Raw genomic sequence first — 225,560 nt, forward strand, 5'->3', positions numbered from 1 at the left:
GTCATGCTTAAGACCTCGAGGGGATGGGCCCTGCAGCTGGACGCTCCACTAAAGCGGAGGCCCCTTGTTCACCTCCGACACGCTTAAGATCAAATGCGGAGTGAAGCGTTCTTCTTCACGCAGAAGTTGGACTTAAGACCTCGAGGGAACAAGTAGGTATAAAAAAAGAGACCACAAACTCCTTTACAGTTTTCCCGTAAAGAATTTGTGGTCTCTCCGTTTCTCCAACCGAATCGTGTTAACTTGTACATTTATTATAACAGAATTTTACGGTTTGCACACCATTCTGCTTAAATTGACTTATTTGAATGCTTGTGCTGCTTTAACAGCCTTCTGCCAACCTTCATACAATTCTTCTCGTTTTTCTTCAGAGATTTCTGGTTCGAAGGTTTGGTCTTTTTGCCAACGCTCTTCAATTTTATCTTTGCTATCCCAGTAACCAACCGCAAGACCTGCAAGATAAGCTGCACCTAAAGCTGTCGTTTCATTTACTGTTGGACGCTCAACTTGGGTGTTGATCATGTCACTTTGGAATTGCATAAGGAAGTTATTTTTAACAGCTCCGCCATCTACACGCATTGTCTTCAAGTCTAGTCCTGAATCGCTAATCATAGCGTTTAGAACATCTTTCGTTTGATAAGCAAGCGATTCAAGTGTAGCACGCACAAAGTGCTCTTTCTTTGTACCACGAGTCAGACCAAATACAGCTCCTCTAACATCGCTATCCCAGTACGGCGTTCCAAGTCCTACGAAGGCAGGAACAACGTAAACACCATCTGTAGAATCAACATCGCCAGCTAACTGCTCACTTTGAGGAGCATCTTTAATCATTTCAAGACCATCACGCAGCCACTGAATGGCAGAACCGGAGACGAAAATACTACCCTCAAGCGCATATTCTACTTTTCCATCAAGTCCCCAAGCAATTGTGGTTAAAAGTCCATGCTCTGATTTCACAGGTTCCTCACCCGTATTCATAAGCATAAATCCGCCTGTACCATACGTGTTCTTCGCCATTCCTTTTTCGAAACAGGCTTGACCAAATAAGGCTGACTGCTGATCTCCTGCTACACCTGCGATCGGAATCTCACTTCCAAAGAAGTGGTAATCAACTGTATCTGCATAAACTTCTGAAGATGGGCGAACTTCTGGCAACATTGATTTTGGCACGCCTAGAATTTCTAGAAGCTCATCATCCCATTTCAGGTCATAGATGTTGTACATAAGAGTGCGGGATGCGTTGGAATAATCGGTAACGTGAGCTTTACCACCAGACAGTTTATAAATTAACCACGTATCAATTGTACCGAACATCAATTCATCATTTTCAGCCTTTTCACGAGCTCCATCTACGTTATCAAGGATCCACTTCACTTTCGTTCCTGCGAAGTATGGATCAAGAAGTAAACCTGTTTTATCACGGAAGGTATCGTTATATCCTTGTTCACGAAGTTCATTACAAATTGGAGCTGTTTGACGGGATTGCCATACAACAGCTTTGTAGATTGGACGACCGGAATTTTTATCCCATACGACTGTCGTTTCACGCTGGTTGGTAATACCGATACCAGCAATCTGGTTCGGCTCAACCTCTGATTTTCTAAGTACATCTGCAATACACCCTAATACAGACGTCCAGATTTCATTTGCATCATGTTCGACCCAACCTGGTTTTTCGAAGAATTGTTGAAATTCTTTTTGAGCCGTTTCAACGATAACCCCTTCTTTATTAAATAAAATCGCTCTGGAACTTGTTGTCCCCTGATCAATAGATAGAATATATTTTTCCATTTCTCTCATCTCCCTTTATCTTAAATTATGCATTCGCACGGGATGCCTGAACATCCTCATTGTTTGCTTTCTTCAATTCTTTACGTGCGGCTGTTAAAAAGATAACTAAAATCATTACAGTAAATACCCAAAAGGCTACCATGAGATCGTTCACAAAGATAGCTTTATAGAAGAGACCTCCATAGATGCCACCAATTATGGGTCCAAAGAGTGGAACCCAAGCGTATCTCCAATCTGAAGTTCCCTTACCTGGGATCGGTAAAACATAGTGTGCAATACGAGGTCCGATATCACGAGCAGGGTTAATCGCATATCCTGTAGTACCACCAAGTGACATACCAATCGCGGTAATGAGAAGACCTACAATCGCTGGATTTAATCCTTGGGTGAAGTCATTAGCCCCAATAAATAATAGTCCCATCACTAACATAAACGTCCCTATGATTTCGCTTACAAGGTTGGATAAAGGACTTCGAATCGCTGGGTCGGTTGAAAACACCGCCAGTTTCGCCCCTTGATCTTCTGTTTCTTTCCAGTGAGGTAAATAGTGAAAGAAAACCACAATAGCCCCGATGAACGCACCTACTAACTGTGCAGTTAAGTATTTCGGAACTTTGCTCCAAGGGAACTCTCCCACCATAGCAAAACCTAGAGTTACAGCTGGATTAATATGTGCGCCGCTGACTTTCCCAACAGCGTAGACGGCAAGCATTACAGCAAGGCCCCAACCAAAAGATATTAATACCCAACTGGTACCTTCAGCTTTAGATCCTTTGAGTACAACGCCACCAACGACGCCACCTCCAAAGATGATCAGGATCATTGTGCCGATCATTTCGCCTATAAATTCTGTCATAATATACCTTCTTTCATTAGGTGCTGGCTTAGATAGCTATACCACTTTTAGCCACATAAAAAACCACACGCTTCTTGTTTGGGACAATCTCACATCGAAAGTCCTACAAGTGCGTGTGGTTCTCCTGCTCTCCGCCACTAATGTTAACTTGTGACGTCTACTATACTACGTATTGAAAACGCTGTCAATAAGGTCCTATTTCCCATAATTCTTTTCTGGATGTAGAGACAGCATGAGCTCCGGCTTGTAAAGCTGATTGAACATCCTCTTTCGTTCTGATTAAGCCGCCAGCAATAATCGGTATTCCCAGCTCTTCTTTAATTTCAGATATAAAGGATGGAATTAATCCTGGTAAGACTTCAACGTAATCCGGTTGAGTCTTTTTCATAATGGCTACATTCCGATCAAGCGCTTGACTATCTATAAGGAACAAACGTTGAATCGCTAATATATCATGCCTCTTAGCAGCTGTAATTACATTGGATCTTGTCGAAATCACTCCGTGAGGCTTCACTTCATGAAATAAGAACTCCAAACCGTAATCGTCATTTTTTAACCCTTGGATTAAATCAGTATGAACAAGAATTTTCTTCCCATGCTTTCGGCCTTTCCTAACTAACTTAGGTAGCAACGACAACCTTGTTTCTAATAGAATGATCAATTCCTCATCACTCTCAAGTAGATACTCAAAATGCTTAATACTCTTAACAGCCGACAAAACCCCCTTCGGCAACTCCATACCCTGACCTCCTTTAATCAACTAAAGGGTGCCAGACACCCTTTAGCGCTATGCAGTGTTACTATACTGATTGGTGTCTGGCACCCGTTTGTACTTTAGAGCGGCAAAGCACATGTGCAAGTAAAAAGGACTAGTGGTGAGCTAGTCCTTTAGAAAAGTATCTTCTGTCTGACGCCTGGACATTTCTTCCTGGTCATAGATGACTCGCATAGGATTGCCGCCAACAAAACATCCAGGTGGAACGTCTTTATGTACGAGCGTTCCAGCGGAAATGATCGCGTCATCTCCAATCGTTATGCCAGGCAATATGGTTGAGTTTGCACCAATCATGACGTTACTCCCGATGTTAACATCACCTAGGCGATACTCTTTAATCAAGTACTCATGCGCTAAAATAGTCGTGTTATACCCAATCACCGTGTTCCGCCCAACAGAGATTCTTTCTGGAAACATTACATCGAGCATCACCATAAGAGCAAAAGCCGCCTGATCACCGACATCCATACGAAGGAATGTACGATACAGCCAATTTTTCACCGGCAAAAATGGCGTATAACGAGCCAGTTGAATGACGACAAAATTTTTGACAACCTTCCAAAATGGGACGGTCTTATAGACGTGCCACAATGAATTGGCCTCTTTCACCCGATGACGCTCGGTGTTTCTCATAAGATCACTCCATCACGATTTTTAAAATATCACTCATATGTTCAAGCATATAGTCTGGCTCTAAATCATCCAATACTTTACGCCCTTTAACCGTCCAAGCTACACCTGCTGTTTTGGTACCAGCATTTTGACCTGATTCAATATCATGTGTGTTATCTCCTACCATGATTGTCTCTTCTGGCTTCGCATCAAGTTCTTTCATTGCACGAACGACTGGTTCTGGATGAGGTTTAGCATGAGTTACATCATCTAATGTTACAATCGTTTCGAATTTATCAGCAATATGGGTAAGCTCAATCCCCATGTCTACCGTTTGACGCATCTTTGTTGTAACAATACCTAGCTTAAATCCTGCTTGCTTAAGTTTTTCTAACGTTTCAACAACGCCATCGTAAGCTTCCACGAGACGATCGTGATTCTCATGGTTATGGGTACGATACGTGTTCATCATTTCTTCGACATCTGCATCTGGATTGATTTTGCGTAAGCTTTCTTCAAGAGGAGGACCAATAAATTTCAGAACGTCCTCTCTGTTATATTTTCCTGGCGCATACGTTTCTGTCGTATGAAGAAACGATGCAATGATTAAATCATTTGTATTAATTAATGTTCCATCTAAGTCAAATAGAAGAGTGCGTATGGTCATAAGTGGCTTCCTTTCCTTTTGATGTAGTTCGGTTCCAAACGAAACCGACAATAGCTGTTAGTACAATAGCTGTTACGAGACGAATCAATAACAAGGGCCAAACCGGAATCCCGAGTGGTATGAAAATGAGCGTGTCCTCTACCACCGCGTGACAAGAGACGAGGAAGATAAGAGACAAGTACATATCTTTTTTCGACACTCCGTCTTCTTTCACAGCTTGAATCATGAGCCCAGCTCCATAAGCTAACCCAATAACAAGCCCCGCCACAAGGGTCATGGATGCATTGCGCTCTACTCCCAATACACGTGTAAAAGGTGCGAGCCATTTCGAGAAAAGGTTTAACCAATTCTTTTCCTTTAGCCACTGCATCGCAACCATCAGAGGAATCACAATGGCCGCTAGTTGCAGAACGCTCATTATAGCTGTTTTAACACCAAGCAACACTATTGCAACATAGCCTTCTGGATCGGGTTGCTGGGTAATGAGTCCATACTGGGCCATTTCAGAACCGCCCTGCCAGAAGACATTTATTAGTATGGCTGAAAGAAAGGCAAGTGATAAGCGAATCCCTGCAACAAACCACCATTTCACCCCAACCTTCGAAGCCACTGTTGATTCAATCAGCAAGTTATGAGAGAACGACATCATAACTGCCATAATAAATACCTCTTTTACACTGAAATCAAATGAGACAATGGCACCAATCCCAGCATAGAGGTTTAAAAAGTTCCCTAAAACAAGCGGAATCGCCGCCTCACCTGGCAGTCCAATCCACTTCATGAGTGGTGTAATCCACTCCATAATCCACTTTAAGACGGGAGTAAACCGGAGAACCGTTACAAGTAACGTGATGGGAAATATGACTTTCCCAAGAGCCCACGTTACACTCATTCCTTGTTTCAACCCTCTTTGTAATATACCAGGCAAGGGGTACCCTCCTTACTTGTTCAGTTTGTTGCCCTCATAATCTCGATCTGCCTTATTTGTTTTACGACGGTACATAATTAAAACTGAGGCAAGTAAGATCAGGACAATAGAGATTACTTGTGCTGTACGTAGCGAGCCAATGATATAAAGGCTATCTGTACGCATTTGTTCAATAAAGTAGCGTCCGAATGAATACCAAATGACATAACTTAAGAATACTTCACCGCGACGTGGATTGAACCTGCGCAACACCAATAAGAATACAAAGCCGAGGATGTTCCACACAGATTCATATAAAAAGGTAGGGTGATACACAACCCCCTCAATACACATTTGACGATTGATGAAGTCTGGTAAGAATTGCATGACATTCTGATAGAACGACTCTGAAACAGGGCCACCATGAGCTTCCTGATTCATAAAGTTCCCCCAGCGCCCAATGGCTTGACCTAAAATAATACTAGGCGCTGCAATGTCAGCCAGCTGCCAAAATGGAAGTTTTCGAACACGAGCGAACACAACGGCTGTTGCAACAGAACCGATTAGAGCACCATGGATGGCAATACCGCCTTCCCAAATCGCAAATATATCGATTAAGGAACCATTCGCATATCGTTCCCATTCAAAAATAACATAGTAGATACGAGCTGAAATAATAGCGATTGGAATCGCAAACACAACTAAATCAACAAACGTATCTTTCTTAAAACCAAGTCGCTCCGACTCCCGCATAGCAAGCCATAAGCCAAGATAAGCGCCCGTTGCGATAATGACTCCATACCAATAAATTGTGAAAGGCCCCAGGTCTAGAAGGACTCGACTTATAGGATCCGGACTACACGTCTGCACCTGGGAATCCTCCTTTCGGTGAACCAGCTTTATTCTCGTCAATCATACCGGTTAAACGGTGTGAGAATTCCTCAGCTGCATTTACACCCATACGCTTTAGACGGAAGTTCATCGCAGCTACTTCAATAATGACAGCAAGGTTTCGACCTGGGCGTACCGGCACAGTCGCTTTAGGAATTTCAACATCCATGATCTTCATTGTTTCCTCTTCTAAACCGAGGCGATCGTATTGTTTGTTCTTTTCCCACAGCTCGAGGTTAATGCAATATGTAATCCTCTTAAAGCTGCGAACGGCCCCAGCCCCAAATAATGTCATAACATTAATAATACCTAAGCCTCTGATCTCTAATAGGTGTTCAATAAGAGAAGGTGAGTTTCCGATTAACGTATCATAGTCTTCCTGACGAATTTCTACACTATCGTCAGCTACAAGACGGTGACCTCTCTTAACAAGTTCAAGAGCTGTTTCACTTTTACCAACTCCGCTCTGTCCTGTTATTAAAACCCCTACGCCATAAACATCCACCAGAACGCCGTGTATCGCTGTAAAAGGGGCAAACTTTGTTTCTAAGAAGTTGGTTAACCGACTAATAACACGAGTCGTCTTATGCGGAGATCGCATAATTGGCACACCCGCCTCAGATGCTGCCTTTATAAGTGCATCAGGCACTTCCATCCCCCGTGTAATCACAATGCCTGGTGTAATATCTGTACATAATTTCGCTGCACGATCCTTCTTATCTTCTTCTTTAAGTTCGTTAAAGAACGACAACTCCGTTTTGCCAAGCAATTGCAAACGTTCAGACGGATAATACTTAAAATAGCCCGCCATTTCCATTCCAGGTCTAGAAATATCACTTGTAGAAATCTCACGGTGAACGCCATCCTCACCAGCAACAATTTCTAGATTAAATTGATCCAACAAATCCTGGGTTCGAACTTTCGACATATGTAATCCTCCCTGTAGGTTATCCTCAATAATCACTTCCCCTATTGTAGCATTTTTTACAAAACTCTGTGGAAACAAAACAACCCAAACAAAAAAACACAAACCACTGCAGTTCACTAAAGCACTACCGCGTGCCTGGCACCCTGCAGTTCTCTAAAGCGCTAACGCGTGCCTGACACCCTGCAGTTCGCTAAAGTACTAACGCGTGTCTGACACCCTGCAGTTCGCTAAAGTACTAACGCGTGTCTGACACCCTGCAGTTCGCTAAAGTACTACATCAACCTCAAAAAATTGGTCAATAAAAAAACTGATCCCATATGGGATCAGTTTTATTTCTTAGCGTCTTTGAAGAGCTGGTTCAGGATTAGGTTTAAGATAGATAAGATGATGGCAGCAAGGATCGCCATGCCAAATCCTTCAATCTCAAAACTACTTCCTAGTAAACCTTGCGTAATCATTAGCGTAATCGCGTTGATAACAAATAAGAATAAACCAAGTGATAAAACTGTAATCGGCAAGGTTAAGACAACTAAAATCGGACGTACAATAACATTTAAAATCGAGAGAATGAAACTCGCTAAGATAGCCGTTCCAATCCCTGCTAAGTATATCGAATCAAATAATTGATCAACGGCAATAATAGCCACAGCATTTAGAATAATACTAAAAAGCCAATTCATGATCCTTCCACTCCTTTATAAGCCTCCCCCTTCATCACCCTGTATCTTCACGGAACCTGTTTTTGTTTCCGCTTCAACATGCAAAATGTGATCCAGGTAAGGATTTGTTTCAAATTTCAACTCTTTCTTAAGCGTTTCTTTCTGCTCTGAGATCGTTTTAAAGTCTGGCAAATAGCAGTGAAGACTTCCAAGGTTGGTGAACATTTTTCCATTTAACCGTACCGATTTTGGTACGATAAGGTCCACATTCCCGGTAGTCGTTTTAAAGAAACCAGTATGTCCACGGTCCCCCTGCCAAGTACACTTAATATTTCCGTTAATAACTTGGGCATCAACTTTGCCAAAGTCTCCGGCCAGTTTCACAGACCCATTCATCATCTCAGTTTCTAAATCGTCGCACTTTACTTGCTCGGCAGTAATCGACCCATTCGAGGTGCTTAACTCCCACTCATGACCTTCCATCTTTTGGAGGATAATGTCTCCGTTCGATGTTTTCACGTCTAAGTCATGAACAGGAAGCCCTTCTGCTTCTATTTTCCCATTAAAGACACGAAGTGAAACGTCTTCATACGCTTTCTCCGGCACCCAAAGCGTTACATCCGTCTTGACCTTCTTAGATTTCACTTCGAACCTAAGCACTTCGTCATCTACAATAAAGTTTTTCATATCCATAAATCGTTCACGAGCTTCATCTTGATTATTAACTTGGTACACTTTAGCCTGACACTCAAGGCGCATATCTTGTTCCTTCCAAGGCTTCATCATTACATTTCCATTCGCCACATCAATATATACGTTATTAAACGTTACTCCCTGATGTTGAAAAATATGATGAACACTTTGATACGAACCAAAGTTGAAATCTAAATCTACATTTTTTATTTTCTTAAAGGCTTCTCCTACCAAACTTTTGAAACGTTGCTTTGTTGAACCAGAGTTGTAAGACTTGTGATCTTGCCGCGCATCCCAATCCACTTTCTTAGAAAGCTCAGCTGACTTACCCTCTTGCCCCTCTTCTTCTTTAACATCACTAGCATACGCCAAAGCATCCAGTAACTCCTCCGCTTCCTCTGTAGAGATCTTTCCCTCTTGAAGCATCGTTAAAATCCGCTTTCTCTCTTCTTGCACGGTTCATCTCTCCTTTATCATCCTATTCTTTATACGCATCATAAGATCTATATGTTTCAATTTCGACTCATTTATTTCTCATTCTCGATTCTCTACATAGTTCCTTCTTTAAAATAAGTGCTTCGTTAAAGTTTAATGTTGTTATACTTTCATATATTTATTAGAAATTGGTCAGTAATATAGAACATTTCAAACTGAGACATAAAAATTGTGATGAGCCCCCAACCTACCATATTGGGCTCGTTTCCGCTCTACTTATACAGCAAAGGTGGTCCTGGAAATTGCGAGACTCCTGCGGGAGAAAGAGGTCGACGAGACCCCGCAGGGTGGTTTCCCCGAGGAGGCTGTAAAAGAAAAGGGGGAAGTTCGACTAAGACCGTCACGTCCTGTGACAACGTCGAACGACCCCACGTCGTATGGGGCCGCGGAAAGCGAGTAATTTCCAGGACCACCTTACTCTCTATTAAAGCTAGCGGAAACAACTCCAAGAACAAACAAATCCCCTTGCTTTTCATCAGAAAAGCAAGGGGACCCCCTTAAAACGTCCACTTATAAAATTCTTCGTACTTCAACAGCTTACGCCCTTCAGAATTAATTTCCTTCAGGTTCGGACTATCACGGAATTGCTTCATCATACCTTCTGCCTGAGAACGGTGAGCTTCAATCGCTCTCATCTTACCTTCAAAGTAATCCTCAACATCACGTACGATGTCAGGTTCACCTAATAATTCACGACGATTATGCGTAATCGCTTTGGCCCACACTTCAGGACGTTTAGACTCATCCATCATTTCAACAGCTTTAATCGCTGCTGCTCCCATTGCATCGTGATCAGGGTGAACAGCATGCCCAGGATAAAAAGTAATAACAAGGCTTGGCTCAATTTCCTCAAGACGCTGCTTTAAATCCTTGGCAACTTCATTACGATCTTCAAATTCTAACGTTTTATCACGGTAACCTAGCATTTCTAAGTTAATATCTAACTCTTTACAAGCATCTTGTAACTCTTCCTTACGAATTTCAGGTAGCGTTTCACGATTAGCAAAAAACGGACTTCCCATATTACGACCCATTTCTCCTAATGTTCCACAAAAATAAGTTACAGGAATGTCTTTTTCCCGGAATTCAAGAATCGTACCTGAACACCCAAACGCTTCATCATCAGGGTGTGGTAAAATTATGGCGACATGTTGACCCATGTTGCGGTCCCTCACTTTCATTTATTATTTAAACGGCGTCTCGCTAATTTCTAAAGCTACCATCAAACGGCCTTCATTATCGTGGCCAGCCATCAACAATCGACCTTGATCATCAAGCTCCCAGTCTGTTAAACCTTCTGCATAAATCCAACCAAGTTGTGTTTTCAATCCGACACGATAAGATTCATGACCAATAATTTTTGCTTGCGTATATTTTACCTGAGCATTCCGAATAAATGCTCCTACATTATATGCGTTAGAATCAAAGTGGCGCGCATAAGCACCATTTGTGGTTTCTAAGTGAATATATACATCTTTATGCGCTAGATCCTCAAGCGCTTTTTGGACGTGATCGATTTGGATCGTTTCCATACGACGGACCCCTCTCTAGAACTAATGTCTTTCTATACCATACCCAAAATAATGCACAATCGTCAAAGAATCTACATTTATGTATATAGAGAGAGAAAGTTCTCTCTCTATCGGCTTAGCTTATAACTCTGATTTTAAATCACGCAATAATTCAACTAGGCCTCTAAGGCTCGACAATCCATCTGTACCCTCACAAGTTGATCCGCTTCCTGTGTTGCCGTTTCCATTCCCATTAAACATAAAAGCTAAGATAGCCAGAATGAGATAGAGATTATTATCATTATAGATACGAATGTTTGGGTTACCGATGTTTTCAAGTTTTAGGTCATCTTGGTTGTATTGGCGATTGCGTTGGTCTTGTTCCTGATCTTGCTCTTGTTCATTTTCTTGTTCTTGCTCTTGTTCGTTTTCTTGTTCTTGCTCCTGCTCTTGGTCTTGTTCATTCTCTTGTTCGTTCTCTTGTTCTTGGTCGTTTTCTTGTTCTTGGTCAAACTCTTGGTCATTTTCTAGGTCTTGTTCTTGATCTTGTTCACTTTCTTGTTCTTGTTCTTGCTCTTGCTCGTTTTCTTGTTCTTGCTCCTGCTCTTGGTCTTGTTCATTCTCTTGTTCGTTCTCTTGTTCTTGATCATTTTCTTGATCTTGTTTACTTTCTTGTTCTTGCTCCTGCTCTTGGTCTTGTTCATTCTCTTGTTCGTTCTCTTGTTCTTGGTCATTTTCTTGTTCTTGGTCTTGTTCGTTCTCTTGTTCGTTCTCTTGTTCGTTCTCTTGTTCTTGATCATTTTCTTGATCTTGTTTACTTTCTTGTTCTTGCTCCTGCTCTTGATCTTGTTCATTCTCTTGTTCATTTTCTTGTTCTTGATCATTTTCTTGTTCGTTTTCCTGTTCTTGGTCGAACTCTTGGTCATTTTCTAGTTCTTGTTCCTGATCTTGTTCACTTTCTTGCTCTTGTTCTTGTTCATTTTCTTGTTCTTGTTCTTGGTCTTGCTCCTGATCTTGCTCTTGGTCTTGCTCCTGATCTTGCTCTTGATCTTGTTCATTCTCTTGTTCCTGATCTTGCTCATTTTCTTGTTCTTGTTCCTGATCTTGTTCATTCTCTTGTTCCTGATCTTGCTCTTGGTCTTGCTCATTTTCTTGCTCTTGGTCTTGTTCCTGATCTTGCTCATTCTCTTGTTCATTTTCTTGTTCTTGGTCGAATTCTTGGTCGTTTTCTAAGTCTTGTTCTTGGTCTTGCTCGTTTTCCTGATCATTATCTAAATCTTGCTCTTGATCCTGCTCCTGTTCTTGCTCTTGGTCTTGTTCTTGCTCATTCTCTTGTTCTTGGTGTTGTTTCTGTATTTGTTTTTTTAGCTTTTCGAGTTCGGCTTCTAATTTGCATAAACGAACATCCTTATCAAAAGACATCAGCATTCACTCCTTTTTTTGTTATATATTACTGTATGGAGCGATCCTCAAAGTGAAAGGGTGAATGCATTAAGTCTTATGTACATTTTTACCATTATTAGAAAGATTGGTTGAACAGACTATAAAAAAAGACAGAACCTCGGGTGTAGGCTCTGTCTCTTTACTACTTAGGATTTCGAAACTTTTTCACGCTGCTGCATCTTCTCTTCCATTCGTTTACGATCTCTTTCCAAAATAGGTCCTAGATAATGACCTGTGTAAGATTGGGTTTGTTCAGAAACTTCTTCAGGGGTGCCAGTTGCAATAATCTGACCTCCATTAGCTCCACCTTCAGGCCCTAAATCAAGTAGATAATCAGCTGCTTTTATAACATCTAAGTTGTGTTCAATAATCAAGACGGTTTCACCATTATCCACAAGACGTTGTAGAACCATCAGTAACCTTGATATATCATCCACGTGCAAGCCCGTCGTTGGTTCATCGAGGATGTACAACGAACGTCCTGTCGAACGACGATGAAGCTCACTTGCTAGCTTAACACGTTGAGCCTCACCACCAGAAAGGGTTGTGGCTGGTTGACCGAGTTTAATATACCCAAGTCCTACATCGAATATTGTAGATAGCTTCCGCTTAATTTTAGGGATCGCTTCGAAGAAATCATATGCTTCTTCGATGGTCATAGCGAGAACATCTGCAATACTTTTCCCCTTATATTTTACTTCAAGCGTCTCTCGATTATATCGCTTTCCGTCACACACTTCACACGGAACATAGACATCTGGCAAGAAGTGCATTTCAATCTTAATAATCCCGTCGCCTCGGCATGCTTCACAACGTCCACCTTTAACGTTAAAGCTGAAACGCCCTTTTTTGTACCCTCTTATCTTCGCTTCATTAGTCTGTGCAAATACATCGCGAATATCGTCAAAGACACCTGTATACGTAGCAGGGTTTGAACGTGGTGTTCGTCCAATTGGAGACTGATCAATATCAATAACTTTTTCTAAATGATCCAGACCCTTTACTTCCTTATGCTTACCAGGCTTCACTTTGCTCTTATGAAGACGTTGAGCCAGGCTTTTGTGTAATATCTCATTAACCAGTGTACTCTTACCAGAACCAGACACACCAGTTACTGCCGTTAGAACACCTAACGGAAACTTAGCATTTACTTTCTTCAAGTTATTCTCTTCAGCCCCGACCACTTCGACGTAGCGGCCATCTGGTTTACGACGTTCTTGCGGAAGTGGAATAAACTTCTCCCCTGAAAGGTACTGTCCAGTCAATGACCCTTTGTCTTCCATCACTTCTTGAGGCGTACCACTTGATACAATTTGTCCACCGTGAGCTCCTGCCCCTGGTCCGATATCAATCAGGTGATCAGCAGCAAGCATCGTATCTTCATCATGTTCAACTACAATAAGTGTGTTGTCCAAATCCCTCATATTTTGAAGGGTAGCAATAAGACGATCATTATCACGTTGGTGAAGACCGATAGAAGGCTCATCAAGTACATACAAAACGCCCGTTAATGCTGCACCAATTTGTGTGGCCAAGCGAATACGCTGTGCCTCACCGCCTGACAGAGTTCCGCCAGAGCGAGAAAGTGTTAAGTAGTCTATACCGACATTAATAAGAAAACTTAATCGATCGCAGATTTCTTTCAAAATCATGCGAGCAATCGTTTCTTCTTTCTCCGATAGCTCTACATTATCAAAGAAATGATACGCCTCATGCACAGAAAGATCCGTAACTTCTCCAATATGATTACCGTTAACAAGCACGGCTAACGGTTTCTCGTCTAAACGGTACCCTTTACACTTAGGACACTTCTTCTGGGCCATATACTTTTCCATTTGTTCACGGATGTAGTCAGAGGTTGTCTCACGATACCTTCTCTCTACGTTTGATACGACGCCTTCGAAATAAATATGGTTTTCTCTTACCTTTCCGAAATCATTCTCGTAACGGAAGTAAATTTTTTCATCATCACTTCCATAAAGAATGCGATCCAGCTGATACTTCGGGATATCTTTCACCGGAATATCCATGTCGATCCCGTAGTGATCACAGACACTTTTTAAAAGGTGTGGATAATACTGTGAACTGTTTGGTTCCCATGGGGCAATGGCGTGTTGATTTAACGTTAAACTCCAATCCGGAATCACTAGTTCCAAGTCAACCTCTAACTGTGTGCCAAGTCCGTCACAGCGTGTACAAGCTCCATATGGACTATTAAAGGAGAACATACGAGGCTCAAGTTCCCCAATAGAGAATCCACATATCGGACACGCATGATGCTCACTGAATTGAAGCTCTTCACCATCCACGACGTCAACGATCAAGTGTCCTTCACCTAAACGAAGCGCTGTTTCTACAGAATCAGACAGACGTCCGGAAACACCATCTTTAATTGCAATTCGATCAATGACCACTTCTATAGAGTGTTTTTTATTTTTCTCAAGAGAGATGTCTTCTGTTACTTCACGCATTTCTCCGTCAACGCGTATTCGTACATATCCTTCTTTTTTCAAGTTTTCGAGGACTTTTACGTGTTGACCTTTGCGTCCTGAAACCACAGGAGCAAGAATTTGCATTTTGGTACGCTCAGGATATTCAAGGAGCTGATCCACCATTTGTTGAACGGTTTGAGATGTAATTTCAATCCCATGGTTCGGACAAGTTGGATGTCCCACACGTGCGTACAGAAGACGCAGGTAATCATAAATCTCTGTGACTGTCCCTACAGTAGACCGAGGGTTTTTACTCGTCGTCTTCTGATCGATAGAGATAGCCGGAGAAAGACCCTCGATCGAGTCAACATCCGGTTTATCCATTTGGCCTAAAAATTGACGCGCGTATGCAGACAGAGATTCTACGTATCGACGCTGCCCTTCCGCATAAACCGTGTCGAAGGCAAGCGAAGACTTCCCTGAACCCGAAAGTCCTGTTAGCACGACTAATTTGTTCTTCGGTATATCTATATCGACATTTTTTAAATTATGGGCACGAGCCCCTTTAACACTTATCGATTTCTGGCTCATGTATTAGATCATCCTTCCGCTTTAAGTTCCAAGAGAAGATCTCGTAGTTCAGCAGCTCGCTCGAAATTCAAGTCTCTTGCTGCCTGCTTCATCTCTTTCTCCATATTTTCGATCATCTTGTCTTTTTCCTTCTTGCTCATTTTTGAAACATTTGGACGGTCGTCTGTCTCCTGTGTTTCTTCCGATTCAGTTGTAGCACGGATTACATCGCGAATTTCCTTTTTAATGGTTGTAGGGGTAATCCCGTGTTCTTCATTATAAGCGATCTGTTTCTCTCGGCGACGATTCGTTTCATCAATCGCAATATTCATAGAATCAGTCATCTTATCGGCATACATAATAACCTGTCCGTTTTCATTACGAGCCGCTCGCCCGATCGTTTGAATAAGAGAACGCTGTGAGCGAAGGAATCCTTCTTTATCCGCATCTAAAATGGTAACAAGCGAGACTTCAGGAATGTCTAACCCCTCACGAAGAAGGTTAATACCGACAAGGACATCGTATTTTCCTTTACGAAGCTCTCGGATAATCTCAATTCGTTCTAATGTTTTAATTTCAGAGTGCAGATAAGCGACTTTAATGCCAATCTCTTTTAAGTAATCCGTTAGATCTTCTGACATTTTCTTCGTTAATGTGGTAACAAGGACACGTTCGTTGCGTTCTTTCCTCATATTGATCTCGCCAATTAAGTCATCGATTTGACCCTGAATAGGGCGAACCTCAATTTTCGGATCTAATAAGCCTGTTGGACGAATAATTTGCTCAACCATCTCTGGTGAGTGTTCTTGTTCGTATGGACCAGGCGTGGCTGAAACGTAGACAATTTGATTCAATTTCTCCTCAAACTCCTCAAAACGGAGAGGTCGGTTATCTAAGGCTGAAGGGAGACGAAAGCCATGATCAACCAGAACCTGTTTACGCGCTTGGTCTCCGTTATACATACCCCGAATTTGCGGTATGGTCACGTGGGACTCATCAGCGATAATAAGGAAGTCATCTGGGAAGTAATCGATTAATGTATAAGGTGTCGCTCCTTTATCACGAAGCGTTAAGTGCCTTGAATAGTTCTCAATGCCTGAGCAAAAGCCCATTTCTTTCATCATTTCTAAGTCATAGTTCGTACGTTGTTCTAAACGCTGAGCTTCTAGCAATTTATTTTGATCTTTTAATTCTTTTAGGCGTTCTTGTAGTTCACGTTCTATGTTTTTGATCGCTACTTTCATTTTCTCTTCACGGGTTACGAAGTGGGATGCCGGGAAAATAGCAACATGTTCACGATCTCCTATAATTTCACCCGTTAACGCATCTACTTCACGGATTCGGTCAATTTCATCACCGAAAAACTCAACGCGTATGCAGTGCTCTTCTCTAGAAGCTGGGATGATCTCAACAGAATCTCCACGAACTCGGAACGTACCACGCTGAAAGTCAATATCATTACGCGCATACTGAATATCAACAAGATCACGTAGCAACTCATCACGGTCCTTCTCCATGCCTGAACGAATAGAGAGCACCAGGTTACGATATTCTTCAGGTGAACCTAAACCATATATACAAGATACACTGGCAACAATTAAAACATCACGGCGTTCAAACAAAGCAGATGTCGCAGAGTGGCGCAGTTTATCGATCTCATCATTGATATTAGCGTCCTTCTCAATAAACGTATCTGTAGAAGGAACATAAGCTTCCGGCTGATAGTAATCGTAATAACTAACGAAATATTCCACCGCGTTATTAGGGAAGAATTCTTTAAATTCACTGTACAGCTGACCGGCTAATGTTTTGTTATGAGCAATAACGAGCGTGGGCTTGTTAATCTCTTTCACAACGTTGGACATCGTAAATGTTTTTCCCGTTCCTGTGGCTCCAAGTAAGGTCTGGTGCACCTTCCCCTCGTCAATGCCTTGCTTAATCTTCTCAATCGCTGCAGGCTGATCCCCCTGCGGCTCGTATTGGGATACCAATTCAAATTTGTTCTCCAAGATGCAACCTCCATTCATCCATTCACTCTTATAACCGTAGTTTACCACAATCTCTCATCATTCTAACATATACGCGAACAAACATTCGACCACCCTGCTCAACTGCCCACTTTAGGCGGGTAGAGCAGTAAACCGTGCCAGACACCCGTTACCACTCTAAAGTACTAACGGGTGTCTGACACCCTGCACTGCTTTAAAGCACAACCGGGTGTCTGGCACGCTTTGTCTCTCTAATGTTATAAAGCTTTTTTATGTATAAGAAAAAGCTGGTGGAGGCCACCAGCTTTTGTTTTTATTATTGGCTATATTGGTTGACTTCAAACAGGTCGATGAGGTCAATGTCTGGATTTTTGTCTTGGAACCAGCGTAAGGAAAAGTCATTCTTAAAGAGAGCAAGGTAGTTCTCTTCACGATCTTTTACTAGAAGACTTCGGTCATCGAACTTGGAACGGTCCACTTGTTCGGACTTTAACCAGCGAGGAATACGCTCCCCGATATCTTCAAATCGTACGCCTACGTTGTACTCATTCTTCATACGGTACTCAAACACTTCATACTGAAGTTGTCCGACTGCCCCGATAATATATTCGTCACTGCGAAGACTGCGGAACAATTGAATAGCACCTTCTTGCACGAGCTGTTCAAGTCCTTTCTTAAACTGCTTCGATTTCATAACGTTCTCCACAACAACCTTCTTAAATACTTCAGGCGGGAATTGTGGCAGCTCTTCAAAGTGGAATGTCTCTTTCCCTTCGACAAGCGTATCGCCAATACGGTATACGTTCGGATCATAAATTCCGATAATATCACCCGCATAGGCTTCTTGGATCGTCTCCCTTGAGGAAGCAACGAATTGCTGGGTCTGTGCTAATTTAATAGACTTTCCTGTCCGATCTAACGTAACGTTCATTCCTCGTTCGAATTTCCCTGAGCAAACACGCACAAACGCTACACGGTCACGGTGCGCTGGGTTCATGTTCGCCTGAATCTTAAAGATAAAGCCTGAGAACTCTTCCTTATCAGGTGAAATCATATCCCCAGAAGCCTTACGCGGAGCAGGCTGTGGAGCCATAGAAATAAATTCCTCAAAGAATGTGCGAACGCCGAACGGGGCAAGGGCACTACCGAAGAATACAGGCGTTTGTTCTCCCTGTTGAACCGCGTCCATAGAAAACTCAACACCAGCTCCATCAAGCAGCTCAAGCTCTTCGAACGCACTTGCAAACGTCTCATCATCAGCTAGTTCAGGATGATCGTTAATCTCATCATATGGAATAGACGTTTCGGTCTCATTACCTGTAAATTGAACGAATTGTTCATTTTGACGATCCAGGATTCCTTTAAAACGCTTGCCCATCCCAACAGGCCAGTTCATGGCATATGTTTCAATGCCAAGCTCTCCTTCGATTTCATCTAATAGATCAAATGGATCTCGGCCTTCACGATCTAGTTTATTAATGAACGTAAAGATCGGGATACCACGCATCTTACAAACTTTAAATAGCTTAAGTGTTTGCGCTTCAATCCCTTTCGTTCCATCTATAATCATGACTACGCTATCAACAGCTGTCAGCGTACGGTACGTATCTTCACTAAAATCTTCGTGCCCTGGTGTATCCAAGATATTTACCTGATAGTCTTTATAAGGGAAATTCATAACAGAAGACGTGACGGAAATTCCACGTTGCTTCTCAATATCCATCCAGTCAGAAGTGGCAAACTTCCCGGACTTCTTCCCTTTAACGGTACCGGACTCGCGAATTAAGTTACCGAATAATAGAAATTTCTCTGTTAACGTTGTTTTACCAGCATCCGGGTGCGAAATAATCGCAAACGTCCGGCGCTTTTTCATTTCATTTTGTACACTCATTGTTCATTCTCCTATCACATGATGAACTGCTCTTTTTTACATAACAGAGGCCACACCTTGATCAAGAGATCAAATGGAGCGGCCTATACATTTTCGTCATTCTAATTTAATCAAACATAGCACGATAAGATAGACAAGTCAATTTCCCTCCTCATCCCCCGCGACTAATATTTGACCATTCTTTTCATTTTGTAGCAAAGTACGCAAAATCGTCGTCGATAGCTTGTTCGGTGGGTACGGCTTCGTTAAATAATGTTCGATCCCAAGTTCTTCACCTCTAGAGCGCTCCTCTAGAGCGGTCGAAATAAAAATAGGGATCTGCTCCAATTGAGGGCGTTTCTTAATCTCCTGAATAACGTCCCAGCCGTCTAATTCGCCAGCAAGCATCAAATCAACGACAAAACCATCCGGCTCATAAGTATCAAGCACCCGTACAGCAGATTCACCACTTGCATAGTGAAGGACATTGAATCCTGTCCCTTTCAATTCTTCACGAATTAACATTGCCAGACTATGATCATCTTCTATGACCATAATGAGTGGTAAATCAGGTGTTAAACTTGTTCCATCACCAACTGACTTCGGTTGAGCAAGCGGGAAAATGATTGTAAAGACACTCCCTTTTCCAACCTCTGACCGAACTGAAATCTTACCACCATGAGCTTCAACAATCTCTTTAACAATAGATAACCCAAGACCTGTTCCGCCAATTTTCCTTCGCTCTGAGTTATCTATACGGTGAAACTTCTTAAACAGCTTCGGCAGCTCTTGATCAGGTATGCCAAGCCCTTCATCAGCTATGTGGATAAATAACTCCTGATCGTTCCCATTCATCGTGACAACAACTTTCCCCCCATCAGGAGAGAATTTGATAGCATTACTAATGAGGTTCGTAAACACTTGGATCAGCTTCTCCCGATCCCCTAATACAGGCAGATGAGTTGAGTGATTATTTAAGTACACTTCATGTTGCGATGAATATGGAAAGGAATCGATTACTTCCTGTGCGACTTCCTCGACCTGAATCAACTCTTTCTCATAGACTTGACGCCCTGATTCCATGCGCTGTAAGTCTAAGAAATCATTAATTAAATTCGTTAACCGTTTTGCTTCTTTCTCAATTGTACTTAAATACCTCTTCTGTTTCTCGGGCCTCAGTTCCCTGTTCAACATGAGCTCTGTGTATCCAAGCACACTTGCTAACGGTGTACGGAGTTCGTGACTAACGGTACTCACAAGCTCTGACTTCATCTGATCCACTTCGTATTGAGAAGTAATATCCCTGTGAACAAATAACGTTCCAAGACGCTCTTCTCTCCTATAAATCGGTTCTGCATATACCTCTATGATTCTGCGATCAGAACCAGCTACCTCATAACGGTATTGCGAACTCTTCTGTGAAGATTGAAAAATTGCCGTTTCGAAAAAGGCTGTAACGGCCTCAGGATCTTCTACGCGCTCTTTGAAAAAGGTAACCCAATACGAGAAAGGCTCGTTCAAACAATCCTCACAATTTTCCGCTTCCATAAAGCTACACAACTGGCTGTTATATTGAATAAGCGCACCCTTCTCATCAATAAATTGAATGCCTTCATTCACATTATCAATAATATCTTGATTTAACTGGCGACTTTGTTCTGTTTCTTCATATAAAAACAATTTCTCAAGTGACAAGGATACTCGACTCAGGATCCCCTCAAGCTCATTTGTTTCTTCTTCATCAAAGGAAAGTCCAATCCTTGTACCACCAAACACAGCTTGGAGTTCTCCCTTCGCATCAAATACAGGAGCAAATACATCGTAACTATAAAGGGTTTCTTCGTGGTACCCCCGCTCCCCCGCGAGCGACTCTCTTTTCAGAACATACGGCTCTTGCGTCTCTTGAAGGCGCACAATTACCTGATCTTCAATATGAGCTCTCATTCGCGCAGCCGCTTCATTTGAAATACTAATACTCGCATACTCTGAACTATCCAAAACTAGTAAAATCCCTTTATTGAACGAGAAGATTTGCTGAAGCTGGAACAAGACAGTCTCTAACAACTCCTCCATATCTAGTGTGATCGATAAAGCATGATTCAGTTCGTTGTAATGTTCTAGCGTATGCTTCGTTCGGTTCGTTTCTTCTAAAAGGTGTTTCAATTCTTGTTCAGCTTCCACCATATTCGTAATTTCGAATTGAATAATATAGTATTGTTCAATCCCGTTATGATCATTTTTATAAGGAACGATGGTAGAATCCACCCAGTAATTCGTTCCATCTTTCGCCTTATTCTTAAATTCGCCTTTCCAAATTCGTCCTTCTCTCAACGTGCGAATCATGTCTTCATAAAATTCCGGATGATCATCTACGTATAAGGATGAATACGGTTGACCCATAATTTCTTTAGAAGAATACCCGGACACTTCACAGAACTTATCATTCACATCTGTAATAAAACCTTTTGTGTCTGTTACTGATAAAATGGTTGCCTCGTTAATAGCCATATTTAAGTTTTTTATCTCTATTACCGAGTTCTCTAGTCGCTCTTGTTGTTCTGTCAGTTCATCTTGCTGGGCTTGGAGCTCTTCGTTATGAGCTTGAAGATCAGCTTCGCGGTCCTGAATGACATGAGCCATCGAAGACAAAGCATTGGCTAACGTCCCTAATTCATCTTGACGCTGAACCGTAGGAAACGACACCTCTTTCCCAAGCGCTAGTTGCTCTGAAGCATCAGACAATTCACTGAGTGGTTGGCCTATACTTTTAGACATTCGTTTCGTAGCAAGACTGATGATGACAAATAACATAACAATCAGTGCACCTAATGCGTATGTAATCCGGTTGGTGCTTTCTATGAACTCCTCATGAGCCGCTTCTAATTCCCTCTCATTTGCTGCAACAATTTGCTTATTCCTTAAGAGAAAACTGTTAATACGGGAAGTACCACTCGTATCTTGTGACATAGTTACAAGCTCTTCATAATTCCCGTCTTCAGCAAAGGCCACAGCCGCCGGCAAGAGCAGATCCCAATATTCTTCCACGTATACAGATAGGTCCGCATAGACCAACTCTTCTTCATTCGTTAACTCATATTCTTTCAACTCATCTAGCAAAACAACTAAGTTCGCGTGGGCTTCTTGGCTTAACTCCCATTCACCATCATTCAAAAAAGCAAGATACCCCCTCGCCCGCATAATCATCTCGTTATATTCTTGATCAATACTTTCTGCGATTTCCGTCTGCCTGGAGAGCGTTTCTCTCTCTTCTAAATAGCTCTCTTTCACTTGAGATTGAATAGCTAGAATAATAAAGATGCCGATAAGTGCGAGAACGAAGACAACCATCATAATAAATTGAAATTGCCTGCGAATACTTTTTCTAAAAAAGTTACGCATCGAGAATATCCTCCACAAGTTCAATTAATTGAAGAGGGCTGAATGGTTTAGCCATGTAGTAATGGATACCGGCAGCTTTTGATGCATCGACATCCTTTTGTTGATTCTTAGCTGTTAACATCATGATCTTCATGCGCTCTTTCCCGTTTAACGCTTTTATTTGTTCCGCCACCTCAATCCCTGTCATCCCTGGCATCATGTAATCTAATATAAGAAGATCGTAGTCATTTTTTTGAACCTTCTCGAAAGCTTCAACCCCATCCTCTGCTTCCTCAAGTTCATACCCTTCTTCTTCTAACGTATCAACAATTAACATACGCAAGACTTCCTCGTCGTCCGCGATTAAAATACGCTTCACGTTCATTCCTCCTTAAAAAAGTAACCGCTGAGCCAGCCGCTTCACTCGTGCTTCTAGCTCTGAAACGCTAAATGGCTTCGTAATATAATCATCGGCTCCGAGATCTAAAGCCTTTACGATATCTTGATCTTTTTTTCTTCCGGTCAGCATAATAATGACGAACTGATCCACAGAACATTCTTCACGGAGCTTCTGCAACACTTCAAGTCCATCCATACGGGGCATCACGCCGTCTAACAATAAGACGAACTTGCCATCCTGTTGGTACCATTTTGACTCGAAGAATTCCTCGCCTTCCCGGAAGGTTCGTAACTCCACTTTATGACCTTTAAACGTTAGCTTCCTTAAATGATCTTGCAGCAGTTCATGAATAATAGGATCGTCATCAATAATCCCAATACGGATCACATCAAGATTGTGAGCAAGGTCCCGTTTTTGCTCATCATAGACTTGCACTTGATTACGGCCATTCCGTTTCGCCATATAGAGCGCCTGATCGCCGTTTGAAATGAGTTCATCCGTATGCTTAATCCGAGGGTGAACAGAAGCCACACCTGCAGAGAATGAACATGTAAACGTCGTGCCATCTTTTTCAAATGTATGCTCCGAGAAGACTTTTAAGAGACGTTCAACAATCAATCGCGCTTGTTCTCCGTCGGTCTTCGGCATGATTAACATAAATTCTTCTCCGCCATACCTGATAAAATAATCACCTTGACGTTTATTCTGTATAATCGTATCGGCGAACTGTTTAAGAATGTGATCGCCTGTATCGTGACCATATGTATCGTTAATGCGCTTAAATCGGTCTAAGTCGAGCATCGCAACGGAAAACATGGTCTCATAACGCTCATATTCTGCCCATTGTCGCTGCAACTCTTCTTGTAAAAACTTGCGGTTATATGCCCCCGTTAATTCATCTAACAAGATCTGAGCCTGAAGGACGCGCTTTAGTTCTAAACGATTCTGTATTAAAGCAAGCATTTCCTCGTTATCAAAAGGGGAATGAACAATATCAAATGCCCCAGCCTCATACGCTTTCTTCCGTAACATCGTATGAGGTGCATCTTCCACAAGCAGTGTAGGTACAAAACTATGTCTAGCCTTATTGGCAATACTTGAAAGCACGTGAAACCCGTGGTCCTCTTTCTGGTGTAAATCTATAATGACATAATCAGGCTTCTGGCTATAGAACACTTCGACGGCCTTCGACTCATTCGCCGCGACCATAACCGCATAATGTTCTTCAAGCATATCCTTTAAATTCGAAATGCGATCAATTTGATCCCCAACAAGCAAAACTAACGAGCCTCTTGGAGCCTCATCTTTTATCTTTTCAATTAATGGTTCTACACGAACGTCATCTGTTGAATGCTTCTTTAATTCTTCTGTCAGTGGACTGAGAAAAGATTGCCACCTCTCTTTAGCCCACTCATAATCAGCAGATGCAGGCAACTGTTGCATAAGATTCGTTGCCACCTCTGTTATAGAAGGTAAACCAATGGATGAAGCCGTTCCCTTTAATGAATGCAAAAACTGGTACATCGCTCCGTTCGTAATCGAACGATGCTCCCCCCAGCTTTGGAGAGTGGAACGGGTTCGCTTCAGAAATAGAGTCTGATACTTTTGCAAATGTCTCTCTCCTTATCGTATAAGTCTATGTATCTATTATCTTATATATGGGTAATAAAAGGAAGAAGTTGGCTGGAGAAAAAGCTTGTTCTATGCAAAAAAGCTACACTCACGAATGTGAGTGTAGCTTTTCTTAATGAATGTTACTTCTTATCACTGAAAATTAGAACTTTACCAACTGTACCGTCTTCGCTTTCTCCCGTTACTCGGAAGTTTAAGTCATATTCAGGAACGTTACGTCCTGCATCGACTAAGCCTGGGTTGGAGTAGTCGGCAGAGTCGCTGAATAGTGGAGTGCGCTTCGTATAGTTATCTTTAAGAGTGATACCATACAGATCTGTATAATCGAGATACATCTTTTCAGTTTTATCTAGGCTAAACGCAGCATCATGAACCTGGTAGCGTGTCGAAGCTACACTTCCATCGCTCCAGTTAAGCGTCTTCTGATCCGCATCGACAACCCCGACAAAACCTTCACCTGGGTGAATGCCTGTCCAGTTCTCACTGTATTGCTTATCCACGTACCATACTAGTAAGCCATCATCGAATGTCATCAGGCTATCACCGCGACGGATGTTTGCTAAGCCTTCGTCAACGCCGTTGTGGCTTCTCCATTCTAGGAGGTAGTAGTGGTCACTTCTCTTAATACCGTCTGATTTCGTAAAGCCATCTAAGCCAAATTTAGCGTCTCCTTCTGCATCGTCAAAGACAACTTCTTCGCCATCAACAGTGATAGAAAGGTCGTCAGCATATAAGCCTGGGTTGCTAACAGCGGCATCAGTTACGTACTCAATTGCTACTTCAACTTCCTGGCCAGCGTAAGCAGAAATATCAAAGGATGCATTGACCCAACCGTTAGAAGAACCAGTAATACCATTACCTAAGTTCGATCCATGTGGGTTTGTATCTGTTGTAATATCTGATGCGACTGGCTCACCGTTAACAGTTACATATGCATAATCCCAATCTTTCTCAATATCGTACCAAGTTTTGAAATTAAACTCGGCTGAATTTGCATTTGTAAGGTCTACTGTTTTCGTTAATTTGTTATCCAAGCCATCAGCGCTTCCACTGAAGTACTCATACTCACCACTAGCAGGTTCGTTGATTACTGTTTCTTTTTGTGGAAGATTTACTTTTACTACGTCATTATTTGTTCCTTTAGTTACAGCTTCATCAAGCAAGAACTCCGTACCTTCGCTTTTCACATCTTCTAAATTAACTTCTGTTCCAGATAACCAGTTCCCTTTTGTACCTTCATTGTCTACAACAGCAGAAGCTTGAAGCATTTCCTTCATATAAGGACTAAACCCAGTAGGCATTGTCCCAGGAATATCTCCTGCCCAACTTCCGCTAGACATAATAGACCAGTAGCTTACTGGTTCCCCAGCACCTGTATACTGCGTATCGTACTCGTCCGGAAGACCTAAGTCATGACCGAATTCGTGCGCCATAACACCAACCGCACCGTCTTCAGGCTCGATTGTGTAATCGTATGCAGCCATAGATCCGCCCCAATACCCAACTGTTGCTTCCGTATTTGAGATTGGAGTTACACCACCAAGGTTCCAGCGGTGAGACCAGATTGCATCTGAACCTAAGCTACCGCCACCTGCTTCTTCACCAACCCCAGAGTGTATAACCATCAGATGGTCGACTAAGCCGTCTGCTTCTAAGTAGTTTCCGTCACCGTCTAAATCGTAGCGATCCCATTGATCGTATTCAGAAATATCCACAGTAGGATCAGCTGCCGCTAACTCTAAAGCTTCTTTTACTAGACCGCGAGCATTTACATCACTATCATCTTCAGTCGGATAGTTGCCACCATAAGCAGCCGCCGGTTGACTAGCCGTATACCATCCAGCAACATCTCCTTCAACTGAATAACTTCCACCAGACTGCTGCTCATAGTATTGTTTCATAGATACATAGTTTTTCCCGTCTGGACCTGTCCAGCCACCTGTACCAAACAGCATGTCCTGATAATGTGCACGGGAGTATGCATCTTCACCTTCATAATACATATCCGTTTCATCAGCTGACATTGAGTTATGAGGCTTGTCCGGATAATCCACTAGCAATACGAGGACCTTGTCCGTACGCATTTCACCATTATACGCTTCCTCTTCAACACCTTCTGGAGCATTTTTCTTAGCTTGCCCAAGTTTGTTTCCTTTACCGTTAGTCAGACTATTATTGTTCTCCATTTGTTCTTTGACCTTCTCTTTAGAAGACTTCTCTTCTTCATGAAGCTCGCCCACTTCTTTATTAGCTGATTCTTGCTTAGCCTGTAAGAATTGATTCAACTTCTCCTGAGCCTCTGCGGGCGAGGCATTTTTCCCAATCGTTCCATTCTCTTTCAACATTTCAATTAAACGCTCATCGTTTGCGATGGCTAAATCAAATGGTGATCCTCCTTCATGATGGACGTGTTTGCTTTTGCCAACCTCAGTCGGTGAAGGCATGGAAGCATTAACGCTCGCCACTGGACCAATCGCCAGTGTCAGCGCTAAAGCCGATGTTAATAATTTCCCCTTCTTCATCCGTCATCCCCCTAAATTTCTGAATTTTTCGTTATTTGGATTATTCTTACTATAAACCCAACTTGTAGTTTAGAACAACACTTCATCTCGAAATAAAGGCAAAATGAGCGTTTAGAACGGTTTTATCGACACCTATCGACACGATTTAGGTAGTCCATTCGCCTCATTTCCCTATTTAATCGCTTCGACCCACTCACAAAATGAACCAAAAATAGAGAATACTGTGTTAAAGATCAGGATATGAGATAATACATATACCTACTACTTCTACAGAGGGGGAAATGGGATGAAGAAGTGGCCATTTGTACTAGGGGGATTTTTGCTTATACTAGCATTCCCATTTATATGGTGGCTCTTAGAGCCTAAGCAGCCGTTAGAAACACTTATAGTGGATAAAACTGTTCCAAATGAGTCCTATAGAGAGCACAAAGGCCTAACATGGCTATTAAATTATGAAAAGTATACGAAAGCTGACGGGGATGCCTATGACACGGAGCAAGATTACGTAGGGTATCACCCTGGTGAAAAACCTGAGACATCCTCTTTGCCGGAAGACTTAAGCACCTACCAAATGATCTACCTCACTGATACATATGGCGTTTATGACGCTGATCTTAAGGGAGATAACAGCGACGGTGAGAAGTCTACCAAAATCACAGGCGGGTTAACGAAGGAAGAGGCCGAAAAAATAGAAGCTTCCCTTTATGAGAATACAGCCACCTTGATCGCGGAATTTAACACATTTTCAAGCCCCACAAGGGATGATGCCCGTCAAACGATTACCAATCTATTAGACATTGAAGCGACAGGGTGGTCAGGACGTTATTTCAAAGATTTATCTAAAGATGCATCAGGTAGCGAAATCCCTAAATGGGCCGTACGCGATTATGAAAAACAACAAGGACAAGATTGGTCATTCGAGGGAGCAGGTTATGTACTCGTTCATAGAGATAACACCATCGTGGTGCTAGAAGAAGATGAGCACGTATCTGGCGAAGGCATTCGGGCTACTTTTACAGGTCAAGGGGAAGAACAATTCGGATTAAAAGAGAGCCCCCATTACGCATATTGGTTTGATATTGTGAAGCCTTATGATTCCAGCAATGTGATGGCTTATTATGACTGGGACCTAACCGAACAAGGGAAAGAAAAGCTAAGCAAGCACAATATTCCGAATCAGTTCCCTGCTGTAACACGCACAACGAAGAATGATTATCCTGCATACTACTTTGCAGGTGATTACGCTGATATGGAATCGCTGCCTCCCTTCTATCAATACAAAGGCGTAGCAAACTTTCGCAAATGGTTCTCCTTTGATGATTCAAATCCTGAACCATTTTACTGGAAGACTTACGTACCGATGTTAAAAGATATTTTAAAAGAGGCAAAAACGCCACCAAAGGAACAAAAAGAAGAGACAAAGAAACAAGTAGCCCATGAAGACGGGGTATTTTATCCTACAAGGGTTGGCGAAAAGCGTTTTGAAATCTATCAAAACGGAGAATGGAAGCCAGCACTTATGAAAGGCTTAAATATTGGTATGGGGAAACCAGGGGCATTCCCAGGTGAGGCTGCCATTACAGAGCGTGAATACGCAAGATGGTTCGAACAAATCGGCGAGATGGATGCAAATGCTATACGGGTATACACGCTTCATCCGCCTGGTTTTTACAGAGCCCTCAAGAACTATAACGAAGAAACTGATGAACCCATCTACGTCTTCCACGGCGCTTGGGTTGAAGAAGAGCCGCTCGAACGTCATTTAGACAGTTTCCATGAGGAGAATACACAGTCGTTTAAACGAGAGATCTCAACCTTAGTGGACGTGATTCATGGCAATGCTGAAGTTCCAGAGAAACCAGGTCATGCGAGCGGTGTATACAACGCTGACATTTCTGAATACGTCATTGGCTGGATCATCGGAATTGAGTGGTTCCCTGAGATGGTCGAAAAGACAAATGAGAACCATCAAGATAAGGGAGATTACTCAGGCGAGTATGTTTACACCGAGGAGGCTCAACCGTTTGAACATTGGCTGGCGTCGATGATGGACTACACCATTCAATATGAAATGGACCATTACAACTGGCAACGCCCCATTAGCTTTACGAACTGGCCAACGACAGACTTTCTCGAGCACCCGTCAGAACCACTTGAAGAAGAAGATCTTGTTGGCGTAAACCCAAATGTCATTCATACGAACGAAGATACATTCAAGCCAGGCATGTTTGCGAGTTATCACGTCTATCCGTATTACCCTGACTTCTTGAACTATGACGAAGAATACCTCTCCTACAAAGACCAGCGCGGAGAGAACAACAGCTACGCAGGATACTTGAATGACCTCGTGAGCCAGCATGATATGCCTATTCTTGTTGCTGAATTTGGAGTACCAGGATCACGCGGGAAAACACACGGAAACCCATTTGGCTGGGACCAGGGTCATCATTCTGAGCAACAGCAAGGCGAAATCAACAAGCGCTTATTTGAAGACATTGTCGCAGAAGGCACGCTTGGTGGACTCGTCTTCACTTGGCAGGATGAGTGGTTCAAACGAACGTGGAACACGATGGAACTTGATAATCCAAACAGACGTCCATTCTGGTCCAATGCACAGACCAATGAACAACAATTTGGACTATTATCCTTTGACCGCTTAAAACGAACTGTGGATGGAAAAGGAGAATCATGGCAAGACGCTAAACTTCCTTCGTCTGGAGACGGAAAGATTAAATCGATAGCAACAGATCACGACGAACGGTACCTCTACCTTCGTTTAGAAATGGATAAGAGCTTTAACTTTAAAGATCAGTCGCTCGGAGTCGCTTTCGATACCATCCAAGATCAAGGTATCACAACACTAACGGATGGACTAACGGCAGACGAAGGTGTCGATTTCCTTCTAGAAGTGAACGGCAAAGAACAAGCTGAACTCCTTGTCGATAGCTACTACGATCCTTTTTACTATCAATACGGAGAATCACTCTCCATGATCGAGCAACAACCCTACGCTAGTAAAAAGGATAATGGAGAATTTCACCCGATTCGATTAGCCTTAAACAAGGAATTAAAGATTCCAACGACCAATGAAACCATTCCGTTCTCTTCCTATGAAACAGGAAAGCTACAACACGGAAACGCAAACCCAGAATCCGAAGATTACAACGCCTTAACCGATTACGCAATCGGAGAAAACGATCAGGTTATAGAAGTCCGAGTCCCATGGCAACTTCTAAACATCAAAGACCCAAGTCAAAAAGAACAAATGACAGACCTGTGGAAAGAAGGATTAGAAGGATCTCAAAACTTCGAGAATCTTTCAATCATGGCCTATACAAAAGAAGGAAATGAAATCAACTCAAAAACCAACTTCCTCCCCTACACATGGGAGAACTGGAACGAACCAAAATCAGAAGAACGCTTAAAGAAATCCTATGACATTATGAAAGAAGCATTTGAACAAGCGGATTAACGAAATCACCCCACTCGTTTATGTAAACGAGTGGGGTGATTTTTGTATCTGATATAATTTTTGCCCTTTATTATGTTTGTTCAAGAAATGGACAGTAACCTTGAAAGCTCAATATGCTCGGTCCGTTCATCTCCACAATAGCCAGGGCAGGCTTGGGGACTGCGAGACTCCCGCGGGAGAGAGAGCTAGACGAGACCCCACAGAGAGCGCCAGCGAACGAGGAGGCTCTAAAAGAAAGGGGAAGTTCGACTAAAACCGTCACGTCCTGTGACAACGTCGAACGACCCCACCTCGTGTGGGGCCGCAGGAAAGCGAGTTGTCCCCAAGCCTGCCCTACCACCTCATACCGTAACGGACCATCCCAATTTGATATCCATTACTGCGATATCCCCTTTCGTTTCATCTCACCCCATCCTTGCTGCTTCCTCACAACCTGCACAAGCCCAAGCATACGCCAGAATACAGTCAACGGACGATACCAAAACGTCTCAGACAAGGCATAGAGAAACAACCGAACAATATGACTCTCTTTCGGATAACGCCTTAGGCTCCACTCCTCTAGAAGCACAGCCCCCATGGAAAGAATCGAACCGTATAGAAGCGCTAGTAAAAACATAAGGATCGCAACTTGTACATGAATAATTCCCGTTAGAACACCTATAGGCACTAGAATGTAACCAAGCAACTCAATCACAGGTCCTATAAGTTCGATAAAGACGAAATAAGGAACAGAGACCATTCCAATGCTGCCATATCGCGGATTAAACAGCATGCGCTTATGATGCCAAAGAGATTCGAATAACCCCCTGTGCCAGCGGCTTCGCTGCCTTTTTAACATTGTGGTATCCTCAGGTGCTTCCGTCCAGCAAACGGGATCAGGTACATAAACGATTTGACTCTTCTCTTTTTCTTCTTTCATTAAACGATGAAGGCGAACAACAAGTTCCATATCCTCCCCTACTGTTTCCCTCCGGTAGCCACCAGCGCGTATAACGGATTCTTTATGGAATATACCGAAAGCCCCTGAAATAATGAGCAAAAGGTTGTGGCGACTAAGTCCAATTCTTCCCATAAGAAAGGCCCGCAAATACTCAATCACTTGCATCACGACAAGAGGAGTCTTCGATAACCCAATTTCCATCACTTCGCCCCGTTCAATACGACACCCATTCGCGATTCGTATGCTTCCACCGGCTGCTATAACTTCCCCATCTGATTCAATGATAGGCTTCATGACTTTCAAGAAAGCATCTCGTTCTAATATAGAGTCCCCGTCTAACGAGCAGACATATGGATATCGAGAAACGTTAATCCCTGCGTTTAACGCATCAGCCTTCCCCCCATTATCTTTATCAACCATAAATACGTTGCTGTGAATAGAAGACTGATAGATTCCCCTGATGGATTCTGTATCCAATTGTTTCCGCACGACGCGAGGGATCTTTTTCATATCAAATTTATCAATCATAATATCGACAGTCTGATCTTTAGACCCATCGTTAACAACAATGATTTCGTACTCACTATAATTCATACTTAAAAGCGCTCGAACACTATTATAAATCCCAATTTCCTCGTTATATGCAGGTACAATAACAGACACAGGCTTTGCATCAATGTTATCCAAATAATCTTCATAAGGTTCCTTTTGGTTCAGGCCATACTGCTCCCGAAGCTGTCTTGAAGAAATAACAAGCATGACGGAATAAAACCCAATGACGACAATCATATAGGCGACAAAAAGATAGGTAAATAGCTGAAAAAAAACGTGTATCACTGCTCCTATGATTTCCATAAAGCCCCCTCGCTTTCTAACCACTGATGCGCCATATCCCGTGCATAAGGATCTTCGCTCGTTTCATATACGTGTGCTAAAATCATATCGCCGTCCTGATAAACGGTTAATGCCCCTCCCGCTGCCTGTCGAACAAACCAATTAGAGTCTGACAACAAGCCTACAAGAACAGATTTATACCTTTCCTTCTCGGTCACTTTAGCAATTCTGGCAACCATCATCCGTTCCTGGAAGTAGTCTGATGTGGCAAGAGCCAGAACAGCATCATGACGCGACACATAACCGAATGTTTCCAAGACTTTTAATAGACTGATCCGTAGTTCAATAGAGTCACTTTCAAGGCGATCTTCTAAAAAAGGGATCCGACTGTAATCTCTCGTCTCTCCGATCCATTCCACAACAGCCTGTTGGAACGAAAGAGGGAGAGAATCACACTCGTCAATAAAGCGCTCCGTATCTATTTTAGGAAGCCTGCGCAGTACTTCCTTGTACAAAAATTTAGGATAAGGTTGGTGGGTACCTAGAAGATCATAAATAAGTTCTTTAGAACCAAGCGCGCTAAGTGTGCGTACCAGTTGGTAGTGCTCTGCTATATTTTTATACGTTTTATTTTTATATCGTTGCCACAACAGCTCTTGAAAGCTTTGAACGTTAAAATCTTCGATCTGATAAAGAGCGTTCATACGTAAACTAAACCGTCGGTGGTGAAGCATACGTGTATAGTAATCTTTCATCGTCCACTGAGCAAACGAATTCACCCGCATTTTCACAAAAGGATCTTTTAGCGTGGCAGTCAGCTCTTCAAGCAATTCAGCAAGAACTTCATAAACGATTTGTTCATTTTCGATAAGTCTTGGATGCCCTTCTTCTCCTGATAGGACAACTTGCTGGACGACTGGCTTTAGTTTATCTTTATAAGATTTTTTTCTTATTTCATATCGAATGTTTCTTCTCTTTTGGAAGAGTAGAAACATAAGGAATCCCATTAATACAAGTGCTAATGCAAGGACAAAAAGCGCGATCCAAATAATCGAAAAATTCATCAATGATACGTCCTTCCTTAAATGAATAATGTACATGGCAGTATATGGAGAATCGCTTCAGAACTTTACACACTTCCGCGCTCGACTAGTTCAAATGGATAGATAGCTGAAGATGGGTTCTTACTACTCACTTTCTCAACAAGGGACATTCCCACTTCATGAAGAGGGAGTTCAATTGTCGTCAGATCAAGGGCTTCAGCAATAGGATGATTATCAAATCCAAGAATCGCAACATCATGAGGTACACGAATCCCCCGCTTCTCGGCTTCCATCCTGAATCCTGCGGCGACCTGATCACTTGTAATAAGCAAGGCCGATGGTTTTTCTTTAAGTGACACATACTCATTCACCACGCGCTTCCCGTCTTCAATCGTTAAGCAATTGTTAAATACCCAACTCTTCCGATAAGGTTCTCCTATGTATTCCAATTCTTCACAGTATGCTTTTTCTCTTAGACTACTATTTGTCCCAGTCCTTCGTCCAATACAATATCCGATGTGTCGATGACCTTTATCTATAATATAGCGCATTCCATATCGGAAAGCTTCATAATGGTCGACCGATACGCAAGGGATACGAGTGTGTTCCGACGACTCACACACCACAAGCGGTCCGAATTCCTGGTATGCCTCAACCGAGTTCCAGTCACTCGCACGAGACAGGATCATTAAACCGTCTATTTGCTTGCGTTTCAACGCTTCTAATGCCTTACTCTCTTCTCCCTTCTGATAATTGGTCTGATAAAATACAAGGTTATAATCACGCACAAGCGCTCGGTCTGCAATTCCATTAAGCAGCGTAGAAAAGTAGGAATGGTTAATAAACGGAACCGCAACACCTAGTAATCTTGTTTCTCCTTTAGATAAATGAATCGCATTGATATTTTGGTGATACCCAAGCTCCTCCATCGCTTTCTCTACAGCCAACCGCTTCTCTTGTGTGACATAAGGATGATCGTTCAACACACGCGACACCGTCGTCACCGACACCCCGGCTTGTTTCGCTACATCTCTTATATTTGCCATACCCTCACCTCATCTATATGTAAAAAGAGCTTGCTATGAAACGCGTTTCATACCCTATAGTAAATTTAAACCAATTAAAAAGAAAGGAAGATTTACTATGTTTATTGGAATTCTAACCCTACTCTTTCTATGTCTATTCGAATGGGGAATCGTCCACTACCTCCACAACCAAAACAAAGACCAACCACAAACCTACTACGAAACCATCTTCTACGACTTCCACGAAGACTAACACACTAAAGCAATAAAGCGTGCCAGACACCCGTTTACGCTTTAAAGCAGTGAAGGGTGTCTGGCGCCCTTTCTTTCTTCACCGCACTGAAGGGTGTCTGGCACGGTTTACTGTATTAACGTAAAGAAGGTACCTGCCTTAATAGGCAGATACCTTCTAGGTTGTTATATAGTTTAGAAATCAAAGTTGTCTGGGTCTGGGCCTACGCGGTGGTTTTCGTTCAGTTCTGTAATTTTCACCACTTCTTCGTCAGTTAATTCAAAGTCGAATACATCCGCATTTTCTTGAATGCGATGTTGTTTCGTTGATTTCGGAATTGTTACGATCCCAATTTGAAGATCCCAACGAATGACGATTTGCGCAGCGGTTTTGTTGTATTTCTGAGCGAGCTCTTGAATCACAGGCTCTTCTAGAATTTGTCCTTGCATAAGCGGACTCCATGCTTCTACTACAATGTCGTGCTTCTCACAGTAGTCACGCACTTCTTGTTGAGCAAGCTTCGGATGAAGTTCTACCTGGTTAATGACAGGCGTTACTTCCCCATCCTTCAATAAATCATCTAAATGGTGAGGGTGGAAGTTACTTACACCAATCGCACGGATCTTACCGTCATGATAAAGCTTCTCCATCGCCTTCCAAGATTCTTTATACTTCCCTTCAACTGGCCAGTGAATTAAATAGAGATCTAAATAGTCAAGACCTAGCTTCTCAAGGCTCGTCTCAAATGCTTGTAGCGTTTCCTCATAACCCTGGTCTGAGTTCCAAAGTTTAGACGTTACAAAGATCTCGTCACGGCTTAAGCCAGAATCCTTAAGCGCTTGACCCACGCCTTCTTCGTTCTTATAAGCCGCAGCTGTATCAATGCTACGATACCCGTGTTCTAATGCCCATTTAACAGCATTAATGACTTCTTCGCCATCTTCTGCTTTAAATACGCCTAACCCCAAACGAGGCATGTCTACACCATTATTTAGCTTGATTGTATCTTGTAAACTGTTCATGATCATTACTCCCCTCGGGTAGTTCTTGAGCTCATGTGCTCAGCTGTTTTAGCGTATCATCACCATAAGCATAAACACAAAAATTTCAGCTTAGCTATCACACATTCGCGCAGGGAGCAATCTCATCACGAACCCTTTGCTTGCATTCCACCTCTACATCCGAGTAATATCACTGCTAAACTTGTAGCGGTCCGCACGATACACTGATTTCACGACTTCAAAAGGAGTCCCATCTGTTAATACCGAATTCCGCTCAATTACAAGCACTGGTGAAGAGAGCGGAACCTGAAGCAACTCCGCTTCCTGCTGATCCACGATGGTCGCTTGGATTACCTGTGTGGCTCTCCCTATCTGGTATCCGTGAGTCACCTCCATATATTCATAAAGAGATCCTTGCACAATTTCCTGATTTAACCCTGGAGCCAGTTTTGCCGGGATAAACGTCGTCTCAACAGCCATCGGTTCCTGGTCTGCAAAACGGATACGCTGAATTAAGAATAGCTCCTCTTCCTGCTTGATCTCAAGCTTCTCAGCCATCTCTCCTTGAGCCGGAACGACATCAAAATGGAGCAAACGACTGCTTGGCTTCATTCCCCGCGCTTTCATATCTTCTGTGAAACTCGTCATGCCTTGCAGCGTTTGTTCAATCTTTTGCTCGGCCACAAAAGTACCACGACCCTTTTCCCGATATAAGATCCCGTCGTTCACCATATTCGTAATCGACTGACGAACGGTCATCCGACTCACTTCATAGGTTTCAGACAATTCTCGTTCAGACGGGATCATATCCCCAGGCGCAAATTCCCCTTGTTGAATTTGCTGCTTAATCCGCTCTTCAATCTGGTAATACATCGGCATAGGTGAACGCTTATCCAACATGAAAAAAACCTCCTCACTAACCTTAGATTTTCTGATAGGCAGACAAGTCCACAATCAGCGTCACATCAGGATGGGAATGAAGAGCTGAGGCTGGGAAATCCTCACTCACTTCCTGAGAGAGAAGCCTTCTGATCGCCTCCGCTTTTTTCTCACCGCTAGCGATAAGAACAATTCTTTTACTCTTCATAATGGATTGAATCCCCATCGTGATCGCTTGACTTGGCACATCACTTTTCGATTCAAAAAAGCGCGCATTGGCGTCTCTAGTAGAATCCGCTAAATCCACGACATGCGTTTCACTCTTAAACGAACTTCCTGGCTCATTAAATCCAATATGACCATTGTGGCCAATCCCGAGTAGCTGAATGTGCGGCGGTCCAATCTTTTCAATTAACGCTTCATAACGTGCACACTCTTCCTGTAAATCCGGCGCCTGACCGTTTGGGATATGAGCTTTTTCTATATTCATATTAACATGTTGAAATAGCTGTTCCTTCATAAAAGTGTGATAACTTTGCGGGTGATGTTGATCCACCCCAACATATTCGTCCAGATTGAAAGCTGTCACATGAGAGAAGTCCAGTTCACCTGCTTTGTAGCGTCTAATTAACTCCTGATAAGTTCCTCTAGGTGTTCCCCCTGTCGCAAGACCAAGCACGCTCTCCTCATTCTCTTCCATGCATAGTTGTAGAAGATCAGCCGCTTTTTGACTCATTTCTTGATTGTCTCTCGTTACAATGACCTTCATGATAGCTCCTCTCCTTTACGGTAACTAATGATTCCTCTACAGATCGTTGCAACAACGTTCATCGCATCATTCATCAGCACGAAATCAGCATCCTTCCCGACAGCAATGCTTCCTTTCCGGTCAAAAACACCAAGTTGCTTCGCCGCATTCGCTGACGTAATTTGAACAAGTTCGTGCTTCGTCATATCACTAATCGATTTCATACGCTTCGCCGCTTCTTGAAGAGTCAAGATACTCCCCGCCAATGTCCCGTCCTTAAGCCGGGCCTCTCCACCTTCTACATGAACATCTTGACCACCAAGATCATAAACTCCTTCAGGCAAGCATTTAGCTCGCATCGCATCCGTTATCAAAATGGTGTGATCAGAGCCTTTTTGCTTGTAAGCAAGACGGATCGCATCAAGGTGAACGTGAATGCCATCTACAATTATCTCTGTCATCAGCTCATCATGCAGCAGCGCTCCTCCCACTACCCCAGGCTCCCTGTGGTGAAGACCGCTCATCTGGTTAAATAAGTGAGTCACATGCTTCGCCCCATGTGCAACAGCTGCTTTCACTTGAGCAAATGTTGCGTTCGAATGTCCAATTGAAGGAACCACACCTTCATCTGATAAATACGTAATAAAATCAAGCGCTCCATCCTCCTCAGGGGCAAGAGTGACGAGCTTAATATGCCCACCGCTTTTCACTTGCCATTTTTGAAAAAGATCCACTTTCGGTGGCACAATGTGTTCAAGCGGCTGAGCTCCTGCTTTATCTTTTGAAATAAAAGGACCTTCTAAATGGATTCCAAGCATTTCAGCCCTACCATCTGGCTTCTGCCGCCCAACATAGCGCCCTGCATTTTCAACAGCTCGTTCAATCGCTCCATGAGACTGCGTCATCGTCGTACCCAGAAAACTCGTGGTCCCTTCTCTCGGAAGCACGCGGCTCATTTCTTGCAAAGCTTCTTCTGTTCCATCCATCACATCACAGCCGTTTGCTCCGTGAACGTGCACATCGATAAAGCCAGGAAAAAGAGTGAGTTGGTGCCCAGCCCCATCGATTAATACCTCCGCTTCGTCTTGCATTTCCGTTCCTATTTTTTGAATCATCCCGTTTTGAACGAAGACGTGACCGGATTGAACACTCCCATCTTCTAAAACAAGTTCCACATCCTTAATTACATAAATCTTAGACATGTCAGCCCTCCTCATTAGAAAAGGAGAGCCGGGACTCTCCTTTTTTTTGAATTATTTTTGTATCGTTACGATGTTCGTGGTTTGTGAATGCTGATTTCCTGTCTCAAGAAGGGTTAAGGACTCATCCTCCAAATTCGTAAACACAATTGGCGTTACGATAGAAGGCACCTTGTCACGAATTCGATCAAAGTCAACTTTAATAAGAGGCGTCCCTTTGGTCACCGCTTGCCCATCTTCAACAAGAAGCTCGAATCCTTCTCCCTGAAGTTTAACTGTGTCGAGTCCAATATGAATAAGAATCTCAATACCACTCTCTGTTTCAAGTCCAATCGCATGTTTTGTCGGAAACACGTTCACCACTTTCCCGTCTACAGGAGATGTAAATGTATCGCCGCTCGGATCAATAGCGAAGCCCTGCCCCATCATTCCTTGAGCAAAAACTTCATCCGGAACTTCTGACAGCTCCATCACCCGTCCTTCAATCGGCAGGGCAAAGTCTTTTCCAGCTAAGTATTTTTCAGACGTCGCTTTTTCACATGGTTGTACTCCTTCAACCGTCTCGTCTGGTGCTGCTGTATCTCCACGATCCATTCGTTTCCGCATCGCATCGGCAACAAATTCAACGGTTGTCCCTACAATAACCTGAAGATTCTTCTTGCTCATTTTCATAACTCCACGAGCACCGAGTCGTTTAAGCTTCTTCTCATCCACCTTCTCTTGGTCTGTAATCTGCATGCGTAAGCGCGTTGTACAGTAATCCAGACTTTCGATATTGTTCATACCACCAATAGCTTCAATATAGTGATAAGCGAGCGCATCATAGTCGCCCTTCTCCGTCTCCATCTGTTCTTCCTCCATGTCTTCATCCTCACGACCTGGCGTCTTGAGGTCCAACTTAATAATAAGGAAGTAGAAGATGACGAAGTATATAGCTCCCATCACAATTCCTAATCCAGCCAGTAACAGCGGATTCTGAGCTAATGTAAAATTCAACAGATAATCAATTAAACCTGCTGAGAATCCAAATCCATGTCGAATATCAAGTAAGTAAGCCGCCATCATCGATACACCCGTTAAGAGCGCATGGACAACGTACAATAAGGGTGATAAGAACATGAAAGAGAATTCAATCGGTTCCGTCACACCTGTTAAAAATGATGTAAATGCAATACTAAAGAGAAGGCCTCCAACAGCGGCTTTCCGCTCTTTCTTCGCTGCCACATACATGGCCGCACAAGCTGCCGGTAAACCAAACATCATGACTGGAAAGAAACCAGCTAAGAAATAACCCGCTTCCGGGTCTCCGTTTAAGAAGCGATTAATCTCCCCGTGGAATACCTCACCTGAAGCTGTCGTAAATGTTCCAAAATCAAACCAAATCACTGCGTTCATAACGTGGTGCAGCCCTACTGGGATTAAGAGACGATTTAAAACCCCATAGATCCCAACTCCAGCTGTTCCGGCATTTAGAATCCAGTTCCCAAGCGCATCAAGCCCATCCTGTACAGGTGGCCACACAAACCCTAGCACAAAAGCCGTCGCGACCATCACAAGTGACGTAATAATCGGAACAAACCGCTTCCCACCAAAGAAAGCAAGCCAATCCGGAAACTTTACATTGTAATACTTGTTATACAGCAAACCACCCGCAATACCGGCAATCACACCGCCAAACACTTTCATATCTATATCAGAGTCAATCGACTGAGCACCCTCTGTTAAAACAAGATACCCAATCGCACCAGCAAGCGCCGCTCCCCCACTTCCATCGTGCGACAACCCCATCGCAATTCCAATAGCAAAAATAATAGCAAGGTTCCCTAAAATCCCGTTTCCCGCCGCGGTGATGAACGGAATATCAAGCATATCTTCCTTCCCAAGCCGCACAAGTAAAGCAGCAGCAGGAAGAGTCGCAATCGGAAACATTAAAGACTTCCCAATGCGTTGCAAAAAGTTGAGCATAAGCTCCCTCCTAGAGATCATAATAAAATGAAAACGCTTTTAGTACGTATAGAATACCATTTTGGTGTATAGTTGTCTATACCAGTTGTAGTATGGGTGTATTGTAGGTATATTATGTTTGGAGTTGGTTGGGAGCGTTTGGACTCTTTTGGCGCTCGTCTCGACGCTTGGGGCGGGCGTCTGGACTCTTTTGGCGCTCGTCTCGACGCTTGGGGCGGGCGTCCCGACTCTTTTGGCGCTCGTCTCGACGCTTGGGGCGGGCGTCCCGTCTCTTTTGGCGTTCGTGTCGACACTCGGTGCTAGCGTCTAGACTCTTTTGGCGTTTGTCTCGACACTTGGGGCGGGCGTCCTGACTTTTTCGGTACTCATATCGACACTCGGTGCTAGCGTCTAGACACTATTGACGCTCGTCTCGACACTTAGCGCTGGCGTCCGGACTCTTTCAGTGCTCATATCGACGCTTAGGCCGACGTCCCGACTCTTTTGCTGCTCGTCTCGACACTCAGCGCGGGCGTCCCGACTCTTTCGGTGCTCACGTCCAGACACTTTCACTACACCAAAAACCGCCCAAACCTCAAGATGCATGCAATAAAAAAAGAAGAGCTTTTCGCTCTCCTTTTAAATACAATCTATTTTGCTTTTTTCTGCTTCGCATACTGAGCCTTAACAAAAACTAATCCCAGTTCATAATGATCATCTTCATACATCGCACGTTTAGCAAAGCGAATTTCGCCTGCTGTGTCGCGAACGGCAATTTTGCAATAAGCGAGGTTGGATTGAACAGCATGATAAAAGTCTTGCTCATTTGTAACATTTAAACCATTAACCTTCTCAATCGTTTCCCCTACAATCAAGTTCATATCATCCGCAGGTGAACCAGGTATAACCCCTAAGATCGGCAGTCCATCATAACGTGGCGTGAAATATGGATTTTTTCCCTGGTCCCGCCATCTTAGTAAAAATGAACTGATCTCTCGCCCAACAGGTGCAACGAGCACAGCGACAAGAGCCAAAATTGGATAATAGAAACTTGCAGCAGCCAAACCAAGCACAACAATCGATAATACAACCATTGATGCACGCATCGTTAGGGCAGCATGTCTTGGAGACAAACCACGAACCACATGTTCAAACCCTAATAGAATCGGCGCCAGCATTAAACCATATGTTTCATCCCCAACAGCAAGCATCGGCCACCAATCTACAAAAGGCTCAATCGCACCTCCTGGGATTAAGAAGAAAACAGGAAGAAAACCAAGTCGCTTCAAACGATGCTGACCAATTAACTTTCCACGCCCTCCCTTTACATATTGCGGGAAGGAATCATTATTCTGAAAACGATGATACATAATCGCTTCAACCATTAATAATACGCCAAGCAATAGCGCTAAAGCTGATAAACTAGTATCTCCCATCGCACTTATCCATGAGTCAGGAAGAAAAGACCCACTTAACTCAGGTACCCATAATAAAAGTAGTGCAGTTGCCCCCAATGTATAAGCCGGAGAAATCCAGCTAAACCGAAGAGACAACGTAAGCAGAACAACAACCGCGGACCACAATAAGATAACAGGATAAGGAAGTGCAAAACCAACTGCAATAGAAACAATCGATAAGATAAGTCCAAATAATAAGCTTAACCCAATCGTCTTACGCCACTCCGCGAATATATTAAAAATCTTACTCCCAAAATCTCGCCTCTCCCGCTTAATCCGCTTCACAGAAGCCAAAAGCAAAAGCAACACGGTCCAATACAAAATCGGCTGCAAAAACAACCGCCCAAACCCTCTCCCAAGTTCCAAGAACCAATCAGAAATCATGATGTATACCTCCTAAAATGAAATGCGCAGGCGGGTGCTTAGGGCCGTACGGATAAGCAAGATGACCGGAATTGGCGTTAGCCATTGAAGGGCATATTGCTTATCTCGCTAGGCCCTACCCGCCGGAGCTGGACACTAATGAAATGCTGAGGGCCGCGCTTAGACACGGCAGTCATAAGTCAAGCAGCGCAGTGAGGCGTTCTTCCCTCACGGAGCTGATTGGCTTATGTACCGAGTGTCTGCGGCCCGAAGCTAGCCAAATGAAATGCGCAGGCGGGTGCTTATCTCGCTAGGCCCTACCCGCCGGAGCTGGATCTCCCCATCTACCCCAACTTTAACATCTATTCATGAAAAAAATCCGTAGCGATATGCTACGGATTTAATTCGATACGAATCGTTAAATTCCTGCTACCTATTCACTAAACAATACGTTTAGAGCTTTTTTCATTTGGGTGTCGTTCTCTTTGTTTTGAACTTTCTCAATGACTCTAGCTTGAATTTGAGAAGCTGTTTCTTTGTTCACTTCACCCGTAGCTTTAAGATCATTCGCCTTTTGGAAGGCCTTCACCGCTTGAACGGTTTCCTGACTGAAGTAACCATCTTTACGTCCTGGTTTATAGTCAAGCCCCTCCAACATCTTCTGAACGTTGGCGACCTTTTCGCTATTTTGATCAAATGCTAGTGATTCATCTTTAATTTGAACCGGGTTGGTGTAGAAGTAATCAGGTAAATCGGCTTTAACAGTTGGCTTGATTCCATCTTTATGAATCCAGTTGCCATCTGGGGTAAGCCATTTATAAACGGTTAGCTTCATACTACTGCCATCGCCCATTGGAAGGGGTTGTTGAACAGTACCTTTACCAAACGTTTTATTTCCGATTAGTTCATAGTCACCCGCTTCTTTCATCGCACCAGCTAGAATTTCAGATGCAGAGGCACTACCTTCATCGATTAAAACCGTAATAGGGTACTCTTTTTTGCCTTCACGTTCTGTGAAATAGCGTTCCTTTTGACCTTCGCTATTCTCTACTTGAACCATTGGCTTATCTTTTGGAATGAAGTTCTTTAAGATCTCTTGAACCGAGGTGAATAAACCGCCCGGATTCCCGCGAACGTCGATGACAAGTCCTTCAATTCCTTTGTCTTCTAGCTCTTTTAGCTGTGTATTAAAATCTTTCGCTGTGTTTTCAGAGAAAGACGTGATTTCAATGACACCTGCTTTTTTGCCGTCCACTTCTTTTACACTAGAATAAACCGTTTCAATAGGAATCGTGTCACGTACAACATCAATCGTTAGTGGCTCCTGAACTCCTGGACGATCAATTTCTAGGGTAACCGTTGTTCCTTTTTCTCCGCGGATTTTTAGAACGGCGTCATATAAATCTAAGCCTTCGATGTTTTCTCCGTCGACGCTTATAATTTGGTCTTTTGGCTTAAGGCCTGCTTTTTCTGCAGGGGAACCTTTAAACGGAGATACAATCGTTACTTTTCCATCAACCATACTTACTTCTGTTCCGATTCCTTCAAATGAGGAAGAAATGGAGTTGTTGAATTGCTCCATCGTTTCTTGGTCCATGTACACACTATATGGATCTTCTAACGTATCGAGCATTCCTTGAATCGCGCCTTCTACTAATTTCTGAGACTCAATGTCCTGAACATACTTGTCCTGGATTAAAGAAAAGGCCCGGTTCACTTTTGAAAGCTCCCCATTATTATCTTCTTTCAATCCATCGAGGATATCCCCGAGCGACTCCTTTGAACCTTGATTTTCATCTGTAGAAGCCTGACTCTCGCTGTTTGTCACTTCGCTCTTAGCCTGTCCTTCACCAGGCTCAACGAGTTGGACGCCCGCATACGTAATAATTGCCCCTAATACCATAGAAGCAACGAGCAAGACGGCCAGATACCGTTTTCTTAGGTTCATACCTTTTCACCTCGAATAAATCGATTTTCGCACCGAAAATGCTACACAAATGGGCATCACACCGCCTTGTGAGATGCCTTATATTCTTACTATATGCCAGAAACAAACCCGACATGTCCACGATAAAAAAGAAAACCATTCTCCTAATTCCTTACCTACTAGTGTACACCATTTTTTGGAGCCACAAAAGATGTAACCTAAATATAATATGAATCATACATGTTCTACATAGGAAGACCGACATTCAGACATGAAGAATGTCGGCCTTCCTTCTTATTTATCTTCAATCCATTCCAAGATGCCATTTAAGTCCTCATAAATCTTATCAGGTTCCAGGTTTAGCTCTTCGACGGGCAAACGGTTGCGATTAATCCAAGCGGTTTGGAAACCAAAGTTTTTCGCACCTGAAATGTCCCATCCATTTGAAGACATGAAAAGGACTTCTTCCCTCTTGACGCCAAGTTGATCTAAGGCATACAGGTATGAATCCTGAGAAGGCTTAAATTGTTTAATTCCATCTACACTTAATACATCATCAATATAATCCGTTAAACCTGCATGTTCAAGTAGAGGGGTAAGCGTTTCAGGGGTGCCGTTTGAGAAAACTACGCGCTCATAGTTCTCAAGTTTTCCAAGCACCTCTTCCACCTCATCATAATGATCTAGATGTAAGTAGGCATCCATAAGGGCATCACTTTGTTCCTGAGTAATTTCCTCGCCGTGTTTCTTCACCGCATAATGAAGAGCATTCTTCGTAACAACAGGAAATCGTCGATATTTACCCATGACCTGGTATAAGAAGAAATATTCAAGCTGCTTCTGCCTCCAGGACTGACTAATCGTCTCACCTTTTTCCGGGAAAAATTCCTCACATTTTTCTTGCACGGTATGTACGTCAAAAAGTGTACCGTATACATCAAATATAAACGCTTTAATCGGTTTCGTCATTGTAGTTTCATCCTTTCTGGTCGAAGAGTTAGACGTTACCTTTTATGAGTTGGATGTTCTAATGCTATATAATCTCCACAAAAATCTTCATCCATTCTATACCCTTCACCTGATCCTCATAATCTTTTACAAACCATTTTGACAATGTTGGTTAGAGATCTAGAATACTAGCTTATAGTTACGAGATTATGTGAAATGTCACACTTTACACATACGAAAATAAGAGCCACACCTCATGAGGTGTAGCTCTTACCTTAACTTTCTATTGTTTTAGAAGTTGATGTAGCTTGATGGATTTACAGCATTGGTCTTCGAAGCGTTCCAAGGTCCAACGTGAAGTTCAAAGTGTAGGTGTGTTCCAGTAGAGTACCCGGTATTACCCATTTCACCAAGAACTTGGCCTTGTTGAACAGATTGTCCATTGGAAACCGCACGATTTTGCATGTGGGCATAAACGGTTGTATATACTTGCCCTCCTTTTAAGTGAGAAAGGAATACAACGTTACCGTAACTTGAAGAATAATAGGATTTAATAACCGTCCCTGACGCTACAGCTTTAATTGGATTAGAAGCTCCCGCGCGACCTAAGTCAATTCCAGGGTGCTGGGTTCCCCAACGCGGACCGAAAGTAGATGTAACAGGTCCAGCTGCCGGGCGAATAAATCCGCTTGAGCTTGGTGCAGACGGTGCTGGTGCCGGTGTTGAACTTATATTGTTACCGCTGTTTGTTGAGTTACTTGAACTACTTGAACCGTTTGAAGAGTTGTTGCTTTGTGCTTCTTGTTCTGCTTTTCGTTCTGCTTCTCTCTTCTTCTTTGCTGCAAGTGCTGCTGCCGCTTCACGTTCTTCAGCTTCTTGCTTAGATTGTTGCGTACGTTGGCGTTCAGCTTTAATAGCTGCTGCTTGGCCTTGAAGGATTTCAGCTTGCTCTGAGAATTCCATTTTCTTATCGTGAAGCTCTTGCTCTTTTTGCTCTAAGCTATCCATTAGCTCACGCTTTTGATCTAGCTGTTCGTCCAGTTGAGCTTTAAGAGATTCTAACTGCTTCTTCTGTTCTTCTAAGTTGGACTTTTTCGTTTCAAGCTGCTTCTTTTTGTCCTCTACTTCGACTTTCTTTTCTTCTAAAGACTTTTTCTCAGACTGATGCGTATCTAAGATCTTTTGGTCCTGGCCCATGATCTTATTTACAGCTGATGTGCGATTTAAGAAATCACCAAAGTCTTTTGAATCCATGATTACTTCTAAATAACTGATGTCTCCACCATTTTTTTGAAGGGTACGAAGGCGATCTTTCAAAAGCTGCTCTCGTTCTGCAATGCTTACGATTAGTTCTTTAATTTCTTTTTTCAGCTGTTTAATTTCTTTTTCAGTTTGTTCAATTTCATTATTTGTTTTAGCAATTTGTTCTTCTTTTGAGCTAATATCACTTGCTGTATTAGAAACTTTTTGATCAAGTTCTTTCATCTGTGCATCAATTTTTTCTTGTTTCGCAATATTATCATTTAGTTCTGATTCTGTTTCGTCTTTATTCTCAATCGCGTTTGCTCGTTTCTCATCTAATTCAGCTTGTTTCTTTTTCAACTCATTGATCTCTTGTTGCAATTCTGAAGAAGATTTCGCCATCACTTTCTCAGCAGAACCCGCAAACGTTCCTGCTAATAAAAGTGCAAAGATCGAAAACATACTAACTATCTTTCTCATATTCCGCCTTTCCCCTTCCCTGTCTAAGTGCTAATTTATACTTTTAGGAACTTGCGGACACTCATCACGCTTCCCCATACGCCAATGAACGCTCCGATCGCAAGTAAGATTAATGCTAATTGCCATGCTAGTGGATCAAATGGAATAATCTCCACAAATGAGAAGTTAATCTTCTCTCTTAAGTTGTTATACACATAGTAATAGGCTCCTAAGGTTACTCCAATTGGAATAAGGGATCCTAGGATTCCGAGTAACATGCCTTCAATGAAGAACGGCCAGCGAATAAAGCTGTTCGTTGCCCCAACAAGTTTCATAATGCCTATTTCTTTACTTCGTGCCGTGATGGTAAGTTTAATTGTGTTTGAAATGAGGAATATAGCTGTAAACACTAATCCTGCAATAAGTCCGATCCCAATGTAACGTGCGTACTTGGTGAACTTCAACAGTTTCTCAACTACTTGTTGCCCGTATGTAACTTCGTCGACGTTATCAAACGTAGCAATTTCGTCTGCAACATCAAATGTATCAATAGGATCTTCTGTCTTTACTACAAAGACATCATTAAGAGGATTATCCTGCTCAAATAGCTCCCATTGGTCGCCATCTTCCCCCATTGTCTCCATTAAACTCTCGAGCTCTTTTTCCTTAGATGAGAATTGGAGGCTCGATATTTCTGTGATATCTCTAATCTTTGCTTCAATTTTTTGAATGTCTTCTTCTTGGGCTGTTAGATCCACAAGAACTCTAATTTCTACGTCTTCTTCAACATTGTTCGCCATCTGGTTTAAGTTCAACATCAGGGCTACGAATATCCCGACTAATAGTAGAGTCGTCGTTACAGCACCAATGGATGCTACTGTCATCCAACCATTTCGGTAGATGTTCTTTCCGCCTTCACGTATATGCCTGCCTACCGTTCTAAGCTTCATAACCGTATTCACCTCGATGCTCATCGCGTACAATTCGACCATTTTCGACTGCTATAACGCGCTTCTTCATGGTATTTACGATGTCTTTGCTGTGTGTTGCCATTATAACGGTTGTTCCACGTGCGTTAATTTCTTCGAAAATCCTCATAATCTCCCAAGACGTTTCCGGGTCCAGGTTTCCTGTTGGCTCATCTGCAATCACCGTCTTAGGATGATTTACTATGGCTCTTGCTATAGAAACTCGCTGTTGTTCACCACCGGATAACTCATCAGGAATATGACGAGCTTTGTGTTTGAGATTCACAAGATCGAGGACTTCCATAACACGGCGACGGATATTCTTTGGTGTTTCTTCAATTACTTCTAATGCAAAAGCAATATTTTCATAGACTGTTAATCTCGGAAGCAATTTAAAATCTTGATATACAACGCCGATATCTCTTCTTAAGTGTGGAATCTTACGTTCTTTCATTTTATTTAAATAAACTCCATTAATCGAAATGGAGCCGCCTGTAGCCTTCTCTTCTCTATACATCATGCCGACAAGTGTGGATTTACCTGCTCCACTTGGTCCAACGACATAAACGAACTCACCTTGTTCAATTGAGAGGTTCACTTCATTAAGAGCAGAAACCCCATTCGGATATGTTTTCGACACGTCTTTCATTTCAATCATTAGCAAACCACCTGTACATGTATGATTAATCTTGATTGTCTGTTTGTCCATATTCTGTCTACATTTCTAAAATTCACTTCGTCTTTTGTCCTACTTATTATAACATCTATTTTCTATTTTTTTAGACATATTTTTATTACATTTTTATTTCAAATGTTGTCATATTTTGAAATCTGTTAGGGAAGTGCATGAAATTTGTCACCATACTGGAAAATCCACAAGAAAAAAGCCCAAAGTATAGAATACTTTGAGCTTTCTCATTACATATGTTCGGGTAAATGAGTCCTTATTTCTTAGATGCTAACCAAGCGGAAACGGTATTAGTGTCTTCCTCACTCAGGTTCTGAGCTGGCATACCGCCTTGACCATTCTTGATAATATCTGCGATTTGACTCTTGTCTAGCTTCGATCCAATCGTTTGAAGAGATGGACCTACTTGACCAGATAGATCGTTGGCATGACATCCAGCACATGTTTGCTTATAAATCTTCTCAGCAGCTGCGGTGTCTACAGCACCTTCACCGCCGCCTTCGCCTTCCGTGCTTTCGCCACCATCTGTTCCAGTGTCACCATTTGTTCCTTCTTCTGTTTGTGTGTCTTCGCCATTGTCAGTAGTGGCATCTTCTCCACCATCATCGCCACCGCCACCACATGCACTAAGTACAAGAGCGGATCCGAATAACAGGGCTAACAGTTTACTTTTCATGTTACTTCCCCCTAACGAAGTAATGTAATTTCCATCAAGGATATTATAACCAATTCAGGAAGTTTTAAAACCCTCCCCAAGTACCTCAGCTGCATCCATTGCAATAACAAAAGCTGAGGGGTCAATACTCTTAACGGTTTGTGTCAATTTGGTGAATTCACTCTGCTCCACCACGACCATGATGATATGGCGATCTTCATTCGTATAACCGCCTTTACCGTTTAACACGGTTACACCACGATCAATTTCCTTGATGATAGCTTGCCTCACTTCTTCTAATTCATTCGAAATAATCATGACATTTTTTGAACGATTTAAACCAACCTGTACAAGGTCGATTGTGCGCGAAGTAGCAAATAGACCAATAAGTGCAAATAAACCTTTTTCAATGTCGAAAACAATGGCTGCTGTTGTAACAATTAATCCATCCACCATCGCTACACAAAGCCCTAGCGGTATGTGAGTGTATTTATGAATGACTTGAGCAATCAGGTCTATGCCACCAGTTGAAGCGCGACCTCTGAAGACAATTCCTAATCCAATACCAACACCCATACCTCCGAATATTGCGGCAAGGAGTGCATTCTCTGTAGCTGGATCAATTCCACTAGTCAGCTTAACGAAAAACGGCAAGGCAAGTGTACCAACTAATGATTTAGCACCAAAGTTCTTGCCAAGAATAATAACGCCTAATATAAAAAGCGGAATGTTAAGAGCCCACTGAACATATGCCGGGTCCCAGCCAAATAACCCTTTCGTTATGGTACTGATTCCAGCCACACCACCAGAAGCGATCTCATTCGGTAGTAGGAAAATATTAAACGCGGTCGCCACAAAAGCTGACCCCACAATGACTAACGTGTACTCAATAATATGCCGTAGCCATGTTGGCATCGGCTCTCTCCGATACTTCTTCATCATATCCCCAAAACCCCTTTCCTTTAGCACACCACACAGTGCCAGACACCCTTTAACAGAGTAAAGGGTGTCTGGCACTCGCTGTTACAGTAAAGTGTGAAAGCAAACCTGATCGTCCTTTCTTTGATTGTGTGCATTTAAGGACTAGTTCACTCACATATGTATTTATTTTCGTAAAAGTCCGTTATGGAGTATAGCACCAAACCCTGAAGGTGTAAACGACACCGAAATAACGTATTAGCGCGGTAAAGGAGTGCAGGGTGTCAGGCACCCTTTAGCACTTTAGAGCAACGCTTGGTGTCTGGCACGCTTTAGTGCTTTAGAGCATCACTCGGTGTCTGGCACTCTTCTATTGATTAAAGCGCAAAAAAGCCTGCCGGGTGGGCAGGCTTTTTGTTTATTAGTTGATGAGGGAGCGGAGGTAGGCGTCGATGAATGGGTCTAGGTCTCCGTCCATGACACCTTGTACGTTTCCGACTTCTTTATTCGTTCTGTGGTCTTTCACCATAGAGTATGGGTGGAAGACGTAGGAACGAATCTGGCTTCCCCAACCGATTTCTTTTTGCTCTCCGCGGATCTCATCAAGCTCACGCTGCTGACGTTCGATTTCTTGTTGATATAACTTCGACTTCAGCATCTTCATGGCTTGTTCGCGGTTTTTGATCTGAGAACGTTCAGACTGACACGTTACAATTGTGTTTGTTGGCGTGTGCGTAATACGGACAGCGGAGTCTGTTGTGTTCACGTGCTGACCGCCGGCACCACTTGCACGGTACGTGTCTACTTTAAGATCTTCTGAACGCACTTCAATATCAATCTCATCATTAAACTCTGGCATCACTTCACAAGACGTGAAGGATGTGTGACGACGGCCTCCTGAGTCGAACGGGGAAATACGCACGAGACGGTGAACGCCTTTCTCCGCTTTCAGGTAGCCATAAGCGTTATGACCCTGGATATTTAGCGTTACGCTTTTCACGCCAGCTTCCTCACCTGGAAGATAGTCCATTGTTTCAACCTTAAAGCCACGCTCTTCAGCCCAGCGTGTGTACATGCGAAGAAGCATGCTTGCCCAGTCCTGAGACTCTGTACCACCAGCACCAGGGTGCAGTTCAAGGATCGCGTTGTTCTTATCATATGGTTCACTTAGAAGCATTTGCAGTTCAAATTCATTGAGTGCTTCCACTAGCTTTTTCATGTCTTCCTCAAGCTCTTCGGCAAGCTCTTCGTCGCCTTCTTCTTTTACAAGCTCGTAGGATACTTCAAGATTTTCAAGTGACTCAACGTGTTCTTCTAACGTGTGAACGTAGCCTTTTAAGCCGTTCACTTCACCGATTACCTTTTGAGCCGTATCCTGGTCATCCCAGAAGCTTGGGTCAGACATTTGCTCTTCTAGTTCCGCAATGCGCTCTTTCTTTGTATCGAGGTCAAAGAGACCCCCTGAAGTCCGCTAAACGATTAGCCATTTTGTCAATCTCTTGCTTAATATCTACTAGTTCCATGACATCACCTCATCTAATATTAAAACCACTATAAATAGGGAAGACACCCTCTTCGAAAAGAGCGTGCCCTCGCCTGTTATTGACCGTGGCAGTTCTTGTATTTCTTACCGCTACCGCAAGGACAAGGGTCATTGCGCTTCACGTGGTCCGTTTTTACAACAGGTTTACGTTTCTTCTCTTTTTGTTGTTGTTCGTCCTGTCCGCCAGAAACAGCCTGTGCTCCTTTAGCTACTTCCTGACGCTGCAGGTTCTCACGAATTTGAGCTTTCATCACGTATTTTGAAACTTCTTCTTCAATGGCCGCGATCATCTTCTCAAACATCGCAAATCCTTCGAACTGATACTCGCGTAACGGATCGTTCTGACCATATGCACGCAGGTGAATACCCTGGCGCAGCTGGTCCATCTGATCAATGTGGTCCATCCACTTCGTATCAACTGTGCGAAGAAGGATAACTTTCTCAAACTCACGCATTTGTTCAGGCGTTAGTTCTTCTTCCTTCTTATCATAACGATCTTTCACTTTTTCCATGATGAGCTCGATCATCTCTTCAGGGTCTTTCCCTTTTAGGTCACCCTCTGTAACGTCGCCTTCTTCAAGGATATTTCCGTTCAGATATGTGATCAGCGCATCAAGCTCCCAGTTCTCGTCCATTTCATCTTGAGTGTGGAGAGCAACTTGACGCTCAACCGTTGATTTCATCATCTCTTCGATGATCTCACGCAAGTCATCAGATGTTAAAACGTCATAGCGCTGCTTGTAAATAACTTCACGCTGCTGACGAAGCACATCGTCATACGCAAGAAGCGTTTTACGAGCATCAAAGTTATTACCTTCTACGCGTTTCTGTGCCGATTCAACCGCACGAGAAACCATTTTACTCTCAATGGGCTGAGAATCATCCATACCGAGACGGTCCATCATGCTGCGCATGTTATCAGAACCAAAGCGACGCATTAGTTCATCTTCCATTGCAAGGTAGAACTGAGATACACCAGGGTCACCCTGACGTCCGGAACGACCACGAAGCTGGTTATCGATACGACGCGATTCGTGACGTTCTGTACCCATTACAGCTAATCCACCAAGCTCACGAACACCATCTCCAAGCTTGATGTCTGTACCACGGCCGGCCATGTTCGTCGCAATCGTAATGGCGCCTTTTTGACCCGCGTTCTCAATAATTTCTGCCTCACGGAAGTGGTTCTTCGCGTTCAGGACGTTGTGCGGAATCTTCGCTTTCTTCAAGTAATTTGAGATAAGCTCAGACGTTTCAACCGCAACAGTACCAACAAGAACAGGCTGTCCTTTATCGTAACGCTCTTTAATATCCTCTACGACAGCTAAGAACTTCGCATCCGTGGATTTATAAATCATGTCCGCTTTGTCATCACGAGCAATTGGCTTGTTCGTTGGAATGACAACAACGTTCATATTATAAATGTTACGGAACTCTTCTTCTTCCGTTTTCGCTGTACCGGTCATACCAGAGATCTTTTCGTACATACGGAAGTAGTTCTGGAATGTGATCGTTGCAAGCGTCTGGCTTTCGTTACGGATTTGAAGGCCTTCTTTCGCCTCAATCGCCTGGTGTAAGCCATCGCTGTAGCTACGACCTTTCATTAAACGACCGGTAAATTGGTCAACGATAACAACTTCTTCTTCCTGCACCACGTAATCCTGGTCACGAAGCATAGATGTGTGCGCTTTTAACGCCTGGTTAATGTGGTGAGTAATCGAAACGTTCGGAAGGTCATACAAGTTTTCGATATTAAAGAAGCGTTCTGCTTTGTTAATCCCTTGTTCTGTTAGCTGAACACCTTTTGTCTTCTCATCATACGTATAGTCTTCTTCTTGAGTAAGGGTACGTACGTATTGGTCTGCCTGATGATAAAGGTTCGCAGACTTTTGCGCAGAACCTGAGATAATAAGCGGCGTACGCGCTTCGTCAATTAAGATGGAGTCAACTTCGTCAATGATCGCGAAGTGAAGCGGGCGCTGTACCATTTGTTCTTTATATAACACCATATTGTCACGCAGATAATCGAACCCAAACTCGTTGTTCGTACCATACGTAATATCGGCAAGATAAGCTTCTTTCTTCTCTTCCTTCGACATGCCGTTTAAGTTCAAACCGACAGTTAGACCAAGGAATTCGTGTAATTGACCCATTTCACTAGAGTCACGTGTCGCCAAGTAATCATTGACGGTGATAATGTGAACGCCTTTTCCAGTGATGGCGTTTAAATAGGCTGGTAAAGCAGAGGCTAGCGTTTTACCTTCACCCGTTTTCATCTCAGCAATGTTCCCTTCATGAAGGGCCACTGCACCTGATAACTGAACTGGGTAAGGGCGCAATCCTAATACACGTTTCGCTCCTTCACGAACGACCGCATAGGCATCTGGTAAAATATCATCAAGATCTTCACCTTTTTGATAACGCTCTTTAAATTCTTCTGTTTTCGCACGAAGATCCTCATCTGAGTACTTCTCATATTGAGGTTCTAAAGATTCAATCTGATCGACAACTCGCTGCATCTTCTTCAGCTGTCGTGAGTTATCGTCTCCAAATACTTTTTTCAGCAAAGCACGCATGTATAACGCTCCCCTATTTATAGAAATCCGTTACTTAATTATTAGTTAGATCTGACAATAATCATAACACTTTTAGGTAGGAAGTGACAACTTACTATCAGGAAGCGCAGGCGCCTTGCTCACCACCGATAAGCTTAAGGCAAAACGGGCTATAAGTTGCTTTTTACTTATAGCCCGTTTTGCCTTAAGACCTCGAGGTGGTAGGCGCCGGAGCTGGACTACTATCCCCTATAATGAAGAAAAGAACAGCCCGAGGGTGAGCTGTCCTTTTTAATGAGGGGGACTTGCGAGGAATCTTGCGAGTGAGGTGAGGAGGCAAAAACGGGGGGTTTAGACTTGAAGGTGATGAAGCTCGACGCGACGCTGTCGTTGATCCAGTTCGCTGACTTTTCGATTGGTTACAGCGAGGATCTCCAATAGCTGCGTGATCAGCTCTTCCTGCTTTTTAACTTTGTGATACAGTTCAGTATAGGAAAGCTCATCTTTCTTCATAGGCACGCCTCCTTTCATCGTTACCTAATTTATACCATGAGAGCTTTTAAGAGGGCCAACTACAGAAATTAAAAAACTGCAAGGAGGAATCCCGGTAAATCAGGGTTTCTGTTTGCAGTTTTTTAATTTTGGTAAGCTGCGGGCTAAAAACTGTTCTTTTTCGAGGAAATGTGAGGAAATTTTTAAGAGGAGTGTTTCCGTTGCTTTTGTGCAGAGAAAGGAGGGCTGGGGAATCACTCGCTTTCCGCGGCCCCACACGACGTGGGGTCGTTCGACGTTGTCACAGGACGTGACGTTCTTAGTCGAACTTCCTCTTTTATTTACGAGCTCCTACTGCCGCAGGAGTCTCGCAATTTCTCGGCCCACCTTTGCCATATTAGAATTAACGGAAATATGCCGCCTGAGGGGTAGTATCGGTTGAGTGCATATTACCCTTATATTGCGGGGGCCGTTAGACCAAATCAAATCAAGTGGGTGACTGGGGAACGGGGAGACTCCTGCGGGAGAAAGAGGTCGACGAGACCCCGGACTGAACGAAGTGAGGGAGGAGGCTCGACAGCTCGCCCGCGGAAAGCGAGTCGTTCCCCAGTCACCCACTATCGCTCAACAAACGTAACGGCCTCATCCATACAAAAAAGCTGCCTCCTAGGTCGGAGGCAGCTCTTTCTTAATGTTTATTAATTTGGTTCGATAAGACCGTATTTGCCGTCGCGACGACGATACACTACGTTAGTATTGTTCGTGTCTGCGTTTGTGAAGACGAAGAAGCTATGGCCTAGCATATCCATTTGTAGAACGGCTTCTTCAGAGTCCATCGGTTTTAGATCAAATCTCTTGTTTTTAACAATTTCAATATCTTCATCATCATAAGGATCAGCTTGCTGTGAGCTCTTTTCCATTTCCGCGAAAACGTATTTTGGTGCGCCTTCGTTGCGGAATTTACGGTTAATTTTTGTTTTGTGCTTGCGGATTTGTCTTTCTAACTTCCCTACCACAAGGTCAATGGCAGCGTATAAGTCCACGTGCCGTTCTTCAGCACGGAGTAAGAGATTTTTCATTGGAATGGTAACCTCAATTTGCTGCTCATCATTATAGACACTTAAATTGACATGTACCTCTGATGTAGGCTCCTCATCAAAGTAACGGCCTAACTTACCAATCTTCTTTTCGACGTAATCATTAATCGCCGCCGTTACCTCAAGGTTTTCACCACGAATGTTGTACTTCATAGAAAGTGTCCTCCTTTCATCCTTATGTGTACTTATTCTACCACAACTACTAGAATACCTGCTATAATTTTTAGACTTTTTCGAATACTTTGTGTCAGTAATTGTTGGAAAATAGGATAAGGATGGTTTATTAGGGATACTTCCCCTTAATGTGAGCTAGTTAAACTGCCGATTCTTACTTTTCTTTTGAAAATCGACAACAGCTTTTGTAAGGGCTTCCCTTACTTTTATTATACATCAGAAGTATGCTGATTGAGACGTATTATGCTTGGCGAATTGGTGAACGTTTTGTGGAGATATTATGACACTCGATAATATGGGGAGTAACTTTTCCTTTTACTATTATTGAGTGTAAGGTGGACCGGGAAACCACTCGCTTTCCTGTGGGGAGCTGGTGAGCCTCCTCAGCCGGCAGAGCCGTCTTCCGGGGTCTCACCTAGGCTCTTCTGCCCACGGGAGTCTCGCAGTTACCCGGTCCACCTTGCCAAATTTAAACTAAAAGGAAACATCGCGATAGTAGAAGAGGTTAATCGGCCAGAAAACTCTCCTCTTATATTCGTATAAAACACTAAGTGGAACCGCCGTTATAATAGTTATTAACAAAAGAAACCCGCTACCTAAGCAGGTAACGGATCTTAGTGTTGAATATACGGTTTCAATAGCTGGTGCATACATAGTCTCCAGCTTTCAAAGTTCGGGGCGACTTTACCACTAATGAGAGACTTCTTGTCGAGGTTTGTTGGTTTCTCAAACCATTCTGACATTAATTCTACGATTTCTTGAAAGTCGACGATCTGGTATTTCAGCTGTTCTGTGTCGCCAATGAAGGCTGGGAGTTGTTGGTTCCCTTGGTGGAGCTGTTGCATGGCTTGGACGAGGTCGGTGAAGACTTGGTCCACTTCGGGTGGTGCTTCTTCGTCCAGGTTCTCTTCTATGTAGTCGAATCCTTCACTCATGGTGTGAAGGAGCTGGTCGTACTGTTGTAAGAGTTGTACTTTCTCTTCTGTTAGTTCTGGCATACTGTCACCTACTTCTTCTTATCAAGAAATGTACCATCATATGTGGAAACATTTTGATAAGGGTTTGTATATCTCTGATTTGATGTTTTTCTCTTTTTCATATGAGCAATTTCTGTTTTTAGTTGTTTCATATGGAAAGAAACGCGATTGTCCACAACACCGTTCATTCTGATAATTTCCTGCCCCTTTTCATGCTCTTCATCTGTATAGGGACCTTCTAAATCTTTTATAAGCCGCTCTCTTTTATCAAGTAATTCGGATAGCTTCTCAATAAAATCTTCACGCTCTATCGATTTAGGGGGCTGCTGGACATGTTTATAGAGCTCTGATGTTACCTCATGGAGTTGATCAAGTTGACTCATCAAGCATTCCCACCAGCACCGAACTGCTGCTGACGCGTTTGTTTTACAACCTCTTTCCATGTATCACGGAAATCTGTCATAATCTCAAATGCCTCTTCTAGAATACTAGCATCATTCTTCAGGTTCGCATCCATCAAACGACGGTTCACATAGTCATAGAGTGGCATAACTTCCTGTGTAATCGAATAGTCAGGGTTCATCGTTACCATAAGTTCCTGCACAATCTTTTGGGCTTTTTGGATATTTGTATTGCGAAGCTCTATATTTTCTTCTTCAATACCTTTTTTCGCTAGTTTCATAAACTTTAAGGATCCGTTATACAGCATTAGCGTTAGTTCACCTGGTGATGCTGTTTCTACAGAATTGTTTTGATATGCTTGATATGCTTGTGTAGACATCCCAGTATACACCTCCCTATTATTAGCCTAACTGACTCATTAATTGAGCAGATTGTGAGTTCATCTTTTGTATCGCCTTCTCCATCGCTGTGAATTGTGACCAATAGCGGTCTTCTATTTGATTTAGGCGGTTTTCAAAATCTCTCATCTCGTCCTTTATCGTATCAAGCTCTTTTCCAATTCTGAAATTGTTGCTGATACTTGTAGATTTACCAGCTTTTGCTTCAATCTGCTTTATTCCATTACTAAGAGACTCTTCAAGCTTTTGAGTAATCCCTTTAGTATTCCCTTCACCAGTAAATAGCTTGTATACAGATTCTGAATCATTTTTTAAAGCTGCTCTCAAATCGCTTTCTTTAATTAATAGTTTTCCACCATCACGGTAGTTTGAAGAAGTATCAATTCCGATATCAGTAATTCTTTTATACGCTCCACTAGTTTCAACGGTTTCATACCACTCGTTTCTCATCGAAAATAAGGTGCTCTCTATCGCTGAATCATTACTGAGCAACCCCTTTTTCGCTTGCGCTTCCCAAAGCTCTATCTCCTTTTCTTCCATCGCTTCCTTTTCTTTATCCGTTAAGGGCTTATAGTCGCGATTTTTCCTTTCGCTCACTTGCATATTTGCGCTTTCTACAATTTCGTTATATTTAGCCACAAACTTAGTAATTTTATCAACAGCGTGATCTATATTATTGTTTACACTAATAGAAGCGTTCTTGCCATTAGTGGTATCATTAAATTGGAAATTTACCCCATTTAGTTTATAAGAATTCTCGTGGGAATTGATAGTCAGAGCATTGTTATAAGTGAATTCTGCATCTTCTCCTCCTAATTCTGCTTTTATCCAGTTTCCATTACCATCATCTACTTTATTTTGGATACCGAATGTGTTCGTAATGATTTCAGCATTACCACTATCAAAACCAATTTCAGCCCCTAAGTATTCCCCTGATGTATTAAAGTTTCCTGTCTTGGTACGTTCTAGAACAACTTTATCTGCTTGTCTGTCATAAAAGGCTCGCACACCTACATCTGAATTGTTAATTTTATCAAAAATATCATTCATTGACATATCCTTAGTAATTGTAAAGTCTATCGGACTAGATGAACCATCTTCTTTATATGTAGTAAGTGTGAAGTTTAAATTCGTTAAATTGATACCGTTCTTAAATTTAGATTGTTGGCTTTCAAGGGAGGCGTTCAAATCTAGCGTTTCACCATCATTTGTAATAGAAGAACGACTAGTATTAATTGCAGACGAAGCCAATTTATTCACCTTAATAGTATAACTTCCACCGCTAGCTGAAGGATCTGCCGTTGCAATAACTGCATCTGCCATATTTGAAGATGTTGTTTTGGTATTATAAACGTCTGAAAACTTCATATCAGAAGCCATACTTTCCAACTGGTCAAAACTCCTATTCATGTCCCTATATGCATCCCTTTGCCAAGTAAGCCAGGTCTTTTCTTGTTCCATTTTATTAAGGGGGATTCGCTCAGCTTTCATTAAATCACCGACAATTTTATCGATATCCATTCCAGTCGCTAATCCACCAATACGCATATCACTCATCTAAATTCACCACCTTATATTTTACGATCAACTATAAATCCTAAAAACTCCGCCATAGATGCATATACATCTAATAATCTCTTAGGAGGAATTTCTTGAATAACTTCTTTTGTTTCTGGGTTAATAAGCGTTACATAATACTCCTCTAACTTATCGTGGAATACAAATTTAAGTTCTGTTTGCATTGGCATTATGAAGTCATTCATTTCTTGCACAACTTCTCTAGCCTGATCCTTTTTTAAGTATTCCTCTGTATTAATATAGGAGGATTTGAATTCATTAACTCTAACTATATCCTTTGTCAAAGTGTTCACATTGGTCTGCTCAGCTCGTTGAAAAAGTAGGGTTGCATTTGCAATGGCATCCACTTTCAATTCCAGCCAGCTCCTTCCAAACATCTTTTTTAGATATATCGGACTTTAAAAGAGAAATATAAAGTTTATGATGTTTAATTTTATAACCTGAGAATAGAAACATTAAGAACCTTGATAAAAAGCATTCTCCATCTCTAGTAAATCCTTTTTTCTATTTTTTAGCTTTCTGGCAGGTGAACCGAAATATATGCCCCACTCTTCTAGTTTTTTCGTTACTAAACTATGTGCACCTACTGCTGAACCTTCTCCTATTTCCACACCCGGGAATATAGTTGAATTAGTTCCGATTAGTACATGCTTATTTAAAATTACAATGCCCCTTTGAATATTCAGGTATTTATCTGGAACGGTTGGATTAGTTAAATAGGCCCCTGAGTAGTCATCACTGGTACTGTAAATCACACAACGTGAAGCTAAACCTGAAAAATCTTTTAATACTACACCCCCTCCTCCATATATCGCACTGTACGCTGCAACGTGAATATAGGAACCTATGCTAATACTCCCCCCACTGCCTGAAAGAAGACAGAAATCATCTATTCTTACGTTAGAACCAATAGATATATTTTCTGCATTATAAATACTTGCTTTTTTACTGATTTGTACATTCTCCCCAAATTCCTTGAGGCCCAATTCTTCTAGTTCTATTTTTGAATAAAAGCTCAAGTAAACCACTCCATTTACTTTAAATTCATTTCTCGATCATTGACACATTTTAGTAGAAAATTACTCAAACTTAAGTTCTTTAGTCCAATCCTGATTATTAAGATACCAATTTATTGTATGTTTTAGACCTTCTTGAAATGTAAAAGAAGGCTCCCACCCTAACTCACGATTAATTTTAGTATTATCAATTGCATACCTATAATCGTGCCCGGGTCTATCACTAACAAACTCTACTAGGTCTTCCTTTATTCTCAGTTCATCTAAAATTTTATAAACTAGATTAATATTTTTTTCTTCATTATTCCCACCAATATTATAGGTTTCTCCGATTCTCCCATTATGTAAAACTCTATCAATTGCTTGGCAATGGTCATCAACATGGAGCCAATCTCTAATTTGATTCCCATCCCCGTATATAGGGATTTTATTTTTAGTTTGAGCTTGTTGGATTATCATTGGAATTAGCTTTTCAGGTAGTTGATATGGGCCGTAGTTGTTAGAACATCTGGTGATATTTATAGGTAGACCATAGGTTTTATTATATGCGCTTACTAACAAATCAGCAGAAGCTTTAGATGCAGAATAAGGACTGCTTGGTTGAATAAGAGAGTTTTCAGAAAAGAATCCCTCGCGACCTAATGTGCCATATACCTCATCTGTAGATATTTGAATAAATTTAACATTAGGATTCCCAAAACCATTAACACCTTTACGGTTACCCCAAAACTTTAAAGAGGTATCTAATAAGGCTTGTGTCCCTAAAGTATTTGTATTTAAAAATTTTGAGGGGTCTTCAATGCTTCGATCTACATGTGACTCGGCAGCAAAGTTAATAACAACTTCTATAGAGTATTTTTCGAATATCTCATGCAATAATCCACGATCTGTGATATCTCCTTCAATGAAGTTGTAATTTACATTTTCCTTAATTTCCTTCAGGTTATCCAAATTACCAGCGTAAGTTAATTTATCCAGGTTAACTATTGTATAATTATATTTACTAATTAAATACCTTATAAAATTCGTCCCTATAAAACCTGCGCCACCTGTTATTAATATTTTCAAAGTCTCCCACCTTTTCGGACGATATCCAGTAAATATTGGCCATAGGCAGTACTGCATATTGGTTGAGCAATGTGGTATAGATCTCTCTCATTTATATATCCACGTCTGTAAGCGATCTCCTCTAAACATGCGATGAATAAACCTTGTCGTTTTTGAACGGTTTCCACAAAATTTGATGCCTCTAATAAAGATTCATGTGTTCCAGTATCCAGCCAAGTCAGCCCTCTTCCTAAAACCTCAATTTTTAAGTCCCTTGAGTTCATATATGCCTCAATTATTGATGTTATTTCCAGTTCCCCTCTTTTAGAAGGTTGAACTTGCTTAGCAATCTTCACTACCTTATTATCAAAGAAGTATAACCCAGGAACCGCTAAGGAAGATTTAGGTTCTTCTGGTTTTTCTTCTATTGAAGTAACATTGTTAGAATCATCCACTTCGACTACACCATAATTCTTTGGATCATTGACAAAGCATCCAAAAATTTTACAGCCTGTTGTAAGCTTCGCGCTATTATATACCTTGTTGCCAAAATCTGATCCGTAAAATAAGTTATCGCCTAATATTAATGCAACTGAAGATGAACCAATAAAGTCCTCTCCAATAATAAATGCTTGGGCTAATCCATTTGGCTCTTCTTGAACCTTATAATCAAATGACATACCTAAGTGGCTCCCATCTCCCAATAGGTCCTGAAATATTTGTATGTCTCTTGAGGTTGTTATAATTAGCACCTCTCTTATTCCTGCCAACATTAACACTGATAAAGAGTAATAGATCATCGGTTTATCATAAATCGGTAACAATTGTTTAGATATTGACTTAGTCAGAGGGTATAACCTTGTTCCTAAGCCACCTGCTAAGATAATCCCCTTCATATTTATTCACCTTGCTCTTCACTTCTAATTACTTCTACAATATATTTCGCATCATTTATGTTCATATTCGGATAAATAGGTAGCGTTAATATGTTGTTTGAAACATAGGTTGCATTGATTAAGTGATTAGAGTGATAGTTATAACAACTTAAGTTAGGAGTTAACGGATAAAAGTATCTTCTTACATTAATTCCGTTCTTCTCTAGTTTTCTTTTAAGTTGATCTCTGGTAAGTCCGAACTCAGAACTGTCTACTATTATTGGGAAATAAGCATAGTTTTGTTGATTTTGATGTGGCTGTATTATCCTTATGCCCTTTAGATCTTGTAAATGATCATTATAGTAATCAGCAATCTCTTTCCTGCATTTAATTTGCTTATCAAGATATTTTAGGTTCAGAATTCCCATCGCAGCATGAAATTCACTTAATTTTGCATTTCCCGCGACCATCTCTGCATCGCCATCATTAGATAACCCAAAATTTCTTAATTGCTCAAAACGTTTTTTTAATTTGTTATCTTTATATGTTAATACCCCTCCTTCAACAGAGTGGAACGCTTTGGTAGCATGTAAACTAAACATAGCTATATCACCGTATTTTGCAATACTCTGATTATTGGCACGGACACCAAATGCATGTGCTGCATCATAAATAACCTTTAAGTCATATTTTTTCGCCAAATTATATATCGCGTTCACATCACAAGGGTTTCCAAATACATGAACAGGGATAATAGCTGAAGTGTTTTCTGTAATTAATTCCTCTACCTTTGTTATATCTATATTTAAAGAGGTCAATTCAATATCACAGAAAACTGGTTTAAGACCATTTGATGTTATGGCGTGTGTAGTGGATGGGAAAGTAAATGGAGTAGTAATTACCTCACCAGATAAACTAAGTGCTTTAATCGCTATATCTAAAGCTGAATGTCCATTTGAAAAAAGGGATACATTTTTAACTTCTAGGAAATCCGCTAAACTTGCTTCTAACTCATTTTCCAATGGTCCATTATTAGTTAGCCAATTGTTTTCCCAAATTTTATTTAGTAACTCTTCATACTCTCTTTTAGGAGGGAGATATGGTTTAGTTACATTTATCTTTTTCTCAGGCATTTATAATCTCCTTTGTTAACAAGGACAAAAATTTTATTACGTTTTGACTTATATATTAAGTTAATTAGATTATTTCTATGTACTAGTATGTATAAAGAAAAGATGTTGCTATATAAACCCACTATACAGACACTTGTTAATTATAGTATTAATAACTATTATAAATTTTCTAGTATACTGTAATAGTTTTAATATTGTAAGTACCTAAAAAATATAATCTATATACTATTGAGGATTTTTTCATAAGCCTCCGGATAATCATCAGCTATCTCCATGAGTAACTTTAATGATTCTTTTTTGTTATTTTGGTTCCACAAAGTCGTAAACCTCCAAAACACGTACGAAAACACCCTATTACTTAACCAGATATCCAATTTAGTAACATCTATATTCTTGTATCTCATTGCCTTCGTTTTTAGGTTCTTAAATTCTTCTAAAGTTGTTTTATCATGATCTAATGGCATATTAAAAGAAAGGCTTTGAGAATGCACACGGTAAGTAGCAGCAACATCAGAAATGAAACCCACATCACCTTGTAGCATTAAATTTAGATGTATAAACGTGTCCTGACTTTTAGTTTTTTCGTTTCCAAATCCAGAGTCCCGTAATTTCTCAACATCAAAAACGGTAGTCAGTATCCCAGTAACGTGGGGGTATGAGGGGGATTCATACCCTAGGAAATAATCTTCACCTTTACTGACTTCTTTTATGTCAAAGTCAGTATCTCTCGTTTCTCCACTCTTCTCGTATAAGACTTTACAGTTAGCCCAAACAAAAGATAAGTTAGGATTAGAAGAGAAACGTTCGACAGCTAATGAAATGAAATCATCATTCAACAGATAGTCATCATGATTTAATATTAGCGCATATTTGGAGTCTACTTTATTATACAATAAATCTTTCGTATTCCCCCCTGCCCCTAAGTTAACTTCACTTTGGATGTACCTAATATTATGCATATCTTTATACTTGTTCATCATAATATCAGTTCCATCTGTTGAACAATCATCCGCCACCAATATTTCTATATTATTATAGTTTTGACTAAGACAGCTTAATATAGCCTGTTCTAAGTACTCTTTTTGATTATATGTTTGTATAACGATCGAAACTAACGGTTTTTTTGTAGTTGAATCAAACATAACATTTGTTTTCCTTCCTACTGTGTGATGGTAATCTTTAAGAATTCTTTAATAACCAGTTGCTTCGGGGATAAACCTTTAAACCTTCCCTAGCAACTTTACCTTTATCTTCATTTGCTCCAATTAATTCTAACAATTCTACTGATTTCTTATATAATAGAAATTCGGATCTACCATTCTCTAAGAAAGAGAATAATAAGCGCAGAGCATTATCTACCTGATCTCCCTCAATAAGTCGCTCACAAATCCTTATGATAGAAATCTCATCCAACTTATCTTCATCTCGAACTAGTAAGTAGTAATCTAATGCTAGTTGTTTAAAGTCATTACGAAATAAATAATGACCAATATGTAAAGTCAGAGCTGAATTCTCATCATCTCGTTTCTTTAATAATTGTTCAAACGTATCGAAGTATTTATATTTTATACACCTCTCTAGCAATTCAAGATAGTTGGGGAGAAATACATCTTCGACTACATCCCTTGATAGCATCTTATCTACAAAAATTCTTTGTTTTTCCATTAATTTACTAATAATTTCTTCACGAAGTGAGGGGATTTGAAACAGAATAATGGTGATGTCATAAATATCGACAATTTGTTTCCTTATAAATAATTGCAATTCTTCTATAGATGATTCTAAAATTGAGCCCTCTAATGTTACAATATTTTGTGATAACAGATTTTGTTTGATTTCAAGCCCTTTATTTATTTCTATTGTTAATTTTGTTTTTTTCGAAAAGTTATAAGCAATTAGAGGGGCTGGTACCATATATAACAATCTAATTGTTTCCAATAATTGATTTTTGTCTTCAACAATGTTTAGCTTTTCGACATACTCCTCAACCTCTTCCTCATCATGATAATTGAGAAGCATTCTAAGTAAATCAACTAGCACTGTTTTTTGGTGTTTATTATGCTGCAAGGACTCAGAAAAGTATCTAACAGCCCTTTGGTCTTTTCCTTCTATAACAGCTATGTTTCCCAGAATATTTAAAGGATATATATTCTTATAATTTAAACTTACTAATACTTTATTGTATTTACACTCTTTTTCTATAAGGGGATTCAAAATGCTCTTTGAATCTTCTATTCTATTTTGCCGGAAATATATAAGCCCTTTTAAATATTGGAAGTCTATAGCATCTTCCCAAATACTCTCAGCATCAATAATAACATCTAGAGCTTCTGGGAACCTTTTTAAAGATACAAGGGTATGGATGAGTTGTACTACGTTAAAAGGTACCCATGCATAAGAAAAATCTTTTTTCATAATAAAGGCTTTTCTATAGCAATCTAACGCCTCTTCATGTTCACCGATCATATTGTATTCGTTACCCAAATTAAAGTAATCAAAAGCGTTTACACCTGGCTTATTTAACTCCCTCTGTATTAGCTCTTTATTTCTGGCTCCCTTTTTTTTCTTTTTTACAACATCGCTCATATATCCTGAATGATAAATAACCAATGATGATTCTTTACCATTAATCACTTTTCCATTTAGAGTTAACTGCTCATGGATAGGTCTATAAAATTTTATTGAATCGATGTTTCTATAAATTCTGCTATGCTGGTGTTGAATAAGTTCTTCTCCATTATTTCCAGCGAAATTCACAATATTAACCTTATATATGTATGTGTCTACTGAGGCTTTCTTTAAATCTTCTTTCATATCTAACAGATTCTGACTATCCACATATTCATCTGCATCCAATACAAGAATCCACTGACCTTTAGCTTTTGACGAAGCATAATTTCTAGCTTCGGAAAAGTTGTTGTTCCAATTAAAATCAAAAACCTTTTCTGTATATAAATTAGCAATACTTTTTGTATTATCAGAAGAACCTGTGTCGACTATTACGATTTCATCCACAATTCCCTGGACAGTTTGGAGACACCTATTCAATGTAGATTCTTCATCTTTAACGATCATACAAAGTGATAATAATGATTCCGACATGTCAATGCACCTCATGTTTGTTGAATTAAAATAGTATCGCATTAAAGTCAATCCTAATGCGATACTATTTTTTAAATATACAATTTTATAAGACTTAACGTAATAGTTGCAGAACTCCTTGTGGCTGTTGATTTGCTTTAGCCAACATTGCTTGTGATGCTTGAGACAAGATAGAAGATTTGGTTTGGTTCATCATTTCTTTTGCCATATCAACGTCACGAATCCTTGACTCTGAGGCTGTTAAGTTCTCTGAAGACGTATCAAGATTATTAATCGTATGCTCTAGGCGGTTTTGGAATGCTCCTAGAGATGAACGTTCTGAGGAAACTGCTTCAATTGCCGTATCAATTTTATCAAGAGCAGCACTTGCATTTGCAGCCGTATCAACTGATATACTACCCGCATCTACTGTTAGTGCGGAAGCGCTCATAGTAGCAATACTAATATTTATAGTCTGCCCATCATTTGCCCCTATTTGTAGAGTTGCATCCAAAGTCCCATCTAGTAGGCTCTTCTTATTAAACTCTGTTTGATCAGAGATTCGTGTGATTTCATCCGCTAATTGATCTAACTCTGACTCAATGGCAGCACGATCCTTAGTTCCATTTGTATCGTTACCACCTTGTACTGCTAGTTCTCTCATACGCTGAAGAATAGAGTGTGTTTCATTTAATGCACCTTCAGCTGTTTGAATCATCGAAATTCCATCTTGAGAGTTACGCGACGCTTGATCTAATCCGCGAATTTGGCCTCTCATTTTTTCAGAAATACTTAAACCAGCAGCATCGTCTCCCGCACGATTAATACGTAGACCAGAAGATAATTTTTCCATTGAATTAGAAGAAGCATTGTTAGCATTTGAAAGCTGACGATAAGTATTCAACGCCGCAATATTGTGATTAATTCTCATTTTTAATTTCCTCCTTGAATGTAAAGTTTCACGTCCCTGTGAAACTAACTAAGTATTTTGGCTAAAGTCTAAAGTCGGCCGCCTTAATTCCTTAACCTTCTATATCTTTTATCGGCAGGAGTGGACAAAGGTTTACTCTTTTTTGAAATTTTTCAGTAGATTTATAAGTTCATCTGACGCGGTACTTGCTTCCTGATTCTCTTCTTGAATCTTTATGTAGATCTCCTTACGATACACATCTACAGAGCGAGGAGCTTCTATACCAATTTTCACTTGATCACCTTCTACGGCAACTACCTTAATTTCAATATCGTCCCCGATTTGTATCGATTCCTCTTTCTTCCTATTAAGTATGAGCATCCGTGTCACCGCCTTCAGCTATAAGATGCCTTGTCATATAAGGAGTATTTGTTAAAATGAGCTGCTTCCCTTTTTGGTTACGGGTGTTCACAATAATAGGAGCCTGTAGGTTTGCTGTAGTATCACTAAATGGTTCTCGCAGTGTAAGAACAGAAAATACAGCCACCTCAGAGGGACTTTCAATACGAAGTGCTTCTAGTGTTTTGTCGTCTAAGAAAAACTCATAAGCTTTAAAGAAAACATAAGGATTCACAACCACTAATGAAATCTCTTCCGATTTAATAGATTGTAGAGATTGATAGATCCCCGCTTCATCAATAGGAAGCACAACAAACTCTTGTTCCTGCTCAAACCCAGGTAACCCATTAGGAAAAAGAATAACGTCGTCACGATTAACTTCTACTTCTCCAAAATACTTCGTTTGTATATTCATAACTCACCACTTCTTATATATTCGTTTCAAATCGATATGCCTTAAATCTAAGATTTTCAAAATCAATTTTCACATCTGAATATTGTTCTATTTGAGCTGCCACTTGACCAAGCTCATATTGAAATTCAGGGTCACGCTTTGTTGCTTTTAGTATCGGTTCATTCCGCTGAACATCTATCATTGCTCCGCCAGCCTTAAACGAGATGGCAACCAGGTCGTAAGCTGGACTACCACCGGGCTGGATATTAAACTCCCACAATTGATCTGCCATTCGTTTGGCTTGAGAAGCTATTGGATTGCCTCCGCTCTCAATTCTCATCAACTCATCGCCTTCTTGCGCAATCGATGCAATATTTTCTAACCCCTTTTGTTTAGCATGGTTTGCATATTCTTCTGAACGGACAAAGACACTTTTCAGTCCAATATTTTTCCATGCTTTTGTTTGATCAATAGATAACTTAGGAGGCTGTTGCTTAATCGAAACTTCCGCCTTTGGCTGCTCGATGTGTTGTTCTGCTTTAGGTTGCTTGTAGGTATGCTTAGCATTTTGGATCGTTAACCCAAGCTTAGCAGGAGTGGATTGAATTCGTATTTGAGGAGTTTGCATATAGGTCACCTCTAATTAGAATAAAAAAGCTATCTGATGATCAGATAGCTTATCTTAGAAAATCCATTAATGTAGGCTGGATAATACGAGCCCCTACACTTAATGCTGCGCGGTGGATGCTTTCCTGTGTCTTTAATTTCGTAATAACCTTTTCAAGTTCAGCATCTTCGTTATCTGATAGAATTCTGGTCGCCATTATTTCCTGGCTAGAAAGGCGATCTTCAACAAGCTCGACTCGATTCATACGAGCGCCAAGATCAGCTCGAGTATTAACAACATTATTTATGTTATCATCCATAGCTGTAATTGAATCACCAAGGTCTTTTCCAGGGTTTAGGTTGGAAACAAATTGATCAATATCAGAGAAAAGATCTTTACCGAAAACTTCGTTACCGTCTACATTAACATTTAGCTTAGTAGCTTTTGAGACCTCAATATTCACCGATTCACTATTGAAGTTTTTGACCAAGCTACCATCAGTCTCATTAACTGATACCGGAGCTTCCGTAGTGTTCTTCCCGTTAAAAATGTATTTATTATTCACCTTTGTATTAGCCAAGTCTTTTATGTGATCCTTCAACTGTTTTACTTCTTCAGCTATGTTCTCTCGTTGCCCTTTTTCGTAGGTACCATTACTCGCTTGTACTGCTAACTCACGTAAACGTTGCAAAGCTTTCGTCGTTTTATCAAGGGCTGCATCCGAGTTGTCCATCCAATTATGAACTTCCCCAATATTACGCTGGAACTGCTCAATCTCCGTCAGCTGAGTACGGTAGTTCATCCCTTTCATAGCTACTACCGGATCATCGGAAGGGCGACTAATTTTCTTACCTGTAGAAAGCTGCTTCTGGTACTTCCCCATCTGTTCATAGCTTTTACTCATATTGCTCAGCATATTGTTCGTTAACATACTTTGCGTCACACGAATTGCCATCGTTCACTCACCTACCTTCCGACTCGGCCCATGCCGTTAATGACTTTATCTAGCATTTCATCAATGGTTGTTAAGTTACGTGCAGCTGCGTTATAAGCGTGCTGATACTTAATCATGTTAGACATCTCTTCATCTAGCGAAACGCCACTTACTGACTCACGGCGTTCTTCAACAGATTGTTTCAACGTTTCAGAATTTCCTTCTAAACGGCGAGCTTCTTGAGATTGTACCGCCATCTCTCCTATTACACCTTCGTAGTAGCTCGTAAAGTCAGAGGCACTACCTGTATTGTCGTAATCAAGATTTGTTGAGCCAACACCAGCAAGATTCAGAGCATTATCTCCATCACCTTTAGCGCCAGATGTTGAGGCCGCAATTTTGCTGACACTTTCCATGATCTCTTTAGAGACTCCCATGTTACTTGCATAGCCTTTTCGTGCCATGCCCTCTGTAAAGAAAGGAATATCCGAAGCAGCGGAGTTATCGATTTCGTGTAGACTTTGTCCACTTTTATGTACGTTGTTAAATTCTTCAGCAAATGTATATGCCATGTTATCTAGTTCGGTGATCATACCTGGATACAAACCAGTTTCATCCCCACTTGCATCCTCATACCCGTGAGCCTCTACTAAACTCTGAAACTTACCAATTGAAGTAAATTCATTCGCAGCTTTACTTTCGGTACCAAGAGAAATTGAGTTGATTGATCCATTCACGCCCTTATCACTAACCGCTAATGTATTCGCAGTACCAGCTTTTGCGTCTACTAGAGCTTGATCTTTAAATAGATTTTGTCCATTACTGCCAACAATCTCAATATTATATTTACCTTCTGCGATATCAAGTGAAGACTCACCACTACTGATATTCGTCACTTTCACATCAACTAACTTTGTTAGGTCATCCACTAAACGGTCCCGTTCGTCATAAAGGTCATTTGGAAGATATCCATGTGGTTCAATCTCACCAATTTGATTGTTAATATTATTAATCTGCGTTGCAATGGAGTTAATTTCTTTTGTTGTTACATCAATTTGATTTTTGAAATCCTTTTGTATCCCATTTAAAGAGCTAGACAAATAATTAAACGTCTCAGCTACAGCTACCCCGCGCTGACGGACTACAGAACGTGCACCCGAATCTTCCGGGTTCACCGCAAGGTCCTGAAGCGACTGCCAAAACTGATCCATCGTCTTCGAAAGCCCATTCTCAGAAGGCTCGTTCATAATCTCTTCCATCTTCTGAAGCGCTTCTGCCTTCGTCGACCAGTACCCTGCTTTCGTATTCTCACCGCGGAATTGGGCGTCTAGAAAACTTTCCCGAACCCGCTCAATCGTACCCGCTTCAACCCCGGATCCAACCTGTCCTGGAATTTCAGGACGGTTGCGTGATGCTGGTGGATACGGAGCTGTTTGTTCAAAATTAACACGCTGCCTGGAGTAGCCTGGCGTGTTCGCGTTTGATATGTTGTGCCCTGTTGTATATAAAGCCGACTGCTGCGCGTACATGGCGCGCTTGGCGACCTCTATTCCATTGAAAGTCGAACCCATTGCCTTTCTCCTCTCCCCTTACGCTTTCGAATCAAACATCGAACGGTTTGATTCGCTTTTCGCTTGTTGTCCCTTTGGATTACCGTAATTCATATCCTTTGCTTGAGGCTGGATCATATTAAGCGTGAGATCTACGAACTGTAGCGACTGCTTTGTTAGTTCTGTATTGAGTTGTTCTTGTTCTTTTAACTGAGCAAGAACTGTTACGAATGACTCAAAAAGACCAGCTAACTCAAATTTTTCACTATCCTCAGGTAGCACAGACAGCATATTTGAAATAGTTTTCTCACTTGTTTGAGGAGAGTAAATCCGAAACCACTCCTCCACTAACTGGCCACGCTTATTCTCAATACCATTAATACCTTGTATATGCTTTCGCTCTTCAACAAGCAAGGCTTGAAGCGTGTCGATGTCGTCTGGTTTTAGCGCTTCTGTTTTCTTTCTAGAGAGATTTAGTAAACTCTCATGTAAAGCATAGTGCTTTTTCATCACTTCCAAAATAGGTTGTACGGACACGTATCATGCCCCTCCTTTAGCGATTCTTCCAAAAGTTGATCATCTTCTCTGCAGTTTGCTTCGCGTCAACCTGGTATTCACCCGAATTCACTTTTTGCTTCAATGCTTCTATATGCTGTTTGCGAGCCTCTTGGGCTTTCTGGTGTTCCTGCATTTGCTTCGCTTTATCGGAAATCTCTATTTTATCTTGTTTTGCGGATGTTTCCGCCGATTTCTGTTGATTTTGAATGTTCTTTTTGTAAGGGTTAAAGTTTGAATGATTTGGTCCATTAATTTTCATTCCGCTCACCTCTCTATTATTTCGGTCCGTGTAAAGAGTCTACCCTTTATATCGGCATAGAAACGGATTTGTTGAGTGAGTCTTATTTCTCAAAATTGTAATATGTCGTTGCTTTATTATCTTCTCTCTTAAGACTTTCAACCTTTTCTTCCTGCTCGAGGTCACTTCGAATATCCTTTGAGCACTCACCACATATTTTACCATCTGAGATCAACGTTTGACACCGCTCACACGGATAAGCCAAATTCGGAAACATCGATGTCCGTAACCGGTGCTCTTTCACAAACTTCATAATAAGGTCCCGGTCCACCCCAGTGGCGTTTGATACTTGATCAAGTGTGGCCGAGCGGTTCTTTTGCTTCCGTACATACTTATACACCAGATCAAACTGATTCTCTTCTTCTTTATAACAATCCTGGCAGATATCCTTCACATTTTTCACAAATAGCGCATTACAGCGCGTACAATTTGATAACTCTCCCATAACCGTAGTCCTCCCTTTTTCTCTCTGTCTAGTTTTTATATCGACAGTTTTTTGAGATTCGAAAGGGATTTTTAGTTATCCACGGATTAACGTGTAAGACATGACGCTCGGCGCCCCCGCTTCTTTTAAGAGCTTTGCCGCATGCTGAAGCGTTCGTCCTGTTGTGTAGATATCATCTATAAGCACTACTGGATGAGTAATAGAAGTTCTGATGGTGAAAGGATTATTTGTCGTCATTCGGTCATAACGAGATTTCTTCGATTGCTTTTCAGAATAAACGCGACGCAAAGGATTTGCTGTTTCCAGAGGTAACATTCTAGCTAGAGCTTCCGACTGGTTAAAACCTCTTTCCGCAAAGCGTTCTTCTGAGAGAGGAATCGGAACAAGTACCGCTTCCTTAGATATTTTCAGAGCCTTAAACCGCTTCAAGAAATCCTCTTTGAATACATCAACGAGAATATAATCTCCGCGATATTTCCATTTTGCGATCACATCTTTTAAAAAGTCATTATAACGATAAAGAGAAAGATTCCTCTCAAGAGGCGCCTCACCCCAGCGCTCACAGTCATGACAGAGCTCTCCTTCGTCCGTCTCACGCGAACACTTGGGGCAAGCAGGCCCCTTAAGAAGGTGCATCTCTTCCTTACAGCCCTCGCATAGCACCTCATTCCTCGGAAGTTGAAAAAGATTATTCCAGTTTAAGTCCTTAATAATTTCCTGATCACACCACAAACAATGCATCTATTCCCCTCCCTTCTCAGCCAGCTTATTCATCTTCCGTATCGAATCACGAGCATTCACCATCGCATCAGACGCCCCGTCATGAAAGAAAACCACATCTCCATCAGGATCTTCCGGACTCCGCCCAGCTCGCCCCGCAATTTGAACAAGTGCGGCTTCATCAAAAACGTCATGACTAGCATCAAGCACAGCCACATCAATAGACGGAAACGTAACACCCCGCTCAAGGATCGTCGTTGTAATAAGAAGATCAACTTCCTCTTGTCGAAAGCGCCTAATTTTATTTTCACGATCAGGATCTTCACTATGAGCCGATATACTACCAGGTATTTCTCCCTTCAGTTTCTCTGCTTTTTCAATCGTTGGAGCAAAAAGAAGCACACGGCGATCCGCTTTTTTCTTCTCAATGAGCCATGTCTTTAAAGCTTTAGGAACATTACGCTTTTTAAGATCAAAGCTCGCGTGAAAAACTGGAACTGGCAAAGGGTGCCCATGAAATCGTTGAGGAACAAAAACGGTAGGAAGAAGGTTAAGATGTGAGCGAATTCTGAGGTCTAAACGAGGTGTAGCAGTGAGGTAAATAAGGGTAGCTTCAGGTTTCAGAGCTCTTGCCGTTGAGTAAGGCAGCATAGGATCAGCGTGGTACGGAAAAGCATCCACTTCATCAATAATCATCACATCAAAAGCCCGAGCATAATAGAGCAACTGGTGAGTCGTAGCCAAGAGGAATTGAGCCCCCTCATCCACCTCCTCACTCCCACCATACCGAGCAACAATCGAAACATTAGGAAAAGCACTCTCAAACCGAGGCCTCAACTCCCTCACCACATCAGCCCTCGGCGTAGCAAGACACACCCGCTTCCCCTCCGCAAAAGCCCTCTCAAGCCCAGCAAACAACATCTCCGTCTTCCCCGCCCCACAAACAGCCCAAACAAGAAGATGAGACTGCCCATCAACAGCCTCCACAATCCGCTCAGAAGCAACACTTTGATACCACGAAAGCTCCCCCTCCCAAGCACAAGCCCTCTCCACACGAGGAAAACCAACCAGCTGCCCCGACCAAATATACAAATAAGAACAACAAGACACCCGCCCCATCTGCACACACTTCCGACAATACACACAAGCCCCACCACACCCACAAGGCCACGACGCAAAAAAACGCTGAACCCTATTTCCACAACGGTTACACGCATAATCGAAATGTTTCTTTGTAATAGCAGGGATTTTGATTAAATACTTATTTTCGAGAAGAGTATGTCGATCGTCAGGAAGCTGATGCTCAAGCAGAAGTTTACCAGAGAGGGATAAAGCATAAGGGGAGTTTTCATCATGAGGATTATTAAAGTTCGGTGGAAAAACAGCAGAGAATCGCCTCTCAAACCGCCCATCCCACCAATTGATCAAACGTTTGATCAAGAGAATTCCTCCTTTTAAATAAAGAGTTTTGTAGTTATAAAGTGGATTGCAATTGAAAAATGAAACGTTCTTACAGATGTTTGGATGAATGTAGTCACATGGAAGGAAGAATGGTGACTTTGATTGGAGGAGTTTCATCAAGTATTTAGTCTCGCTAAGGTTTGGAAGATAAAAGCGGATAATTCAGAGGAGCCGTTAACCAAAATAAAGCCAGGGGTGGCTGCGGGACTGCAAGACTCCCGCGGGAAAGGAGCCTAGGCAAGACCCCACAGAGAGCGAAAGCGAACGAGGAGGCTATAAAAGAAAGAGGAAGTTCGACTAATAACGTCACGTCCTGTGACAACGTCGAACGACCCCACCTCGTGTGGGGCCGCCCGCGGAAAGCGAGTCGTTCCCCAGCCACCCCAAGCACTCAACAAAAGCAACGGCTCACTCTATTTCTCAAACCACCCAATACCAAGCGCACCCTCACCCAGATGCGTCCCAATAACAGGCCCAAAATAACTAAGCCCAAACTCAACATGCGGATACTTCTCCTGAAGCTCATCCAAAATCTCCTGAGCATCCTCTTCACGATTCGCATGAATAATCGTTGCCTTCATCGGCTCACCCTTATCAGCAACCTCTTCAAACAAGCCCTTCACACGCTTCACTGCCTTCTTACGCGTACGAATCTTTTCAAACGGAACAATGACTTTATCCACGAAATGAAGTACTGGCTTCACTTGAAGTAAACTACCCACAATCGCTTGAGCACCATTCAGACGCCCTCCGCGATGCAGGTGAGATAGATCATCTACCATAAAGTAAGCGCGTATGGAAGATTTCATCTCATTCATTCGCGTCATGATTTGTTCAGGCGTTGCACCATTATCAGCCATTTCAGCCGCTTCTAACACGTAAAAGCCCTGAACCATACAGCTAATTTCAGAATCAAAAACGTGAAGGTCAATGGAATCAACCATATCATCAGCACTTGCGATCGCCTGATACGTTCCACTGATGCCACTTGAAAGTGTGATCGCCACAACGGCATCATACTCAGCAGATAACTCTTCCAATTTATTCGTCACAACACCAATAGAAGGCTGAGACGTTTTCGGTAACTCCTGAGCACCACGTACCATGTCGTAGAAATCACCAGTAGATAGATCAACTTCCTCTCGGTACGTTTCACCACCAATTGTCACGCTCAGGGGAACCATATGGATGTTCCAGCGGTCACGAAGTTCCTGAGGGATGTAAGCCGTACTATCGGTTAAGATCGCTGTTTTCATCTTATCGTACTCCCTTTTCATTTAAATAATTTCAATTATGTATAACCTATGGAAGTTGTCTAATCGTTATGAAAAAACGGTATAACTACCCTCATTCTACCGCAACTCAACACCCATTGCACCCTCTAAATTAAAGTCTCTCATCCCCTTTACCACAGCACAGAACCACAGCGTGCCAGACACCCTGCACCTTGATAAAGCACTAAATGGTGTCAGGCACCCTTCACTTCAATCAAGCGTCAAACTCCTTCGAAAACGATAAAAGGCTCTGGAACCGACTAGGTTCTAGAGCCTTCCTTGTACTTCTATATTTAAAGTACCTCAACCCAACCATTCTTAATCGCTGTCACAACAGCCTGGGTGCGGTCGTTTACGTTCATTTTCTGCAAGATGTTACTTACGTGGTTTTTAACCGTCTTCTCGCTAATATAAAGGGACTCGGCTACGCCACGGTTACTCTTACCATCCGCTAGCAGTTGAAGAACTTCACACTCACGGCGTGTAAGTAAGTGAAGGGGCTTACGATATTCAATCGTACGGCTTTGTTGACTACTAGTGCTACCGCCGCGTCCGCCTTCTTCAGAAAGACGACGATATTCTTTAACAAGGTTGTGCGTTACTCTTGGGTGTAGGTAAGAACCACCTTCACTTACCACTTTAATCGCTTCAATTAGGGCGTCAGAATCCATCTCTTTTAGAAGGTAACCTTGTGCACCTGTCTTTAAAGCATGCGTTACATAGTTCTCATCATCATGAATGGAAAGAATGATGACTTTCATATCTGGGTATTTTGCAATTAATTCGGCCGTTGCTTGTACACCGTTCATTTGTGGCATATTAATGTCCATTAGCACAACGTCTGGACGATGTTCTGCTACTAAGCTTCCCGCAGATTCACCATCGTCTCCTTCTGCAACTACATTAAATGATGGTTCAAATTCTAAAATTCGCTTTACACCTTCACGAAATAATTTATGGTCGTCTATTAATACTATATTCGTATTCATGGCTCGAGCCTCCCGTGTCCATTATCCATTTATTTTACTATTTTATTAAACTATGATCCTTAAACAATACCTGTCGCGTCACACAATCGCCTCGGATGGGAATACTAATCACTTATTCGTAACCATTACTTTTTTTCTATTATAATACAAAAAGTTGGTAGAATATAGTTTTCTATTTAGTTCAGAGGAACTTGGATCATAATGATCGTTCCAGATCCTAGTTTGGAATCGATTGATATCTCTCCCTCTAGCATCTCTACCCTTTCTTTCATGCCAACAAGCCCAAATGACTTCTCTTTCTTTTGGCTTGTGTCGAAACCTTGTCCATCATCTTTTACAATAATGTTTACAAGGGAGCGCTTCAGTTCGAATTTCACTTCGATTTTAGAAGCCTCTGCGTGTTTCACAGCATTCTGGACTGCCTCTTGTACGAGTCGAAATAGTGCTACTTCGTATTTAGGATCAAGACGCTTGTCTTCTCCATAAGCTGTGAACGGTATTTCCATATTATTGTATTCTTCAATTGTGCCTAAGTATTTTTTTAGCGTTGGTACTAACCCTAAATCATCTAAGGCCATCGGTCTTAAATCGTAAATGATGCGACGCACTTCATAAAGCGCTGACCGAACCATGCCACGCACTTCCTTAATTTCTTTAAGAGCCTCATTAACGCCCCTCTGCCTGAAAGTCCGATCGATTAAGTCAGAACGAAGCATAACGTTTGCGAGCATTTGAGCTGGGCCGTCGTGGATTTCCCTCGATAAACGACGACGCTCTTCTTCTTGAGCTTCAATAATTTGAAGACCAAATGCTTGCTTCTCCTTCGCATCCTCCAATGCCTCTGACACTTGTCTAAAGTCGTCATTTAAGTAGTTAAGAACAACTGATATCTTCCCACCTAATGCATCGGCACGTTCGACCGTATCTTCAAGTTTTCTTAAGCGACGTTCTAATTCATCTCTTCGCTGCCGAAGTTGTTTTTCCTGCTCACGCTTAACGGAAAGCTGCATTTGGAGTTGATGCGTCTGTTCATACACTTCGCGAATTTCCTGCTCAGAGTAACGGTCGAAATGTTTACTAACTTCCGATAATCGCATTCTTGAGAAACGCACTTGTCGTTCAAGCGTATCTCCCGCATCTATAATTTCAACAACTTGTGTTTTCGTGTCTTTCAGTTCACGATCAAGCTGTTCGAACTCATTTCGGGACTGCTCGCCGATTTGAAATATTTCATCTTTACTATTCGTCACAGTATCGATCATCTCTTGGATGATGGAATCAAGTGCTTTTTCACCAATTTTACTCTCCGGCATAAAACGTCTCCTCCATCTATGTTCACATACTCATTCGTTTGGCCCATGTCTATTTTTGGGGGTAATTCTAAAAAAAGTTGAAATTCATCTATATTTTGGCAATAACGGTCAATATCGTTTGCCGTTCGACATCTACATCTTTATAATGAAGTTTTAGGAGGTTAAATGCAAGATGCTAAACAATTATCTTACAGTAAATGGTGAAGGATTTGAAGAAATTGTTATACAGAAGTCTCGTTTTATTGGGTATGTAAAGCGTGTAGAAACAGAAGAAGAAGCTAAAGCATTTGTACAAGAAATTAAGAAAAAACATAGTAATGCCACTCATAACTGCTCCGCTTATATGGTGGGAGAACACGATCAAATACAAAAAGCACACGATGACGGTGAACCTAGCGGAACCGCTGGCGTGCCTATACTAGATGTTTTGAAGAAAAAAGGATTAAAAGATACTGCCGTAGTCGTTACCCGTTACTTCGGGGGAATTAAACTTGGTGCAGGAGGATTAATTCGCGCTTATTCAGGCGCGACATCTCAAGCTCTTGAAACAACTGGCATTGTTAGGCGCCAGTTGATGCGCACAATGAAAGTAACTGCAGACTATACACTTCTTGGCAAGGTCGAAAATGAGCTCCGAAACAGTCAATATGCCTTGAAGGGGATTAATTACCTTGAACACGTGGAATTAGAAGTATATGTAGTCGAAGGTGAAGAAGATGTGTTTACATCTTGGATGGTCGACTTAACAAGCGGCCAGGCTGAGATCACTCAAGAGGAAGTTTCCTATATGGAAACGGATGTCACGACTGAAAAAGGAGACTAAATTCATGAAGCGTAAGAGAACATCCAAGAAAAAGCTTTTTCTTTGGTCCTTTATTGTTCTTTTATTACTAGGAGCCGGAGTAGCTTCCGGATATGGAGCTTACTTAACCGACAAAGCAAAAAACGCTACCAATAGTGCTCAGTTAGAACTGAAGCGAGGCGATATGTCCGCTAAGCGCGATGAAATGGTCGATCCATACCAGGACAACATCTCTATATTATTATTGGGCGTGGATGATAGCGAAAAGCGAGACTTTGATAGTAACGCACGCTCAGATGCCATGGTCCTTGCCACGTTAAATGAAGAAGAAAAGTCTATCAAACTCGTAAGCATCCCGCGTGACTCTTATGCTTACATCCCTCAAATGGATCAGCGTGATAAGATTACACACGCCCATGCTTACGGAGGAGTCGATTACTCCGTATCGACTGTTGAGAATATGTTTGATGTACCCGTTGATTACTATGTCCGCCTTAACTTCAATGCCTTTGTAGAAACTGTTGATACACTTGGCGGTATACAATATGACGTACCATTCGATCTATCTGAGAAGAATAGTGAAGATAAGGACGGAGCTATTCAACTTGAAGAAGGTACACAAGAAATCACAGGTGAAGAAGCATTAGCCCTTGCCCGCTCCCGCCAATATGACAGTGACCAAGCGCGCGGTAAGCGTCAGATGGAGATTCTACAATCGATCTTCGATGAAGCTTCAGACGTCAAGTCCGTTACGAAGTATGGTTCTCTAATCGACTCAATCGGGAACAATATGAAAACGAACATGAGCTTTGATGAAATGAGTGCCCTGCACAACTATGTGCTAGACCGAAATATTTCGTTTGAAACGATGCAACTAGACGGAGAAGGAACGTTCATTAACGATTTGTATTATTTCAAAGTAAACGATAACAGCCTTACGTCGATCCAGAATACACTACAAACACACCTTGATCTAAATGGTACAAATAATACAATAGATGAAAAAGAAGACGGGGACAGCACGTACGCTAAGAAACAAGAGCCTACTTCAGAAGATAAAGATGAAGAACTGTAACGAAAAAAGATGGTTGAGAGATTTGAGTCTCTCAACCATCTTTTGATTTCATGTGACTTACTTCGAAGTTTCAACATCCTCCTCGGATACTTGAGTTGAATCTTCTTCTGGTTGCTCATCCGTCGATTCCTCTTCTTCCTCAACCGGGTCAGGTTCTCCTGTCAGAAGGTTAAGGTCCTTGTTCCCCAACGCGTTGTCAGCACGGTACATATGTCCAGCGATCTTTTGACCCCAATAAGGATCAGATGCATATTTGACGTTCATGCCCTCGCCTTTGTTTCCTAGATAATCTCCATTGGCCCGAAAACCTGTACCAGTAAGATAACCATCTTTCACAAACTGCGCTGCAAACATAATATTGTCTTCTATAGAATTAAATTCATAGGCGTTTCCGTACGGGTTGTCATCCGTTGCATTTAATCCATATAAGTTATTTTTATCTCTGGCAATAGAGCTATTCCCCCATGCACTCTCATGAATAGCATGAGCCATCAAGTATAAAGCGTTTACTCCATATTCCTCTTGCGCTTTAATAAATGATTCTCCGTGACCGGATAAGACACTATTATCGATAGGAGAATATTGCTCCATGTATTGATTCAATTCTTCAGCTGTATAGTCTGATTTCGTTAATAAGGATAAATAGTTGAAAAGAGGCGTATCTTTTTCACCTAGCGTCCAGCTACCATCTGGTTTATAGATCTTTTCCCCTTCATCCATCCATTCTGGTGCTTTCCCATAACGATATTGACCATAATAGCTACGAAGTTTGTGATACAAGTCTCCACCCTTATTCACATAATAAGACTGACTGCTGATGAATGGTGTAGGCACAAGTTGAATGTCACCAGGCTTCGCATACAAAACATCTCCTGATAAACGAACCTTTAAAGCCCCATTTGCAGCAGACTCCAAGTATTCTACTTCACTGCCGCCACTAACATAGTTCACCGCAGTGCGATCTTTCAGGCGTTCGTCTGGATAGAGAAGCGTATAATGTTTCGTATAAGCCTGCCCCTCCGGAATCCAAATCACTTCACCGTTATGATAGAGCACTTCCGTCCCATCTTTCTTCGCCTTGCTTTTAGCTTCTTCAAATGAATCAAATGAAATGCCATATGTATAAGAGTCAACCGAATGCATTTGTGCAATTTGGTATTCTTTTGATACGTGGAACGTTTTCTTAATTGAAGTTTCCATCATCTTATTGCCTTTCTCAGAGCGCAAACCTTGCTTAACATATAACTTATAGGAATCACCAACTGTATACCCTTTCAGTGGCTGTACCTCAATCGTAGTCCGATCCTCAGATGGTTTCAATTCCACAGGATGCCGTTCCCCTGTTGATTGATTTTCAACATATATATTCTCTTCTGTAATGGTCTTTTGTTTGATCTCAGTGTCAAAAACAATCGTCCACACTTTATCAGATGGGATGTTGATTACCTCTTCCCACTCTTCCCAAATCGAATCAGCTTTCGCTACCTCCGTTGTCCCCAGCAACGTCAGCAGGAAAACAAGACTAAATAACCAAATCATTCCCTTTCTCATCTCAGTATTCCCTCCTGATTTCTTAGAATCTACCATCTATTATAATTAGAATCGACATAGATTCATAGAAGTTTAGGAAATATATGAGATTATTTTGTAGAAACTTAACATTTTCACTAACCAAATAAAGAGAAATATTCTGATCATTAGACAGAATATTTCCCGGGAAAAGCTCTTTTGCTATTTTTCGACGGAATGTGCTAGCTTAGTTTGTTGGCTAACAAATAACCTGAGGTCCCATTAAGCCCTCCTCCCGGCCAGGTTGCGGCACCTACCATATAGAGGTTTTTAATGGGGGTATGATATTTTGAATATCCTGCAACAGGACGAAAAGCATAATTCTGATGCAGGTGATGACTTCCACTTACACTATCTCCACCAACTAGATTCGGATTGTCTGCTTCCAGGTCCTTTGGAGATAAAACTATTTTATGAGAAAGCACATCCCTTACGTTAGGAGCATAGTGAGCGAGCTTATCCAGCACACGTTCGGCATAGGCTTCCTTCATCTCTCTCCAGCTCCCGGGTTCAATCTCGTTTAAGCTGTCCCGCTCCACCTCTGCTGGTAAGGCACGCACTTGAATCCAAATGGTATTCTTTCCTTCAGGAGAACGGGATGGATCGATGACTGTAGGTTGGCCGACAACAAGAAGGGGACTATCTGGAAGTGTCCCGTTTAAGCTTTGAGTATACGTACGTGAAAGATCACCTACGTATGGACCGATATGAATATAGGCATATTCGCTATACTCTTTCCCTGCCGTCCATTCCAGAGGTGCATTCAGTTCAAGGTGGATCATCATCGTTCCAGGTCCATACTGATAGTTCTCTGCTTTTTCGACATAAGAAGCATGAAGGGTCTCAGGATCAAGTAGTCGTGAGATTAGCTGAGTAGGTGTAATGTTACCGATGACGGCTTTCTTTGCATAAGCGATTTCACCTGAGGTGAGTTTTACACCAACAGCCTTCCCTTGCTCCACTAGGATTTCGTCTACTTCAGTCCCTGTTCGAACCACTCCGCCTCTTTTCTCAATCCCTTTTATTAAACTGTTGATTAGTTGCTGAATTCCGCCTTTCGAGAAGGCCATCCCGTTACGCTGGTTCAGAACGGATTCTAAGAATGGAAAGACGGCTCCATTCGAAACATCAGGTGCAAAGTCCAGGTGGAATCCCCAGGGTACAATAAGTGATTTCACTTTCTTATCTTTAAACCATTGATCAACGAACTCCCTTGGGGACTGCAGCAACTGACTTCCAAGCTGAAGCAAACCACTGATTTTGAAATGTCTATACATCTTCCAGAACTGTTTTCCTGCCTCAAAGGAAGGCAGTTCCATCTTCATAAGTGGCATAAAGTGTGGGGCTGTTTGATCAAAGTAATCGTTTAACCTGGACCAAGAATCCGCATCCTCCTGAGAAAGAGCTGATAAAGCCTCATACGTTCGATCACGATCCTGGTGCACTCCGATCCCTGTCCCATCCGGGAAGACACTTGCGTATGGGTGATCACTGACTACCGGTTCAAATCCGTTCTCAGAAAGCTCTTCTTTATACTCCTTATAGAAATCTGAACCTAAGAAAAGACCGATATTCATCGCGTACAAATCATGGGTGAATCCGTTTGAAGCGGTTGATTTAGAAGCTCCTCCTGGGATATCAGCTTTTTCTAGCACAAGCACCCTCCACCCTTTTTCAGCTAACAAGAAAGCTGATATCAAACCGTTGTGACCACTACCAATTACGATTGCATCTACATTATCCATAGGATCCCTCACTGTCTTAAAAATGATCTTAAACAATACCACCACAATGAGAAGATAAACAAAATTACACACATAAAAAAGCACCAGAATCTAAATAAAGAAGATTCTGGTGCTTTACTCGTTTATCGTTTCGTACGATAATCTCGAATCAGATTTAAGATTGGACGGTAATTTTGGCTAATTAACCCTGTCACTTCAACGACTAATTCAATTAAGATGAGCAAGGTAAATATGACAAATACGGATCCAAACATAGTGGCTTGGGAGAAAATAACTGCTGCTAAACTAAACAGAGCAGCCATTGCATAAATCATAAGCACTGTTTCAGGGTGGCTATACCCTAATCGCAATAAGCAATGGTGCAAGTGTGATTTATCTGGAGATGATAACGGTTTGCGCTGAACAAACCTTCTCACAATAGCAAAGATTGTATCAGAAATTGGAACGCCTAGAATAATAACCGGGATAATGAACGAGAATAACGTAATGTTCTTAAATCCAAGCAACGAGAGGACACTTATAATAAAGCCTAAGAATAAAGCTCCTGTATCTCCCATGAAGATCTTTGCTGGATAGAAGTTGTAGATTAAGAATCCTAGCGTACTTCCCAGTGTAATAAGGCCGATGATGGATACGAAGAAGTCACCCATTGCAATCGCCATACCTGAGATGGTTAATAAAGCAATCGAAGATACTCCTGCTGCAAGACCGTCAAGTCCGTCAATTAAGTTAATCGCATTCGTGATCCCTACAATCCAAAGAATCGTAATCGGAACACTCATCCAACCAAACTGTAGCGTATCTCCAAATGGTAAGTTAATGTACTCAACTTTAACATTACCAGCTTGAACCACAATAAGCGCAGCGGCAAGTTGACCTGCAATTTTCCATTTCGGGGATAATTCCTTCATGTCATCAAGAACACCTGTAACAATAATAATCGTACTACCGATTACCAGAGGCCATGTGTATCCTGAATCTGGGAAGAATAAGAGAACCCCAGCAACAAAGCTTAAGAATATAGCTAAGCCACCTAAACGTGGCATTAATTTTTGGTGTACTTTTCGTTCATTCGGTTTATCCGTCGCTCCAATTTTCACAGCTAACTTCTTCACAACGGGTGTGATGAGGATTGAAGCAATGAAACATAATAATAAGGCCTTAAACTCCATTTAAAAGACCCTCCTCGGTTCTAGTATGTCCAACTTTAATGTTCAAGAAGCAGTTATTACTTTCCAAATTCATGTATACCATTCCACTTTTCTGAGCAAACTACCATTAGGATTATAACACAACGTGCCCTCGTCTAGAATATCGGATTTACATCTTTATTTACCTTTTTTTGTCGACTTCAAACGACATTTCTCCCAAATGTATGTATAAATCCAGTTCAAATAAGGGTTTAATCTTTATGTTATTAGACGAAAAGCAGACTATAAAAGTTTCACTCTTAAGTATATTAAATAAATTTCGTTACGATCCGTTTCATTTATGACTGTTGGGGGTACTTAAAAACAGAGGACACCCTTAAGTAAATAAGGATGCCCTATCATTAGTTCACTTCAGCTTCGTAATAATCAACAATTCCTTCTGTAATAGCCTGAGCATAAAGATCTCTGTAATAATTGGATGTTAATTTCTCGAAATCTCCACTATTTGTCATGAACCCAAGTTCAACTAATACACTTGGCAATGTGTTGTAGTGAATAACGTAAAAGTTGTTGTCCTTCACACCACGGTCATACATACCTGCAATGTCGACAAGTTTTCTCTGAATGTATCCAGCCAACGCGCGACCTTCTTCTACATTACTCAATTTCCTTGAATCATAGAATACTTCTGAACCTTTTGCACCTGGAGAAGCTGCATTTGCATGAATACTTACAAATAGGTCGCCCCTCACTTCTTGAGCATATTCTACGCGACCTTGAAGCGTTAAGAACTGATCTGTATCTCTTGTTAAAATTGGTGTAGCTCCAAGTGCCTTTAATCGTTCTGCCACTCTTAAAGAAACATCAAGATTAATTTCTTTTTCCTGAGCTCCCCAACTTTGTGCTCCTGGATCATGGTCTCCGTGACCTGCGTCAATGACAATACGTTGTCCTTCCACAGCTGTTCCGCCTGCTTTACGAAGCTTCATGTATGTTTTATGTACATACGCTTTTTGACCATTGAACTCAATTTCAGTCCAAAAATCTTCAAAATCATATACATCAACTACGTCACCTCGCGAGAGACTTCCTAACTTCTTAGAACTCGCATTTGGTTCAGCTCTCACATTTAGAACATCTGCTGTTACCGTTCCGGTAGATAGCACTGGTTTTTCCTCAATAACAGGTTTTTCATAAGACTTAATACTAAAGTTCTTCTCGTATCCTTGATCCATCTGCTTCCCTTTGTCAGATGAAATGTCATTCTCTACTACAAGCTTGTAATACCCACTACTTACGTATCCATCCTCTGGTGGATGAACCACTACCTTTTTACCGTCTTCACTTACATCGTATGTAGGGATATACTTTCCATCGTCTAATGTTTTAACATAAATGTTTTCCTGTAACGTTGCTTGATTGATTGGTGTATTGAATTCGATTGTCCATGTCTTATCTGGTTCTACGTCTGCTTCTTCCGGCAATTCTTCCCACACTGTCTCTGCTTGCGTCATCACCGGTACGAAAAACAAAACAATTAAACTTAGAAGTGCCCCTACGATTTTTCTTGTTGTCATCTAAGCTCCCCCAATTCATCATTATCTAGCATAGATAATATCATGAGTACCAAGGAAAATTCTATCCATTTTGAAAAATTAAGGTAAAAATATAGAATTATTTACATAAGTTTGTCGATTTCACCCACCTACTATTGACCCTTTACAAATGAAAATATAACTAGAATTCACGCTCCATCCTCCTGCCAAATCTAGTAAGACCATGATGAATATCCTGAAATTTCGTGATATACTAATAATCGGTAATTACAGACATTGAGGAGCGTATAATATGCTTGAGACGATCAGGAAGTATTATGGAGACAAGAAGTCAGAGCGTCAGTTGAAAATCTATGAAAAGAATGTCGAAACGATAAATGAATGGGAACATAAAATAGAAAGACTTTCAGATGAAGCACTACAATCTAAAACGACAGAATTTAAAGAGAGATTAGCAGAAGGAGAAAGCATAGAATCGATTAAGGAAGAAGCTTTTGCTGTCGTGAGGGAAGCTGCCAAACGTATATTAGGAATGCGTCATTATGACGTCCAATTAATCGGTGGACTTGTTTTATTCGAAGGAAACATTGCTGAGATGATGACAGGTGAAGGAAAGACGTTGGTCGCCTCTTTACCGAGTTACTTGCGTGCTCTTGAAGGAAAAGGCGTACACGTCATTACAGTCAATGAGTACCTGGCCGAGCGTGACCGTGAATTAATTGGACCGATTCACGAATTTCTAGGACTTACAGTCGGGCTCAATATTACCCAAATGTCACCTGATGAGAAAAAACAAGCTTACCAGGCTGATATTACATATGGAATTGGAACAGAATTTGGATTTGATTACTTGAGAGATAACATGGCACAGCAAGCTTCCCAAAGAGTCCAGCGCCCCTATCATTATGCCATTGTCGATGAAATCGATAGTGTCTTAGTAGATGAGGCAAAGACTCCCCTTATTATTGCCGGAAAGATGATGGCAAGTGCACAGCTGCACCGCGTTTGTGCTAAGCTTGCGAAATCATTCAAGGCTGAGGTTGATTATAATTTCGACGTAACGACCAAAGCGACAAGCTTAACAGAGGATGGAATCACTAAAGTTGAACGTGCCTTTGGCATAGACAACTTATTTGATCTAGAGCATCAAACGCTTTACCACTATGTAATCCAGGCCGTACGTGCACATGTCATGTTCAAGCGTGATGTCGATTATATTGTCGACGAAGGTGAAGTTAAATTAATTGATATGTTCACAGGACGTATGATGGAAGGACGCACGCTTTCTGATGGCCTTCACCAAGCAATCGAGGCTAAAGAAGGACTTGAAATTACGGAAGAGAATAAGACACAAGCTAACATTACCATCCAGAACTACTTCCGAATGTATCCGATCCTTTCAGGTATGACGGGGACAGCGAAAACAGAAGAAAAGGAATTCCAACACACGTACCGCATGGACGTCATTCAAATTCCAACGAATAAACCTGTCATTCGCGAGGACTTAGAAGATTTAATCTATGCTACGAAAGAACAGAAATATGAAGCTATGGTTAACGAGGTAAAAGACCGTTATAGCAAAGGCCAGCCAATTTTAATTGGAACAACTTCAATCCTGCAATCTGAGACTGTTGCAAACTATTTAGATGAGGAAAACATTCCTTACGAATTGTTAAATGCGAAAAGTGTGGAGCAGGAAGTGCGTCTCATTTCACTAGCAGGTCAGAAAGGTCAAATCACGATCGCTACAAACATGGCCGGACGCGGTACAGATATTATGCTTGGAGAAGGTGCTGCTGAAGCAGGTGGTCTCCACGTACTTGGAACGGAACGCCATGAATCTCGCCGTATCGATAATCAGCTTAAAGGTCGCTCAGGTCGTCAAGGTGACCCTGGTTCGACTCAGTTTATCATTTCAATGGAAGATGACATGTTGCACCGCTTCGCGGAAGAAGAAACAGAACGCAAGATGAAGTCTCTTAAAACAGATGAGAACGGCCTCGTTTTAAATAAAGATATGAATAAGTTCATTGATACAGTTCAGCGAATTTCAGAAGGAAGCAATTTCAATATACGAGAGTTTAACTTAAAGCTCGATGATGTGATTAATGATCAGCGCGGAGTCATTTACACATTGCGGAATCAAATATTAGAGTCCAATACTTCAGTAGAGACGATCCTTCCTTATATAAAAGACTATCTCCTTGAGATCGTAGAGAAAGAATGTCCGGAAACCATCGTACCTGAAAAATGGAACCTCGGTCATCTAGAAGAAGAAGTAAACCGTGCAGCTCCTTTAATCGAAACGAACATGACAGAACAATCCTTTGAAGGCATCGAGGACGTGAAGGAATATGTTCAGAAAGTAGCAGATGAGTATACAGCTAAGATTGATGTGTTACGCAAAAATATAATGCTTCAGAATCGCTTAAAACAAGTATCTATTGCTGTTATTGACCGTCAATGGATTCGTCACCTAGAGATCATGAACCGTCTTCGTGAAGGAATTGGTATGCGCCAGTACCAACAAGAAGACCCACTGCGCCTGTACCAGAACGAAGGGCTCGATGTGTTCCACCACACCATGTTTGAAATGAAACGAGAGATGGTGCTTCAGCTCTCTAGATTTGTACAAGGAATCAACAACGGTAAGAAAAAATAACGACAAAAGGAGGATCTAACTACCGTGTTAAACTTTTTAAAACGCAACAAGAAACATCAAGAAGACTCCGAAAAACCTTCTAACGATTCCACCGTAGATGCTGAGGACTTATTAGATGGTGTAGAATCAGATTCTTCATCTGAAGAAGTAGAAACCGAATTGTCGATCAATCCTAATTGGAAATTAGGGGAAGAAGATATTTATGTTTACCGTTTCATGAACAACGAAAACCCTCCTCTTTTGCCTAACCAATTGTCATTGGCGGCCTTTGAGCTAAAAAAGTTAGAAGGAGATATGATCGCTGCCGGAGCTTTTGTACGTAGCTCTCTCAATAAGAAGATCACATTTAATAGTACTACCATCCTTCTGATGAAAAACGATGGAACAAAGCTTGGGCGCAAGCAATTTGACTTAGCTGAAGTAGGGGAACTTCCGGCACGATCTAGCCGACCTCACCTCTTCTTATTTGACAAAAAGGACTTATTTGTCCCGATTGAAGAAGTTCCAACGGATGATTGGAAGCTTGCTTTCGAAATGAGGAAAACTTCTCAAAAGCATACGCTTGAATTAGCCGACAGCTGGCAGGAATCAATGGCTAGTGAAGAGTATGAGAAACTGAAAGATTATACAGAGTCCCTCACACCACCTAAACCAGGTGAGGTGAACTTTATGGGATTGCGTGCTCATGAGACAGATAACGGGGACTTACACGTAACAATGTTGATTCGTAACGGAAGTTCAAAAGGCATAAACCTCCAACAACTGCCTCTTCAATTCGAAGATGCGAGTGGAGTTCCTGTTGCTAAAGGCGGGTTTAAGCTACAAGACTTCAATGTTTCGGCAAACACGAGTAAGCCATGGACATTTATTTTCCCGAAATCGATCATTCAAACGGAAGAGCTTGACTTAAGCACCTGGAAAGCCTATCCCATACAAAATCAGCAATAGAAACAAAGAAAAGCTGAACGTCTCCAATGAGATGTTCAGCTTTTCTTTGTTTAAAAGTCGGTTAAGTAGATGTTACTTGTTTTGCTCTTTGCTAAGCTGTTTAGCCTCTTCAAGAGCTTCAATGTTACTCTTGATTAACTGGTAAACACTTATGTTTGGATTGCCCACGGATTGCTCTGTACTTTCTAGTTGATGAAGAAAGAAGCTAGCAGAAAAAGAAAGAAACGCACTCTTACTAATTCCAAGCTCTTGTGTCTTTTCATCTATTTTATTAAACAAGTCTTCTTCAACAGAAACACTTATCTTTTTCTTAGCCATAACAACGACCTCCTCATCTAATCATAAAATTGTGATTTATTGTTGTAAAGAGTCTCACGTCCTACCATTCTTCGATTTATACTCACTCTATAAACTTCTCCCGTGATATACTAGAAAATAATAGCAAAGGAGGTATATACGTGGAAACCCGTCTCAGAATTCTGGTCATAGCCTTGGTTTCTTTCTTAGCTCTTTCCTTCCTCCCATCCACCATTCAAGCGAATAGTAACGAGGAAGAAATTAAGGAATACATAAAAAACGAGTACGTAGATGAACTAGATCCTACCCTACTAGAGCAAGACCTGACTACGATTTTTGATCATTTAGATGTATATTCTACGTATTTCTCCAAAGAAGAACTAAGAGATTTCAAGAACAGAATCAATCGAAAATATGTAGGAATTGGGATTTCAGTCGAAGCCCACGAAGAAGGCCTTCAAGTCTCTGAAGTTTATAAACATACTCCTGCAGAAAAAGCTGGTATAAAAGTAGGTACTATTATTTTATCAGTTAATGGGACCCTTTTGGAAAGGAAAAACCTGGAACAATCAATAACATACCTATCAGGTGAGCCTGGTTCTTCTTTGACGATAACCGTATTACAAGATTCTAAAACCAAAACCTTAACGCTAACCCGGGAAGAAATTCAATTGCCAGCTGTTACAGGAAAACGAATCGGAGGAGAAACGGGATACCTCAAGATTCATATGTTTAGTTCTTCAACACTTACTGAACTTGAACGCCTATCTCAATCCATGGGCAATGTCAGTCATTGGATCATTGACCTCCGCAACAACCCAGGTGGATATTTGACAGCCGCTCAACAAGTCTTAGGGGTATTTCCAGGTGTGGAAACCGCTATGCACGCTCAGTTTAGAGACACTACATACCAATATAGCGCATCGGATCTCACGTATAAGTTAGACCAATCCGCTTCTCTTTTAATCAATGAAAATAGTGCTAGCGCTTCTGAGATTGTGGCGGGCTCTCTAAAAGATTACAAAGCCGCTACTCTGTACGGGGAAACTACATTTGGAAAAGGGTTAATGCAAGAGCTCAAGGAATTCAGTGATGGCAGTGGCGTTAAGCTCTCCATCGCCCGTTTCTTTACTCCACAGCATAACACCATTAATGAAGTGGGAATTGAACCAGACATCCCTACCTCCACCCCACTACTAGATGCCCATTCAGAGGCTTTAAAGGAACTAAGGTATGATAGATTTAATGAACTCACCGTAGATCCGGATAAAACATTTACCATTAACACCAACACTTCTGTAATCATGGAAGAATTACAAGACGCTATTCATCTATTTCCTTTAGGCGGTAGCGACCTGCCTTTCACATTAAATAAAGAAGATGATGGCACCTTCGTGTTAGACCCAGATCAGGACTTGGAATTAAATCAGAAATACCGATTACTGATTGAGCCTGGATGGAGGGGGACGAATGGCGTTGCTTCCACTAAGGGGATTATGCAGCCCATCTCCATACATCCATAGAAAGCACTAGGTGGGGCCGTTACGATATACATGCTTGGCTAGGCTTTTGGACCACTATCTTTACTAAAATTAATTGGGTTAACTGATTATGTATTATTGGTACTCTTAAGCCTCTATCTCCCATACATGGCAAGTTTCCGTCTATACTTTTTTCGTAAAGGTGGGCCTGGAAATTGCGAGACTCCTGCGGGAGAGAGAGCTAGACGAGATCCCGCAGAGAGCGAAGCGAACGAGGAAGCTCGACAGCTCGCCCGCGGAAAGCGAGTGATTTCCAGGCCCACCTTTCGCTCCATTAAAGCTGACGGAAAGTTTCTCTAACGATCGCAAACTAAAACCAATAAAAAAGGCTGTTTCTATAAATAGAAACAGCCTCTTTTTTATTCTACCTGAAAGATTTTATAAACCTCTTCCTTCATGTGTACCCCTTTTGAAGAAGTGACTTCATCTGTGACAAGGAGCTTGTAAAACTGTACCCCTTCATACCCTTCTTCTGGAGCTTCTACATACACTTTAGTTTGATCATTGCTAAGGCGAACTTCAATGCCATCTACTTTATCTCCATTATGATCGATTACATAGATCGTTCCTTCTGAGACAGAGGAATCGAGTAGTGTGGTATTAAATTCGACTCTCCACTCTTTATTGTCTCGAACGTACTCGTAGTCCTCTGGTTCGTCGACTTCTGTATCTTCAGAATCATCATAAGAAGCGCGGAGTCTGTCCAGGAAGATCACGCCTCTGTTTTTATTGTCTTCGTCTATTTCTGCGATGTAAATCCGGCTTACTGATAATGGGAGCGCTGCTGTGTCAGGGATTTCGGCTGTCACGTATTTCCATCCGCTCCAATCAAGTTCTCCTTGTTCGGTGAAGCTGATCGTGACCGTTTGTCCGTTTCCATCGATTAACTTGCCACGGAGCCAATGATCATGGTCATCCCCATACACCCACATGCCAATATGGTCTGGACGGCCATCTATAGAGATTGGATTTTTTCTAACGATGTAAGAAGCGGCTGTGCCGGTCTGTCCCGTTACAAAATCGTACTCAAATCGCATAGATGCGTCACCTGCAACGAGAGGTTCAAACCCTGTACTCAAACGATTTGCACCTTTTGCTCGAACTGCATCATAGGTCCAAGCATCATTGCTTGTGAATTCATCTAAAGCTTGAGCTTTTCCTCCCACAGTTACAGCAGCTTTATACTCGTTACCGTTTAAGCTTGCCACAACTGAGCCTTTGGCAGCATCATTACCTGCAGAAAGGGTTCCATTTTGATCAATGGTCCCTATCGAGCCTTCTGTTGACCACTCAATCGTACTTTTATCAAAGATAAGTTCTTCATTATCTAAATACGCATCAGCATGAAAGTCCTGCTTGGTATCTGTTCCAAGTCGTACATCACTTGGGGAGATCGTAAACCGGTCCACGTCCTCTACTACTTCAACAGGAAGCTCTTTGGTTGCAGTACCGTACGTCACAACAATAGCCCCTGAACCTTCACGATCAGCCACGAAGCGATCCCCTTCCATATGGCCAACGTTGCCAGTCACAGAATAACGAATGTTACTTTCATTTATAGAAATCGGATAGTTATATTGGTCAAACAAAGAACCTACTTCTACCTCAACGGATGACCCGGCCATGATCTTCCCTTCCTTCGCCTTTTCTGCTTCCAGGTGAGTCGGCTGGCCATCTGTAGCTGTGTTGACGGCATGAAGCGTTGTAGAAACAGAGCGCTGCCATCCGTCTGATGGAGAGTTTACAACGCTTGGCAATGTATGCCCGCGCTGACGAACAGCCATCGTTGTGGAACCTCCGCCGTCTAGATTCATAGCCTGATAGATTCCTTTACTCTCTAAGTATTCGGCAAACTCAGTAAGGTTCATGCCATCGCTGTATCCATTTTGTCGACCGTCTACGGTAACAAAATAAACCTTAGAACCGTCCTTACTAGTTCCGACCGCCGTGCGTGGATGACGTTCACTTGCACGGTAGCTATCTTCATTCATCGAAATATCAACTTGTCCATTTTGTACAAGCATTGGACCACTACCTAGCATATACTGCGTATCCTTCCATGCCGATGGGATATCAATGCTTAAGGATAGATCGTCACCAACTTCAATATCATTATACCTTGAAGCAAGCGCACCACCTTGGATGGATAACACGAAGCCATCATCAGGTACTTGCGTTCGACCTTCTTTTCCATATGGTCGAATTTTTGTAACATTGCCTGTTACCTGTTCGCCGAAATCAACTTCGGAACTATCTAGTGGTTTATCTAAATTGTCCACGGTGATCTCAATGCCGTATTTATTTGATTTGGTCCAATCGAAACGGTAGGACGGTGTGTAGACGATGATCTCCCCTGCTTCACGGTCCTTATTCACAGAGTCAACGTTTACTCTGTCTCCATCATGCTCAAATTCCATGTCAAAATAAAATTCGCCAACTTGTGCACGACCATTTTCATCCATACCAAATGCAGTAGGAATGCTCATATACCCATTCGAATCGGACGAGATCGCTCCTAAGTTAAAGATCGACTGGTGCTCTGAAACGAGATATGCCGGTAGCGCATTATTCGTGTGGTAAAACGAGCCGTTAATGGAACCAAGGACCCGATTTCCTTCCTCACTAATAGACTTAGCCTGTGTTGTTACAGGACTCAGAGACGGAAATGGAACAGGATAATTCATCTGAACAGTATTATAAGATTTTGATACATCCACTTCCATAATATTTGTCGCCTCTTCTAAATACCCAGAATCCATTTGCTCTTTCCTGTGGGTCACTCCTGGAGCAACCTCATTATTCTCTTTTACTTGATAACTAGCAGCAGAAACACTCGGCGATTCTGCAGTCCAGCCCAGCATTGGTAGATTGTAAGCCGCCCCAATGATGGTAAAGATCATCATTAAAGAAAGAACGCGAACAAACCAAAGCTGTCTCGTACCCTTATGTAACATTCGTCTCCCCCTTATATGTCTGTAAAAAAACCAAACTACTAAAATAATACAGTTTAGTAAGACATTTTCTCAATAGACTAATGTAGGATTTTTATAGATTTTGACGAAAAAAGGGAGATAAATGCTAAAAAAGTAGTCATTTCGTAATTTATGACGACTTGTCCTCAAAAAATATGGTCCTTAAAGAGCAAGTACCTAGTGATCTCCTCGAGCCATTGTAATTTCTTTAATGAGCTGTTGGATTAGCTGATCTGTATTTGCAATGGAAGCTTTCTCTGTATCATCTATTATCGTTTGCAAAATGCTTCGCAAACGTTCTTGAGTTAGTGAATTCATACCTTCCACCTCTCTCTTTTTACATGATACGGTGGTCGGCCTCTGTGTGATACAAAATTAGGCTTGCCTTCTATAAAGAGGATCGTCTCTTCAGACGATTCCGTAGCCAAAACAAACCGCATGCGAGTAGAGCTCCCGCCGTATCAAGCGCAACATCACCCGCGTAAGGCGTTCTGTTCGGTGTAAATCCCTGATGCACTTCATCGAACACGGCATACAAAAATGTAAACAGAAGGCTCATTAAAGCAGACCTTCCCCAGGTTAGATTTGTAGATTTGCGAAGCGCAATATAAAAGAACATACATAATAGTAGGAATACACTCACGTGAGCCCCTTTTCGAATGAAGAATTCCACAAGACCATTCACACCAAGGGCCTCTACGCTCACTTCAGAATGATGATACGTAAATTGAATCCAATCAAGCATAGGAGCCAGAAATGATAAGTCCATCACATCACTCATAAACGGCTTAATATCCTGCTCCTCATAAGGCGTCGAAGAAGAATAAAAAATAACCCCCATCCAAACCAAAGGCCATAACCAATACCTCACAAACACCCCTCCTCCCCCGCCTATCTTACCACACCACAACACTAAAGCGTGCCAGACACCCAGCTTTGTGGTAAAGCACTAAAGGGTGTCTGGCACCATGCGTTCTTGTAGAGCGCTAAAGGGTGTCTGACACCATGCGTTCTGGTAAAGCGCTAAAGGGTGTCTGGCACCATGCGTTCTTGTAGAGCGCTAAAGGGTGTCTGGCACGCTTCGTTGCTTTAGATGGGGGAAGGATGGTTAGGAGTTGGATTTTGGTGGATACTGGGATTATAATGGAAGTATGATAATGAGAGGGGTTGTAGTGTAATGTCGATTAAGAAGGCAATCATTCCAGCTGCTGGACTTGGGACAAGGTTTTTACCAGCCACGAAGGCGATGCCGAAAGAAATGCTGCCAATTGTGGACAAACCAACCATCCAGTATATTGTGGAAGAAGCAATTGATTCCGGGATTGAGGATATCATTATTGTAACCGGAAAAGGGAAGCGGGCAATCGAGGACCATTTTGATCATGCACCTGAACTTGAAGATAATCTCATCAGTAAAGAAAAGTTCGACCTCCTTGAAAAAGTAAAGCAACCATCCAAAGTTGAAATTCATTACATAAGACAGAAAGAACCAATGGGACTCGGTCATGCTGTATGGTGCGCCCGTAAGTTTATCGGGAACGAACCGTTTGCCGTCCTTCTTGGGGATGATATCGTCCGAGCTGAGACACCTTGCTTGAAGCAACTTATTCAACAATATGAAGAAACGAAAACATCCATTGTAGGCGTTCAAAGTGTTCCAGATGAAGAAACCCATCGCTATGGAATTATCGATCCTGATCACCATAGCGGCGATCGCTATCACGTTCGTCAGTTTATTGAAAAACCTCCACAAGGTGAGGCACCTTCCAACCTGGCGATCACGGGACGTTACATTTTAACGCCTGAAATCATGATGTTTTTGGACAAACAAGAACTCGGTGCTGGTGGCGAAGTTCAGCTCACCGATGCCATCCAAAAGTTAAATGAGATCCAGCGCGTCTTTGCTTTTGAATTCCAAGGAGATCGCTACGACGTAGGCGAGAAGCTTGGTTTTATTAAAACAACGATGGAACTAGCTCTAGAAAGAGAAGAATTACGAGATGATCTCCTCACTTTCATGGATAAGACGTTAGAGCGTTATAAGCTTGATCATTATTAAAATGCCGACCGGGGGAATTTACCCCTGGTTTTCTTTTTTGCCATAAAATAAGTCATCGTTTTCTTAGCTTCAAAAAAAGAACTAAAAATGTTAATATTTTAGTTTATTTAAGAAAAAACTAGGTTAATGGTAGGGAAGGGACTATACCGAATATATTTCGTTTAGAACGACCTATACATCGATTGACAGACTTCGGAATGATTCGAGTATAATATTAAGCACGCTATTTTATTAGGAGGCTTTTATCAGAAAATGGGACAACCACAGAGGAAGAAATTAGATAAGACCCTGAAGCCCCACTGGGTTTGGGCAATTGCATTTGGTTCCGCCGTTGGGTGGGGTGCTTTTGTACTACCGACAGATTGGCTTCAAGGCAATGGGCCATTACCAGTAGTCATTGGTTTCTTGTTGGGAGCTATACTAATGACGGTAATCGGTGTAAGTTACGGATATCTCATTAAACAATTCCCTGTATCAGGGGGAGAATTTGCTTATGCTTATATTGGTTTTGGCAGAACCCATGCTTTCGTCGCAGGGTGGTTCTTAACGCTTGGTTACATATGTACAGTTGCATTAAATTCCTCGGCTCTTGCCTTACTAGGTAAGTTCTTATTCCCGAGTGTTGTAAAGGTCGTTCCCCTCTACACGATTGCAGGTTGGGACGTTTACCTCGGTGAGATCATTATTTCTACTGTTACATTGATTGTTTTTGCTTTCTTAAATATCCGAGGCGCCAGCTTTTCTGGTCGTTCTCAATTTATTTTTACAATGGTCTTACTATCCGGAGTCATTTTACTTGCGATCGGAGCGATTGTAAGCGATCAAGCGACTGCATCTAATATGCAGCCACTTATTGATCCAAGTAAACCAGCTATTGCGTCGATCTTGGCAATCGTAGCTATCACTCCTTGGGCATATCTTGGGTTTGATAATATACCTCAGGCTGCAGAGGAATTCGATTTTCCTCCTAACAAGGCCTTTAAATTAATCGTTTATGCATTGCTTGCTGCAGGACTTGCTTATTCTGTTATGGTGCTTACCGTTTCTAGTTTAGCTCCTTGGCAAGAATTAGCCGGATCAGCTTCTGCGTGGGCAACAGGTGACGCTATTGACAGCATATTCGGTCGCCTTGGCATATTTATTATCGCTACAGCATTAATTATGGGTATTTTCACAGGCTTAAACGGATTCTATCTATCCTCAAGTCGTTTAATGTTTGCGATGGGACGTGCTCGTGTTTTACCACAAATGTTCCACCGTCTACACCCGAAATACAACACACCTTATGTAGGGATTATCTTTACATCCATTCTATGCTTAATTGCACCATGGTTCGGTCGTGAAGTACTATTATGGATTGTAGATATGTCATCCATTGGTGTAACCATTGCATACTTCTATTGCTGTGCAACAGCATTCCGTATGTCGACATCAAAAGTTCAGAAGACCTTTGCTACTTTAGGGATTATCAGTGCCGCTACATTCTTCTTCTTATTAACAATGTGGTTCTTAGATTCTTCTCTATCTGCTCCATCCTACATCGCATTAGCTGTTTGGGCAGGACTAGGACTTCTCTTCTATCTCTTTAAACAAAAAGAGTACAATGCTATACCACGCAAAGAATTGAACTACTTGATCACAGAAAAAGAAGAAATCCCGCAAAACAAATAAAATCAACCAAAAGCCAACCGCTCAAAATCCAGCGGTTGGCTTTTTTCATTCCTCTAACACACTACCACTGTAAAGCCCCACATGGTGCCAAACACCCTTCAGCTCTGTAAAGAATCACAGCGTGCCAGACACCCTGCAGTGCTTTAAAAGGCTGCAGGGTGTCTGGCACGCTTTAGTTCTTTAGTGCAGTAAGGTTTGTGACGGTTGGGGGATATATTACAGGATTCACGTCTTTTGTCCTTGTTTTTGTTAAGGGGTGTTTACATTTGAGTCTTTGGGATGAATTTGTAATTTTTACTAAAATGATTATTTTGTCAGTGCAATCGGTTCCATCCTTGCCAATACAAGCGTATAGTGCTTTATGCCCCTCTATTTCAGAAGAATTACAACCATTGCAACACTTGTAAAACCCCTATATATTAGTAAGGCAATCGATTGCACAAATAAATCTACACAAAAATTCTACTTTTACGAGGTGACAGATCACATGTACAAACCATCTAAGCGCCTGACCCGCTTATTCGCTACAACGGCAATTGCTGCAACGGTATTCACTGCAGCTGCACCTAACGTTCTAGCCGTGACACAACCACATCCCGACCAAGAGCTAAATCAAGAAAATGTTAAGAAGCAAATGGAAGTTCAATCCGTTGAGCAACTAGAAGACGGTGTGAAACTAACCCTAACGGACCAGAAAGAAGCCTACATACGTTTATTCGCTGAAGATATGGCGAAGGTTTCGATCCTAGAGCAAGGTGAAGAAGAGTACTTCTCTGAAGGAATTGCAAAGAAAGAATGGGACGCTCCTTCTTTTGACGTAGAAGATGAAGGAAATGTTGTAACCCTTTCTACTGATGAAATTACGGTTAAGATTAAAAAGCAGCCGTTCGGGGTTAAATTCCTAGATAAAGAAGGCAACGTCATTAACGAAGATTACATGCAAAACGGTTCTGGTTACGACGAGGATAAGCCATATGTTTACAAGAAGACAAACAAAGATGAAGCATTCTACGGTTTCGGTGAACAAGCTGGCCTTAACGTGAACCAACGCGGTGAGAGCATCGGTATGTTCAACACAGATGCTTATGCTTATCAGACAGACACGAAGTATCTTTACACTTCCATTCCATTCTTCATGGGTCTGAAAAATGATAAAGCGTACGGAATCTTTTTCGATAACTCCAACCGTTCTTATTTTGAAATGGCTTCAGAAAGCGACGATTACTACTACTTCTACGCAGATGACGGGAAGTTAACGTACTACTTCATGTACGGACCTGAAATTCAAGATGTGTTAGATCGTTACACAGAACTTACAGGAAAAATGGAGAAACCAGCTAAGTGGACTCTTGGCCTGCATCAAAGTAAATGGGGTTACACAGCTGAAGAGATTGAGAATGTTGCCAAAACATACCGCGAGAAAGAAATTCCGCTAGATACGATGCACTTTGATATCGACTACATGGATGAGTACCGCGTATATACATGGGCTGACGATTACGCAAGCGAAGAACTTCATAACAATCTAGACAATATGAACTTCCATAAAATCGCCATCAATGACCCAGCTGTTAAGAAAGACCCAGGTTACTTCATGTACGACGAAGGAACAGCGAACGATTACTGGGCGAAAAATCCAGACGGGACCAATTTCGTAGGTGAAGTTTGGCCTGGTGACTCTGTATTCCCTGACTTTTCTAAAGAAGAAGTTCGTGACTGGTGGGCTGACCACTCGAAAATCCTTTATGATCAAGGCATTGACGGCATATGGAACGACATGAACGAACCGGCTGTATTTGATGGTCCATACCACACGGCTCCACTTGATGTAACATTCGGCGAAGGTGAGAATCAGCGTACACACGCAGAGTATCATAACCTTTATGGCCATGATGAAGCAGAAGCAACATACGAAGGTGCCTTGCAACACAATCCTGAAGAGCGTCCATTCGTACTGACTCGTGACATGTACGCAGGAACACAGCGCTACGCAGCTCTTTGGACAGGTGATAACGTAAGCCAATGGGATCACCTTCAAATGTCCATCCCAATGAACGCAAACGTTGGTCTTTCTGGTCAGCCGTTCGTAGGTAACGATATCGGTGGTTTCGCAGATCGTCCAGACGCTGAAATGTACGCTCGTTGGATCGAAGTTGGCGCATTCCTGCCATTCTCCCGCGTTCACTATGACAGTGATTCAAAAGCAGCGGTGAAACAAGGGCAAGAGCCTTGGGCATTCGGAAAAGAAGTTGAAGACATTAGTAAGAAATACATCGAAATGCGCTATAAGCTAATGCCTTACCTATACAACACATTTGTTGAAGCAGCTGAAACAGGCTCCCCTGTTCAACAGCCACTTGTGTACCAATTCCAAGAAGATGAGAACACGTACAACATTAGCGATCAGTTCATGTTCGGTGAAGAAATGATGCTTGCTCCTGTTGTGAAAGAAGGACAAACAGAGCGTGATGTTTACCTTCCTGAAGGTGAAACATGGGTAGATTATTGGACTGGCGAAGAGTATCAAGGCGGCCAGACGATTCACACGGCAGCTAAACTTGACCACCTGCCAATATACGTGAAGAAGGATGCAATGATCCCTACACGTGAAGTACAGCAATACACAGATGAAAAACCGTTAGAAAATCTTGTTCTTGATACGTACCTATCTGAAGAAGCTAGCTACTCCTTCTATGAAGACGATGGTGCTACACTTGATTACAAAGACGGTGAGTACAACATTACGAACCTTAACGTCGTTCGTAAAGGTAAGCACATCGAGTTCACACAAAGTAAAGAAGCAACTGGCTATGACAGTGAGCTTGACTCTTACACACTTAAGTTAAACAATGAAAAAGCTCCGAAGAAAATTAAAGCAGCTCGAGCGAAATACACTGAAGTATCTTCTGTAGAAGAAGTAAAAGCTCAGCAAGAAACGTATTTCTTTGATAAAGAAACAAGTACCCTTTATGTAACCGTACCTGCTGATGAGCGTCATAAAGTTAAAATCTTTAGCGGCAAATAAGAATGATCACAACACCCTAACTTGCTTAACATTTTTAACAGATAAAAAAGTACCGGCACCCCCTTACCTTTTCAAATACTTGCGAATTGTATAAGGATTGCCTGTACCACTCACATCTGAAAAATGGTAAAGTGTTATAGGGAGCATATCATGCTAATGTAAAAGCCATCTTAAGACTAACAGGCCTTCCTGTTAGTCTTTTTCTTTCAAAAAAATCGAACATAAAGGAGGGAATGGGATGAAAAAGAAACTCTTATTGCCGCTTATTTTTCTAGGTGTCCTTATCCTTTTACTTATACCGGCAAGATTCCTATGGTCCGAAGACGAAACATTTGAACCCCCTAATGAAAAATCCCCAGTTACGGATATTACAGTAGACACGATTCAAACCAATTTAGCAAGGTACGAACCTGGCCAACCGATTAAGTTTGATGCTGAACTCTCTGAGAAACCAAAGAACAGTTTAGACATGAAGATTACGTATTATCATCTCAACGACGTTGTCCATGAAAAGATCATCCAAGTTGATGAAAAAAAGATCAGCTGGGAGTGGACAGCTCCTGAAGAAGACTTTACAGGTTATTATGTTGAAGTAAGTCCTCTTCATAACCAAGACGGCAATTCAACGATCGGGCTTGATGTTTCTTCTTCATGGGACAAGTTTCCTCGTTACGGTTTCTTGTCTGATTTCTCCGAGAAACCTGAAGAGGAGCAAAAGTCAATCATCAACCAGCTCAACCGATACCATATTAACGGCTTACAGTTCTATGATTGGCATGACGAGCATCACCAGCCTCTTAAGCCAGAAGATGACAAGCCCCTTTCCTCATGGAAGAATATCGCCAACCAACCCGTCTCATATGGAACGGTTCAATCTTATATCGATTTAGCTCATAACAAGAGTATGATGGCAATGTCGTACAATTTGCTATACGGAGCCCTTTCTGAAGCGACAGAAGATGGGGTAAAAAAAGAATGGCGTTTATTCAAAGATCAAGAACAGGTAAAGTACGCCGTTCACGAACTCCCTGATGACTGGAAAAGCGACATTTACTTAACGAACCCGTCTAACGGAAGTTGGCAGAACTATATTTTCGATCAGCAACAAACCGTTTTTGACCATTTAACATTTGATGGATGGCACATCGACCAGCTCGGCTCTAGAGGAGATGTGTATGATTACAACGGGGATCCAGTTGCTCTCGACGAAACGTTCAAGGGCTTCTTGGAAAATGCTTATGAAACATTCGAAGATAAACAGCTTGTGATGAACGCTGTCAATCAGTTTGGCCAGAAGCAAATCGCCAACTCCTCTGCACCGTTCTTATATACAGAGTTGTGGAATCCGTTTAAATCTTACGAAGAGTTAAACAAGGTACTTAAAGAAAACGAAAAGCTATCTGAAGGTAAGAAAAACACTGTGTTAGCAGCTTATATGAATTACGACAAGTCTAACCAGGAAGGAACGTTTAACACACCTGGTATCCTATACACAGATGCACTGATTTTCGCTCAAGGCGGTGCTCATCTAGAGTTAGGAGAGCACATGCTTTCAAAAGAATACTTCCCTCATAATAAGTTGGAGATGTCTGAGGAGCTAAAGAACAAGATGGTCAGTTATTACGACTTCATGGTGGGATACGAAAACCTCTTGCGCGATGGTGTTTCATCAGCTCCGTTAGAGATCACAACAGAGAATTGGGTTCGCTTAACTTCTCAACCTGAAAAGGGGCAAATTTATACCTTTGCTAAAAAGCAGGACAACCGAAAAATCGTCCACTTCCTGAATTACTTTGACGCGACTCATATGAACTGGCGTGATACAAACGGCACGCAATCGGAACCTTCCGTGAAAGGCGATCTTACTGTCACGATTCAGGAAGAGAAAGAAGTAGACGAAGTATGGATAGCCTCACCAGACTGGAATGAAGGCCTTCCAACCAAACTGAACTTCACCCAAGAAGATGGCGAATTAACACTCACCATCCCCAAAATCAAATACTGGGACATGGTCGTCCTCGAATACAACTAAAACAGCAACACTCTAAAGCAATGAAGCGTGTCTGGCACCCGCTGTTGCTTTACAGCGTTAACGCAAGAAACGGTGTCTGACACCCTTTATCATACTAAAGGGTGCCAGGCACCGTTTTTCTATAAGTGCTGGTTGAATGTCGGAATGGAGTCAAGAGATGGTCCTTCTTTAATTTGCAGTGGCTTTAATAAGTTATCCATCCCAATTTCATCACGAAGGGTAAGCAGTTCTGCTAATGAAAGGTTCGTATCCATTTGTTTAGTCAAATCGGTTGCGAGTTGTTTTAAGGAAAGAAGCGTAAGGAATGACATTTGGGTCATATTCTTCATTACCCCTGCTACATCTACACTCTCTGGATTTTCGAACGAGACACCTTCATCAGCTATTTTCCCCATAACCTCTTGAACGGCTGGGTTTTCCATCGTTTGATCCATCATATCCTTCATAGCTTCTTGATCGACACGAACATAGTAATCCACACTTCCACCTAATTGTTCTTCAAAGTTTTGAATCATATCCGATGTGGACTTTTGCGCAGCAACCTCTTCCACATGAGAGACAAACACAGTATGTTGATTCGGTTTATAGGACAAAAGCGCAAGATTTGCTTTCTGTTCATTAATATCTTGAATCACTACGACCGACAAAGCATCCGATTCCATCCCTGGATCGTCTTCAATATCTAGCGGACTCACTTCAGGGAAATCATGACTAAATGAGCGCGTCTGGCTTTCAGCCGTTTCCTCTTTTGCTACTTTTTCACCTTCTTCTGTAGAAGAGCGCGTCCAAAAATCTTCATTTATTGTAATACCAGCCAAAAACAACAGTAGCGCAAGACTAAACAGGGACCTCCCAAATCGCGGCCTCATACACATCGATCCTTTACCTTTTTACCATCCATTCTAGCCAAACTCCCCCACTCACATACCTACCATCCGAGCAAGAAAAAATGAGAGCTTTGGTCCTTTAGTGAGTCGCAGGGTGCCAGACACCCTTTAGCGCTCTACAGCATTGATGGGTGTCTGACACGCTTTAGTTCTGTACAGCAACAACGGGTGTCTGGCACGCTTCATAGCTTTATCACACAAAAGTGAGGAGGGGAGTTTTGTGTTGGGGGTGGGTTGTGCGGTACAATGGCAGTATTGTATAAGTACGTTCATGGTTAGAAAGGGAGTCTTTTTGATGATTGATATTACATCGACGGAAGTGTTGGAACTAAGCGGTTGGTTAACCTATCAGCGTGGTGCGAATTATTATCAGGATGGATTGGTGAAGTATATCAATCGTTATGTAGGGACGGACCCAAATCGCACCTTCGTTCATGCGACTGTGGAAGGTAGCCGGATAGAGGATTATGAAGTTCATCTCACGTTTTCCACCCAATATGGAAACTACGAGCGCGGCCGTTGTACTTGCCCGGCTTACGCAGATGGACAGGCGATGTGTAAGCATATGGTCGCAGCTTTGCTTGAGACAATCGGTCGTTATACGAATAACACCACCGTGTGGAATAAACAGAATGATTCTCTCACAGAACGCGGCATTTTTGCTCAGCCATCTGCAACAGACACAGCCAAGCAACTGAACCTTGCTTCATCTTTTGTCGATGAACTCATGGACTACATGGCGAGTGAAGAGGACGAAGCTGGTCTCTTCCAGTCTTCAAAAGAACCCCTCTATCTCCAATTTGAGCTTGAGAATATCGCTTCTCGCTTCGCACAGCGAGACAGCGTTGAACTTTCCATGAAAGCAGGAACCTCAAGGCTTTATGTCGTTAAAGATCTGGCGGAGTTCATTGATGCATGGTACGAGCAGGAACCGCTCTACTTCACACAATATTATACGTACGATCCGGAACAGCAAATTATGGCCCCGGAGGATGCAGCCGTCTTAGAGAAGCTTTATCCTCTAGTCAAAAGCCAGCAAATGTACGCAGAAAATGATTTCTACCGCTCAAGCAGCTCAAAGAAAACGATTCGAATTCCAGATCAATTCCTGACAGAACTGCTGACTCTTTTTGAAGAATGTGACTCAGTTGTCTTGAAACATCATAAGTCAGAGATTCCGTTCAAAGTTGTGCACAATACATTCCCTGAAAGTTTCCTCTTATCAAAAGAAGGCGATAACTTCTCCCTTTCCATAGCTGATAATGGATTCTTAGCACAACCGATTGGAACGGCTCCTTACCTATATAAGGATGAGCTTATTTATAAAGTGAGCGACTCCTTACGCCCGACTGTTCTTCCGCTTTTCCACCATCTACGCGAGCAAAGCTCCAATCGCCAGCTTTTTGACCGAGAGCATATTGAGCAGCTCGCCGGAACGGTATTTCCGATATTGGAAGCTCACAATCTCCTCCAGGTGGACAGTGGAATAACGAGCCAGATAAAACGCTATGACCTGGCGCCTGTTATGTATTTAAATGAGCAAGACGGAAGCTTACGGGCTGATCTTGAGTTCCACTATGGGGATGAAACGATTAATCCATTTACAGGTGGACGCCAGGACTCTGAACAACTTTTATCCCGTAATATGAAAAAAGAACGCCAGATTATGAACCTAATTGAGCAGGCGAATTTCCACTGGAATGGGTCTGTCCTTTCTTTAAGTGGTAGTCAAAATTTGGGGCGCTTTTTCTACCGCATCTTACCGGAGCTAGAGAAGCGCGCAGATGTGTACAAGGCACCTGAAGTTGACGAAATGTACAGCAGCCTTCCTGAAGAGGTACCTGTTTCACTCGACGTTGATGAGAACTATGGCTGGTTCGAAGTACGTTTTCCAACTGATGACTTAACTGACGCTGATATTCAGCAGTTATTCCATTCATTAAAAGCTAAGGAAGACTATCACCAGCTTAGTAACGGGAAGATCTTATCGCTTGAAGACGATGCATGGGATAACACGCGCAGTCTTTTCGAAGACCTTGATCTTGATGGGAATGATATTCAGGACGGTGTGATGCACTTACCGAAGTACCGTGCACTCCAGGTGGACACTTCAACAGGTGTTAAACAAAGTGAAGCGTTCCAAAAATTAATTGAGACCGTAAAAAGTCCGGAAACGTTAAATGAAACACCTCCAGACAAGTTACAGGCGAACCTTCGCGATTATCAGCTGCGAGGCTTTCAGTGGCTTCGCGCTTTGTCGCGACATGGTTTTGGCGGTGTGCTAGCAGATGAAATGGGGCTTGGGAAGACACTTCAGGGCCTCGCTTATATCGTAGCAGGCCGAGAAGAGCGCCCTGATGCCCATCCGTTTCTTGTTGTCGCGCCGGCTTCTCTCATTTATAACTGGGAACAAGAAGCGAAGAAGTTCACACCACACCTTAATATCCGCGTAGTGGCGGGCTCTAAGCAGGAGCGAAACGCCATCATTGAAGATTTAAGCGGTGTCGATTTAATCATTACATCGTACTCGATGATTCGGAGAGATGTGGAGCAATACAAGGCTTATTACTTCCAAGGGATGCTTCTTGATGAAGCGCAGTCATTCAAGAACCATACATCCTTAACGTATAAAGCGATCCAAGGTGTTCGAGCTGAAACAGCTTTTGCTCTGACAGGTACTCCAGTTGAGAACAGGGCTGAGGAGCTATGGTCGCTCTTCTCTGTCGTTATGCCAGGGTTATTATACGATCGAAAAACGTTCAAGAACCTCCCTCAAGGTATGGTGCAGAAGAAGATCACGCCATTTGTTCTCCGCCGAACGAAGAAGGAAGTGTTAAAAGAACTTCCAGACAAGATTCAAACGGTGCGCTATACAGAGTTAACAAAAGAACAACGTCAACTTTATGTAGGATACCTCAACGAGGTGCAACGACAAACAAAGTCCCAGCTTCAAGGCGAAGGCTTCCAAGCAAACCGTATGCAAATCTTAAGCAACTTAACACGATTGAGACAGATTTGCTGCCACCCGTCCCTTTTCATGGAAAACTATCAAGGGGACTCAGGGAAGCTTGAAGAACTAAGAACGTTCATTCAAGAAGCGCATGCCAATGGCCAACGAATGCTCATTTTCTCGCAGTTCACATCCATGCTTGGCTTAATTGCTAAAGTCGTTGAAGAAGAGAATCTCACTTACTTCTATCTAGACGGTTCCACCCCTTCACAAGAACGCGTGCAGATGGCCACTCGTTTCAATGAAGGAGAGCACGACGTCTTCCTCATTTCGTTAAAAGCAGGAGGAACCGGGCTGAACCTGACAGGAGCAGATACAGTCGTCCTCTACGACCTATGGTGGAACCCAGCTGTAGAGCAACAAGCAGCAGACCGGGCCCACCGCATAGGGCAGAAAAAATCTGTCCAAGTCGTCAAAATGATCGCTCAAGGGACCATAGAAGAGAAAATCCAATCTCTGCAAGAGAAAAAACAAGACCTGTTCGATACGCTGATCCAATCCGGTGAAGGCAACCTCACCGCCCTATCCGAAGACGACATCCGCGAAATCCTATCCATCTAACCACCGGCACTTCAGCGCTCTAAAGCAATGTATGGTGTCTGGCACCCTTCAATGCTCTAAAGCAATGCATGGTGTCTGACACCCTTCAGTGCGCTAAAGCAATGCATGGTGTCTGGCACCCTTCAGTGCACTAAAGCAACATATGGTGTCTGGCACCCTTCAGTGCGGTGAATTAGAAAAGGCCTGTCGTACTCCTAAATGAGTGCGACAGGCCTTTTGTTTTATTTCTTATAGAAGTGTTCGTTTAACCATTCTTTAAAGTATTCAAAGTCCTCATGAACACGGTTTTTGTAAAACTCAGACCAAATATTGAGTTCTTTAGCGAAACCGTCAAAGTCATCACCAATTGCTTGTAATATAGCTTTTTCACTGTGATAATCTAATAACCCGTGCTCAAGATCCGTATCTGCCCGAGCATGAATTTTAGCTGAAATTTTACCCATTGTTTTAACCGTTCTCTTCACTTCTTTATGCTCTTGCAAGTGCTTTTCCTTCAGATCTTTCTCATAAGGTGAGCGCTCACGGACATAAAAGTCCCGGTTTTGCATCGTAAAGTAACCTAAATACGGGTCAGACATGTGATGCATCGCTTGTTGGGTTGTAATGACCCGCTTCCCTTGTTGTTTATGGGATTGCCAGAAATCCTCATCATACGGGAAGAAGTAAGCTGGAATTGGTGCACGCGCTTCTTTTGCCTCTAAAATAATGTCATCGTGATGCTCGTTATCATGCTGCCCTTCGATTAAAATGTAGAAACGTTTTAACCCTGTTGAACCAATACCTGCACCTTTTTTCTTCACGATATCTTTAATGTCATAGTGCTCGTTACTTTGAAAACTCTCTTCCGCCAGACTCTCCAAGTACATGTTCCATATCTTCACAATTTCTTTATACTCGTTATTGGATACAGAGTCGAGCTTCGTTTTTTCCCGGTCGAAAATACGATTCCCCTCAGCATCAAATGTCGTTTGTTTATCTAATTCATGGGTGGCCTGTCGCTCCTCAAGCTTCTTAAGAGCCTTCTTAATTGGCCCTTTCGTATGATCAACAGTGAAACGAGTTGTAACAGGATCTTCGTCTCCTTTTACGAACTTATTCATCTGTTTGTAATAAGCTTTCAAGTATTTCTCCACGAAATCATCCTGAGATTCCTTGTCGAAACCTTGCTGTTCAGCAAACAAGCGGATACTGACCACCATCCGTAATACATCGTAGAGGTAGGAACCTAGGTACCCTTCGTCAAAATCATCTACGTCAAAAACAATTTCCCCGCTCTCATTTTGGAAGGCGCTGAAATTGTCAAAATGAAGGTCCCCCATAATCCAAGTAGGCTTATCCTCCGGAGTATGATAACTAAACGGAATGTTTGTTACGTCATAGAAAAACAAGTAAGCACTACCTCTGAAAAAGCTATAAGGATCCTGCTTCATCTTGTTATACTTTGCCTTACGATCCGTTTTACTTAAGTTCATCAAATAGCTATCAAACTGCTCTAAAATCGTATGCAACGTCTGCTTACGTAAATATTTCTTTGTATCTTTAATCCGTTCACCAGAATGTTGAACCATACCGCTACCTCCTTTTCAAGCTATTGTGAATCATTCCCCTCACCCCACAAACCAAAACTAGGCAAAACTTGGTGACTCTTCCACTGTTACGCACTAAAGGGTGTCTGGCACGCTTTATCCTGCTAAAGCTTTTCAGGGGGCTTTTGGGTTACATACTGTTCGTAAGTTAAATGTGGGGTTTGGAAGTATTTTAGCGTTTTAGAAGTGTTAATTTGATAGGGGTTATGTTTCGAAATGTAAGCATTATAGCTGCTCCACGGGTAGTCTTCAGGGGAACTTACGAGGTTCGCTTCTACAGGGTTCCTATGAATGTAACGGCTGCAGAAGAGAAAATAAAAAATCGAATCGATAAACTCCGACCCATATCTTCCTTGAAATAAATGACCGCTTACGTCATGGCGATCGTTAAAATACCGAGCATACCTACTTTGGATCGACTTCATGATAACACCGGGAGGAACATCTATTAACTCAATCAACAGGTGAACATGATTGTTCATCAAACAGTAGGCGTATAAATGAAACGGATACGATTCCTTTGCCATCGCAACATAACGCATATATTGTTTAAGATCACGCTCATCCTTAAATATTTCTTGTTTCCTATTCCCTCTCGCTGTTATGTGATACATCGCTCCAGAATGCCAAGTTCGATGGTTACGTCCCATACTCTCACCTCCCTTCTATCACACCTAACTACATTAACCAACCTCAAACCAAAATCCTCCCTCCCGTTCAAAAAAAACTTCGATCTTTATCACACTAAAAGGAAGAAGCGTGCCAGACACCCTTTGTTTCAGCATCGCACTAAAGGGTGTCTGGCACGCTTTAGCGCTTTATAAGGGCATAGCATATGCGTCCACTTTGTTAATAATCATCATTTTGTCACATTTTTTATCATAGCTAGGTTGTGTTTCGATTCTCAGATCTCTATGATTTAAAGTAGATGCTAAAGGAAGGGGGAGCGCTATGCTACCTGTTGACCGATTGAAGAAAATCCAAGCGTGGCTAGAAAAAGAAGAAGCGCTCAGAGTTAGCGATATCAGCACGAGACTTGGGGTTTCTGAAATGACCATATACCGTGATTTGAAGCCTTTACTCGATCGTAAAGAGGTTGTGAAAACTTCAAACGGTTTCGCATTAGCTCCTCCGTCGCCAACCCATTCAGACACAACGTATTGTTCGTTCTGTCATAAACATAATGGACAACAACAATCCGTACAACTCTTCATGAAAAATCAGCCTATGGAAAAGACGTGCTGTATGCATTGCGGACTTTTGAGATACGAACACACAAGGAAGCAGGTAACACAAATTCTGTGCAGAGACACTCTTCTTCAAACCACAATTAGCGCCATTAACGCTACATATATTGTGGATTCCGAGCTACCTTTACGCTGCTGTCAACCACAGGTCTTGCCATTTGAAACGAGAGAACATGCTCTAAAGTTTCAAAAAGGATTTGGAGGCCAATTGTGTACATTTGATGAAGCGCTCGAAGTGATACACAGTAAAATGGGCAGTTGCCATTAACCCAACTATTATAAGGAGATGTATTTATATGAGAAGACGACAATATGGACTTATTTTCTTTACCTTCACCCTTTTGCTTCTTGCAGCATGCGGGGGACAAAGCAATGGAGACAACGACAGCCAATCCTCTGATGATGAAGAAGTTAAGATGCTAAACGTAGATCTAACCACAGATCCAGCAAGCGAAAACGTCGAACCAGGAGAACCTTTCACAATTCAAGCTGCCGTAACTTTCGGTGAAGAAGAAGTAAACGACGCCGAAGAAGTTCGTTTTGAATTCTGGAAAAAGGGCGAAGAACACGAAGAAGTTGATGCCGAGTTCACCGAAAACGGAAACTACGTCCTCGAGAAAACGGTCCAAGAACCAGGCATATATTACGTAATTTCACACGTCACTGCTCGCGGTATGCATAACATGCCCCAAAAAGAAATTGTTGTAGGTGACGTAAATCCTGACAAAGGGTCTGAGGGAGAAGCTTCCCATTCTGAATCTGAAGAAGGACATGAGGACCACGATAGTGAAGAATCAGCTGGTCACGATGAGCAGCACGGTCATGGAACGAATGTCATGGCACATGTCATGCTCCCTGAAAAGGTAAAAGCTGGCGAAGAAGTAACGATTACAGGTCATTTACAACAAGACGAAGCACCCGTTAAAGGCGCCGAAGTCCAGTTCGAAATCTGGAAAAAAGACAGCGAGAAACACAACTATGTCGATGCTACTGAGCCAAAAGACGGAGAATATCAAGCATCTTATACATTTGATGATTCCGCTACTTATCACGTCAAGCTCCACTACAAAAAGGGCGATATGCACGATCACAAAGAGAAAACAATCAACGTCCAATAACACCAAAAAGGCAAGCCTCAACAAGGCTTGCCTTTTTAATCCCTTTATCACACCACCAGAAAAAAGGGTGTCTGACACCCTCTGCTACTTCACAGCACTAAACGGTGTCTGACACCCTTTAATTCTATATATCATTAAAGCATTTATGGCTTCATTTGATACTGTAGTACGCGAAAGGGGTGACAGAAGGGGTTTAAATCTTTTATAATAGTGTTTTGGTATGACGGAAATATAGGAAATATTCATCGGAGGTATACATCATGAAAATTAATCGAAATGACCCATGTACATGTGGTAGCGGTAAAAAATATAAAAAATGTTGCGGGAAAGAAAATGCAACTGAGCTAAATGCAAACTTAATTCGCCAAGAATTAAACACCGTTCAAAATCAAATCATGCAATTTTCTGTAGACCGGTTCTCTTCAGAATTGCAGATTTTAATGGCTGACTTCCAGGCTGAAATGGAAGATGTGGAGGACTTGAAAGAAACCCTTACGAACCTTTACTTATCCTGGGTAATGATCTACTCCCCTATTAAGGATGAGAAAACAGCCCTTCAGTGGTATGTAGAGAAAAATGGAAATAAATTAAAACGTCAGAAGACACGTGAACTATTAAACACGTGGGGTGAGAATCCACCTTCTGTATTCAAAGTTGGGGAGCCTGTCACAAGTGAAGTAACTACAGTAACAGACGTGTTCACAAACGAAACCTATAACGTCCTATTTGAAGAAGACAGCACACCTGATGAGGACAGCCTTGTATTAGGTCTTCCAATCTTAACAGGTGATTACTATGAATTCTTCCTCGTTACATTTATTGTACAGCCCCAGCTTGAAGAGAAGTTCATGTCAGAAGTAGATGCAGAAACATTCAAGGCAAACCCAGAAGCGTTGAAAGAATCCTTCCCAGAAGTGATTAAACTAACAGCAGGATTATACAATACAGTAGATGCATCTGAACGTATAAGCTGGCAAGATGACAAGCAAAAAGAAGTCCTTGATCTATTCCTGAAATCAGAAGGTATGAACGAAATTACTGAAGAAGAGGAAGAAACAGCTACATTCTTCTGGTACCTATACTGCAAACGTCAGGAACCAACAATCCGTAAACCAGAAATTTATGCTGGCGCTCTTGAGTATACATTGCGTTCTCACCTAAATGAGTGGACACCAATTTCCCAAAAAGACGCAGCAGCTCAATACGGCACATCCGGTACAAGCATCTCAGCAAAATACCGTGATATGACGACCGCCCTATCCGACGTTATTGACGAAGCACACGAAACCCTACAAGAAGCAGCACAATAACACTTCACAGCACTAAACGGTGTCAGACACTCTTTAGCGCTGTAAAGAACCACATGGTGTCTGGCACCCTTTAGTTAACTAAAGGGTGCCAGTTTTTATTTAACTTGGTTTTCTAACGTGCCAATTCCTTCAATACTTATAGTCATTGTGTCTCCGGATTTCAAATATTGGGGTGGGTTCATCCCTTTCCCTACACCACTCGGCGTTCCAGTGGCAATCACATCCCCCGGCTCTAACGTCATGCCTGCCGAAATGATTGCAATAAGCTCAGCAATAGAGAAAATCATATCAGTCGTGTTTCCATCTTGACGGATCTCTTCATTTATATAGGTTTTAATAGATAAATATTGTGGATCATCTATATCTGCCGCCGGTACAATTGCAGGACCAAATGGAGCTGAAGTATCGAGAGATTTCCCTTTAAAGAACTGCTTATGCCTCTTCTGCAAATCTCTAGCTGTTACATCGTTGACGATGGAATAACCAAATATGTAATCTTCCGCTTCTTCTTGTGTAAGGTCACGCCCTTCTTTACCAATAATGACTGCTAACTCTCCTTCATAATCTAACTGACTCGTAAGCTTTTCATGCACCTCTACAACTTCACCGGACCCCACCACTGATGTAGCTGGTTTCGTAAATAAAATCGGATCTTCCGGTATTGAGCCAGGATCTTGCTGCGTCATTTCTAACGCATGTTCCTTATAGTTCTTCCCTACGCATATGATATTTTTGGGTGGTAGAAAAGGCGCCTTTACTTGTACATCCTCATATCCCACACTCTCCCAACCTGATACTTCTTCCCTATCAATCCTTACACCAGAGCGAATAAATTCTAACAAGCTAAGATACCGCTCTGTCCACTCACTCGAAAAATGGACACGCTGATCCACTTCTACGCCCCAAGTATCTGAGCCATTTAATTCAAACGTAACAAACTTCATGAGAAACCCTTCCTTCAATAAGATTTCACTCATTCTATCATTTCTCCCCTTAAAAAAGGTAGTCTTTATCACTCTATCGTAATACATCGTGCCAGACACCCGTTACTGCTCTAAAGCGCTAAACGGTGTCTGACACCCTTCACTCCACTAAATAACAAAATTTTGAGAAAAGAATGAATAAAAGGTTCCGAATTGAAGGCAACAGGTGTAAAATTCCCTTATTATCTATTTGTGAGGAGTGAAACAGAATGAAGATGTTAGAGAAAATCAGTAGTTTTATGGGGAGTTCTTTTGCCATTTGGGTTATATTATTCGCGGTCTTATCATTTATTTTCCCTGGAGGTTTCACTTGGATCGCTCCTTACATTGTGCCGCTTCTCGGAATTATCATGTTCGGTATGGGACTGACGCTTTCGAAATCCGATTTCGCCGAAGTGTTTAAGAGGCCTAAGGACGTAGCAGCCGGTGTGGTTGCTCAATTTACCATCATGCCGTTACTCGCATTCGCATTAGCGGTGTTACTTCCTGTTTCACCAGAAGTAGCTGCAGGAGTAATCCTAGTTGGGTGCTGTCCTGGAGGAACATCCTCTAACGTGATGACATACTTATCAAGAGGAGATACAGCTCTATCAGTAGCAATCACAGCTGTTTCTACTCTATTAGCACCACTATTAACACCAGTGCTTGTCTTGCTATTTGCCAGCCAGTGGCTACCAGTGTCAGCAGGTGCTTTATTCCTATCGATTGTAAAAATCGTCATCGTCCCAATCATTCTTGGACTAATTGTTAAAGCCGCGCTAGGCAAAAAGAGCGAAGCCGGTATTAAAGCAATGCCTATTGTATCAGTAGTTGCCATTGTGGCGATTGTAGCAGCAGTTGTAAGTGTGAATCAGGGAAAAATCGCCGAAACAGGAGCGCTGATCTTCGCGATTGTCGTTCTACACAATGTACTCGGTTACGGTGTAGGCTACGGGATCGCAAAGCTTATGGGGATGGATCCATCTAAACAACGCGCTGTGTCTATCGAAGTCGGTATGCAAAATTCAGGCCTGGGCGCCTCACTAGCAGCCGCGCACTTTAGCCCTCTTGCCGCTGTCCCAAGCGCCATCTTCAGCGTATGGCACAACATCTCAGGTCCTATCATCGCTACACTTTACCGTAAACAAAAAGAAAAAAGCGAATCCAAACAAAACCTAACAAAATCCGCCTAACCAAAGCGCCCTCTCTATGCAGAGGGCGCTTTACTACATCACAGACCCACAGCGTGCCAGACACCCTGCAACACTGCACCGCATCGAAGGGTGCCTGACACCCTTCACCACTCTAAAGCACTCCCGCGTGCCTGGCACCCTTCTCTCCTTTAAAGCATGACAATATTCCCATTTCAGGTGTTTTCTTGCCTTTTCTGCTAAATATTGATAAAATTATATGAAAATTTATAAAATTCTTAATGCTAGATTACTAGAGGGGGATCACACCTATGAAGCTCTACCTATCAGTGGATATGGAAGGAATCACAGGATTGCCGAATATTACGTATATTGACTCGGCAAAGCATAATTATGAGCGGGGACGAAAAATTATGACCGAAGAGACAAATTACGTCATTCAGTCAGCGTTCGACAACAACGCGAAAGAAATACTCGTCAATGACAGCCACTCCAAAATGGACAACCTTCTCATTGAAGAACTACATCCGGAGGCCCAGCTCATCACGGGAGACGTTAAACCGTTCTCGATGATGCAAGGACTTGATGATACATACGAAGGAGCCATGTTTGTAGGCTACCACGCCAGAGCTGCACAAAAAGGGGTGATGTCTCATTCCATGATTTTCGGTGTACGTAATTTCTACATAAATGATGTTGCCGTGGGAGAACTCGGTCTAAACGCATATCTAGCAGGCTATTACGGGGTTCCCGTTTTAATGGTAGCGGGTGACGATCAGGCCGCGCAAGAAGCAGAGGCCCTTATTCCCAACATAACGACTGCTCCCGTGAAAGAAACAATCTCCCGCTCTTCTGTAAAGAGCCTAACACCTAAAAAAGCAGGCGAACTTCTTCAACAAAAGACAACACAAGCACTTCAAAACCGTCACAACGTAGAACCACTCGTTCCACCTAAACAACCTACATTACGAATTGAGTTCACCAATTACGGAGAAGCCGAATGGGCAAACTTAATGCCTGGCACAGAACTTGAACCAGATTCAACCACAGTGAAATTTCAGGCAAAAGACATGCTTGAAGCTTATCAAGCCATGCTCGTCATGACAGAACTCGCGATGCAAACTAAATTCCGTTAGGAGGAAAAGAACTATGATCAAGTACATTGTGAAACGTTTTTTCCTCATGATCCTAACGATCTTTATCATTGCAACCTTAACTTTCTTTCTCATGAACGCCATACCAGGGTCACCATTTAATGAAGAGAAAACGAGCAATGCCGTCGTTCAAGAAAACTTAGAAAAACACTTCAACCTAGATAAACCACTTCCAGTCCAATATGTACTCTACCTTAAATCCATCGTTACTTTTGATTTCGGACCATCTATTAAACAACCAACAGAAACCGTAAACTCACTGCTTGGCCGAGGTTTTCCAATATCAGCTGAACTCGGAATATGGACGATCCTTGTAGCCCTCATATCAGGAATCACTCTAGGCGTCGTCGCGGCACTACGGCATAACAAATTAATCGATTATACGGCCATGACGATAGCGGTTCTCGGAATTTCCATACCGAACTTCGTGTTAGCAACGCTTGTCATCCAAGTCATTGCAGTAGATCTTAAGCTACTACCAGCTGCCACCTGGAACAGCCCACAGCATATGATTTTGCCTATAATCGCGCTCGCAACAGGACCGATGGCCATCATTGCTAGGCTGACCCGTTCAAGTATGCTTGAAACACTAACACAAGACTACATAAAAACAGCACGCGCTAAAGGATTATCTCCTTTTAAAATCGTCGTTAAGCATGCGCTTCGAAATGCGCTCATGCCTGTAGTCACCATACTCGGAACTTTACTCGCAGGGATCTTAACAGGAACATTCGTTATTGAGAAAATCTTCGCCATCCCTGGCATGGGGAAATATTTCGTCCAAGGGATTAACCAGCGCGACTACCCTGTCATTATGGGTACAACCGTCTTTTACAGTACATTTCTCGTCTTGATGTTATTCCTAGTCGATATCATGTACGGCGTTTTAGACCCTCGTATCAAATTGCATAAAAAAGGAGGAGAATAGGGTGCTCACAGAAACGAAAGAAACCAAAGACCAACACACACCCTCCACCTCTTCGGAAATTCCAGATGAATGGTTTAAACCGAAAGAGAAAGATGCCGAGGGCGCCGAGACCGTGGTCCGCCCCTCTCTTTCCTATTGGCAAGACGCTTGGCGACGCTTAAGAGGAAACACGCTCGCTATGGCAGGACTCGTTTTTCTAATTTTACTTGGCCTTATGGCGATTTTTGGTCCGATTTTCTCCCCTTACACAGTAAGTCAGGGGAATTTGCCCGAACAGAACTTGCCCCCATCTGCCGACCACTGGTTTGGCACAGATAACCTTGGCCGCGACGTATTCACAAGAACATGGTACGGAGCACGCATTTCCTTATTCGTAGGCCTTATGGCTGCTATTATCGACTTCTTTATCGGAGTTACGTACGGAGGAATTGCCGGCTACAAAGGTGGACGCACGGACAACGTAATGATGCGAATCATTGAAATCTTGTACGGCCTTCCGTACCTGCTCGTTGTCATCTTACTACTAGTTGTATTAGGCCCAAGTTTATTTACGATTATCGTTGCCCTAACCGTAACAGGGTGGGTCGGAATGGCCAGAATTGTTCGAGGACAAGTGCTACAAATCAAACAAAATGAGTTCGTACTCGCCTCGCAATCATTTGGAACAAAGACGAGCCGTATTATTCGAAAAAATTTACTTCCAAATACGATGGGACCAATTATCGTACAAATGACGCTAACTGTTCCAACAGCCATTTTCGCAGAAGCCTTCCTTAGCTTCTTGGGACTAGGCATACAGTCACCATTCGCAAGCTGGGGCGTTATGGCAAACGATGCACTAGGCGTTATTTTATCAGGAGATTGGTGGCGACTTTTCTTCCCAGCATTCTTTATTTCAGCCACAATGTTTGCGTTTAACGTACTAGGCGACGGACTACAGGACGCACTCGATCCGAAGTTAAGGAGGTAACCTCAAGTGGAAAAAATACTCGATATCAAAGACCTCCACGTTTCGTTTACGACCTATGGAGGCGAAGTCCAAGCCGTTCGCGGTGTCAACCTGGACCTTCATAAAGGAGAAACACTCGCCATCGTTGGAGAATCAGGGTGCGGGAAAAGTGTAACCGCCAACAGCATTATGAAGCTCATTCCTTCCCCGCCCGGAAAAATCACACAAGGGTCGATTCACTTTAAGGATCAGGACCTAACCAAGATGTCTAATAAAGACATCAGGAAGATTCGTGGCGTAGATATCTCAATGATTTTCCAAGACCCTATGACCGCGCTCAACCCAACCCTAACAGTCGGAGATCAGCTCACTGAAGGGTTGAAGCAACACAAAAAGATCTCATCACATGATGCGAATGAACAAGCCATCGAGATGCTGAATCTAGTTGGAATCCCGAATCCAAAAGAACGTATGAAGCAACACCCGCACCAGTTTAGCGGTGGTATGAGACAGCGCATTGTAATCGCCATGGCGCTTATCTGCGAGCCAGAGCTATTAATTGCAGACGAACCAACTACAGCTCTTGATGTTACGATTCAGGCCCAAATTCTCCAGCTTTTTAATAAAATCCAGGAGCAAACGGGCGTTTCCATTATATTAATTACACATGACCTTGGAGTCGTTGCTAAAATCGCTGACAGAATCGCCGTAATGTACGCAGGTAAAGTCATCGAAGTAGGTACCCGGAGAGAGATCTTTTATAATCCTCAACATCCTTATACTCAAGGGTTGTTGAATTCTGTACCTCGCCTTGACCAGCGTGGCGATGAATTAATTCCAATCAACGGTACACCGCCAGACTTATTCTCGCCCCCGAAAGGGTGTCCTTTTACAGCACGGTGTCCAAAAGCCATGGAAGTGTGTGAAAACGTGTACCCCGTTCATACGAAGCTTAGCGAAACGCAAGAAGTGGATTGCTGGCTTCAGGATGAACGAGCAAAAAAATATATAGCTACATAAAAATGGAAAGGGGAAATTAGTATGAAGAAATGGATGATGCTTCTTCTCACGGTCCTATTCGCTTTCACCCTGGCTGCTTGTACAGCAACAGACAGCTCTGGTGACGGAGACAGTGACGAGACAGAAACAGAAAGCGAAGACAACAGCAGTGAAACAAATGAGGAAACGAGCGGCGATGACGTAACAACGCTTAATTTAAACAACGGGCAAAACCCAACATCGCTTGATCCTCCAAAAGGTTTCGATTCCGCTTCTTGGAACGTATTGAACAACTTAATGGAAGGTCTTACTCGTCTTGGCAAAGAACATACTCCAGAAGCAGCAACAGCTGAAGACTGGAAGGTTTCAGAAGACGGTACCGTTTACACGTTCATGATTCGCGACAATGCGAAATGGTCAAATGGTGACGATGTTACTGCAGGTGATTTCGTGTACGCATGGAAACGCCTTCTAGATCCTGAAACGGCTTCTCCAGCAGCCTTCCTTGGTTATTTTATTAAAGGCGGCGAAGCATTCAACAAAGGAGAAGGTTCTAAAGAAGACGTCATGGTAGAAGCTGTGAGTGAAAAAGAGTTAAAAGTAACGCTTGAAGCGCCAACTGGTTACTTCACTCATGTCATCTCAAACCCAGCCTTCTTCCCAATCAACGAAAGTGTTGCTACAGAAAACCCTGAATGGTTCGCTGAAGCTGACACATTCGTAGGAAACGGTCCTTTTAACCTTGCTGAATACAATAAAGATAAAGATATGCTTCTGAAGAAGAACGAAAACTACTGGGACGCTGAAACCGTTACTCTAGATCAAGTTCACTTCGCTATGGTAGACGACACCAACACCGAATACCAGCTATTTGAAAGTGGTGACCTTGATGTTTCCGAAATCCCTTCAGAAATGTCTGAGGAGTTAATTGATAGCGATGCGGTTTCCATTACAGAACAAGCTGGTACGTACTTCTACCGCTTTAACGTAACAGAAGAACCGTTCCAAAACGAAAAAATCCGTAAAGCATTCGCTCTTGCTGTAGACCAGCAGGAAATCGTTGAATTTGTCACGAAGAATAAAGAACAGCCAGCTTATGGTTTCGTTTCTTACGGATTCCAGGACCCTTCTGGGAACGACTTCCGTGAACAAAACGGTAACATGCTTGAAACAGATCCAGAAAAAGCAAAACAGCTACTAGAAGAAGGTATGAAAGAAGAAGGCTATGATGAGCTTCCTGAAGTAACCCTTACGTATAACACTAGCGAATCACATAAAGCGATCGCTGAGGCGCTTCAACAGAAGTTCAAGACTGTTCTAGATGTAGAAATTGGCCTTGAAAATACAGAGTGGAACGTGTTCCTCCAAGACCAAAAAGACTTGAAACACCAACTATCTCGTAGTTCTTTCCTTGCTGACTACGGTGACCCAATCAACTTCTTAGAAAGCTTCACATCCGACTCTGTTATGAACCGTACAGGCTGGTCGAATGATGAATATGACCAATTAATTGCAGATGCTAAATCTGAATCAAACGATGAGAAGCGCTGGGAATTGATGTATGAAGCTGAGAAAGTTTTATTTGAAGAAATGCCGATCTTCCCGGTTCACTTCTATAACCACGTGTTCCTTAACAAAGACAATGTATCAGATATCATCCGCCACCCAGTTGGTTATTTAGAACTGAAGTGGGCTTCTAAAGAATAACGCACATAAACAAGAATATAATTTGATTGAAAAGAGGCTCCCTTTCCGGGCAAGCCTCTTTTCATCCTACATAAGGAAGGAAGAACGCTAGTGCTTATACCGAAACGCTTGAAAAAGGGCGACACGATTGGCGTCATTGCACCAGCCAGCCCTCCCAACTTAGATCATGTGAACAAGGCGATCCCTTTTTTCGAACAAAAAGGACTCAACGTCAAAATAGGACCAAATGTATCTCGTACATACGGACATTTAGCTGGCACAGATGAAGAACGATTAAAAGACCTCCATGATTTCTTTCAAGATAAAGACATTGATGGCATCATCTGTGCAGGTGGTGGATACGGTACAGCCCGTATCGCAGATTACATTGATTATGATTTAATACGAAACAACCCTAAGATCTTTTGGGGATATAGTGATATTACATTTCTACATACAGCCATCAGACAACAAACCGGGCTCACAACGTTCCATGGCCCTATGCTTGGATCTGACATCGGTAAGGATACGTTCGACGATCAGTCAAGAGCTATGTTTGACCAACTTTTCTCCCCTCAAACGCTTAACTACGACGAATCCTTTTCTCCTTTACATAGTATTTCTGAAGGTGATGCGTCCGGAGAAATTGTCGGTGGAAACCTTTCATTACTTGTAACGTCAATCGGGACTTCGTTTGAGATTGATACAAAAGGGAAACTGTTGCTTATAGAGGATATTGGTGAAGAGCCTTACCGCATTGACTCTTTTTTAAACCAATTACGCCAAGCAGGTAAATTTGAAGATGCTACTGGTGTGATTGTGGGTGATTTTTCAGAATCAGACCCGAAAAAAGAAGCCTCCCTTTCCTTAGATGAAGTGTTGCATTTTTATTTTAACAACCTTAAAAAACCCGTTTTATCAGGATTTAAAATCGGGCACTGCCTCCCCCATTTTGCGATCCCTCTTGGGACTAAGGGGACCCTGTCCACATCTAATAAATCCCTCATTATTGAACCAGGTGTGCATTAGCACTTCGAGAGGATGAATAACATGCAGATTGAATCAATTGAAACGTACCCTATTGCAGAACCTCTGAAGAAGCCGTTTAAGACAGCCCTTCGTACAGTAACGGTTGCAGAAAGTATATATGTGAAAGTAACGTGCGATAATGGAATCATTGGCTGGGGTGAAGCACCACCAACCCATGTCATTACAGGCGAAAGTATCGCAAGCATTGAATATGCCATTAGTCATATCATGAAACCCTTACTTCTTGAGAAATCACTCCTGAACAGAGAAGCACTATTTGAAGCCCTCGCCCATTCAATGGTTGGCAATACAAGCGCAAAAGCTGCGGTTGATATGGCGCTTCACGATTGCTTCGCTCAAGCTTGTGGCCTGCCTCTTTACCAGTTGCTCGGCGGATACAAATCAGAACTTGAGACAGACTATACGGTTAGCGTGAATGATCCAGACGAAATGGCTGATGATGCCACACAATATATTCAAGATGGCTTTAACGTTTTAAAAGTTAAAGTGGGCAAAGATGAAATTGAAAAAGATATTGAGCGTATCAGAAAGATTCGAGAAAAGATCGGCCATGAACCCACCATCCGCCTTGATGCGAATCAAGGATGGACCGTAAAAGAAGCCATTTACGCCATACAACGAATGGAAGAGTTAGATTTACGAATTGAGCTTGTTGAGCAGCCTGTAAAAGCACATGATATCGAAGGGCTGAAGGAAGTGACCGACGCGACTCAAACACCAATCATGGCTGATGAGAGCGTTTTCTCCCCCCAACAGGCGAAAAGAGTGCTAGAGACGAGAAGTGCTGATCTTATCAACATTAAACTTATGAAATCAGGCGGCATTCATCAGGCCATGCAGATTAATAAACTAGCAGAAAGTTACGGCGTTCCATGTATGGTTGGTAGCATGATTGAAACGAAGATCGGCATTACAGCTGCAGCCCATTTCGCTGCCAGTCAAAAAAATGTTCGCTTCGTAGACTTTGATGCGCCACTCATGCTTTTGAACGATTCGGTAGAAGGCGGCGTCATGTATAACGGTCGCCATATAACATTTTCAGAAGGCGCTGGTCTTGGCATCACATCTGTACACCTTGATCAAGTTCTTTCCTAAACCCAGAAGGAGGCAATCCAAATGAGTCAAGAGACAGTAACAAGCACGACTTGGGTCGTCCAAGTACCCGTTGCAACAGTGTGGACATCACCAGAATCTCCACGTGAAATTGATGCACCAGGCATTTCAAACCCGATCGACTTACAACAATGGCACACCAGTTTAACGTACGAACCTAGGCTTGCCTTAAGTGATGAAAACTTAATTCAATCCCAGCTTTTATACGGCGAAGAAGTTTTGCTAGTTGATATCCAAGGGGAATGGGCACACATCATCGTTCCCACCCAACCCTCTAGAAAAGATGAACGAGGCTATCCTGGCTGGGTTCCTCTCACTCAATTAAGAGAACTCCCAAGTGAATCATGGACAGGGAATGGAGTAGCTGTTGTGAAGACAAAACAAGCTACGTTATATGATCCCTATAAGAAACCATTCCTTGATGTAAGTTATTTAACGACGCTCCCAGTACAAACGAAAGAAGAAGATTTCGTTGGCGTATTAAGCCCTCACGGAGGTGGTTACTTCTCTGTAGAGGAGGTTGCCGTCTATCCTTCCCTCGAAGATATTCCAAAAGGGACAGGTGAGGATATCTTGAAATCCGGCGAGGTATTTGTCGACCTTCCTTACTTCTGGGGCGGCATGAGTTCATTCGGGTACGATTGTTCAGGTTTCACCTACAATATGCACAAAGCTCAAGGGTACGAAATCCCTCGTGACGCGCACGATCAAGCCGAAAGTGGCCAAAAAGTGGACCTTGACCACTTACAGCCAGGGGACTTGTTATTCTTTGCTTATGAAGAAGGCAAAGGCAAGTTGCACCACGTTGGCCTTTACTACGGAGATGGGAAAATGCTCCACTCCCCTAACACAGGCAAGAACATTGAGATCATCGACCTTAAAGACACGATCTATGAAAAAGAACTGTGCAGCGCGCGCCGCTATTGGGAGGAGAAAGAAGAAGACCTATGAAGAATGAAGCAATCTTACAAGTAAAAGATATTAAGAAGCACTTTGATCTTGGGCGCGGACAGGTACTGAAAGCGGTAGATGGTATTAGTTTTGACATTTACAACGGGGAAACATTTGGGCTTGTTGGAGAATCAGGTTGCGGAAAATCAACGGCAGGACGGACCATTATGGGGCTTTACAATAGCACAGACGGTGAAGTTCTCTATAATGGGAAAAACGTTCACGATCTTCAAGGAAAAGAAGAATTTGAATTGAAGCGCAATATGCAGATGATCTTCCAGGATCCGTATGCATCTTTAAACCCCCGTTCGACGGTGGCTGAAATTATCGCAGAACCGCTAGAAGTTCATGGTATTTACAAGGATCAGAAGGAAAAAATGAAGCGCATCTATGAACTTCTTGAAGAAGTCGGCTTAACACGCGATCACGCAAACCGCTACCCTCATGAATTTAGTGGCGGACAACGGCAGCGAATCGGAATTGCACGTGCGCTTGCACTAGACCCTGAAATCATCATCGCTGATGAACCTATCTCTGCACTTGATGTTTCCGTTCAGGCTCAGGTTGTGAATCTATTAGAAAAGCTTCAAAAAGAAAAAGGACTGACGTATCTATTTATTGCCCATGATCTATCGATGGTTCAGCACATCTCAGACCGGATCGGTGTTATGTACCTTGGCAATATGGTTGAACTAACAGATGCTGAAGAGCTTTATAAAAACCCGCTTCACCCGTATACCAAAGCTCTCCTCTCTGCCGTTCCTATTCCGGACCCTGATATCGAGGACGAGCGAGAGCAGATCGTTATAGAGGGCGAACTGCCAAGCCCCATTAACCCACCAAGCGGTTGCGTGTTCCGTACCCGCTGCCCGATGGCCATGGAAGCTTGCGCTGAAACCGTACCAAAATGGCAACAAGTTACGAAGAACCACTACGTTGCCTGCCACCTCTACAACGAAGAGATCGAAGACAAAACCCCAATCAACGACACAAAAGGCGGCATGAAAGTAAACATCCGCTAACCCAAAAAACCGGCTTCCCTAAAAGGAAGCCGGTTTTTTCACGCCCTTACGCTTTACCACACTAAAGGGTGCCAGGCACCCATCCTCGCTCTAATGCGCTAAAGGGTGTCTGGCACCCGTCCTCGCTCTAAAGCACTAAAGCGTGTCTGACACCCTTCACTTCTTTATCAGAGAAAAGCATAGATCCTTTCGTTTCTCCTTATTAAAAGTTTTAAAACTTTATGCTAAACCATTTCTTGTATATACCGATAAACAATAAGTCGGCCATTATTCCTGGGCATGAATATTCACCTTACCTTAAAAAGGGCTGATTACTCTTTTCATACTAGGAGGACAAGTATTTACCACAATTTAGATTTAAAACCATTGAGCACAGAGGAAATTGAACATTTGCTACGGGAGTTATGCACATCAGAAGAATTAATCAAAATAGAACAAGATCATCGTAGCGTCGTTACATACACACCGTCAGGAGGCCAAACTTGAAGAAAACAAAAAAAGCAAGAAAGTTTAAACTCAACACCGTAAAATCAAAAATGATCGTCGTCATGTCCCTTTTAGCTATCATCCCTCTTCTTACATTAGGCATTGTTTCGATTATGAAAACAGAAGCGATCATTAAGGATGAGGTGAAAGAATCATCTCTCCAGGTTGTTAGAGAAGTAGATAATGGTCTGACAAACCTTTTTGAAGGAATCGAAGGGCAAATGAATTTAATGGCCAACAATATAAATTTCACTGATTATTACAGCAATGAAAATAACCGCACTTATGCATCCTATCTACTTCAAGGAACACTCGAAACCCGAGAAGATTATAAGCATGTTTACTTTGCAACCGACCGGGGGGATTTACTCATGGCGCCTCAAGAAGCTTCCTCCTCCCTACCAGATGACTTTGATCCAACTAGTCGTCCTTGGTACAAAAATGCTGTCGGGCAGCAAGGAGAGCTTATTATTGGAGAACCCTATCAAGATGAATCCACCGGAAACACAATTGTAACCCTAGCCAAATCTGTTGAAAAAGAAGGCAAAGTAGCCGGAGTGATTGGCATTGACATTAACCTTACCGATATCGCGAAAATGACAAATGATATCGTCATAGGCCATGAAGGGTATGTGGTCCTTGTAGGCAACAATGGGCAACTAATTACTCACCCTGACTCGTCTCTAATCGGATCAGATACCATTAAAAAAATCGGAATTTGGGATCACCTCAATCAAAATGAAGAAGGAACAAAAGAGTATACGTATAACGAAGAAACTAAGGCATCCGTCTTCACAACAAATGAAGTAACAGGCTGGAAAGTCCTATCTACGCTAGAAAACAGTGAATTTGCACAACGAACGAGTAGTATTAAAACCCTTACGCTTGTTATGTGCATTGTTTTTGTCATCATTGCCTTACTTACAGCCTGGGTCGTTAGTCAAAAAATCTCTAAAAATATTAACAAGGTGCGAAGTTCGTTTAAGCAAGCAGCACATGGAGATTTGACTACTCGTGTATCCCTGAAAGCAAATGACGAGTTCAAAGATCTTGAGCATAGCTTTAATGAAATGATGGATGACTTATCAAGCGCATTGAGTTCAGTAGAAAGCTCTTCCAAGACAACACTTGAAACCGCTACGTACCTTTCTACCATCACAACAGAGACATCAGCCTCCATTACGCAAGTGGCTTCTGCAATTGGAGATGTAGCTGAAGGAGCTTCCTCTCAAGCTGAGAATTCTCAAAAAAGCTCTGAAGAAATGAGTGAGTTATCCAACCAGCTTGACCAAATAGCTGAGGCAACACAGGAAATGAATCAAGTCAGCACCCACTCCGCAGAGCTTGGAACGAGCGGACTAAAACAAGTTGAAATCCTGACTCAAAAATCTCAAGAAACAAAAGACTCCTCTCAAACAGTAGGATCGATTGTCGAGGAGATCGATGCGAATATGCAAGAGATCAACGCTTTTGTCACAACCATTTCAAACATCACAGAGCAAACGAATTTACTAGCTTTAAACGCTTCAATTGAAGCAGCCAGAGCTGGTGAACATGGCAAAGGTTTTGCGGTCGTAGCTGAAGAAGTGCGTAAATTAGCAGAAGAATCCAAAGCCTCCGCAAATCAGGTAACGAGCATTATAGAAAAGATTCAAACCGTTGTAGACCAAGCAGTTCAAGCAGTAGGAGAAACAAACGGAATCGTTGAGGATCAAGAAGACGCAGTCAAACAAACGAAAACCATCTTCACAGACATCGTTACTGCCTTAAACGGGGTTGCCACTCAAGCCCGCACCGTAAAAGAGTCCGTAGTTATAAGCCAGGAAAATAAAGAAGCAGTGCTCGGAGAAATCCAAAACATATCAGCTTTATCACAACAAACTGCTTCCTCATCCGAAGAAGTATCCGCTTCATCAGAAGAAATTTCAGCAACCATGGAAGAATTCGCAAGACACGCAACAGGCTTAGAAGACCTTTCTCAACAACTCGACCAAGAAATGAAGAAATTTAACTTTAACTAAACTAAAAAATCGACAGCACTTTACTTTACCACTTTAGAGAACCACCGGGTGCCAGACACCCTTTATAGCTTTAAAGCACTGCTCGGTGCCTGACACCCTGCACTACTTTACTGTACAAAAGCCCGGAAGATCATCTAAAAAAGTGATGCCTTATGAACTAGGCATCACTTTTTTAGAATTAATTATCCTCTTGTCCGTCTACTTCGAGGTGGTCTTGAAGGGTATTAGTATGGTCATTTAATTCTTGCTGGGATGGCAAGTAGTACCACAAACCATTTATACGCTCACCCGTACCTTGCTCAAACATCATTTGATCGATATTATGCTGCATACCTTTATACCGTTTTTGGATGCTTACCATCTCTTCAAAAGTTAGGTTCGTCTTAATCGTCTCACCAACCGCATCAAACAGACTATCGAACTTCCACATCGATTGAACGCGGGCACCTTTATCAATAACCGCCTGAATGATCTGCTTCTGGCGATCTTGTCGTCCAAAGTCACCGCGCGGGTCTGCATAGCGAATGCGGGTGTAAGTCAATGCCTCTTCCCCGTCTAACGTAATTTCACCTTCAGGGAATGTATTCCCATTCTCGGAAAGTTCATAAGGATTGTCCACCGTCACACCACCTACAGCATCAACGATCTTTTGGAATCCTTGCATGTTCACTTTTACATAATAATCAATCGGGATATCAAGAAACTGTTCGACGGTATCGACAGCCATCGGTACTTGTCCATACGCATATGCGTGATTAATCTTTTCAACCGTACCCCAACCGACAATCTCTGTTCTCGTATCACGAGGAATGCTTAACATCTTAATAGACTCTTTAGCCGGATTCACCGTCAACACGATCATCGTATCCGATCGACCTGAATCATTCTCTCTCTCATCAACTCCTAGTAATAAAAGAGAAAATGGAGGTGCGTCTTTCACGTCATCTTTCTTTGAAACCACATCAACACGCTTGTCCGTGTCTCCCTCTAGAGGTTCGTACACTTGATCCATCGTAGTTTGAAAAGATTGATAGATTGAATATGCATAAACCAATCCCCCTACAATAAGGACAGCTAAAATAATCATACTAATTTTAAATAAACGACTTTTTTTCTTCTTTTTCTTTCTGTCTTGCCTGCTACTCACTCTTTGCTCGCTCCTTCTTAAACATCTAACTCTCCACATTTTACCATAGAAGGCCCTGATTGAGCGCTACCTATTATTTTATAAAAACAAACATCTTCTTAATTATTGCTTGTTCTGAAAATCACAAATGATTTCCTCTTAAATTTCACTATAACAAACTTTTAAAGAACAACTAACCCCACAAGAAAACTGTTTAAAAAATCCTATAGAAGAAACTAAAAACAATTCTTATAGAACCCTCAACAAATCTATAACTTCATCGTATCATATAGATATAGTTAATTGACTCCCTTAAGGACTGGAAATACTCACCGTCTTAACAGGACTTAGGATGAAATAGTCAGAGTGCCCTGACTATAAGAGTCACAATTGCTATTGCTGTTGCTGAAGCCGACCCTTTCATAACTTTAGGTCGGCTTCTTCTTCGTTTAATAACTTTACCGCATTAAAGTGAAGACGCGTGCCTGACACCCTTTAGTACAATAAAGCGAAGAATCCAAAAAAAACGGCCATTACATATGTAACAGCCGTCAATATTCTTAGGATTAGCGCATGAGTAGACCCATCTTAGCGTATTCCCACATCACACCTTTGTCTAAAGACTTCACGTCAGTCCAGTGTATGCGCTCGGTTTGAAGCGATGTGAGGAATGAGGTGCCTTCATAGAATTCTTCATTAGGTTCATCCGCTACCCATTCTTCAAGCGTTAAACCTTCCTGAACTTCTTGTAGGTTGTACTCATCAATCCCTAGTTCTAAATAGCGTTTCTCCACTAAACCAAGATCGTTCATCACCCATGCGTAAGGACCTTCCACAACTACCTCATCTTCTACCTGCTCTACTTCTTCCGATTCATCTGGTCCTTCCTCTTGCACTTCTTCACTTTCTTCTTCTAGCACTTCATCTTCTATCTTTTCATCAGATACAAAGTCTTCCATGCCATCAATCGGTAGATGAATCCAATTCTGATAAACAGTAATCGCATTTTGTACCTCTTCAACTGTTAGATAAACCGTACTATGATACCCTGGCAAAACCCCATCAATGGATTCATTCAACTCCACTACGTAAGGATAAGAGCTGTCCCCAAGCTCACTTGAGCCTTCAATTGGGAATTCATCAGCTGAGCCTACCTGACCTTCCCACGACTGTTCAAGCTTGTCAATTGTACCTCGCGCCTTCATCCCTTCTTGAATATCCACGCGATTCTGCTCATCAATATCGCCAGCCAATATCAGTTGATCTGACCGAGCAATGGTAACTGCAGGGTCTTCAAGGGAGTAGTCCAGCTCCTTAATTGTTCCATCAAAAAGGCTAGTTACTTCAATCACTTGCCCGTACTCTTCTACTTCATCCAGCTCGTCCTCAAGCGCCTCAAGCTGGGCTTCTTTTAACGCTAATTCTTTCTCTGCCTCTGCTTCAGCCTGCTCTTTGTTTACTTCAGCCTCAGCGAATGCTCGCGCGTCAGGCTCTTCTGTATCTGGTACATCAATATCCTCAACTTCATCGACATAATCCTCTAACGCTTCAACCTCTTCTTCTAATCCAGAGATTTGGCTTTCAAGTTGAGTAACGGTCCCCCAATAATCCCTAACCACATACGAGAAAATCGGATCTCCAAGATTAACCTCCTCCCCTTCTTCTACAAGGAATTGTTTGAAGCTTCCAAGGTCTTTATCGAAATAAACATGTTCTTCAGAAGCAGGCTGAAACACGCCTTCTTCCGTAATAGCATTTTCTAAATCAGCGGTAAATGGCGTATCCCATTTTGATATGTAAGACTTCCGTTCGACCTCATCTTCTGATAATACGACTAAAATAATATTCGCGACTACCAGTAAGATTGTGGCCAAACTGACCGTCCATACCTTTGTTTTTGTCTTCATTTCAAAACCTCGCGATTCCTATGTTATAGAAAATATACATCAACGTGCGCGATTGCGGCTGTGGCAGACCAATAAATCATATGTAGCATAATAACTAGGAGCCATGCTTGCCATCTCTTCCACTTCGTAAAGTAATGAACAGTTTTGATTTTAAACCAAACGATCCAAAGCTGAACCACTGAAATCGCACCAAAGAAATAAATAATCCATGGAATGTCTGTAAAGTATGATGTAATAATGCCAAACGAGATCGGAGAGACATACCAATCCAGTCCAGTATTTACAAGCATAATAATCCAAAAGATTCTCTCTATTAAAAGGACCATTAAAATCGGAAGGTGTAAGGCTATCAGTTTCCGATAAGGAATCCCTGTGAACATCCATAATAAGAACGGACTGCCAAACAAAATCAGGATTGCGAAAATCAATCCAAATAATGCTCGTCCAAACAAAAAGAATAGTTTCCGAACTTCATAGTCTTCGAATGTAAGAGAAGTCGCCCGAGTAGAGATTACATCCATTCCAAGTCCAAACCAGGCACTACTTATGTAAACGAGCATAGTAAGAAATATGAAAAGAAAAACACGGCGCCAAAGATGGTCTACTTTCTCAGCATGATACATACGAGAAAAAGTATTTTCGCGCCTGAAAAATAAAGGTGCCACACGAACTTGATACATCAACCTCATCCTTTTTTTAAATTCGAAGATACATATTCTGATAGATGATATGTAAAATATGGCATACATCATCATGTACCACATTTTATCACAAATGAAGCTTACTTTTATAGATGGCGATTGTAATATATTTTATATTTCAACAATTCCCGACCGAAAGCCACATTCTGCATAAAAATTTCCTCGGAAATACTCATATTTCCGAGGTGGCTTCTATTGACCAGTTCCTATTCATTTTTCCACCCTCCAAGATCATCGATATGAATCTCGTCAGGAAGTTCTCTTGACGCATCCGGTATGTCGCGTGGTTTCACATCTACCCCATTTGCTGAGTAGATCACAATACGTAACGTTCCGCCTGTTACATTAGACCGGATTAAGAGAGGTTCGTTATAGTTGTTTTTAAAGGTAAAATCAGGTCCCCACCAGCTAACGGTCGCATCTCTCCCTGGAGGAACATAAGGCACTTGTTTGCTATGCGAATAACGCTCTACAACCTTAACCCTTGCATGATCAACCGCATTAAATAGAGTAGAGGAAACCTGACAAATGCCCCCTCCTATCCCTTCTGTCACTTCTCCTTTTACGATAACAGGTGCAGGTTTATACCCTTTATCCTTTGTCCTTTTTCCGACCACTTCGTTAAAAGAAAAAACTTCATTTGGGAAGACGACATGGTTATCAATCGCGTCAGAAGATAGCTTGATATTATGTGTTCTCTCCTCATTACTGGAATTAAAATACGTAACATACTGCCCAATTTGCTGCGTACGAATGTGCGCAATTAACTCACTGTCTACTTTAGGATGAACGGTCATCATAGGAATGCTAAGCTTCTTTTGATCAGGGTGATACAAAGCCTTAATGAGTTCAACTCGAAACTTCTCCTCATACAACTTAGACCCAGACTTACCTGGGACAATCTCTCCAGATTCCCCAACTTTCGCATTCACTGGTGGCTTTCCTACTTGTTCATTAATCTCGCTACTAAGTTCCTGTATAGCCTCTAGATTCATAAAAGGCTTACCAACCACATGCACAAATTCCCCAACCCGTACTCTCTCAAGCTCTTCACCCTTATGAAGAATAGAAAGCGACGATTCATCAGCCACCCCCATCCCCCCACCAAACAATAAAGATAAACTTAATAAGGCCATTTTCATATCCATACCCTCCTCCTGATAGTATGGATAACCGAGGCACGTTTCATGTGCACAACTCACGCCTTTACCACAGCACCAAACTAAAGGGTGCCTAACACCCTTTAGTCTGCTAAAGACAAAACGAAGAGCTCAAGGAGCTCTTCGTTTTGAGGTGGTTATTGGATTTCGAACGATAAGGCGCTGTTCTTTCCTGCACCTTCAATAGAGATCGAATACATACCAGGCTGTATATCCTCCCATGAAGGGATCATCAGTTTGTTTCCATTTACAGAGACTTCGACTGGTAGCACTTCTCCGTTTTCATTCAGGAGTTGAACAGAATGGTTTTCAATAAGCTTCTTCTTCCCTTTTGATTTCCCATTCTTTTTACCCCAGTTTTTATCATCTCCAAAAGCAATTAGAACCGTTTGCTTTTCCTTGTCTCCTGAATCATCTGTAAGAGTGACTTGCGTTACCCCTTGGCTTCTTGTCGACAAATCACCTTTACGCGTAACATATGCTACAGGTTCTTTCATGACTCTCCACTCTTGCTGCATCGCAGGTGTTTCCTTCGCTTCACTTAAATCCATCTGCACCATTACTGGATCGTGGTCACTCACTCGCCCTTGTTCCTCTGTAAAGTCAGCGTTTAGGTGAACGATATCTACTTTCGTTTGGTCTCTTAAATGATCCGCAACCAAAATATGATCAAGGGTTTGTGAATTACCTTGGTAGTTATACGTATAACGTTCATTTTCAGGAAGCTCTTCAATCATATTAGACAAGATGTCACCTTCAAGCACTTCAAGCGGTGCTGAATCTTCAAAGTCATTTAGGTCACCGAGAACCACAACATTTGCGTCTTGATCCTGTTCTAATACATCTTGTACAAAACCATTAACGACTTCTGCTTGTTGGAGGCGTTGCTCTTCACTTCCTAATTGAGGAGGTTGAATACTACCAAACGGAGCATCATCCCCGCCCTTAGAGTTAAAGTGGTTCGCCACCACGATGACGTTTTCACCATTAAATTGGAATTCTGCAGCTAACGGTTTACGGGAATCTTCAAACGCTTCATTTGTCGGATCAATACGACCTGGATTAAGCGTCAGGTTGCCTTTTTCCGTTACTCCAACATCTGTTGTGGCATCCCCTTTAGGCTGATCTGTTAATGAAACACGCTCTGGATTGTAAATAAATCCAACCCGTATGTTGCCATCAGGCTGCCCGCCATCTTGATTGTTCCGAGGAGCAATATCCGTGTATTTATACTCAGGCCCACCATTATCAACAATCGCTTTAACAAGCGCTTGGTAGTTTTCACTCGCATCTGTGTCGCCTTCACTCGCTCCGTTATCATCCTGCACTTCTACAAGACCGACAATATCAGGAGCATCCAACCGGTTCACAATGGATTGGGCGATTTCTGTTGTTTTTTCTGGATTCTCAGAGTCCGTTGCATAATAGTTCTCCATATTATAAGTCGCAACCGATAGCTTTTCTTTATCTTTTTGAAGTGTAGTCGTTTCACGCTCAAAATCACCTGGGTCGACCTCCGGAAGTCCATCCACTTCGAGCTTATAATTACTGAACTCATAGCCAAGCACGCCTGTTACCGGGCTTTCGAATGTATCTCCGACTTTAACCGGCGCCATGTCCTGGCTATAATCATCAATGATAATTCGTTCTGGATTCAGACTCGGTTCGACAATAATCCCACCAGCCGGCGTGCGTACTTTATCAGAACCGTTCGGAACCGTAACAGCCGTCTCATCATAGTTTGTGTATTCCGCTCGCGGCATCACTACCGTCGCATCTGGTGCAGAAACGCGCATACCCTCTAAGCTTTCATAAAAATCAATCGCATCTTCTGATGGATCAAATAAAGAGAACTGGTCATTGTCGATCACGTTATAAGGAATTTGGCGACCGTCTTCTCCTAAAATAACAGCCTCAGGGAGTTCAACACCGCTTTCTTGAACACTCACGCTTGCGTCGGTAATTTCAGTAAGCGTTAGATCATCTGAAAAGTCGAACCATAGGAAGTTGTCTTGAGTATTTTCCGTTACCTCTCCAGAAACGAACACTCGATCGCCAACCTCGACATCTAAAGAATCCTCGTTATAAACATAAATCCCTTCAGACGTTTTCAAATCCTCATCAACTTGCCCCGGTAGCTCTTGCATATAGAACCCATTATCGCCAGTCGTTCTAGTCACAATTCCTTCAACCCCAGATACATTCACTCCAGCATATAAAGACTTATGTGTAGCGCCTTGAATATCATGGATGCGAACCTCCCCATCAGCTTTCAGCACTTGATAGGAATACGTTACAACTGAAGACGTTCCTTCGTAGCCAACTTGCACGGCCTTGATGGTTGTATCTTCTGTAATCGTAATAGGTCCTGTGTATTTCGTGCTGTTTACAGTCGGTTCTGACCCATCCGTCGTATAGTAGATGTCTCCTTCACTAAATGCCGACAAGGTAACGGTCGAACCAGATTGCACACCACCTGAACCTGGCATAGCCTGGATGGCATCTGCTGTTCCGTTTGAAACAAACTCTAGATCTTCAGCACCACGCGGTTTCACTTGGAACGTTCCATTATATTCAGATGAAATGCCCGTAACATTTAACTCCATGCCTTCTAAATAACGGAAATCGTCATAAGAGTACCCCGTACGATTATCCACACGAACTAAAACGCTCTCCCCATTTTTACTTGCCACAAATTCTAGAGTTCCGTAACTGTTGGCCTCTTCAATTTGACTAATCGTTACGCCCTCTAATTCAACGAGGCTGCCTTGATTATCTTCTGACACCTCAGAAGGAGAAACCACTTGTGGTGAGGGTAAATCGCTTCTATCTTTTACGTTCAAGTTTGATACATTTACAAGTTCAAAGACACCATCGTACTCGGTTGTGTCTCCTGTAATTTGAATAACATCGCCTTTTTTAATTTCTTCATCATATAGATTTTGATATACATAGATACCCCCAGTCTCGTCCTGAAGGTAGAAACCACTACTCCCCCATAATCCAAGATCTGTTGTGACTACCCCTTCCATCGTTACATCTGTCTGCCCTGTTCCTCCTGCTCGAACGTCAGCAATAGACGTAATGGAAACAGGTTCTTCTATTTGATCCCCGTCACCCGGCTCCTCTCCGTCTGATGTGTCCACCCCATCCATCGTATGAGTCCCTAGGTGATCAGCCGTATCTTTTGAAAAAGAATCCCATTCATCACTAGTCTCGAAGGCGTCATCAAAAGTTCGGTCTCCTCCAGTAACAGACGATTGACGGACTAACGTAACATCCTTTGCAAAGTCGCTGCTATCTCCAAGTTGACCGAATGAATCTACGATTTCCCCTTTATAAAATAACGCGTATCCATCATTCCCATTGTGATTAATGGAAGTGCTGGTTTGGTCCGCTACATTCAAGAAAGGAGACGAAGCCCGGTTATTAACGATCGTATACGTTTCACCAGGAGCCACTTCTCCAGATAAACCAATCGATTCCCCCTCGATATTCCCATTAAAAAACACTTGCAGATCAAACTGACTTAAATCCACCGTCTGGCTTGTCCCATTAAACAGCTCAATCGCTTTATTATAACTGCTACCCTCAACATATTCTGAAATAATAAGTCCGTCTGTATTTACCTCTTCCCCACTTACAACGGCAGCCGGAGTAAGTCCCCCAATCGTTAACGCCATTGCCGAAGCTAAACTTAACCCCTTCTTCACACTACGATTCTTCACATCCCCATCTCCCTTATCAAATAATCAATCCCAACCACAATTTAACAGCAAAACATTAACCCAATGTAAAAAAACCACTAAATTCTTGCAAAATAAGACAAAATCCTTACACAAAATCCCCCTTCCACCCCTCTAAAGCACTACACCATACCAGGAGCGCATCACCCCTTTAAAGCAACTCAGTGTGCCAGACACTCTTCACCTCACTAAAGAACAACAGCGTGCCTGACACCCTGCGTCCTTATAAAGCGCTAAAGCATGTCTGGCACGCTGTACTCCTTTAATTCGTTAAAAAACGGACTCGCGTTTAGCGAGTCCGTTTTTTTAATAGTTTAGTAGACTCCTACGTTGTTCCAGGCGGAAGCGACAGAGTTGGCTGTTGTTGAGCCATAAAGATCTTGTGCAGATTGGATAAGAGACTGACGTGCGTCTGTAAATGTACTGCTTGGTGTTAAGTAAACGGTAAGGGCACGGTAGTAGATCTCCTCAGCTTTAGACTGTCCAATCGAGTTGATGGTATAGTAAGCCGCTTTGTTCGGGATACCACTGTTGATGTGAACCCCGCCCCAGTCTCCTTGCTCGGTATTTGGCAAGTCTTGATAATCGTCCATATGAGCAGGTTGGTCATATTGGGTTGGGTTGGACATACTGCGTAATGCATCTCCTGGAACACCTGGAGTATAGACATCTTCACCCATTAACCAATCTTCATTATCGACGAAGTAACCGAATACGTCTGAGAAGGATTCATTTAGCGCACCTGACTGATTTTCATAGACAAGTTCAGCTGTTGTATCTGTCACGGCATGTGTTAACTCGTGAGCGACAATGTCGTCTGCTCCTGATAGATACGTAAACGTTGATCCATCTCCATCACCATAAATCATCTGATTACCGACCCACGCCGCGTTATTGTAGTTGCTTCCAAAGTGAACAGAAGACACAATATCAGCGCCATTGCCATCGTAACTTTCACGATTGAAATTATCATAATAATAATCAAACACTTCACCAGCATAATAATGAGCATCTACTGCTGCTTTCTGGCGCTCACTGTAGAATGTGTTACCAGAATCTGTTACATAATAACCTGGCAAACTATACTGCCCGCCGTTATTATTGTCATATGTGGCAATGACACCACTCATTGGCTTTGTCACATCATATAAATAGTACGTGCTGTTGGCGTAATACGTATTAAGAGATTTCTGATCACCTAACACGCCAGTTCCGCTACCTGTAGCTTTATGAACTTTATTCATAGCCTTTTCAATTGAACCATCCTCTGCGTTCACCCAGATTTGCCAGTTTCCTGGAGTTGGCTCAGCAAATTGAAGCTGCACATGGTAAGCCAATGTGTACTCTCCATCTTGCGGAAGGACCACAAGCTCTGACTTTTCTGTTAAATTGTTAAAGGCCTTTTCTCCTGGAGCTGATTTCTTTATATCTGCTTCAGAGCGTTCCACATCAATCTGGCTCCATGCCGCCTCAAGCGCTTCCTTCTTATTCAACTCACGCTTCTGTTTAATTTTCTCAGGAGCATCAGGATGAAATTCTCCATTAATAGCAGCGATTTCACCTTGTTGATCCACGTGTACAATTACCCTTGACTTATCGATTGGTACATTATGTACAACCGGCTGATAAACATAATGCTTCATACCAAGCTCATCTGTTTTGACATCTTTAAGTTCAAGTTGGGACTTAGGGTTTTTCTTGAACACATCTTTATTCTCTTTGAAAAATTTATCTACATCTTGTTTACTATTAATTTTTTGTGATGATAGTTTACCAGAGATAAAAGAGGGTGCTTGCTCTAAAACCGACTGATCCACTTGAATATTCGCTTCTGGCTTCAGTTTCCAAGCCGGATCTGCTTCGGCATTCACTGAAGCTCCGCTACCTATAAGTAATCCTGCACTTAATGTGACCGCTCCTGCGACTGTTTTCCAGTGTTGTTTCATCTTTCCTTCATCTCCCTTTTCTATAGAATCTACCTTTATTGTATCTGACAACTCTATTAAAATCTTTGAGAAAAGAAAGACGAAAAATCCAAACTCAGTTCGAATGTTGGAGAATTATTTTCGCAAACATGACGAAAGAACCAGAAAATTGTCGCAAGATTTTAATTCTAAAGAAAACCTTAGGCATTCTACTTAAAGAAAACATGCGTTCGCTCTCCCTTATTTCGAAATAAAAAATACGAGTCTCACCCAAGAGACTCGTACGTTTTCATACCTATATGCTTTTCAATCACGCTCTTTAATAAAGGCCGGAACACGCATTGAATCAAGAACGTTTTTCCTTTTATCCCAAGACTGGAACTCTCCAATCAGATGTCCACGTTGGATAACCTTGCATTCTAATATGTATAAATCCTTGTCTCCTTTGGTCTCCAACAAGAGATCCGTATCACCCAAACGCAAGTGGTAATCATGAAGAACAACCCCTACATATTCATGTCGCTTATGCTCTGTGCTCTCATGGTTAAGCACCATTTCCGCAACTTCTTCTACCTTCATTTTGCTGTATGCAGCGTGTTCCTCAAGTCTTTGTTTTACCTTTCCAGCCGTATCTTTTGCCCAGTTTTTAATGTTATCCGTTAATGAATTCATTTGGTTCAGTCCCTTCCCAATTTGTATCTATCTTTCCCTCATTCAATGAGTATTACCCGTATTTTGATAAAGGATAAAAGATGTCTTTAGCTGAAGAAACCTATAAGACAATGGAACCTATGACCTACTCAATTCCTCTTTATAAATCACCCATTATCTAGTTATAATGGAAGCAAAACACTGGAAGTACATATTTTTTTCACAAATCCCTCTGCCTATCTATGTTATGGTTAGGTGAGGAGTGAAAATGATAAAATATTTATAAATTGAATGAACCATAATAATACAAAGAAGAGCAACGAAGGAGTTAAGCCAACATGAATATTTTATTAACAGGGGCGACTGGCTTTTTAGGCAAACAGCTTACGCTACGATTACTAGATGAAGGACATTCGGTTTATGCCATTGCACGAAATCCACGAAAAGCAGGCAGCCTTATACAAGCCGTTCCAGAAGAGGTTCAAGCCAATCTCCACATTATTGAAGGCGACCTCTCGCAGGATAAAGCTGGCGTCAGTTCTACAGACCTAGCCATCTTAACAAACCATATTGATACAATCTACCACAGTGCAGCCTACCTATCGTTTGATGATAGCGAAAGAGATAAAACATTTCATATTAATGTAAGCGGAACCAAAAATATGCTTGAATTGGCCCAGGAAATTAACGCTCAACACTTTTCTTATATCAGCACAGCCTACACACTCGGAACCAAACTGTATGCCAAAGAAGAGCTTCACCCTGTAGATCAGGAGTTTGTAAACCCGTACGAAGAAAGCAAATGTCATGCAGAACACCTTGTATGGGAGTACAAAGATGTTCTAAACGTGAATATATTTCGCCCCTCCATCATAATTGGCGATTCAGAGACGGGCGAAGCAGACACAAGCTTTGCTTTATACGGAGTGATCCGGGGGCTTGAGATTCTAAAAAAACGTACCGATCGCAAAAAGGATCAACAGGAGAAAATATATAAATTTCTTTGCACGGAAGAAACGTCACAAAACTTCATCCCTGTTGATTATGTTGTAGACGTCCTAACTGCAGCTCTCAGAACGCCTGAACCAAACAAAATTTATCACATCACAAATCCAAACCCACCAACCAATCGATTGCTATTTGACATGGTAAAAGAAAAACTAGACTTCCCTAATATCGAAATGGTTCCTTCTGATTACGAAGGGGAGCTTTCAAAAGAAGAATTAAAATTTAACGAGCCAATGAAGGTATTCCGCCCTTATTGGAACAAAAAGCTTACGTTTGATGACACCAATACTCAAAGCTTACTTCGCAAAAATGGGATTGCCCACCTAGATATGAACATCGATATGATTGAACGCATCCTTTATGGAAATAGATAAGAAGAAATGAGGAACGTATGGAGATACTTCACGATTCAAGTTTAAGCTACAAGACCTTCGTAACGGACTCTTCAAAAGATTGGGTCGTGTTTTTGCACGGCCTCGGGGGAGATTGGAACATCTTCCACAAGCAAATTGACTATTTCAAAGATCACTTTAATCTACTCTTTATCGACCTGCCAGGTCACGGGAAAAGCCCATTGATTAAGCGCAGGAAAAATTTATTATCTTATACTGCAAAGAAAGTCCTTACACTGATGGACAACCTTTCCATATCATCAGCTCACTTTCTTGGAGTCTCTCTTGGCACCATCATCATGCAATCGATCGCGATGACTCATCCTCATCGTATTAAATCGATGACGCTAGCAGGAGCCGCCGGGAAATGGCTGAAATGGGGAGAGTTATTAGGCAGGGTGACCATATCTTTTCCATTCAGCCACCTCCTTCCCTATATGGTGCCCTTTAAAGTCTTCGCGCATATTGTGTTGCCAAAGCCTAACCACAGCAAATCTAGAAATATATTTATTCGCGAAGCAAAGAAGCTTGGAAGATATGCCTACCTCAGTTGGGCGAACGTAATCCGAAATTCTTATAAGACCTATGAACGCCTGAAGGATAAGACCAATAACATTCCAAAGCTCTACGTCTCTGGCGATGAAGACCATATGTTTATACAAGGAATCACCAACCACGTAAAACGCGAATCACTCGCCAAGCTTCACATCATCAAGAAATGTGGACACGTCTGTAATCTGGAAAAAGCAGCTGAATTCAACCAAGTCGCCTTCCATTTCATAAGCGGAATCTCAGCAGAATCTGCCTATGCTGAGATATCTTAATTAGCACGGACGGGGCCATATGGTATTGAGAGCTAGGGGTGTCCGGGGAACGACTCGCTTTCCGCGGGCGAGCTGTCGAGCCTCCTCGGGGAAACCACCCTGCGGGGTCTCGTCGACCTCTTTCTCCTGCAGGAGTCTCCTCGTTCCCCGGAAACCCCTTATGATAAGTTGTGAATGGCCCCACAGCTCAAGCATGGAAAAATATACCACAACCCTGATTCTTTATGTGGTATGTTTCCGTTTCTCTCAATATGGCGAAGGTGGTTCGGGAAATTGCGAGACTCCTGCGGCAGTAGGAGCCTAGGGAAGACCCCACAGAGAGCGCGAGCGAACGAGGAGGCTTCCCAGCTCGCCGCGGAAAGCGAGTGATTTCCCGAACCACCTTACACCCAATCAAGCTAACGGAAAGATTCTCTCAGCTTCAAGTACCATATACGTCGCTATTGAAATAAAAAAGGTAGAGATGCACTCCGCGTCTCTACCTTTCCTATGTATTGATCAAACGTTTGATCAACTACTCCGCAACCACCGAATTTTGCAAACGCTGCTTCATAAGTTCAATAATATCGTGTGCATTCGCTTCTGAGGATCCTTCTGTTTGCTGGATCACTTCTCTCATCAATTCAATCCATTGAGATTGTTCATTCACCTTTAAAAACCCCTCGCCGTTTTACATAATATGTATAATATATCATACATTGTCGTAAAAGCGGAACAGAAAATTGTCAAAAGGAAACATTTGGTGATTGATCATGGCGACTCGTTTTTTTAACGCGAGGGAACGTCTCGTTGATTATCTCCTAAAATTGCCCATAGATTTTTCACTTTCGAATCTATACACTAGGGAATGAAGATTAACCTTTAATAGATTGGATTTGAGAAATAATGCGTAACAAAAAGATACTATCTATTTCCTTTATACGTTTCTTCGCTATGCTTTGTGTAGTGCTTGTACACGCTACAGGAACGTACATCAGCACTCTACCAGAAGGCGGAGATGCTTTTCAGAAATACCATTTTCTAAACCGAATCGTACGCATTGAAGCAAGTTTATTTATCTTTATGACCGGCCTTGTGTTTTTCTACCGTTATTATGCACAAGAGATGACTAAAGAGGTCTTAAAACGTTTTTACAAAAGACGAGTTACATTTATTGTAATCCCCTATCTCATGTGGGCAGTCTTTTATGAAGTGTATGGATTATATATAGGATACCGTGACCTCGCTCCGCTGCAGTCGCTGATCCGTATTCTTGAAGGAGATTCCTATTATCACCTTCACTTTATTTTCCTAATCGTCCAGTTCTACCTTGTGTTACCACTCCTTGTATGGTTCTCCCAAAAGATAAAGTGGTTCAAGAATTACATGTGGCTGATCGGAGGCGTGCTTCACCTAGCCTTCTTCCTACTCAAAGTGAACGTCGACTGGATCACCTACCCTGTATTCTTAAGCTTAATCGGACCGTTTCTATTAGGTGGTTGGGTTGGAATCAATTACGATAAGGAAAAGGCAAAATCTAAGAGCAAGTGGACCTTACCAATCGGAGTGTTTGCAGGAATAGCAGGAGCAGTAGCTGTCCGGATCCATTATCACATGTATATAACGGGTACATTGGTGATTTCTCCGTTTTTAGGTAACCTTCCGCGATTTGTTTATTTAATGGTAGGAGCTTATATCATCTTCAGAATAGCGGAACGGTTAAGTGAACGGTTATCTCAACCTAAACTCAATTTCGTTAATCACGTAGCTAGCTATTCATTTGGCTTTTACCTCATTCATCCTTTTGTATTAAAAGAAGTGGCCAGATGGGTTCCGACACATTCTAACTATCTGTTTCATTTGGAGATTGGTGCCCGATATCTTCTAACGGTTGGAATCTGTTACTTGATTATTCGAATCTTTCATCAGTTCATTCCGTTTAGCCAAATCGTGTTCGGGAAGCTCCCTGCTCTTCCTAAGAAATCTCACCATGACAAAACTGTAGATCAAAGCCATGCTCCTTCTTCCTAGAAGGGGATCTATTAGGGAATAATTGGTGTTCCGCTCATTTTAGTAGTATAATAGACCAATCATATAAGTATAAAGGAGAGTAAAGGCATGACCATTAAAAAAGCCATTATTCCAGCGGCTGGACTAGGAACGCGTTTCTTACCCGCTACAAAAGCGATGCCGAAAGAGATGCTTCCAATCGTGGACAAACCAACGATCCAATACATTGTAGAAGAAGCGATTGAATCCGGAATTGAAGACATCATCATCGTAACTGGTAAAGGAAAGCGTGCGATTGAGGATCACTTTGACCATGCCGTTGAGCTTGAAGATAACTTGATGACAAAGGGCAAACTTGACCTTCTTGAAGAAGTGAAGCAATCTTCAAAAGTAGAAATTCACTATATTCGTCAGAAGGAACCTAAAGGACTCGGACACGCTGTTTGGTGTGCGCGTAAATTCATTGGTGATGAACCATTTGCCGTTTTGCTTGGTGATGACATTGTCCGTTCGGAAACACCTTGCTTAAAACAAATGATCGACCAATATGAAGAAACACGTTCATCAATTGTTGGGGTTAAATCTGTCCCTGACGAAGAAACCCATCGCTACGGAATCATTGATCCTGATGGGCAAACGAACAATAACCTCCACCATGTGCGTAAGTTCGTAGAGAAACCAGCACAAGGCGAGGCACCATCAAACCTTGCTATTATGGGACGCTACATTCTAACGCCAGAGATTATGAGGTTCCTAGAAAAGCAAGAGTACGGAGCAGGCAACGAAATTCAATTAACAGATGCCATTCAACACTTAAATGAAATCCATCGAGTGTTTGCTTATGAATTTGAAGGCCGCCGCTATGATGTTGGAGAGAAATTAGGCTTTATTAAAACAACAATTGAACTCGCACTTGAACGAGGAGAACTTCAACCCGAATTATTGAAGTTCATGGAAGAACTCGTTCAGGAAAAAAGCGTAAAATCCTAACATACCAGGATGCCGATCAGAGCAATCAGTTTAGCTGATTGCTCTTTTTCGTGTACTGAAAACACTCTCCTACTGCGTTAGCTTAGACAATCCGAACAATTCGAAGCATGATTAGCTCCCTTTTCGGGAATGATTCACTATTAAGATAGATAGAACATACAATTTTTGTTATACTTACGTCTGTGTAAAAATAAACCAAGAATTAGAGGTGCCATTATGGAGAGAATTGCCGTTCTTCTTCCTTGCTATAATGAAGAACAGACAATCGGGAAGGTTATTGATGACTTTAAATCAGAACTTCCTCACGCTACGATCTATGTTTATGATAATAACTCATCTGATCGCACTTCAGAGGTCGCTGAATCTCATGGAGCTGTTGTTCGGAAAGAATGGCGACAAGGAAAGGGAAACGTGGTCCGTTCCATGTTTCGTGAAATTGAAGCCGATATTTATGTAATGGCAGATGGGGACGACACGTACCCACCAGAATATGTCCATGACCTTATTCAGCCGATACGAGATAAGAAAGCCAACATGACGATTGGCGATCGCCTTAGTAACGGAACGTACTATGATGAGAACAAGAGACAGTTCCACGGATTTGGCAACAGACTTGTTAAAGGTTTAATTAACCGATTATATAAGAGCGATATTACGGACATTATGACGGGATATCGTGCGTTTGATCAGCTTTTCGTCAAATCGATGCCCGTCATGAGTTCTGGGTTCGCGATCGAAACAGAAATGAGCATTCATTCTCTTGATAAGAAATTTTTAATTAAAGAAGTTCCGATTGATTACAGAGATCGTCCAGAAGGCAGTGAGTCGAAGCTAAACACCTTCTCAGATGGGATTAAAGTGTTACGAATGATCTTTACTTTATTTAAAGAGTACAAGCCGTTCCTCTTCTTCTCACTATGGTCGCTCCTTTCCATCGTGTTAGGGTTTGCTGTTGGTATCCCTGTTATAACAGAATTTATAAATACAGGATTTGTATCAAAGGTCCCATCAGCCATACTCGCAACCGGATTTATGATTCTTGGGGTCCTCATATTTGCTTGCGGACTTATTTTAGATGTCATGACCGCAACGTATCGCAAACAATATGAATTAGAACTCAACCACCTTTACGATCGCATAAGGAGGAACGAAAATGAGCAAGGGTAATGCTCTATTAACTTGGATCAGTGCTGCAGTAGCTAGCTTCATTGCTACTGGAGCGCTCATTTCCTTCTACGAGCCCTTCTACTCTCTAACATTTGGAATCGGGCTCTTTTTATTTGTTCTATTTACTCTTCTTTTCTACCGATTAGCTCGTAACACGAATCGTTTCAAAGGAATCTTACAATCTTCATACAAAAAATGGACGCTGCCTTTTGCAGTATTGTTTCCTATTCTCTTAATGGCCAGCTCTGCACCAGACCAATCCCATATCGAATCGAGATTGATGATGGTCGGCATTTATCTCCTTACATATGCTGTGTACATCTGCCTTACCCTGACGTTGATGGAGTTTCTCTATCAATTCGATACAAAAGGAACAGCCACTCCATATAGCTTTGTGCTTTATTTTGCTATTCCTTTTTTAGCCTGGATGGTCTACTTCATTGCCTTTTTCCCGGCAACGATGACCCCTGACTCCCTATCTCAGTGGGGACAGGCCCATTCCTTTGAATGGAGCAACTGGCACCCCCTTGTGCATACATGGGTATTGACCGTTCTTGTTCAAATTTGGGATTCACCAGGTGTTCTATCACTCTTCCAAATCACAGTCATCTCTCTGATTTGGGCATATGGCATGAAATCGATTGAGAAATACGGCGTATCTTACAAAATTCTGGGTCTTTTCACCATTGTGGTAGCAGCCTGGCCAGTACTTGGGATCTATTCCATTAGCCTATGGAAAGATGTCCTTTACAGCGCCGTTCTCTTCCTTTTCTGCATCTTAATGTTTAAGATGGTCTTTTCTAAAGGAGCATGGCTACATCAAAAGCATAACCTGCTTCTATTATTCATCACATCTTTAGCGGTTGCTTTCTTCCGCCACAATGGATTCCCTGTCTTTCTTGTTATGGGAGTCTTCTTGTTACTCGTATTTCGAAAACAGTGGAAGCCACTTCTTGCTAACTTTGTAGCTGTACTAGCCATTTACTTAGTGGTAACAGGACCGATTTTCTCAGCATTAGACGTCCGACCAACGGAAACAAAAGAAGCAGTAGGCATTCCAACTCAACAGATCGCCAATATCGTCATTAACGGAGATCTGACGGAAGAACAAGAAGCATACGTATCTCGCATTATGCCTCTTCAAGATTGGGAGAAATACTATCATCCTTACAAAGTCGATCCGATTAAGTTCTCCGGTAAGTTCGATGATACAGTAATCGCAGAAGACATGGGTGAGTTTCTCAAGATGTGGAGCGGCATGGTTGCCAATAACCCAGTACTAGCCGTCGAGGCCTTCCTCCGGGAAGCTTCAATTGTATGGCAAATGCACGAGCCGAAAGGACCCGGTTACACATCGAACTTTGTAACCAATATCTTTTATAACAATGAATATGGCCTAGAAAATAAAGTAATCTCATCTAAAGCTACCGTGGCTGCCCAGAGGTACTTGGACAAAAGTGAAACCTATTTCCTGACAACAATTTGGAGACCAGCGAGCTACTTGTTAGCGATTCTGTTCCTGACCTACACTGCCTTTTTGAAATACGGAAAACGAGGCAGTGTGTGGCTCATCTCTTTACCCGTTCTGTTAAGCGTAGGATCTGTCGCAGCAACGTTACCAGCGCAGGATTTCCGGTACCTATTCTCCAATGTACCTCTTGCCCTCTTCCTGGTAGCAATGATTTGGATAGGTCGAGGGGAGACAACAAGATCACATGAATAGATTCAAACAATCGATAAGAGAGAACCGCAAGGGCATATTGCTCATGACTCTTGCGGCTTTCCTCACTTCACTGGGGCAAATGTTTTGGAAGCTTTCAGGAGCCGGCATGAACCCAGAGCTTATTGGCGGCTTTATCTTTTACTTCCTGGGAGCCGTACTGATGATTTTATCCTTCCGCTTCGGAAGCTTATCCGTACTCCATCCGCTTCTAAGCTTAGGTTATGTATTCGCCCTCTTCCTCGGGGTTTTCCTCGTAGGAGAAACCATTGAGACTGTTCACGTACTAGGCGTCCTCCTCATCATCGGAGGCGTGGTTCTTATTGGAGGTGGTGATCATTAAACTACTTCTGATTTTATTCATGACATTATTCGGGTCCCTCGGAGGCTTCTTTTTCAAAAAAGCAAGCGATCACCCCTTAGGCATCAACACGCCTTTTATTATGAAGCTTGGCACAGGCGGAGCCTTTTACCTGGCCGGAGCCATCCTTAATATTTACTTACTGACGCTCCTGCCTTACACCGTGGTGTACCCGATTACATCGGTCACCTACATCTGGACCATGATCCTATCCAGCCTATTCCTAAATGAAACCATCACCATCAAAAAAGGAATCGGCGTCCTCCTCATATCAGGAGGCTCCATCCTTCTCGTACTTTAGCGTAGTAAAGGGTGTCTGGCACCCTTTCTTGTTTCACCGTGTTAAAGAACTTGTGCTCATCCGTGATTCGGATGAGCTTTTTTTGTGATTATAGGATCCATCCTTCTCTATCACACCTTCTTCCTTAGCGCTCTCCGCTCTGCATAGGGTACACACTTTTCGCAAACGAGAACCTCTTCTCCCCAGTCGCTGTAATACTTCCGCGGATTTTGCGGTTTTTGTTTACATATAACGCATTGCTTAGGTTTGAATAACTTCTTAAGCTGTTCGAACATTCCTCTCTCCCCCTTCTCCCTTTTAGTATATAAGAACAAAAGACCTATTAGAAAAGCACTTTGCTCACTTCACCTGTCCAAAGCTTTAGACATAAATGACCTCACTGACTAATAAGATAGTTTTGTGCGTTTTAACCTTTTAGAAAGGAGTGGAAGACATGCGCTTTTGTACGGAATGCGGTGAGGCAATGGGTGAATCTCAGGACTTTTGTACCTCTTGTGGCACAAAGTTTCTCTCAGATACTCCTGAAACCCGTTACCAGCGAACCCCTCCCATGTCAAAAAAGAAGAAACGAACCCTAATCTCATTCGGCTTACTCGCTGCCGTCTTGTTGATGGCTCATTTTACCCTTTCGACCATTTTTGACCCAGCGAAAAAAATTCAAGCCATGGATCAAGCGATGAAGGCAAACAATGCCTCAGCATTCTTACATGAACTCACCCTAGAAAACAATGCTTTATTGAACGAAAATGAATACTTCACCTACCTTAAAGAGGCAGGATGGACGACGATGAAAGAGCAATTATCCACCATCATTACTTCAAACGAGACCAATGGAACAGGCAAGCAAGTCACAGATGATGCCGGAAACGCTATTTTCCTTGTAAAGAAACGTGCCATCGTTCCTAAACTCTACTATACATACGACATCAAGGCCATTCCATCGACCATCACAGTTAGCTCCGATATAGTCCCTTCAACCGTAATAACCGGGGACCATTCCACTAAAATCTCAAGCACAGATACCTTCTATGATCTCGCAAAAGCTTATCCAGGAACACACACGTTAGAAGGAGAAGCCGAAAACAGATTCGGAACGTTCTCTAATCAACTAGACGTGCTAGTCGAACATCCATCAGGTAAACAAGAAGTCTTGTTTCCATTCAACTACAAGACCTACTCCCTAACAAGCAATGAAATGGGTGCCACCCTTTTCATTAATGGGGAGAGTACAGGACTCCCTCTCATTGAATTAAACGAGATCGGCCCTGTTCCATCTGAAGCTCCTCTTAAAGTCCATGCCCAGTGGATCTCACACGCCGGTGAAACCATTCGATCAGAAGTCATCGATACCCAATATGTTCAAGGAGATCAAATTGAACTTCAGATTCATAAACCTAGGGAAGCCGAAGAGGCACAGGCTGTTCAAGAAGAGCAATCAGAAAGCGATCCTGTTGAGTCAGGAGCAACGGCAGAAGGCGCAGCCAATCATGTTGTTGCCTTTCGAAGCGCCTATGAACGGGCATTGAATGAACACAATTTCAGTTTAATGGCCTCATACTTACAAAAAGGCAGTTACGCAGAGAAAGAGCTATACGATTACATCTTAGATCTTGAAACATCCGTCTACACTTACGATTTCAGAGAAAACAACGTCATCCAGTCGAAAAAAGTGAGTGAACAGTTAGTTGAAGTAGATATGGAAGAGATGTTTATCTTCACGAACCACCTCGGCGAACAAACCCGCTACGACAGAACGAAACGTTACATGGTGGTGTTTGAAAACGGCTCCTATAAAATTCAGAAGATCCTTATAAACGATACGATCAGAAAAGATTTATAACGTTATGAAAGGATGATTGCAATGATCTGTTCAAACTGTAACCACGAGCAAGAGAGCGGAAAGTTTTGTGGGAATTGTGGATTTGAGCTGGGTGCAGGAAATACCTCGCCCACACCAGGTATTGAGCCAGTTGCTACACCTTCTCCTGCTACAACAAATGGAGCGCAAGCCGTGCCCCCACCTCCGAATGAAAACGTAGAGAAAGCTAAAGCCTTTTCGAAAGGGTATTTTCAAGAAGTGATGGGGTATGTAAAGCAGCCCAACAAAGCGTTCTCCGCGTCGGAGAGTCAGTTTGGTCATAGTCTTGTGACAATTGGACTTTTTGTGGTTTTGTTTGTGATGAGTATATATGTTGGAGCAGATAAGTTACTGCTTTCGCTCATTCCAGAAGAGGAGCTCTGGTTAATTGAGGGGACTGATTACTCGTTACCATTTTGGGAAATCGCAAAGCCTGGATTGATGTTCATCTTCGTACTATTAGCGGCCTCATTGGGATCCCTTTCCATTTTTAATATGATCTTGCAAAACGGTCAATCCTTGAAGCTCTCCCTTGCAAAGTTCGGAAGTCTTCTCTCTCCCTTGTTAGCTTTGAACGGATTGGCACTGCTTCTTTTCCTTACTGGTATATCTGTAAATTTAGCTGTATTTTTACTGGTTGTGTCTTTGATGATCGTCGTCACTCTAATACCGAGTCTCTTTGTCTACCATTACTCTTTAAGAAGCGCAAAAGCGCAACAAGCCTTTTATTGGGCGGTCCTAGCAAGCCTAATTTCAACAGGAATTACCGTGCTTTTCATATATAATCGTTTTAAAACTTTTATTGATGGATTAGGCGGGTTTGGCGTTTGGTGATGTTGAGGTTCCTTCTATGTTGGCCTTTGGCTGATATAGGAGGTTTTTTGTGTTTGTGGGCTGGGGCTTTGGGGTTTGCTCTTTGGTCTTGTCTGGACGTTTCGGGGCGGCGTCTGGACACTTCTGGCTCGCGTCCTGACGCTGCGGGGCGGCTTCCTGACTCTTTTGGCTTGGGTCTCGACGCTGCGGGGCGGCTTCCTGACTCTTTTGGCTTGGGTCTCGACGCTGCGGGGCGGCTTCCTGACTCTTTTGGCTTGGGTCTCGACGCTGCGGGGCGGCTTCCTGACTCTTTTGGCTTGGGTCTCGACGCTGCGGGGCGGCTTCCTGACTCTTTTGGCTTGGGTCTCGACGCTGCGGGGCGGCTTCCTGACTCTTTTGGCTTGGGTCTCGACGCTGCGGGGCGGCTTCCTGACTCTTTTGGCTTGGGTCTCGACGCTGCGGGGCGGCTTCCTGACTCTTTTGGCTTGGGTCTCGACGCTGCGGGGCGGCTTCCTGACTCTTTTGGCTTGGGTCTCGACGCTGCGGGGCGGCTTCCTGACACTCTAGCGCTCGCCCCGACGCTACGGCACGGCTTCCTGACTCTTTTGGCTTGCGTCCCGACTCTTCAGGGCGGCTTCCTGACTCTTTAGCGCTTGTCGCGACGTTCCGGGGCGGCTTCCCGACACTCTAGCGCTCGTCCCGACGCTGCGGGGCGGCTTCCTGACTCTTTTGGCGCTCGTCCCGACGCTGCGGGGCGGCGTTCTGACTCTTTAGCGCTTGTCGCGACGCTCCGGGGCGGCTTCCTGACACTCTAGCGCTCTTCCCGACGCTGCGGGGCTGCGTCCTGACTCTTCCGGATCGCCTCCCGACACTTCGGCACCGCGTCTCGACTCTTTTGGCATTCGTCCCGACGCTGTGGCACGGCTTCCTGACTCTTCCAGATCGCTTCCCGACGCTGCGGCGCAGCATTCTGACACTTGATAAGTATGGCATCGTTATGGATGCAACCACTTTTCTATATTATCTGGCATCATGTACGTACGAGTATTGGTAGCACCTGTATAGGAAAGCTCCATTCGAGATAGCATCTTGGAAACAGCACCAGGAGAGGAATAACCTAAAAACTCTCTACATTTTCTATTGGTTAGGGTGGAGCCAAACAATAAAAAATAGTCTGCCAAAGATAATTGATGTGCTTTACGTGATCGATTATTACATGAGGAACACTCCCAAGATTGCCTAACTCTAAACATAGAATACTCCTTACATTTTATACACATAACACCTTTTAGTACCTGAGATGAGGTCACTGAATAAGATGATAAAATATTTGGATGGTAAGGTACATCTTCGCTAATGAGGGATTGGGCAATAGCATTTACATTAAAGGTTTCTCGGCTTTTATAGCGGTCAACGAACTCTTTTAATCGATCAACTGTTTCCGTTAATGTTGTGATAGGGATTGAGAATTCATTCTCAAATTCTAGCAGGGTTTCAGGATTACTAATAACGACATGACAATGTATTGGGTATGCATAAATTCCTCTTAGATGCAGCCAAATTTTCAGTAATTCACGTTGACGTTTTACTTGAGAAAGTGGATTTGGATATCTTGCTTTCACACCGTTGTGGGTACGCAGAAATTGACCTGATTCGTTTTCTAAGTGAAGAGTGCCTGCTATATTTTTCACTTCCAAAATAAAGCCGACTTGAGGAGTTAAAATGAGGGTATCAATCTGAAAGTTTTTATGAAGAGTACGCAATCGAACATCGTGTAAAATACGAAATTGGTGGTATGGAAGTAAATCAAGATGATAATCGAGTGCCTGCTCTCCTCTATAACCAGCCCACCTTTTTCCTATAGAATCTTCTATTTCTTTTCGTTTAAAGTGCTGATATGGCAACCTGCGAAGTAAAGCTTCCTCTTGCCTGAGCACTAATGGGACTTGTCTTTGTTTCATCTTCAACATGCATCACTTCCTTTAATGTAAGAATATAACAAAGATAAAATAACAAATGCATTAATGCAACAAAATAGTTCTCTTTAAAGAAGTGCACTGGTTATAAACTGGTTGTCCTCTTGGTTTGTCTAGGCACTTTTTTCTACGATTTGGACGCTTCGATCGCTTGTCCCGATACTTTCTACTCCCGTCTGGACACTTTTCTCGCTCATCCCGACGCTCTCTGGCGCATTCGGACGCTTTCCGCGCTTGTCTGGACGCTCCCCCCTAGTCCAGACACTCCTACCTCTCGTCCCGACGCTCTCCTCCCCAGTCCAGACACTCCTATCGCTCGTCCGATGCTCTCCTCTCCAGTCCAGACACTCCTATCGCTCGTCCCGACACTCTCCTCCCCAGTCCAGACACCCCTATCGCTCATCCCGACACTCTCCACCTCAGTCCAGACACTTCGCACGCTCGTCCCGACGCTCTCCTCCCCAGTCCAGACACCCTATCGCTCATCCCGACGCTCTCCTCCCCAGTCCAGACACCCTACCGCTCGTCCCGACACTCTCCTCCCCAGTCCAGACACTCCTACCGCTCATCCCGACACTCTCCACGCCAGTCCAGACACTCACCCCGCTCATCCCGACACTCTCCACCTCAGTCCAGGCACTTCGCACGCTCATCCCGACACTCTCCTCCCCAGTCCGGACTCTTAACACGCTCGTCCCGACGCTCTCCACCCCAGTCCGGACTCTTAACACGCTCATCCCGACACTCACCCCCAATCCCAACCACGCACATCCCTTGCAAATAATTAACAGAATATTCATACTGATATCAAGTACATATTCATACTAAACTAAAGGAAGTGACCAAACATGACCCACTCAACCCAGACGTTGAAGCAAGAAATTCATTCAGAAACGCTTTATGATTTACAGTTTGTTGGAGATCCACAAGTTTCGCCAGATGGGAGTAAGATTGCCTATGTGACAACGAGCATCAATAGTAAGAAGAAATATGATTCTCACCTATTCGTTTATGACCGAAAAACGAATAAATCTACCCAATGGACGCACGGGGAGGCGCGGAATCAGTCGCCGCGCTGGTCGGCGGATGGGGAGTCGATCGCTTTTATCTCAAATCGGTCTGGGAAGAATCAGCTTTATGTCATGCCAGTTGCTGGTGGTGAGGCGCACCAGGTGACGACTTTGAAAAATGGTGCCGCGAACCCGGTCTGGCACCCTAGTGAAGCAAAGCTGATGTTCCAGACCTCCCTCGAGGAAGGCGATGATCTTCATAACAGTGAAGACGAGAAAAAAGACGAAGAATTGAAGCCTCATATCGTTGATCAGCTTCATTATAAAGCAGACGGTAAAGGTTTGCTCGATAATAAGCGTTCCCACATTGTGCTGTATGACAGCCAAACTGAAAAGCTTGAGCAAATTACGTCCGGGCCTTATGATCACTCGGACCCATCGTGGTCGCCAGACGGGTCGACAATTGCGTATGTCCGACCGCAAGATGACCAGCCTGGAAGTTACATGTTAGCTGATCTATATATTCAAAAGCTCGGTCAACAACCTTACCGTCTTAACGAGAAAAGTGGCGGATTTGCGAAGCCGATTTTTTCTCCTGATGGCAAATCCCTGTCCTATTTTGGACACGGGTACGAATACGAGGGCGCGACGCTTACGAAAGTTTGGGTTACGAACCTCAATACCAACGAGACGACATGCCTGACAGAATCGTTGGATCTCGAATGTAGCGATGTGTTGATTTCTGATTTACATTGGGCCAACCCTTCCCCTGGTGCAGTTTGGACTCAGGATGGACAAGGCGTTTATTTTCAAGGAAGCGAGCATGGCAATACAGGAATCTATTATTCAAATCTAGCAGGTGAAGTGACTCGAGTGGTCGGTGGGGATCGTCACATTTACGCGTTTCATTATGCCAAGGACACCGACGAAGCGATTATCGGAGTGAGTGATCCAACCCATATCGGGGACCTTTTCACCGTATCTCTAGAGAACAAGCAGGAACAACAGATCACGCGTAGCAACGATTCGTTCCAAGACACATACGAAATCGTCGCACCTGAATCGTTCACTTATCAGAGTAAAGATGGCCTTGAGGTGGAGGGCTGGCTTATAAAACCAGCGCATTTTGATGCTTCTAAAACGTATCCGCTTGTCCTTGAGATTCACGGTGGACCTCATATGATGTATGGGAACTCGTTCATGCATGAATTTCAACTGCTAGCTTCAAAAGGATATGCGGTTCTGTACACGAATCCGCGAGGCAGCCAAGGATATGGACAATCGTTTGTGGATGCCTGCCGAGGAGATTATGGGGGCGGCGACTACGAAGATGTAATGGCGGGGGTAGATGCAGCGCTTGAGAAGTTCTCGTTCCTTGATGAGGGGCAACTGTTTGTTACAGGTGGAAGCTACGGTGGCTTTATGACAAACTGGATCGTCGGGAAGACTAACCGCTTCAAAGCAGCCGTCACGCAACGCTCGATTTCCAATTGGCATAGCTTTTACGGAGTGAGTGATATCGGGCACTTCTTTACAAAATGGGAAATCGGGAACCACTTCACTGAAGATCCACAGAAACTGTGGGACCATTCTCCGATTAAGTACGTGGATCAAATCGAGACACCTCTCTTAATCATTCATAGCGAGAATGACTACCGCTGTCCAATCGAACAGGGAGAGCAGCTGTTTGTTGCATTGAAAAACCAGAACAAAACCACTCGCTTCGTCCGCTTCCCAGAATCGGATCACAACCTCTCAAGAACTGGTTTACCAAACCTAAGAGTTGAGCGATTGAACCAGATCGTCGGGTGGTTTGAGGATTATAAGGCTTAAAGTATTGTAAAGTAGATTCCTTAGGGAATCTACTTTTCTCATTTCAAGCACATCCATAAATACCTATTATTTGAATATAGTAGAAATTAAGAGTAAGCTTGGGTTAATTCTAAATGAACGACCATTAAAGAAACGAAAGGAGCATGTCTTATCCGTACCAAAATAGTTTTGGCTACCTTACTTACCCTGCTTACACTCATGTTACAGCTCCCGATGGAATCCTCAGCCGAGGCGAAAGATGGAGAATGGAAGACAAAGAACGACGTACAAGTTAACAAAACATGGACGATCGAATTTAATACAAGTATTGAATCGAATGAAGAAAACAAAGAGTTTATTTACGTCACTGATGAGAGTGGAAACGAAATAAACAACGACATCACTATTGAGGAAAATAAAATAACCGTTGCACCTCCTGAAGGAGATTATGCCAAAGACACTACATACACACTACATATTGAAGAAGGGGTTTCTTCCACATCAGACATTCCTTCAGACAAAACAGTTACCATGCCTTTCACAACAGAAGCTTCTAACCAATTTGAAGCTGGTGAATGGACAAGAGATGTTAAATACAATGATGCTACGTTAACTGTTAACAAAGTTACGGATCAAACTTTTAACTTTACACTAAATGCTGTTTCAGGTGCTCACTCCGGTAAAATTGAAGGGACAGCAAACATACAGGGAGACGAAGCTACATTCGCCGACGATCAAGGTTGCCTCCTCACCATCACGAATCAAGGGGACACAATTACGATTGACCAAACCGATGAATGCTCTATGTATGGCGGCGCTGGGGTTGTATTCTCCGGAGATTACACAAAGGGGGACACAACGGATCCGACACCTCGTTTTGTAAAAGTTGGTCTCTTTACAGAATCAGAAAATGAAGAGTTCAAATCACTCGTTGGAGACCACTACAGCCTATTCACGGACTCGTTCCAGGTTGTAACGCAAGAAGATGTAGCAGACGACTTTGGCGGCGAAGCTTACAGCGGATTCGTACGAGGCGTCGTCAATTCAATGAATGGCATCGTGGTAAAAAGCGATAATGGTGAGATCTATGCAGCAACGCTTGGGAATGTTGAAGCAGGTGATTACATGAGTGAATCAGGCGTCCTCTACTTCACTACAGATCAAGACCATACGAATCATCTTCCGAAAACGATACTAAAATGGAAGAACAATCTTGCGAATGATGAGAATGTCTACTATATGAATGACAATGGCGCAGCTTACTTTGATGAAGAATTTGCCCAATCACTTAAAACCGGGAAGATTAAACACGTACCATTCCAAATCGGGGACTCTATGGATGATGTTAAACAGCTTTTCGGGGACAAAGATGAAATTGGCTACAACGGATCTATGGTTGCTTTCTATGATAACTTGAGCTTTGCATACGGACATGAGTTGAACTACGAAACTAAGGACACTATTCAGGTCATCTATAAAACGTTTAAAGAATCCACCTTTACAGCTGAAGATGTAAAAAGCGTTCTTGGCCCCCTTACATACGAAGGGGTCTTCCAAAAAGAAGATGCCTATGTGTTAAGGTATGACTTCACAGGACCAGAAAACGAATATAAAGCCTTTTTCTATTTAGAAGGCGAATCGGGAGACAGTTACTTAGATCGAATGAATATCATTAAAAAGTAATACTAGACGCAAAAGGTGCAGTCAACAAGCTGCACCTTTTTCTATACTCTTTTTAACATAAAACTTACCTCTAATTGTATTTTTTGTATAATCATTATACACTTAAATACAGATAACCCCACCAATCGACAACAAACCCACAAAGGAGCATGATCCAGTAATGCGACCGTTTCTTAGAATTTTTATGCTAGCCAGTATCTTTGCTCTTATCCTCATCGTTCCTGCTCAGGCGTCAACGGACATTGAAAAAAAGTGGGGGCAAAAGACCAATGTAGCGATGGATAAGTCATGGACCATCATCTACAACACTCCCCTTCAATCAACAACTGAAAACAAACAAAGCATTTATGTTACGGACCAATCCGGCTCAACCATCCCTACCAAAGTAGTAATACATGGAAAGAAGATCATGGTGTCCCCTTCAAAAGGGAAATATACGCCTGGTACTACCTATACTTTACATATTAATGAAGGCGTTTCGTCCACCACAGGAGTGCGGTCACCTGATTCTTTTGCTTTACCTTTTACAACAAAAGCATCTGAAGAAGCCTCTTCTTACTTTGATGAATCTTTCCTTTCACAGCTTGAGGATGGCGTATTAAAAGGGATGGAAGCAGGAATCGGTGCTTCAAAAGAAGAGGTTATAGATGCGGAAAATGGTACGTTCACCTCTCGCAAATCGAACGACACAACTGTCTTGGCATTCGAAGAAAAGTATGAAGAGGACTATTCCTATACATTAACGGGGGACATCGTAACAGGTGCGTCTCTTAGCATTACAGAGAAGCCCCTTCATATAGAAGATCTCATTAGGGTTATGGGGAATGATGGGTTAGAGAATCAACTCGACATCCCCGGACACTATACGCTCGCTTATCCTCTTAATTCAGAAAGAAGACTCGTTGCCTTTTTAGAAACAACAGAACGATCGTCTCCTGTTACGCATTTGTTTATTATGAAGGAAGCTTTTGAGAAATAAGTAGTTAGGGACATATTGAAAGTGAACTAAAATGCTTGGAGGGATTCGATGTGTTTTTTAAAAAGTTGAGTAAGAAGAACCGATCCACCCACAACATCACTTTAACTAACTTACAACAAAAGATGGTTGAAGATCAGATGGATGAGAAGGTCGTTGAATCAGTTACTCTCATCTTTGATATGAGAATGACAGACATGGGAGTAGAGGAATTTCAAGAGTGGCTAGTTAACTTGAATTTCCGTACACCAGAAGAATTCTTAAACGCTGATTTTGCCTTAGCCACCTACGAAGACTCCCGTTCATGGTTTGAAGAAGAAGTTCTCAAGTTAGAGAAAGAAACAGAATTACCTTGGCAAGAGCAAGCTGAAGATCTAAAGAGCGAAGATGACAGAATACGAAAGACACAATTGGTGCTAAGACACCGAATATCTGAAATGGTACTTGATTTGCTCGATTAACAACGTATAAGAACACAGGGCTAGCTTTTCTGTGCTATCCGCCTCTTTCCTCTCAGCCCTTAAAATTGATCAAACGTTTGATCAACGAAATAGTTTAAAAAAGGCACCTCTTCTAAAAACCAGAAGAGGTACCTTCACGCTGTTACGTATAAGTTATGCTCCCACGGAACTAGGTCCAGGGGTTACAATCCCCTCAGCTTGTAGCTTCGCTTCTTCTTCAGGTGTTGCAGGTCGGTATCCTTTCTCTAGCAATTCCTTAATAAAGATCTTGTTGTAGACGAACGAGAATATAATTCCAGGAATCCAAGCCCCTAAACCAAACGTAAAGACACCCGCAACCGCAGCGAGAGCGAACATAATGACCGCCCATTTCAGATCCCCTCGAATTAAAGCAGGAATAAATCCAAAGAAAAACGTTGTCCAACTAAACCCCAGCTTCACTTCTTTCACCAAACCCGCCTCGTTTTTTAACACCACCTGCATGCTGTCGCCTCCTGATGGAAAATAAGTACCCCTTATTATATTGAGGAGGTTTCTGACATATGACTGAAGAAAGTTCGTTTAGTCAAAAAAAAAAAGACCCCTGGATCCAACAACCAGGAGTACACTCATCCATATTTCAATTTGGTCGCAATTTCTTCCATAAATATAAAGAAGATCGTCCTCGTTTTTTCAAACGGAAGCAATTCATCGCTTTGATTAAACTTAGACAAATGGAATACGTAATCTGCTAAAGAGTTTTGTGTGTTCACATACTCTTCCAAGATCAGCATAATTTCAGCGCCCTTACCCTTGGACTTTTGAAACAGGTTCTCAAAGGAAGAGAACTTACCGGTCACTGACAAAACAATTAATAACGTCTCATCATCCACCATTTGTTCTGCGTAATCTTCGCTATGAGTCACCTTTATATTTTTGTCCGAAACGATATCGAGCTTGTACGCAAAGTACTCCGCACTAATAAAAGATGGGCCTAAGCCATATATAATGATTTTGTTATATTTATGATAAATGGATACGAAATCATCCACGATTTTTCGATCAAAGTTTTCTAAGAAAAGCATTAAGCGTTCAATTTCTTCCGTCCTTTGATTGCTTTCCCACTTAATCTGTTGACCGCTGAAATAGAGCTTGTACTGCTTAAAATTATCAAATCCTAACTTCCGAACGAGCGTGGATACTTTAGAAGGGGATACTTCACATATTTCCGCAGCCTCAATAATTTTTAACTTATCATTTTCTGCGACAAGTTCAGATACTTTCTGATGGACTTCTTTTTCAAGCTTCGTTAACTTATCCGTATCTAACTTCAACATTTACTTTCCACCCCTTTCATTCCACTAATCAACACTACTTAATTAACCATACATCCCATTTATACGCAAGACACCTCTCACTTGTAAAGAAAAGAACCATTACCATCCTGATTGTTCAGCTACAAATGGCAATGGTTCTACAACTTTAATTAAATAGTGGATAGATGCGCTTGTTGATCTCATCTGTGTGCGGACGTATATTTTTCACAACTTCTTCATTTACCTTCGTATAGAACGTATGATTGTTCATATCTGGGGTGAACGTGGTCTCGGTTCCCACCATTTCCTTGGCACCTGTTTCAAAATCACTGTACACTCCCAAGTACCGAGCCGTGCAGATTGCTGCTCCTAAGCACGCACTGCTACTGCCTGCTCTTCGATGGACAGGTAATCCAAATAGATCAGCAAGAATTTGCATCATGACATCACTCTTAGACCCCCCACCGATGACAACGAGTTCATCGAGCCCGATATCCATTTCTTCTAGCATATCATCAATATTATTCTTCATATTAAAAGCAATCGCTTCTAAAATGGAACGATACATGTGATAGCGAGTATGGCGTTGGTCAAATCCGATCATCATCCCTTTTCGATAAGGTTGATCAGGAGAAGCTAACCAGTCCAGGATCGTGAACAATCCATCGCTACCGACAGGGATTTCTTGAGCTTTTTCATTTAAGAACTCCTCTTCCGATACGCCTTTGTTGTTCGCTTCTGTCGTCAACTCTTCTCCAATCAGATTCTTAAACCAGCTTACTGTCCAAAGCCCTCTTCGAATTCCGTTCGATTCATAGGCATATTTAAATGGAATGGAAGCGAAAGTAGGGAAAAAGTTCTGAGCGTTTTCCACATACTGATCGCGGATGAGCATGGATGAAATAAACGTGCCAAGAGAGATCATAATGGAACGCTCTTGATTAATGCCTGATCCAAGTGCTTCCACCGCTTTATCATTCGCAGTTGCCACAACGGGGATATCTTCCTTTAACCCAAGATCACTTGCAAGGTCTTTACGGAGAGCCCCTAGCTTTTCGCCAGGCTTCACAAGGTTAAATAACATGTCCCTCGTCAGTCCTTGAGCTTTGATCTCCTCATCATCCGTTGACCAGTCAAGCGTTTCACGGTCGACGGGCCAAAACACTTCACAATTGGCAGCTGTATCGTTGTATTCTCCGGTTAAGCGCAACCCAAGGTACCCTGACGTTGTCGTAACGTATTGAACCTGATCATCTTTGTGCTCATAAGGCCTCGACATTCTAGCGTCCATCCAGCTTATAACGGGATAGGCCAGCTCGCCGTCCTTGTTTAAAAGAACTCGACAGCACCGAATCGTACAAAGTCCGATTCCAACGATCGCGCTTTTGTCCCCTTCGAAATTATCGAGACACGCTTGAACGGCATGGTATAAGCTGTCCCACAAGTCGTCATCTGGATGGATGACAACGTCTGGCTCTGGGGATAACGTTTCTTTTAGAGCGCATGAACCGTAAGCCATTTCTTTTCCCTCTAAATCAAAGATAACGACTTTTGTACTTTGCGAACCGCTGTCGATTCCCATCATATACTGAGCGCTCATCGTCATTACCCTCTAATATATTTTTTTACTTCATTTGGTTGAGGGAAGATGGTTCCATGGTTCATGATACCGTTTGGATCGAACGCTTCTTTAAGTTTCTCAAGCATATAGTAAGCAGAACCGTGTTCTTCTTTTGTCCACTCTGAACGATACTTACCGATGCCGTGGTGGTGACACATAGAGCCGCCTTGCTTCAACGTCTCTTCAATAATGATTTGGTGAATCGGGTGATGATAAACGAGCAGTTCATCTTCAGGTGCACAGTTAATCTCATAATTGTACACGAAGTACATGTTTGTTCCGTTTAAGTAACTGTGAGAAGAGTGACCTCCAAGCATCGTTAGGTCTTCAACACGATCAAATTCACTTTTTACTCGAGCCATAACGTTGTTGTAGATTTTAATAACATTTTCCCAATCAGCCGAAATTTCTGTCGTGAAGCCGTCATGCTTGTCGTGTTTCACCATTTCTTCGATTTCAGCATCGATCTTACTCTGATCCCAATTCAAGTTATTAAACCAGTCCTCAATAAGAGAAGAATCGACCTGCTTCACAATTCCAGATTGGAATTTCTCAACCGCTTCATCGATCGCCTCGCTCGTGGCTTTCACAATGCCTTTTGCACCTTCTGCCATAAAAATGAGCACGCATTTTCCTTCATAAAAGTGCCCAAAGTGATTACGCGCATCCTCTTCAGAATAACAGCGAGCTACAGATGGACGGTATCCATTGACCATCACTTCTCTCAGGATGCTAATACCTGTTTCCATATCTTCAATTAAGTAACCATGGAACTCATTGTTCTCTGGCGTGTACTTAAAGATCTTCACCGTTACTTCAGTGATATAGCACAGAGCTCCTTCATTCCCCAGTGCAATATGACGAATATCAGGTCCTCCAGATCTTCTTGGAACGTTTTTAATCTTCGAGATGTTGCCTTCTGGGAAGACACATTCTAAGCCAACCAGCATATCTTCCATAGCACCATATAAAGTAGAGAACTGACCGATACTTCTCGTTGCAACAAGTCCGCCAAGTTGAGCGACTGGCTTGGACTGAGGAGAGTGGCCTGTCGTATAGCCGACTTTACGCAGTTCATCTTCAAGGGTTTGCAGCTTTACACCAGATTGAACCGTTGCTTGCATATTGTATGTGTCGATATCGATGATTTCATTCATTTTTGAACCGTCAATGACGATGGTTTTCTGCTTCCAATTCTCTAAGCCGCCTTCGGTCCCTGTTTTACCGCTTCTAGGAATGACATTAATGAGATGTTCGTTACAATACATAAGAAGAGACTTCACTTCTTGTGGAGAATGTGGGTACACAATCGCTAGTGGCTTTGGTACATCGAGTACATTTTTAGACTTTGGATATTTTTTATATCGATCTGCGGAAGCATCATATAACGCTTCGTCGTCCGTTACGATTTGATTTTCTGGTAATAGGTCCTTTAATTCCTCAACGGTTTGATTTGTTTTCATTGTCATACAATCAATCTCCTTTATAAAAAAATCTATAATGTTATGTTTCTATCGAACTAAGTAACCACCATCAACATTTAATAACGTGCCATTCACATAATTGGATGCGTCTGAGGCTAGGAATACGATCGCTCCCATTAAATCGACGATATTCCCCCACCGGTTAGCCGGTATGTGGTCGAGAACTCGTTTGTTCTTCTCCTCATCAGCTCCGGTTGCTTTTGTCACATCTGTTGCAAAGTAGCCTGGTGCAATTCCGTTAACTTGTATATTGTACTGAGCTAACTCATCACAGTACGCCTTCGTGAACCCAGCTAACCCATGCTTTGTTGCGGCATAAGCTGGCGACCACTGTCCTCCAAGGTAAGAAAATAAAGAACACGTATTGATAATCTTACCGCTTCGATTGGGGATCATATATTTGGCCGCTTCATGAGCCAAATCAAAAGGAGCTGTAAGATTCACAGACACCATTTTGTCCCACTGAAGCCGAGTGAATTTCGTAACATCTGGTTCGTTTAAGCCAATACCAGCATTATTGAGAAGAATATCTACCGTACCAAATACACGGACACACTCTTCTACTACTATCTTACAAGCACCATCTTCAGTAAGGTCCGCAATCATTAAATGATACCGCACACCTTCAGCTTCGATGAGTTGTTTCGTTTCTTCGTCTTCGACCATACTCACTACAAAGACATCAGCTCCAGCCTTCGCAAGGGCAAGGGCAAACCCTTGGCCTAAACCAGAATTTCCACCCGTGACAAGCGCCACTTTTCCATGTAGTTGAAAGAATTGCATCGTAAAATCCGTTATATTCATTTTTTCGGCGCTCATTCTATCCCGCCATTCTTTTTTGGTTGATTTTTCTGAACTCATTGTAAAACGATTCTCACGTAAAAAGCAACTGTTTTGCGGAGAAATTTCTCTTTTTGTGATGTTTTTTTATTTAATAAGAGAAATTTCTGTTCGTTTTCAGGACATGGGGACAGGTACCTCGTCCCTTTTCCCCTTTAGATCTTGCCTGGAGCAAATCTATTTTTTTTGCTTTAGTGGGACAATGAACCTGTCCCTCTGTCCAACATCAAACCCGATTGGTTGAAGGCAGAAGGATGGGAAAGATAGAATGATAAGTAATGAAGGGAGACGATTACATGAACGAAGAACAAATTTTTCAACAAGTAAACCTAGTTAGAAAAGGTACATTAAAGGAATTAGTTGGTGTGACAGAAGAGCAGGCGGATCAGCAGCCGGAAGGGTTTAAAAATACGATTCGGTGGAATCTCGGTCACATTTACGTTGTGCAAAACTCCTTAATCGCCAAGTTCGGTGGCAAATCAATCGAAACGCCATCCCGCTATCTTAAACTGTTCTCACCAGGCACATCACCTTCCGATTGGCAAGGAGACGTCCCTTCTCTTTCTGAACTAAAGCAGCAGCTTGAGGAACAGCCGGCTAAATTGAAGGATACACTCACTGGACAGCTGGATGATAAGGCTACAGAAGACTTCTTGTCTCTTCAAACGGTTGGCGAAATCCTTACCTTCTCGTTGTATCATGAAGGGGTACATACCGGTACGATTAAATCATTAAAAGGGAACATGACAGACTAAAAGCGCGGGGCAGGGGGACAGGTACCTCGTCCCTTCGCTTCTCGAAACACTTAATGGGACAAGGTACCTGTCCCTCCATCCCACCTCCATCCCACTCAATCCCTAAAAAAAGCCCCTCTTTCTTCAAAGAGGGGCTTTTTGTCTTCGGTTATTTCATTGTCTCTAATGCCGCTTTCTTCAATCGATCCGCAAACTCCTCAGCTGCTAATGCTTTTGTTCCGCCACCTTGCACGAATCCTGGCTTTCCGCCGCCTTTTGCTTCGATGAGGGGCATAACGTGTTGTGCTGCTTCTTTCATATTCCCGGAAACATCGGACCCTTGTGCGAGCACAAATTGAAGCTGATCTTTCTGTTCACTGACAAGAATGACGATCCCATTAGGAGCTTGTTCAACAATCTTCTTCCCAAGGTCCTGCAACGTCTTGATCGTTCGGTTCTCAAAGAATTGCTGAACGATCGATACTTTACCGTTTTCTTGAGGAGCTGCTGCCAAGTCACGCGCTTCGAACTCGAGAAGTTGAGCTGTCCGTTCAGCTAGTTGTTTATCTTTTGCCTTACTTTCCTTTAGTAACGAAGATACTTCCTGTTCCAACTCTTCTTCCGGACGCTTCATTAGCGTTTTGATTCCGGTTAGGACGCTGTGCTTCTTCTCCAACTGCTCGAGTACACGATTCCCACACACAAACTCAAGGCGCACATTTCTCTTCTGTCGTGTCCAACCGAGCAACTTCATCATTTGTACTTCACCCGTTGAACGTGGGTGAGTCCCTCCACAGCCGTTGTAGTCAATATCGGGAATGATCACGAGCCGGACCGCTTCATCAACAGAGAGTGATTTCCGGAGTGGATAGTGATTCGCCTCGTCCACCGTCATCCATTTTGTTTCAATGGAACGATTCTCCCCGATGACTTCGTTCACCCGTTGTTCTACTTTATGCAGCGTCTCCTCCGAGAGAGATTCTCCGTCAAGGTCAATAGAGACGGTATCTTTTCCGAGATGAAAGCTTAGGGTTGCCAGATCAAACTCGTCTTGCAAAATAGCAGAAAGAATATGCTGACCTGTATGCTGTTGCATATGATCAAACCGTCTTGACCAATCCACTACCCCATTTACCGTGCTCGCTTCTTCAATCGGAAGAGTGACATAGTGACGAACCTCTCCATCCACTTCTTCTACGTCGATGACTCTAACGTTATTTAAGCTACCCGTATCATGAGGTTGTCCACCACCAGTCGGATAAAAAGCCGTTTCCTCTAACACGACATAAGGACGACCACCTTCATCTTGATCGGCTTTAACGAGCTTTGTTGTAAATTCTGTTTGATACGCATCCCTATAAAATAGTTTCTCTGTCACGTTTACGCCCTCCATTTTTTCGTTTCAAACTTAAGTTTCTGATTATACCGGAAAACAAAGCTCAACCTTGGTTCCTCGCCCCTTCTCAGAATTGAAGTCCACCGTACCATGATGAGCTTTTATGATTTCAAGAGAAATAGAAAGCCCCATTCCAAGACCGTTTTCCTTAGAGGTGTAGAAAAGTGTTCCTATATTTGATACTTCGTCCGGGTCCATTCCTTCACCTTCATCCTCAATGGTCACCTCTACCTTATTGCTTCCCGGATGGTGAACTAAACGAACCTGCACCTCCCCGCCATTTTCCATAGACTCAAAGGCATTCTTAATAAAATTGATGAAGGCTTGTTTTATCTTGGCCTCATCGATTGTCATAACAAGATCTTTTTGGTTGGATTCAAACGTGATACTTACGTCTTGAAGCCTGGCGCTGCTTTTCATTAGTTCAATGGTTTCCTCTAAAAGATCATGAAGATTACAAGGAGCCGGTTGAACTGAGGATGGCTTTCCGAGTAGAACAAATTGGTTAACAAGGTTCTTCATTCGATCGAGTTCCGATGTGATGATTTCTAAATACTTATTCTGAGCATTGGTTTCTTTTAATAGCTGCGTTAGTCCGATAATGGATGTGAGTGGGTTACGAATCTCATGAGCAAGTCCTGCACTAAATTTCCCAAGAGTCGAGAGCTTCTCCGATTCTATGAGCTTCTCTTGAAGTTCGTAATAGTTCGTCATATCGCGTAATTGAGCAAAAGCGCCAATCACCTCGTCCCCGTCGTATATAGGAAGGACATCAAGCTGAAAAATTTTCTCCCTTTCCCCGTCATCAAACGAAAGGGTGACTTCCTTATTCTCAAGCTTCTCCCCCGTCCACAGGACATGATCCACATACGGTTTGATGACATAAGTCTTGGTATCACCTTTAGCGAGACGCTCTTTCATACTATATTCCACTAACTTCTCCAAAGCAGCATTGTAATCCGTTATTCGACCTTCTTGATCCGTCATAATCATACCAATAGGCGTTGAATTGATCATAATTTGATTTAAAATCTCAAGTTTATTGTTCTTCTCCTGAAGACGTAGCTCCCGTTCAATGGAATCGACCGCTGACGAGAGGAGTCCTAAATGAAACTGACTCTCATATTCCACGGTTGTCATAATCGATATCGTTCCTGATATTCTACCGTCCTCCCCGTAGTGAAAAGGAGCTGAATAGCAAGCAATGCCGTGCAAAGCTTCATGGTAGTGGTCTTTTCCAACAAGTCCAATTGATTCATCATGAAGCAAGGAGAGTGAAATAGAATTTGTCCCTGCAACTTTTTCCCGAAATCGGACACCGTTATGTATACCAAATGCATGTATCATCTCCATCATGCTTTCGTCTCCAAACTTATGAATCACATACCCCTCTTCATCAGTCGTGGCCACAATAATCGGAGTTCCATCCATATAATAAAGAACTTTCTCCATAAAGTGCTGAATAACAGGGAGCGCATGCTCAAACGTTTGTTTTCGCTCCTCCATTTCTGCCTCTGTTAATTCTATTTGCAGAGTAGGGATCTCTGTCGGCTCTAACCGATACTCTTCTTCGCATCTTTTTTTCGATTGTTTGATATAAGTATTGAAATCCATCCTCTCCCCCCTATCTGTCTATACCATTCTCTGTTATAACTGTATCACAGATAAGATGCCAACAATAAAATAGATCTCAAACCCAGGACCAAACGACAGATTTAGTACTATAAAAGGGAAAAGTATGGAATTCAGTACTTTTTTAGTAATAAAATATTACCATTTATATCCTAACATGTTATAATTCAAATAGAACTTATGTCGACATGTCAGACATCCTACCAACACAGATATTGGGGAGATTCAATATGGAATTCCAGTATTTTATAGAGGAACATACGTCAACTGAGGAACTAAAAATGAAAATTACGGATTTGCGCTCCACAATGATTGAAACAGGACTTACTCATGGTTTAAACCATGATAAGACAATTGAACTTAGCCAGAAACTAGATCGATATATTACAGAGATCCAAAAGCGCAGTCTTAATCCAATTATGTAAAAGCCCAAAGCATAGCATGCTTTGGGCTTTTATAATTCGGGACATAGGGACGGGTTCATCGTCCCGCCGCTCCTCGAATATTCACAGATCATTTAAGTCTTTTGACCGTTAGGCGAACCCCTCTATTTGATTGCACCTATTTACTTCGAGAAACTAAGGGACGAGGTACCTGTCCCTACATCCCTCTTATAGCTCTCAACTAATTGCACGGCAAAATGGTAATGCTCATTAGGGACTTCGATGATGACGTCACATTCATGATAGCCAAATTCAAAGAGATTTCGTTTATTGTACGGGATGGAATAGTGGGGCTTTAATTGATTCGTCTCTAACAACCAATACAGTTCCTGGGCCAGACCTACTCCAGATTCTTCTGTTTGGAACACTACCGAAAGCTCGTCGTGCTCTTCATACTTGTAGATATAAATCGCGAATACTCCGCATAACACCAACAATACCGCACTTAACATCTCCATCACCCCTCTTCCTAACTGGATTCACTTCGTTAGGAATATGATTGACATTTCGAGTATAAGTTACACGCTGAAAATCTTTTTTCCCGGGGGCGGGCCATGGGGACGGGTCCCTTGTCCCAAATCACCCCTCCTGAGCATTCCATGCACTATTCGGATCATTCATTGACGCTTTCTTGGATGAACTACGTAAAAAGGGCAGAGAGGAAGCAGCTCTGTAACCTTTTTGTTGCTGTAACTCCAGAAAACGTCACAGAGTCATTAAATCAATGACTTTCTACAAAGTTACTTCTTTAAAAGGTCACAGAGACCCTCCCTCTGTGACCATTTTCATGAAAATCAGCAAAAAAGGGCAATTACCCACCGGCTTACCTTTGCAATTCTTCATAAAACAAAACACAGCAGCTCCTTATTCCATAAGAAGCTGCTGTGTTGTTATTCACCCAATATTTAGAGAAGCGAAGGGACGAGGTACCTGTCCCCCAGGCCCACTACAGGTACATGTGCACGCCAGGTCCGAATGGGATGCCTAGGAATGCAAAGGCTAGTAGTAGTACAATCCAGACGGATAAGAAGATGATGCTGTACGGTAGCATTAAGGAAATGAGTGTACCGAGTCCAGCTTTCTTATCGTACTCTCTCATAAACGCTAACACGATAATGATATACGGGTTCATCGGTGTAATGATGTTGGTAGATGAATCCGCAATACGGTAAGCTGCTTGAATGAAAGCAGGATGATAGTCTAATAGGTAGAACATCTTAATAAAGATCGGTGCTTCTAACGCCCACTGAGCTGAACCACTGAAGACTAGAAGGTTCATAAGGGCTGTTAAGAATACGAAGCCGATGATAACAGGTATTCCTGTTAGACCTAGTGATTCTAAGAATCCTGCACCACTCACAGCAATCCATGTACCAATGTTTGTCCAATCGAAGTACGCAATGAACTGAGCTGCAGCGAAAATGAGGACGATGAATCCTGACATATCTTTAATCGCATCTCCCATAAATGTGGAGATATCTTTCGTCTTCTCTATCTTATTAACGGTAACTCCGTACGTTACAGCAACCGTTATAAACATGAAGAGGATAATTGGAATAATACCATCTAAGAATGTGGATGGAATGATTCCGCCCGACTCGTTACGTAACGGAGAGTTCGGCCAGAATAAAGCAACAAGTAACAAACCAATGTAAGTAACTAAAGCGATGGTCGCATTCTTTAACCCTTTCTTTTCTAAAGGCGTAGAAGCTTTCATTTCTTTCTTCAGATCTCCATCATATTTTCCAAGACGAGGTTCAACGATTTTCTCGGTTACAAGTGCACCTGCTATGGATAGAACAATAACAGAAACGACCATAAAGTAATAGTTATCAACTGGCGTTACGACGACACTAGGATCTAAGCCCTGCATGACTTCCGTAGAGATTCCTGATAACAATGCGTCCGTTCCTGCAATAACAACGTTCGCTGTAAAACCAGAACCTACACCAGCAAACCCGGCTGCGAGTCCAGCAAGTGGATGTCGGCCAAGTGTGTAGAAGACCATGGCTGCTAGAGGTGGAACGATTACAAACGCTGCGTCAGAGGCTAAATTTCCCAATATTCCGACAAAAATAACTGCATACGTCGTTAGGCTGGCTGGTGCCTTAAGAATCGTACTCTTAATAGCTGTCTCAATGAGACCTACCTTTTCAGCTAAACCAATCCCTAACATCATCGCCAAAACAAGACCTAAAGGTTTAAAGCCTGTAAAGTTCTCAAGCATTGAAGTTAACATATACTGAATACCTTCAGCAGAAATCAAGCTCTTGATCGCTACTTCTTCACCGGAACCTGGCTGAACCACGGAAACCCCAAATGAAGAAACAACCCAAGAAAGTAAAATCATAAAGAGAGCAAGATACACAAATAACATAAATGGATCTGGAAGCTTATTCCCTGCTTTTTCAATGCCATTCAAAAACTTAGATAACAACTTAGATTCCTTTTTCTCTTCTTGTGAGACATTTGCTTCTGGTAATGACATATACCCACCCTTTCTCATTTTTAATGGTTATATTCCTTTATTCTTCCGTAAATAGGAAGAGAAAGAAGGGGGAAATTCCCCCATACTTAAATATTTTGGACAAGGGAAAAGACTTTCCTCGGTCTCCCCCGCTCGCCGGATTGAGCTTCACCACTTTGTTCAACAAGCCCAACCTTTTCCATCTCATTTAGAATTCTTCGACCATTCCGCTCTGTGCTTTGCAACCAACGCGAAAGGTCTTGCGATGTGAAGGTCGATCTTTGATAGTGATGTACATAAGAGATAATTTTTGAAACAACACCAGGACTTAGTGGCGCACCTTTTAACTTCTCGGCCCACTCATGACCAGCCCCTACCGTTTGATAGGTAATCTTAGCCCCTTGCTGTTTAAGTGTGATTTCTTGATATTCATCTACAATTAAAAGCGTAGGTTCATCAAAAGATTTATAGTTTCTAAAGCCTAGTCGGACATTTTGCTCCGCCTGTGACACGGTTTCACCAATACCAATTGCGATGTTCACCTGACTAGAGGTTTGCAATTCAACGTTTTGAATAAGGGTAAATAGTTCCTCTTCTACTTCTGCCCCCATCTGACCTCTCGTCGTAAAGATGAAGAACAAACCGTCGCCTAGTTGCATCAGTGAACCACTTGTTTTCTCAGCTATACTGAGCAGGAACCTTTTTAAATCCAGCTCCTGATGTTTCATCCGAAACGAATAGTGAAGTTCTTCAAGCTTATCCAATTCAAAATCAATCCGACATCCAATTGTCGCCACCTGTGCATTACGCAAGCGCTTCGACTGGGCCCGTTCTTCAAGAAATTGAAGAATGAGTTTAATAGATAAATAGGAAGGCGTTACTCTGAACACCGGGACCCCTAATTCTTTTAACTGCCTGTATACGGTCTTAATAGAAGTAATCGCAACTTCTGTTTTGCCGTCTTGATATAGAGTAGCGTGGAAGTCTACTAGTTCATCGGAGTACTGATACCCCTCAAATGGATGGTTGTAATACGTTAGTGATTGAAGGTCATAATAGGAAAGAATCTTATCAATCTCTTCATCCGTAATCGTATCAATGCTCACTTTCTCAAAGACTTTCTTACGCGTTAGCTGCGCTTCTAGTAAGATCCCGAAAAAGCTAGAACCATGAAGAGGTGGGTAACTTCCTTCTTCTGGCGTGATTAAGTTTTTCTCATAAGCATACGTATAATTGAGGATTCCGGAGAAAAACCATTGATCTACTTCATATCGATGAGCCGATAAAATGGCTTCTACATCAGATAATTGTTCGTAAGCATAAGAAACGACTTCGATTCCTTCAAATTCATCTGTTACATATAAAATTTGCTCAAGAGAGTCCGATGGCGCGATGACTCCGATCTTGGTTTTCACATTCATCACCTGTCTCTACTTTTAAGTATTCTGCTATAATATGGCTTCCTTTTTCTAAATCGGCCATAGTGGCATATTCTGCAGGATGATGACTAATCCCTTCTTTACACGGAATGAACAGGAGTGCTGATGGCCATCTTAATGCCATGTTCATCACATCGTGCCCCGCTCCGCTATCCATGCTTAGCACCTTATAGTCTAGAGACTGACAAATCGAATGAAGTTGATGCTGCATCGATCCGTCTAAGGTAACCGAATCGTTATCGACAGCGACTTCTATATGGAAGTTCACCTTGCGTTTTGCTTCGATCTGCTTACAATACTCCCTGATATCTTCTGCGAGGGTTCGCTTCGCCGTGTCGTCTACGCTTCTGATATCAATGCCAACCTGGACTTCTCCTGGAATAACGTTCATGGCATTTGGCTGTACATGTAATGTACTAACCGTTGCAACAAGTTGCTTCTCGAGTGTGTCATTTCGTTTCAAAGCCTCTTCTTCTACAAAAGTAATAAGAGGAGCTACTGCCGCTAAAGCATCCTGGCGCTTATGCATAGGCGTTGTACCCGTATGGTTCGCCATACCTTGAGCGGTAATCTTCAAACGAATCGGACAAGCCACACCTTCTACGATACCTATGTCTGCGTTATGGTCTTCTACTTGTGTACCTTGTTCAATATGGAGTTCTAAGAAGCTCTCTAAAAAGGAGGCTGGCTTCTCTGCTTGATCGATCGTCTCCCAGTTCAATCCAAACGATTCACAAACTTCTTTGACTGTATGCCCGTCCTGATCGGGTACAGCTGCTAAGTCAGCCTTATCAAGCAGCCCAGATACCGCTTTACTTCCTATTGTAGATACACCGAATCGGGCGGATTCTTCAGAAGCAAAGCAGATCACCGCAATATTTTTGTTAGGTGCGACGCCCTGATCTTTCAATTGTTTCACGGCCGCTAACCCCGTCAGAACGCCAGCGACCCCATCATACCCTCCGCCGCCATGGACGGTATCAAGGTGTGAGCCTACTGCAATCGTCGGTGCATCTTTTCCTACTACCCACGTTGCCCATTGATTTCCGGCTTCATCTTGCTCTACGGTAAGCCCAAGTTCTGTAGCAACACTTCGGAAAGCTTCGTGAGCCTTAGCTTCTTCAGGGCTATAACTAAGCCTTGAAAATCCATTCGGTTGGTTCATATCACTTGTCGTGTTCAATTTTTTTAACGTATCACTTAACCAATCCTGCACATGTATGACCCCCTTTAACAATGTTGATGTATGTCTCTAACGCTACTGGTAAAACCTCTTCGTCAAAATCAAAAGACGGATGATGATGACCGAAGGCTAACGGTGTCCCAAACAACATATACGTAGCGACGCCACCATGTTGTTGCACCTCATTCACCATAAAGCTTGCATCTTCAGAACCGGACACTCCAGCAACAGGAAGGATCTCTTGAATCGCCGCACTCCCTATACACCTAGCTTGAACGGCATCCACCGCTTCTTGGCTACATTCAAAGGAGGACGTTTCTCCAACTTCCTCGATCTCCGTTGAGACATCATATAAATCTCCAACAGATTTAATGATTCGAGTCGCTTCAGTGTGGACAAAATCCTGAATCGCTGCTGTTTCTCCTCTTGTTTCAAGTTCTAAATAACCACGATCAGCAATTACATTTCTCCCTGCTCCTGCTTGCAGTTTACCAACGTTGATCCTAGATGCCCCTGCGCTGTGTCGGGGTATGGTGTATAGCTGAGTAGACGCAGTTGCTGCGGCTAAGAGCGCATTTTTACCCTCTTCAGGGTTCATCCCCGCGTGAGCTGACCGTCCTTTGTACGTTACGTTTAATTTCGAAGAGGCTAGGAATCCTTCGACAGAAGCAGCAATTGTTCCTACCGGCAAAGAGTGGATCCCGATGTGACCGGTATAAAACTCATCCACATGTTGCAGCCACCCTTTTTTGTCCGTCATTGCTTTTGCCCCTCTTCCTCCCTCTTCTGCTGGTTGGAAAAGAAGAGTAAATGCACCTGATAAGGATTCACGATGTTCTCTAATAAAATGAGCCAGCGCGATCCCAATTGCCGTATGTCCGTCATGACCACATGCATGCATGGCACCGTCTACCTTTGAGTGAAATCCTTCTTTAAAGGGGATGTGCGCGGAATCATGGGTTTCCTGAATCGGGAGAGCATCGATGTCGAAGCGAAAAGCGCTATGTTTACCAGGCTTTCCGGTATCCCAAGTAGCAACAATCCCTGTGTGCCCACCTTTCATCAGTTCCATCCATGTAGGTTCAACGCCCCATTCTAGAGCCTCAGCTTCATGCTTCTCTAACTCTTGTGTTGGAGGCACGCCTTTACGCGACTCAGATCGTAGCGCTTGTTGGCCGATGTGTAACGTAAAGCCCAGTGCTTCTAGTTCTTTTCCGATTGTAAAAGTCGTTCGATATTCCAGGAAGCCAAGTTCAGGGTGCTGATGAAGCGTGCGCCGCCATTTTTTCAGAGTGGTCGTTAACGATTCATCATTCACTTGTTTCACCTTCTTGTAGATGAACGAGTGTGTCACTGGCCACTTGGGCGAGCATTGCGCTTCCTGAAGAGAGAGCCTTTTCATTTAACATGAAACCTGGATTATGAAGGCCCATTTGATCTTCTTTCGAATCAATTTGCGTTCCTAACCAGATAAAAGCGCCCGGGTAACGATGTAAGAACCTGGAGAAGTCCTCTCCTGCTAATACAGGATCGACCGTTGGAGTTGAATCTGGACCTAGAATCTTCTGAGTGGAGTTCCGAGCGACTTCCGCCCATTTCGGCGTATTAATGGTAGCAGGGTACCCATCTAAGTACGTAATGTCCACTTCTCCTTCGAAAGCTTCCGTAACATTTTCGACGATGGAGTGAAAACGTTGCTTCACTTTTTCTTTCACGGAAGGTTGATACGTACGAACTGTCCCTTCTAACGTGACTTTATCTGCGATCACATTATGGGCGTAGCCCCCGTGGATGCTTCCAACCGTTACGACTGCCGATTCAATTGGGTTGACGTTTCGACTAACGATCGTCTGTAGACTTGTGATAATTTGGTTGGCAATAATAATCGCATCATTTCCGTCCTGCGGCATGCTCGCGTGTCCGCCTTTACCTTTAACGGTGATCGTGAATCGATCTGATGCCCCCATCATTTCTTGATCTCGAATCCCAACTTCGCCTACAGGAAGACTTGGCCAAACGTGTTGTCCGTAAATCACATCTGGCTCATACTCATCAAACACACCGTCTTCCATCATCTGAGCCGCTCCTCCTGTTGGAGAATTCTCCTCAGCCGGCTGAAACACAAGAAGGACAGTACCAGCTAGCTCACTCTTACGCTGATTCAGTGCATAACCTGCACCAAGCAACATAGCCGTATGGGCATCGTGTCCGCATGCGTGCATAACTCCATCTGTTTGTGACCGAAAATCATGATCCGTCTGTTCCGTAATAGGAAGAGCATCGATATCCGCTCGTAAAGCAACTGTCTTTCCCGTTTGCTGCCCTTCAATAATGCCTAATACACCCGTATTCGCATAGCCCGCTTTAAACGGAATACCGTATTCCTTAAGCTGATCTTGGATGAAACGAGATGTATTCCACTCTTGTGTACTTAGTTCAGGGTTCTGGTGTAAATATCGACGAAACCCAATGATATCGTTTTCAATCGATTTTATAATTTCTTGAAACGTAGCAACCATTCCGACACTCCTTAATTAAGGACATATTCCTTAAATGTTCCTTAAATTGATGTTATATAACACTATAAGGGAAATCAGACGATCTGTCCATGTTAATATTTGAGAATTCAGATATTTTTACATTTATTTGGTATTTCAGGGTGGGATGGGGGGACAGGTTCATCGTCCCTTCGCATTACGAAATATTTACTTACAGCAAGCTCTTGGGGAGGACGGACTGTTTCTCTGACGTTTCTATTAACTTATTAGCTAAAAGGTCATTGAAGAAGCCGATCTGTGACCTTTTCGTAGATTAACACCCCAAAAACGTCATAGAAGCATTAAATCAGTGACGTTTCCCCATATGAACAGCCTCACAACGTCACTGACCCCTTCTTTCTGTGACGTTTTACCCGATATCGTGCTAAAAAAGGGCATTGATCAAATTTAGGACAAAATAAAAACACAGAAGTCGCTTCCGAAGAAGGACTTCTGTGTTTTTATTTCGAAAGGCGAAGGGACGCAGTACCTGTCCCCCCGGTCCTACTCAATCGTTTCGATCTTGTAAATGAAGTAATAGTGTTTGTATAAAGCAAGCAAGATCATGAAGATCCTGGCTACCAAAATATCTACCATAATGAACGAAGCAATTATAAAACTATCTGCAATAATGTTAATCCGGATCTTTTCTTTCTTTGTCAGGCCTTTCTTTTGAAGAAAAGCTAAGACATATTTTTGATAAACCGTTGTGCTTTGAAACCAGTTTTCGATACGCTTTGAACTTTTTGAAAAACAAAAAGCCGCAAACAAGTAGAAAGGGCCGCCCGGTAGTACAGGGAGGATCGTACCTGCAATGCCAATACCAAGTGACAGGATACCTAGTAAAGCAAAGACGATATTTTTTATATGTTTAATAGTCATCACCTTTTATTCATCAACGAATTGTTCTAACTCATTATTTGTATTCAATAACCCAAATAAATTGTACGACATATGAGATGAATTGTAATGATATAAGATTACAATTAGGTGAACTTCACAAAAAATTCAGCGCAGCTCCTTCCCAATTAAGGGATTGACACAATCCCCCGCAAACAAAAAGAAAACCTCCTCATTAAGAGAAGGCTTTCTCAGTTTTATTAACAATTACGCTGCTTCTGAAGGCGTTTCTTTCGCTCCTCTTGTCTTCCAACTAACGAAGAAGGCAAGAACAAGAAGCACAAATGCACTAGCAACAAAGAGGAAGTTCGATTCAAATAGGCGAATTAGATTTCCTAAAATAATTCCTACAAATCCGAAGTCAGCGTCTCCGAACGTTGTTCCTTCAAATCCAAGAGAGCCGAGTACTGGCAGTAAGAGGGCTGGAAGGAAGCTAATGATCGCACCATTTGCAAATGATCCAACTACTGCACCGCGTCGACCGCCGGTAGCGTTACCGAACACACCGGCCGCTGCGCCCGTGAAGAAGTGTGGCACTAGCCCTGGCACGATGACCTTCAGGCCAAGTAGCGGCAGGAAGAACATGCTGAGTAGACCAGCTACGAAACTCGTTAAGAAACCGATAATAACCGCGTTACTCGCGAACGGGAAGACCGCTGGTGCATCAAGAGCTGGCTTCGCGTTTGGAACAACCTTGTCCGCAATACCTTTAAAGGCTGGAACAATCTCAGCAAGTAACATACGCACACCTTGCAAAATGATATAAACACCAGCTGCGAATGTAAGACCTTGCATGAAGGAGAAGACTAGGAAGTTCTGTCCTCCACTTAATTCTGTTTCGATAAACGCAGGTCCTGCGAATGCTGCAACAACGAAGAACAAGACAACCATTGTTAGGGAAACGGACACAGAAGTATCGCGAAGGAAGCCAAGGGACTTCGGAACTTTAATCTCTTCTGTAGATTTAGAGTTTTTGCCAATGCGCTTTCCGATGAAAGCGGAAACAAAATATCCTGTAGATCCGAAGTGACCAACGGCAAAGTCGTCTGATCCAGTGATCTCTCTTGTGTAAGGTTGTAAGATCGCTGGGAATAGTACCATCAATGAACCGAGGATAATAGATCCGATAATGACAAGAGATGCTCCCGATAAGCCGCCTGTTGTTAAAATAACTGCAATGAGGCAGGCCATAAACATTGTATGGTGACCTGTAAGGAAAATGTACTTAAATGGCGTGAAACGAGCGATTATAATGTTCGCTACCATTCCAAATAACATGATCATCGCTGTCTCTGTACCGAAACTTTCTTGAGCCATAGCGACAATCGCTTCATTATTTGGAATGACTCCATTTACACTGAATGCATGATCAAACATGGCACTAAACTGCGTTAATGACTTAATAAGAAATTCTGCACCAGCCCCAAGAATCACAAACCCCATGATTGTCTTTAGCGTCCCTGATAACGTGTCAGCGAAATTCTTACGCTGAGCTACTAGACCAATGAGGGCGAACAGCCCAACCAGGATGGCGGGCGTTCCCAGAATATCTTTCATAATTAAATCGATCATAGTCTATCCCCTCCTCTTGTTTACCTGTCTCTAGATGTTTTGCTCTAACGCTTCTCTTAGTTCGTTCTTGTCCATTAGGTTCTTCAGTTGAACAACATTTTTACTACCATCGTCTAAGCTGCCAACAATATCTTCAGATCCAAGGTATAGGTCTGCTGGCTCTGATTTTGCAGAGGAAAGGTCCGTGTGAGATACTTCTGCTTCTTTGTTAAGATCTTTCAAAATGCTTTTTACGTTCATTTCTACAATCATGCTGCTTCCTAATCCATTACCACATACAACTAATACTTTTTTCATTTGAAATCCCTCCAAGTTTTTTTATACGTGCGAATAATTGTTTACTAAGCTTAATACATCATCTGTGTTTTGAGCGTTCAATAATTGTTCCATATTCTCAGGCTCCGACAGCATTGTCGTGAGCTGAGACAGAGCGGTTAAATGTGTTTCGTTGTCAATTGCAGCCAACACAATAATGAGGTTCGCCTTGTGTTTTTCCTGGTCTGAAAAAGGTACCGGTTCATCGACTTTTAATAGGCTCATCCCCAACTGCTCTACTCCTGCTTCTGGGCGAGCGTGTGGGATGGCGATTTTAGGCGCAATCACGATGTAAGGCCCTAATTCGTTTACGTTATCAATCATGGCATCGATGTAGCCTTGGCCAATCTTTCCACTCTCAAGAAGCGGCTGGGATGCTTTCGTAATCGCTTCTTCCCAAGTGGATACGGATGATTCAAATTGAATCGTATCTGACGTAAGCAATTCATTTAACATAGGTTTATAATGCTCCTTTATCGAAAAGGTCTGATGGGCCTGATAAGAGAGAAGCTGCTGCTTTAACGCATGCTCATCATGCACCGTGGCATGCTTCTTAATGACCGCCATCAGCTCATCTGTCTGATCCATTTCCCCAGGGGCGTCCTGAAGCCGATGATTCAATTGCTTCAAAACGTATTCCTTGTCTGCGTCTTGAAGAAGAGCCGGAACATGAATGACAGGTGTTTCTTTTTCTTTTAAGAAATTCGTTGCAAAGATGACATCCGCTCGTAATGTTGTGTCCTGGTATTCCCGGAAGGAAAGTGTGGCGACAACATCAATCCCGGTCATCATTGCTTCTAACTGAGCTTTCAACATGTTCGATGTTCCAATGCCGTTTTCGCAAACAATAATCGCTTTGTATTTCTTCTCAATCGTTTGGTCTTCCTTTGAAAGCCAACCGCCAAAGTGCATCGCGATATAAGCAATTTCTTCATCTGGTATGGCCTTTTCCATATAACGCTCCAAGTGAATGATCGAGCGCTTGGTCAGTTTGAAGATCTCTTGATAATGTTCCTGGATGTGCTCAGAGAGCTCGTTGTTAGAAGGAACATCGTACTTCAAACGGTAAAAAACCGGTTTCAAATGCAAGAGTAAATTCGCTTCTAATTGATCGCGGTGTTCGAATAATACGCAAGAGTACACTTGAAAGTCATCAACCATGCTACGAATCACTCGTTTTAAACCTGGCGCCTCCGGATCCTCGTATGGAGAAGAAGGCGGTTCCTGATGCACTTTCGAGCTTAAGAGATTCATAGACAGAAAGCCTATCTCATCCTCTGAAAGTTCTGCATACCCTTCAGCGTGTAGTTGTTCACTAATCCGCCCCGCAGCAGAAAACGCTTTCGTTTTTGCTAATGCTTCACGTTCATCTTCATCTAACTCGATCTCCTGACCATGTGTAAGCCTTTCCAAAGAAATGATAATTTGCATAGATAGGATCGTAATCATTTCATCGGTGAACACGAGCCCTAGCTCTTTCTCAGTTTCATATAAGACTTTCTTTAAGAAAGGAGTCAGCTTCGTCTGATCAGGTGACATGGATAACAGAATCTCATACGCTTCACTTCTGATCCCCTGCCATTTCTCATCGGTTTTCACCGAAACTAAAATGTGGGAGAGAAGCTGGCGCTTGTGCAATTCCTGTCCTTCGAGGTAGTAGCCCTTCGTCTTCGAGTACCGAAGATCGAGCCTATGTTCCGAGAAGTACTCTTTTATCTGATCAAGGTCTTTACTAATGCTGCCACGGCTCATTTGCGTATGATCGATGAGATCTTTCATACGGATGACCGAAGTATTGGTTAGCAAGTATAAGAGGAGTAATACCTTCCTCTCTTCCCTGGATAACCGATAATCCCAGCGGTCAGAAAGCTTAATCTTCTGAGGAATCTGAGTTTCTGTTTTAGCGGTGAGGAAAAATCCCTTGCCTCTCTCCCGCTGAATGCCCTCAAGATCCTGATCTTCGAGCCAATCGTTAATTTGTTGAATATCATAATAGATGGTACGAGCCGAAACGCCCATTTTCTTCTGCAACCATTTTGTTGAGATGGGTGTATCTGACTGGTACAACTGCGTTAATACATAAGTTCGTCGTTTATCTAAAACCATGTCCTGCTCTTCACCTCCGGATGATGAAGTTTGCAAAATGTTAATTCAAAGTCATCATGATGTTGAATACAAACTTAGTATAACCCCTATATATTAAACGTGAAAGGGGTTTCACTGTATAACAACTGTCATAGTGAAGTTTGCAAAATTGAACAGTTAGGGTGGTTTTTGAGGAAAAGCCGCGTCATGGAGAGTGGTAGCGGGGGGAATTGGCGGAATATTTGATCAAGGGTTACTTGGGTGGTTTTGGGTTTTGTTACAGAAATTGAATGGGCCAGGGGGACTGGACCAGGGGGACAGGTACATTGTCCCTCTCTTACGTTTCATCACATTTATAGTCCCAAAAGGTAAGAGATAAGAGTTATCTGTGACGTTCCATCAGGATTTCGGCTTCAAAAGGTTAGAGAGAAGCACGATCAGTGACGTTTTCATTGTTTAAACGTAGTAAAAGGTCATAGACCCACATGATCAATGCCTTTTGCATCACCCATATCCCAAAAACGGCACAGAACCCTTCAATAGTTAGGTCTCCCGCCCTGATAAAACTTTCCTTAACGAAAATAACCCTCTCTTGATCAAACGTTTGATCAAGAGGGTTCCTTATCATAAATCACCACAGGAACAATGGACCACGGGGACAGGACCCTTGTCCCTACGTTACACGCAACTATAAAAAGGAGCTCCCCCCTAATGGATGAGCTCCTTTTGCTTAAACACTTTTACTTAAAGATTAGCACCTTACCAACTGTGCCATCATCACTTTGACCAATTACACGGAATTTCAAGCCGTATTCTGGAACATTCCTACCTGCATCAATTAGACCTTTATTGGAATAATCTGCGCTGTCATCGAACAATGGAGTTCGTTTAGTATGATTATCCTTTACAGTAATACCATATAGTTCAGTGTAATCCAAAAACATTTTTTCTGTTTTCTCTAAACTAAATGCAGCGTCGTGAACCTGATAACGAGTTGATGCTACTGTATCATCACTCCAGTACAACGTTTTCTGGTCCGCATCTACAACACCAACAAATCCATCCCCAGGATGAACGCCTGTCCAGTTGTTATCGTAAGCTTTATCCACATACCAAACAACTAATCCACTATCGAAGGACATTAGGCTGGCACCTCGGCGAATATTTGCTAAGCCTTTATCCACATCATTGTGAGATCTCCACTCTAGCAAGTAATAATGTTCACTCAAGAAGGTACCGTTATCCTTTGTAAAGCCGTTTAGTTCAAAGCTTGAATCTCCTTCAGCATCATCTGAAATCTTCTCTTCCCCATCGACTGTCAGAGTAATATCATCTGCATAGAATCCAGGATTGGCTACATATCCATCCGTCCAGTAATTCAGTTCTAATACTACTTCTTGCCCAGCGTAGGCAGATAAATCAAATTCCGCATTTACCCAGCCATCGGAAGAACCTGTGATACCATGACCAGGGTTTTGACCATAGCCCCAAGGATCTTCACTAGTTGTGATATTCCCTTCAACAGCTTCTCCATTTACTTTCACAGAAGCGTAATCCCAGTCTTGCTCAATATCATACCAAGCTTTAAACGTTAACTCAGCATTTGTCGCTCCTGTTAAATCAACAGTTTGTGTCATAGAGTTGTCCAGTCCATTCCCACTACCACTAAAGTACTCATATTCACCGCTAGTAGGAGTGTTCACAACATTCACCTTATCAGGAAGATCAACGCGAACCGCATCGTTGTTCGTACCTTTCGTAACCCCTTCATCTAGTAGAACAGCGGTACCTTCTGATGTAACATCCTCCGCATCAAGGGTCGTTCCCGATAACCAGTTCCCACCATGATTAGCTTGAAGCATTTCTTTCATATAAGGGCTAAAGCCTGTTGGCATTGTCCCCGGTAACTTACCTGCCCAGCTACCACTTGACATAATAGACCAGTAGCTTACTGGCTCCCCTTTACCTGTGTACTGAGTGTCGTACTCATCAGGAAGTCCGAGATCATGTCCAAATTCATGAATAAAAACTCCAACCGCTCCATCTTCAGGTTCGATTGTGTAGTCATAAGCTCCAAGCACGCCGCCAAAGCGGTCGCTGTTAGATGTTCCACCTGGTACGGCCACAATACTCTCACCAAAATTCCAGCGGTGTGACCAAATCGCATCTTTTCCTAAAGTTCCCCCTCCAGCTTCTTCACCTACACCAGCATGAATAACCATTAAGTGGTCAATGATTCCATCCGGCTCTGCATAAACACCATCACCATCGTAGTCATAGCGATCCCAAACATCATATTCACTTAAATCAACATTTGGATCTGCCCCTGCTGCGACAAGTGCTTCATAGACTAACGAACGAGGTCGGGCATCATTACCATCAGGCGCAGGATCATTACCACCGTAATAGGCCGCTGGCTGTGATGCTGTATACCACCCTGCAACTTCTCCATCTACCGTGTAACTTCCACCTGACTGCTTTTCATAATATTGTTTCATAGACACATAATTTTCACCTTCAGGACCCGTCCAGCCCTCTTCTCCAAAGAGCATATCTTCAAAATGTTTGTTTGGATATTCATCATAATACATATCTGTCTCTGCAGGAGTAATAGAGCTCGTTGGATAGTCAGGGAAATCAATGGCTAAGACCAGGACTTTGTCAGAGCGTACCTCTCCGTTATAAGCTTCCTCTTCTACTGAATCTACCTTGTTCTTCTTGGCTTGACCAAGTTTATTTCCTTTCCCATTTGTTAAGCTATTTGATGAAGCTTTTTGTTCTTTTAGAGGAGTTCCCAAACTACCTGGCAACTTTTCTTCTTTCTTATTTTTCGCTGCTTCACTCTTGTTTTCTAAGAATTGATTCAATACTTTCTCAGCTTCTGAAGGGCTCGCATCATTTGCTATTTTCCCTTCTTCCTTCAACATCTTAATTAAGCGTTCATCATTAGCGATGGCCACGTCAAAAGGAGCACCACCATGCACATGGGACTTATGTAACTCCTGATGAAGGTCTGATGTGGTTTGCGCCACTACTGAGGAACTTAATGGACCCACCGTTAATGCTAACGCCAAAGCAGAAGTAACCAGTTTACTCTTTTTCAAACTATCTCTTCCCCTCTCAAATTTCCGTGATAACATTACTATACTCTAGTATTCTGATTAATCAATATATTCTACAAAAGTAGAGATAGGCTTCAAAATTTCTACATATAGTTACAAAATCACACTTTGGACCTGGACCAGAGGGACAGGTATCTTGTCCCTCTCTTACCTTTCACTAGATTTATATCAAAAAAGTTGAGAGATACTAGCAATCGATGACGTTTTGCTAGTATTTCGGTCCTAAACAGTCAGAGACAAGCCCTATCTGTGAAGCTTCCATTAATCAAACGAACTAAAACGTAAGAGAACCACGTGATCTATGACCTCTTGACCTGCCCGCACCCCAAGAAGGTCACAGAAGCCTTAAACATAATAGATCTCCCCCCTGTGAAAGGCCTCTTTAACGCAAAAAACCTCCCTTGATCAAACGTTTGATCAAGAAAGGATTTTATCATAAGTCACCGCGGGACAAGGAACCCGTCCCCAAGTCCCGCTGTGTCCCCAAGTCCCGCTTTTACCTCACAACAGCTTGTTTGGTTTTAGACTTACCCACTGTCCCCGCCTCCGGGTCGTGCACGCCATGACGATAGAAATCAGCATGAATCGGCTCAAGTGGCTTACGTCCTAAAATCAGGTCAGCAGCTTTCTCAGCAAGCATCAATACTGGTGCATGAATGTTGCCGTTTGTTACGTAAGGCATAGCGGATGCGTCGACTACGCGTAAGTTCTCAACTCCGTGAACTTTCATGGAATGCGGATCTACGACAGCCATTGGATCTGTTGCTGGTCCCATTTTGGCTGTACAAGACGGGTGAAGGGCCGTTTCGGCATCTTCTTTTACCCACTCTAAGATCTCTTCGTCTGTTTGCACAGAAGGGCCAGGTGAGATTTCCCCTCCATTGTAGGTTTTCATAGATGGCTGGGCCATAATGTTTCGCGTCACACGCACAGCTTCAATCCACTCACGTCGGTCTTGTTCCGTAGAAAGGTAGTTGTATACCATGCTTGGGTGCTCTTTTGGATCTTTGGAACGGATCTTTAATGACCCGCGAGCATCGGAATACATCGGTCCAACGTGTACCTGGAAACCGTGCTTCGTTGCGGCTTTTTGGCCATCGTAACGGACAGCTACCGGAAGGAAATGATACATCAGGTTCGGATAGTCCACGTCTTCATTCGAACGAACAAATCCTCCGCCTTCGAAGTGGTTCGTCGCAGCAGGTCCTGTACGTCCGAACATCCACTGCAAACCAATCCAAGGCATGCGCGCTTTATTCAAGTTCGGCTGTTCCGACACCGGCTCTGGGCACGTGTACTGGATGTACGTTTCAAGGTGGTCCTGCAGGTTCTCCCCTACTCCCGGAAGATCAACAACCGGTTTAATGCCAAGGGACATTAGGTGATCGGCATCCCCCACACCTGAAAGCTGAAGCATCTGCGGCGTATTAATCGCACCGCCTGAAAGGATGACCTCTCCTGCTTTTACTTGATGAGTCTGGCCATTTCGGAAATACGTTAAGCCTGTAGCTTTTTTCCCGTCAAAATCAATATGCTTAACAAACGCACGTGTTTTAACCGTTAAATTCTCACGGTCCATCACCGGGTGTAAGTAAGCACGGGAAGCTGACATGCGCTGTCCCTTATATACGTGCTTATCAAACGGTCCGAATCCTTCTTGGCGGAACCCGTTCACATCAGGTGTTCTTGAGTAGCCTGCTTCAACACCTGAGTCAAAGAACGCCTGGAATAGAGGATTCTTGGCTGGTCCGCGTTCTAATTTTATAGGACCGTCATGGCCACGCATATCATCATCTGGTGAAGCTAGTGCATTTTCTAAACGCTTAAAGTACGGAAGGCAGTGTGCGAAATCCCACGTATCCATCCCCTCGTCTGCACCCCAGCGCTCATAGTCTAACGGATTTCCACGCTGATAGATCATACCGTTAATGGAACTAGAACCACCAAGAACTTTTCCTCTCGCATGCTTGATGCGTCGGCCATTCATATGCGGTTCAGGATCGGATTCGTACTTCCAATCGTACAAGCTTTTCCCTGCAGGAAACGGCAAAGCCGCTGGCATCTGGATTAGAAGATCCCATGAATAGTCGCTACGTCCCGCTTCTAAAATAAGAACGCTTTTCTTCCCATCTTCACTTAGGCGGTTACCGAGCACAGAGCCTGCACTCCCGCCCCCAACAATTACAATATCGTATGCTTCTGTCATATGTGTTCCTCCTTGATGAATTTTTTCTTCCTATATAGTTCACATGATTATATTTAAATAGATTAGAACCAGTTGATCGGTTCAGGATTAAGGTTTTGGAAAATATGCTTCGTTTCCGTATATTCTTCAAGCCCTAATTTGCCTAGCTCGCGTCCAATACCAGACTGCTTAAAACCGCCCCACGGTGCATGAGGAAAATACAGATTGAAGTCATTAATCCAAACCGTTCCCATGCGCATCTTCGCGGCACAGCGTTCTGCTTTTCGCGTGTCGTTCGTCCACACACCGCCAGCAAGTCCATAGATGGAATCATTGGAGAACTTAACGGCTTCTTCTTCTGTGCTGAATTTTTCAACCGTGATAATGGGACCGAATGCTTCTTCTTGAACAACGGTCATGTCTGAGGTGCAGTCCGTGAAGATCGTAGGCAGGTAGAAGAACCCTTTTTGCAACTCAGGATCTTCTGGGCGTTTGCCGCCAACGGCCAAGGTTGCACCTTCTTGAATCCCTGCTTGTACGTACTGTTCAACTTTTTGAAGGTGTTCTGCTGAAATGAGCGGCCCCATTTGCGTATCTTCATCAAAACCGCTGCCAAGCTTGAACTTCTTCACCCGCTCTACAAGCGCTTGTACGAATTCATCGTGAATGCTTTCTTCTATAATTAACCTCGTGCCAGCGGAGCAAATTTGTCCGGCGTGGAAGAACACACCGTTTAATGCCTGGTCAACGGCTGTTTCAAAATCAGCATCAGCGAATATGATATTCGGATTCTTCCCACCAAGCTCAAGCGCAAGTTTCTTCACGTTTGAACTTGCCGCTTGCATGATCTTCTTCCCGGTCACAATTCCGCCTGTGAAGGAAATAAGATCGACATCCTCATTCGCAGATAGCTCCGCTCCGATTGTGCTTCCTGCACCAAGAACGAGGTTGGCAACACCGGCAGGAACACCTGCTTCTTCGATTAGTTGAAACACTTTCACTGTCGTAAGTGGTGTAATTTCACTTGGCTTCATAATTAACGTATTGCCCGTTGCAAGGGCGGGAGCTAATTTCCACGAAGCTTGAAGTAAAGGATAATTCCAAGGTGTAATCTGTCCGCACACGCCTACTGGTTCACGCACAACTTTACTAATGGAGTTTGCAACTGGTGAATCAATCATTTCCCCGCCATCTTTATCTGCAAGTTCTGCATAATAACGAAAGACCCCAGCGATATCCTCCATGTCGCCACGACTTTCTTCTACTGTTTTTCCAGTATCGAGTGACTCTAAGTAAGCTAGCTCTTCTTTATCTCTTTCAATGAATTCAGCAATCTTACGCACGATCGCCCCACGCTCTGTCGCCGGGGTTGAAGCCCATTCTCCGTTGTCAAAAGCTGCTCTTGCCGCAGCGATCGCTTCTTTTGCTTCCGTTTCATTACCTTCCGGAACCGTCGCAATGACTTCCTGATTATATGGATTAATGATCGTACGCGTGTCGTCTGAGTCCGCGCCAACCCATTTACCATTTATATAATGTTGCAGCTTTAGTTTCAGATCCAATCCAATCAACTCCTCAACTTTATTTTTGTCATCTATATTAAGTTTATTAAATATTTATTTAACGTTTTTAACAGTAACACTACTTTTAATATCTGTCAAAATAACTTCTTGGTTACAATTTCTAGAAATAAGAAAATTGGGCCGAAACCTTACAGGGACTGATACGGGAATTATCCTATTTTCTTAAAATCACGTTTTGCATTTGACATTTAATCTGAACGCGTTAACATAAAGTTCGTAAAGAATATTTGAGAATTATTTAATACAAGATATTTTGTTGAAGGAGCGACCCGATGAGTGAGTCAAATGAAAGGCCACAACTCAAAATAGAAGAAGCAAAGGATAAAGTCATGGGTGCGATTGCAGAAACGATGGATTTATACGGGGTCACCCCGGCGGCTGCGAACCTTTACGCGACCATGTACTTTGAAGGTCAGATGACACTTGATGAGATGCGCGCGGAACTTGGAATGAGTAAGCCAAGTATGAGTACAAGCGTCCGCAAGCTTCAGGAAATTGAAATGGTGAAAAAAACATTTACACGCGGTTCAAGAAAGCACACGTACGCCGCGGAAAAAGATTTCTTCCATTCCTTCATGGCTTTTTACTGCCAGATGTGGGAACGCGAAGTAAAAACAAATCTCGGGGCGATTGAATCAGCTCAGGAAGATTTTGTAGAAGTTATGAAAGATTCCAGCAGCACGCCAGATATTGTTGCAAAAGCGAAGGAATACTACGACCAATTGGAAGAGTCAAAAACGTATTACCATTGGCTTGGTGAACTAGCGGAAAGCATTCGAAGTGGTGAGATCTATAATTTCTTACCGAAAGATCAGAAAGATTAAATAAAAAGTTCGGGGCACCTGTTATATGACAGACGCCCCGTTCTCAACATGTTCCACTCTTACATAAAAGAGATGGCTTCGTTTTGTACTTTTGTTAAAAAAATTCTTAATACTTTTAACGTTAAATGTATATAAGATATAGATTTCACAAAGAAAAGGGGAGATGAGCAACATGAACAAGTGGACAAAATCATGGAGTATGTTGGTAGCAATCGTGATGATAGCGGTTCTGTCAGCATGTGGGAGCACAGAGGAAGCCGGTGGCGAGGAGAAAAGTGATAAGAAAATCTCGATCGGCCAAGTGAGCTGGGCTGAAAATATCGCTGTTACGAATATGTGGAAAGTGATCTTAGAGGATAAAGGTTACGACGTGAAGCTGACTAATCTGAATATGGGCAGTACGATGGCTGCGTTAAAAAGCGGTGACCTGGATGCCAGCTTAGAGATCTGGTTACCAGTTCAGGATGCCAATTACTTAGAAAGCTATCAGGATTCTGTGAATTTCTCAGATGCGACTTGGTTTGACAACGCGAAAGTAGGACTTGTCGTTCCAGCCTATATGGAAGATGTGAATAGCATCGAAGATTTGAATGAACATAAAGAAAAGTTTGAAGGCAACATCGTCGGCCTTGACCCCCGGCGCAGGAACGATGGAAGTAACGGAACAATTGATTAAGGACTATGATCTTAATTATGTCCTTCAATCAAGCTCTGAACCGGCGATGTTAGCTGAAATTGGCGAAGCTGTGAAAGATCAACAAGCAATCGTGGCCCCTCTCTGGAGTCCGCACTGGATCTTTTCGGAATATGACTTAAAATTCTTAGAAGATCCGAAAAAAGTATATGGCGGAATAGAAAAAATCCACCACGCAACACGCCAAGGCTTTGCAGACGATCACCCTCAAGTAAAAGAATGGTTGAAGAACTGGAAGATGAACGACCAGCAAATCGGTGAACTTATTAACGCAGTAGAGAATAGCGAAGAACCCATTGACGGCGCCCGAAAATGGGTAGAAAACAATCAGGAATTGATTGGTGAATGGGTGAAATAACGGGACTTGGGGACAGGTACATTGTCCCTTCGCTTCTCTAAATAATACGGGGTTGGTGTCTCCGGTCACAGAAAAAGCAGAACTAATTTAGTTCTGCTTTTTCTAATGCACTATTCTGTTCAGGCCTGGAGTGGTGGGACAGTAAACCTGTCCCTCCATCCCACATGTCCCTCCATCCCACATCATGAACGATTGACGACGTTCACAAACGATTGAATGGACTCTTCAAGTGTAGAATAATCTTCAACGATTTCATTCACTTTTGTGTTTTGTTCTTCTACACTAGCCAGAACTTCTTCAACACCTGCTGCGGTCTGTTGGGTAATAGAAGAAACATCATTGATCTGATCACTTGTTTCTTCAGACGATTCGAGTAATTGCTTAATTATTTCATCAACGGCCTGAGTTTGAGCGACCACGTTGGTGCCATTTTCTTTAATGGTTTCTAGCACATTTTTAATCTCTGATGAGTTCTGCTGACTTGTAGTAACCGCGACTCTTCCCTCTGTTACTTTCTCTACTGATCCATTAATATTGACCTGGATTTTCTCTAATATAGAAGCGATTTTAACAGTGGAGGCTTTTGACTCTTCTGCTAGTTTCCTCACTTCATCCGCTACAACGGCGAAACCTTTACCGTGTTCACCTGCACGGGCGGCTTCAATGGCAGCGTTTAGAGCGAGAAGATTCGTTTGCTCAGAGACATTATTGATGACATTTATGATACCGCTAATTTCATCTGCTTCTTGTTTTAATTGATTCATAGAATCTTCCGCTTGCATCATGATGGAATTTACGTTTTCAATTTCCCCATTTAAATGATTCATCTGATCAAAAGCTTTTTTCGTGACTTCTACTGATTTCTCGGTATGTTCTTTCATGGAATTTGAACTTACATTTACATCATCGACATTTGATTTACTCTGATCCACCAAGCTCGTTATGTCCATTACACCGGCCGCCTGATGTTCAATGGCTGAGGCCATTTCATTAAATGTCTTGGTCACTTCAGAGGAGACACGCCCTGTTACTTCAATATTACCTTTTAGACGGTCACTAAAGTTACTAAGCGTTTCTAAAGAACCTTGTACTTGCGCAACCATCTCTTCAGCATGCCGCTTCGCTGACAGAGCTTGCTCTTCATTCACATAAGATTTTACTTGAAGTTTCGTATTCAATCCTGCCTGGAACATCAGAAAAGACGTCACCAACACAATGTATAGAATAAGAGAAATCAAGCCCTCTACACCATAATCCGGAAACATAACCGCGCCAAATTGTATATAAAACAATACCGTTAACGCTATTTGCAAGGAGGATATAACTGCAATTGGTTTCATTAGCTGATAAACGGAAATTACCGCTAAGTTATAATAAACCATTAAGTAAGAAATCATATGTGGGTTGCTCTCAACCATAAAATACGTAATTAATGTAAGACTGAACATAACTATATACATCACATACCTAACGCCTATTTCTTTCCAAGTTAAGATTGTCCCTATCGTGGTAAACGTACCCCCAATTCCCAAGATAATCCCAGCAATGATTAAATCTGCTTGGCTTGTTAAGTTTGTTAAGATACTTAACACAATAGAAAACCATGATAATTTAATTATTAATTTGTTGCGATTGTTCAGTAACGCTATTTTTTTATCCTTCTCCATAAAACTGTCCCTTCTGAAGCAAATTTAGGCAAAATAGCCCATTTCATAATATTACTATAATTTTTTAAATTTTTCTTATATTTAGTGTTAAATTTTCATGACGGGGCTTGGGGACAGGTCTCTTGTCCCCAGAGACTAAGGGACAGGTACATTGTCCCCACTCCCTCTTCTCAATGCCTATAAAACAAGCCTCTGTCTAGTTGATCAAACGTTTGATCAACTAGACAGAGGCTTATGAATAATTTAGATTTTTTATATGTTTCTACTAGTTAAACAGCCAAACGGATGATCCCTATAATGACTGCCCAGACTGGTACGCTAAGTGCCAGTGCCCACAAAAATCCTTTAAAGAAATTCCCTTCTTCCTCCATTCAAGCTCCCCCTCCCAGACCCTTTTAAAACCATTATGGTCAACAAAAGAGAAACATAAACGGCCGGGACACTGTACCTGTCCCTCCGGCCCACCAACTGGGACAAGGAACCTGTCCCCTCATCCCGCCCCAGTTTGTGAACAAACGGTGAACTTGTAAGCGCTCTTTTAGTGTCTTTTGTTCCTTTTTGTGAAAAGTTTCACATATGGTATTGATTCCATAAACAAGAAAGTGCACAATAAGATTGTGAAGTAATTCACATGAAACATTTTTCTACGGAGGAATTCAAAATGACAACTAAAAATGTAAACCGCGTGGCACTAATTGGAGCAGGATCCGTAGGGAGCAGCTATGCTTTTGCCATGTTAAACCAAGCCGTAACAGAAGAATTCGTAATCATTGACTTAAACGAGGGCAAAGCGATGGGCGACGCTATGGACCTAAATCATGGAAAAGTATTCGCCCCTAACCCAACAAAAACATGGTATGGACAATACGACGATTGTAAAGATGCCGACATTGTTTGTATCTGTGCAGGAGCCAACCAAAAACCTGGAGAAACTCGATTGGATTTAGTGAAGAAGAATCTATCTATCTTCCACACAATCGTAACGAACGTCATGGCTAGTGGTTTCAATGGAATCTTCCTTGTCGCTACCAATCCAGTCGATATCTTAACTTATGCAACATGGAAATTCAGCGGATTGCCAAAAGAGCGCGTGATCGGCAGTGGGACAATCCTCGACTCTGGCCGCTTCCGCTACATGCTTGGCGAATATTTCGAAGTAGCACCATCTAATATCCACGCAACCATCATCGGTGAACATGGTGACACAGAACTGCCTGTCTGGAGTCATGCAACAGTAGGAGGCGTACCTGTTTTAGAAATGATGAAACAACGCCCTGACTATAAACTTGAAGACTTGGACGAGATTTTCACAAACGTTCGCGATGCCGCTTATCACATCATTGAGAAAAAAGGCGCGACCTACTACGGCATCGCAATGGGACTGACTCGAATTACAAAAGCGATCCTAAACAATGAGAATAGCATCATGACAGTGAGTGCCTATTTGGACGGGGAGTACAACACAGAAGATGTCTATATCGGGGTTCCGGCTGTGATTAACCGTAACGGGATCCGCAATGTGGTTGAAGTGAGCTTAAATGCCGAGGAAACAGAACAGTTCAACTATAGTGCTCGCGTATTGAAAGACATCTTAGAGCAAAATTTTGAAGCAAAATAAGTTAGAAAGAGATGATATCCGATGTGGTTACAACAGTACGATCCATTTGGAAACGAATTAATCAGTGCATTTATAGCCTTTCTCCCAATCTTGTTTTTCTTTCTCGCTTTAACAAAGTTTAGAATGAAAGGCATACTCGCTGCCTTTCTTACTCTTTGTTTGAGTGTGGCCGTGTCTGTCCTATTCTTTGATATGCCGCTTGCCCAAGCCCTATCCGCTTCTGCATTAGGCGTTGCGAAAGGGTTATGGCCAATCGGTTACATCGTTATCATGGCCGTTTGGCTTTACAAAATCGCTGTCCGGACCGGTAAATTCACCGTAATCCGGGCTAGCATCGCCAATATTTCAGAAGACCAACGCTTACAGCTATTATTAATCGGTTTTAGTTTTAACGCATTCCTTGAAGGGGCTGCCGGCTTCGGCGTACCGATTGCGATCAGTGCCGCCTTGCTCGTTGAACTTGGCTTCCGTCCACTGAAAGCTGCCGCCCTATGCTTAATCGCCAATGCCGCATCTGGCGCTTTTGGAGCAATCGGAATCCCCGTGATTGTTGGGGCGCAGATGGGCAACTTGGAAACGATGGAACTATCAAGAATGCTCGCCTTCACGCTTCCTATGATTTCTTTTGCCATTCCATTTTTACTCGTCTTTATTTTGAATGGTGTGAAGGGAATTAAAGAAACACTTCCAGCTCTCCTTGTCGTAAGCGGAATTTATACAGGGACTCAAGCTTTCACTATTTTATTCTTAGGACCTGAACTAGCGAACATACTAGCCGCACTTCTTAGCATGGCAGGCCTTGCTCTTTTCTTAAGAAAATGGAAGCCAAAAACGATTTATCGTGAAGGCGATGCTCCTGAAACAACACAAATGGAAACCTATTCTCTCAAGGAAATTGTGAAAGCTTGGTCACCGTTCTATATCTTAACCGCAACGATTACGATCTGGAGCTTACCTGCTTTTAAAGCGTTATTTAGCGAGAACGGATTATTAGAAAACACGACAAAAATGATCCCGATGCCGTTTCTGCATGAGACCATCATGAAAGCACCACCGATCTCTCCAGAAACGGTCGCACTAGATGCATTATTCAAATTAGACATCATCTCTGCAACAGGGACCGCGATCCTTGTAGCTGTACTGCTAACAGGATTATTCAGCTCTGCGATTACGCTACCGCAAGGAATGAACTCTTAAAAACGAACCGTAAAAGAATTATGGGTACCCGTTCTGACGATCTGCTTTGTCATGGGCTTTGCAAATCTATCAAACTTTGCAGGCCTGAGCTCTACGATTGGATTAGCGCTATCTAAAACAGGCGACCTGTTCCCACTCTTCAGCCCAATTCTCGGCTGGCTCGGTGTTTTCATAACAGGTTCTGTTGTTAGTAACAACGCCCTATTCGGTCACCTACAAGTCGTAACAGCTGAACAAATTACAGCAAATCCAGCCCTACTGCTCGCAGCCAACACAGCGGGAGGAGTTATGGCAAAACTCATTTCTCCTCAATCTATCGCCATCGCCACTGCTGCTGTTAAACAAACAGGTAAAGAATCTACTCTGTTCCAAAAGACGCTCTATTATAGCCTTGGCTTACTAGCTGTTGTTTGTGTATGTACGTTTGTACTCTCTTTGATAGGAATGTGAGCTGGGCCGGGGGGACGGGTACCTCGTCCCTTCGCTTCCACTGAGCTAGCGATGCGGGTTCTCGTCCTTTTGTCCTAAATATGGTAGAATATGAGACATGAAAAAAGGAATAAATAGATTAGCTTTCATAATTCACCCAGGAGGAGATTCCGATTCGGTTCCCATTTGATGTATCAACCCATCCCTACCCAACTATAGAATGTCCACACTGCAGCAGTGAACCAGGAAGAAAAGGAAGAATAAGACGGTACAAACATATCGATGACGGCATTTGCTTTGTTTGCAAAGGAAAAGGAAAAGTTCGTACAGAAAGAGCGATTCTTGAACAGAATCAATGGATTGAACAAGAAATGAAAACAGATCCCGAAGCAAAAGGACATACATTTCACTCCTACAAGAAAAAGTGGTTCCGTGACTTAGAAGAAGAAGCCTCTTTCTTTGTTGATTAGAGGGTAGGGCCAGGGGGACAGGTACCTCGTCCCTTCGTTTCCCTAAATAATAGATTAATAGCCGCAATCATAATTTGATCCATACAAAAAAAGCAGAACATCTAGTTCTGCTTTTTTACTCGTTCGGAGCCAGACGGGACAACGTACCTGTCCCCCGGTCCCGGCGCACGACCGACTACGCTTTTGGAGATGCCGGTTACTCGTGATATTTGTCTACACGAGACCCCTTCGATGGACTTAAGACTTGCTAGAATTCCATTCCGCTTCTTTCGTTCCATTTGCTGGAGCATACTGCTATGCGGGACACCTAGGTTCATCAAGTGTTCTCTTACTTCACAATCTTGCACCCTTGTTTTCAGTATGATATCTAGGCACTGATCTTCATTTACCTCTTCCATAAAGTTCTTATAACACTTCAAAGCTGTGATATCATCAAACGCCAATAAGGCCAGAACTTTTTCCGTATCGACTAAATCAGAACGACGACCGAGATACGCATGAATACTTGTCCATTTACTATCCCACACAGTTCTAACAACCGCGGCCTTTAAAGGATTCTGGTGAATATACCTCACTACCGTTAAGAAATAATCCATATCGTTTACACACTCGCTGTTAAAACGTCCCTGGAACAAGTGTCCACTTCGGTCATACTTAAGATTGTACCAATAAACATAGCTGGAACTGATTCGCTTCAAAGATTGAGAAAAGCTCTCCTCTCCTTCTTCTAATAAAAGATGCACATGATTGTCCATAATACAGTAGCTATAAAGCTTAAAATGACAAAGTTCCTTATATCGCTTTAGGGTTTGGAGAAACTGCCGTTTGTCTGTTTCGTCTTCGAAGATCGTTTGTTGGTTGATGCCTCTCAGCATAATATGGTAGATACCCGTACGGCTCTGTTTTCTCGCTTTTCTGGGCATTTATTTTGGGGGACCTCCTTTCGTGAGGTAGATGGGGTGAGAAATGAGGGGTAGCAGAGGGAGTGGTCTCCTTATATTTCTACCTTCAATTTAAAAATCCTTCAAAAAGACAAAAGGGACTGATCCTCCAACTGTAGATGGGTACCTTCTTCAATCATTTAATTCGAAAATCGACGGGACAATGTACCTGTCCCTCCATCCCGCTCCACACAAAAACGCAGGCTGAAATTCCAGCCTGCGTTCATAAGCATCCATTATTCTACCACTAATTATTTCGTCTCTCGAAGGGACGACGAACGTGTCCCCACGTCCCGCTTAAACAGCTGTTTCAGTCGTTCTGAAACGAGGTAAATGCCGTAACCTTGTAGCATTATGAGAGCTGGCATGGCAAAGAAGCGGTATCTTGTTTGCACTTCAATAATCAAGTGAATCATTGCGTAACCGATCACCAGCAGTACAAAAAGAAGAGATTTCATTGGAATCTCTGAGCGCTTGCTCAACAGCAACTTCACACTGGCTACTACTCCAAACACGAAGAAGAGGGTAAACATGACATTATTAATCTGGTAAAGGAGTGTCTTTAAATTAGGAGCTTCGATGCCTGTTAAGCCCCAGAAGAAAGACGAATCATGTTCCTCTCCCCACATAATTTGGAATTTATCCTTCATCAATACAAGCACTTCACCTGGATCAGACAGCCTCTCCTCAATCAGTTCGCGCTGCTTCTGTTCTCGCTCTTCTCCATCTAACGGAGCAAGAATCTCAACATCAGAACCGGAATACGTTCCGTCCGTTTCATGGTTCAGCCCTAACACGAACTTCCATAAAGGATCACGGTTTCCAAGCGGATAATCCGTAACTCCTGAAGCCATAAAGGCCTGACTGACAGATAACTGGATGATGAAAAATACACCCATAATCCCCGCTAATTTTCCAAAAGCTTTTAGTTTATGGTCTCCTTTTAACAGATATACAACGAAGACATAAATCCCAACGGCTAATAGAACGAAAGGACCAATTGGACGTATGATGTGACCTAGTGCCAACAATACTCCAATCCCGATCCAACTCCACTTACTTATCTCAAACCGTTCCACCAAAAGATATAATCCAGCAAAGATTAAGAATGTTGCTAAGTATTGATTCGTCAAGACAGACGTCATGACGATCGATGGAAGATAAATGGCATAAACAGCCCCTGCAATACGACCCGCCGTTTCGTTAAAGACGGATTTCCCGATTAAGTATACAAGTCCTACCGTCGCGGTACCCAGTACTACATTGATCAACTTAAGGACCATTGTACCCTCGCCAAAGATCGAGATAATCAAGGATTCATACATGACAAACCCAATCTGATAAACCCATCTTGAAAAGTAAGCGTCATCTGAAAAGGCGAAGTTGCCATTTGAAGCACTAACCGCTGCATTATATAGCTTCGCAAAGTCCGACAAGAGCGCTGTGTCCACATTCAACACCCAGACAAGTCGGATGATGAAAGCAGAAACAAGCAAGATGGACACAAAGGCCAGATTAGGAATGGGTAACCTCAAAATGGATACGCCTATAAGTAAAACCACAATCCCTACTACCACTAGAAGAAGCAAGTCCCTCAATGAATACACATCTTCGATCATCGTGAGATTTGACACGAATCCAAAGGAGAAGAACAAGACTCCTACAAGTAAAATCACAATGACAGAGAAACGCTGAAAAAGAGATAAGAATGTATTCATGCCCTCACCTCCTCTTTTTTCTCAGCAAAGATCAGGTACTTGCTTGCAAAGTAGTTGAATAGTACTACAATTACATTCGCCACGATCTTAGACAATAAGCTGTCCTGACTCATAACTTCGATAAGCAGAATCATCGTCCCAAGATCGACTCCTAATGAAAGGATACGGAAGAAAATAAATAAAATAAATTCGCGTGTGCTAGTCCGGGCAGAGGTATCCTTACTCTCGAAGACAAATAGCTTATTCGTGATAAACGCGAACACAACGGCCGCAATCCAGGCCACAGTCGTCGCTAATTTGTAATCTACACCAAGCCCGCTTTCAAGCCCGGCGTATACAATAATATTAATAAGGGTCGTTAACCCACCAAACACTAAATACAGGATCATTTCTTTCTTTTTACCCATAGGACTACCTTTCGCCCCCGTGCTGAGCGGAATGTTGAACCAAATCAGAGCGATTGGTCACTTTCTCTTCATTATATTCATCCACAAAATAGAGAGGCCTGATCTTCGTTTCATTAAACACGCGTCCCAGGTACTCGCCAATAATGCCGAGTACGATGAGCTGAATGCCGCCTAAGAAGAGAATGGCGCTCATGAGTGACGGATATCCCGCTACACTCTCTCCGTACAGAAGCGTCTTGGAAATAATCCATATCATATAAAGGAAAGCAAAAAATGACACACCCATGCCTAAGAAAGAAGAAAGGCGAAGCGGAGCCGTCGTAAATGACGTAATCCCTTCGATTGCCAGGTCTGCCAACTTCTTATAGTTCCATTTCGTTTCACCAGAAACACGAGGGTCACGGTCAAAGAGGATCTCCTTCTTGTTATAGCCTACCCAACTGAACATCCCTTTTGTATAGCGCTGCGATTCTCTTATTTTTTTAAGAGCTTCCACACAACGCCTGTCTAATAAACGAAAGTCGCCAGTATCCTTTTGAATCGGTACATCAGACATCTTCTCAAGCACTTTATAAAAGAGACTAGAGGTCGCTTTCTTCATTAAGCTCTCACCCGCACGGCTTCTACGCTTTGCGAAAACATCGTCGTAGCCCGCTTCCCAGTACTCAATCATTTCAGGGATGAGTTCTGGTGGATCCTGAAGATCAGCATCCATAATGACAACCGCATCTCCCTTTGCATGATCTAGTCCGGCAATCATGGCAATCTCCTTACCAAAGTTACGAGATAAATCCACGAACGACACACGCTTGTCCATCTCTCTTAATTCCTTAATAATCGGGAGCGTTTCATCCTGACTCCCATCGTTTACAAATAATAGTTCAAATGAATAACCCTTCTGGCCATCCACTACACCAAAAAGCCGCTCATATAAATAATGAAGAGATTCTTCTTCATTATATGCAGGGACCATAATCGTTATAGTCTTCACAACGATCTTCCTTTCAAAAATTCATAATCATTCTATTCTCTGTTACGACAAACCCGCCCGTTTCTACCAAACTTCCAATAGCAAGACCCATAACAGAGTCACAAAACCTCAACTAATTGAGGAATATCCTTCAATATTATAGCACCACTTTCAGTCTTTGAACGAAAGTCTGACAACTAATTTTTTTCTACTCTCTATCATTACAAAACTACTGAATCATAACATATTTCCTATAAAATGTATAATAGGGCCAAGGGGACAGGTACCTCGTCCCTTCGCGTCTCTAAATAACACATTAGAACCGTAAAGAACCAAAGGACAGTTTTGAGATGCACGACATCTGACAGATGGACAACTTACAAAAATTTGCTATAATGGGCGCAGTTATGCACTTACATTTATAAATTACAGGAAGGAGATCATGATGAGAACACCATTCAAAGCACCTACACTTATGTTCCTCATTCTATCAATTGTGGTACTGCCCACGTTAAGCTTCGCAAATTCCGTATCAGCTGAGGACTTCGGTCCATCAGACTGGACGCAGTACAGGATGAATCCAGACAATAATCCTGTCTTCCACAACGACTTTGAAGAACAATTGAACATGATCATTGATACAAACGATCAAATTCGCTCCACCCCTGTTATCGTCGGGAATAATGTCTACATAGGGAACCACAATACAGGGGACATTTATTCTTATAATTTGATAGAAGAAAAGATGAACTGGCAAGCGCAGGCACCGAACTGGATTCACTCTGAGACGATCTACGTGGATGATCAATTATTCGTCGGTTATGGAAACCGTTTTGGCGGCCCTGACGGAGTAAGAGGCACAGGGGAAAGCGGCATGTTAAGCCTTGATCCAGAAACGGGCGAAATCTTGTGGAATTTCAAGACAAAAGGTGAAGTCATGCCAACACCTGCTTATCATGACAGAACCGTATATATCACAACCGGCGATGATCACCTCTATGCGGTCGATCCTAAAGATGGGACCGAGAAATGGAAACTAAAATTAGGACATGTCGTCAGTATGTCTTCTCCAAATATTAAGGACGGAATCCTATATGTCGGCGCAGGAAGACCCACACCTTACACCTTCTTTGCCATAGACTTATCAGCTCAAGAAGTCCTTTGGAAAACCGAATTCAACAACGTATATGCAGGACTCGATGACGTACCCCCTGCCATTTACAAAGACGATCTCGTTATCACAACAGCCCTAGAACCATCGGAAAAAGGCCTAGACTACCCAGAACACTTCATGTATGCAATGGATCTTGAAACAGGAGAAGTGGTCTGGAAAGAAAGCTTCGGCTCAGGGGAAATGGTACAAAATAATAAATCAGGCGCACCTATGATTTACAAGGATAAAATCTTTGTCGGCAGCCCGATCACCCGAACCTTCTACGCCTATGACGCCAAGAGCGGAGAGCAGTCATGGTCGTATGAGAGCAACATCAACAAAGCACCTCCAGTAGCCGATCAGGATGTTGTCTACTTCACAGATGCGGAAGGCTTCGTCTACGCCTTTAACACAGAAGACGGCGAATTGTTAGGAAAAAAAGAGCTAGGCGGCACACTAGCCCCGTCCGGCCCGGTACTTATGAACAATCACCTCATCACAGGTAGTCAGGATTCGAATGTGTATGTGATGCCTACGAGTGAGGTTACAGGAATAGACGAAGAGAAAAATGAGAACGGACAAAAAGAGGGAGAACAAGAAACAGAGGAAACCTTCTCAACTACATGGATCATCTCTATCATTGTCGGAGCTATCTTGGCCTTTGCACTAATTATGTATGGGATAAGAAAAGTGAAGAAGTAGCGGGATAGAGGGATAGGTACCTCGTCCCTCTAGTAGCCATAATTCCCCTACTTGATTTATACTTTAGGTAATTAAAATTAAAAAAGGAGTGCTTTGCTGGTATGACAAAAAGAGAACTAGAAAGCCAAATTAACGTTGTAAAATCGGATTACATACGAATCCAGGGAGATCTAGAAAAGATGGAATCCGTTGGTGGGAATACAGAGAAGCTGGAGAAACAGTTAAAACAGTTGGAAGATGAGTTGGCGGAACTGAATAGTCAGTTGGCTAAAGCTTAATGAGTTGGCGTAGTGTAAATTGATCAAACGTTTGATCAACAAAAAAAGCAGAAGGAAATCCCGATATATTTGGGTTTCCTTCTGCTTTTTAGTACTCAATTTATTTCGGCACTAGAAGGGACAATATACCTTGCTCTCTGGCTTCCTCCAATCATGTCCTTTACATTCTAATAAACATGTCGATTATAAGAATATAAATACATATAAAGAGAGGAATACTTATGCAACCAGAGTTAAGCCGTGAAAGAATAGTACGTTGTCCTAAGTGTCGATCTGATCAGATTACAGGCAACAAAAGAGGGTACAGTTTCAAACAGATAGGGAAGATGTTTATAACTATGATTGGTATAGGTTTATTAATCTTAATCATTAGTAATTTACTGAGAGCTACATTAAGTACGCTACTAATTGAGATAGAAGTTCTCTATCTTTTATTCACCACTGCGCTCCCTATTGCGTACTACATGTGCTTTATATCCGCACTGCCAGTTAGTTTGTTATATGGGTTAAAAGGTAGGAACAATTTAATAAACAGTTGTATGCAATGCGGAAGTCAATGGACTCCGAAATAAGCACGAGGACAAAACTGATACTTCCTAAATACATAGGTACATCGTCCATTAGTATTGTTCTTCAAATCAACAAAAAGCAGCAAAGCACTCCACTGAGTACTGTGCTGCTTTTATCTTACTATCTTGAATCTCAACGGGACGATGTACCTGTCCCTCTGCCCCTCAAAGAATGCTCGAATTATGTTTCCTATATAGTTTGTCATCAAGATTATTCAGATCCCTATTAAGATCCTCAAGCTGACGTTCGTTCTTCCTGGCGTCATCTTTTATTTTGTTTTTAATAACACTCATTTCTTCTTCATGTTCCGCCTGCAGGAAGTCCATTTCTTCTTTCATTTTTTGGTGATGCTTTTGTAATTCTTGTTTGTACGCTTGCTGTTTTTGAGCTTCCTTTTCACCATACCAAACTAATTGTGCCGCTTCTTTGAAATCTTCTGCACGATCAGATTCCAAATGATCTTTGATAATCTTGAGTTGGGTGTAGGAGTACTTGTCAGCAGGCAATGAAAAATCCGCATATTGTTCTTGAATAGCAAAAATCTCCGGAACATACTGATCTTTTTTTCGCTTTAATTCTTGTTGGTTCTGCGCTTCTAATGCTTCAAACGCCTTTTGCTTTTCCTTCTTTAGCGTATTCATGATTTTGGCTTTATGCTTGCTTTGGGTTCGCCTAACCTTATCTCGATGCGTCATTTCCCGTTTATGATCAACCTTATCTATAAATATGAAAACAAAAAGTAGCGCTATGGCGAAGGGTACGAAATAAATAACCATTTTACCAGAACTCGACAAACTGGTTAGCAACCACAGGAAAGCGGCAACGCCGAGAATTTTGGCAGGCAGTTTAATGCTTCTGAACTTTTGGGATTCCTGAAGTTCTTCAAACTCCATCCCCATCTTCCTGTATTCTTGTTTTAGCTGTTTGATGTCACTCGGTATGTATAACTTGGGGTTTTGCTTTGGGCGATCTTTCGTCATTTCAATTAGCGATTCTTCTTTTTCCTTTAGGGGTAAAAGGTTTTTAATCTGCTGTATAGTTTCTGCTTTGCTCACGTGAAAACTCCTTCGTTTCATTTTTGATTAATTACAGTATGGGGATGAAATTAATAGAATTGCTCTAGCAACGACACCCTAGAATAATAACCTCTCCCCCTCAACTTACCTATCACTTCGTTGTAGTTCTATATACCTTATTTCGGATAAATGCTATCTATTTCAATACTTTCTTACAAGAAAAATATGAATCAAACGTTTGATCAATAAAAAGTAGCTGGATACCCAAACTCGTAATCTAAGTACTCTTTATTCTTTAACTGCATTTCAAAACTCAACGTATTATTACGAGGACGGATTAATTGGGCCATCACCAAAGTAAGCCCTAGCGGTACCCCATCTTCATGATGAATATTATTTAGGGGGGAAGAACGGACGAGTTACCTGTCACGTTCAGCGAATACAAGACTTTCTCTAATTCCTCATTTACCTTATCAATATATTGGACAAACCATTTACTAATCTCTTCAAACTGATCCTCAGCACTAATAAAATCTGCAAGATACTTCTCATACCAATACCAGGAACTTTCATCTTCATATGTATAATCGAATTTCTCTGCTTCCACATTAGAACGAACCCCCTCAGAAGAAGGGTGCTTATGACTACACATGAAACCGACAAATATAGTAGGAGAGCGTTCTTCAACTTCTTCAAACTCAAACCCTACTATAATCTTGGATTCGTTATGCCTCCCTCCCGGAATAGCGTCCCCCTTCCATATCGAATATCGATTTCTTGGGATCTCTTTCAATCTTGCCTGGTCATATGTATAAGGCTCACCAAAGTAACGCTCGAAAATCGGCGTAACCGAATCCAGGCATTCATCCATTTTCGCCATCGTCGTCATCATTTGCTTCATCGTCATTAAATCTTGAAGATTAAAATCTGCTGAACTTCCCATTCCAAGCCCCCTCAGATATTCTAAAAATTCCTTTATAAGCTCATTAGCTTCATAAGATTTCAAGAAGCGATAGATATCTCTCCAGAGAAACTGATGAAAGTTTATATCTAATACCTCTTTCGGGTCATAATTCTTCGTACAGTAGCGTAAATAAGTATGTTTAGAAGAAAAACTACTTAATACCTTCTTGTATCTCTCTAGCTGCCTATCTCCTTCTGAAGCATTTATCTTATTCTCTAGGAAACAAATCGTATCATTATTCAAAAAGACGACATCCACAATGCAATCTATATCGTCTTCTAGCATATAACGCCTTTGCGATTGAACTGAAAAACCGCCTCCTTCAATTCCTAAGACGTTATTCACAAAATCATCTAATACTCCCTGCTCTTGTGCGAGAATCCCAACTAAAATTTCAGTAGTAAAATCCTCATAAGGCACCTTTTGTCCATCTTTTGGGGAGTATAAAGCTAGCAACTTTTTAAAAACACCACTCACTCGCATCCCCCTTTTCACACTCTTTCATAGATAATTCGTCGCACATTACGGCATCCCCTCTTTTCTGGAAGCAAACCGTTTAGTCTATCTATGAGTCACGGGGACAGGTACCTCGTCCCACACCCAACCACCTCTATATTGAGAACAAACAAGCAACAAGTACTCAACGAATACTTGCTCCTTTTTCCTTTCTATCTTGGACTCAACGGGACAATGTACCTGTCCCTACGTCCCTTAAGGACAATAAACCCACCCCTACATCCTTAGTTTACTAGATAAAAATACCTAAATCGTCATTTATATGTTATGATAGTTTCGTTTTAAATTAAGAAGGGAGAGAGTACATGAATATGCCGAAAATGGTAAGAACATTTGCGTTGTTGCTTCTTTTATCGCTTGTAGCGAATCCTCTTCACACTCACGCAAAAGAGATGGATTCAAAAGAGGTACAACCTAACAAAGATTGGAGAGTCGACTTTAATACTGAAGTTGATTCATCTACGTTATCTGATGAACAAATCTATGTAACAGACCCAACCGGAACAAAAGTAAGCATCACTCTATTAGCTGAATCACCTAAAACGATTCTTATCAAAAGCAAGAAAGGTTACAAAACGGGAGAATCATACACTTTACATATCACACCAAAAGTCGTTTTTGAAAACGGTGGGAAGTTAAAAGAAGAAGTCACCCAGCCCTTCACAATAAGCGGGGATCCTGAACCTACCCCTATAAACTCACCTCTCATTTACACAGATGGAAATTCAATCTTTTATTCAGCTGAATACAACCAGAACGGGGAAATTAAATATCACAAGCCTATTCATACTGTTAGAAATGCTGAGGAAGGACTGGCCTCGTTTGAAGACATGGGCTCTTATCTACTGTTAGACGAAGAAACTAACCGTAATGAAATAGATGGGATACCTAGCTATTTCGAATATCAAGAAAGAATGATCGGAAAAGTACAAGCTCATGAATCTGAAGCGTACTATACTGAATATCAATACGAAGGATTTGCTACTGGCGGAAGTTGCGGCGGTGGCGGCGCTGAATTCTATCAACTATTTAAGCTAGATGGAGATCATGGATCGACTAAAGTATCCGGAGATTACATTTCCTCTATTGTCGAAGAACCCTTCACCATCATTAACAATTCAATCTACTACGCTAGAGTGAATAATGAAGGCATGAGTAACTATGAATTAGTGAAAACTGACTTAGACGGAGAACATGCTGTTACACTCTTAGAAGAAATTGATAATTTCTGGATTCAAGACGATAAAGTCTATTATACAAATGAACAAACATTACATGCTATGGATCTAGATGGATCCAATCAAGAAGAATTACCGACTAAAGGCAAATTATATGAGGATAACGCTTGTGGCGTGAGTAATTACACTGTTGGGACGAATGGCATTACTTACGAAACTTATACCGATGAAGGATCTGTTAAATATTATTATGATTTTGAAACGAAATCCGAAACACTATTAAACAGTATAGGTTTCGAAAAGATCCTTGCAGTAGATACAGATAACAACGAATATATCGGCTTAGATTATGGAAGATGGGATCAACCGAACAACGATGTTATTAGCATCTACAACCTTAGTACGGGCGAAAAGAAAAAAGAACTAATTACCGAACTTGATTACGAAACCTCCCAATTAGAGGTCTTCTCATCAGAGCGCAGAGTACAATATATTAAGAGTTCAAAACTACTACAAATTTCGTATTAAAGCAAAGCCTCCCCCAAACTAGGGGGAGGTTTTCTCTTTACAGAGGCAAGGAGACAAGTACATTGGGCCCTTGCCTCTCTGTATCCCAAACGCGAGCGAACTAAAAAGCATCAAAGCACTCCAACGAGTACTTTGATGCTTTTATTTTTCTACCTTAATACCAAACTCAACGGGACAAAGTACCTGTCCCCTTGTACCAGTAATTCTATTTAACCGTTTTAAACTCCCTAAATACATTCGTCCCTAAAGGCTCCCCTTCAGTAGACTTTAACCCCTTCACATACAACGCATATTCCATGTCTTTGTCATACTCACCCTCAGGTGTTGCCGTAATCATAGTTTGATCAGAGGATAACGATAAATCGATACGTACACCTTTTCCATCATCGGAAACAACGTAGACATTACGCTCATTTACCGTTTCAGGGTCAATCTCAGTATCAATTTCAATATTCCACGTCTTATCCAAAGCTACTTCCTTCATTGGCTCACCTTTTGGTTTGAATTCCTTTTCCATTTGATCCATATCCCTTAAATTTGTAGAAGCTACGTATCCATTGTAATGATCGCTTCTAACTTCATAAGCTACAAAATGTCGATAGATCCACTCTGTTGGGTAATAAGGACCGCTTACAATTTCCAGTTCCGAGTAATATGGAACTCGATCAACCGGACTACTCGTAAATGATTTATTGGTTCTTAGATTTCCATAGTCATAGTTGTCACTCAAATCATAGTTATTCATTACATACACTTGATCTCCAGGTTGGAACATTTGAGTAGTATATGAATTTGCATCAGGCCATTGATAGTCTTTTACAACCGATACAAGGGAACCATCATCATCTATACGGAAAGAAAACTCTTCAGGCGTTTCAGCCACCGAAACTCCACTATACTTTTCTATTTTTTCGTAAACCTTTTGTTGATAGGGTTTTTCTCCATCTTCATATTCTCTTACAGGGTTATTTATATTAGAATACCCATTATAAGCCATAATAGCAAAATACCACTGTTCTAATATATGACGGTTACTAGCCCCATTCACCGTAGGTAACGCCGGTTGCGAAGCAAATCGAGTCCATTTCTCATTTAGAATATCAGCACCTATCCTAATATTGTACTCCGTATCAGTAGCCAAAAGATCTTCATCTACACCTTTAAGATCATGATTGGTTATTTGCATGATTCCGATACCACCATCGTCCACCTTTTGAACGGTGCCATCTTCTTTGAACTGCATCATATTGTTTTCCCCGGCAGCAATCGCCTTTAAAATTTCAGGCGGTATATCTTTCTCAATCGCAATCTCAGTAAGTAACCTGTGTTTCTCCTCGACTGATAATTCTTCATAGGTTTCTTCCTCTGCTGATACAGATGTTGTAAGACCTAGCACCAACATAAATGAAACGACCAACCATTTCATGGCTTTCATTTGCTTTCAACCTCTCCAGTTTTTAATAAGACGCCTGAAATAAATAGATTAATAGATTATGTAGAGACTTTTATCAAAATCTCATGTAACTAGCGCATCTATTAAAAACGCCCTTTTGGATATTATTTCAAAACCTATACGATAATTCAATCATAGGATTTTTGTATCAGAAAAGGCACATACCTATTACAGGTTAATTAATCGTGGTGATATTCAATACCAAAAGTTACAATATATAGTAAATAAACAATCAAGGAGAAGTTCATGCTATTATTCCGAAACTTTTTAAAGAAGAAACCAAAAGAAAAAGAAAGTAAGCCAAAACAAACAATAGAGACGATTTCGAAGACTCGAAAAAGCAATGAACGAGTTGCTACCAGGAAAGGAGAAATAGGAGAGTACAAGATCGATATCCAGCTTGACCAGTTGCCAAAGGAATATCTTCACTTAAGTGATCTCCTTGTAGAAAACCCAAGAGCCAAATCAGGGTACTCCCAAATTGATCATGTGGTGATAACGCCTTACGGGATATTTTCCATAGAAACAAAAAATTATCAGGGGACAATTTACGGTGGAAAAGATCGAAAAACGTGGCTCGTTAATGGGAAGTTTAAAATGATGAACCCTTTCGTTCAAAACTACGGGCATATTCAAGCTTTAACATCGTTTATTGATAAAAAGTACCACGATTTATTTATCTCCATGGTTTCTTTCACGAAACGCTGCACTTTTAAAGTAGATGTCGATTACCGCAAGATAGCCTCCAACGAACTGATCGTCTATGATATTGAGCTGTCAGAATTCATTCATAGGAAGGTCTCCGTATTAAAAATTCATCACAAGGAGCCTCTCTTAACGACAGAGGACATCTCAGCCATTTTTAGTGCTTTTTCAAATGCTAATATTACTGATCCCAAAGTGAGAGAAAAGCATAAACAAGCCCTTCAGAAACATACATCAGAAGAAAAGCCTAATTCAAAATCCACTTGCACAGTATGCAATAAACCGGTTTCCGAGAAGGTGAAATCATATTGTTTATCAAATAACCGGTTTAAGGGACAAATCTATTGTTATGAACATCAAAAAGCCAAATAGCAGGTAAAAGTTAAAAACTATAACAGAGGGGGGCACAGCCCACTGTGCCCCCCTCTTACTATTTCTCTAAAATCGTCTCCTCAATCTTCTCCCCCAAATGACGCCCAGGTTCATCCGGCAGACACAAGATGCGCTGACCCACGGTTAGATCTTGAACCGATAGTTCCCCTTCACCTTCTTCACGTACAAAAACGCTAGAAGAATTCTGAAGTGTGGCTGAGATCGTCTCATGTTGACCTTCACACTCCACTCTTACAAAAGGTCGCTTCTCAATCTTCACTCTACCCACGTACAGATCTCGATCTTCCTTAAGACCAGAAAGCGTCAGGGGCTCTCCCGCTGTTACTTCGTGAAGATAAAGTGTCCGATTACCTTGATGTAAATACTGATGAAATGCACCGCAGTTTATTCGAAAGGGCCTTGCGGGATAATCCCCTGTTTCGCGATTTTCTGAGAGAACTTGTACACAACCGTGGCCAGTGTTGCCTACGAAAAGACCTTCTGAAGGTGCCAGAATATCAGTGAAATCTAAACACACCCTCATGCCTTCTCCTACTTCTATAATCTTTGTTACTTCATAGTACTGAGTTTGTTCCTTCATTTTCGCACTCCTAACACAAAAACACGAGCGTAGTCCTCTGTTTCGCCCTACAGTAAACCTGAAGACATTTACCGTGGATCTGTAATATAACTTCTATCTTGAGCTAATTTCAGTAAGTTTTCAAGAGTGACAGGGGGACAGGTACATCGTCCCGGCGGATATGCATAAAAGAACAAAAAAACAGCAAAGTACTCCAGTTAGTACTTTGCTGTTTTTACTTTTCTACATACTATTAATCCCGGAATGGGACAGTGTACCTGTCCCCTTGCCCCTCGAAGTGTACGGTATGTCCCGCCTAACTATCTTCTCACAACATCATCACTCCACCAAAAGCTGATAGGGTCAATCCTAGTCCAATCCCTAGCAACATAACCCTGCTCTTATTAAGAACTCCTCGCTTCCAACTCTGCAACTCTCCATCTTCTTTCAACATCTGTTCCACCCGTTCAGCCGACCTCGTTCGACGCTTAAGCTGTTTAAATCCACTCGTAAACAACCGAAAAAAGCCCGTTTGAATAATGTGAAGAAAAGTGCCGACTGTCAGACTAATCAAGCCCCAGTAAAAGGCAGTATTCACCATATGTACTAATTCAAAATTCCCCAGCCCATAACATAGGACAAGAATGATTGCCGACAACGCCATTGGAATAACGAAAAACATCTCCTCACTCTCCTTTTACATAGAGAGCTGACCTTATTTTTAAGGTCAGCTCTCTTTTGCATTATTTCTTTTCAGCCCATTGCAGGTACGGCATTGCGTTTACCGGATATACAATCCCTTTGTAATCTTGTGAAGTTAAATAGTTTTGAGAATAGTGGTAGACAGGCATAAATGGAAGTTCTTCCATTAAGATATCTTCTGCTTCATGGAGCTTCTCCATGCGTTTTGCGGGATCTTGAATTCCTTTTGATTCAGCCATTAAAGAGTCGTACTCTTCGCTTACCCAGTTTGTACGGTTGTTTGGGCTATCTCCAAGATAATAATCAAGGATCGGCGTTGGATCAACATAAATGCCAATCCAGCCCATACGAGCCATTTGGTAGTTTCCTTGTTTCGTTGTATCAAGGTAAGTGTTCCACTCTTGGTTGTTCAAGGTTACTTCAACACCAAGATTCTGTTTCAACATTTCTTGGACGCCTTCTGCAATCTTCTTATGGTTCTCAGATGTATTGTACATCAATTCAACTGTTGGGATTTCGTCCCATCCTTCTTCTTGTTTCGCTTCTTCGATTAGTTGCTTCGCCTCATCATAATTTTCTTCAAAATAGGCTTCTTTTTGTTCACGGAAATCTCCGTTTGGTGTGTCTACCCCATAAGGTACGAAGGCATAGGCAGGATCTTCGCCGCCTTGCGAGATGTTTTCGGTAATGGACTCACGATCGATTGCCATTGTAAAGGCTTTTCGAACTTTTGGATTTGTAAATGGCTCTTTTTCTACGTTGAACATGTACATGTACGTTCCGAAGTACGGCGTAATCTTAAAGTCTTCGCTTCCTTTTTCCTGAGCGATGACATCTGTCGGCAATGTATCAATCATGTCGAGCTCCCCTGATTTATACATTTGATAGTACGTATTCGCATCATTCACCATTTCCCACGTAATCTTCTCCATGGACACCTCTTCTTTGTTCCAATACTCTCCGTTCTTCTTCACAACAAGCTGACTATCATGATCCCAGCTATCAAGGGAGTATGGGCCGTTACTGACATAGTTGTCTGCTTCAGCAGCCCAGTCTTCATTTTCTTCTACCACTGATTTATTAACCGGGTAGTACGTCCAGAAAGCAAGCAGCTTCTCAATAAATCCAGTCGGCTTCTCAAGCTCAAACTTAAGCGTCTTCTCATCAACTGCGGTAACACCTACGTCTTCAACCGAACCGTCACCTTTGTTGTACGCTTCAGCCCCTTTTATGTAGTACATATAAAAGGCGAATGAACTTCCTGTTTCAGGCTTCAAGACACGTTTCCAGGAATATTCAAAGTCCTCAGCAGTAATAGGATCACCATTTGACCAATTAGCGTCTTCTTTAATGGTTACCGTATATGTCGTTTTGTCATCAGATACTTCTACTTCTTCAGCAAGCCCTTTAATAATCTCGCCTTCTTTGTTTTCTGTATAAAGACCTTCATATAAGTGGTCCAAAACCCATCCAGACGTTGTATCCGTCGCAAGTGCCGGGTCCAGGGATGGTGGTTCACTCTTCGCATTCACCGTAATCGATTGTTCCGATTCGCCTTCACCTTCCTCTGATGCATCACCACCACAAGCAGCAAGCATGGGTACAAGTACAAGCACAAAAAGCACTCCAAAGAACATTTTCTTCATTTCTCTCATCCTCCTATTCATTATATAGATGACAAGCGACCCAATGACCCGCTTGCTGTTCTTTCCATTCAGGGACTACTTCGCTACAGATATCCATTGCATGCGGACATCTTGTCCGGAAACGGCATCCGGATGGTGGATTAACAGGACTAGGGGGATCCCCCTCTAGCAGAATTCGCTCTCGACTGTTTGTCACCGCCGGATCCGGGACTGGATTAGCGGATAGCAGGGCCTGCGTGTAAGGGTGAAGTGTTTCTTGGAACAATTGATCACTATCAGCAAGCTCCATCATCCCACCGAGATACATCACTCCTATTCGATCGCTGATATGCTGCACCATCCCTAGATCATGAGCAATAAACAAATACGTCAGATCTGAGTCCTGTCTTAGATCTTCCATTAAGTTTACGATTTGTGCTTGAATCGAGACATCTAATGCTGAGATCGGCTCATCCGCTACGATAAATTCAGGCTCTACAGCCAACGCCCTTGCAATTCCAATTCGTTGCCGCTGACCTCCACTAAATTCATGAGGATACCTTTTGGCATGATCCGCCTGAAGCCCGACCCTTTCTAAAAGCTGAAAGACTCTTTCTTTACGCTTCTTTCCTTTCCATAAGCCATGCGCATCAATTCCCTCTGCGATAATGTCCATGACCTTCATTCTCGGATTCAGAGAAGCTTGTGGGTCCTGGAAAATCATCTGCATCGTTCGGTTCGTTTCACGAGCTTCCTTACGCCCAAGAGTCGATACGTCTTTTCCTTTATACGTAATGGATCCTGATGTAGCGCCTTCTAGTCCTACAATCGTGCGACCAAGCGTTGACTTTCCACTTCCACTTTCTCCCACAAGCCCTAACGTTTCTCCCTTTTGAATGGAAAAACTGATATCATCAACGGCTTTAAGCGTTTGGTTCCCTCCAATCGGGAAATGCTTTTTCACCTGCTGTACGTCTACGAGTGAATCTGACATTATCTACTCCTCCCTGCCATTGCGACTTCCTTCGGCTTCTTGGCTCTAGAGTCATTCAACCAACATTTAGAGGCATGATCGGTGGTTAAGTACGTAGAGTCAGGCATTTTCTCTACACATATATCCATCGCATACTCACAACGAGCGGCAAACGGGCACCCTTTTGGAGGGGAGAACAAGTCAGGAGGTGTTCCTTCAATCGGAATTAGACGTTCTCGCGCCCCATCTTGTCGTTGTTTTGGAATCGAACCTAGCAGCCCCCACGTATAAGGATGGTTCGGATTCGCAAAAATTTCTTCAACCGAACCGCTCTCCACGACCACGCCCGCATACATGACGGCTACACGCTGCGCAACTTCAGCGACCACTCCTAAATCATGGGTAATGATTAAGATAGACGTATCCAAGCGTTGCTGGAGGTCTTTAAGCAGATCAAGAATTTGAGCTTGAATGGTTACATCAAGCGCTGTGGTCGGTTCATCTGCAATAATAAGCTGAGGTTCACACGCAAGAGCAACAGCAATGAGAACCCTCTGTCTCATCCCTCCACTTAACTCATGCGGATACTGGCTATAGCGCTCTTCCACATTTGGAATCCCGACTAAGGTCAGGAGCTCCAGCACGCGGCTTTTTCGTTCCATTTTAGATAAATCTGTATGCAACTTTAAAGATTCGTCAATCTGGTGACCGATCTTCATCGTAGGGTTCAGAGATGTCATCGGATCTTGAGATATCAAACTAATTTTAGATCCTTTTACTTTTTGCATCTCCTTTTTGGAGTACGTTAGCAAGTCGTCTTCTTCAAAAGTGACCACTCCTGAACTGATCCGGCTCACTTTCTTCGGTAGCAATCCCATAATCGTCTTCGCTGTCACACTCTTACCAGAACCACTCTCTCCTACAATGGCAAGTACTTCTCCTTTATTAACGTGGAAGTTCACACCGCGTACAGCTTGTACTTCCCCGCCATAGGTCTTAAACGATACGTGCAAATCTTCAACTTCTAACAAACGTTCCATCTCACCCCTCCTTTAATCACTAGATTGTGGATCGAGCGCGTCTTGTAACCCATCTCCAAATACGTTAAATGCAAACATCGTTAACGAGATGAGGAAACCAGGGAAGAATAAACGCCACCACTGTCCGGTTAAAATTACTCCTAATGCATCATTGGCCATGGTTCCCCAGCTTGCGATCGGGGCTTGTACACCTAGACCGATAAAACTTAAAAAGGACTCTGCGAAAATGGCGTTTGGAATCGTAAACGTCAGGTTCACTATAATAATGCCGATCATATTCGGGAACAAATGACGCCAAATAATCTTTCCATGAGACGTACCAAGCTTTTGAGCAGCCGTGACGTACTCTTGCTCTTTTAACTGTAGGATTTGCCCCCTTACAATCCTCGCCATGCCGACCCAACCTGTAATGGATAAAGCTAGAATAATGGTCCATAAACCAGGTTTCATGACAACAAGTAGCAAGATCACCACTAGTAAATACGGAATGCCATATAAGATCTCTACAATCCGCATTAGGAAGCCATCAATTCGGTCACCTAATTTCCCTCGGCCAGCCATATAACCTGATATTCCTCCAACCACAAGGCCCATAACAAGGTCAATTAACGCGGCTGCAATACCGATCGTTAAAGAGATTCGAGCTCCGTACCACGTACGCGCCCACATATCTCGTCCAAGTGCATCGGTACCAAACCAATGCTCGACACTTGGCGCCAGGTTCTTCGCTTCTAAGTTCTGATCCGAATAACTGTAGGGAACCATGTTAGGCCCAAAGATAGCGAAGAAAGTAATGATCACTAAAATAAACATTCCAAGTACGGCAAGCTTATTTCGTAAAATGTTCGTAACGGTTTCCCTGAATTGACCAATACTCGGCCTGACGATCTCATTTTGTTTGAACCGATTGTGGTCTACGGGGTGAAATAAATCTTCTTCATTTCGCTGTTCGATCATCTCTACTCCCCCTTACTCGACAATTTAATTCTTGGATCCACTAATCGATACGAAATATCCACAATAAATAAGGTTACAATGAGAATCGCACTGAAGAAGATGGTTGTGCCAAGGATGACAGGGAAATCACGATTGAAGATGCTATCGACGAAATACTTCCCAATCCCTGGTATTGCAAAAATCTTCTCAATGACGAACGTTCCAGTAAGAAGAAACGCAACCAGAGGGCCGATAAAAGATATAACGGGAATAAGCGCGTTACGAATACCGTGCTTAATCACAATCCCGATTGTACTGACCCCTTTTGCATCTGCGGTTTTTATGTAATCCTGATTCATCACTTCAAGCATGCTCGATCTCATGAAGCGAGCAACGATGGCGAGCGGGGCCGTTGCTAAAGCAACCGATGGTAACACTGTATGCTCCCAAGATCCCCACGAAGCTACAGGAAGAAGCCCCCAATCTACGGCAAAATATTTAATCAAGAGAGGCGCCAGAATAAAACTCGGCACTGAAATCCCTATAATAGCTACCCCCATGGATAGGTAATCCAGCAGGCCGTTGTGATTAAGCGCCGCAACGATTCCTAATATAAGGCCAAAAACAATGGCAATCACAAGAGCTTGTATGCCGAGTAAAGCAGACGCCGGAAAGCCATCCGCAATCAACGTGTTCACATCCCGCGTTTTTGATTCAATGGAAGGCCCTAAATCCAAGGTGGCGAGATTCTTTAAATAAAGAAGATATTGAACAGGAAGTGGCTGATCGAGGTTGTATTTCTCCCTCATATTCTCAACGACTTCTTCCGGGAGTACGTCAGCATCTGAGGCAAAAGGATCGCCCGGTATAGAGTGCATGATAATAAACGTTAACGTTGTAATGACCCAGATTGTCACAATCATCGTTAGGAATCGCTTAAGAATGTACATCTTCTTCCTCCTTTCTTTCTGTTATGCATTCACGTGGCCGAGTACTCCGTTCGTGGCAGACATCGCAATAATGACAAGACCCCACATTTGCTTGTAGGCCGTTATGTAATCCTGACAGGTAAATCGAACGCTTTCTGTTCCTGTCATTTCAACTGTAGGAATAGTTGTTGTCATCAACGCTTGTTGAGACCCTTTAAACGTTAGATCGAATGTAATTGGACCGGGTACCTCATATGACTTAAACGTATCCAGTCGTTGCACCGCAGCCTCGGCCTTCTCTTCTATTTCTTTATGAACTTGCTTAGGTGAACGAAGATCTGCAGCAAAGCGGTCAATTCCGCGCTTTGTCACCACACTCTCGACATCTGGCAACGTTTCCTTCACTTCATCAACGTAAGCATCATCGCCTGAGATGAAAATCGACGGTACGTGATAGAATCCTGCTGCACCAGCATTTAATTCCGTTTCGCCAACTACTTTCCCATTTACTTTCATTTCTTTCACACAAATGCCCGCTAACGTGTGGCTGATGGTGGTTCGCTCAGAACCTGATTCACGCCCGTGATGACCCACGAACATCATGGCATCAACCGTCTCATCAAGGCCTTCTAACTGACACATAACCCGGTTACTCCCTGAAATGAGGCGAGCCCGTTCATCGAACTCTTCAATTAAAATGTTCGACATATTCCCATGCCCATCTGCCACAACCACCTCTGTCGCCCCTCCGTTAAAGGCACCACGCACAGCGGCATTTACTTCTTCGGTCATGAGCTTTCGGAAACGTTGGTACTCATCATTCTTCTTCAGCTGCACGTTAGTAGCTACACCTGAAATTCCTTCAATGTCTGCTGAAATAAAAATTTTCATGTGGATCCTCCTACAATCTTATTTTTCATTCTTTAAATCATCAGAAATTCCATCGCGACTGGAATCGTTCCCATACCTTCTCCTCCGGGACAGATTAATTGTCCCTTTGTCGCCAGCCTCCCTTTTAACTGAATTTTCAAACATGTATGTTTAAAAAAATATATCTATAAATATTCGAATGTGTTTTTATGGACATCCATTTGGACTAGTACGTTAGTCGATTGGATATGTGGAATCTGATAGATCTTCTTAACCGTCTCATTGAGTTCTTCATAGCTTCTGACATTCACCTGACCAAGCAATTGGTATTCCCCCGTTAGTGTCGTGACATAGCGAATCACCGGGATATTCGTTAACGACGTAATGACTTCATCTATGTATTGAGGAACAACTTGAACCTGTACAATAGCACTAACCTTAATCCCTATTGTAATAGGGTTTACGACCCCTACAACCTCTAGGATATTGTTATCAACCATTTGGTTATAGCGTTTGCGAACGGTCTTTTCTGTCACGTCCAGCTCACTTGCGATTTCTGCAAAAGACATACGCCCATTCTTCGACAATTGTTTAATAATGCCTTTATCCAATTCGTCGATCACAGAATCGAATTCCTCTGACGACATACTCCATTCCGCCTTTCGGTATAATTTCTGTGAAAATAGACCTAATCCGAACCTTTATTTCGAATTAGCTTCCTATTTACATCTCTATCCATTTCGTATAGTATCGAAATTGTAAATTTGTTAATAGTATAAATTTTCAGTTAACTTAACGCAAGGGATTTTTTCCAATTTATACATTTTTTATTCAGAGGTGATCATAATGAAGTTAATTAAGAACGGAACGATTATCGTCGGAAATGGTGAGACGCTCACGAATGCGAGTGTACTAATTGAAGGTGGAAAAGTAACTCAAGTTGGACAAGTTACGCATAGTGAGGAGCCTGAACAGGTCATCGATGCAACAGGACTCTATATTACACCTGGGCTTATCGATGTGCACACGCACCTGGGAGTACATGAAGAAGGGATCGGACAGCCTGGGCAAGACTTTAACGAAACAAGCAGCCCTATTACCCCTGAAATTCGAGCGCTAGATGGTATTAACCCTCGTGACAAGGGGTTTGAAGATGCTCGAAAGGCTGGCGTCACAACTGTACAGGTGTTACCAGGAAGCGCGAATGTCATCGGGGGTGAAATGGTGACGCTTAAGACAAGTGGGAACGTTGTAGATGAAATGGTGCTCCGTAGACCTTCTGGCATGAAGGCGGCTTTCGGTGAAAACCCAAAACGCCTTCACGGCTCGAAAGGCCATGCTCCTGTGACTCGTATGGGGATCGCGGCCATGTTCCGCCAACAGTTAAGAAAAGCACAACAATATAAGCAAAAGCTCGAGCGCAGGGAGAATGTTGAGGACAATCTGGGCCTTGAGAACTTGGGCAAAGTACTAGATAAAGAAATTCCACTCCGCGCCCACGCCCACCGTGCAGATGACATTGTGACCCTCCTTCGACTAGCTAAGGAATTTGACCTAGACATCAGTATCGAGCATTGCACTGAAGGCCATCAAATACCTGATTACATTGCCCAATTTAACTTCCCAGCAGCCGTAGGTCCTACAATGTCTACTCGCTCCAAAGTAGAATTAAGTGACAAAGGATGGGAAACAGCTGGCATCCTAAACCAGGCCGGGGTCTCTGTTTCCATTACTACCGATCACCCAGTGGTTGGTATTGAATACTTACGGATGAGTGCTATTCAAGCTGCGAATCATGGCTTAGAAAAAAAAGATGCCTGGAGTTCGATTACGTTAAATGCGGCTAAGCATTTAGGAGTAGATGAGCGCGTGGGGTCTTTGGAAGCAGGAAAAGATGCCGATGTGGTCCTTTGGAACGATGATCCGTTTAATGGAAGCAGTTATGTATTGAAGACATTTGTGAATGGAGAAGAGGTTTATGCATTAGATTAAACCGCCTCGTGTAAAACAGATTACTATTTTCTAAAATAGCCCTATTAAAGAAAAAAGGCATGTAACGAGTACTCATTACATGCCTTTTTTCAATAGCTCATTAATCTTTGACTATTAAACAATGATTTAATCTTTCGTTTCATGATTTGCATTACTATAAAATAAATCAGCCAGCACCGGTACTTACGTACTTACCCCCGCAATTGTTTAAAAAGTATTTTCTTCCTTTAAAGTCAAGTACTCTACCCTTAACTGATTAAACTCTCTCGTATAATGCTCTGTTAATTCATCCCCTAAGCGCCTCTTTCCTCGATCAATGACATTCCATATCGAACGAACAATTTGACCTGATCCCTCATGCACGCCGTATCCAACTTCATCATCGATTAGGAGATAAAATTCTAACAAGCGACAATGCCCCTCGTACTTTAACGCTGTCTCTTTAATATTGCTATCAAGGACAATTTGCAATCAATCCAAATATCATCATTGATGACAATATCAGGACGGAGAAAATGCGTGTTAGAATTATGCCCTTTTACCGGCACTGACACTTGGAAATCAATTGATTTATGCTGGTTAATCATAAGCAGCACTTCTTTCACTTTCGATTCAAAGCGCACACCGAGCTGAGCGAACGCGTGAAGGTTGTGATTAGTCTTCTTTCTGCTTGATGCAGGCTTTTTCACCTTGGCAGAAGCCTTCTTCCTGATGCCCACGTATTTCCGAAAAGCCGCCAATTCTTTTGGATGGTATTTTTGGAACGTTTCCAGGATAAAGTTGTTTGCAGCAGGACTAAACGAACCGAATCTTGTATGATGATCTTGATCTAAGAAATCAATGTAAAGCTCTTTAGCGCGTTGTAGCTTCTCATGTCGTGTGATTCGTTCACGATCAAAGTAATTGATCTTTTCAGGTTTACTCAAATAAATCCTTCCTTTGCGAGAATAATTTCGTCCCTTAAGTATACCAGGCGTCACGCCTTTTATTCACTCTCAAATACCACGGAAGCTCGCGGCGGGGATTAAACCCTTCCTCTTGATCAAACGTTTGATCACGATGGAATGATTACTAAGATACTCCTAGCTTAAGGCTCTCTTCTCTCCCAAACTAAATAAAGCAGGAGGCTCCCCCTGCTTTAATTTGATATAGCTATAGGTATTAAATCGTTCCTAATTTCCTACCCTTTATTCTTCTGCACCTCAGCCCGTTTCCGGTCAAGATAATCAGAAAGAGCTTTCCTTACTTCCGCTTCTGACTTCCCTTCTTGGAATAATCGATCTGCGATTTCCATCATTTCATCCTGAGCTTTCAGCGCTCCTTGCTTTTGTTGATCGTCCATAAACTACTCCTTTTGAACATAGAATACCTTTTTTCTTCATCCTAGCAGTATACATTTCTCATCAGCTAAGATCAATTGGACCGGGAGAATGAAACCTTCCTCACGTCCCTTTTCAAGGATACCCCTACCACCAAAGGAATTTTAGTGATATAATGTCGAATTGTGTAAAAAATTAATTCTAAATGACTATGACAAAAGAAAGGAGAGGAATACATGAAGTTTTGCACACAATGTGGGCATCAGCTCCAAGAAGGACAATCGTTCTGCACGGAATGCGGGACAGCATTCGACGCGAATGACCAACCTGCTTCTAAAGCCTCACAGCCACCGAAGGCTCCTATGTCGAAGAAGAAAAAAATAATGTGGACGATCGGAGTCGCTGTAACCGTAGCCCTTATTAGCACTCATTTGATACTTTCATCTTTATTCGATCCAATGAAATCTGTACAGGCCATGGACCGCGCGATCTCAGATAATCAGGCAGAAGCATTCTTCGAAGAAGTCTCACTAGATGAAGACGCGTTGATTATTCAGGATGAGTACTTGGATTACATCGAAGGCGAAGGATGGTCAGACATCCGCAATCAGATTGTAGAGAGTGTCCATAACGAGGAATCGTTCGACCAAGCCATCCACGGACGTTATGGAGGCGAATTGTTTAAAGTAAAAAAGGAGAAAGTTCTCGGGATTTATGATACATACGATATTGTTGCCATCCCTACAGAGGTTTCGATCCTTTCAAATGTGGAGAACTCCACTCTCACCATTGGAGAAGATCATACGGTAGAAACGACAACACCATATGAATATGTGTTAGCTATGAAAGCCTACCCTGGAAACTATCCAATCGCAGGGAAAGCTGCCAATTCATTTGGCGAGTTCACCATTGAGGGCTCACTTCCTATTGAACAAAACGACGAGCATCACCAAGAATTTGAAGCAGAGTTTGCAGCAGATTACTATAACGTAAAAACGAACGAAGAAAATGCCATCCTCTACATAAATGGAGAAAGTACAGAGAAGAAACTCGGAGAATTTGAAGGAGAAATTGGTCCGATTCCTACTGACGCTAGCTTAGAACTACAGGCTGGATGGACGGGTGAAGACGGAGAAGAAATCTTGTCTGAGAAAGTAACGCCACAAAATGCGTCTTATGGAACCATGCATTTTGACATTCAACACCCAGTTAAGCTTGCTCCTATGACAAAAGAAGGAGCCATCAATCATTATCAGGATTTCCGAAGCGCCTATGAAGACGCTTTGAACAATCGCAACTACACAACGGTTGCCCCTTACCTCCTTCAAGGCAGTAAGGCAGACCTTGAATTAGAAGATTATATTGGGGACCTAGAGGATGAGAATTACACGTATAACTTCAGTGAAAATGATGTCACAAACGTTGTGCTTGTAAATGAGGCAACTATTTCTCTGTCCTCTAATGAGTCGTTCATTTTCACCAATCACAAAGGCGATCAGACCCATTATGAGCGCTCAAAGACTTACACCATCGTCTACAAAGATGGAACGTATACCATTAAAGAAATCAACATTTTCGACACGGATCGAGATAGCTTATAAAAGAAAGGAAGTTTGATTATAATGACATGCCCAAGTTGTCAAAAAGACAATCAAAGCGGTAAATTCTGCGGATCTTGCGGAACACCTTTTTCAGAAGCCGCTACGGAAACCGCTGCTAGCTATACAGCTGGTACATCTACACAACAAACAGAAGTACTTGACCGCGCCAAAGGCGTTTCCAAACAATATGGAAATTACGCGCTACACCTATTAAAGAAACCATCTGAAGCCTTCGCTCAAAGCGATCAACAATTTGTCCAAGGACTATCCACACTAGTGATCTACTTAGTGACATTTGCGCTTAGCTTATTTTTCTTGTTCAATTCTTTTTTCCAGGAAGCTCAAAGTAGTTACGGCGCATTCATGGAAGACGTAGCACCCGAGTCACTTCCATTTTTCAAAGTAACTTGGCCTCTTTTCATTAATACGACGTTCATCGTCTTAGCTGCCATCATCAGTACCCTTGCCGTAGCAAAAATCATCTCCGCTTCTGTTTCTGTAAAAGGGATCATTATACAGTTCGGAAGTCTGCTTGTACCATTTGTGGCCTTAAACGTGCTAGGCATGCTAGCCGGATTAGCAGGATCGATCAAATTCACATTCATTTTCGGTAGCATTTCGCTTCTATTTCCGATCCTTCTTTACCCAGCACTTATCATTTACGAGTACGCACAAAAAAGTTCTACTCCTGTAAACCGCATTTACTGGAGCCTAAGCGCTACACTGTTTACCGTATTCCTCATTTATATAGAAATCGATATGTTTATCAGAGACAAAATGGAAGAATACGAGCGTATGTTAGATATGTTGTAAAAAGGGACGCAGAAACAGTTTACTTCTTCCTAAACAGAGTACGGTTATACCATGTCCACTGGAACAATGAACTTCTACTATCCCCTTATACTTTGGAATAGTTATTTAAAACAATAATACATGAAAGAATGATAGTTACATTAGTAGAATGAATAAAAGATACATATCACCTAAATCAATAAATGTTGATGTTCAGGTGTATAGATACAATAGAGGGGATTGTTTTATTTGAAAAAGATTTGGCTTGCAGTTGTCTTGCTCCTTATGATGACAGCCTGTTCAGAAGCAGAGGCGATGAAAATTGGAAAGAAAACAGAGGGAGGCGAGGTAGATGTGAGCCTCAACAAGACCTTTACCGCTGCGTGGATCAGAAAAGATAAAGTCACAGGACTTGGAGAATTCACTGTTTCAGATTACAAGGTTATGGAAAACCTCGCCGATGATCCAGAGTTAAATAAAGAGTATAACTTTATGAGCATGAATGTAAAACTAGAAAACGTGGGTGACAGCACCCTATCGAAATCGTTCTTTGATCCTGCTTTCTTAGGCTTTTATGATAAGAATGGAAAAGAAGTTAAACTTCCCTTCTTGACCATGGAAAACGACGGTACATATGAGGAAGCCGAACTTCGCCCAGGCGGTGTAAATGAAGGAACAGTCATCATTCCGTTTGAAAAGGGCACGGAATTAGGCGAGATGGTTTACTCGCCAAATGCCCTAACATTGTTTGGAAGTAAATTCTTATATTCCTTCCATCTAGAGTAAAAAAAGAATGAGGGACGCAGGGACGGGTACCTTGGTCCACATTTCTTTAAAATAATGTTTTATAAAAACCCTTCTTGAACGAAAAGACGCTCAAGAAGGGTTTTTTAAACAGAAGGCCTTTTGCGCTGTCTCCTATAAGTATAGAGGTAGCTGTTACTAGGGTACTCACTGGGACAATGAACTAGGTCCATGGGGACAAGTACATTGTCCCGTTTGATTACTTACAAACATTCCTCCACCTTGATCAAACGTTTGATCAAGAGGTTTTTTGCTTTGATCACACCCAGAGTCTTCTTGGCAAGGAGCTTCCCACCTATCCAAACTATAAGTTAGTAAAACGAAAAAAAGATCCCTGCCATGTATAGCAGGGATCAATCAGCTCTTATTTCAATAGATTAATAGTTTACTGCATCCAAGGAATTGATAACACCATGTTCAAAGTACGTTCCAGTACCCGAAATCGGATCAGCCGTCACTTCAATCGCTTGCCTGATCTCAGCATTGCTGCGACCTTGGCTTGCTAACAAGGCAGCCAAACCAGCCACATGAGGCGATGCCATTGACGTTCCTGACATGTAAGCGTAGCCGCTATTTGGAACGGATGAGGCTATACTTACGCCTGGCGCTGTCACATCAACCCACGTTCCGTAATTCGAGAAGGATGCAACACGATTGTATCGATCAACTGCCCCTACAGCAATCACGTTGCTATAAGAAGCGGGTTCAAATGTAGTCGAAACGCCATCGTTCCCAGCCGCCGCAACTAAAACAGAACCACTATTCCACGCATAATTCACCGCATTCTTTAAAGTTGTCGTACTGCAGTCACAGCCAAGGGACAAGTTGATGACTTCCGCTCCTGAATCCGCAGAATACGTAATAGCATCAGCGATGTCCGCTAGAGAACCATTTCCATTTGCATTCAATGCACGAACTGCAAGAATTGAAGTATTCGGAGCCATACCAGCAACCCCAGCTGAATTGTTGGTCTCTGCCGCAGCTGTTCCTGCCACGTGAGTACCGTGGTCATTTAAATCCATTGGATAATAGTCATTATCCACAAAGTCATATCCACGGATGGTTTTGTCATTTAGATCAGGGTGATTGTAATCGACGCCTGAATCAATAATAGCGATTTCTTGTGAGGAACTGCCTTTTGTAATGTTCCAAGCAGCTTCCGTATCCGTATTCTGAGGGCCATATTGGTAACCAGCATAGTAAGTATCATTTGGTGTCCATGTTGCTTCAAAAAGGTAGTTCGGTTCAGCATACTCAACCATTGGATTTTTATTTAAAGCTTTCACAACAGCCTCTACATTTCCTACCTTCAACACTTTGAATTCGGATTTAACAGCATCTGTATCAGGAATCTCAGTTGCCCCCATACCCTTTAAAAGTTGGTCCTTAGCTTTCCCAGGGGTATCCTTCTTAAATTGAACCAAGACTTCTCCCTTCACGAACGCCCCTTTTTCCTTTTGAACATTGATCTCCTTAATTTGCTTTGGCTTCTCGACATCATCTTTCGGCGCAGCCTCCACTAGTGCAGGTGACACCAACATTGTTACGGCTAACGATAATCCGGCAAGCTTTTTCATCTTCATTTTCATTACCTCATTCCTCCCTCGTAGTTTCGGTCTAACTTATGGTTAGAATTAGACACCTAGACCCTATAAACCTCTCTCTCCCCTTTGGGAAACATGGGCCAATAATGAAGGGTTAACAGAAGGAAATCAAGACGCATTTAATAAAAAATAGTTAAATTTATGTAAATAATGAGTATATTTCCGCTGAATCCACCCTATAAAAACGTTTGTATTCCCGAGATGCACTTTATGTGTGTCATTATTACAAAACGCCTTAAATATCCGTATGTTTGCGCAAACTTGTGGTGAAGCATGGGCACGGTTTGGGATCAATGAAAAAGTCGAGAAATGAGAACAAAATGTAAGTTTCATGTCGGGGACGCGGGGACGGGTCCCCTGGCCCTTTCAACTATGGGTCAAGAAATCACCTTCTCGGCACTCCATATAAAAAGAAGCACAGGAACCGTCCGGGACCAGTGAAAAAGTACTTATTTTATTAAAGTGCCGCACACTTACCTCAAAATACAGATATAAAAAGAAGCAAACCACCTATATACAGTAGGTGATTTGCTTCTTCATTATGATTATTTGACTTTTTCACTGGTCTCGAACCGTCCTTGTGCTTCTTCACGATGTGTGACATGTGGCCTGTCCCAAAGTTATACGAAGAACCAAAATAATTTTGTTTATGTCATGATAGAAGTTACTTTTTTCATATAGTCTCGAAGAGGTGAACTTCATGAATAAAACAATTGGTCCCACCCCTTACAAAAAAATTTACCTTCCATTTAATGAAATCGTTGCTCCTACTACAGTAAAAAGAATAGAAAGAAACCCTACTACAGTATTTATGATGTGGTTATCCCAGTTGAAAAGGATAAAGACAAGGACTTCTATCACCTAGTCAGCAGATAGTGGAATATTAAATGAATGATTTCATCAATCTCTCATACCCAAACCAAACTAAAGTAATTCAATACGTCATTTCCTCTCCTGCTCTACTACCTCAATTATGGCAAAACAAAATAGAACAGCTTAAAAGAAGACCTTATTAATAGTAATAAAAATAAGGAAGACAACCTTTCAACTCCTAAAATTCGCTTATAAAAACAATACCCCGCATATTAATTTTCCACTATTTACCACTAGTAAATAACATTATGAATAGTGGAAGCGCGGGGATGGTTCTGGTGCTTCCTTCAAAGAAAATAATGATTCTAAAAGAAGCACGGGAACCGTCCCTGTGCTTCCTCCTTCGTCCTCCAAATTAGAAAGAGAGCTGGCAGCCCAGCTCTCTTTCTAATTATAGATTATAAATATAGTAAGGTGAGTAACTAACATCCTCAATCCATCCGTTAGTAGATGTCACCCTTCTTTCAATTACTTGATACCATTGACATACATAAGTAGAGCTTCTGCTAATGGAGCTACCGTAATCATATACGGCATTTTCACATTTTCTTGCTAGGGTGCCCCAATTAGAATCTTGTAATTCCGCTCCAGAGAAGCTTGTGTAATAAGGACCATAAGTAGTTGGATTTGCATGTGCAGAATCAACGTCTGCTGTAAATACCGCACCGATTGAAAAAGCTGCACCTAATGCTAGGGTTACTAACCCCTTTTTGATTTTCTTCATAAAATCTCCTCCTCTTGGTTTTATTCTGAATATTACGTTTAATATAATAAATGGAATAAATGGAATAGGTCAACCAATAGCTGTAAAATTTTATAAAATAGTTATAAAATAATAGGTAATTTTTAGCATTATTTCTTTTTATACCATAAACCTCTACAAAGGGTGTCGTTATCAAATATTTTTGTGGTAAGATACTACTAACATGAAAGCAATTTCATTTATTCTACTTTAGAACCTAAATATTGAAAGGATGATAAGTAAATGAACTTGGTTATTACGGTATTAGGGATTTTATCATCACTTGTTTTCTTAGTTTACTGGGGTAAATCGGGTATCTCATCCAGTTCTGGGGAAAATAATAATGATTAAAGCTAATAACCACCAAGGGTCTGATCCGTGGTGGTTATTAGTTTTGAAATCTACTTGAAGCGCAGGGACGATTCCAGCGCTTCCTCACTTACATTTCAGGAAAGATATAAACCTAAAATGTCAGTGAACAGGTGGATCAATGACCTTTCTACCCTTATAACTACAAAAAAGGTCACAGATACTGAGATGCTCCCCCTATGGTAGACAGTATAAAAATAAAACTGTTTATCT

At 42.3% G+C, this 225,560-nt stretch carries 184 protein-coding genes and 1 pseudogene; 57 read left to right on the plus strand and 128 right to left on the minus strand.

Annotated features, from left to right (window positions below):
- Positions 1-300 precede the first annotated feature (300 nt).
- From glpK to N780_RS09310, 20 genes are all read right to left on the minus strand, one after another.
- Positions 301-1,791 (minus strand): glycerol kinase GlpK, encoded by a 1,491-nt coding sequence (gene glpK / locus N780_RS09210; RefSeq protein WP_036782855.1) that lies wholly within the window; start codon positions 1,789-1,791, stop codon positions 301-303.
- 25 nt (positions 1,792-1,816) lie between these two features.
- Entirely contained in the window at positions 1,817-2,647 is an 831-nt protein-coding gene (locus tag N780_RS09215; RefSeq protein WP_036782858.1) for an MIP/aquaporin family protein, read from the minus strand.
- Between the two features lie 184 nt (positions 2,648-2,831).
- On the minus strand, positions 2,832-3,386 hold the full coding sequence (locus N780_RS09220) for a glycerol-3-phosphate responsive antiterminator (RefSeq protein WP_036782861.1): 555 nt from the start codon (positions 3,384-3,386) through the stop codon (positions 2,832-2,834).
- 141 nt (positions 3,387-3,527) lie between these two features.
- Entirely contained in the window at positions 3,528-4,055 is a 528-nt protein-coding gene (locus tag N780_RS09225; RefSeq protein WP_036782864.1) for an acyltransferase, read from the minus strand.
- A gap of 4 nt (positions 4,056-4,059) precedes the next feature.
- Positions 4,060-4,701 (minus strand): pyrophosphatase PpaX, encoded by a 642-nt coding sequence (gene ppaX / locus N780_RS09230; protein ID WP_036782868.1) that lies wholly within the window; start codon positions 4,699-4,701, stop codon positions 4,060-4,062.
- On the minus strand, positions 4,676-5,629 hold the full coding sequence (locus N780_RS09235; RefSeq protein ID WP_036782871.1) for a nucleoside recognition domain-containing protein: 954 nt from the start codon (positions 5,627-5,629) through the stop codon (positions 4,676-4,678). Before N780_RS09235 ends, ppaX begins: the two co-directional genes overlap by 26 nt.
- 12 nt (positions 5,630-5,641) lie before the next feature.
- Positions 5,642-6,478: a prolipoprotein diacylglyceryl transferase gene (gene lgt, locus N780_RS09240; protein WP_036782874.1), complete on the minus strand. Its 837-nt coding sequence runs from the start codon at positions 6,476-6,478 to the stop codon at positions 5,642-5,644.
- Complete coding sequence (gene hprK / locus N780_RS09245) at positions 6,465-7,427, minus strand: HPr(Ser) kinase/phosphatase (RefSeq protein WP_036782877.1); 963 nt, start codon at positions 7,425-7,427, stop codon at positions 6,465-6,467. Before hprK ends, lgt begins: the two co-directional genes overlap by 14 nt.
- Positions 7,428-7,756: 329 nt before the next feature.
- Positions 7,757-8,107 (minus strand): phage holin family protein, encoded by a 351-nt coding sequence (locus tag N780_RS09250; protein WP_036782880.1) that lies wholly within the window; start codon positions 8,105-8,107, stop codon positions 7,757-7,759.
- 15 nt (positions 8,108-8,122) lie between these two features.
- On the minus strand, positions 8,123-9,235 hold the full coding sequence (locus tag N780_RS09255; RefSeq protein WP_036782883.1) for a DUF4097 family beta strand repeat-containing protein: 1,113 nt from the start codon (positions 9,233-9,235) through the stop codon (positions 8,123-8,125).
- A gap of 536 nt (positions 9,236-9,771) precedes the next feature.
- Positions 9,772-10,434 (minus strand): bacillithiol biosynthesis deacetylase BshB2, encoded by a 663-nt coding sequence (bshB2, locus tag N780_RS09260; protein ID WP_036782886.1) that lies wholly within the window; start codon positions 10,432-10,434, stop codon positions 9,772-9,774.
- 24 nt (positions 10,435-10,458) lie between these two features.
- Complete coding sequence (locus tag N780_RS09265; RefSeq protein WP_036782888.1) at positions 10,459-10,806, minus strand: YojF family protein; 348 nt, start codon at positions 10,804-10,806, stop codon at positions 10,459-10,461.
- A 120-nt stretch (positions 10,807-10,926) separates the two neighbouring features.
- Positions 10,927-12,207 (minus strand): hypothetical protein, encoded by a 1,281-nt coding sequence (locus tag N780_RS19790; RefSeq protein ID WP_052114976.1) that lies wholly within the window; start codon positions 12,205-12,207, stop codon positions 10,927-10,929.
- A gap of 167 nt (positions 12,208-12,374) precedes the next feature.
- On the minus strand, positions 12,375-15,251 hold the full coding sequence (gene uvrA / locus N780_RS09280) for an excinuclease ABC subunit UvrA (RefSeq protein WP_036782890.1): 2,877 nt from the start codon (positions 15,249-15,251) through the stop codon (positions 12,375-12,377).
- Positions 15,252-15,259: 8 nt separating this feature from the next.
- Positions 15,260-17,239 carry an excinuclease ABC subunit UvrB gene (gene uvrB, locus N780_RS09285; protein WP_036782893.1) on the minus strand — a complete coding sequence of 660 codons (1,980 nt, stop codon included), beginning with the start codon at positions 17,237-17,239 and terminating at the stop codon, positions 15,260-15,262.
- Positions 17,240-17,534: 295 nt separating this feature from the next.
- Complete coding sequence (locus tag N780_RS09290) at positions 17,535-19,109, minus strand: peptide chain release factor 3 (protein WP_036782895.1); 1,575 nt, start codon at positions 19,107-19,109, stop codon at positions 17,535-17,537.
- A 138-nt stretch (positions 19,110-19,247) separates the two neighbouring features.
- Positions 19,248-22,487: an ATP-binding protein gene (locus N780_RS19215; RefSeq protein WP_052114977.1), complete on the minus strand. Its 3,240-nt coding sequence runs from the start codon at positions 22,485-22,487 to the stop codon at positions 19,248-19,250.
- Positions 22,480-22,845, minus strand: a complete 366-nt coding sequence (locus N780_RS09300; protein ID WP_036782899.1) for a response regulator — start codon at positions 22,843-22,845, stop codon at positions 22,480-22,482. Before N780_RS09300 ends, N780_RS19215 begins: the two co-directional genes overlap by 8 nt.
- 12 nt (positions 22,846-22,857) lie before the next feature.
- Positions 22,858-24,477, minus strand: coding sequence for a GGDEF domain-containing response regulator (locus N780_RS09305; RefSeq protein WP_036782902.1), 1,620 nt, complete (start codon positions 24,475-24,477; stop codon positions 22,858-22,860).
- Between the two features lie 143 nt (positions 24,478-24,620).
- Entirely contained in the window at positions 24,621-27,020 is a 2,400-nt protein-coding gene (locus N780_RS09310; RefSeq protein WP_036782905.1) for an immune inhibitor A domain-containing protein, read from the minus strand.
- A gap of 286 nt (positions 27,021-27,306) precedes the next feature.
- On the opposite strand from N780_RS09310, the gene N780_RS09315 reads away from it, so the two are divergent.
- Entirely contained in the window at positions 27,307-30,492 is a 3,186-nt protein-coding gene (locus N780_RS09315; RefSeq protein ID WP_036782909.1) for a hypothetical protein, read from the plus strand.
- Between the two features lie 376 nt (positions 30,493-30,868).
- On the opposite strand, the gene N780_RS09320 is transcribed toward N780_RS09315, so the two are convergent.
- The 3 genes from N780_RS09320 to N780_RS09330 form a co-directional block, all read right to left on the minus strand.
- Positions 30,869-32,287: a glycosyltransferase family 2 protein gene (locus N780_RS09320; protein WP_036782912.1), complete on the minus strand. Its 1,419-nt coding sequence runs from the start codon at positions 32,285-32,287 to the stop codon at positions 30,869-30,871.
- Positions 32,275-33,330 (minus strand): HEAT repeat domain-containing protein, encoded by a 1,056-nt coding sequence (locus N780_RS09325; protein WP_156969126.1) that lies wholly within the window; start codon positions 33,328-33,330, stop codon positions 32,275-32,277. Before N780_RS09325 ends, N780_RS09320 begins: the two co-directional genes overlap by 13 nt.
- Before the next feature lie 65 nt (positions 33,331-33,395).
- Positions 33,396-34,355 carry a LacI family DNA-binding transcriptional regulator gene (locus tag N780_RS09330; RefSeq protein ID WP_036782918.1) on the minus strand — a complete coding sequence of 320 codons (960 nt, stop codon included), beginning with the start codon at positions 34,353-34,355 and terminating at the stop codon, positions 33,396-33,398.
- Positions 34,356-34,452: 97 nt separating this feature from the next.
- On the opposite strand from N780_RS09330, the gene N780_RS20260 reads away from it, so the two are divergent.
- Positions 34,453-34,587 carry a hypothetical protein gene (locus N780_RS20260; RefSeq protein ID WP_269746698.1) on the plus strand — a complete coding sequence of 45 codons (135 nt, stop codon included), beginning with the start codon at positions 34,453-34,455 and terminating at the stop codon, positions 34,585-34,587.
- Between the two features lie 173 nt (positions 34,588-34,760).
- Here the strand turns inward: N780_RS20260 and N780_RS09335 are convergent, their stop codons facing one another.
- From N780_RS09335 to N780_RS09540, 42 genes are all read right to left on the minus strand, one after another.
- Entirely contained in the window at positions 34,761-35,594 is an 834-nt protein-coding gene (locus N780_RS09335; RefSeq protein ID WP_036782920.1) for an aldo/keto reductase, read from the minus strand.
- Positions 35,595-35,741: 147 nt separating this feature from the next.
- Positions 35,742-36,467: a phosphonate metabolism transcriptional regulator PhnF gene (phnF, locus tag N780_RS09340; RefSeq protein WP_036782923.1), complete on the minus strand. Its 726-nt coding sequence runs from the start codon at positions 36,465-36,467 to the stop codon at positions 35,742-35,744.
- 22 nt (positions 36,468-36,489) lie between these two features.
- Positions 36,490-37,215, minus strand: coding sequence for a glucosamine-6-phosphate deaminase (nagB, locus tag N780_RS09345; RefSeq protein ID WP_036782926.1), 726 nt, complete (start codon positions 37,213-37,215; stop codon positions 36,490-36,492).
- Positions 37,212-38,396 (minus strand): N-acetylglucosamine-6-phosphate deacetylase, encoded by a 1,185-nt coding sequence (gene nagA, locus N780_RS09350; protein ID WP_036782928.1) that lies wholly within the window; start codon positions 38,394-38,396, stop codon positions 37,212-37,214. Before nagA ends, nagB begins: the two co-directional genes overlap by 4 nt.
- 51 nt (positions 38,397-38,447) lie before the next feature.
- Positions 38,448-40,358, minus strand: a complete 1,911-nt coding sequence (gene nagE, locus N780_RS09355) for an N-acetylglucosamine-specific PTS transporter subunit IIBC (RefSeq protein WP_036782930.1) — start codon at positions 40,356-40,358, stop codon at positions 38,448-38,450.
- Between the two features lie 629 nt (positions 40,359-40,987).
- Entirely contained in the window at positions 40,988-42,178 is a 1,191-nt protein-coding gene (locus tag N780_RS09365; RefSeq protein ID WP_036782934.1) for a hypothetical protein, read from the minus strand.
- Positions 42,179-42,590: 412 nt separating this feature from the next.
- Positions 42,591-44,105, minus strand: a complete 1,515-nt coding sequence (locus tag N780_RS09370; protein WP_036782936.1) for a S41 family peptidase — start codon at positions 44,103-44,105, stop codon at positions 42,591-42,593.
- A gap of 273 nt (positions 44,106-44,378) precedes the next feature.
- Complete coding sequence (locus tag N780_RS09375; RefSeq protein ID WP_036782939.1) at positions 44,379-45,053, minus strand: haloacid dehalogenase type II; 675 nt, start codon at positions 45,051-45,053, stop codon at positions 44,379-44,381.
- Positions 45,054-45,323: 270 nt separating this feature from the next.
- Entirely contained in the window at positions 45,324-46,754 is a 1,431-nt protein-coding gene (locus N780_RS09380) for a murein hydrolase activator EnvC family protein (protein WP_052114978.1), read from the minus strand.
- A gap of 35 nt (positions 46,755-46,789) precedes the next feature.
- A complete protein-coding gene (ftsX, locus tag N780_RS09385) occupies positions 46,790-47,683 on the minus strand; it encodes a permease-like cell division protein FtsX (RefSeq protein ID WP_036782941.1) in 894 nt (297 codons plus the stop codon).
- Positions 47,673-48,359, minus strand: coding sequence for a cell division ATP-binding protein FtsE (gene ftsE / locus N780_RS09390; protein WP_036782944.1), 687 nt, complete (start codon positions 48,357-48,359; stop codon positions 47,673-47,675). The genes ftsX and ftsE overlap by 11 nt, the downstream gene beginning before the upstream one ends.
- 286 nt (positions 48,360-48,645) lie before the next feature.
- Complete coding sequence (locus N780_RS09395) at positions 48,646-49,065, minus strand: c-type cytochrome (RefSeq protein ID WP_036782946.1); 420 nt, start codon at positions 49,063-49,065, stop codon at positions 48,646-48,648.
- A 54-nt stretch (positions 49,066-49,119) separates the two neighbouring features.
- Entirely contained in the window at positions 49,120-49,983 is an 864-nt protein-coding gene (locus N780_RS09400) for a YitT family protein (RefSeq protein WP_156969137.1), read from the minus strand.
- A gap of 400 nt (positions 49,984-50,383) precedes the next feature.
- Positions 50,384-51,485 (minus strand): peptide chain release factor 2 gene (prfB, locus tag N780_RS09405; protein ID WP_156969128.1). Its coding sequence is split into 2 segments (ribosomal slippage): positions 50,384-51,412 and positions 51,414-51,485, totalling 1,101 coding nucleotides; the frame shifts between segments, so codons are not numbered across the junction.
- A gap of 76 nt (positions 51,486-51,561) precedes the next feature.
- A complete protein-coding gene (gene secA, locus N780_RS09410) occupies positions 51,562-54,081 on the minus strand; it encodes a preprotein translocase subunit SecA (protein ID WP_036782953.1) in 2,520 nt (839 codons plus the stop codon).
- A gap of 330 nt (positions 54,082-54,411) precedes the next feature.
- Complete coding sequence (locus N780_RS19795; protein WP_156969129.1) at positions 54,412-54,573, minus strand: hypothetical protein; 162 nt, start codon at positions 54,571-54,573, stop codon at positions 54,412-54,414.
- Positions 54,574-55,250: 677 nt separating this feature from the next.
- Positions 55,251-55,802, minus strand: a complete 552-nt coding sequence (gene hpf, locus N780_RS09415) for a ribosome hibernation-promoting factor, HPF/YfiA family (RefSeq protein WP_036782956.1) — start codon at positions 55,800-55,802, stop codon at positions 55,251-55,253.
- A gap of 635 nt (positions 55,803-56,437) precedes the next feature.
- Complete coding sequence (locus N780_RS09420; protein ID WP_036782959.1) at positions 56,438-56,821, minus strand: DUF8042 domain-containing protein; 384 nt, start codon at positions 56,819-56,821, stop codon at positions 56,438-56,440.
- A gap of 8 nt (positions 56,822-56,829) precedes the next feature.
- Positions 56,830-57,183 (minus strand): flagellar protein FliT, encoded by a 354-nt coding sequence (fliT, locus tag N780_RS09425; RefSeq protein WP_036782963.1) that lies wholly within the window; start codon positions 57,181-57,183, stop codon positions 56,830-56,832.
- Positions 57,183-57,581, minus strand: a complete 399-nt coding sequence (gene fliS, locus N780_RS09430; RefSeq protein WP_036782967.1) for a flagellar export chaperone FliS — start codon at positions 57,579-57,581, stop codon at positions 57,183-57,185. Before fliS ends, fliT begins: the two co-directional genes overlap by 1 nt.
- A gap of 22 nt (positions 57,582-57,603) precedes the next feature.
- Entirely contained in the window at positions 57,604-59,157 is a 1,554-nt protein-coding gene (locus tag N780_RS09435; RefSeq protein WP_052114979.1) for a flagellar hook-associated protein 2, read from the minus strand.
- Positions 59,158-59,171: 14 nt separating this feature from the next.
- Positions 59,172-59,525, minus strand: a complete 354-nt coding sequence (gene flaG / locus N780_RS09440) for a flagellar protein FlaG (protein WP_232299519.1) — start codon at positions 59,523-59,525, stop codon at positions 59,172-59,174.
- 108 nt (positions 59,526-59,633) lie between these two features.
- Positions 59,634-60,197: an acyltransferase gene (locus N780_RS09445; RefSeq protein WP_036782975.1), complete on the minus strand. Its 564-nt coding sequence runs from the start codon at positions 60,195-60,197 to the stop codon at positions 59,634-59,636.
- A gap of 60 nt (positions 60,198-60,257) precedes the next feature.
- A complete protein-coding gene (gene rfbB / locus N780_RS09450) occupies positions 60,258-61,262 on the minus strand; it encodes a dTDP-glucose 4,6-dehydratase (protein WP_036782978.1) in 1,005 nt (334 codons plus the stop codon).
- Positions 61,259-62,137 (minus strand): glucose-1-phosphate thymidylyltransferase RfbA, encoded by an 879-nt coding sequence (gene rfbA / locus N780_RS09455; protein ID WP_036782981.1) that lies wholly within the window; start codon positions 62,135-62,137, stop codon positions 61,259-61,261. The genes rfbB and rfbA overlap by 4 nt, the downstream gene beginning before the upstream one ends.
- 2 nt (positions 62,138-62,139) lie before the next feature.
- Positions 62,140-63,249, minus strand: coding sequence for a DegT/DnrJ/EryC1/StrS family aminotransferase (locus tag N780_RS09460; protein WP_036782983.1), 1,110 nt, complete (start codon positions 63,247-63,249; stop codon positions 62,140-62,142).
- A 218-nt stretch (positions 63,250-63,467) separates the two neighbouring features.
- On the minus strand, positions 63,468-64,391 hold the full coding sequence (locus N780_RS19220) for a glycosyltransferase family 2 protein (RefSeq protein WP_052114981.1): 924 nt from the start codon (positions 64,389-64,391) through the stop codon (positions 63,468-63,470).
- 37 nt (positions 64,392-64,428) lie between these two features.
- Positions 64,429-66,351 (minus strand): glycosyltransferase, encoded by a 1,923-nt coding sequence (locus tag N780_RS09470; RefSeq protein WP_036782986.1) that lies wholly within the window; start codon positions 66,349-66,351, stop codon positions 64,429-64,431.
- 94 nt (positions 66,352-66,445) lie between these two features.
- The gene (gene hag, locus N780_RS09475) at positions 66,446-67,261 is read right to left on the minus strand and encodes a flagellin Hag (RefSeq protein WP_036782988.1); all 816 of its coding nucleotides are present in this window, start codon (positions 67,259-67,261) and stop codon (positions 66,446-66,448) included.
- 132 nt (positions 67,262-67,393) lie between these two features.
- The gene (gene csrA / locus N780_RS09480; RefSeq protein ID WP_036782991.1) at positions 67,394-67,621 is read right to left on the minus strand and encodes a carbon storage regulator CsrA; all 228 of its coding nucleotides are present in this window, start codon (positions 67,619-67,621) and stop codon (positions 67,394-67,396) included.
- A complete protein-coding gene (fliW, locus tag N780_RS09485) occupies positions 67,608-68,054 on the minus strand; it encodes a flagellar assembly protein FliW (RefSeq protein ID WP_036782993.1) in 447 nt (148 codons plus the stop codon). Before fliW ends, csrA begins: the two co-directional genes overlap by 14 nt.
- A gap of 13 nt (positions 68,055-68,067) precedes the next feature.
- Positions 68,068-68,661 carry a DUF6470 family protein gene (locus N780_RS09490; RefSeq protein WP_036782997.1) on the minus strand — a complete coding sequence of 198 codons (594 nt, stop codon included), beginning with the start codon at positions 68,659-68,661 and terminating at the stop codon, positions 68,068-68,070.
- Positions 68,662-68,710: 49 nt separating this feature from the next.
- Positions 68,711-69,589: a flagellar hook-associated protein FlgL gene (gene flgL / locus N780_RS09495; RefSeq protein WP_036783300.1), complete on the minus strand. Its 879-nt coding sequence runs from the start codon at positions 69,587-69,589 to the stop codon at positions 68,711-68,713.
- 17 nt (positions 69,590-69,606) lie between these two features.
- Positions 69,607-71,145, minus strand: coding sequence for a flagellar hook-associated protein FlgK (flgK, locus tag N780_RS09500; protein ID WP_036783000.1), 1,539 nt, complete (start codon positions 71,143-71,145; stop codon positions 69,607-69,609).
- An 18-nt stretch (positions 71,146-71,163) separates the two neighbouring features.
- Positions 71,164-71,661 carry a flagellar protein FlgN gene (locus N780_RS09505; protein WP_036783002.1) on the minus strand — a complete coding sequence of 166 codons (498 nt, stop codon included), beginning with the start codon at positions 71,659-71,661 and terminating at the stop codon, positions 71,164-71,166.
- 16 nt (positions 71,662-71,677) lie between these two features.
- Complete coding sequence (gene flgM / locus N780_RS09510; protein ID WP_036783005.1) at positions 71,678-71,941, minus strand: flagellar biosynthesis anti-sigma factor FlgM; 264 nt, start codon at positions 71,939-71,941, stop codon at positions 71,678-71,680.
- A gap of 82 nt (positions 71,942-72,023) precedes the next feature.
- Entirely contained in the window at positions 72,024-72,425 is a 402-nt protein-coding gene (locus N780_RS09515) for a TIGR03826 family flagellar region protein (protein ID WP_036783008.1), read from the minus strand.
- A 75-nt stretch (positions 72,426-72,500) separates the two neighbouring features.
- Positions 72,501-73,166, minus strand: coding sequence for a ComFC family protein (locus N780_RS09520; protein WP_036783012.1), 666 nt, complete (start codon positions 73,164-73,166; stop codon positions 72,501-72,503).
- Entirely contained in the window at positions 73,167-74,585 is a 1,419-nt protein-coding gene (locus tag N780_RS09525; protein ID WP_232299512.1) for an ATP-dependent helicase ComFA, read from the minus strand. It abuts the gene before it with no gap.
- A gap of 434 nt (positions 74,586-75,019) precedes the next feature.
- Complete coding sequence (locus N780_RS09530) at positions 75,020-75,862, minus strand: DegV family protein (protein WP_036783014.1); 843 nt, start codon at positions 75,860-75,862, stop codon at positions 75,020-75,022.
- 311 nt (positions 75,863-76,173) lie between these two features.
- Positions 76,174-76,869: a response regulator gene (locus N780_RS09535; RefSeq protein ID WP_036783016.1), complete on the minus strand. Its 696-nt coding sequence runs from the start codon at positions 76,867-76,869 to the stop codon at positions 76,174-76,176.
- Positions 76,870-77,045: 176 nt separating this feature from the next.
- Complete coding sequence (locus N780_RS09540; RefSeq protein ID WP_036783018.1) at positions 77,046-78,182, minus strand: sensor histidine kinase; 1,137 nt, start codon at positions 78,180-78,182, stop codon at positions 77,046-77,048.
- Between the two features lie 172 nt (positions 78,183-78,354).
- Between N780_RS09540 and N780_RS09545 the strand changes: the two genes are divergently transcribed.
- Both N780_RS09545 and N780_RS09550 read left to right on the plus strand, forming a co-directional pair.
- Positions 78,355-79,005: a YigZ family protein gene (locus tag N780_RS09545; protein WP_036783021.1), complete on the plus strand. Its 651-nt coding sequence runs from the start codon at positions 78,355-78,357 to the stop codon at positions 79,003-79,005.
- A 4-nt stretch (positions 79,006-79,009) separates the two neighbouring features.
- Entirely contained in the window at positions 79,010-80,059 is a 1,050-nt protein-coding gene (locus tag N780_RS09550) for an LCP family protein (RefSeq protein WP_052114982.1), read from the plus strand.
- A 57-nt stretch (positions 80,060-80,116) separates the two neighbouring features.
- Here N780_RS09550 and N780_RS19225 read toward each other — a convergent pair whose 3' ends face one another.
- From N780_RS19225 to N780_RS09570, 4 genes are all read right to left on the minus strand, one after another.
- Positions 80,117-81,610, minus strand: coding sequence for an N-acetylglucosaminidase (locus tag N780_RS19225; protein WP_052114983.1), 1,494 nt, complete (start codon positions 81,608-81,610; stop codon positions 80,117-80,119).
- A 200-nt stretch (positions 81,611-81,810) separates the two neighbouring features.
- Complete coding sequence (locus tag N780_RS09560) at positions 81,811-83,373, minus strand: phytoene desaturase family protein (RefSeq protein ID WP_036783025.1); 1,563 nt, start codon at positions 83,371-83,373, stop codon at positions 81,811-81,813.
- A gap of 122 nt (positions 83,374-83,495) precedes the next feature.
- A complete protein-coding gene (locus N780_RS09565; protein ID WP_036783028.1) occupies positions 83,496-84,545 on the minus strand; it encodes a glycosyltransferase family 4 protein in 1,050 nt (349 codons plus the stop codon).
- 380 nt (positions 84,546-84,925) lie between these two features.
- Positions 84,926-86,101, minus strand: a complete 1,176-nt coding sequence (locus N780_RS09570; protein WP_052114984.1) for an N-acetylmuramoyl-L-alanine amidase — start codon at positions 86,099-86,101, stop codon at positions 84,926-84,928.
- A 271-nt stretch (positions 86,102-86,372) separates the two neighbouring features.
- Here N780_RS09570 and secA2 point away from each other — a divergent pair, with 271 nt between their 5' ends.
- Both secA2 and N780_RS09580 read left to right on the plus strand, forming a co-directional pair.
- Positions 86,373-88,742 (plus strand): accessory Sec system translocase SecA2, encoded by a 2,370-nt coding sequence (gene secA2, locus N780_RS09575; protein WP_036783031.1) that lies wholly within the window; start codon positions 86,373-86,375, stop codon positions 88,740-88,742.
- Between the two features lie 24 nt (positions 88,743-88,766).
- A complete protein-coding gene (locus N780_RS09580) occupies positions 88,767-89,690 on the plus strand; it encodes an accessory Sec system S-layer assembly protein (protein WP_036783034.1) in 924 nt (307 codons plus the stop codon).
- A gap of 72 nt (positions 89,691-89,762) precedes the next feature.
- On the opposite strand, the gene N780_RS09585 is transcribed toward N780_RS09580, so the two are convergent.
- Positions 89,763-90,008, minus strand: a complete 246-nt coding sequence (locus N780_RS09585; RefSeq protein ID WP_036783037.1) for a hypothetical protein — start codon at positions 90,006-90,008, stop codon at positions 89,763-89,765.
- Between the two features lie 140 nt (positions 90,009-90,148).
- Between N780_RS09585 and N780_RS09590 the strand changes: the two genes are divergently transcribed.
- On the plus strand, positions 90,149-91,510 hold the full coding sequence (locus tag N780_RS09590; RefSeq protein WP_036783040.1) for a S41 family peptidase: 1,362 nt from the start codon (positions 90,149-90,151) through the stop codon (positions 91,508-91,510).
- Between the two features lie 377 nt (positions 91,511-91,887).
- Here the strand turns inward: N780_RS09590 and N780_RS09595 are convergent, their stop codons facing one another.
- The 3 genes from N780_RS09595 to N780_RS09600 all read right to left on the minus strand — a co-directional run bounded on the left by N780_RS09595 (position 91,888) and on the right by N780_RS09600 (position 95,371).
- Positions 91,888-94,482, minus strand: a complete 2,595-nt coding sequence (locus N780_RS09595; RefSeq protein ID WP_036783043.1) for a phosphodiester glycosidase family protein — start codon at positions 94,480-94,482, stop codon at positions 91,888-91,890.
- A gap of 195 nt (positions 94,483-94,677) precedes the next feature.
- Entirely contained in the window at positions 94,678-94,818 is a 141-nt protein-coding gene (locus tag N780_RS19800) for a hypothetical protein (RefSeq protein ID WP_156969131.1), read from the minus strand.
- Between the two features lie 70 nt (positions 94,819-94,888).
- Positions 94,889-95,371, minus strand: coding sequence for a VanZ family protein (locus N780_RS09600; protein ID WP_232299513.1), 483 nt, complete (start codon positions 95,369-95,371; stop codon positions 94,889-94,891).
- 306 nt (positions 95,372-95,677) lie between these two features.
- On the opposite strand from N780_RS09600, the gene galU (N780_RS09605) reads away from it, so the two are divergent.
- From galU (N780_RS09605) to N780_RS09620, 4 genes are all read left to right on the plus strand, one after another.
- Complete coding sequence (galU, locus tag N780_RS09605; protein WP_036783046.1) at positions 95,678-96,559, plus strand: UTP--glucose-1-phosphate uridylyltransferase GalU; 882 nt, start codon at positions 95,678-95,680, stop codon at positions 96,557-96,559.
- Positions 96,560-96,811: 252 nt separating this feature from the next.
- Positions 96,812-98,230: an APC family permease gene (locus N780_RS09610; RefSeq protein WP_036783049.1), complete on the plus strand. Its 1,419-nt coding sequence runs from the start codon at positions 96,812-96,814 to the stop codon at positions 98,228-98,230.
- 487 nt (positions 98,231-98,717) lie between these two features.
- Positions 98,718-101,255 carry a glycoside hydrolase family 31 protein gene (locus N780_RS09615; RefSeq protein WP_052114985.1) on the plus strand — a complete coding sequence of 846 codons (2,538 nt, stop codon included), beginning with the start codon at positions 98,718-98,720 and terminating at the stop codon, positions 101,253-101,255.
- A 238-nt stretch (positions 101,256-101,493) separates the two neighbouring features.
- Positions 101,494-103,287 (plus strand): glycoside hydrolase family 66 protein, encoded by a 1,794-nt coding sequence (locus N780_RS09620; RefSeq protein ID WP_052114986.1) that lies wholly within the window; start codon positions 101,494-101,496, stop codon positions 103,285-103,287.
- 119 nt (positions 103,288-103,406) lie between these two features.
- Here the strand turns inward: N780_RS09620 and N780_RS09625 are convergent, their stop codons facing one another.
- Positions 103,407-104,156 carry a hypothetical protein gene (locus N780_RS09625; RefSeq protein WP_198135845.1) on the minus strand — a complete coding sequence of 250 codons (750 nt, stop codon included), beginning with the start codon at positions 104,154-104,156 and terminating at the stop codon, positions 103,407-103,409.
- Between the two features lie 313 nt (positions 104,157-104,469).
- On the opposite strand from N780_RS09625, the gene N780_RS09630 reads away from it, so the two are divergent.
- Positions 104,470-107,745: a DEAD/DEAH box helicase gene (locus N780_RS09630; RefSeq protein WP_052114987.1), complete on the plus strand. Its 3,276-nt coding sequence runs from the start codon at positions 104,470-104,472 to the stop codon at positions 107,743-107,745.
- 221 nt (positions 107,746-107,966) lie between these two features.
- Here the strand turns inward: N780_RS09630 and N780_RS09635 are convergent, their stop codons facing one another.
- Positions 107,967-109,313, minus strand: coding sequence for a DUF2252 domain-containing protein (locus tag N780_RS09635; RefSeq protein ID WP_036783057.1), 1,347 nt, complete (start codon positions 109,311-109,313; stop codon positions 107,967-107,969).
- 122 nt (positions 109,314-109,435) lie between these two features.
- On the minus strand, positions 109,436-109,981 hold the full coding sequence (locus tag N780_RS09640) for an REP-associated tyrosine transposase (protein ID WP_036783058.1): 546 nt from the start codon (positions 109,979-109,981) through the stop codon (positions 109,436-109,438).
- Between the two features lie 301 nt (positions 109,982-110,282).
- Here N780_RS09640 and N780_RS09645 point away from each other — a divergent pair, with 301 nt between their 5' ends.
- From N780_RS09645 to N780_RS09655, 3 genes are all read left to right on the plus strand, one after another.
- On the plus strand, positions 110,283-110,846 hold the full coding sequence (locus N780_RS09645; protein WP_036783060.1) for a DeoR family transcriptional regulator: 564 nt from the start codon (positions 110,283-110,285) through the stop codon (positions 110,844-110,846).
- Positions 110,847-110,874: 28 nt separating this feature from the next.
- Positions 110,875-111,696 carry a FixH family protein gene (locus N780_RS09650; protein WP_036783062.1) on the plus strand — a complete coding sequence of 274 codons (822 nt, stop codon included), beginning with the start codon at positions 110,875-110,877 and terminating at the stop codon, positions 111,694-111,696.
- A 260-nt stretch (positions 111,697-111,956) separates the two neighbouring features.
- Entirely contained in the window at positions 111,957-113,006 is a 1,050-nt protein-coding gene (locus tag N780_RS09655) for an SEC-C metal-binding domain-containing protein (protein WP_036783065.1), read from the plus strand.
- Positions 113,007-113,101: 95 nt separating this feature from the next.
- Here N780_RS09655 and N780_RS09660 read toward each other — a convergent pair whose 3' ends face one another.
- Positions 113,102-113,950, minus strand: a complete 849-nt coding sequence (locus tag N780_RS09660) for a fumarylacetoacetate hydrolase family protein (RefSeq protein WP_036783326.1) — start codon at positions 113,948-113,950, stop codon at positions 113,102-113,104.
- A 248-nt stretch (positions 113,951-114,198) separates the two neighbouring features.
- Here N780_RS09660 and N780_RS09665 point away from each other — a divergent pair, with 248 nt between their 5' ends.
- From N780_RS09665 to N780_RS09715, 11 genes are all read left to right on the plus strand, one after another.
- Positions 114,199-115,161 carry a bile acid:sodium symporter family protein gene (locus tag N780_RS09665; RefSeq protein ID WP_036783068.1) on the plus strand — a complete coding sequence of 321 codons (963 nt, stop codon included), beginning with the start codon at positions 114,199-114,201 and terminating at the stop codon, positions 115,159-115,161.
- 269 nt (positions 115,162-115,430) lie between these two features.
- Complete coding sequence (gene dppA, locus N780_RS09670) at positions 115,431-116,255, plus strand: D-aminopeptidase DppA (RefSeq protein WP_036783071.1); 825 nt, start codon at positions 115,431-115,433, stop codon at positions 116,253-116,255.
- A gap of 13 nt (positions 116,256-116,268) precedes the next feature.
- A complete protein-coding gene (locus N780_RS09675) occupies positions 116,269-117,201 on the plus strand; it encodes an ABC transporter permease (RefSeq protein ID WP_036783074.1) in 933 nt (310 codons plus the stop codon).
- 1 nt (position 117,202) lies between these two features.
- On the plus strand, positions 117,203-118,171 hold the full coding sequence (locus tag N780_RS09680) for an ABC transporter permease (protein WP_036783077.1): 969 nt from the start codon (positions 117,203-117,205) through the stop codon (positions 118,169-118,171).
- A gap of 6 nt (positions 118,172-118,177) precedes the next feature.
- Complete coding sequence (locus N780_RS09685) at positions 118,178-119,170, plus strand: ABC transporter ATP-binding protein (protein WP_036783080.1); 993 nt, start codon at positions 118,178-118,180, stop codon at positions 119,168-119,170.
- Between the two features lie 21 nt (positions 119,171-119,191).
- The gene (locus N780_RS09690) at positions 119,192-120,856 is read left to right on the plus strand and encodes a peptide ABC transporter substrate-binding protein (RefSeq protein WP_036783084.1); all 1,665 of its coding nucleotides are present in this window, start codon (positions 119,192-119,194) and stop codon (positions 120,854-120,856) included.
- A 90-nt stretch (positions 120,857-120,946) separates the two neighbouring features.
- Positions 120,947-121,864, plus strand: a complete 918-nt coding sequence (locus N780_RS09695; RefSeq protein ID WP_036783088.1) for a S66 peptidase family protein — start codon at positions 120,947-120,949, stop codon at positions 121,862-121,864.
- A gap of 21 nt (positions 121,865-121,885) precedes the next feature.
- The gene (locus N780_RS09700; protein WP_036783091.1) at positions 121,886-122,980 is read left to right on the plus strand and encodes a mandelate racemase/muconate lactonizing enzyme family protein; all 1,095 of its coding nucleotides are present in this window, start codon (positions 121,886-121,888) and stop codon (positions 122,978-122,980) included.
- Between the two features lie 21 nt (positions 122,981-123,001).
- Complete coding sequence (locus tag N780_RS09705; RefSeq protein WP_036783094.1) at positions 123,002-123,949, plus strand: C40 family peptidase; 948 nt, start codon at positions 123,002-123,004, stop codon at positions 123,947-123,949.
- Entirely contained in the window at positions 123,946-124,971 is a 1,026-nt protein-coding gene (locus N780_RS09710) for an ABC transporter ATP-binding protein (protein WP_036783098.1), read from the plus strand. Before N780_RS09705 ends, N780_RS09710 begins: the two co-directional genes overlap by 4 nt.
- 482 nt (positions 124,972-125,453) lie before the next feature.
- The gene (locus tag N780_RS09715) at positions 125,454-127,478 is read left to right on the plus strand and encodes a methyl-accepting chemotaxis protein (RefSeq protein WP_036783100.1); all 2,025 of its coding nucleotides are present in this window, start codon (positions 125,454-125,456) and stop codon (positions 127,476-127,478) included.
- A gap of 178 nt (positions 127,479-127,656) precedes the next feature.
- Here the strand turns inward: N780_RS09715 and N780_RS09720 are convergent, their stop codons facing one another.
- From N780_RS09720 to N780_RS09750, 7 genes are all read right to left on the minus strand, one after another.
- Complete coding sequence (locus N780_RS09720; RefSeq protein WP_036783102.1) at positions 127,657-128,625, minus strand: LCP family glycopolymer transferase; 969 nt, start codon at positions 128,623-128,625, stop codon at positions 127,657-127,659.
- Positions 128,626-129,170: 545 nt separating this feature from the next.
- A complete protein-coding gene (locus tag N780_RS09725; protein ID WP_036783105.1) occupies positions 129,171-130,511 on the minus strand; it encodes an efflux RND transporter periplasmic adaptor subunit in 1,341 nt (446 codons plus the stop codon).
- A 23-nt stretch (positions 130,512-130,534) separates the two neighbouring features.
- Positions 130,535-131,191, minus strand: coding sequence for a hypothetical protein (locus tag N780_RS09730; protein WP_084599493.1), 657 nt, complete (start codon positions 131,189-131,191; stop codon positions 130,535-130,537).
- 227 nt (positions 131,192-131,418) lie between these two features.
- Positions 131,419-132,354 carry a VanW family protein gene (locus tag N780_RS09735; protein WP_156969138.1) on the minus strand — a complete coding sequence of 312 codons (936 nt, stop codon included), beginning with the start codon at positions 132,352-132,354 and terminating at the stop codon, positions 131,419-131,421.
- Positions 132,355-132,509: 155 nt separating this feature from the next.
- On the minus strand, positions 132,510-136,100 hold the full coding sequence (locus N780_RS09740) for a DUF8508 domain-containing protein (RefSeq protein WP_052114990.1): 3,591 nt from the start codon (positions 136,098-136,100) through the stop codon (positions 132,510-132,512).
- A 332-nt stretch (positions 136,101-136,432) separates the two neighbouring features.
- Entirely contained in the window at positions 136,433-138,064 is a 1,632-nt protein-coding gene (locus N780_RS09745; RefSeq protein WP_036783109.1) for a M4 family metallopeptidase, read from the minus strand.
- Positions 138,065-138,349: 285 nt separating this feature from the next.
- The gene (locus N780_RS09750) at positions 138,350-138,715 is read right to left on the minus strand and encodes a hypothetical protein (RefSeq protein WP_036783112.1); all 366 of its coding nucleotides are present in this window, start codon (positions 138,713-138,715) and stop codon (positions 138,350-138,352) included.
- Between the two features lie 317 nt (positions 138,716-139,032).
- On the opposite strand from N780_RS09750, the gene N780_RS09755 reads away from it, so the two are divergent.
- Together N780_RS09755 and N780_RS09760 are read left to right on the plus strand one after the other, a co-directional pair.
- On the plus strand, positions 139,033-140,076 hold the full coding sequence (locus N780_RS09755; protein ID WP_036783114.1) for an SDR family oxidoreductase: 1,044 nt from the start codon (positions 139,033-139,035) through the stop codon (positions 140,074-140,076).
- 17 nt (positions 140,077-140,093) lie between these two features.
- Positions 140,094-140,918, plus strand: a complete 825-nt coding sequence (locus N780_RS09760) for an alpha/beta fold hydrolase (protein ID WP_036783116.1) — start codon at positions 140,094-140,096, stop codon at positions 140,916-140,918.
- Between the two features lie 514 nt (positions 140,919-141,432).
- Here the strand turns inward: N780_RS09760 and N780_RS20265 are convergent.
- Entirely contained in the window at positions 141,433-141,567 is a 135-nt protein-coding gene (locus N780_RS20265; protein ID WP_269746700.1) for a hypothetical protein, read from the minus strand.
- A 236-nt stretch (positions 141,568-141,803) separates the two neighbouring features.
- On the opposite strand from N780_RS20265, the gene N780_RS09765 reads away from it, so the two are divergent.
- The 9 genes from N780_RS09765 (at position 141,804) to N780_RS09805 (ending at position 150,684) form a co-directional block, all read left to right on the plus strand.
- Positions 141,804-142,928 (plus strand): acyltransferase, encoded by a 1,125-nt coding sequence (locus N780_RS09765; RefSeq protein WP_052114991.1) that lies wholly within the window; start codon positions 141,804-141,806, stop codon positions 142,926-142,928.
- A gap of 87 nt (positions 142,929-143,015) precedes the next feature.
- A complete protein-coding gene (gene galU / locus N780_RS09770) occupies positions 143,016-143,897 on the plus strand; it encodes a UTP--glucose-1-phosphate uridylyltransferase GalU (protein ID WP_036783118.1) in 882 nt (293 codons plus the stop codon).
- Between the two features lie 216 nt (positions 143,898-144,113).
- Complete coding sequence (locus N780_RS09775; RefSeq protein ID WP_036783121.1) at positions 144,114-145,064, plus strand: DPM/DPG synthase family glycosyltransferase; 951 nt, start codon at positions 144,114-144,116, stop codon at positions 145,062-145,064.
- Positions 145,051-146,787 (plus strand): DUF6020 family protein, encoded by a 1,737-nt coding sequence (locus N780_RS09780; protein ID WP_052114992.1) that lies wholly within the window; start codon positions 145,051-145,053, stop codon positions 146,785-146,787. Before N780_RS09775 ends, N780_RS09780 begins: the two co-directional genes overlap by 14 nt.
- On the plus strand, positions 146,780-147,127 hold the full coding sequence (locus tag N780_RS09785) for an EamA family transporter (protein ID WP_036783124.1): 348 nt from the start codon (positions 146,780-146,782) through the stop codon (positions 147,125-147,127). Before N780_RS09780 ends, N780_RS09785 begins: the two co-directional genes overlap by 8 nt.
- The gene (locus N780_RS09790) at positions 147,117-147,446 is read left to right on the plus strand and encodes an EamA family transporter (protein WP_036783127.1); all 330 of its coding nucleotides are present in this window, start codon (positions 147,117-147,119) and stop codon (positions 147,444-147,446) included. The genes N780_RS09785 and N780_RS09790 overlap by 11 nt, the downstream gene beginning before the upstream one ends.
- A 433-nt stretch (positions 147,447-147,879) precedes the next feature.
- The gene (locus tag N780_RS09795) at positions 147,880-149,286 is read left to right on the plus strand and encodes a TcaA NTF2-like domain-containing protein (protein WP_036783130.1); all 1,407 of its coding nucleotides are present in this window, start codon (positions 147,880-147,882) and stop codon (positions 149,284-149,286) included.
- 21 nt (positions 149,287-149,307) lie between these two features.
- Positions 149,308-150,138 (plus strand): CHY zinc finger protein, encoded by an 831-nt coding sequence (locus tag N780_RS09800; protein ID WP_036783132.1) that lies wholly within the window; start codon positions 149,308-149,310, stop codon positions 150,136-150,138.
- A 75-nt stretch (positions 150,139-150,213) separates the two neighbouring features.
- Positions 150,214-150,684 carry a hypothetical protein gene (locus tag N780_RS09805; RefSeq protein ID WP_156969133.1) on the plus strand — a complete coding sequence of 157 codons (471 nt, stop codon included), beginning with the start codon at positions 150,214-150,216 and terminating at the stop codon, positions 150,682-150,684.
- A gap of 428 nt (positions 150,685-151,112) precedes the next feature.
- Here the strand turns inward: N780_RS09805 and N780_RS09810 are convergent, their stop codons facing one another.
- On the minus strand, positions 151,113-152,087 hold the full coding sequence (locus N780_RS09810) for a nuclease-related domain-containing protein (protein WP_052114993.1): 975 nt from the start codon (positions 152,085-152,087) through the stop codon (positions 151,113-151,115).
- A gap of 854 nt (positions 152,088-152,941) precedes the next feature.
- On the opposite strand from N780_RS09810, the gene N780_RS09820 reads away from it, so the two are divergent.
- The 4 genes from N780_RS09820 (at position 152,942) to N780_RS09835 (ending at position 158,035) form a co-directional block, all read left to right on the plus strand.
- Complete coding sequence (locus N780_RS09820) at positions 152,942-154,936, plus strand: S9 family peptidase (protein WP_036783142.1); 1,995 nt, start codon at positions 152,942-152,944, stop codon at positions 154,934-154,936.
- A gap of 213 nt (positions 154,937-155,149) precedes the next feature.
- Positions 155,150-156,598 carry an Ig-like domain-containing domain gene (locus N780_RS09825; RefSeq protein ID WP_198135846.1) on the plus strand — a complete coding sequence of 483 codons (1,449 nt, stop codon included), beginning with the start codon at positions 155,150-155,152 and terminating at the stop codon, positions 156,596-156,598.
- A gap of 160 nt (positions 156,599-156,758) precedes the next feature.
- Positions 156,759-157,577, plus strand: a complete 819-nt coding sequence (locus tag N780_RS09830; RefSeq protein WP_036783148.1) for an Ig-like domain-containing domain — start codon at positions 156,759-156,761, stop codon at positions 157,575-157,577.
- Between the two features lie 50 nt (positions 157,578-157,627).
- On the plus strand, positions 157,628-158,035 hold the full coding sequence (locus N780_RS09835) for a hypothetical protein (protein ID WP_036783151.1): 408 nt from the start codon (positions 157,628-157,630) through the stop codon (positions 158,033-158,035).
- A gap of 153 nt (positions 158,036-158,188) precedes the next feature.
- Here N780_RS09835 and N780_RS09840 read toward each other — a convergent pair whose 3' ends face one another.
- The 5 genes from N780_RS09840 to N780_RS09860 form a co-directional block, all read right to left on the minus strand.
- On the minus strand, positions 158,189-158,518 hold the full coding sequence (locus N780_RS09840; RefSeq protein WP_036783154.1) for a hypothetical protein: 330 nt from the start codon (positions 158,516-158,518) through the stop codon (positions 158,189-158,191).
- A 125-nt stretch (positions 158,519-158,643) separates the two neighbouring features.
- Positions 158,644-159,351: a MurR/RpiR family transcriptional regulator gene (locus N780_RS09845; protein WP_036783156.1), complete on the minus strand. Its 708-nt coding sequence runs from the start codon at positions 159,349-159,351 to the stop codon at positions 158,644-158,646.
- A 145-nt stretch (positions 159,352-159,496) separates the two neighbouring features.
- Positions 159,497-160,930, minus strand: coding sequence for an FGGY-family carbohydrate kinase (locus N780_RS09850; protein ID WP_036783157.1), 1,434 nt, complete (start codon positions 160,928-160,930; stop codon positions 159,497-159,499).
- A 5-nt stretch (positions 160,931-160,935) separates the two neighbouring features.
- Positions 160,936-162,420, minus strand: a complete 1,485-nt coding sequence (locus N780_RS09855) for an FAD-binding oxidoreductase (RefSeq protein ID WP_036783159.1) — start codon at positions 162,418-162,420, stop codon at positions 160,936-160,938.
- A 42-nt stretch (positions 162,421-162,462) separates the two neighbouring features.
- Entirely contained in the window at positions 162,463-163,239 is a 777-nt protein-coding gene (locus tag N780_RS09860; RefSeq protein WP_269746703.1) for an SDR family oxidoreductase, read from the minus strand.
- A gap of 332 nt (positions 163,240-163,571) precedes the next feature.
- On the opposite strand from N780_RS09860, the gene N780_RS09865 reads away from it, so the two are divergent.
- On the plus strand, positions 163,572-164,030 hold the full coding sequence (locus tag N780_RS09865; RefSeq protein ID WP_036783165.1) for a DinB family protein: 459 nt from the start codon (positions 163,572-163,574) through the stop codon (positions 164,028-164,030).
- A 148-nt stretch (positions 164,031-164,178) separates the two neighbouring features.
- On the opposite strand, the gene N780_RS09870 is transcribed toward N780_RS09865, so the two are convergent.
- Together N780_RS09870 and N780_RS09875 are read right to left on the minus strand one after the other, a co-directional pair.
- Complete coding sequence (locus N780_RS09870) at positions 164,179-165,387, minus strand: alanyl-tRNA editing protein (RefSeq protein ID WP_232299516.1); 1,209 nt, start codon at positions 165,385-165,387, stop codon at positions 164,179-164,181.
- A 42-nt stretch (positions 165,388-165,429) separates the two neighbouring features.
- Entirely contained in the window at positions 165,430-167,019 is a 1,590-nt protein-coding gene (locus N780_RS09875) for an ATP-binding protein (RefSeq protein ID WP_036783171.1), read from the minus strand.
- A gap of 248 nt (positions 167,020-167,267) precedes the next feature.
- Here N780_RS09875 and N780_RS19805 point away from each other — a divergent pair, with 248 nt between their 5' ends.
- Positions 167,268-167,462: an aspartyl-phosphate phosphatase Spo0E family protein gene (locus tag N780_RS19805; RefSeq protein WP_036783174.1), complete on the plus strand. Its 195-nt coding sequence runs from the start codon at positions 167,268-167,270 to the stop codon at positions 167,460-167,462.
- A gap of 140 nt (positions 167,463-167,602) precedes the next feature.
- Here N780_RS19805 and N780_RS09885 read toward each other — a convergent pair whose 3' ends face one another.
- The 13 genes from N780_RS09885 to betB all read right to left on the minus strand — a co-directional run bounded on the left by N780_RS09885 (position 167,603) and on the right by betB (position 186,841).
- Positions 167,603-167,938, minus strand: coding sequence for a hypothetical protein (locus N780_RS09885; RefSeq protein ID WP_036783177.1), 336 nt, complete (start codon positions 167,936-167,938; stop codon positions 167,603-167,605).
- Between the two features lie 488 nt (positions 167,939-168,426).
- Positions 168,427-169,968, minus strand: a complete 1,542-nt coding sequence (locus N780_RS09890; protein ID WP_084599497.1) for an AbgT family transporter — start codon at positions 169,966-169,968, stop codon at positions 168,427-168,429.
- Positions 169,969-170,054: 86 nt separating this feature from the next.
- Complete coding sequence (locus N780_RS09895; protein ID WP_036783350.1) at positions 170,055-171,362, minus strand: hypothetical protein; 1,308 nt, start codon at positions 171,360-171,362, stop codon at positions 170,055-170,057.
- Positions 171,319-172,602, minus strand: a complete 1,284-nt coding sequence (locus N780_RS09900) for a M20 family metallo-hydrolase (RefSeq protein WP_052114994.1) — start codon at positions 172,600-172,602, stop codon at positions 171,319-171,321. The genes N780_RS09895 and N780_RS09900 overlap by 44 nt, the downstream gene beginning before the upstream one ends.
- Entirely contained in the window at positions 172,583-173,887 is a 1,305-nt protein-coding gene (locus N780_RS09905; RefSeq protein WP_036783180.1) for an amidohydrolase, read from the minus strand. Before N780_RS09905 ends, N780_RS09900 begins: the two co-directional genes overlap by 20 nt.
- Positions 173,880-175,088 carry a M20 metallopeptidase family protein gene (locus N780_RS09910; protein WP_036783184.1) on the minus strand — a complete coding sequence of 403 codons (1,209 nt, stop codon included), beginning with the start codon at positions 175,086-175,088 and terminating at the stop codon, positions 173,880-173,882. Before N780_RS09910 ends, N780_RS09905 begins: the two co-directional genes overlap by 8 nt.
- A 522-nt stretch (positions 175,089-175,610) precedes the next feature.
- Positions 175,611-175,988 (minus strand): YbaN family protein, encoded by a 378-nt coding sequence (locus N780_RS09915; protein WP_052114995.1) that lies wholly within the window; start codon positions 175,986-175,988, stop codon positions 175,611-175,613.
- A 225-nt stretch (positions 175,989-176,213) separates the two neighbouring features.
- On the minus strand, positions 176,214-177,578 hold the full coding sequence (gene ulaA, locus N780_RS09920; protein WP_036783188.1) for a PTS ascorbate transporter subunit IIC: 1,365 nt from the start codon (positions 177,576-177,578) through the stop codon (positions 176,214-176,216).
- Positions 177,579-177,608: 30 nt separating this feature from the next.
- Positions 177,609-177,875: a PTS sugar transporter subunit IIB gene (locus N780_RS09925; protein WP_036783189.1), complete on the minus strand. Its 267-nt coding sequence runs from the start codon at positions 177,873-177,875 to the stop codon at positions 177,609-177,611.
- 21 nt (positions 177,876-177,896) lie between these two features.
- Complete coding sequence (locus tag N780_RS09930) at positions 177,897-179,999, minus strand: BglG family transcription antiterminator (protein ID WP_036783191.1); 2,103 nt, start codon at positions 179,997-179,999, stop codon at positions 177,897-177,899.
- Positions 180,000-180,718: 719 nt separating this feature from the next.
- Positions 180,719-183,118: an immune inhibitor A domain-containing protein gene (locus N780_RS09940; RefSeq protein WP_052114996.1), complete on the minus strand. Its 2,400-nt coding sequence runs from the start codon at positions 183,116-183,118 to the stop codon at positions 180,719-180,721.
- A 478-nt stretch (positions 183,119-183,596) separates the two neighbouring features.
- Positions 183,597-185,306 carry a choline dehydrogenase gene (gene betA / locus N780_RS09945; RefSeq protein WP_036783202.1) on the minus strand — a complete coding sequence of 570 codons (1,710 nt, stop codon included), beginning with the start codon at positions 185,304-185,306 and terminating at the stop codon, positions 183,597-183,599.
- A 62-nt stretch (positions 185,307-185,368) separates the two neighbouring features.
- A complete protein-coding gene (betB, locus tag N780_RS09950) occupies positions 185,369-186,841 on the minus strand; it encodes a betaine-aldehyde dehydrogenase (protein WP_036783360.1) in 1,473 nt (490 codons plus the stop codon).
- 299 nt (positions 186,842-187,140) lie between these two features.
- Here betB and cudC point away from each other — a divergent pair, with 299 nt between their 5' ends.
- From cudC to N780_RS20325, 3 genes are all read left to right on the plus strand, one after another.
- Positions 187,141-187,692, plus strand: a complete 552-nt coding sequence (gene cudC / locus N780_RS09955) for a choline uptake/conversion transcriptional regulator CudC (protein WP_036783204.1) — start codon at positions 187,141-187,143, stop codon at positions 187,690-187,692.
- Positions 187,693-187,864: 172 nt separating this feature from the next.
- Positions 187,865-188,368, plus strand: coding sequence for a glycine betaine ABC transporter substrate-binding protein (locus N780_RS20320; RefSeq protein ID WP_332307810.1), 504 nt, complete (start codon positions 187,865-187,867; stop codon positions 188,366-188,368).
- Complete coding sequence (locus N780_RS20325; protein ID WP_332307811.1) at positions 188,343-188,744, plus strand: glycine betaine ABC transporter substrate-binding protein; 402 nt, start codon at positions 188,343-188,345, stop codon at positions 188,742-188,744. Before N780_RS20320 ends, N780_RS20325 begins: the two co-directional genes overlap by 26 nt.
- 182 nt (positions 188,745-188,926) lie before the next feature.
- On the opposite strand, the gene N780_RS09965 is transcribed toward N780_RS20325, so the two are convergent.
- Positions 188,927-190,411 (minus strand): methyl-accepting chemotaxis protein, encoded by a 1,485-nt coding sequence (locus N780_RS09965; RefSeq protein WP_036783207.1) that lies wholly within the window; start codon positions 190,409-190,411, stop codon positions 188,927-188,929.
- Positions 190,412-191,072: 661 nt separating this feature from the next.
- Between N780_RS09965 and N780_RS09970 the strand changes: the two genes are divergently transcribed.
- Positions 191,073-192,029 carry an L-lactate dehydrogenase gene (locus tag N780_RS09970; protein WP_036783210.1) on the plus strand — a complete coding sequence of 319 codons (957 nt, stop codon included), beginning with the start codon at positions 191,073-191,075 and terminating at the stop codon, positions 192,027-192,029.
- A 21-nt stretch (positions 192,030-192,050) separates the two neighbouring features.
- A pseudogene (locus N780_RS09975) lies at positions 192,051-193,676 on the plus strand (L-lactate permease).
- A 550-nt stretch (positions 193,677-194,226) separates the two neighbouring features.
- Here N780_RS09975 and N780_RS09980 read toward each other — a convergent pair.
- The 4 genes from N780_RS09980 to N780_RS09995 form a co-directional block, all read right to left on the minus strand.
- Positions 194,227-195,048: a transposase gene (locus N780_RS09980; protein ID WP_232299517.1), complete on the minus strand. Its 822-nt coding sequence runs from the start codon at positions 195,046-195,048 to the stop codon at positions 194,227-194,229.
- A gap of 269 nt (positions 195,049-195,317) precedes the next feature.
- Positions 195,318-196,784, minus strand: coding sequence for a glycosyltransferase family 39 protein (locus N780_RS09985; RefSeq protein ID WP_036783213.1), 1,467 nt, complete (start codon positions 196,782-196,784; stop codon positions 195,318-195,320).
- The gene (locus N780_RS09990) at positions 196,781-197,191 is read right to left on the minus strand and encodes a GtrA family protein (protein ID WP_036783216.1); all 411 of its coding nucleotides are present in this window, start codon (positions 197,189-197,191) and stop codon (positions 196,781-196,783) included. Before N780_RS09990 ends, N780_RS09985 begins: the two co-directional genes overlap by 4 nt.
- A 4-nt stretch (positions 197,192-197,195) precedes the next feature.
- A complete protein-coding gene (locus tag N780_RS09995) occupies positions 197,196-198,182 on the minus strand; it encodes a glycosyltransferase family 2 protein (RefSeq protein ID WP_036783219.1) in 987 nt (328 codons plus the stop codon).
- Between the two features lie 421 nt (positions 198,183-198,603).
- On the opposite strand from N780_RS09995, the gene N780_RS10000 reads away from it, so the two are divergent.
- A complete protein-coding gene (locus N780_RS10000; protein WP_232299518.1) occupies positions 198,604-200,016 on the plus strand; it encodes an outer membrane protein assembly factor BamB family protein in 1,413 nt (470 codons plus the stop codon).
- Positions 200,017-200,117: 101 nt separating this feature from the next.
- A complete protein-coding gene (locus N780_RS20050) occupies positions 200,118-200,294 on the plus strand; it encodes an SE1832 family protein (RefSeq protein ID WP_198135847.1) in 177 nt (58 codons plus the stop codon).
- 734 nt (positions 200,295-201,028) lie between these two features.
- Here the strand turns inward: N780_RS20050 and N780_RS10010 are convergent.
- A complete protein-coding gene (locus N780_RS10010; RefSeq protein ID WP_036783222.1) occupies positions 201,029-201,919 on the minus strand; it encodes a hypothetical protein in 891 nt (296 codons plus the stop codon).
- A gap of 358 nt (positions 201,920-202,277) precedes the next feature.
- On the minus strand, positions 202,278-203,321 hold the full coding sequence (locus N780_RS10015; RefSeq protein ID WP_036783225.1) for a PD-(D/E)XK nuclease family protein: 1,044 nt from the start codon (positions 203,319-203,321) through the stop codon (positions 202,278-202,280).
- Between the two features lie 344 nt (positions 203,322-203,665).
- Between N780_RS10015 and N780_RS10020 the strand changes: the two genes are divergently transcribed.
- Positions 203,666-205,066 (plus strand): Ig-like domain-containing protein, encoded by a 1,401-nt coding sequence (locus N780_RS10020; RefSeq protein ID WP_036783227.1) that lies wholly within the window; start codon positions 203,666-203,668, stop codon positions 205,064-205,066.
- A 205-nt stretch (positions 205,067-205,271) separates the two neighbouring features.
- Here N780_RS10020 and N780_RS10025 read toward each other — a convergent pair whose 3' ends face one another.
- Positions 205,272-206,501: a transglycosylase SLT domain-containing protein gene (locus N780_RS10025; RefSeq protein ID WP_036783231.1), complete on the minus strand. Its 1,230-nt coding sequence runs from the start codon at positions 206,499-206,501 to the stop codon at positions 205,272-205,274.
- Positions 206,502-206,765: 264 nt separating this feature from the next.
- Here N780_RS10025 and N780_RS10030 point away from each other — a divergent pair, with 264 nt between their 5' ends.
- Positions 206,766-207,596 carry a nuclease-related domain-containing protein gene (locus tag N780_RS10030; RefSeq protein ID WP_036783234.1) on the plus strand — a complete coding sequence of 277 codons (831 nt, stop codon included), beginning with the start codon at positions 206,766-206,768 and terminating at the stop codon, positions 207,594-207,596.
- 58 nt (positions 207,597-207,654) lie between these two features.
- Here N780_RS10030 and N780_RS10035 read toward each other — a convergent pair whose 3' ends face one another.
- From N780_RS10035 to N780_RS10075, 9 genes are all read right to left on the minus strand, one after another.
- Positions 207,655-208,197, minus strand: a complete 543-nt coding sequence (locus N780_RS10035; RefSeq protein ID WP_036783237.1) for a 3-dehydroquinate synthase II domain-containing protein — start codon at positions 208,195-208,197, stop codon at positions 207,655-207,657.
- 307 nt (positions 208,198-208,504) lie between these two features.
- Entirely contained in the window at positions 208,505-208,858 is a 354-nt protein-coding gene (locus N780_RS10040) for a DUF3899 domain-containing protein (protein WP_036783239.1), read from the minus strand.
- Between the two features lie 61 nt (positions 208,859-208,919).
- The gene (locus N780_RS10045; protein WP_036783242.1) at positions 208,920-210,524 is read right to left on the minus strand and encodes a peptide ABC transporter substrate-binding protein; all 1,605 of its coding nucleotides are present in this window, start codon (positions 210,522-210,524) and stop codon (positions 208,920-208,922) included.
- A gap of 13 nt (positions 210,525-210,537) precedes the next feature.
- Positions 210,538-211,497, minus strand: a complete 960-nt coding sequence (locus N780_RS10050) for an ABC transporter ATP-binding protein (protein WP_036783244.1) — start codon at positions 211,495-211,497, stop codon at positions 210,538-210,540.
- Complete coding sequence (locus tag N780_RS10055) at positions 211,497-212,516, minus strand: ABC transporter ATP-binding protein (RefSeq protein WP_036783246.1); 1,020 nt, start codon at positions 212,514-212,516, stop codon at positions 211,497-211,499. The genes N780_RS10050 and N780_RS10055 overlap by 1 nt, the downstream gene beginning before the upstream one ends.
- A gap of 12 nt (positions 212,517-212,528) precedes the next feature.
- Positions 212,529-213,473 carry an ABC transporter permease gene (locus tag N780_RS10060; protein ID WP_036783249.1) on the minus strand — a complete coding sequence of 315 codons (945 nt, stop codon included), beginning with the start codon at positions 213,471-213,473 and terminating at the stop codon, positions 212,529-212,531.
- A 2-nt stretch (positions 213,474-213,475) separates the two neighbouring features.
- The gene (locus tag N780_RS10065) at positions 213,476-214,402 is read right to left on the minus strand and encodes an ABC transporter permease (protein WP_036783252.1); all 927 of its coding nucleotides are present in this window, start codon (positions 214,400-214,402) and stop codon (positions 213,476-213,478) included.
- A 21-nt stretch (positions 214,403-214,423) separates the two neighbouring features.
- Positions 214,424-215,272, minus strand: coding sequence for a M55 family metallopeptidase (locus N780_RS10070; protein WP_036783255.1), 849 nt, complete (start codon positions 215,270-215,272; stop codon positions 214,424-214,426).
- A 164-nt stretch (positions 215,273-215,436) separates the two neighbouring features.
- A complete protein-coding gene (locus N780_RS10075; RefSeq protein ID WP_036783258.1) occupies positions 215,437-215,898 on the minus strand; it encodes an Lrp/AsnC family transcriptional regulator in 462 nt (153 codons plus the stop codon).
- Positions 215,899-216,097: 199 nt separating this feature from the next.
- Here N780_RS10075 and N780_RS10080 point away from each other — a divergent pair, with 199 nt between their 5' ends.
- Positions 216,098-217,243 (plus strand): amidohydrolase, encoded by a 1,146-nt coding sequence (locus tag N780_RS10080; RefSeq protein ID WP_036783262.1) that lies wholly within the window; start codon positions 216,098-216,100, stop codon positions 217,241-217,243.
- A 207-nt stretch (positions 217,244-217,450) separates the two neighbouring features.
- Here the strand turns inward: N780_RS10080 and N780_RS10085 are convergent, their stop codons facing one another.
- The 3 genes from N780_RS10085 to N780_RS19810 form a co-directional block, all read right to left on the minus strand.
- A complete protein-coding gene (locus tag N780_RS10085; protein WP_036783265.1) occupies positions 217,451-217,651 on the minus strand; it encodes a hypothetical protein in 201 nt (66 codons plus the stop codon).
- Between the two features lie 20 nt (positions 217,652-217,671).
- Positions 217,672-218,169 (minus strand): hypothetical protein, encoded by a 498-nt coding sequence (locus tag N780_RS10090; protein ID WP_036783268.1) that lies wholly within the window; start codon positions 218,167-218,169, stop codon positions 217,672-217,674.
- Positions 218,170-218,423: 254 nt separating this feature from the next.
- Positions 218,424-218,585, minus strand: a complete 162-nt coding sequence (locus N780_RS19810; RefSeq protein WP_156969135.1) for a hypothetical protein — start codon at positions 218,583-218,585, stop codon at positions 218,424-218,426.
- A gap of 213 nt (positions 218,586-218,798) precedes the next feature.
- Between N780_RS19810 and N780_RS10095 the strand changes: the two genes are divergently transcribed.
- The 3 genes from N780_RS10095 (at position 218,799) to N780_RS10105 (ending at position 221,741) form a co-directional block, all read left to right on the plus strand.
- Complete coding sequence (locus N780_RS10095; protein WP_036783270.1) at positions 218,799-220,163, plus strand: TcaA NTF2-like domain-containing protein; 1,365 nt, start codon at positions 218,799-218,801, stop codon at positions 220,161-220,163.
- A gap of 21 nt (positions 220,164-220,184) precedes the next feature.
- Positions 220,185-220,976, plus strand: a complete 792-nt coding sequence (locus tag N780_RS10100) for a zinc ribbon domain-containing protein (RefSeq protein WP_036783273.1) — start codon at positions 220,185-220,187, stop codon at positions 220,974-220,976.
- A gap of 228 nt (positions 220,977-221,204) precedes the next feature.
- Positions 221,205-221,741, plus strand: a complete 537-nt coding sequence (locus N780_RS10105; RefSeq protein ID WP_036783276.1) for a DUF4352 domain-containing protein — start codon at positions 221,205-221,207, stop codon at positions 221,739-221,741.
- Positions 221,742-222,136: 395 nt separating this feature from the next.
- Here the strand turns inward: N780_RS10105 and N780_RS10110 are convergent, their stop codons facing one another.
- Positions 222,137-223,348, minus strand: a complete 1,212-nt coding sequence (locus N780_RS10110) for a S8 family peptidase (protein WP_332307812.1) — start codon at positions 223,346-223,348, stop codon at positions 222,137-222,139.
- A gap of 715 nt (positions 223,349-224,063) precedes the next feature.
- On the opposite strand from N780_RS10110, the gene N780_RS19815 reads away from it, so the two are divergent.
- On the plus strand, positions 224,064-224,228 hold the full coding sequence (locus N780_RS19815; protein WP_156969136.1) for a hypothetical protein: 165 nt from the start codon (positions 224,064-224,066) through the stop codon (positions 224,226-224,228).
- Positions 224,229-224,627: 399 nt separating this feature from the next.
- On the opposite strand, the gene N780_RS10115 is transcribed toward N780_RS19815, so the two are convergent.
- Positions 224,628-224,960 (minus strand): hypothetical protein, encoded by a 333-nt coding sequence (locus N780_RS10115; protein WP_036783279.1) that lies wholly within the window; start codon positions 224,958-224,960, stop codon positions 224,628-224,630.
- Between the last annotated feature and the right edge of the window lie 600 nt (positions 224,961-225,560).

The organism is Pontibacillus chungwhensis BH030062 (assembly GCF_000770675.1).
GTDB classification, from domain to species: Bacteria; Bacillota; Bacilli; order Bacillales; family BH030062; genus Pontibacillus; species Pontibacillus chungwhensis.

Coding starts and splice junctions, on each gene's coding strand:
- N780_RS19800 (WP_156969131.1), bottom strand. CDS start 94,818: ATGAATTCACTAACTCAAGAACGTTTGCGAAGCATTTTGCAAACGATA.
- N780_RS09725 (WP_036783105.1), bottom strand. CDS start 130,511: ATGAAGACAAAAACAAAGGTATGGACGGTCAGTTTGGCCACAATCTTA.
- N780_RS20260 (WP_269746698.1), top strand. CDS start 34,453: ATGTTTATTGGAATTCTAACCCTACTCTTTCTATGTCTATTCGAATGG.
- N780_RS09795 (WP_036783130.1), top strand. CDS start 147,880: ATGCGCTTTTGTACGGAATGCGGTGAGGCAATGGGTGAATCTCAGGAC.
- N780_RS10065 (WP_036783252.1), bottom strand. CDS start 214,402: ATGTACATTCTTAAGCGATTCCTAACGATGATTGTGACAATCTGGGTC.
- N780_RS09730 (WP_084599493.1), bottom strand. CDS start 131,191: ATGTATCAAGTTCGTGTGGCACCTTTATTTTTCAGGCGCGAAAATACT.
- N780_RS09535 (WP_036783016.1), bottom strand. CDS start 76,869: ATGAATACGAATATAGTATTAATAGACGACCATAAATTATTTCGTGAA.
- N780_RS09830 (WP_036783148.1), top strand. CDS start 156,759: ATGCGACCGTTTCTTAGAATTTTTATGCTAGCCAGTATCTTTGCTCTT.
- N780_RS09855 (WP_036783159.1), bottom strand. CDS start 162,420: ATGACAATGAAAACAAATCAAACCGTTGAGGAATTAAAGGACCTATTA.
- N780_RS09860 (WP_269746703.1), bottom strand. CDS start 163,239: ATGAATATAACGGATTTTACGATGCAATTCTTTCAACTACATGGAAAA.
- N780_RS09640 (WP_036783058.1), bottom strand. CDS start 109,981: ATGGGACGTAACCATCGAACTTGGCATTCTGGAGCGATGTATCACATA.
- N780_RS09330 (WP_036782918.1), bottom strand. CDS start 34,355: ATGGCAAATATAAGAGATGTAGCGAAACAAGCCGGGGTGTCGGTGACG.
- N780_RS09735 (WP_156969138.1), bottom strand. CDS start 132,354: ATGAAAATGGCCTTATTAAGTTTATCTTTATTGTTTGGTGGGGGGATG.
- N780_RS10080 (WP_036783262.1), top strand. CDS start 216,098: ATGAAGTTAATTAAGAACGGAACGATTATCGTCGGAAATGGTGAGACG.
- N780_RS09910 (WP_036783184.1), bottom strand. CDS start 175,088: ATGGTTGCTACGTTTCAAGAAATTATAAAATCGATTGAAAACGATATC.
- N780_RS19225 (WP_052114983.1), bottom strand. CDS start 81,610: ATGAGAAAGGGAATGATTTGGTTATTTAGTCTTGTTTTCCTGCTGACG.
- N780_RS09760 (WP_036783116.1), top strand. CDS start 140,094: ATGGAGATACTTCACGATTCAAGTTTAAGCTACAAGACCTTCGTAACG.
- cudC (WP_036783204.1), top strand. CDS start 187,141: ATGAGTGAGTCAAATGAAAGGCCACAACTCAAAATAGAAGAAGCAAAG.
- N780_RS09850 (WP_036783157.1), bottom strand. CDS start 160,930: ATGAGCGCTCAGTATATGATGGGAATCGACAGCGGTTCGCAAAGTACA.
- N780_RS10035 (WP_036783237.1), bottom strand. CDS start 208,197: ATGAAGGAACAAACTCAGTACTATGAAGTAACAAAGATTATAGAAGTA.
- N780_RS09665 (WP_036783068.1), top strand. CDS start 114,199: ATGAAGATGTTAGAGAAAATCAGTAGTTTTATGGGGAGTTCTTTTGCC.
- N780_RS20050 (WP_198135847.1), top strand. CDS start 200,118: ATGACAAAAAGAGAACTAGAAAGCCAAATTAACGTTGTAAAATCGGAT.
- N780_RS09630 (WP_052114987.1), top strand. CDS start 104,470: ATGATTGATATTACATCGACGGAAGTGTTGGAACTAAGCGGTTGGTTA.
- N780_RS09225 (WP_036782864.1), bottom strand. CDS start 4,055: ATGAGAAACACCGAGCGTCATCGGGTGAAAGAGGCCAATTCATTGTGG.
- N780_RS09470 (WP_036782986.1), bottom strand. CDS start 66,351: ATGTCGGAATCATTATTATCACTTTGTATGATCGTTAAAGATGAAGAA.
- N780_RS10020 (WP_036783227.1), top strand. CDS start 203,666: ATGAATATGCCGAAAATGGTAAGAACATTTGCGTTGTTGCTTCTTTTA.
- N780_RS09380 (WP_052114978.1), bottom strand. CDS start 46,754: ATGAGAAAGATAGTTAGTATGTTTTCGATCTTTGCACTTTTATTAGCA.
- N780_RS09645 (WP_036783060.1), top strand. CDS start 110,283: ATGCTACCTGTTGACCGATTGAAGAAAATCCAAGCGTGGCTAGAAAAA.
- N780_RS09710 (WP_036783098.1), top strand. CDS start 123,946: ATGAAGAATGAAGCAATCTTACAAGTAAAAGATATTAAGAAGCACTTT.
- N780_RS09395 (WP_036782946.1), bottom strand. CDS start 49,065: ATGAAAAGTAAACTGTTAGCCCTGTTATTCGGATCCGCTCTTGTACTT.
- N780_RS10110 (WP_332307812.1), bottom strand. CDS start 223,348: ATGAAAATGAAGATGAAAAAGCTTGCCGGATTATCGTTAGCCGTAACA.
- N780_RS20325 (WP_332307811.1), top strand. CDS start 188,343: ATGGAAGTAACGGAACAATTGATTAAGGACTATGATCTTAATTATGTC.
- nagA (WP_036782928.1), bottom strand. CDS start 38,396: ATGTCTAAGATTTATGTAATTAAGGATGTGGAACTTGTTTTAGAAGAT.
- N780_RS09925 (WP_036783189.1), bottom strand. CDS start 177,875: ATGAAAAAAGTATTAGTTGTATGTGGTAATGGATTAGGAAGCAGCATG.
- N780_RS09885 (WP_036783177.1), bottom strand. CDS start 167,938: ATGGAGATGTTAAGTGCGGTATTGTTGGTGTTATGCGGAGTATTCGCG.
- N780_RS10115 (WP_036783279.1), bottom strand. CDS start 224,960: ATGAAGAAAATCAAAAAGGGGTTAGTAACCCTAGCATTAGGTGCAGCT.
- N780_RS09690 (WP_036783084.1), top strand. CDS start 119,192: ATGAAGAAATGGATGATGCTTCTTCTCACGGTCCTATTCGCTTTCACC.
- secA2 (WP_036783031.1), top strand. CDS start 86,373: ATGCTTGAGACGATCAGGAAGTATTATGGAGACAAGAAGTCAGAGCGT.
- N780_RS09515 (WP_036783008.1), bottom strand. CDS start 72,425: ATGGGAGAGTTATCAAATTGTACGCGCTGTAATGCGCTATTTGTGAAA.
- ftsX (WP_036782941.1), bottom strand. CDS start 47,683: ATGAAGCTTAGAACGGTAGGCAGGCATATACGTGAAGGCGGAAAGAAC.
- csrA (WP_036782991.1), bottom strand. CDS start 67,621: ATGCTCATACTTAATAGGAAGAAAGAGGAATCGATACAAATCGGGGAC.
- N780_RS09370 (WP_036782936.1), bottom strand. CDS start 44,105: ATGAACCTAAGAAAACGGTATCTGGCCGTCTTGCTCGTTGCTTCTATG.
- N780_RS09520 (WP_036783012.1), bottom strand. CDS start 73,166: ATGCATTGTTTGTGGTGTGATCAGGAAATTATTAAGGACTTAAACTGG.
- nagE (WP_036782930.1), bottom strand. CDS start 40,358: ATGCTCAACTTTTTGCAACGCATTGGGAAGTCTTTAATGTTTCCGATT.
- N780_RS09620 (WP_052114986.1), top strand. CDS start 101,494: ATGAAAAAGAAACTCTTATTGCCGCTTATTTTTCTAGGTGTCCTTATC.
- N780_RS09825 (WP_198135846.1), top strand. CDS start 155,150: ATGGAATCCTCAGCCGAGGCGAAAGATGGAGAATGGAAGACAAAGAAC.
- N780_RS09765 (WP_052114991.1), top strand. CDS start 141,804: ATGCGTAACAAAAAGATACTATCTATTTCCTTTATACGTTTCTTCGCT.
- flgK (WP_036783000.1), bottom strand. CDS start 71,145: ATGGGTTCGACTTTCAATGGAATAGAGGTCGCCAAGCGCGCCATGTAC.
- nagB (WP_036782926.1), bottom strand. CDS start 37,215: ATGAAGGTCATTGTAACGAGAGACAATCAAGAAATGAGTCAAAAAGCG.
- N780_RS09420 (WP_036782959.1), bottom strand. CDS start 56,821: ATGCCAGAACTAACAGAAGAGAAAGTACAACTCTTACAACAGTACGAC.
- N780_RS09365 (WP_036782934.1), bottom strand. CDS start 42,178: ATGATTTCTGATTGGTTCTTGGAACTTGGGAGAGGGTTTGGGCGGTTG.
- N780_RS09460 (WP_036782983.1), bottom strand. CDS start 63,249: ATGCCTGAGAAAAAGATAAATGTAACTAAACCATATCTCCCTCCTAAA.
- N780_RS09785 (WP_036783124.1), top strand. CDS start 146,780: ATGAATAGATTCAAACAATCGATAAGAGAGAACCGCAAGGGCATATTG.
- N780_RS09565 (WP_036783028.1), bottom strand. CDS start 84,545: ATGGAGTTTAAGGCCTTATTATTATGTTTCATTGCTTCAATCCTCATC.
- N780_RS09875 (WP_036783171.1), bottom strand. CDS start 167,019: ATGGATTTCAATACTTATATCAAACAATCGAAAAAAAGATGCGAAGAA.
- hpf (WP_036782956.1), bottom strand. CDS start 55,802: ATGAAGTACAACATTCGTGGTGAAAACCTTGAGGTAACGGCGGCGATT.
- N780_RS09700 (WP_036783091.1), top strand. CDS start 121,886: ATGCAGATTGAATCAATTGAAACGTACCCTATTGCAGAACCTCTGAAG.
- N780_RS19805 (WP_036783174.1), top strand. CDS start 167,268: ATGGAATTCCAGTATTTTATAGAGGAACATACGTCAACTGAGGAACTA.
- ftsE (WP_036782944.1), bottom strand. CDS start 48,359: ATGATTGAAATGAAAGACGTGTCGAAAACATATCCGAATGGGGTTTCT.
- N780_RS19215 (WP_052114977.1), bottom strand. CDS start 22,487: ATGCGTAACTTTTTTAGAAAAAGTATTCGCAGGCAATTTCAATTTATT.
- N780_RS09550 (WP_052114982.1), top strand. CDS start 79,010: ATGAAGCGTAAGAGAACATCCAAGAAAAAGCTTTTTCTTTGGTCCTTT.
- N780_RS09660 (WP_036783326.1), bottom strand. CDS start 113,950: ATGAAGTTTGTTACGTTTGAATTAAATGGCTCAGATACTTGGGGCGTA.
- N780_RS09780 (WP_052114992.1), top strand. CDS start 145,051: ATGAGCAAGGGTAATGCTCTATTAACTTGGATCAGTGCTGCAGTAGCT.
- N780_RS19220 (WP_052114981.1), bottom strand. CDS start 64,391: ATGTTTGATTCAACTACAAAAAAACCGTTAGTTTCGATCGTTATACAA.
- betA (WP_036783202.1), bottom strand. CDS start 185,306: ATGACAGAAGCATACGATATTGTAATTGTTGGGGGCGGGAGTGCAGGC.
- N780_RS09490 (WP_036782997.1), bottom strand. CDS start 68,661: ATGCAAACTCCTCAAATACGAATTCAATCCACTCCTGCTAAGCTTGGG.
- N780_RS09335 (WP_036782920.1), bottom strand. CDS start 35,594: ATGATCATGAACAGTTTACAAGATACAATCAAGCTAAATAATGGTGTA.
- N780_RS10025 (WP_036783231.1), bottom strand. CDS start 206,501: ATGAAAGCCATGAAATGGTTGGTCGTTTCATTTATGTTGGTGCTAGGT.
- N780_RS09990 (WP_036783216.1), bottom strand. CDS start 197,191: ATGGGTAAAAAGAAAGAAATGATCCTGTATTTAGTGTTTGGTGGGTTA.
- N780_RS19810 (WP_156969135.1), bottom strand. CDS start 218,585: ATGGACGATCAACAAAAGCAAGGAGCGCTGAAAGCTCAGGATGAAATG.
- dppA (WP_036783071.1), top strand. CDS start 115,431: ATGAAGCTCTACCTATCAGTGGATATGGAAGGAATCACAGGATTGCCG.
- N780_RS09540 (WP_036783018.1), bottom strand. CDS start 78,182: ATGCCGGAGAGTAAAATTGGTGAAAAAGCACTTGATTCCATCATCCAA.
- N780_RS09375 (WP_036782939.1), bottom strand. CDS start 45,053: ATGACGAAACCGATTAAAGCGTTTATATTTGATGTATACGGTACACTT.
- N780_RS09940 (WP_052114996.1), bottom strand. CDS start 183,118: ATGTTATCACGGAAATTTGAGAGGGGAAGAGATAGTTTGAAAAAGAGT.
- N780_RS19795 (WP_156969129.1), bottom strand. CDS start 54,573: ATGAAGAAAGATGAGCTTTCCTATACTGAACTGTATCACAAAGTTAAA.
- N780_RS09965 (WP_036783207.1), bottom strand. CDS start 190,411: ATGGAGAAGGATAAAAAAATAGCGTTACTGAACAATCGCAACAAATTA.
- N780_RS09570 (WP_052114984.1), bottom strand. CDS start 86,101: ATGACAACAAGAAAAATCGTAGGGGCACTTCTAAGTTTAATTGTTTTG.
- N780_RS09545 (WP_036783021.1), top strand. CDS start 78,355: ATGCTAAACAATTATCTTACAGTAAATGGTGAAGGATTTGAAGAAATT.
- N780_RS10050 (WP_036783244.1), bottom strand. CDS start 211,497: ATGTCAGATTCACTCGTAGACGTACAGCAGGTGAAAAAGCATTTCCCG.
- bshB2 (WP_036782886.1), bottom strand. CDS start 10,434: ATGGGTCAACATGTCGCCATAATTTTACCACACCCTGATGATGAAGCG.
- N780_RS09865 (WP_036783165.1), top strand. CDS start 163,572: ATGAACGAAGAACAAATTTTTCAACAAGTAAACCTAGTTAGAAAAGGT.
- galU (WP_036783118.1), top strand. CDS start 143,016: ATGACCATTAAAAAAGCCATTATTCCAGCGGCTGGACTAGGAACGCGT.
- glpK (WP_036782855.1), bottom strand. CDS start 1,791: ATGGAAAAATATATTCTATCTATTGATCAGGGGACAACAAGTTCCAGA.
- N780_RS09810 (WP_052114993.1), bottom strand. CDS start 152,087: ATGTTGAAGATGAAACAAAGACAAGTCCCATTAGTGCTCAGGCAAGAG.
- N780_RS09310 (WP_036782905.1), bottom strand. CDS start 27,020: ATGAAGAAGGGGAAATTATTAACATCGGCTTTAGCGCTGACACTGGCG.
- N780_RS09840 (WP_036783154.1), bottom strand. CDS start 158,518: ATGCAGGTGGTGTTAAAAAACGAGGCGGGTTTGGTGAAAGAAGTGAAG.
- N780_RS09800 (WP_036783132.1), top strand. CDS start 149,308: ATGATCTGTTCAAACTGTAACCACGAGCAAGAGAGCGGAAAGTTTTGT.
- N780_RS09750 (WP_036783112.1), bottom strand. CDS start 138,715: ATGAATTCATTAACGGATAACATTAAAAACTGGGCAAAAGATACGGCT.
- N780_RS10100 (WP_036783273.1), top strand. CDS start 220,185: ATGACATGCCCAAGTTGTCAAAAAGACAATCAAAGCGGTAAATTCTGC.
- N780_RS10055 (WP_036783246.1), bottom strand. CDS start 212,516: ATGGAACGTTTGTTAGAAGTTGAAGATTTGCACGTATCGTTTAAGACC.
- N780_RS10060 (WP_036783249.1), bottom strand. CDS start 213,473: ATGATCGAACAGCGAAATGAAGAAGATTTATTTCACCCCGTAGACCAC.
- N780_RS10000 (WP_232299518.1), top strand. CDS start 198,604: ATGATGAGAACACCATTCAAAGCACCTACACTTATGTTCCTCATTCTA.
- ulaA (WP_036783188.1), bottom strand. CDS start 177,578: ATGATCGATTTAATTATGAAAGATATTCTGGGAACGCCCGCCATCCTG.
- N780_RS09610 (WP_036783049.1), top strand. CDS start 96,812: ATGGGACAACCACAGAGGAAGAAATTAGATAAGACCCTGAAGCCCCAC.
- N780_RS09820 (WP_036783142.1), top strand. CDS start 152,942: ATGACCCACTCAACCCAGACGTTGAAGCAAGAAATTCATTCAGAAACG.
- galU (WP_036783046.1), top strand. CDS start 95,678: ATGTCGATTAAGAAGGCAATCATTCCAGCTGCTGGACTTGGGACAAGG.
- uvrA (WP_036782890.1), bottom strand. CDS start 15,251: ATGAGCCAGAAATCGATAAGTGTTAAAGGGGCTCGTGCCCATAATTTA.
- N780_RS09845 (WP_036783156.1), bottom strand. CDS start 159,351: ATGTTGAAGTTAGATACGGATAAGTTAACGAAGCTTGAAAAAGAAGTC.
- flgM (WP_036783005.1), bottom strand. CDS start 71,941: ATGAAAATTAATGGACCAAATCATTCAAACTTTAACCCTTACAAAAAG.
- hprK (WP_036782877.1), bottom strand. CDS start 7,427: ATGTCGAAAGTTCGAACCCAGGATTTGTTGGATCAATTTAATCTAGAA.
- fliW (WP_036782993.1), bottom strand. CDS start 68,054: ATGAATATACAAACGAAGTATTTTGGAGAAGTAGAAGTTAATCGTGAC.
- N780_RS10075 (WP_036783258.1), bottom strand. CDS start 215,898: ATGTCGTCAGAGGAATTCGATTCTGTGATCGACGAATTGGATAAAGGC.
- phnF (WP_036782923.1), bottom strand. CDS start 36,467: ATGTTGGATAAGCGTTCACCTATGCCGATGTATTACCAGATTGAAGAG.
- N780_RS09635 (WP_036783057.1), bottom strand. CDS start 109,313: ATGGTTCAACATTCTGGTGAACGGATTAAAGATACAAAGAAATATTTA.
- N780_RS20320 (WP_332307810.1), top strand. CDS start 187,865: ATGAACAAGTGGACAAAATCATGGAGTATGTTGGTAGCAATCGTGATG.
- N780_RS09220 (WP_036782861.1), bottom strand. CDS start 3,386: ATGGAGTTGCCGAAGGGGGTTTTGTCGGCTGTTAAGAGTATTAAGCAT.
- N780_RS19790 (WP_052114976.1), bottom strand. CDS start 12,207: ATGTCTTTTGATAAGGATGTTCGTTTATGCAAATTAGAAGCCGAACTC.
- secA (WP_036782953.1), bottom strand. CDS start 54,081: ATGCGTGCTTTGCTGAAAAAAGTATTTGGAGACGATAACTCACGACAG.
- N780_RS09655 (WP_036783065.1), top strand. CDS start 111,957: ATGAAAATTAATCGAAATGACCCATGTACATGTGGTAGCGGTAAAAAA.
- N780_RS09595 (WP_036783043.1), bottom strand. CDS start 94,482: ATGTTACATAAGGGTACGAGACAGCTTTGGTTTGTTCGCGTTCTTTCT.
- N780_RS09930 (WP_036783191.1), bottom strand. CDS start 179,999: ATGGTTTTAGATAAACGACGAACTTATGTATTAACGCAGTTGTACCAG.
- N780_RS09435 (WP_052114979.1), bottom strand. CDS start 59,157: ATGAGTGATATGCGTATTGGTGGATTAGCGACTGGAATGGATATCGAT.
- fliT (WP_036782963.1), bottom strand. CDS start 57,183: ATGAGTCAACTTGATCAACTCCATGAGGTAACATCAGAGCTCTATAAA.
- N780_RS10030 (WP_036783234.1), top strand. CDS start 206,766: ATGCTATTATTCCGAAACTTTTTAAAGAAGAAACCAAAAGAAAAAGAA.
- N780_RS09675 (WP_036783074.1), top strand. CDS start 116,269: ATGATCAAGTACATTGTGAAACGTTTTTTCCTCATGATCCTAACGATC.
- N780_RS09985 (WP_036783213.1), bottom strand. CDS start 196,784: ATGAATACATTCTTATCTCTTTTTCAGCGTTTCTCTGTCATTGTGATT.
- N780_RS09585 (WP_036783037.1), bottom strand. CDS start 90,008: ATGGCTAAGAAAAAGATAAGTGTTTCTGTTGAAGAAGACTTGTTTAAT.
- N780_RS09325 (WP_156969126.1), bottom strand. CDS start 33,330: ATGAATTTTTCGATTATTTGGATCGCGCTTTTTGTCCTTGCATTAGCA.
- N780_RS09400 (WP_156969137.1), bottom strand. CDS start 49,983: ATGAAGAAGTATCGGAGAGAGCCGATGCCAACATGGCTACGGCATATT.
- N780_RS09775 (WP_036783121.1), top strand. CDS start 144,114: ATGGAGAGAATTGCCGTTCTTCTTCCTTGCTATAATGAAGAACAGACA.
- N780_RS19815 (WP_156969136.1), top strand. CDS start 224,064: ATGAATAAAACAATTGGTCCCACCCCTTACAAAAAAATTTACCTTCCA.
- N780_RS09265 (WP_036782888.1), bottom strand. CDS start 10,806: ATGGAAACGATCCAAATCGATCACGTCCAAAAAGCGCTTGAGGATCTA.
- N780_RS09970 (WP_036783210.1), top strand. CDS start 191,073: ATGACAACTAAAAATGTAAACCGCGTGGCACTAATTGGAGCAGGATCC.
- N780_RS10095 (WP_036783270.1), top strand. CDS start 218,799: ATGAAGTTTTGCACACAATGTGGGCATCAGCTCCAAGAAGGACAATCG.
- N780_RS09315 (WP_036782909.1), top strand. CDS start 27,307: ATGAAGAAGTGGCCATTTGTACTAGGGGGATTTTTGCTTATACTAGCA.
- ppaX (WP_036782868.1), bottom strand. CDS start 4,701: ATGACCATACGCACTCTTCTATTTGACTTAGATGGAACATTAATTAAT.
- N780_RS09980 (WP_232299517.1), bottom strand. CDS start 195,048: ATGCCCAGAAAAGCGAGAAAACAGAGCCGTACGGGTATCTACCATATT.
- N780_RS09915 (WP_052114995.1), bottom strand. CDS start 175,988: ATGACTATTAAACATATAAAAAATATCGTCTTTGCTTTACTAGGTATC.
- N780_RS09890 (WP_084599497.1), bottom strand. CDS start 169,968: ATGTCATTACCAGAAGCAAATGTCTCACAAGAAGAGAAAAAGGAATCT.
- N780_RS09530 (WP_036783014.1), bottom strand. CDS start 75,862: ATGAAAACAGCGATCTTAACCGATAGTACGGCTTACATCCCTCAGGAA.
- fliS (WP_036782967.1), bottom strand. CDS start 57,581: ATGTCTACACAAGCATATCAAGCATATCAAAACAATTCTGTAGAAACA.
- rfbA (WP_036782981.1), bottom strand. CDS start 62,137: ATGAAGGGGATTATCTTAGCAGGTGGCTTAGGAACAAGGTTATACCCT.
- N780_RS09625 (WP_198135845.1), bottom strand. CDS start 104,156: ATGAGGCCGCGATTTGGGAGGTCCCTGTTTAGTCTTGCGCTACTGTTG.
- N780_RS09290 (WP_036782895.1), bottom strand. CDS start 19,109: ATGAGTGTACAAAATGAAATGAAAAAGCGCCGGACGTTTGCGATTATT.
- N780_RS09560 (WP_036783025.1), bottom strand. CDS start 83,373: ATGGATAATGTAGATGCAATCGTAATTGGTAGTGGTCACAACGGTTTG.
- hag (WP_036782988.1), bottom strand. CDS start 67,261: ATGAGAATTAATCACAATATTGCGGCGTTGAATACTTATCGTCAGCTT.
- N780_RS09320 (WP_036782912.1), bottom strand. CDS start 32,287: ATGGAAATCATAGGAGCAGTGATACACGTTTTTTTTCAGCTATTTACC.
- N780_RS09650 (WP_036783062.1), top strand. CDS start 110,875: ATGAGAAGACGACAATATGGACTTATTTTCTTTACCTTCACCCTTTTG.
- N780_RS09615 (WP_052114985.1), top strand. CDS start 98,718: ATGTACAAACCATCTAAGCGCCTGACCCGCTTATTCGCTACAACGGCA.
- N780_RS10040 (WP_036783239.1), bottom strand. CDS start 208,858: ATGTTTTTCGTTATTCCAATGGCGTTGTCGGCAATCATTCTTGTCCTA.
- N780_RS09215 (WP_036782858.1), bottom strand. CDS start 2,647: ATGACAGAATTTATAGGCGAAATGATCGGCACAATGATCCTGATCATC.
- N780_RS09745 (WP_036783109.1), bottom strand. CDS start 138,064: ATGAAACAACACTGGAAAACAGTCGCAGGAGCGGTCACATTAAGTGCA.
- N780_RS09755 (WP_036783114.1), top strand. CDS start 139,033: ATGAATATTTTATTAACAGGGGCGACTGGCTTTTTAGGCAAACAGCTT.
- N780_RS09250 (WP_036782880.1), bottom strand. CDS start 8,107: ATGAATTGGCTTTTTAGTATTATTCTAAATGCTGTGGCTATTATTGCC.
- N780_RS10070 (WP_036783255.1), bottom strand. CDS start 215,272: ATGAAAATTTTTATTTCAGCAGACATTGAAGGAATTTCAGGTGTAGCT.
- N780_RS10045 (WP_036783242.1), bottom strand. CDS start 210,524: ATGAAGAAAATGTTCTTTGGAGTGCTTTTTGTGCTTGTACTTGTACCC.
- N780_RS09705 (WP_036783094.1), top strand. CDS start 123,002: ATGAGTCAAGAGACAGTAACAAGCACGACTTGGGTCGTCCAAGTACCC.